This window comes from Agrobacterium sp. CCNWLW155, assembly GCF_036888815.1.
Taxonomy (GTDB): Bacteria; Pseudomonadota; Alphaproteobacteria; order Rhizobiales; family Rhizobiaceae; genus Agrobacterium; species Agrobacterium radiobacter.
On the sequence record NZ_JBAKFW010000002.1, the window covers coordinates 114,740 to 338,711 of the forward strand.

Here is a 223,972-nt window from a genome sequence, read left to right on the forward strand (position 1 = left end):
TTCATGAAATCGAAAAAATACGGCAGGCGCTCGAAGAACTTGCCTGAATTGGCCGCATTGGCGAAATTCAGCGAGGCGGCGAGGATGACGAGAAAGATCACGAGCGAAATGGCAGTATAAATCCGCCGCGTCGCAAGCTGCTGTTGATAGTGGCGCATGACCGTCTGGGACGATGCGCTCAATCCCTCGGGCGTGAGGATACCATGGTGCAGTGTGGTCGCCATGCCGCTTTCCTTTATTGGCAAAAACGGCGATGCCGCAAGGCACCGCCGCTTTCGGAACGGTGGGTCAGGATCAGCCGCCGATAACGGACTTACGGGCGTCGACGATCGTCTGGTAGAAGGACGGATCAACCTTGATGTAAGCGGTGTTCTTGCCCTGCGTGTAACCCTGGAAGCAGGCGAGGTCCTTCTTGGGCAGTTCCATGAAGAAGTCTTCGACCTTCTTCTTCATGCTGTCGCCGAGCTTGTTGGCGACCATCAGCGGGCCGTTCGGGATCAGCGGCGACTTCCAGACTTCGACGATATCGTCCATGTCGAGGTTGCCCTTCTTCACCATCTGGTGAAGGTTGCCGCCCGAGTAGCCTTCTTCCCACTTGCCAACGCCCGAACCGAAGGTGGTGCCAACGTCGAACTTCTTGTCGAGAACGGCGAGAACGAGGTTCTCATGGCCGCCGCCGAAGCCGGTTTCAGCGAAAAATTCCTTGATCGGCGTGCCGGTTTCCTTCGGGATGGCGACGTTCGGAACGAGGAAGCCAGAAGTGGAATCTGGGTCGGCGAAACCGATCTTCTTGCCCTTGGCGTCTGCAAGCTTCTTGATGCCGCTGTCCTTGCGGGCAACCATGATGGTGTAATAACCGCTGGAACCGTCAGAACCCGTATAGGTCAGGATCGGATCGACGGCCTTGGGGTCTGCGAGCGCGATCTTGGCGTAGGAGGAAGCGCCCATGGAGGCGATGTCGATGGTGCCGCCGAGCAGGCCCTGAATGACGCCGTTATAGTCCGGCGACGGGAAAACCTGAACTTCGGAAACGCCGGTTGCAGCCTTGAGGCCATCGGCAACGCACTTGGTGTTGCGGATCTGGTCGGCTTCGTTTTCGGAACCGTCGAGACCGATGCGCAGAACCTTGACGTCCTGAGCCATGGCGGAACCGGCCAGAACGCCAAGGGCGACTGCCGAAAGAAGGACTTTCTTCAACATGGACTTTCTCCTGTTTCCCGGCGAGCCGGAGTTTGTTGTGAAGTATCGGCCCTTGACGCGGGCGCAAACGATGCTGAGCGGTTCCTCAGAGCCCGGCGAGAGCGAGCGGTTCGGGGCCGGCAGATTGCTGCACCGGACGCGCGGCAAGCTGCGCGCCGGGAATGTTGATGCTGGTCGAGGTCATGGTCTCGTCGATGCCGGAGCCTTGAGAATCGGTTCCGTAAATCTCTGTAACGGCCGCAGCCGTCAGTTCGGCGGGCGTTCCGTCGAAGACGACGCGGCCCTGAGACATGCCGATGATGCGTTCGCAATAATTGCGCGCCGTATCCAGCGTATGCAGGTTGGTGACGACGGTGATGCCTTCGCGCTCATTGATGTCACGCAGCGCGTCCATGACGATCTTGGCGTTCAGCGGGTCAAGCGAAGCAATCGGTTCGTCCGCCAGCACCATCTTCGGAGACTGCATCAGCGCGCGGGCGATGGCGACACGCTGCTGCTGACCGCCGGAAAGCGTGCCCGCCGCCTGCATGGCCACATGTTCGATGCCCAGCCGCTCCAGCGCGGCGATCGCCATCAGGCGCTCTTCATGGGTGAAGATGTTGAACAGGCTAAGCGCCGTCGAACGGTGGTTGAGGCGGCCGAGCATGACATTGGTCAGCACGTCGAGGCGCGGCACCAGATTGAACTGCTGGAAGATCATGGCGCAGTCGCGCTGCCAGTTGCGGAGCGCCGCACCTTTCAACGCCGAAACTTCCGTGTCGTTGAAATGAATGGAACCCGAGGAGGGATCGACGAGGCGGTTGATCATGCGCAGCAGCGTCGATTTTCCCGCACCCGAGCGTCCGATCACGCCGACCATCTGACCCTGCGGTATCTCGACATCAACGGAATCGACCGCAGTGTGGTTGCCGAAACGGCGCGTGACTTGCTTCAGGTGAAAGCTCATTTCCCCGTCCAATCTTCTTTTGACGGGGTTCGACGTAACAGCGGCGCGTGAAGTGGGGATGTCAGTTTGATGAATAAAATATTACAGATTTCCCCGAACTTGGCGTCCGCCTGTTCGCCGACGAAGCTCTCGGGAGGCATGTCAGGGCGTTGAAATTCGCCGGCATTTTAGAGTGTATCGACAAAAATCCCGGGGTTTCGCCCCGGGATTTACACTTGCCTTGCCAGAGGTGAAATTTCACCCGCCATATTTTGCAACAAAATCCTCGGCGTCCAGGTTGCGGAAATCGTCGAGAGCGACGCGCAATGTTGCGTGATCCCAATCCCACCACTTCAGATCATCCATTTGCCGGCCCAGCTCGGTCGGGAAGCGTTCCCGGATCAGCCGTGCGGGCACGCCGCCGACAATGGCATAGGGCGCAACGTCTTTCGAGACGACTGCACCCGCCCCGATCACCGCGCCGTTCCCAACTGTGACGCCGGGCAGGATCGTTGCGCCATGGCCGATCCAGACATCGTGGCCGATCACCACGCGTTTGGCGCGGCGGGCGGCAAAGAAGTCCGTTTCATCCTCGGCGTCGTCCCAATAGCTGTGAGCACGATAGGTGAAATGATGCAGCGTCGCCCGCTGCATCGGGTGATTGGTAGCGTTGATCCGGACGGAAGCGGCGATATTGACGAATTTGCCGATGGTGGCGCACCAGATCGCACCATCCTGCATGACATAGGAGTAATCGCCCATCTCGACTTCCTCGATGCGGCAGCGTTCCGAGATTTCGGTGTAGCGGCCGATCGAGGAATTGGTGACGCGTGCGCTTTCGTGGATGACGGGTTCGAGACCGACTTTCACGCTCATGCTGCGGCCTTCCGGGGGGAGAATTGCGAAACGTCGAGAATTCGGTCGGCCACGGCTTCGCGCACTTCTTCGTCGTGGAAGATGCCGAGCAGCGCCGTGCCCTTTTCTTTTTTCTCCCGGATCATGTCCACCACAACGCGCCGGTTGGTGGCGTCGAGCGAAGCCGTCGGCTCATCGAGAAGCAGGATTGCATGATCGGTGATGAAACCGCGCGCGATGTTGACGCGCTGCTGCTCACCGCCCGAAAAGGTTGCCGGCGGCAGTGACCATAGTTCCCGTGGCAGGTTGAGCTTCGAAAGCAGCGCGGCCGCCTGCTCGCGCGCCTCCTCAGTGGCAACCTTGCGCGCCAGAAGCGGCTCGGCAACCACGTCGATGGCCGCGACACGCGGCACGGTGCGCAGGAACTGGCTGACATAACCGATGGTGCGGTGGCGGATATCGAGAATCTTGCGCGGGGAGGCATTGCCGATATCGACGACCTCACCCTCATGGCGGATGAGAATCTGCCCGCTGTCGATGGCGTAATTGCCATAGAGCATTTTCAGGATCGAGCTTTTGCCGATGCCCGAAGGACCGCCGAGCACGACACATTCGCCGCTACAGACTGAGAAATTGACGTCGCGGACGACAGGCAGCTCGATGCCGTCGCGAAGATGCATGGTGAAGCTTTTGAAGACTTCCGAAACGATGAGAGGCGTCGTCATGGTGGGTTCTTTCTTCCTGCGCGTGATTTTATCCGAAAACCGGGGACCACTTTTCGGAATCACGCGGCTAGACCTGCAAAATGGAGGAAACAAGCAATTGCGTGTAGGGCTCGCGTGGATCGTCCAGCACCCGGTCGGTGAGGCCGTGTTCGATGACATCGCCGCCCTTCATCACCATCATGCGGTGAGACAGCAGCCGCGCGACTGCCAGATCATGGGTGACGACGACAACGGCGAGACCGAGATCATTGACGAGGCCGCGGACCAGATCGAGCAGACGCGCCTGCACGGAGACATCGAGGCCACCGGTCGGCTCATCCATGAAGACGAGGCGCGGCGAGGTGACGAGGTTGCGAGCGATCTGCAGGCGCTGGCGCATCCCACCCGAGAAGGCGCGGGGCTGGTCGTCAATACGGTCGGTGCCGATTTCCACCCGCTCCAGCCATTCGCTGGCCGATTGCCTGATATTGCCGTAATGCCTGTTGCCGACAGCCATCAGCCGCTCGCCGACATTGGCGCCGGCCGAAACCGCCATGCGCAGTCCATCCGCCGGGTTCTGGTGCACGAAACCCCAGTCGGTCCGCATCAGGAAACGCCGTTCGGCCTCGCCCATATGGTAGAGATCACGCACCGAGCCGTCGCGCATGCGATATTCCACGCTGCCGGCCGTTGGCATGAGCCGGGTGGAAATGCAGTTGAGCAGTGTCGTCTTGCCGGAACCGGATTCGCCGACGATGGCCAGAACCTCACCCGGGTAAAGCTCGAAGGAGACGTTGCGGCAACCGGCGCGGTCGCCATAATATTTGGAAACGTCCCTGACTTTCAAAAGCGGTGCGTCGGTCATTCTGCAGCCTCCTTCACATCCGCCAGCAGATGGCCCTTGTGGCCATGGGCGCGGCGGTCCTCGCAATGGTCGGTATCGGAGCAGACGAACATCCGCCCGCCCTTGTCGTCCAGCACTACCTCGTCCAGATAGACATTCTCGCCACCGCACAGCGCGCAGGGCTTGTCAAAGCGCTGGATCTCGAACGGATGGTCCTCGAAATCGAGGCTGACGACGTCCGTATAGGGCGGCACGGCATAGATACGTTTTTCGCGCCCGGCGCCGAACAGCTGCAATGCGTCCGAGAGATGCATTTTCGGATTATCGAATTTCGGGGTCGGGGATGGATCCATAACATAACGCCCGGCAACCTTCACCGGATAGGCGTAGGTGGTGGAGATGCGACCGTTGCGGGCGATGTCCTCGTAAAGCTTGACATGCATCAGGCCATATTCTTCCAGCGCGTGCATGACGCGGGTTTCGGTCTCGCGCGGCTCGAGGAAACGCAAGGGCTCGGGGATAGGAACCTGATAGACCAGAACCTGGCCCGAATGCAGCTCCTCTTCCGGAATACGGTGCCGCGTCTGGATGATGGTCGCATCCTTCGTGCGGGTGGTGACGGCAACATTTGCCACCTTCTGGAAGAAGGCGCGAATGGAGACGGCGTTGGTGGTGTCGTCGGCGCCCTGGTCGATGACCTTGAGTACATCGTCGGGACCGAGGATGGAGGCGGTCAGCTGCACGCCGCCGGTGCCCCAGCCATAGGGCATGGGCATTTCGCGGGAAGCGAAGGGAACCTGATAACCGGGAATGGCGATGGCTTTCAGGATCGCCCGGCGGATCATCCGCTTGGTCTGTTCGTCCAGATAGGCGAAGTTGTAGGCGGCCAGCCCGTCGTCAAATGAAACTTCTTTAAGCATTGCGCGTTAGCCTTGTGAAAAAAGGAGTACAAGCTCATGGAGATTGGAATTCTTGCAGCCGTGTTCTTTGCTGTCTTTGCAGCATCGACCGTCTTTTGCGCCCTTTGGTTTGGTGAGCAGGGCAGCCGCTGAGCTATTCGGCCGCATCGCCCATCCACTCCGCGCCATCGGCGTTGATCGCCTCGAAATCGGCACGCATTTTCCTGACCAGACCAAGTTCGGCCTGAAAATCCACGTAGTGCGGCAATTTCAGATGTTCGACGAAGCCTGTCGCCTGCACGTTGTCGGCATGTGAGATGACAAATTCCTCGTCCTGCGCGGGGGCGACGACATCCTCGCCGAATTCGCCCGCCCGCAGCGCCCGGTCGACCAGCGACATGGCCATCGCCTTGCGCTCGCTCTGGCCGAACACCAGACCGTAACCGCGGGTGAATTGCGGCGGTGCCTTGGCCGAGCCCTTGAACTGGTTCACCATCTGGCATTCGGTGACCTGGATGTCGCCGAGCGAAACGGAGAAGCCGAGTTCCGGCACGTCGAGTTCGATCTCCACCTCGCCGATGCGGATTTCGCCGACGAAGGGATGCGTGCGGCCGTAACCGCGTTGCGTCGAATAGGCGAGTGCGAGAAGGAAGCCCTCATCACCGCGCGCCAGCGATTGCAGACGCTGGTCACGCGCCATCGGAAATTCCATCGGCTCCCGCGTCAGGTCGCCGGCAATATGATCATCAGGCATATCGCCGTCGCTTTCGATCAGCCCCTCCTCGGCCAGAATGTCGGAAACGCGCATGACATAATCAGGCTCGCCTTCCCGCTGGGTGGCGGTCTCGACGGCTTCGTCTTCCAAAAGAGTGGGGTCAAGCAGGCGATGGGTATAATCGAAGGTCGGCCCCAGCAATTGTCCGCCGGGCAAATCCTTGTAGGTTGCGGAAACGCGGCGCTGGACCGTCATGCCGGCGGTGTCCACCGGAACCGAATAACCGAAACGCGGTAGCGTGGTGCGGTAGGCGCGCAGCAGGAAGATGGCTTCGATCATGTCGCCGCGGGCCTGCTTGACGGCAAGCGCCGCAAGCGACTGATCATAAAGGGACGCTTCCGCCATTACACGGTCGACGGCGAGCGAAAGCTGCGAAACGATCTGCGCAACGGTCATCGCGGGCAGGTCGCGGTCTCCGCGCCGCTTGTCGGCCAGAAGCCGGTGGGCGTTGGCGATGGCGGTCTCTCCGCCTTTGACAGCAACATACATCTTATGCCTCCACGGGTTTGATGCGCGTCGTGCGCGGCAGGCAGACAAATCGGTCGGCGGATGTCAGGATGACGTCGACGCCGCGCGGGAAAGCGGCATTGTTTTCCGCCCACAGCCTCGGGAATATGTCCGGCAGGCCGGTGGGGCTGATGATGTTGACGTGGCGAATGCCGGGGCCAGAGAGCAGCAGTTCCCGTCCACCGTCCAGATCAGGCAACTCGACGATAAGCGTTGTGGAGCGGTCGGGATATTCCTGGCTGCCCTGGGCGAAGAGGCCGAAGGAGGCAATGGCGCTTCCCGCCTCGATGACGGCGAAATGTGCCGCGCTTTTTTCTTCCGTTGCCACTGCCCCGGTGTGAAATCCGATCCAGCCCGGCACCGCGGTTTTGCGCAGCGGGCCGCTCAGCCAGACCGGCGTATCATGGTCGCAAAGCGCCAGCAGAACCGCGCCGGTTGCAACGCCAAGCGGTAGCGGCGGGGCGGCCGCCGTCTCGATGGTCTGCGGTGTGCCCGGACGGGCCATGCCGTCCATCAGCTTTTTGAAAATCCGTTGGGAATCGAAGACGGCGTCAGAAAAACCGCCGGTCAGTGCTTCGGCCTTGACGCTCATCAATCCTCTCCTCGAACCATGGTGAAGAAATCGACCCGGGTGGCGGCAGTTTCCTTGGTCGTGCGCTGTTTTTCCGCGGTCAGCCTTTTTTCGACCGGGGAAAGAAGCTCGGTCTCGATAAAGTCCCGTGTCGGGCTTTCCTGCCAGAGGGCGTCGAAGACGGCGGCATACCAGGCCTTCTTGCGGCCGGTGCCGAGAACATGGGCATGGCCGACGGTGCCGGATGCGAGCTTGATCGTTGCCCGGGTAACGGTGGTTTCGCCGAGATTAAAAGGTGCCCCGCCGCCTCCGATACGGCCCTTGACCATGACGAGGCCGGTTTCCGGTCCGCGCACATTTTCCGTCTGCGGGCTGGCGTCCTGCCGGCTCCACACCGTTTCGAGTTCCTGAACGGTGGCGCGGGCAAGAACGGCCGCCACTCGCTTTCTCTCCGCATGTATATTCGCAGCTTCGTTATTCATCGCTTGACCTCTAATGTCTATTGATATAGACAACTATACAATATAAGCTACAATTAACGTCGATGAATGACAAGCGTGTGACATGAGCCCTGCGGCAGCGATGAAAAGAAAGAACGGCGTGGCGCTCTGGCGGCAGATCGCCGACCGGATCAGAGGCGAGATCGCGGCAGGCGATCACGACGAAACCGGCATGTTGCCGCCGGAAATGGCGCTGGCTGAAAAATTCGGCGTCAACCGCCATACTGTGAGAAGCGCCATTGCCGCATTGGCCAGTGAAGGCATTCTCGAGCCAATGCAGGGGCGTGGCACGATGATCGCCCGCAAGGAGCGCCTGAGTTTTCCGATTTCACGGCGCACGCGATTTACGGAGGGCATTGGCGATCAGGTGAAGGAAATGGAGGCGCTGCTTCTGTCCCATACCACCGAGCCGGCCAATGCCGATCTGGCGGCGCGACTGCAAGTGCCATCAGGCGCGCCGCTCGTGCGCCTCGAAACGCTGCGCAAGGCGGATAACCGCCCTGTATCCCGCTCGACCACATGGTTCCCGGCCGACCGTTTTGCCGGAATAGGCGAGGCCTATCAGAAAAGCGGCTCGATCACGGTCGCTTTCCAGATGCTCGGCGTGGCGGATTACGTGCGCATTTCCACCGTCATCTCCGCCAGCCATGCGGATACGCAGGATCTGGCCGATCTCGAATTGTCGCCGGGCGCGATCCTGCTCGTCACCCAGGCGCTGAACGCCGATATGGATGGCGTGCCGGTGCAATACGCCATCAGCCGTTTTTCGGCCGATACGGTCGAATTCACGGTGGAAAATTGAGGTGAAAGCCGCGGCGGAAGCTTATTCCGTCTGCGATAGGCCCAGCACATCGAGCATCGAATAGAAGCCCGGCTTCTTGTCGAAGGCCCAGAGCGCTGCCACAATTGCCCCGCGTGCGAAGATGGAGCGGTCGCCGGCATAATGGGAAAGCTCCACGCGCTCTCCCTCTCCGGCGAAGATCACCGAATGTTCGCCAATTACGGAACCGCCGCGCAGCGTGGCGAAACCGATGGTGCCGGTCTCACGCGCGCCTGTATGCCCGTCGCGCACGCGAACGGAAGAGGCCGCGAGATCAACCTTGCGACCGGCCGCTGCTGCTTCGCCGAGCAGCAATGCAGTACCCGAAGGCGCATCCACCTTGTGCTTGTGGTGCATTTCAAGGATTTCGATATCCCAGTTCTGCGCATCCAGCGCCTGCGCCGCCTGCTGCGTCAAAACGCTGAGCAGGTTGACGCCGAGGCTCATATTGCCCGACTTGACGATGCGGGCATGGCGCGACGCCGCCTTGAATTTTTCCTCATCTTCCGATGAACAGCCCGTGGTTCCGATGACGTGCACGATGCGAGCCTGCGCGGCGAGGCCCGCAAAGGTGACGCTGGTTGCCGGAGAGGTGAAATCAATCACCCCTTCCGCATGCAGGAAGGCTTGCAAAGGATCGCTGGTGATCTCGACGCCGATCGGGCCAAGACCGGCGATCTCACCGGCGTCGCGGCCGACAAAAGCGGAGCCTTCGCGTGCGACGGCGGCATGCAGCTGAACGCCAGGGGTCTGGTGAATGAGGCGGATGAGCGCCTGTCCCATGCGGCCCGCCGCGCCGACCACCACAAGTTTCATGCCGCTGCTGCCCATGCTGTCACTCACTTTTCATGTCGGGCGGATCGGAACCCGCCGGTATCGGATGTTGGATGTTTGCGCAGCGACGTTAAAGACCGTCCGCCCGCTTCGCAAGCATCACATAAGAACAGCCCGAGCGATCAGGCTCTCCAGCGTCGCCCGTCCAGCGACAGGCCGAAATCGGATGGCGTTCTTGAATAGGTGGCGAGACCGGAAAGGGCGGCCTGCGGATGGGTGACGACGAAGGTCGGGATGGTCCGCATCAGCGCGCTGTGCGGCGCCTTGTCCTCGAAGGCGGCCCGGAACTCCGAGCTTTTCAGCGCCGGAACGATCTTCTGCGAAATGCCGCCGGCCAGATAGACGCCGCCCTTGGCCATGAAGATCAGCGCGAGATCGCCTGCCACCCGGCCGAGATAGGTGCTGAACAGCGAAAGTGTTTCTTTAGCCTGCGGGTTCTTGCCCGAAAGCCCGTGCGAGGTGATGTCGGCCGGATCGGAAAAGACGGGTTCGATGCCATCGGCTTTGCAGACGGCACGGTAAAGATTGACCAGCCCACGCCCGCAGAGGATCTGTTCGCCGGCGACGCGGCCTTCGATGGTTTCGATATGCGGGAAAACCGCATAGTCGCGCGCGCTTCTCGGGCCGATATCGATATGCCCGCCTTCGCCAGGCACCGGAAACCACATATGGCGGGCATAAACCAGTCCGGCAACACCAAGCCCTGTGCCTGGCCCAAGAACGACGCGCGAAGCCAGCACATCTTTTTTGCCGGAGCCGATGGCGTCGCGGTTATCGTCGTCCAGTGCTGCAATCGCGAGAGCCTGCGCTTCAAAGTCATTGATGACGATGACGTCCTTCAGGCCGAGATTGGCCAGCATGTCCTTCGGTTTGACAACCCAATGGCAGTTGGTGAGCGGAATCTCGTCACCTTCGATCGGGCCGGCAATCGCAAGAATGGTCGAGACCGGCTGAAGCGAGGTCTTGTCCAGAACCGCCTGCTGGATGGCGTCGTCGATCGTCGGATATTCCGCCGTCTTCACGGTGGTGAGGTGCACCGGTTCCGCAAAGGAATCGATCAGAATGGAAAAGCGGGCGTTGGTACCGCCGATGTCGCCAAGAAGGATCGGAAAGGACAGATATTCGGTATCGGACGTCTTCGGCATTGCCTGTTCCATTGTCGGAGTGTCAATTGGCGACGTGGAAGTCGATGAGGTTTTCTGCGGTGGCGCGGTTAAGCGCCATGGGAATGTCATAGACCGTGGCAAGCCGGGTCAGCGCCTTCACGTCAACATCGTGCGGCATGGCTGTCAGCGGATCGGTGAAGAAGATCAGCATGTCGACTTCGCCTGTCGCGATCATCGCGCCGATCTGCTGGTCACCGCCGAGGGGGCCGCTTTTGAGGCGAGTGACTTCAAGTCCGGGACAGGCTTCCTGTACCCGCCCGCCGGTTGTGCCGGTGGCGACGATCCTGAAACCGGCAAGCGCCTTCTGGTGATGACGGGCGAAATCCGCCATATCGTCCTTTTTCTCGTCGTGAGCGATGAGCGCGATACAGCGTTGTCCTTCCATGGTCCCAGCCTGTCCTCAAAGAATTAAATCGATTTGAAGCCTTCTATAACAGCTTGCCGCCATTTGAAAAGGGAAGCTGTTGAATGCCTCATTTCTGTTTCAGTTCAATGTCGGACGCTGGGTCGGAAGCGGAATATCCGAAGGCGGCTGCAGGGCGGGGGCGGCCTGAATGACCTGTTCCACGCTTTGCTGGCGCGCGGCCGGGGCCTGAACCGGCGCTGGAGAATAGGCCTGGGCGGCAATGCCCTCGCGGTTGGCGGAAGGGGCCGCAGCCACGGCAGCGCAGGCGGAAGGCAGGTCGGAGACCATGACCGGACGCGGTTTCACCGGCTTGGCATTGGGGTCCTTTTTCGGCGGCGCCCATGGTTCCTTGCTGAACCACCAGGCAAGCGACTTGTCGCAGCCGTCACCTTTGCCCACGGCCGCCTGCGGTTTGCAATTGGGCGCGCCGGGCGGGCATTCGAGGCGGATGTGGAAATGCTCGTCATGACCATAGATCGGCCTGATCTTGCCCATGAAGGTGCGGTCGCCGGTCCAGGTCTGGCAGAGTTTCTGCTTGATGGCCGGGTTGACGAAGACGCGCTCCACCTGCGGATAGCTTGCCGCCATCATCACCAGCCGGGCATTGAGCGGCGACCATTTGCGGTCATCGACCGTCAGGAACTTGCTCTTGTCCAGCATGGAAACGAAAGGCACCGTTTCGCGCTGCTCCACGGTCAGCCGGGGGGTGGGCATGGGTCGCCACCACACATCGACATCGAGGCCGATCTGGTGCGACGCATGGCCTGTCAGCATCGGGCCGCCACGCGGCTGGGAAATATCGCCGAGCAGCAATCCCGGCCAGCCGATCTTCTGGGCGTCCTGCGAAAATTGCTCGAGAAAAGAAATAAGCTGCGGCTGGCCCCAGCGCCGGTTGCGGGAAAGGCGCATGGCCTGCCAGCCGGGACCATCAGTCGGCATGGCGATGGCGCCGGACTGGCAGCCCTTGGCATAGGAGCCGATCGGCTGCGAGCCCGTGGCGGACGGCAGCGCCATATGGCCGAACACTTCTTTCGCGGGCCTGTCCTCGGCCGATGCGGTTTCCATCTGCAACTGCAGTGCGGAGACGACCGAAATCGCCAGCATGGCCGTCTTGAAAACTCTCGATGATCCCGCCGTCATATAGTCGTGCCCGTTCGATCAGATGATTCTCTTCCCCTCAGGATAAACTGGAACGGGATTTTGTTGAAACCATGTTTCGGCCACTGTCGCCAAAGCATGAGGATAAAGACGCCGATAAAGAGCTTGTGAGGCGGTGCATCTGTTTTTTGCCAATCTTTGTTTTATGCTCTCTCCAACAAACACGAAAACAGGGACATTCCCCCAATGATATTGGCACCACTGAAAGCCCGCTTTCTCATCGCTCTTGCGGCATCCGCCCTGCTGATACCGGCGGCGGCCTCCGCACAATCGGCCGATGTATGGCGAAAGGGGATTTCGACGGTCGGGGAACTGAAACATCCAGATGGCTTCGATCATTTTGACTATGTGAACACCAAGGCACCAAAAGGCGGCACGCTTCGCCTGTCGACGACGGGCACCTTCGACACGCTCAATCCGCTGCTCGCCAAGGGTGAGGCGGCGACGGGCCTTTCGCTGGTTTTCGATACATTGATGAAGTCGACGGAAGAGGAGCTGTCTGCCTCCTACGGCCTGCTGGCCGAGGGGGTGAGCTATCCCGACGATATTTCGAAGGCCACCTTCCGGCTGCGTGCGGACGCCAAATGGGCTGATGGCAAGCCGGTGACGCCAGAGGATGTCGTCTTCAGCTTCGAAAAAGCGAAGGACCTCAGCCCGCAGCTCGCGACCTATTACATCCATGTCACCAAGGCAGAGGTGAGCGGCGAAAGGGACATCACCTTCACTTTCGATGAAAAGAACAATCGCGAATTGCCGCAGATCGTCGGCCAATTGCTGATCGTTCCCAAACACTGGTGGGAGGCCGCCGGTCCGGACGGCAAGCCGCGCGACATCTCGCGCGGCACGCTCGAGCCGGTCATGGGCTCGGGGCCCTACAAGATTGCGTCAGTCTCTCCCGGCTCCACAATCACCTATGAACGCCGCGACGACTACTGGGGCAAGGACGTCAATGTGAATGTGGGGATGAATAATTTCAAAACCATCGCCTACACCTTCTTTGCCGATCAGGATGTGGACTTTCAGGCCTTCAAGTCCGGCACCGTCGATTTCCGGCAGGAAGCCTCCTCCAGCCGCTGGGTCACCGGTTATGATTTTCCGGCCGTCAAGGAGGGCCGCGTCAAGAAGGAAGAGCTGCCGAACATCTATCGTTCCGTCGGCATCATGCAGGCCTTCGTGCCGAACATGCGCAGGGAGAAGTTCCAGAACCCGAAACTGCGCAAGGCGCTCAATTACGCCTTCGATTTCGAGGAGCTGAACCGGACGCTGGCCTATGGTCAATTCCAGCGCATCAACAGCTTCTTCATGGGCAGTGAACTGGCCTCTTCCGGACTGCCGACCGGTCGCGAGCTGGAAATTCTGCAGGAGCTGAAGGATCAGGTTCCGCCGGAAGTCTTCACGACAGAATATCGCAACCCGGTCGCCGGTGATCCGGCCAAGCAGCGCGACAATCTGCGCGAGGCGGTCAAGCTGATGAAGGAGGCCGGTTACGAACTGCGCGGCAACCGCATGGTCAATGCGGCGAGCGGACAGCCGCTTGATATGGAGTTTCTGATCGATTCCGCCGGCATGGAAAGAACCATCCTGCCCTATGTCCAGAACCTGAAGAAGATCGGCATCAACGCGACGATCCGCACGGTCGACGCCTCGCAATATACCAACCGCACCCGCAGTTTCGATTATGACGTGATCGTCAAGCTCTGGGCGACCTCGGCGAACCCTGGTAACGAACAGGCGGATTTCTGGGGCTCGGCCGCCGCCGATCGGCAGGGATCCAATAATATTGCCGGAATCAAGAACCCGGCCGTTGATGCGTTGGTCAGGAAGGTCATATTCGCGCCCAACCGCGATGAGCAGGTGGCTGCAGCGCGCGCGCTCGACCGGGTGCTGCTGGCCAACAGCTATGTCATACCGCAATTTTACCGTGGCGAGATGTTCATCGCCTACTGGAATACGCTCATTCGCCCGGAAAACCTGCCCGAATATGGTGTCGGTTTTCCCGATGCATGGTGGTCAAGCCAGGCCGGAAACTGACGCCGGCCTTGCTTTCGCAGCCAAGGCTTGATTCACATAGAGCGAGACGAATCGCTCAAAGCGCGCGGGCAGCGCTTTCAGGAAAGGACCGGGTTTGACAGACACGAAAACCGCTGACGTATCGGCCGGGAGCAAGGGCTGATGGGCGCCTATATCCTCAGACGTCTGGCGCTGATGATCCCGACCATTATCGGCATTATGGGCATTTCGTTTCTCGTCATCCAGTTCGCGCCCGGCGGGCCGGTGGAACAGGTCGTCGCGCAGCTGACGGGGCAGGGCGACAGCGCTTCCGACCGTCTCTCCGGCGGCGGCGATCTTCTCGGCCAATCCGGCGGTTTCGATGAAAGCGGCTCGAAATATCGCGGTGCGCAGGGGCTTGATCCCGAGCTGATCGCCAAGCTTGAGAAACAGTTCGGTTTCGACAAGCCGCCGCTTACCCGCTTTCTTGAGATGATGTGGAATTATATCCGCTTCGATTTCGGCGACAGCTTCTTCCGCAACTCGTCTGTCATCGATCTCATCATCGACAAGCTGCCGGTGTCGATGTCGCTCGGCTTCTGGATCCTGATCATTTCCTACATCATCTCCATTCCGCTCGGCATCAAGAAGGCCGTTTCCGACGGCTCGACTTTCGATGTCTGGACATCAGGCATCATCATCATCGGTTATGCGGTGCCGAGCTTCCTCTTCGGCATTCTTCTCATCGTCCTCTTCGCCGGCGGCTCGTTCTTCGACTGGTTCCCGCTGCGTGGTCTGGTGTCGGATAATTTTGCGCAGCTGAACTGGTGGCAGAAGATCATCGACTATTTCTGGCACCTCACCCTGCCGCTGATCGCGCTGTCGCTCTCGGCTTTTGCGACGACGACGCTTCTGACCAAGAATTCCTTCATCGACGAGATCAAGAAGCAATATGTCATCACCGCCCGCGCCAAGGGTCTTAGCGAACGCAGGGTTCTTTATGGCCACGTCTTCCGCAACGCGATGCTGATCGTGATCGCCGGTTTCCCGGGCGCCTTCATCTCGGCCTTCTTCACCGGTTCGCTGCTGATCGAAAACATCTTCTCGCTCGATGGCCTCGGTCGCCTCGGTTATCTCTCGGTGGTCAACCGTGATTACCCGATCGTGTTCGGCACACTCTTCATCTTCTCGCTGATGGGCCTCGTGGTCGGCCTGATTTCCGACCTGATCTATACATGGATCGATCCACGTATCGACTTCGAGCGGAGGGACGTGTGATGACACTTGCCCATACCGCAGAAACGGAAACGCTGGTGAAACCGAAGCGCCCGTGGTTTTCGCCAACCACCAAGCGCCGTTGGCAGAATTTCAAGGCAAACCGGCGCGGTTACTGGTCCTTCTGGCTGTTCCTGATCCTGTTTTTCCTGAGCCTGATCGCGGAATTCATCGCCAATGACAAACCCGTCCTCGCCTCCTACAAGGGTGAGATTCTGGTGCCGGTCATGGTTGATTATCCGGAGGAAAAATTCGGTGGGTTCCTGGCCCAGACCGACTACAAATCCTCCTTCATTCAGGATGAGATCAACGCCAATGGCTGGATGATCTGGCCGCCGATCCGTTATTCCTATCAGACGGTCAATTCCAATATTCCGCATTCCGCTCCCACCGCGCCCTTCTGGCTGATGGATGAAAAGGAACGGTGCTCGGCCTATCCGCAGGGCAATGCCGATCCCGGCTGCACGCTCGGCAATCTCAACTGGCTTGGAACGGACAATCAGGCGCGCGACGTCACGGCGCGGATGATCTATGGCTTCCGTATTTCCGTTCTTTTCGGCCTGACGCTCACCATCGCGTCCGCCCTCGTGGGGGTCACGGCCGGCGCCATTCAGGGTTACTTCGGCGGCTGGACGGATCTGCTTCTGCAGCGTTTCATCGAAATCTGGTCGTCAATGCCGGTGCTTTACATCCTGCTCATCATCGCGGCCATCCTGCCGCCGGGCTTCTTCGTGCTGCTCGGCATCATGCTGCTCTTTTCATGGGTTGGCTTCGTCGGCATCGTCCGGGCCGAATTCCTGCGTGCCAGAAACTTCGAATATGTCCGCGCCGCCCGCGCCCTTGGCGTCGGCAACTGGACGATCATGTTCCGGCATCTTCTGCCCAACGCCATGGTGGCAACGCTTACCTTCCTGCCCTTCATCCTGTCCGGTTCGATCACCACATTGACCTCACTCGATTTCCTCGGCTTCGGCATGCCGCCGGGATCGCCGTCGCTGGGCGAGATGATCGCGCAGGGCAAGAACAATCTTCAGGCGCCCTGGCTTGGTCTCACCGCCTTCTTCACCATGTCCATCATGCTCTCCCTCCTTATCTTCGTCGGCGAGGCGGTTAGAGACGCCTTCGACCCACGCAAGACGTTTCGGTGATCGCCATGACGGAAACAAATATTCAGCCGCTTCTCTCTGTCCGGGATCTCTCCGTCGCCTTCCATCAGGGCGGCGCGACGAGCGTCGCTGTCGATCACGTCTCCTTCGACCTGATGCCGGGCGAAGTTGTCGCCCTCGTCGGCGAATCCGGTTCCGGTAAGTCGGTCACTACGAATTCCATCCTCAAATTGCTGCCCTATCCGGCAGCGAGCCATCCTTCGGGGAAAATCCTGTTCGACGGCAAGGATATGCTGACCCTGCCGGAACGTGCGCTTCGCGCCGTGCGCGGCAACGACATCACGATGATCTTTCAGGAACCGATGACCTCGCTCAACCCGCTCCACACCATCGAGCGGCAGATCGGTGAGATTCTGGAGCTGCATCAGGCGATTACGGGCGCGGAGGCGCGGGCGCGTACGCTGGAACTGTTGCTTCAAGTGGGCATTCGCGAACCGGAAAAGCGCCTGAAGGCCTATCCGCATGAATTGTCCGGCGGCCAGCGGCAGCGTGTGATGATCGCCATGGCGCTTGCCAACCGGCCGAAACTGCTCATCGCCGATGAACCCACGACGGCGCTTGACGTGACGGTTCAGGCCCAGATTCTCGAGCTGCTCGGTGATCTGAAAACGCAGCACGGCATGTCCATGCTGTTCATCACCCATGACCTCGGTATCGTCCGCAAATTTGCCGACCGCGTCTGCGTCATGACCAAGGGAAAGATCGTCGAGACCGGCACGGTGGAGCAGGTGTTTACCGATCCGCAACACGCCTATACCCGCCATCTTCTGGCTGCCGAACCGAAGGGTGAGCCGCCGCTTTCCGACGCCAGCAAACCCGTGGTCATGCAGGGCGACGATATCAAGGTCTGGTTCCCGATCAAGGCGGGGCTGATGCGTCGGGTGGTCGACCATGTGAAAGCGGTCGACGGTATCGATATCACCCTGCGTGCAGGCCAGACGGTGGGCGTGGTGGGCGAATCCGGCTCGGGCAAGACGACGCTCGGTTTGGCTCTCTCGCGGCTGATCGCGTCTGAGGGACGTATCAGCTTCATCGGCCAGTCGATCGACCACTATTCCTATGAAATGATGAAGCCGCTCAGAAACCGGCTGCAGGTGGTGTTTCAGGACCCTTACGGTTCGCTCAGCCCGCGCATGTCCGTAGGCGAGATCGTCGCCGAGGGCCTGAAAGTGCATGAGCGATCTCTTTCGGCCGACGAGCGCGATACCCGTGTGGCCACTGCGCTGGAAGAGGTCGGCCTCGATCCGGCCACCCGCTGGCGGTATCCGCATGAGTTTTCCGGAGGCCAGCGCCAGCGCATCGCCATTGCCCGCGCCATGGTGCTTAAACCCCGTTTCGTCATGCTGGATGAGCCGACATCCGCGCTCGACATGAGTGTGCAGGCGCAGGTGGTCGATCTCTTGCGCGATCTCCAGGCAAAGCACGAGCTGGCTTATCTCTTCATCAGCCACGATCTGAAGGTGGTGAAGGCGCTTGCCAACGACCTGATTGTCATGCGCCACGGCAAGGTGGTGGAGAGCGGTCCGGCGGCGGATATTTTCGCCAACCCGCAGCAGGACTATACCAAGGCGCTGCTGGCGGCGGCCTTCAATATCGAGGCGGTGAAAACGAAAGCGGTCAGCCAGTAAGGCGCGTCGAATTTTCCATTAAGGCAATGATTTTTCTGTTGCTTCGCGGAAAATGCCGACCCATGTTGCGATGGACGTGACATGGAAACGGATTGATTGCGATGGCAGCGGATGTGGTCGTTTTGGGAGCGGGGATCATTGGGGTCTCTGTCGCTTTGCAACTGGCCCGGAGGGGCAAATCGGTAGTGCTGGTGGACCGGCGCGGACCGGGCGAAGAGACCTCTTTCGGTAATGCGGGGCTGATCCAGAGAGAGGGCGTGGTACCTTATGGCTTCACGCACGACCTTGCGCTGCTGCTGCGCTATTCGCTGAACAACAGGATCGATGTCCGTTATAGGCCCTCTGCCCTGCCGAGAATGGCGCCTTTCCTCGGCCGTTACTGGTATAATTCCGCAGCCATGCGGCATGCCACGATCGCTCGCGCCTATACGCCGCTGATCGAACATTCAGTTTCCGAGCACAGCATCCTGATCGACGAGGCTAAGGCCGGCGATCTGATCGTGAAAAATGGCTGGATGCAGGCCTATAGGACCGCCGCAAGGCGGGACGCTGATTATGCCTTTGCCGAGCGTCTTTCGCGCGAGCACGGCATATCCCACACCAAACTCGATGCCGAAAAGCTGGCCGCGGCCGAACCGCATCTCAGCCGGGATTTCGTCGGCGGGCTGAAATGGGATGACCCGTGGTCGGTGCTTGATCCGCACGCGCTGACGCTTGCCTATGTCAAACTGTTTGAAAGCCTCGGCGGAACTTTTGTCCGGGGCGATGCCTTCACCCTCAGCCAAACGACAAGCGGCTGGACGGTGCGCACCGAGACCGGCGCAATCGAGGCCGAACATGCCGTCGTGGCGCTCGGTCCCTGGGCGGATACCGTCACGGAACGGCTGGGTTACCGTTTCCCGCTTGGCGTGAAGCGCGGCTATCACATGCATTATGCGCCCCAGGAGGGCACGAAGCTCAATAACTGGCTGATCGATGCCGAGCGTGGGTATTTCCTTGCGCCGATGCGCAAGGGTATCCGCCTGACGACGGGTGCGGAATTTGCCGAGCGCGATGCACCGAAATCTCCCGTGCAGATCGAGCGGGCGGAACGGGTGGCGCGCACCGTCTTTCCTCTTGGCGGCAGGCTGGATGCGGAACCGTGGATGGGCGCGCGGCCCTGCACGCCGGATATGATGCCGATCATCGGCAAGGCACCGCGTCATAAAACATTGTGGTTTGCTTTCGGACATGCCCATCACGGCCTCACGCTTGGGCCGATCACCGGCCGTGTGCTGGCGGAAACCATGCTGGGCGAAACGCCTGTTATCGCCATCGACGCCTATCGCCCGGAAAGGTTCAATCCCTGATAGCTAAATCCGCTGGCCTTCCGGGGACAGGCCACGTAACATGGTCAAGTGCAAAGGGGAAAAGGGGCAAACGTCATCATGGTGGCGAGGTTTCTCATCTATCAGCAGCAGGACGATTTTCGTTAGCGACCTTCGCTGCGCATGAAACGAGATGGAAACGGCTTGCTGGTGCATGATGGATGATATTGAAAACGCAAAGAAATTTTTCGCCGATAACCCCGATATCGAAATACTTGAAGCTTTCGTCATAGACGCGAATGGTGTGCCGCGCGGCAAGTGGATTCCGCGCGAACGGGCAATCGACGTTCTTGAAAAGGGAATGGCTATCCCCCGTTCCGTTTATGCGTTGGATATATGGGGGCGGGATGTGCATGCCGCAGGTCTTGCGGAAGGCACGGGCGATCCCGATGGTTTTTGCTTCCCCGTTCCCGGCACGCTGTCGCGGGTTACATGGCTTGGCAGGCCGACAGCACAGGTTCTGCTGGCGATGAAAAATCCGGATGGAACCGGTTTTTATGGTGATCCGCGCCATGTTCTGGCGCAGGTTCTGAGCGCCTATAAAAAGGCCGGTCTCACGCCGGTCGTGGCGACCGAACTCGAATTTTACCTGATCGATCCCGTCCGCTCTGCACTTGACCCGGTCCGTCCGCCGCATAGCCGCGAGGGCCGGTGGCATACGGGCCAGACACAGGTTCTGTCGATTTCCGAATTGCAGGATTTCGAGGATGTCTTCCATGACATTGCCACAGCCTGTCGGGCGCAGGGCGTTCTTGCCGATACGACGCTGCGCGAAAACGGCCCCGGACAATATGAAATCAATCTCAACCATGTGCCGGATGCCCTGCAGGCCGCCGATTTTGCCGTTTTCCTGAAGCGCATCGTCAAGGGCGTGGCGCGCCGGCACGATCTCGACGCGACCTTCATGGCCAAGCCTTACGGTTTGCAGGCCGGCAACGGCATGCATGTGCATTTTTCCGTTCTCGATAGGGACGGCAGGAACATCTACGCCGGGGAAAATGGCCCGTCGGATGCGCTGATGCATTCGGTTGGCGGCCTCTTGGAAAACATGGGGGAAAGCATGGCGATCTTCGCGCCCCATGCCAATTCCTATCGCCGGTTGACCCCCAGCGAACATGCGCCAACCTATGCCTCCTGGGGCATCGACAACCGCTCGGCGGCGGTGCGTGTCATCGTTGCCAGCAAGGCGGCGACGCGTATCGAACATCGCGTCGCCGGTGCCGATACCAATCCCTATCTCGTTGTCGCGATGATCCTGAGCGCCGCGCTTGCCGGCATGAAGGAGAAACGCCAACCCGGCGGCGCGATTGCCGGCGACAGCCACGCGATCAACCACGAGCCGCTGCCCACCAACTGGGACTATGCATTGCAGCGCTTCACACGATCGAGCTTTGCCTATGCGACGCTCGGCCAGAAGTACCGGACGCTGTTTTCCGCCTGCAAACAGCAGGAGCTTTCCGAATTTTCCCTGCGTGTAACCGACGTCGAATATGACGCCTATATCAGGACGGTGTGAGATGGCTGAGGTAACGAACATTCCCAATCCCGGCCACACATCCTCCTGGTACGCGGCCTCCGCCAATGTCAAATCCGTGCGGCCGACACTTGAAGGCGCGCTGGAAGCGGATGTCTGCGTCATCGGCGGCGGTTTCACCGGCATTTCCGCAGCGCTTGAACTCAGTGAGCGCGGCTATTCCGTCATCGTTCTTGAAGGTGTGCGGGTCGGTTTCGGCGCTTCGGGTCGCAATGGCGGCCAGATCGTCAACGGTTATAGCCGTGATCTCGAGACCATCGCCGGCCGTTACGGGCACGAAAAGGCGGTGAAGCTCGGAGAAATGTCGCTTGAAGGCGGCGATATCATCCGCAGCCGCATCGCGAAATACGCCATCGACTGCGATCTCGTCGATGGCGGTTTCTTTGCCGCCTTTACGCCGAAACAGATCCGCGAAATGGAAGCTCACAAGGCCCATTGGGAAAAACACGGCCATGGCGGGCTCGAAATGGTCTCCAAGGCGGATGTCGGCCAGTATGTGAAGACGGACCGTTATGCCGGCGGTATGATCGACCGCCTCGGTGGCCACATCCACCCGCTCAATCTGGTGCAGGGGGAAGCGGCGGCGGCTGAAAGCCTCGGTGCTCGGATATTCGAAAATTCGCGGGTCATTGCGGTAGAGCAGGGGGAGAACCCCGTCGTGCGGACCGCGACGGGCAGTGTGAGGACGAAATATGTTCTCGTCTGCGGCAATGCCTATCTCGGCACATTGCTACCGGAAATCGGCGAGCGGATGATGCCCGTCTCAAGCCAGGTCATGGCGACGGAGCCGCTCGATGCCGACCTGATTGAGGAGCTTCTGCCCGCCGATTATTGCGTCGAGGATGCCAATTACATTCTCGATTATTACCGCCGCACCTCGGATAATCGCCTGCTCTATGGCGGCGGCATCGGTTATGGCGGCAGCGACCCTGCCGATCTGACGGGCGTGATCCGGCCGAACATGCTGAAGACCTTCCCGCAACTGGAAAAGACGAAGATCGACTTCGCCTGGAGCGGCAATTTCGCGCTGACCCTGACGCGCATCCCGCATATGGGCAGGCTCTCGGACAATATCTATTTTTCGCATGGCGACAGCGGCCATGGCGTCACGACCACGCATCTGCTTGGCAAGATATTGGGCGAGGCCGTTGCCGGTCACGCTGAACGTTTCGATATCTGGAGTTCGCTGCCGAACTATCCGTTCCCGGGCGGCAAGACGTTCCGCGTGCCGCTGACCGTGCTTGGTGCATGGTGGTACGGCATGCGCGACAGGCTCGGATTTTAGAACGTTACCGCCTTCAAACCGGAAAGTGCGTTTTTCGCAATATCCTCGGGTGTGGTGTCGATGCTGACGGTTACGACGCCCGGTTCGCCGGTCGGCACTTCCAGCGTGGCAAGCTGGGTCTGCAGCAGCGAAAGTGGCATGAAATGGCCTTTGCGTTCACCCATGCGCCGGCTGAGAAGTTCCAGGCTGCCATCCAGATAAACGAAGGCAAGCGGGCCGCCGGTAGCCTTGCGAATCCGGTCGCGATAGATTTTCTTGAGCGCCGAGCAGGAAACGACGACACCGTTATTTTCGCTGCCCTTGCGCAGTTCCGCGCCGATCAGATCGAGCCAGGGCCAGCGATCTTCGTCAGTCAGGGGAATACCCTCGGACATTTTATCGACATTGGATTTAGGGTGAAGCTTGTCGCCCTCGATGAAGGCAATACCCAGTTTTTCCGCCAGTTCCTCTGCGACCGTGGACTTGCCAGAGCCGCTCACTCCCATCACGACAATTGCCTGTGTCACCCGAACCTCTGATATTTCTGTTTCGACGGTCAGCCCCTAACATGTGCGGCAGATATCGGGAATACAAAAATGCGGGGCTTGCCCATGTCAGTGCCCGGTTTTGCGGGCTGCGGCTTTTTCCAGCGCGGAAAAGCCGGTGTGAATCAGGATCGCCAGCGCCGCAACGATAAGCCCGCCCTGCAGAATGAAGGCGAGGTTGTTGGATTGCAGACCGGCAATGATCACTTCACCGAGCGTATGCGCCGCGACTGTCGAGCCGATGGTAGCGGTGGAAAGGCTGATGACCGCCGAAAGCCTGATGCCCGCCAGAATGGCCGGAAGGGCGAGCGGCAATTCCACTTTGAGAAGCCGTTGCCAGCCGGTCATGCCGCTGCCTCTCGCGGCATCCATCACGGTGGCGGGCAGGGTGGTCAGCCCTGTCAGCGTATTTTCGAAAACCGGCAGCAGCGCGTAGAGAAACAGCGCTATAAGCGTTGGTTTTTCGCCAAAACCGATTATCGGTACGGCAAGCGCCAGCACTGCCACGGGCGGAAAAGTCTGGCCGATATTGACGATGCTGCGCGAGAGCGGCAGGAAATCCGTCCCGAATGGCCGGGTGACGAGAACCGCAAGCGCGCCCGCCGTGAGTGTGGCGAGCCCGGTCGCAATTGCGACTGTGGTGAGATGCGACAGCGTCAGGGAAAAGAGATTTGCCTGCGTGTAGATTACCGGCGCATTGGCCTGCACGAGAGGGCGGAACAGGGGTGCGAAGATCTGCGGCACGGCAAGGAAGATGATCAGCGCCAGCGTCAGAAAACCGAGAGCAAGGAAGGATAATGCGTTTTTCATGGAATTCCGGCGGCACGCTGGAGGAGAACGTCACGCCGTACCCGGCCGGCGGGTTGCCCATTGTCTTTGACTATCGGCAAGGCGTCGCAGCCCGCCCATAACATTGCTGATAGGGCGTCGCGCTGGCTTGTATGTTCGTTGAGCGGTTCGCCCTCTGCGTTTCCCGGCTCCACGACATCGGCAACGGAGAGAACAGAAAGCAGTTTCAGGGCCCGTTCGTTTTCGCCGATCATGGTGGCGACGAAATCCGTCGCCGGTTTCAGCACGAGCTCAGCTGGTGGGCAGTCCTGCACGATCCGGCCCTTGTCCATCACGGCGATACGATCCGCCAGATGAAAAGCCTCGTCCATATCATGGGTGACAAGAACGACTGTGACGCCGAGCTTCTTCTGGATATCGAGAAGATCGTTCTGGGCCTTGGCGCGGATCACCGGGTCCAAGGCGCCGAAGGGCTCGTCCATCAGAAGAATGTTGGGTTCTGCGGCCAGCGCACGCGCCACGCCGACACGCTGCTGCTGACCGCCTGAGAGTTCATGTGGGAAACGGTCGGCATAGAGCGCGGGGTCAAGCTGGAAGAGGTGCATCAGCGCATCGATCTTGGCCGCGATGCGCTTGCGGTCCCAGCCGATCAGCTGCGGCACGGTCGCGATATTTTCGGCGACCGTCCGGTGCGGAAACAGGCCGTGGCCCTGAATGGCATAGCCTATCTGGCGGCGCAGTTTGAAGCCAGGTATCGTACTGACATCCTCTCCGTCGATCCGGATCATGCCGGAGGTTGGCTCCACCAGCCGGTTTATCATGCGCAGCAGGGTGGTTTTTCCCGACCCCGAGGTGCCGACGATGACGGTGACGGTGCGCGGCGCTACCGTTAGCGATACCTGATCCACGACGGTCGTATCGCCATATCGTTTCGTGATGGTGTCGATCTCGATCATGCCTTTTGCCTTCCGCCTGCGCTGAAGAGATTGCTGTCGATGAGGGCATCGAGGGTGATCGCGGTGGCAAAGCCGAGAAGAACGGTGGGCACGGTGCCAAGCAGCACGAGATCCATGGCCGTCTGCCCGATGCCCTGAAACACGAAAACGCCAAAACCACCGCCGCCGATCAGGGCCGCGATCGTCGCCAGCCCGATATTCTGCACCAGCACGATGCGAATACCGGTGAGGATGACCGGCATGGCCAGCGGAAATTCCACCCGCAGCAGCCGTTGCACCGGTGTCATGCCAAGGCCGCGCGCCGCTTCCCGCACCGCCTGCGAAACCCCGGCAAGGCCGACCACCGTGTTGGAAACCACCGGCAGCAGCGAATAGAGAAACAGCGCCACGAAGGCGGGCGCCATGCCGATGCCGGCAATGCCGATCTTCGCTGCACCCGGGACCGTGGCCGCGATCCATCCGAGCGGCGCGATCAGCAAACCGAAAAGGGCGATGGAGGGGATGGTCTGGACGATATTGAGGGTGTTCAGCACCCCCGCCCGCAGCCGTTCGACCTTGTAACAGAGGATGCCGAGCGGAATACCCGCGATGGTCGCCGCGATCAGCGAGCCGATGGCAAGCTCCACGTGCCGCAGGGCCTCGGTCCAGAATATATCGGCCCGGCCGGTATATTCCTTGATGATGGAGAGATCGTTCCAGAGGCCGCTTGCCAGCACCGCCGCAAGCGCGGCCATGGCCACCAGCAACAGTAAAATCCGAACGGCGGGCTTCGGCTGGAGACGCGCAATACAATCCGTGGTGAGCAGAGCCAATCCGGCAAATATCAGCCAGAAACCGCTGGCGGGCGAAACGCGGGCAAAGCCATTACCCTGCGGCGTGAGGAAAGACGCCGCCTGGCCGACAAAAGCCGCCAGTGCAGCAAGGCCGGCCAGCGCGACTGTGAGCTTCAGTCGCGCGGGAAAGCGGAAAAATGCGATGAAAGCCGCAAGGAGAATGATGGTGGTGAGAACGGCGGCAGCCGCAGCCGGAAGGGCTTCGAAGACCGTTCTTGTTTCGCCCTGAACGATCCGGTTTGCGCGGAATGTCATGAAGGGCGATATAAAAAGCGCATAAAGAAGCAGGCACGAAATCAGTACGCCCACCTTGTCAGGCCATTTCGTCAAATCCAGCTTCCCTCCCCTGGGTTAGGGCGGGACCAGGAGAACGCTTCCGTTCCCGAAGTCCGCTCCAGCGCCGCGAGTGTTACTTGACGAAACCGTTCTTGGTCAGAAAGTCGAGCGCTACGGTCTTGGCCTGTTCGCCACCCACCTGCACGCGGGCGTTCAAATCCTGCAGCGTTGCCAGATCGAGCTTTTCGAACACCGGTTTCAGCAGTTCCTCAATATTCGGGTGCTTTTTGAGAACCTCTTCGCGAATGATCGGTGCTGGCTGATAGACCGGCTGCACATGCTTGTCGTCCTCCAGCACCACAAGGCCGGAGGGGGCGATGCCGCCATCCGTGCCATAGACCATGGCTGCATTGGCGTTGTTCGTCTGGTTGGCGGCGGCGGCGATCGTGGCAGCGGTGTCGCCGCCGGAAAGCGTGATCAGCTGGTCAGGCTTCATGGTGAAGCCATAGGTGGTCTGAAATGCAGGCAGCGCTGCGGCGGAATTGACGAATTCGGAAGAAGCGGCAAGGACCACCTCGCCGCCATCGGCAACATATTTGCCGAAGTCGGAAAGCGTCTTCAGATTGTTCTTGTCGGCGACATCCTTGCGCAGGGCAATTGCCCAAGTGTTGTTGGCCGGCGATGGTGTCAACCAGACGATCTTGTTGGCATCGTAATCGAGCGTTTTGGCCTCTTCATAACCCTTGACGGCATCTTTCCAGAGCGGATCGTCCGCCTTGGAGAAAAAGAAGGCGGCGTTGCCGGTATATTCCGGATAGATGTCGATTTCGCCCGCGGTGATCGCTTTTCGCACAACCGGTGTGGCGCCAAGCTGGATGCGATCTGTCGTTTCGATCTTGTTCTGGTTCAGGACAGCGAGAATGATATTGCCGAGAACGCCGCCCTCCGTGTCGATCTTAGACGACACCACCACCTGCGCCTGAGCAATGGAAACAGAAAGGGCAAGCGCAAGTCCGGCTCCCGTCAACGTCATCAAGCGGTTCATGAATGTTCCTCCGGTGGGTCAGACTGCCTAACAGGCGAAAGATCGCCGCCGCAATTGCGGCGGAGTATCAACGACCGGAAAGAAAAAAGGTTGCACGCCATTCGCATTTTCGCGTCTATGGCTTCTGTCGGTGCCGATGACCGTTTTCGTCAGGCTTCGTCGTCCCGCTTGCGCGCATCCTTGCCCATGACGAGCGGCATGAGAACGGAGAGGAAGAGAAGCCTGATGACGTGGTGGGAGCCGACATAGGCGGTATCCGCATGCATCATCACTGCCATCGCCGCCATGGTTTCCAGGCCACCCGGTGAATAGGCGATCATGACGGCATTGAGCGGGACGCCGGTCACGCCAGAAATCATCCAGGCAATGCTGCCGGCGATCAGCATCACGGCGATGGTGACGACGAAACCCGCCAGAAAGCCTTTCCGCACGTCCATCAGCGAGACATTCGAAAAGCGTGTGCCGATAAGGCAGCCGATAAGCACATAAACCGGCAGGCTGAGCCAGGTGGGAACGCCACCCTCGGTAAGGCCGGTAATGTGGGTGCTGATGGAAATGGCGACGCCGCCCAGCAGCAGTGCGGCCGGAAACTTCCAGCGCAGGAAAAGCCAGCCGGTCAGAAGCGAGGCGCCGATGGTCAGCGCCAGCGTGAACAGGCCCATTGGCGGGTTGGTGACAAGCGGTTCCGTGCTGACGAGATCGAAATATTCCACGATCAGCGGCACGGAAAGTGTTAGCGCCAGCACCCGCACACTTTGCACGATGCTGACGGTTGCAAGGTCGCTTTTCGTCTCGGCACCAAGGCTGATGATATAGCTGAGATGACCGGGAGAGGCGCCCAGCATCGCCGTTGTCCGGTCGTAACCGAAGCCGTAATGCAGGATCCAGTAAGCGACATAGAGCATGATGACGACAGCGACGAGCACGACGACGAAGCTCACGGGCCAGGTCTTCGCGGCATCTATCACGGAGGGCGTCACGCTCGTTCCCATCGAAATGCCGACGACGACGAAACAGGCATTGCGGATGAAAGCGGGAACGCCAAGCCTTATGCCGGCGAGCCCCGTGATCGTCACCGCAAGCGCCGGGCCGGACAGAAAGGGTGCCGGGATATCGATGAGGCTGGCGAGCAGCGCACCTATGCTGCCGATGAGCGCGGTAAGCGCAAATGTATGGAATTCAGGCTTGATGATCATTGCGACGCTGATTGGTTGCTTGAAAAAGCTCGTGACCAAATGCGCCGCTTCCGTTCGCGACGTCAACACGCGGGATCAAAAATATTATATTTCGCGCGTCTTCCATAAAAGAAAAGCCCGTGACCTCAAGGACACGGGCTATGACAATTGCCGAGGAGGAAATGGGATGATCAGGCAGCCGGAAGGGCAGCGACCTTCGGCATTTCCGTGTCCAGGCCAAGCAGGAAGTTGATCTGCGGCCGAGCCTTGACGAGATCATCGATCGAGTATTCCGCCAGAACGTCAAAAAACGCATTGAGCGCCTTGCGAAGCGCCGAGTTGAGGCCGCAGCTGTCCACAAGCGGACATTCCACAGCGCCATCTTCGAAGCATTCGGCCATGGCGAAGCTGTCTTCAGTCACTCTCACCACGTCGAACAGACTGATTTTTTCAGCGGGTTTGCCAAGGCGCACGCCGCCGTTACGGCCGCGCACGGTTTCCACCAGGCCCGCCTTGTTGAGCGGCTGCAGGATTTTGAACAGGAACAGCTCCGAAACGCCATAGGCTCTGGCGATCTCAGGAATGCGGCTCAGATGGCCTTCATTGGCGGCGCAATACATCAACATGCGAACGGCATAGTTGGTCTGTTTGGTCAAGCGCATGCTGGTCTCCTAACTCTCAATGTGGAGTTATATAGTCTCTTTTTCAGTTTAGAACAATTCCAGAAACTGAAAAAACTGGCACCCATCAGATATTTCTTAAACAGCCTTGTTGACCGTCCTGATGATTCATGAACAAACAAGTCAAGAATCGGAATGTAATGGAGGCATTCATAATGGCAAGCTTGAAATCATACTTTTCCGCTGCCGTTTTTTCAGGGCTGACGATCCTTTCCTTCGCGCCCGCCGCTCTGGCAGAGGGGGAGGTTAACGTCTATTCCTATCGCCAGCCTGAATTGATCCAGCCGCTGCTCGATGCCTTCACCAAAGAAACCGGCATAGAGGCGAATGTACTTTTCCTCGACAAGGGGCTGGTCGAACGCATCCAGGCCGAGGGTGTCAATTCACCCGCAGATGTGCTGCTGACGGTTGATATCGCCCGCCTCGTCGAGGCGAAGGAAGGCAAGGTTACCCAGCCGGTTCTGGGCGATCCCGTCATCGAAAAGGATATCCCCGCCAACCTGCGTGATCCCGAGGGCGAATGGTTTGGTCTCACGACGCGCGGTAGGGTTGTCTACGCTTCGAAGGAGCGGGTGACACAGAAGGACATTACCTATGAGGAGCTTGCTGATTCCAAGTGGAAGGGCAAGATCTGCATTCGCGATGGCCAGCATTCCTACAATATCGCGTTGATCGCCTCGATGATCGCCCATCACGGCGTCGATTATACCCGCACGTGGCTGACGGGTCTGAAGAACAATCTCGCCCGCAAGCCTGACGGAACAGACCGCAGCCAGGCGAAATCGATCTTTTCCGGCGAGTGCGATATCGCGCTTGGCAATACCTATTATGTCGGCCTGATGTTGACCAATGATCGCGAGCCGGAAGAAAAGGAATGGGCTGGATCGGTGCGGGTGATCTTCCCCAATGCGGGCGATCGCGGCACACATGTGAATATTTCCGGCATGGCGCTGACGAAATACGCACCCAACAAGGACAACGCGCTGAAGCTCATGGAATTCCTGGCCTCTCGCGAGGCGCAGGAGATTTACGCTAAACAAGTCTTCGAATATCCGGTGCTGCCCGGTGCCGAGCCTTCCGACGTGGTGAAGGGTTTCGGTCCCATCCATCCCGACAAGCTGCCGCTGACGGACATCGCCGCCCGTCGCAAGCAGGCATCCGAACTGGTGGATGAAGTGGGTTTCAACGACGGCCCGACCAACTGAAGCCGTTTTCCGTATACCGGCGGGTCAGTTACCCGCCGGCTTGTTGTCCAGCGAAGCGTTGTAGTCGAGGATAGCCTTGCGCCTTTCCGGCGTTCCGGGATGGGTGGAGACAATGCTGGTGCCGCCCTTGTCGCCCAGTTTTTCTTCCAGCAGCGCGAAGAAGCGTTCGATGGCAGTGGGGTCAAGCCCGGCCTTGCGCATCAGTTCCACGGAGCGCTGATCCGCCTGCCGCTCGGCATCGCGCGAGTGCGATAGCGCCAGAAGTCCGCCGCCCTGGGTAAGAATGTCCTCCATGGCCGAACCGACATCGCCGGCAATCAGCATGACAAGACCGGCAACCCCGGCGGCGCGGTATAGCTGCCGCAGGCTGTGCTCATATTCGACATGGCCGATTTCATGGGCGAGAACCCCGGCGATCATCTGCCTGTCGTTGCCGGCCAGCTCCACCAGCTCGTCCGTCAATACCAGCGTGCCATCCGGCAGTGCAAAGGCATTGGGGCCGATGTAACCGCCCTTGCGGAAATTCAGCTTGTAGTCGTCAGGCGAACCTTCCGCATGGGCGGCGATCCGGGAAAATTCAGAGCGGATGGCGTCCTGCTCTTCCTGCGGAAGTTCGCTTGGAGAGAAGACTGCCTGGTCGAGGGCCTGCATGGTACTGGCCGACATGACCTGCGGAACGATCGGCGGGGTTACCGCGACCGCCAGTTCCACGAGCGCCGGAAGCGCCAGCTTGTAGGTGCCGTAAGCCAGAAGAACGGCTGCGGCGGTGATGCCGATCAGCCGCGGGCGAAACTGTTCCAGCCAGTGCACGAAACCGGATCGCTTGGCAATGTGCTGGCCAAGCAGCCGGTCCACGCCGTCATTGTCGCGGGTTTCGAACAGCGACCCGTCGGGAAAATGCAACTCCCGGGGGATGGTGCCGACCCGGTGGCTGATCTCGACCGTTTTTATCTCGGCCTGGGTTCTGACGTGGTTGTCCTTCGCATCGAGCACGAGAAGGACCGTGCCGCCAAGCTTCAGGCTGGCGGCACTGGAAAGGTTGGAGCCAGCGGTATGCCACTCGCCCGAAACGGTTTCTCCGGTGTCAGAAACCAAATTCGAAACCTTCCATATCCATATATTCGGCACTGACGGCGGCCCCCGTTGCTTCCATCGAGGAGAGGACCTCGCCCACATCGCCGTTGAAACGGATTGCCGTGCGCTCCACGGTATAACGCGCTTCGCGGACCGCCGCCCACGGCCGCATCAGACCAAGGGTGAAAACGGTGACGATCAGGTTGGAGATGACGATCCAGAGATAGCGGCCGCGATGCAGGTCGCTGTGCAGGTCATGCTTTCCATCCAGCAGCATGGAGGAAATGACGACATTGCGAACGCCGGTGCGATAAACGACGCCGGCAAGGCCATAGACCAGAAATGCGCCGAAAACGCCCACATAGAGCGATGCGAGCGCCGTGGCCATGGCGGTAGTCTCGTCCTCGAGCATCGCACTGTTTGCCGCAAAGGCTGCAAGGCCGAAGAAGCCGACCACGATGCCGCCGATCACCACCATGATCGCGGGAATGATCCAGGCGCGATAGAGCTTGCCAATCTTGGGGTCGGCGCTGAAGGGGCGGTCGCCATAACGCAGGTTGCCGAAAATATAGCGGTTTGCCCAGCGGCTGGACAGCGGCGCCAGAATGCCGAAGGAGAAGAACGCAACGAGGCTGCCAAGCAGGATGGAGACAAAAGCGCCCCACGCCGTGCCGACAAAATCAAAACGCACATTGCGATAGCTCGTCACCCGCGCATTGAAACGAATGCTGCGCGTGATCAGCCATGGAAAGAAGATCATCAGCAGGATTGCCGGCACGAAGACCAGAAACGGATGGATAAGACCGATGAGCTGCGAGATGACGATGAAGGCAAAGGCGATCAGGCGGCCCTTGAAGATTTGCCCGCCAGTGGCGTGGTAGCCGAAAGCGCGGCCGGCCAGCACGGTGTTGCCGTTGAAATAACGCTTGCGGCGCACCTTCGCCCAGGCGGAATAAATGCCGATGGTGATGATCGTCAGGAGAATATTGACGATCCAGATTCCAAAATATTCCTTGGCATTTCCGCTGAACGAGCCGCGTTCGATTGCGCGCTGATCCACGCTGACAGAGATGTCACTCATAATGGTCCCTCATGGCATGCCCCTCTCCGGGCAGATTGAGTTGCAGGCTTCCCCGCTATCGTCGGTTTGGCGGCGTCCCCACGCCGCAACGGCTGTCTTACGCCATAACATCTTTAAGTGGAAATATTTTGAAGGAAAAACTTGATGATTTTTGTTTTCTTTTAATCAAAAAAGCCCCGCTGCGCAAACAGCGGGGCTTTTTCTGATTGCCGGCTTTTCGGCTTATTTCATCGTCGGCATGACGAATTCGGCACCCGACTTGATGCCCGACGGCCAGCGTGAGGTGATCGTCTTGGTCTTCGTCCAGAACTTGATCGAATCCGTGCCGTGCTGGTTGAGATCGCCGAAGCTCGAAGCCTTCCAGCCACCGAAGGAGTGATAGGCGAGCGGAACCGGGATCGGAACGTTGATGCCGATCATGCCGATGTTGACGCGGCTTGCGAAGTCGCGGGCAGCGTCGCCGTCACGGGTGTAGATCGCAACGCCGTTGCCGTACTCATGCTTCATCGGCAGTTCGAGCGCGTCTTCGTAATTCTTGGCGCGAACGACGGACAGAACCGGTCCGAAGATTTCGGTCTTGTAGATGTCCATGTCAGGGGTGACGTGGTCAAACAGGCAACCGCCGACGAAATAACCGTCTTCATAACCCTGCAGCTTGAAGTCGCGGCCATCGACCAGCAGCTTCGCGCCCTGTTCAACGCCGCTGTCAATCAGGCCTCTGACGCGCGTCTGCGCTTCCTTGGTAACGAGCGGGCCCATATCGGCCTTGTCGTCGGTATAGGGGCCGATCCTCAGGCTTTCGATCTGCGGGATGAGCTTTTCAACGAGGCGGTTTGCCGTCTCCTCGCCAACCGGAACCGCAACGGAAACAGCCATGCAGCGCTCGCCGGCCGAACCGTAACCGGCGCCCATCAATGCGTTCACGGCCTGATCGAGATCGGCATCCGGCATGATGATCATGTGGTTCTTCGCGCCGCCGAAGCACTGCGCGCGCTTGCCGTTCATGGCGGCGGTGCCGTAGACGTAACGGGCGATCGGCGTCGAGCCAACGAAGGAGACCGCGCCGATGTCAGGATCGGTCAGGATGGCGTCGACGGCACCCTTGTCACCGTTGACGACGTTGAGGATACCTGCCGGAAGACCGGCTTCGATCATCAGTTCGGCAAGGCGGATCGGCAGCGACGGATCGCGTTCAGATGGCTTCAGGATGAAGGCGTTGCCGCAGGCAATCGCCGGGGCGAACATCCACATCGGGATCATGCCGGGGAAGTTGAAGGGCGTGATGCCCGCGCCGATGCCGACCGGCTGGCGGATCGAATACATGTCGATGGCCGGGCCTGCGCCCTCGGTGAACTCACCCTTCTGCAGATGCGGAATGCCGCAGACAAATTCGCAGACTTCGAGGCCGCGGACGATATCGCCCTTGGAATCCTCGACGGTCTTGCCGTGCTCACTGGAGAGGAGCACCGCCAGCTCGTTCATGTTGCGGTTCAGAAGTTCGACGAACTTGAAGAAAACGCGGGCGCGGCGCTGCGGGTTGGTGGCGGCCCACTTGGGTTGCGCAGCCTTGGCGCTTTCCACGGCGGCGCGCAGCTCGGCTTCGCTCGCAAGTGCGACAGTCGCCTGCACTTCCCCCGTGGCCGGGTTGTAGACATTGGATGTGCGGCCGCTGGTGCCGGGCACATGCTTGCCGTTAATGAAATGACCGATTTCCTTCATGGGTTTTCCTCCAGAATGTGATGGCGCAGCATTACCTTTCGATTTGCACAAATCAATCGCCTGAAATAAGCATCCATTGTGCAAAAATGCACATAAGGAGAGTGCCGTGAACTGGGATGATGTGCGTTTGTTTCTAAGCGTGGCGCGAAGCGGGCAGTTTCTTTCCGCCGCCAGAAAGCTCGGCGTCAACCACGCCACCCTCAGCCGGCGGATTTCAGCACTTGAAGCGGCGATCGGCACGCAACTCTTCCTGCGAAGCACCAATGGCTGCGAGCTGACGGAGGAAGGCCAGCGTCTGCTTGCCGGGGCGGAGCGCATGGAAACTGAAATGCTGAACGCCCAGGCCAATCTCGGCCGCGTTGACACGGCAGTGGCGGGAACGGTGCGCATCGGCGCGCCAGATGGCCTCGGTGTTTCCTTCCTCGCGCCGCGACTTGGCCGGCTGACGGCGCGTTATCCCGATCTGAAAATCCAGCTCGTTCCGGTGCCGCGCTCTTTCTCCCTGTCACAGCGTGAGGCCGATATCGCCATCACCATCGAAAGGCCGGAGCAGGGCAGGCTGATGTTTTCAAAGCTCACCGATTATTCGCTGGGTCTCTACGCCTCGGCGGATTATCTGGCTGAATATGGAACGCCGGCGGATATTGAAGCGCTGAAGCGCCACCGGCGGATCGGTTATGTGGAAGACCTGATCTTCTCGCCCTCGCTGAATTTTACCGGCGAGATCATGCGTGACTGGGATGCCGCCTTTGAAATCTCGAGCGCTACCGGTCAGACCGAGGCAGTACGTTCAGGTGCGGGTATCGGCATCCTGCATAATTACATTGCCGGGCAATATCCCGAGCTTCTGCGGATCATGCCCCATCTCACCATCAGCCGATCCTACTGGACGGCCTATCACGAATCCGCCCGTCAATTGGTCCGGGTCCGAACGGTGGTCGATTTTCTCCAGGAACTCGTGGCCGAAGAGCGGCGCATCTTCACCTGATATCTGCATGCCGATATATTAGTACTATTAATTGTACCGACCCGGCCGTTCGGGGCTTGACAAAGGACGGCTGGTTGGACGACCAATGCAACCATTGGGAGATCGGAACTGACATGTCGACTATGATACGAAAGCTTTCGCCGACGGGCCTCGGCGTGGCCGTCATGCTGCTTGGAATGCTGCTTTTCGCGTTGAACGACGCCATGGGAAAATGGCTCGTCTCTACCTATAGTCAGGGTCAGGTGATCCTCATCCGCAGCGCCGCAGCGCTTATCATCCTTGTTCCGATCGTCTGGAGAGCCGGCCTTTCCGGCCTCGTGAAAATCGAGCGGCCCGGCCTTCAGGTGGCGCGTGTCTTCTTCTCCACCGCAGAGCTTTTCTGTTTCTATTTCGCGGTCGCGTCTCTTCCGCTGGCCGACGTCATGACCTATTGGCTCGCGGCTCCGATTTACGTGGCGGCGCTCTCGCCGTTTCTGCTCGGAGAAAAGGTCGGCTGGCGTCGCTGGACGGCCATCGCCATCGGTTTTGTCGGTGTTCTCATCGCGCTCAAACCCAGCTCGGCAAGCCTCACCTCCGCCGCGCTCTTTTCCATCTTCGGCAGCGCCGCCTTCGCCTTCATGATGTTGTCCGGCCGCCAGCTGCGCAATACGCCCGATACGGTGCTCGCCTTCTGGCAGATCATTGGTGCGGCACTTGCGGGCATTGTCGCGGTGTTCCTCACGCCTTCGGGCTGGCTGCCGGTTCAGTCCAGTTTCGATCTGGCCTTCCTCGGCCTGCTCGGTGTCGTCGCCATGGCGGCGCATGTGCTGGTCAACCGGGCGCTTAAACTCGCCGATGCCGCCACCGTCGCGCCGCTGCAATATACGCTGCTGCTCTGGGCGGTGATTTTCGGCTGGCTGTTCTTCGGTGATGTGCCGCAGACGAGTATCGTCGTCGGCGCGGGCCTGATTGTTCTTTCGGGTCTTTACATCTTCTTTCGCGAAAATACGCTCAAGCGTCGTCTTGAAACCGCCGAAAGACTGGCTGCGGAGCAGGTTTGATCTTTGGTCACAATCACGGGACTTGACGAGGGCGTGATCTTCAGGGAGTAAGAAGGGGCCCTGCGATGATTTGTCTCGCAAGGGCAGAGGAAACAAAGGTGCCGGGCCCCTCTGGCGAGAGTTTTACGGCGCTCTCGCGATGTCGGTACCGCCTGCAAAAATTGGCCGGCGGATTAAAAACTATGAAAAACCTGAATGTGCTTCGCGCGCGTGCTTTCTGCGTGCGGCCTGACGCCCCGCGTCGGTCCGCAAACGCCCTCGTTTTGGGAGGCGACCGGACATGAGCGCCACCCAGAAAAAAACGCTTTCCTACTTCAAATGGGCTTTTATCGTCACCGTGGTCGGTCTGATCCTCGGCGGTTATCTCGGTTGGGAAATGACCGGAACGGTAGGCGGCACGGCGACGATCTTCTTCATCTGCGTCGTTCTGGCGGTGCTGGAAATTTCGCTCTCCTTCGACAACGCCATCGTCAACGCCAACAAGCTCAAGGATATGACGCCGGTCTGGCAGCACCGCTTCCTGACCTGGGGTATCCTGATTGCCGTTTTCGGCATGCGTATCGTCTTCCCGCTGCTCATCGTCGTCGTTGCCGCGAATGTCGGCCCGTGGACGGCAATCGTGATGGCGGCCACGCAGCCGGAACGTTACGCGGAAATCATGCAGGACGCCCATTTGCCGATTGCGGCATTCGGCGGCACCTTCCTGATGATGGTCGGCCTCAACTTCTTCTTCGACCATGAAAAGGACGTGCACTGGGTGCGCTGGATCGAAGAAAAGGCGGCGATCTATTCCTCTGTCAAGGGCATCGAGATCGCCTTCGTGCTTGTCGTCATGCTGGTCTTTTCCCGCATCATCGGCGCAAGCGATGATCCGGCGCTTGGTCCGGTCGCGGCCAACACCTTCTTCCATTCGGCGATCTGGGGTCTTTTGACCTTCCTGCTGGTGGAAGTCGTTGGCGGCATTCTCGACCGCAGCCAGGAAATGCTGGAAGGTGCAGCAAAGGGCGGCTTCGGCGCGTTTCTTTATCTCGAAGTGCTGGATGCCAGCTTCTCCTTCGATGGCGTGATCGGCGCTTTCGCGCTGACGCAAAACCTCTTCATCATCGCCATCGGTCTCGGCATCGGCGCCATGTACGTCCGTTCGATGACCATCATGCTGGTCGAGAAGGGAACACTGGCCGAATATCGCTACCTGGAACACGGCGCTTTCTACGCGATCCTTATCCTGTCCGTCATCATGTACGTGCAGACCATGGTGCATATACCCGAGGTCATCACGGGCCTTGGCGGTGCGGGCCTGATCGGTATCTCGCTCTGGTCGTCGATCCGCTATAACCGGCAGCAGAATGCCGATGCGGTCGATGCCGCACGCGGCGCGGAAATCTGATCCGCGATTGTCCTTGCCTTCCGCCGTCGTGGCGGAAGGCAGTTTTTAAGCATTAAATTCTTTTTTGCCTGTTTTTCTTGCGATTCATTCTTTGCGGAAAATTTCGCCATAAGCAGAATATACTCCTTAAGTCTCTGTTTTTGCGAATACTTGTGCGCCGCAGCAAAACTGGCACGCTTCCTGCATCTCATTCTGCAAGTCCAGAGGGGACATTATGGCTCGAAAACGGGTCAACAAACGCCGCCGCGCCGCGCGATCTTTAGGATCTGCGCCGTGCGGCGGTTTTGTTTGTGCGGGATGGTTCTTGAGTTTTTCGCTCTGTTGAATGAAAACGGTAGGACAACGACTGGAAGGGTCACGGCTTGCCTGCACAATTGTCGCCCACGGAGGCCTTGGGGCTCTGGCATCGTGTATCCACGGCGCAGGTCGTTGACGACCAGCCGGATTTGACCTTGCGTCAAACCGCCATCCTGCTGCAGATTTATCTCGTGCCGCCGCCGCACACTGTCCGGGGTCTTGCCGCCATGCTGGGGGTCACCAAGCCGGTCATTACCCGCGCGCTCGACAGTCTCGGCGCGCTCGGGCTGGTCGATCGGGTTCGGGATGAGCGGGACAGGCGCAATGTTGTGATAAAACGCACGGTGGCCGGTGCGCTTTATCTGGAAAAAATCGGCGATCTGATTATTGATCAGGCGCGCAAGATCTAACCTCTGGATGTGAAACCCATGATGCTCGACCGCCGCCTGAATGTCTTCCGCTCCGACCTCGCCGATGAAAAACTGCAGGGCGTGGTGCAGGCCGAACGTTTCGTCAGCGGCACGGCCGCCCAGATCGTGTTGCCGGTTACTGGCCTGCGGCCGACGCCCGATCTTGCCGCCGGCATCGATACCGAGTTGCTGTTTGGCGAAACTATCCGTGTTTTCGACAGGGCCAACGGCTGGGCATGGGTGCAGGCGGATGCGGACGGGTATGCCGGTTACCTGCCGGAAACGGCGATCGGCGATGTCGTTGTCGCCACCCATAGGGTGATTGCACCGCGCACTTTTCTCTACCCAGCCGCTGAATTGCGCAAACCGCCGGTCGCAGCGCTGTCCATTGGTAGCCTGATCCGCATCGTCGGCGAAGCGGAGACGCGCGGCACCCGTTACCTGCTGACCGAAAAGGGCGAAGGCATCATCGCTGCCCATTGCCAGGCCGTCGACGCGGCGCTTGAGGAAGATTATGTGGCGGTGGCGCTGCGCTTTATCGAAACGCCCTATCTCTGGGGCGGCCGCTCCGGTTTTGGTATCGATTGTTCCGGCCTCGTGCAGCTTTCCATGGCCATGACGGGCCGGCGGGTCCTTCGCGATACCGACATGCAGGTGAAGTCGCTCGGCGTGGAAATAGAGCGGGATGAATTGCGGCGCGGCGATCTCGTCTTCTGGAAGGGTCATGTCGGCCTTATGGAAAACGAGAAAACGCTGCTCCATGCCAATGGCCATACGATGAATGTCGCACGCGAGAATCTCGATGCGGCCATCGAGCGCATTGGCTGGCTTTATGAAAAGCCAACTGCTTACCGCCGGCTCGAGGCCTGAGAAGGGCTTTCACGAAATTGTGCCTGCCACGCCCTTTGTGTGGAGGTCGCCGACAGCCTACATCGGTTGAATGATGGTACGGGACCGGCATCGATGAAGACAAGAACGGCGACACGATTGGCAGCGATCCTCACGGCGGCTTTGCTGAGCGCGTCGGCGCAGGCACAGACTGTTTTCCAGAACGGTTTTGCCCCCGCTCCGGATGCCTATGCAAACCTGCCCGGCGTCAAGGATCCGCGCACGCTGCAGCCAAAGGTCCGCTACAACTGCCATAGCGCACTCGGCGTGACCGGATATTCCCGAGGTCCCTACAGGGATGTTTTCGGCAGCCGTGGGCTTCCTGTTCAGGGGTATCGCTGCACCGACGAAAACGGCATTTCCAGTTTCGGCGGCAGAAATCCCGTCTCCAAGGACTGGTATCCCGGCATAAACCCCGTAGATCCGACCTTTTGAAGCAGCATGTTTGAACACCGGACCGAAAACTCCATTGTGGTCTTCGGAAAATCGATGCGCGGGCGGTCGCGGCGGGCATTTGCCAGGCCAGTGCTCTGGACTTGTTGTCGCTTTTTCAGATAAATCTTTCCGCATGACAGGTTGATACCTGCCGGGGTGCGGAGTGACATCGGCTGTTCTGACCTTTGGCCGATATTGGGGAATGCGAGTATGACGAAGACCGATATAGCCACCCGTGTCCATAATCATACCTGGAAACTCGACCCGATCGTCCGCAGCCTGATTGATACGGATTTTTACAAGCTCTTGATGTTGCAGATGATCTGGAAGCTCTATCCGGAAGTCGACGCGACGTTTTCGCTGATCAACCGCACGAAGACAGTGCGGCTGGCGGAAGAGATCGACGAGATGGAGTTGCGCGAACAGCTGGATCATGCGCGCACCCTGCGTCTTTCCAAGAAAGAAAATATCTGGCTTGCGGGTAACACGTTTTACGGCCGCTCGCAGATTTTCGAGCCGGAATTCCTCTCCTGGCTTTCGAGCTATCAATTGCCGGAATACGAACTTTTCAAGCGCGACGGGCAATATGAGCTGAATTTTCATGGCCGCTGGATGGATACGACGCTCTGGGAAATCCCGGCGCTCGCGATCATCAACGAACTGCGCTCGCGCAGCGCCATGCGCTCGCTCGGTTATTTCACGCTTGATGTGCTTTACGCCCGCGCAAAGGCCAAGATGTGGGAGAAGGTCGAGCGGCTGCGGGAGCTGCCTGGCTTGCGCATTTCCGATTTCGGCACCCGCCGCCGCCACAGCTTCCTTTGGCAGCGCTGGTGCGTCGAGGCGCTGAAGGAAGGCATCGGGCCTGCCTTTACCGGTACGAGCAATGTTCTGCTCGCCATGGATTCCGATCTCGAAGCCGTGGGCACGAACGCGCATGAACTGCCGATGGTGGTCGCGGCGCTGGCGCAAACAAATGAGGAGCTGGCCGCAGCACCCTATCAGGTCCTGAAGGACTGGAACCGGCTGTACGGCGGCAACCTGCTGATCGTGCTGCCGGACGCCTTCGGAACCGCCGCATTCTTGCGCAATGCGCCGGAATGGGTGGCGGATTGGACGGGTTTCCGCCCCGACAGCGCGCCGCCGATCGAAGGCGGGGAAAAGATCATCGAGTGGTGGCAGAAGATGGGCCGCGACCCGCGCAAGAAGATGCTGATCTTCTCCGACGGTCTCGATGTCGACGCCATTATCGACACCTACAGGCACTTCGAAGGTCGGGTTCGCATGAGCTTCGGCTGGGGCACCAATCTGACGAATGATTTTGCCGGCTGTGCGCCGAAGACCATCGCCAGCCTCAAACCGATCTCCATCGTCTGCAAGGTGAGCGACGCCAATGGCCGCCCGGCCGTGAAGCTCTCGGACAATCCGCAAAAGGCAACCGGCGACCCGGCCGAAGTGGAGCGTTACCTGAAGTTCTTTGGTGAAGAGGACCACAAGGAACAGAAGGTTCTGGTTTAAAGCTTTTCCAGGAAAAGTGGAGCCCGGTTTTCCGTCCGGAAATGCTCTGAATTGAGAACGGGCGCTTCTGTTGAGGAAGCGCCCGTGGAAGCCTGGCCTATCAGCAGATTACTTCGCGAACTGGTGTGCGATGTAATGGAAGAGTGCGCGGATACCCTGCGCCTCCCCGCCGATCGATGAATGATGCCTCTCGCTCAGAGACCAGCCGTAAATATCGAAATGCGCCCAGCGTCTGGTATTGGTGACAAAACGCTTCAGGAACAGGGCGGCGGTGATTGATCCGCCCATGCCGCCCGAAGGCGCGTTGGTGATATCGGCCGCGCGTGAGCGGATATCCTTGTCGTAGCCCATATAAAGCGGCATGCGCCACAGCGGATCGTCCGTATCGATGCTGGCTTCGGCGATGTCATGCGCCAGATCCTCGTCATCGGTGTAGAAGGGCGGCAGATCCGGGCCGAGCGCGACGCGGGCAGCACCGGTCAGCGTCGCCATATCGATCATCAGGTCCGGCGCATCTTCGTCCGCATAGGCTAGTGTATCCGCCAGAACAAGACGGCCTTCGGCGTCGGTATTGTCGATCTGCACGGTGAGCCCTTTACGGCTGCGGTAGATGTCGCCGGGACGGAAGGCATTGGCGGAGATGGAGTTTTCGACAGCGGGCACGAGAACGCGAAGATCGACCGGCAGCTTCGCATCCATTATCATCAGCGCAAGACCGAGGACATTGGCCGCACCTCCCATATCCTTCTTCATCAGCGCCATGGAAGCGGCGGGTTTGATATCGAGGCCGCCTGTATCGAAGCAGACGCCCTTGCCGACGAGGGTGAGGCGAGGATTGCCCTTCTTGCCCCAGTTCATCTCCAGAAGCCGCGGCGCGCTTTCGCTGGCCCGGCCGACGGCATGGATCAGTGGGAAGTTTTCCTTGAGCAGATCGTCGCCGGTGGTGACCTTCACCTTCGCCTTGTAATGAGCGGCAAGTGCACGGAAGGCGATCTCAAGCTCGTCCGGCCCCATGTCGTTTGCCGGGACATTGATGAGGTCACGCGCGAGGAAAACGCCGGCCAGAACGCGTTTTATCTCGCCGTCTTCCGCATCCTGCGGAATGAGAAGCTTTGCCCCGCTGGTCTTCGTGGTCTTGTATTTGTCGAAGCGATAGCTGCCGAGACCGAAGCCGAGAGCGAGGCGATTTGCCGTCAGCGGTGCGGTCTCGATGTGCCACTCGCCTTCCGGCAGCTCACGGGCGAGTTTCCCGGTGATGAAGGGAATTTCGGACGGATTGCTGCCGAGACCGAGAAGCACGCCGCCCAGCGAACCATCGGCGGAAGGAACGAGCAGGATGGCGCCTGCCTCTGCCTTGAAACCCGCCTTCTTTGCCCAGTCCAGCGCGACTGGGTCGATAGCGCCCTGTTCGATATGGGCCGGCGTGACGGCGAAAACCGGCAATGTGCTGCCGGCCTTGGAGCTGAAAGGGGTCGGGCGTTCGATGAACTGATAGGGCGCCATTGTATGCTTCCGTAAATGTCGAGAATCGGTGCGATTAACGCTCTGTTAGGGTTAACAGATTATTGCTTAAGCGAAAGTTGCGTCGTGTGAGTCTGTCGTATGTCGGGCGCAAGATTGATCATTCTTGGGCGGGGGCGCTGCCATGACTGCATTTTCTTTGGGCGAGACAGGCCGGACAGGGTTGCTGCGGGGAGCATGTCTTGCCGCATTGGTTCTTGCGGTTTCAGGGTGCGCGAGCACCAACAAGCCGGATCGCATGTCCACCGGCTCCATTTCCGCCGCCACCCGCTCCTATGACAACATGAACATGGAGCAGCTTCGCCAGGCGGAAGAGAGCGCCGGCAAAGCCTATGAACGCAGCCCCAAGGATAAATCGGTCGGCATGAATTATGCCAGCGTGCTGATGATGACCGGCAAGAACACACAGGCTCTCGCCGTCATGCAGCAGATCGCCATTGCCAATCCGGCGGACCGTGATGTCCTTGCCGCCTATGGCAAGTCACAGGCCGCCGCTGGCCAGCTGGAGCAGGCGCTTTCGACCATTCAGCGGGCACAGACGCCGGACCGGCCGGATTGGCGGCTATATTCCGCCGAGGGTGCCGTGCTCGATCAGCTTGGACGCTCGAACGAGGCACGTTCCCGATACAGGCAGGCGCTTGACCTGAAGCCGAACGATCCGAGCGTATTGTCCAACCTCGGCATGTCCTATGTCCTGTCGAGCGATCCGCGCACTGCCGAAACATATCTGCAATCGGCCATCGCCCAGCCGGGCGCCGATAGCCGCGTCCGCCAGAACCTCGCGCTCGTGGTCGGTCTTCAGGGCCGCTTTGCCGAGGCCGAACGCATCGCGGTTCAGGAACTCTCTGCGCAGCAGGCACAGGCGAACCTCACCTATCTGCGTGCGATGCTTTCGCAGCAGAACTCCTGGCAGCAGCTGGCGAAAAAAGACGGCAAACCGGCTGGTTGATGCGTTCGAGCATCCGCGTGCAGCGGCTGGCTGACAAGCAGTCGCCTCCGGGGCGCAAATATCGCCCCAAATCGCCTTGCGGTATTTTTCTATCAGAATGTGTCCAGAACGCGGATAATAGCCGGTCCAAGAATGACTGCGATCAGTACCGGCAGAAAAAAGACGATCATCGGCACAGTCAGTTTCGGTGGTAGCGCGGCAGCTTTTTTTTCGGCTTCATTCATGCGCTCATCGCGGCCTTCCTGTGCGAGAACGCGGAGCGCCTGGGCGAGCGGCGTGCCGTATCGCTCCGCCTGAATAAGCGCCTGTACCACGCTTTTGACGGTTTCGAGTTGGGTACGCGTGCCGAAATTCTCAAGAGCGACACGTCTGTCCTGAAGGAAAGATAATTCCGCCGTCGTCAACATCATTTCTTCCGCCAGTTCGGGTGACTGCTCGCCCATCTCTTCCGCCACGCGGCGCATGGCAGCTTCCATGGATACCCCGGATTCGATGCAGATCAGCATAAGGTCGAGCGCGTCCGGCCAAGCCCGCTTGATTGATGCCTGACGCTTGGTCATGCGATTTGATACGTAAATATTGGGAGCGTAAAAACCGATATAACCGAAAAGAAGCACAGCCATTAGCCGGATGATAAACGCTTTGTCGGCGAGGTTTCCGAGAATGAAGATCCAAGTGAAGGCGATGGCCAGAAAAATAAACGGCAAGACAAACCGTGCGGCAAGGAACGTGTTGAATGCGTTTTGTGAACGAAGTCCGGCTGCCCGCAGCCTGTTCATTGTGTTCTTATCGGCCAGCGCTTCTTGCAGGTTGAATTTCTCGACGATGCGGCGGGCGGATTTGTTATTGTTGCCTCGCAGGGAGGTTTTGCCGTCTCTGGTGACGGTCGCCATGCGGTCGCGCTCGCGACTACGGATGAGGTCGCGTTCCGATGATACCGCTTTCATGCGCTTGGCGAAATCTTTCCGCTCAAAAACCGGCATAATGAGGGTATAAAAGGTCGCAAAAACAGCGAGCGTCACAAGAATAGCGATGATCGTTTGTGGGTCAGTCAGGCGAGAAAGAAGATTTCCTGTCATACCACGCCCCTAGATATCGAAATTGATCATTTGGCGCATGATGAATATTCCGATCAGCATCCAGATCGCGGATGCTCCGAGAATAATGTGGCCGCGCAAGTCGGTGAAAAGTACCGACAGATAGTCGGGCGATGTGAAATGCACCAGCAGCATGACGACGAAGGGCAGCGAGCCGATGATAACTGCGGAAGCCTTCGCCTCCATCGAAAGGGCATTTACCTTCGCGCGCATCTTCTTGCGGTCACGCAAGACCTTTGAAAGATTGGACAGCGCTTCCGAGAGGTTGCCGCCGGCTTGTGCTTGAATATTGATGACCGTGCCGAAAAAGCTTACCTCAAAAAGCGGCATGGTCAGCATCATACGCTCGATCCCCTGCGGGATCCCGATGCCGACCTGTTGCGCATCGACGACGCGCTGAAACTCCGTTTTCACCGGTTCCTGGCCGTCCGATGCGATCAGTCGTACCGCGTCGTTCAGCGGTAAGCCGGATTTGATCGACCTGCACATGACGTCAAGCGCATTTGGAAACTCTTCAAGAAATTTTTTCTGCCTGCGCTTGAGAATAAACGCCAACGCCCACCGTGGTACCCCCAGCGCCACGACAATTCCTATGAGCAGAGCGAGAAGCAACGACAGGCCGTAAAGAAGGGCCATGAGAGCGAAGAAAACAGCCGCGCCGGCGCTCAACAGATGGAATTGCCGAGCGGAAAGCACCAGCCCCGCCTGAACTAGTTTGTCGCGCAGGCCGATATTCTTCGCTTTTTTCGCCTTTTCATTCTGTTTCTTTTCCATTTCCCGCAGGTTGTCCTGCATGGATTTGCGGCGTTTGCTAAGTTCCTGGACCCGGTCTCGTGCAGCTTTGATGTTTGTATGATCCGTCTCGGCGGCCTGCACTCGCTTGAAGCGGTTGTTGGTCTTTTTTTCGACCTCTATCTGCTGGAAAAGAAAGGCATAGGCGAGCGCTCCTGCCGAGATGGCGACGAGTACGGCCAGTAATATTATTGTCGGGTCCATGGCAGTCACTTTCCCTTAGGATGTCTTTTCCATCTCATCGAGCGCGGTCGCCAGGCGTTTCTCTTCGCCGTAATAGCGTGCACGATCCCAGAAATGCGGCTTGCTGATACCGGTTGATACGTGTCTGCCGATCAGCTTACCCTGGGCATCCTCGCCTTCGATCTCGTACCGCATCAGATCCTGGGTAACGATGACGTCGCCTTCCATGCCGATCACTTCCGTGATCTGCGTTATCCGGCGCGAGCCGTCGCGAAGACGCGCGGCCTGAATGACGACATCGATTGAGCCTGAGATGATTTCGCGCACGGTCTTGGCCGGCAGGGTGAAGCCGCCCATGGCGATCATCGATTCGATACGGCTGAGGCATTCGCGCGGCGTATTGGCATGCAGCGTTCCCATCGAACCGTCATGGCCGGTGTTCATGGCCTGGAGCAGGTCAAAAACTTCCGGCCCGCGCACTTCACCGACGATGATGCGCTCAGGTCGCATGCGAAGGCAGTTCTTGACGAGATCGCGCATGGTGATCTCACCTTCCCCTTCGATATTCGGCGGACGCGTTTCGAGCCTCACCACATGCGGTTGCTGCAGCTGCAGTTCAGCGGTGTCTTCGCAGGTGATGACACGTTCATCCTTGTCGATGAAGCTCGTCAGGCAGTTAAGAAGTGTTGTCTTGCCTGAGCCGGTGCCGCCCGAGATGACGACGTTGCAGCGGACGCGACCGATGATCTTGAGCAATGTCGCGCCTTCGGGCGTGATCGCTCCGAAGCGCACGAGCTGGTCGAGCGTCAGCTTGTCCCTCTTGAATTTTCGGATCGTCAGCGCCGGGCCATCGATGGCAAGCGGTGGTGCGATGACGTTGACGCGCGATCCGTCCGGCAGGCGCGCGTCGCATATCGGGCTCGACTCATCCACGCGGCGGCCGACCTGGCTGACGATGCGCTGGCAGATGGAGAGCAACTGTGCATTGTCCCGAAAGCGGATATCGGACTCGATCGTCTTGCCGCCGACTTCAATGAAGGTCTGGCCAGAGCCGTTGACCATGATATCGGCGATGTCGTCGCGTGCGAGAAGCGGCTCCAGCGGCCCGTAGCCCAGAACGTCATTGCAGATGTCTTCGAGCAATTCTTCCTGCTCGGCAATCGACATGGCGAAGTTCTTGATCGTGATGATATCGTTGACGATATCACGAATTTCCTCGCGCGCGCTTTCCGCGTCGAGCTTGGCGAGCTGCGAGAGATCGATCGTATCGATAAGGGCGGAAAATACCTGGCTCTTGGTATTATAGTAGTCTTCCGTGCGGGTGCGTTTTCTCTGCGCTGGCGGTGGGCTCGCCGCAGCCTGACGAGTGATGGGTGATTGGCCGGGCTCAAGAGTGTCAATTGCAAGAGAGCGAGGCTCAGACACCGTCGCCACCTGCATGGGCACAGGTGCAACAGGTTCCGGCTTCGTGCTTCTGGCTGGGCCTTCAGGCCCGCGTTTTCCGAACATCGGCGTTTCCGTCTAAGGGCGCAGGCGGAAGACCTACTTGCGCTTGAGAATATTCTTCAGTTTTTCCAGGCCGCCGCGTCTGCTTTTGCGCAGCACGGAGCGGCCTGTGATGGTGTGGGCGATCTGCGAGAAGGTTTCCGCCGTCTGGGATTTTTCATCCATCTCGCTGATCATGCGTCCGCTATTGGCGGCATTTCCGAACAATTGCGCGTCGAATGGAATGATCGCGATCGGCTCGATTTCCAGCGGCTCGAGGAAGTCCGCCGGCGCGATTTCCGGACGTTTGGGCATGCCGACCTGATTGAGAACGAGATGCGGCAATTTGTCGTTGGGTCTCAGTTTGATCAGCGCGTCGAAGAGATTCTTCGTATTGCGCAGATTTGCGAGATCGGGAACCGCCGTAATGATCACCTCGTCGGCTTCCGCAAGGACTGCCCGGGTCCAGTCGCACCATTGGTGTGGAAGATCGAGAACCGCAACGGGCGCACTGCGCTGCAAAACCTCGAGGATCGGCAGAAATGCCTGACGATCGAGATCATAGGTCCTGTCGAGAAGCGACGGTGCCGCGAGCAGCGACAGATGATCGGAACATTTGGTTAGCAGGCGGTCGAGAAACACCTCGTCCAGCCGCTCCGGCGAGAAGACCGCTTCAGCCATGCCCTGGGCCGGATCCTGATCGAAATCGATATTGGCAGTGCCATAGGCAAGATCCATATCCGCCAGAATGGTTTCGGTGGAGAAGAGGCTCGAAATACCGAAAGCGCAATTATGCGCAATGGTCGACGAACCCACGCCGCCCTTGGCGCCAATGAAAGCGATGTTGCGGCCCAGCGGCTCCGCTTCGGGATCGACGAAGATCGCGGCGATCGAAGCCAGGAGATCGGCCATATTGATCGGCGCGACGAGATATTCGGAAATGCCGTTGCGGATGAGATCGCGATAAAGTGTTATGTCGTTGTGTCGGCCGACGATGATGACACGCGTGGAGGGATCGCAAACCTCCGCCAGGGGCGCGAGATCGTTCAGCAACGAGGCGGTTGAGCTTGCCGTTTCAAGAATGATGAGATTGGGCGTGGGCGACGCGGAAAACATCGTGGCGGCCGCATTGATATCGCCCTTCGTCACCCGCAGGGTAACCTTGCTCATGCGCCGGTCGCTGGACAGTGCATCCATGACGGCCTGCATATTGTCGCTGACGCAGAAAGCGTGAACGGAAATGCGGGGCAGGGGCCGGAGGTGATCCATATCGGCAGCGCGCAATGGCGGCTCGGCTTCGCCGCCGCCACTTGGCTTGATATCGTATTCTACAGCGCTCATGGTCTTTCCTGCCGTAACAATTGTTGGAGCCGCATCAATTCGGCGTCGCCGTTGTCTTGCCTTGTCGATAGTTGTCGATGACTACCGCGCGACGTTCCGCATCGATTGCGCTCATACCGCGCGGACCGACCAGATCCATTGGATTGGCGATCTGCGCCGCGAGATTACTTTGGGAAGCGCACCCGAAATTGTACCAGTTCTTGTTTGCGAAGGTATTGTCTGACAGGTCCTCTGGCCATTGACCGCACTGGCCGGTCATGGCCGTAACGGCGACATAGCTCAGGCGGATAGGGGCGGCGTCGCCATTCGGGGAAGCGGCATAGCGCGTTTCCATGATCTTGCCCGGTGCCACACCCGCACCGGAAAGCGTCGAGCGAATCTGTTTCGCCATACGTGATGCGGCCGCTGAATTGGCCGATCCCGACGGGGTCTGAATATTAACGATACCAGTCGACATCGACGCATAATTCTGAGCAAAGCCGCGGACGTTATCCGCCATCGCCGTGGTCAGCCGGCTGTCGCTGGCCGAGACCGGAATGTCCAGCGAATGCTCCGCCTCCGACAGGGTGATCGGGTGGCGTGTGCGATAATCGTCGGGAATGGCGTTGGTGGTCATCGGATCGCGTGCGCAGCCCTGTAACAGGCCGGCGGCAAGCGCGGCAATGATGACGAGGCCGGTCCTTCTTCCGGACTGGCAGGGGAAAAAGGAGGAATAGGTTTCCTTCATGACGTTTCCTGCCCTGACCGGGCTTACTGTGAAGAGGGGATTTTGTGTGCGTGTCGTCATTTGTAGATGAACCCCACTGACCCCTGATAGGGCGCCGCCTGAACCTGGTCCTTGCGGCCATAGACCTTGTTGACGCGGTTCATGAAATACATGGCGGCATCGTTTTCCGGGTTGAAGTTGTCATCCGGCCGGGCGATCTGGTTGCGGGCCACGGGCCGAACCAGATAAGGCGTTGCGATGATGACCAGCTCCGTTTCGTTGCGCAGGAAGTCCTTGCTGCGGAAAAGCGTGCCGAAAATCGGGATCTTTGACATGCCCGGAAGCCCGGACATGGCCTGACGGATATTGTCCTGAACGAGCCCTGCGATCACGATCGAGCCACCAGAAGGAAGCTCGACCGTTGTGGATGTTTCCCGCTTGCGGACAGACATGTAGGTTGAGCCCGGAATGCCCCGACCGTAATTTCCGGTTACGACATTGCCTTCATAGGTCGGCTCGGACACATTCGTCTCGATCTTGAGACTTATCCTGCCGGGTGAAAGCACCACTGGCCTGAAGTTCAACGTGATACCGTAGTCGACTGTTTCCGTTTCGCGTTTGACGGTCGCGACGCCTGTTTCCTTGTCGAGCGAAACATCCTGTTCGGCAGCAATTCGAAAATCTCCGCCGACATAAAATTTAGCCTGCTCGCCGGAGATCGCCGTCAGGCTCGGTTCCGCCAATGTCCGCATCACCCCTGCCTGTTCCATGGCGTTGAGGTAAGAGGCAAATCTCAGTGAGCCGGAGCCTATAGCTCCGCTGGCTATGCGCGTCGCGCCGTCGATTGCGTTTCCGAGATTGGAAGGATTTGAGAACTCGAAACCGTTGTTGCTTGTCGAACTGCTGATGGAACCGTTGAAGCCCAGCTGCTTCAGCACCTGCCTGCTGACTTCGGCGACGGTCACCTTCAGTGTCACCTGATCCTCGCCCTCGATCGTCAGCATGTTGACGATCTGCGATACTTGGCGGTTTTCGGCAAAAATCGCGGCGTCACCCCCGTTGTCGCCGCCCGTCAGAGAGATATTGCGGGTGGTGGCTTCACCACCTTTCAAAAAGGCTTCGGCAAGCTGCACTGCGCGCGCGGAATCCTGCGGCGTGCGCACAGATCCGGTGAGAACGATGTTGTCGGAGACGATCTCGACTTTGATGTCGGATTCAGGAATGAAGCGACGAATATTGGCTTCAAGACCAACGATATCCCGCTCTACTTCCAGATCGAGGCTGACGATTTCACGCCCACCATCGCCGAAAATAAAGATATTTGTCTGTCCTACCGTTTTTCCGAAGAGATAGATACGTCTGGACGTGCGCGTTACCGCATCGGCAAGGCTGGGATCGGCGACAAGAATGTCGTGCGCGTCCTCGGGCAGGTCGATGACCAGCGCCTTGTTGAGACCAAGCTTCAGGCGCTTGCGAATGCCTGATCCGCTCTCAGTAATGCGCACAATGCTCGCGCTTTGCGCCTCGGCTTCGCCGATACCCAAAAATTCGGATGAACGCTGGCCGGGAATGCCGGAAAAAGCCACGCAGAACGCAAGCCCGCCGAGCATCGACGAACGCAGGTGTTGTGTGAAACGCCTTGCCATGAACCCCTTGATCATTGTGATGCTCCTTGACCGCCCTTGACGATCGAGCCGGATTTGATCACCTGAATTTCGGGCTGCCCGGCGCCGCCATTGAGAAGATAATCAGCCGAAAGCGTGTCGTTTTCCTGCGCGTCGGCAACCGAGCGCAGAGCCAGCGTGAGACGATCCGCCATCTGTTGCGCCACGGTCATAATCTTGGCTTGGTCCGGCGTCAGTTCCAGTGTCGCGGTTGCGCCAACCACTGCCGACGTACCGTCTTCGCCTTCCTTGATCTGCTGGTCGATGGCCAGAACACGAACGTTATTCAAAACATTCTCGGTCAAAAAGTTACCGTTGTCGCCTTTGCGGACCATGATCACGTCAACACGGTCATTCGGCAGCACGAAACCGCCTGCCCCGGTTGAAACCGAAATCTCTGTCGAAACAGCGCGTTTGCCGGCGGGTAAAAGCGAGGACATGATGCGAGCGCTGGAATCGACGACTTTTTCCGGTCGGATCGGCTCGCCCTCGAATAACGGGAGCCGTACGACGGCACCGGAAAGTTCGATGATTGCGTTCGGGCTTTTCGTTTCCGTTATGAAACTATCGACGACGTTGCCCTGTGGCCAGGGAGTCCAGCGCACTGAACTATCATTCAGGCGACTGCCGACCGGCAGGTTGACCGAGGAAACGAGAACGTTGACCGTCGGTTCTTTCTGGATGATCGTTTCTGCTTTTTCGATAACCTGCTTTGTGCCGGAAATTTTCATGGCGACAAGACCGGCAAGACCGGCGGCTACCAAAGCAACGGATAGAATGACGATACGCGACGGTTTCATGCTCGATCCTTGAAGGAATCAGATTCTTCTCCCCTCAGGATGACGCGCTATTGGTATAATTATGGTTAATATTATGCGTGGATTTGTGGTTAACAGGCCTTTAATTTCGGCAATTACAGTATTCGCTCAGGAAAGACTGGCGATGGCAGCTTCTACGATCGGTGCGTTGCCATAGGTCAAAAAACCGGCGATGGCGATGCCGATCCCGTAGGGAATTTTTTTTGCTGCGAGCAAGGAATCGGGGAGGGGAATGCCGCTGGCCATGATTTCCTGCGAGCGCGACCGCAAGAGCAGAATGCCGAGAGTCAACAGGCCGCCAACGAAGGTCACCGAGAGTAAAAATTCTATGAGGGACAGGTTGAAGCCATACCATACTGCTGCGGCAGTCAATAGCTTGGCATCTCCTCCACCCATAACATTGGCTGCAAAGAGTGCGAAGCAGGCAAAAAACACGGCGGCGGCAGCTGCAAGGCTCATTGCAAAAGTCTGCCAGTCCATACCGGAAAAAGGCGCGATCAAAATGAATGACAGCAGCAAAATGAGCGATATCCGGTTGGGTATCGTCATGCTCAAAAGGTCTGTGAATGCCGCGAAGGCAAGGCAGAGCGGAAGCGTCAGAAAAATGGCGGCTATAACCACGAGGGAGACTCCCTTTTACTCGGCCAATTCCAGGCGGATTGAAGACGAATCCGGGTATTCAGTATAATACGAAAATGCCGCTCACGGTTGAGCGGCATTCCCAATTCAGCGGTCGAAAACTATTAGAACGTCGTGTTTCGGGCCGTCTGCATCGTCGTACCGATGCCGTCAAAGAGTGCGTCGAGCTGCGTACCGACCATGCTTGCGCCGCCTACGATTGCCACTGAAAGCAGAGCAGCGATCAGGCCGTATTCGATTGCAGTAGCACCGGATTCATCCTTGAGGAAACGAGCGAAAATCTTGGTCATAGGGTCTCTCCTAACTTGTGTTGGTTCAGCACGCCGACAACTGTTCTCCGTTGTTCGGTTGCGTTCAAACTACAGCCGAGCGATTTCCAAGCGCTTAAAAAAAACGATTAACTCAAAGTAAACGGCAGGATGAGTTTCTTTTGGTAAATAAAACCAAAAAGTATTGCCTGCATTTTTATATTTGCCGATAAACAAATATATTCAACTGCTGGCAGTTTGTCTTTTCCGACCAAGTTTCCTTGGGAAGAGGTGCAGATGTTCAGTTTTGAGGCGGGGCGGAGAGACGCGGCAATATCAATACATTACGCATGGTTACCATCCGCCTCGCGGATTTCTGCCATTTAACGCTTCATTCACTAAAACCGCGCATTCTGCGGAGCAATAAGTGCGGGTAGTGAGCAAGGACCAAACGCGTGTCATCCGGAAAACTGGCGAAAATTGTGGTCGGCTTGTCCGTCTTTCTATCAGGTTCGCTGCAGCCCGCTTTTGCTGAAGATGACATATTGCGTGTTTCGATGAATCACGCCCGTGTCCTTCGTCTCGACCGCGCCGTCAGCAAGGTTATTGTCGGCAACTCCAAGGTCGCCGATGCCACAGTTGCCGATGCCACCACGATTGTTCTGACGGGTCGCAGTTTCGGCACGACCAATCTCGTGCTTCTGGATGCCGACGGCAATCCAATCGTGGATGAACGCATTCTCGTCTCTATCGACGAGGGTAATACGGTTCGCGTTTTCCGCCAGACGGAGCGGACCGTTCTGTCCTGCACGCCGAACTGCGAGCAGCATTCGCAAAATAGTGGCGACAAAGACGCTCAGCCGTAACGAAGCAGGTCACATCAGAGTTCTGCGCTGTAGATAGAGGTCTTCCGAAGAAGACGAAGGCCGCTTGTCCCTGAGTGCCTGCAGCTTTTCTGGGAGTAGCTAAAGGCGAAAAAAAGCAACACGCTTCCCGGCGTTTGCCGGTCGGCTATATGTTGCTGTTTTTCGGCTAAGTTCTTGATCTGGCTAAGATCAAAAATGGAATGGTGCCCAGAAGAGGACTCGAACCTCCACACCCTTGCGAGTACCAGCACCTGAAGCTGGCGCGTCTACCAATTCCGCCATCTGGGCGACGGAGAGCGATGTACGAGGGCAGCCGCCCGGTGTCAACAGACTTTTTGAACTTTTATGACGATCATTGATTTTAAAGGGAAAAAACTTGGTTATGGCTGTTGAAACATGTTGCCAGGTCAGGTGTCGAGCCCTTCATGCTTCGTTCTGTCCACATGACCGAGGTCACGCTCCGGGTCGATGATGTCACGGATTCTCTGTTTGAGTTCTTTTGGGCCGGGAAAACCGCCATCGCGTTTGCGTTCCCATATGATCGTGCCGTCCACGGAGATCTCGAACAGACCGCCGGTCGAGGGGATGAGGCTGACTTCGCCGATATCGGAAGCGAAGGTCTGCAGGATTTCCTGCGCCATCCAGCCGGCCCGAAGCAGCCAGTTGCACTGCGTGCAATAGCGGATGGTTATGCGGGGTTTGGTCTTGGTCATCCTCAGGTCTCCTTCATCGCCCGGCGACAATAATGTTCACGATAATGTCAACTATAATACTCATGTTTTTACCGGGCGCATGCTTGTTCTTATCATGCGGCTTTGCGAACAGAGAAGCTGTCGAAGGCTGAAACGTGGAGATCCTATGGCCCAGTTCGAGAATAATCGTCAGCGTCTTTTCGTTCCGGCGGTCGCACCGCTTTATAGTGCGACGCATGATCTGGTAGAGACCATTCTGCGCGTCACGGCCGGGCTTCTTCTCGTCACCCATGGGTTCGGAAAGATCGTCAATCCTTTTGGTGCTGTCGGCATGGTGGAAAGCCTCGGCTTTTACCCCGGCGTCTTCTGGTCACCGCTGCTTGCCGCCACGGAATTTTTCGGCGGAATTCTGGTCGCCATCGGCCTGTTCACGCGGCCGGCATCCTTCGCGGCCATGATCGTCCTTCTGGTAACGGTTTATTTTCACGGCATCGTAAAGGCGGAAGGTCTGGGCGGGGCGGAAAAGTCGATCCTTTGGGCGGCGATTTTCCTGTTCTTCGCCGTTCGCGGCGGCAACCGGCATTCGGCAGACGCCAAGCTTGCGCGTGAATTCTAGGGCGTATCGCGTCAGCTTATCCGCTATTGTCGCAATGATGATGTAGCGGCTCTTGAAAATCGATTTTTCTCGTGGTGAAGCTGGATTCGATCGGCATTTCTCGCTGATTGGATCCTTTGTTGTCGCCACGAGGTTTTATGCGCGTTGCAATCATAGAAAACATGGCGGGTACGCCGCATGGGCAGCTCGGCGTCGCGCTGAAAGAAGCGGCGGCGGAAGTCCATATCATCCGCGCCTATGCGGGTGAGCCTCTCCCCAAAGATGCGGCCGACCATGATGCGCTTGTGGTTCTGGGCGGCGAACAGAACGCGCTCGATGATGCGCTTTATCCCTATCTTCCCGATCTTGCCCTTCTCATGAAAGCCTTTGGCGATGCGGGCAAGGCAGTCATGGGCGTCTGCCTTGGCAGCCAGTTGCTGGCGCGCGCCTATGGCGGAGAGAACATTCTCTCCGGCCCGCCGGAGTTCGGCTGGGAAGAGGTGTCCCTGACGGAAGAGGGCGTGTCCGATCCGCTATTGGCTGGGCTGGAAAAGACATTCCCCATTTTTCAGTGGCATTGCGATACATTTACGCTTCCGCCGGACGCCACGCGACTTGCGACCAATGGCGCGACGCGAAACCAGGCCTTTCGCATCGGCCGGGCGGTTTATGGCACACAATTCCATTTCGAAGCCTCCGCTGCCGTGGTTGACGGCTGGTGTCAGACGTTCCCCACTTCCGTCGAAAGAATGTCGCCGGGATGGCTGGAGAATTATCGCGACCATCGCAGCTTGCGCGCAGAAATGGCCGATGCAGCCGGGCTGGAAATTGCCCGAGCCTGGGTACGCCTCATCCAGAGCGGCGATTTTCCGTTGCGAAAGTGATCGAGGCCGAACAAAGTTGCAGCGGACGGACTATCGTGCGCAAGGAGGCGCAGAGATCATGTACAAATTCGAAATCTATCAGGACAAGGCCGGCGAATATCGTTTCCGCTTCAAGGCTTCCAACGGCGAAACGATGTTCTCCTCGGAAGGATACCAGGCGAAGGCATCGGCTATTCACGCGATCGAATCGATAGAGAGAAATTCTCCCGGTGCGGACACTGTCGATCTGACCGCCATGACGGCCTGAGCCGCGGCGCCGCGCGAGAACTCGAAACGTTTCGCCTGCCAGAAATGATGGGCGCATCGACAGGTGCCGACGTAAAGATAAGATTCAGTCTTTTTTGATAATCTTCCGTTAGCATTTGTATTTCGAGGTCTCCGGGCGGCATCAGAGTGCCCCCGATTTGTTTTGCGTACGGGTTCTCATGCGTTCATCGGCTGTGCCAGCACTTCTCTTCGGTTGCCTCCTGCTTGGAGGCTGCACGTCCAGTTCCGGGCCGGAAAGCCTGATGGCCGGCTTGCCTTCGAAGGAAACGACGAGTTCGGTCACGCCATCCGCGCCGGTGCCGCAGGCAGGCGTCGGCACCCAGGCCATCGCCGCCCAGCCGCGGCAGCAAGTTCTGGCATGGGGCGGGCCGGTGCCTGACGAACCCAAGGCCTTTTCCGCCGTCACCCCCAAAGCGTCCTTAACGCAGGATGCGCCTGAAATCCGTTTGCCGGTTCCGCCACAGGCGGCCGGAATGGTGCGGCCGGCGGAGCGCCCCACGATGAACCAGATGGAGCGTCCGGTGCAATTGGCCATGGCGGCGGCCCCGGCGGCAAGCGCCGGTGCTCAGATCCGTTCGCGCATTTTCCGCTCCAGCTTCAGTGATGCCAAGCCCATCAATTTCGGCAGGGTTCAGCCCCGTCATTTCCAGGTCCACGGGGTGGATGTATCCCGCTGGCAGGCCAATATAAACTGGCCGCAGCTGCGCACGCGCGGCGCGAATTTCGCCTTCATCAAGGCGACGGATGGTGGTGATCATCTTGATCCGATGTTCCGCACCAATTGGCAGCGCGCAAAGGAAGCGGGCATTCGCCGCGGTGCCTACCATTTCTTCTACTGGTGCCGCAACGCCAGCGAACAGGCGGACTGGTTCATTCGTAATGTACCGCGTGATCCGGACGCGCTGCCGCCCGTCATCGACGTGGAATATAACGGCGAATCGAGCTGCAAGATGCGCCATTCCCGCGAACGCGTGCTGGAAAAGATGCGGGTCTTCATGGACAAGCTTGAGCGCCATTACGGCCAGCGGCCGATCATTTATACGGCGCCCGATTTTTACAAGGATAACCTCCAGGGCGAATTCCAGGATTATCCCTTCTGGCTGCGCGCCGTCGCCCAGCATCCGTCGGTGGTTTATCCCGGTCGCAAGTGGCTGTTCTGGCAATATTCCGGTTCCGGCCTGTCGCATGGCGTCGATGGCCGTATCGATCTCAATGTCTTCAATGGCAGCGAAGACGCATGGCATCGCTGGGTGGATCGCCGCTCGAGCTGATGGTCAGCGCGCGAATTTTCGCGCGCCCGCAACACACAGCACCACAACCAGCGTCACGCCGATCATGGCCGGGCTCACCTCTTCGTGCAGCAGGGTGGCGGCAAGCGCGAGCCCGAAGAAGGGCTGAAGCAATTGCAGCTGCCCCACGGCGGCGATGCCGCCAAGGGCCAGCCCGCGATACCAGAAGATGAAGCCAATCAGCATGCTGAACAGGGAAACATAGGCAAGGCCAGCCCAGGCCTGCGGGTCTATGCCGGCAAGCGTTTCCGGCCCGCTGAAAAAGGCAAGCGGCAGCATCACCGGCAGGGAAAGAACCAGCGCCCAGGAAATGACCTGCCAGCCGCCCAGCTTGCGGGAAAGGGCAGCGCCCTCCGCATAGCCGAGCCCGCAGACGATGATTGCGCCAAGCATCAGAAGATCGCCGGCAAGCGAGGCTTCGATCCCGGCGGCAAACGAATTCGAGAGCGAAAAACCCGCAACAAGCGCACTGCCGAGACAGGAAAAGAGCCAGAAGACCGGGCGTGGGCGTTCTCCGCCGCGCAGCACCGCAAAGATCGCGGTTGCGAGTGGCAGCAGCCCCACGAAAACGATGGAATGCGCCGAGGTGATGTGCCGCAGGGCAAGCGCGGTCAATAGCGGGAAACCCACCACGACACCAAGCGAGACGATGAAAAGCGATGTCAGGTCATTGCGCGCCGGGCGTCTTTGCCTGAACAGAAACAGCAGCGCCAGCGCCAGCAGGCCGGCAATGCTGGCGCGGGCGACGGTGAGGAACACGGGATCGAAACCCGTTACCGCGATGCGCGTCGCTGGCAGCGAACCGCTGAATATTACCACGCCTGTCAGGCCGCTCAGCCAGCCGCTCGTCGTCTTGTCCATCGTCAACTCCTGCTTTCTGCCTTTCATGATCCCGAATGGCTGGCGGGAACAGCGACAATCATATACAATTTCAACAAACTGTTATGGTTTCATGAGCGGTACGGTTGGAGAGAATCATGGATGGACAGGTCGCTGTTGGCACGCGCATAGAAAAGGTGATGGCAAGCGTTCGGCAACGCATCGCCTCGCGCAGCCTCGTGCCGGGCGCGCGTCTTCCATCGGTGCGGGCTCTGGCGAAGACCATGCAGGTGTCCACCTCCACCATCGTCGAGGCCTACGACCGGCTTGTGGCGGAGGGTACGATAAGCTCGCGCCCCGGCTCCGGTTTTTTCGTTTCAGGTCCGCTTGCACCCCTCTCGCTCGCCGATATCGAGCCGCAGCTCGACAGGGCGGTGGATCCCTTGTGGGTTTCGCGGCAGGCGCTGGATGAAAGTTCCGTTCTCGCCAAACCCGGTTGTGGCTGGCTTCCCGTATCGTGGATGCCGCAGGAGGCATTGAGGCGGGCCATGCGCGGGCTCGCCCGCGCCGACGCCGCCCTGCTGACGGATTATGGCAGCCCGATGGGACTGTTGCCGCTGCGCCAGCTTCTGTCGCGCCGGCTGGCCGAACACGGGGTGCAGGCGGGCGCCAGCCAGATCATGCTCACCGACTCCGGCACGCAGGCGATCGATCTTCTGTGCCGTTTCCTGCTGCAGCCGGGGGATACGGTTGTTGTTGATGACCCCTGTTATTTCAATTTCCACGCCCTCCTGCGGGCGCATCGGGTGAAGATCATCGGCGTACCCTATACGCCAACCGGACCGGATTTAGCGCTGTTCGAACAGGCGCTGAAAGACCATCAGCCCCGTCTTTATATCACCAATTCCGCGATCCATAATCCGACAGGTGCAAGGCTTTCCGCCGTTTCCGCCCATCGGCTGCTGATGCTTGCCGAACAGGTGGGGCTAACCATCATCGAGGATGATATTTTTGCTGATTTCGAAACCCAGGCTGCGCCCCGGCTGGCGGCCTTCGATGGTCTGAACCGTGTCGTCCAGATAGGCAGTTTTTCAAAAACACTGTCGGCCTCCATACGGTGCGGTTTCATTGCAGCACCTGTCGCGTGGGTGGAAGCCCTGACCGATCTCAAGATCGCCACCGCTTTTGGCGGAACGCATTTTTCGGCGGCGCTGGTCCTCTCGCTTTTGACCGACGGCAGTTACCGCAAGCATGTCGAGGCACTCAGGCAGCGTCTTGCGGCGGTAATGCCGGAGGCGGCGTCACGTCTGAAGTCGATTGGATGTGTGCCGTGGATCGAGCCGCAGGCGGGCATGTTTTTGTGGTGCCGCCTGCCGGATGGGAGCGATGCCGCCGATGTTGCGCGCCGGGCGCTTTCGCGGCAGGTGGTGCTAGCCCCCGGCAATGTGTTCAGCTCGTCGCAAAGTGCCTCCGGTTTCATGCGTTTCAATGTGTCGCAAATGGCAGATCCGCAGGTCATGACGGTGCTGGCGGAGGCACTTCAGCAAGGGCCCGAACCTCGTCGGTTGTAGGCGTTCTGGAAGGAATCGGAACAAAATCCCGTGAACGTCGTTTTCTTCGCAGAATGAAGAGGAGGAAATACCATGACATTCGATCCCAACAACCCGCGTCCGGACCGCGATCTTCGTCCGGAAGTGAATATCAGCAATGAACCGCGTGCCCGCACGTCGTCGTCCTGGGTGCCGTGGTTGGCTATCATCGTTGTCGTTCTGGTAGGCGTTTTCGCCTGGTCGCAGATGAGCGGCCCGACCACCGATCCGGCAACGACATCCTCCACCACGCCGCCTGCAGCAACGGATCAGGCACCGGCGCCGATGGCTCCGACCACTCCGGCAACACCGCCTGCGAACAATACCGCACCGGCAAGCCCGACTACCGGCGGCACGCAGACCCAGCCGTAATAGGCTTACTGATAGGATAAAACCGCCTGCCTCCGCGCGGGCGGTTTTTCTTTGCAAGGGCGACCGTCACCCGCCGTTAGAGCCTTTCCATCGCGGAAGGGTCGTTGGAAAGACGGGACCAGCGGCTAATGGACTCCTGTGCCAGTTGCGAGAGGGCAATGCTTCCGAAACGGGACAGCAGAATGTTTTCCGCCTCTTTCATGGCGTCAAAAAGCGCCGTGTTGACGGCCTGTTCGATGACGCAGTTCGGATTGTCGCCTGCCAGCCCGATCGAGAACAGTTCCGGTGCGCCAAGCGCCCGGTAAATATCGAGCAGCGTGATTTCGCTGAGCGGCCGCGCCAGCACCCACCCGCCGCCATGGCCTTTTTCCGACGATACATAACCATGCTCGCGCAAGCCGGCCATGGTTCTGCGCACCACCACCGGATTGGTCTGAAGCATCGCCGCAATGCTCTCGGAGGTCGCGGCGCCCTCATGTTTTTCCATATGGATCAGAATATGCAGCACCCGTGAAAGGCGCGTGTCGTGTCTCATTGCCCAAACCCGTCTGTTTGCATCGACGCTATCACCTTCAAGATGACGTAACAATATAAGTTGCGTGACCATTGACTCCCAAAATCATGTAACAATATAAGTATCGTGAAATGAACGGGCACTTCCGCCTCCTCCTGAAACGATGGGTGCATCATGAAATTCGACGTCATCATTATCGGCGGCAGCTATGCCGGTCTCTCAGCCGCCCTGCAGCTTGGACGCGCCAGAAAAAACATTCTGATGGTGGATGCCGGTGAACGGAGAAACCGTTTCGCCAACCATTCCCACGGTTTTCTCGGCCAGGACGGCAAGGCGCCAGGCGAGATTATCGCCGAGGCGCGCCGCCAGATCGAACGTTACCCGACCATAAAATGGGCCGAAGGCAGGGTGACCGATGCCGAAGGCTCCTTTGGTGGTTTCGCAATCGAGATCGATGGCAACCGCCGTGAGACTGCGGATCGGCTGATCCTCGCCATTGGTGTCACCGATGAATTGCCTGGTATCGCCGGGCTGAAGGAGCGCTGGGGCTCTTCTGTCTTCCATTGCCCCTATTGCCATGGTTACGAGCTCAATCAGGAAAAGATTGGCGTTATCGCCGCTTCACCTTTGGCCATTCACCACGCATTGATGCTTCCGGACTGGGGTGAGACGACCTTTTTCACCAACGGCGTATTCGAGCCGGACGAGGACCAGTATTCGATGCTGACAGCGCGCGGCGTCCGGATGGAAACAACCGGCATCAGGGAAATTGCGGGGCATGCGGATGTCGTCCTGACAGATGGACGCAGCATTGCCTTGGCCGGCCTTTTCACCCAGCCGATATTGCGGATCACCGCCGATTGGATCGAAAAACTCGGCTGTGCGGTGGAGGAGGGGCCGATGGGATCAACCATCGTCACAGACCCGATGAAACAGACTACCACACGCGGCATCTTCGCCTGCGGCGATGTGGCGAGACCCGCCGGCTCGGTCGCCCTTGCGGTGGGCGACGGCGCGATGGCGGGCGCTGCGGCTCACCGGTCGATCCTCTTTCCGGAAATGCTCTAGGGTGAGACGAGGTTCAGCCAGCGGCCCGGAGGCATGCCGAAGGCATTTTTGAAATGCCGGGTGAAATGCGCCTGATCCGCAAAACCGCAGGCAAAGGCCGTTTCGGCAAGACCCGTACCTGCGCGCATCATGTCCTTGCATTTCTGCAGCCGCCGCATGATGAGATAACGGTGCGGGCTCGTGCCGAACAGGCAACGAAAGTGCCGGAAAAGCGTGAAGCGGTCGAGCCCGCTTATCCGTTCCAGTTCTTCAGAACCGACGGTGTCGGCGCTATTCTCCAGCAGATAGTCCCGGCATCGCAAAACGGCGATGCGGTCAATCCGCTTGATGGTTCTGGTGCTTCCGTCTGAATGTTTCCAGAGCAGATCCGCCAGTCTCGATTGCCAGTCGGTGAGAAGTAGATTGTCCGGTTCGCCTTCGAGATTGCCGAGTGCCTCGATGAGGCATTGCCGGAATTCTTCGTCCTCGATGATGGCATTTCGGGCAAAGGGCAGCGCGTTATATCCCGCCTCCGTCGTTTTTTCCGGCGGGAGGTAGAGCATTCGATAGTGCAGGCCCTCGTCAGTGCCCGCGCCGCCATCGTGAACCTCGTCGGGATGCAGGACGATGACATTTCCCGGCATGCTGAAATGCGATGTGCCACGATAGGAAAAGGTCTGGACGCCGGAAAGCGTGACGCCAATCGCATAAGTATCATGGCGATGCGGGGCATAGGCATTGCCGTGAAAACGCGCGTCTATGCGTTCGATGCCCTCGCTGGAGGGCGCCTGCACGATCCCTTCGAATTTGCACGAACGTTCAAGATCGCCGCCGCCCCGAGGCGCTAGGGTCGCTTCTCTTTCGTAACCACAGCCAGATTGAGTTCGCATGTTTGATACCAAGATCGCCGTCATCCTTCGCGATGACCTTGCCGTGTGGCAAAAACTGAACGTTACCGCATTCCTCATGTCCGGGATCGTCGCCCAGACCAAGGAGATCATTGGAGAACCATACCGCGACGGGGCAGGCAACGTCTATAATCCCCTGTCCATCCAGCCTGTCGTCGTCATGGCCACGGATCAGGAGGCGCTGCGCAAAATCCACCAGCGATCCCTCGAGCGCGACGTCACGACATCGCTTTATATCGAGGAAATGTTCGCTACCGGGCACGACGTCGCCAATCGCCAGGTATTTTCGGAGTTTTCTCCTGACAACGCCAAGGTGGTCGGCATGGCGCTGAGGGCCGACAAGAAGATCGTCGACAAGATCACCAAGGGCGCGAAGCTGCACGGGTGATCGGACCCTAAAACGCAAAAGGGAGGCTGTGGGCCTCCCTTCAAGAACGATGGCAAGTGATTGCCGCTTATTCGTCGTTCATCTTCAGAGCGGCGATGAAGGCTTCCTGCGGAATTTCCACCTTGCCGAACTGGCGCATGCGCTTCTTGCCTTCCTTCTGCTTGTCCAGAAGCTTGCGTTTGCGCGTTGCGTCGCCGCCGTAGCACTTCGCCGTCACGTCCTTGCGCAGCGCGCGCACGGTTTCGCGGGCGATGACCTTGCCGCCGATGGCCGCCTGGATCGGGATCTGGAACATGTGCGGCGGAATGAGTTCCTTCAGCTTTTCGCACATGCCGCGTCCGCGCCGGTCTGCCGCCGAGCGGTGAACCAGCATGGACAGCGCATCCACGGGATCGCCATTGACGAGGATCGACATCTTCACGAGGTCGCCTTCGCGGTAGTCGATGATGTTGTAATCGAACGAGGCGTAACCCTTGGAGATGGACTTCAGCCGGTCGTAGAAATCGAACACCACTTCGTTGAGCGGGAGTTCATAGGTGATCATCGCGCGGTTGCCGACATAGGTCAGCTCCGTCTGCAGGCCGCGCCGGTCCTGACAGAGTTTCAGGATGCCGCCGAGATATTCGTCGGGCGTCAGGATCGTCGCCTTGATCCACGGCTCGCGGATTTCCTTGATCTTCACAACGTCGGGCATGTCGGCCGGGTTGTGCAGCTCTTTTTCCGTGCCATCGGTCAGCGTCATTTCATAGACGACCGACGGGGCAGTGGCGACGAGATCGAGATTGAACTCGCGCTCGAGGCGTTCCTGAATGATTTCGAGATGCAGCAGGCCGAGGAAGCCGCAGCGGAAACCGAAGCCGAGGGCGGCGGACGATTCCATTTCGAAGGAGAAGGAAGCATCGTTGAGGCGAAGTTTACCGACCGCTGCGCGCAGGTCTTCGAAGTCGGCCGCATCGACCGGGAAGAGACCGCAGAACACCACGGGCTGTGCTGGCTTGAAGCCGGGCAGGGCCTGCGCCGTCGGGCGCTTGTCGTCGGTGATGGTATCGCCAACGCGCGTATCGGCGACTTCCTTGATCGAGGCGGTGATGAAGCCGATCTCGCCGGGGCCGAGGCTGTCGACATTGACCATCTTCGGGGTGAGCACACCGACGCGCTCGATGCCGTATTTCGCGCCCGAACCCATCATGCGGATCTGCTGACCCTTGCTCAGCACGCCGTCGATGACGCGCACGAGAACCATGACGCCGAGATAGGTGTCGTACCAGCTATCAACCAGCAGCGCCTTCAGCGGCCCGTTTTCACCGACTTCACTTTTCGGCGGCGGCAGGCGATTGACGATGGCTTCCAGAACATCGGGAATGCCAAGCCCGGTCTTCGCCGAAATCATCACGGCGTCGGACGCATCGATGCCGATCACCTCCTCGATCTGCTCCTTGATGCGGTCGGGTTCGGCCGCCGGCAGGTCGATCTTGTTGAGCACGGTGACCAGCTCGTGATTATTGTCGATCGCCTGATAGACGTTCGCCAGCGTCTGGGCTTCGACGCCCTGCGATGCGTCGACCACCAGCAGCGAACCTTCACAGGCCGAAAGCGAGCGGGACACTTCGTAGGCGAAGTCGACGTGGCCGGGCGTGTCGATGAGGTTCAGCACATAGGTCTCACCGTTATTCGCCTTGTAGTGCAGGCGCACGGTCTGAGCCTTGATGGTGATGCCGCGCTCGCGCTCGATATCCATCGAGTCGAGAACCTGTTCCGACATGTCGCGTTCGGCAAGACCGCCTGTCGACTGGATCAACCGGTCGGCCAGCGTCGATTTGCCGTGATCGATGTGGGCAACGATCGAGAAGTTGCGGATATGGTCCAGGGGCGTGCGGGTCGAATTTGTGCTCATGTCCCGCGCTATAGCAGGGGCTTCTCATGCCGCAAAGCGGGAATTTGGTTAAAAGCCTTTTAAAATGGGCTTTTTAGATCGCAAATTGCTCTGGCCAGTCGCGGCGGGTGGCAACCTGCCCTTCGGTGCGGAGCCTTGCAACGGCGGCAAGATCGATATCGGCGATGAGAAGGCTGCTTTGCGTCACCGCATCACTCTCGCTTTCCGCGATGATGCCGGATGCCGGCATGCCGTAATCCGAAGGCACATAAAGTGCGGCGCGGCCGCGATTTTCATCAACCGCAGGAGACCAAGGGGCCTCGCCCGCGGTGGGAGAGGAGAGGATGGCATATTGGTTTTCCAATGCCCGAGCCTGCGCACCAATCCGCACTCGATAGGCACCTGCCAGCGTGTCGGTGCAGCTGGGGGCGAGAACGAGTTCGACGCCAAGCTCCGCCAGCCTGCGGCCCAGCATCGGGAACTCGTTGTCGTAACAGATGAGAATGCCGAGCTTGCCGATCGGCGTCTCGAAGGCTTTCAGTCCCTCGACGCCCGCATGAATGTTCCACTGCTCCCGCTCGAAACGGGTCATGATCTGCTTGTCCTGATAACCGATCAGCCCATCCGGGCCGAACAGCCATGCGCGGTTGCGGAACTTGTCGTCCGGGTCCTTCACTGGCGCGCTGCCCGGCTGGAAGAGGATTTGATGTTGCCGCGCCAGTTCCTCGCAAAGCTCCACCCAGGAAGGGATCAACGGCTGTATCTCTTCGATGGAACGATGCAGATCGGAACGCGCGTCGGGTGGCAATTGCCCGGTCAGCGCCATAGCCGAATATTCCGGCAACAGCAGCAGTTCGGCGCCTTTTTCCTTAGCCTCGCGGACGATGGCGGAAAGATGCGCGGCATAAGCCTCCCATGTCTCGATCAGTTCGATGGCATATTGGCTGGCGGCGAGGCGTGTCATTTATCTCCGTCTCCGGCAAGAATGGTCTTCATCCAGAAGGACAGGGGTTTCGGGCTCTCGGTGTTTTCGTCGAGGTCCTGCCATGTGAAGTTGGTGCGCAGTTCAGGGTGATGGTGATAACCGCGCTTTTCCCAGAAGGCATTGAGCGGCACGTAATCCGCCGGCCGGCGGGGATGGTCGGCAGGCCGCTCGACCGCGCAGAAGGTGCAACGGTTAAAGCCGAGCCTCTTTGCATGCGCCTCCCGCTCCTCGAAGAAGCGCACGCCTATCCCGTGACCGCGATAGCCGGGCAGCAGCACGCTTTCACCGAAATAAAATATCCGGTCCGGATCGTAGCCCGCTTCGGCAAACGGTGCTTTCACCTCATCGGTCTCTGCCGCCATCGGCATGCCGGTGGACATGCCGACCACTCTGGCGTCATCGAGCGCCAGCACGAAGACCGCGCCGTCCGTATCGGCATAGGTCGCGAGATATTTGCGTTCATAATCCAGCGAACCGTCGTAGAGATAGGGAAAAGCGCGAAACACCTCGATCCGCAGGCGCGCGAGATCATCGAAATAGGGTGTGGCGTCAATGCCGGAAAGAGACTTGATTTCGACGGTCATGGGCATTTCACTTTCGGTTGCACTGGTTATACCGTCATGGAAAACCCGCGCAAGCATTGAACGGAGAAGACGATGACCGCTGCCGAGACCATCCGCGCCTATTACGAAGCCTTCAACCGTCAGGACATGGATGCCTTTCTGGCGCTCCTTCATGACGAGGTGGTGCATGACATCAATCAGGGCGAGCGCCAGACCGGCAAGGCCGCCTTCGCCTCCTTCATGGACCACATGAACCGCTGCTATAAGGAAAACCTCACCGATATGGTCATCATGGCGAGCGATGACGGCAAGCGTGTTTCCGCCGAATTCATCGTTAATGGTGAATATCTCAAGACCGATGAGGGATTGCCCGAGGCGAGTAGCCAGAAATATGTACTGCCGGCCGGCGCCTTCTTCGACCTGAAGGATGGAAAAGTTAGCCGAGTAACGAACTACTATAATCTGAACGACTGGATTGCCCAGGTCGGCGCTTAAGGCGTGATTTCTCGCCCGCAATCGGCGGGCAAGAGATAATCCTTGTTTCCATTATCATGGATATTGACTCCATCATATGAGAATGCAATTCTCGTATGATGGAAAACGAAGATCATATTCTTGAGCGCTCGATCGGTGAGCGGATCAAAACATTGCGGGCTGAAAACGGCCTGACGCTGGACAGGCTTGCGTCTGAATCCGGCGTCAGCCGCGCCATGATTTCCCGTATCGAGCGCGGGGAGGCGAGCCCAACCGCGTCGCTGCTTGCCCGCATCTGCGCAGCCCTTGGTCTGTCGCTCTCAGGCTTTTTCGCCGAAAACGAAGAGGCTGTTTCCCCGCTGGTGAGAAAGCGTGACCAACAGCTCTGGAAAGATCCCGAGACAGGCTATGTCCGCCGCGCCATTTCCCCGCCGCGTGTGGGTTCCGATGTCGATATCGTCGAAGTCGAATTTCCGGCTGGCGCGCGGGTCGGTTTTCCGCCGCATGCGGCAAGCCGGGGGATGACGCAATATGTCTGGCTTTTCGAAGGTGTGCTGGAAATGACAAGCGGCGGAGACGTTCACCGGCTGGAGCCCGGCGATTGCCTTTTCATGCCGGTGGGAGAAGGGCACGTCTTCCACAATCCTTCCGAAAAACCTGCCCGTTACGCCGTCGTGCTGGATCAAAGACAGCGCTGATTTCCCTACAGGAGTTCTTATGGCCACTATCCGCGTGTTGAACCGGGAAGAGACGATCGATGCCCTGCCTGAACTCTGCGAAGTCCTCGCCGCCTGCGTGAACGGCGGCGCGTCCGTCGGCTTCATGTTGCCCTTTTCCCCACAGGATGCTGAACCCTTCTGGCGATCCGTGGCGGAAACGACAGGCGAGGGTGCGACCATTCATGTGGCGGCGGAGGTGGATGGCAAGGTGGTGGGCACCGTGCAGGTCGGTCTTGCCTCGAAGCCCAATCAGCCGCATCGCGGTGATCTGATGAAGCTTCTCGTGCACCCATCCGCACGCGGCCTCGGACTTGCCCGTATGCTCATGCAAAAGGTGGAGGAGGAGGCGGTAAAACGTGGCCGTACCCTTCTGGTTCTGGATACGGCCACGGGTAGCGATGCCGAGGCGATTTATCCTCGTCTTGGCTGGGAGCGGGTCGGCGTCATTCCCGATTACGCCCTGTTCCCGGATGGACGCTTTTGCGGCACCACCCTGTTCTACAAGCGGATCGGCTAGTCTTTTCAGACTTCCGTTTCACTGGCCCGGCTTCAGCGTACGGTTGAAGGCGGTAACAATCATCGCCTCCAATTGTGCGTGAATATCGGCGCGGTTCCGTGGTCCGGCCGGCTCGCAGATCGGGTCGCGCTCGCCGATGGATTTGAGGAACGCATCGGCATCCGGCTTGCACAGCGGCAGGAAGCTGAAATGATTGGCGTCATCCACCTGCTGGTAGGTCGCGCCGGGTACTTCGTCCGCGAGTTTATCCGCAAGCACAGCCGCGGGAATTTTGCCCTTGCTGCCGAGATTGATGAAGGTCAGCGGAATATCGATCTCTTTCAGACTGTTCGGTTTGAAGGCCAGCGCCAGGCCCGGATCGATCAGTACGGCGGAACGGATGCGGGGATCACGGTTCTGCTGCTCGAAACGGGCCTTGTCGAGGGTTCTGAGGTCAAGCTTCGGCACGTTGACCGGCTCATTATCGAGATAACCCCGGCCGCCGGCAAACCATTGGCAATCCATCATCGTGGCATGGTCTTCGCAATAGCGCGCATAGGCATCGAGATCGGCGCGCGCACCCGCAATCTCCATCGCCGCGCTGCCGCCCAGCGAAAAGCCGAGAATGCCGATCCTCTTCGTGTCGATCGCATTCGACCATTTGCCCTCTGCCGCCAGGGCCGTAACGATCGTGGAGAGATCGTCCGTTCGCTCCCAGATTTTCGGCGTATCGGCGGGCGTGGAATCGCCGCTGGTGGTGCCGGGATGGTTGGTTCCGGCGACAATGAAACCTTCGCTCGCAAGCTTTGCGGCGATCCATGCCATACCGGACACTCTTGAACCCGAGCCGTGGGACAGAAGTACAAGCGGCAGGCGACCCGGTTTCACCGCGCCATCCTTGAACACGGGCGTGCCTTGAAAAATCCGGTCCTCGCCGGAAAGCGTCTGTGTGCCCTTTCCGTCGGATGGATACCAGACAGTGACGGCAAGGTCCTTGCCGCGTGCCGGCGAATGGATGGTGGTTTCGCTGGCGCCAACCACCTCGCCCGCAAAAACAGGCTGGGTGACGAGAGCGGAAAACAGTATGGTCGTGATGGTGCTGATAGGGCGCATGAAAACCTCGTGCGGTTGGGAAGAACGGGGTTCAATCTGCGCCGCCACATATTTTTCGCGTCCTTGATCACGTTAAAGGTCGTCCCGAAACGCGATCTGGTCCATGAACTGGCAATATAAGTCGTTGTGTTCCGGGGATATCATTCGTGCTGTTCATTCCGCTGCCTTTCGTCGTGGCGCTTCTGCTGGTCGTCATGTTCATCGTTTTCCTTCGAGGTGGAGACGATGTGCGGACCAACCGGGCCTTTCTGGCGCTGATCGTGCTTTGTGCCGTGCAATCCGTCCTTGTCGGCCTGCGCTGGGGGTATGGCGTCATCGAAACGCGTTATGTTCTGCCGATCCTCGCAGCCTGCCTGCCGCCGCTCGTCTACATTGCCTTTCGCGGACTGATGGGAGTGGCGGCGGAAAGCAGGAGAGTGATGCTCGCCAATCTCGTCCTGTCGCCTTTGCTCATTGTCATCATGGAATTCACCTTGCCGATGGCGATTGATCTTGCACTGATCGTCATCTTCGTCGGCCACGCCGTCGCCCTGCTTCTTCTTGGCAGAAAAGGGCCGGATGGGCTGGATGAGGCGCAATTCGCCAGCGTCGCCTCCGCGCACCGGGCGCTGATTATCGCTGCCTTAGCCCTGTGCGTTTCCGCCCTGTTCGATCTTCTGGTGTTTTTCGATTTCGAATGGGCGCACGGGCAAAATGTTGCAGCGCTCGTCAGCAATGCCAATCTTTTCGGACTGTTGTTGATTGGCCTCATGGCTGCGTTGGCCGGTGAAAGCAAAGCACCACAAACGGCCATGGATCCGGTCGCGGAATTGCCGCCGCCGCCGGAGCCATCCGAGCAGGACCGGGACATCATTGCAAGGGTCGATCGGCTGATGGCGGCGCAGGCGCTTTACCGTGATGAGAACCTCAACCTGTCGCGGCTTGCAAGACGCCTCGGGCTGCCGAGCCGGCAGATATCAGGCGCGATCAATCGCTCGCTCGGCGTCAATGTCTCGCAATATGTCAACCAGTTGCGCATCCGCGAAGCCTGCCGGCTGCTTGAGGAAACGGAGCAATCGGTAACCGCGATCATGTTGTCCTCGGGCTTTCAGACCAAATCCAACTTCAACCGCGAATTTCGCCGCGTCACCGGCATGAGCCCGGTTGACTGGCGGGAGCGTGAAGTGTGGAAACTGGTCTCACCAAACAAAACGGCCACCCGGCAGATGCCGGATGACCGTTTGAAGATCGTCGGGAAATGATGGGGATCAGAGCGTGCCGTTGCGCTGCTGGATCATCATGTAGGTGTCATAGGTATATTCGGCGATCTGCGCCCAGAGATAAGCGTCCTTCTTGAAGGCCTGCTGGCTTTCGTAGATCTTCTTGAAGCTCTCGTTCTTGGCCGAAATCTCCGCATAGGTGTCCTGCGCCGCCTTGTGGCAGACATCGAGGATTTCCTGGCTGAAGGGGCGAAGGATAGCGCCCTGCGCCACGAGTTCCTTCAGCGCCTTCGGATTGCGCGCATCGTAGCGTTCCAGCATGCTGGCGCTGCCGGCAGCGCAGGCGTCTTTCAGGATGCGCTTGTAATTTTCGGGCAGCTCATTGAACTTCTGCAGATTCACGAAGGCATGAACGGCCGGGCCGCCTTCCCACCATGCGGGGTAGTAGTAATATTTTGCGACCTTGTAGAAACCGAGCTTCTGGTCGTCATAGGGGCCGACAAATTCGGTAGCATCGATCGTGCCCTTTTCCAGCGCGGCATAGACGTCGCCGCCGGCGATCTGCTGCGGTGTCACGCCAACCTTCTGCATGACCTGGCCGGTCAGTCCGGCGATACGCATCTTCAGGCCTTTGAGGTCGTCGATGGTGTTGATTTCCTTACGGAACCAGCCGCCCATCTGGGCGCCGGTATTGCCGAGCAGGATCGAGTAGATATTGTGCTGGGCAAGGAATTCATTGAGCAGCTCGTTGCCACCGGCCTGGTTGAACCAGGCATTCGTCTGGCGTGCGTTAAGGCCGAAGGGAACCGACGTTCCGAGTGCAAAGGTCGGGTCCTTGCCGACGTAATAATAGGAGCAGGTATGCGCCATTTCGACGGTTCCGGCCGTCACCGCATCCGCTGCCTGCAGCGCCGGCACGATTTCACCGCCGGCGAAATGCTGAATGACGAAGTTGCCGCCGGAGGCTTCCTTGACATGATCTGCGACGATCTGGCCCGCGCCGAAAAGAATGTCGAGGCCCTTGGTGAAGGACGACGTCATGCGCCAGGTGATCTTGGGGTTTTCCTGTGCAATGGCCGGAGCGGCCAGCGCCGTTGCGGTAACACCGGCGCCAACGGCGCCCGCCTTGCGGATAAATGATCTGCGATCCATGTCGATAAGCCCTGATATGTCTGCATATTACAGGCGAACCGCACGGTACGCCTCCCGTCGGCTACTAAACATTTATCCCTGCGGCCATCAAGAGGGAATGTTTGAAACTTGCGTGATCTTACGCACGGCTTGGCAATTGTTGCTTGTACCGGTCTTTCGCTGTTCGGCGCGGCTGCGGCTAAGGCATGCTGCGCTTTAAGGCCGGGTCATCCATTGCGGGATTGTAAAACAGCGAAAGCGTCAGGCTTCTGGCGATGCGTTGCGCCGTTTCCATGAACCAGTCATGTGCCTCTTTGCTCGGCGCAATATCATCAAGCGTGGCGGAAAACAGCGTGAGCCACTGCGGAAAAAGCTCCGCCGACATGCCTTTTACCCCGAGATGGGCCTGCACGGGCTTGCCGCCATAACCGCCATTCTTGAAGGCGACGGCCGTCCAGAACTGTTTCATCCTGGCCATATGCTCCGGCCAGCGCCCGGCGAGTCGCGCATCAAAAACCGGGCCAAGCGTGGAGTGTTCAAGAACGCGGCCGTAGAATGTTTCCACCAGCAGGTCGATGAAACCGGCATCCACGCCGATTTCCGCCATGGCCTTTTCCGCCCTGTCCTGAATTTCCGCGCTGTGGGCGGCTCTCGCCGCAACGTCTTCCTGCATGGTGCTTCCTTTTCCGCGAATTTACCCCGCTGCGAGGCGGCCTGCAATGCGACCCTTTGCCTTATTAGAATTATTCTAAGATGACTTGATCTCGGCGCAGGGCGGATGTATTTAGAATTATTCTAAAAAGGTTTCAGCCATGTTTCGCAGTCTTTTTTCCCTGTCCAAACGCCCCTTTTCCTCTCTCGGCGAACAGGAAATCCTCGCACTCGCCATTTCGTCCGAAGAAGACGATTCCCGCATCTATCGTTCCTATGCCGATCACCTGCGCGCGCAATATCCGCAATCGGCCAAAGTCTTCGACGATATGGCGGAGGTCGAGCAGCAGCATCGAAATGTCCTGATCGACATGCATCGTCGCCGTTTCGGAGAGACGATCCCGCTGATCCGTCGCGAACACGTGCGTGGTTTTTACGAGCGCACTCCGGACTGGCTCGTGAAGAACCTGTCGCTCGAGAAAATCCGTGCCCAGGCCGAATTGATGGAAGCACAGGCGATCCGTTTTTACGATGAGGCCGTCAAGCGCACCAGCGATGCCTCTACGCGCAAGTTGCTCGGCGATCTGGCCGAGGCGGAGCGGGGTCACGAAGAGATCGCGCAAATGCTGGAAGAAAAACATCTCGATGAAGATGGCAAGACCGAAGAGGCGGAAACCGCAAAGCGGCAGTTTCTTCTGACCTATGTGCAGCCGGGTCTTGCGGGATTGATGGATGGCTCCGTCTCGACGCTCGCGCCGATCTTTGCGGCCGCCTTCGCCACGCAGGATACCTGGCAGACTTTCCTGATCGGCCTTTCAGCCTCCGTCGGCGCTGGTATCTCCATGGGCTTCACCGAGGCGGCCCATGATGACGGCAAGCTTTCGGGTCGCGGTTCTCCGGTGAAGCGGGGTCTGGCATCGGGCATCATGACGGCCATCGGCGGTCTCGGACATGCCTTGCCCTATCTCATCCCGCATTTCTGGACAGCAACGGCGATTGCGGCCGTCGTCGTTTTCGTGGAACTCTGGGCCATCGCCTTCATTCAAAACCGCTTCATGGAAACGCCGTTCCTGCGCGCGGTGTTTCAGGTGGTCCTCGGCGGCTCATTGGTGCTGGCGGCCGGCATTATCATCGGCAACGGATGAAAAAGAAAGAGCCCGCGATGGCGGGCTCTCAATCTGTCAAACGTGGGCCAAGCGTCAGCGCAATGCGCCAACCAGAACGTCGCGACCATCTTCGATGGAGACCCAACGGCCCGTATTGAAGGACGCCTGCCGCTTCAGATAGGTATAGTTAGTATCGGTCCAGAGCTTCACATCGTCGGTGAGGTTGTCGAGAATATAGTCGCCATCAGTGGTGCGAAGCGTCAGCACCGCATGGCCTTCACCATCCGGTTTACGCACGACGGTGATCAGCAGATCGGCAACGGAAAAACCGCGCTCGACCAGTTTCTTGCGCTTCAGCAGCACAAAATCTTCGCAGTCACCGGCGGTCGTCGGATATTCCCAGACTTCGTCCTTGCCGTAGATTTCCTGGTCGGTCATCGCCACGATCGTGGTGTTGACGGACGTATTGACCTCGCGAATGACATCCCAGCCATAATCTGTGACGCGCGGGGGCGGTGTCGCCTTGCTGCGAATATTGCATTCGTCGGCGTATTTCTGACAGAACTCGTAATGTCCGATCGGCTGGGACGTGATCCCGCCCGTCACCATGGAAGGGCTTCCTTTGATTTCCGCCATGGCGGAGGCAGCAGTCATTAGCCCGGCAGCAACTGCAAACAGCAGAGCACGCGCCAGCGGTGCGTTCATCATGAAACCCGTCCCTTAATTCTTAACGAAAAGTTAAGAGGGATAGGGGGTTTGAGTCAATCTCTAGCAATCGGCGATGCGCAAGACTCGTTGAATATGGTTAAGAGCGTTGCGCAAATGCCTATATTGCAAGGGCTTTGACCGCCGCGAGCATCCGCTCGATATCCTGTGGCCGGGAAAGCCGGTGGTCTCCGTCACGGATCAGCGTCAGCACCACATCGTCGGCGGGAAGATGTTCGATGAGCTTCAGCGCATGCTGATAGGGAACATCGGGGTCGCGCATGCCCTGCAGAACATGAACCGGACAGCCGGTCGTGATGATGCCGGTGAGCACCCGGTTCTGCTTTCCGTCTTCCATCAGCGCGCGGGTGAAGATGTTGGGCTCGGGGCTATACTCCGAATGTTCCTCGAAGTAACCCCGTTCTGCGAGAGAGGTCCTTTCCGCATCCGACAGGCTGGGCTCTATCAGTTCCTGCGTGAAATCCGGCGCAGGCGCAATGAGAACCAGACCGGCGACGGAGGGCGCTCCACCCGCCTTGCGCAGCTCCTCGACCATACGCAACGCAATCCACCCGCCCATCGACGAGCCGACGAGAACGACACGCGACGGCGCCTTTGCACGCACCACCGCAAGTGCCTCTTCGAGCCATCTCGAGATCGTGCCTTTGTTGAAATCACCGCCGGAAGCCCCGTGCCCGGAATAATCGAGCCGCAGGCAGGCAAGGCCGTTTTCCGCTGCAAAACGATCGAGCTCAACCGCCTTGGTTCCCGTCATGTCGGAGCGATAGCCGCCGAGCCAGACGAGCGTTGGTGCGTTCGGCTGGGATGTTGGGGAGCGATGGAGGAAAGCGATGTTGCGGGCGTCGTCACCCGCTCCTATATGCAGGAATTCAGCAGCTTGTTCGGTCATGTATATGCAATTCTCCTGATTTTCGTGCAATATCGGCGGCGTATTTGCAAAAACCGTGGCAACAGGTGATCTTTTCGGGCAGATATGCTATTGACTTCGCCACGGCAATAACGACATTTCCGCCGCTTGTACCAAACAAGCTGTTTTTTGCTGACGTGATCCAGAAACAGATCAGGAGAATACGACCATTCGCAGACCTTTCAAAGCCGATGCCCCCGTCAAGGAGGGCCCGCGCTCCAACCGGGAAATTCGGGTTCCCAGAGTTCAGCTTATTGATGAAGAGGGCCAGAACCTCGGTAGCATGCCGACGGATCAGGCTTTGAAAATGGCGGAAGAGGCCGGTCTCGATCTCGTCGAGATTTCGCCGAACGCTGAACCGCCGGTATGCAAGATCCTCGATCTCGGCAAGCTTAAGTACTCGACCCAGAAAAAGGCCGCTGAAGCGCGCAAGAAACAGAAGATCGTCGAAGTTAAAGAAATCAAGATGCGCCCGAACATCGACACGCATGACTATGACGTGAAGATGAAGGCGATGGGCCGTTTCTTTGATGATGGCGACAAGGTGAAGGTAACGCTGAAGTTCCGCGGCCGCGAAATGGCCCACCAGGAACTCGGCATGAAGCTTCTCCTCCAGGTGAAGGAAGACACCCAGGCGATTGCCAAGGTTGAAGCCGAGCCGAAGCTGGAAGGCCGTCAGATGATGATGGTTCTCGCACCGAAATAATCTTTTTACGCGTTCACATCACTGGCGCGTATCCCACCGCAAGGGGAAATTCTCATTCCCCGTTGCGCTTTTAGCCGACTGCGGTTATAAGCGCGCGTCCGAACGGTCCGGCAGGGCATGCCGTGGCCGTTCCTGAATAGCTTGAAATAGGCCTCGTCTGCCTGTTTCGATACAAAAACGGAGTAGCAAAATGCCCAAGATGAAGACGAAGTCCGCTGCAAAGAAGCGGTTCAAGATCACCGCCACCGGCAAGGTTGTTGCAGCCGCCGCCGGTAAGCGCCACGGCATGATCAAGCGTACCAACAAGTTCATTCGCGACGCGCGTGGAACCATGGTTCTCGCCGAAGCTGACGGCAAGAAAGTCGTCAAGAACTACCTGCCGAACGGTCTCTGAGACTTTTCCGCACTTTTGGACACTTTAAGGAGATCATGACATGGCACGCGTAAAACGTGGCGTAACTTCCCGCGCCAAGCACACCAAGACACTCAAGGCAGCCAAGGGCTTCTACGGCCGCCGCAAGAACACCATCCGCGCAGCAAAGGCTGCCGTGGATCGTTCCAAGCAGTACGCTTACCGCGACCGCAAGGTCAACAAGCGCAACTTCCGCGCTCTGTGGATCCAGCGTATCAACGCTGCTGTTCGCGAATTCGGCCTGACCTATGGCCGCTTCATCGACGGCCTGAACAAGGCTGGCATCGAAGTCGACCGCAAGGTTCTGTCCGACATGGCTATCCATGAGCCGGCAGCATTCGGCGCGCTCGTCGAAGCAGCGAAGAAGGCGCTTGAGTACCTCAAGGATGCTGGTACGACCAACGAGTTTGAAACCGCTGTAAAGTAATTACGGCGCGGACAATCTGTTGTTCATTTGAAACCCGCGCCGGTCCTCCGGCGCGGGTTTTCGTTTTTTGGAATTCACGGCAGTTTCGGCAGAAGTGCGTAACGCTTTTACGCCGAGGTTGCCAAAAGGGTGGGGCATCCGGCTTTTGGCCGGCAGGCTCCATTGGGGGCAGAAAATGCTGGTTGCCGCAAGCGACGCGGAAAAGGCGAAGGGTTTCCACGTCCATCTGGAAGATAGCGATATCGCAGCCTTGATGCGGGCTTTGCTTAAAAGCGAGCGCCGTGTGCAGAAACTCGAACTTTCTTCGACGACCGTCTGGATCAAGCGCCAGGGCACGGAAACGCCGTCTTGGTGGATAAAGCTGCAGACCTTTCTCGCAAAGCTGCTCCCCTACACTTTTATGCGCCCGTCGCCTCCGCTCGATGGCGCCGGCCTGATGCGCCGTGAACTCGAAACGCTGCAGGCTTTCAAGGCCCGTGGTTTTCCTGTTCCGCCCATCATCTATTCTTCGCTGACGGCCGTTGTCCTGGGGGATGTCGGTCCCACCATCATGGAACGCATGGACGCGATAAAGACCGCGATGCCGGTGGAGCATGACGCCCTGCTGGTAAAATCCGCCGAGGCGCTCGGCGAACTGCATGCAGCAGGTCTTTGCCATGGACGTCCGCATGTGCGTGACTTCTTTCTCACAGAAGGCCGTGTCGGTTTCATGGATTTCGAGGAACGCCCGCAGGACGTCATGCCGCTTGAGACGGCGCAGGCCCGCGATATCTGGCTGCTGTTTCTGCAGGTCGCGACCCGCGCCTGCGATGCGCCGAAAACCTGTGATGCCGCCTTTGCCCGCTGGCGCGAAAACGCCCCGCCCAGGGCGCTGGAAGAATTGTGCCGTCTGACCGGCATTCTGGGGCGTTTTTTACCGGTTGCCCGGTTGATCGGGCGCGTGCGGATGGGTAGTGATCTGCGACGCTTTATCATGGCGACCGACTATTTGATGAATGCTGTGAACCCCGAAGCCGCTGTTAAAAATACCGGCAAGGCAGGAAAAGATGACTGAACTTGATACCTTGAAATCGCAATTGATGTCGGAGATCGCCACTGCTGCCGATGAGCCGGCCATCGAGGCCGTGCGTGTTTCCGCACTTGGCAAGAAAGGCTCGGTTTCGGAGCTTCTGAAGACGCTTGGCAGCATGACGCCGGAAGAGCGCCAGACCCGGGGCGCTGCCATCAACCAGCTCAAGACCGAAATCACCGACCTCATCGGCGAGCGTAAGAACGCGCTGAAGGACGCCGCCATTACCGCCCGGCTGAAAGCGGAAACGGTGGATGTCAGCCTGCCGGTTCGTCAGTCTCCGGCCGAGCGCGGTCGCATTCATCCCATAAGCCAGATCGTCGATGAAATTACTGCCATCTTCGCGGATATGGGGTTCTCGATCGCCGAAGGTCCTGACATCGAGACCGACTATTACAACTTCACGGCGCTGAATTTCCCCGAAGGCCATCCGGCCCGCGAAATGCACGACACCTTCTTCTTCCAGCCGGATGAAAACGGCGAGCGCAAGGTGCTGCGCACCCACACCTCGCCGGTGCAGATCCGCACCATGGAAAGTCAGAAGCCGCCGATCCGCATCGTCATTCCGGGCAAGACCTATCGTCAGGATTCCGATGCCACCCATTCGCCGATGTTCCATCAGGTCGAGGGCCTTGTCATCGACAAGAAGGCGCATGTCGGCAATCTGCGCTGGATTCTGGAAGAATTCTGCAAGACCTTCTTCGAGGTCGACAGTGTCGTCATGCGCTTTCGCCCGTCGTTCTTCCCCTTCACGGAGCCGAGCTTCGAGGTGGATATCCAGTGCGACCGTTCCGGCCCCATCGTCAAGTTCGGCGAAGGCAAGGACTGGATGGAAATCCTCGGCTGCGGCATGGTGCACCCGAACGTGCTGCGCGCCGGTGGGCTGGACCCGGATGAATATCAGGGCTTTGCCTGGGGCATGGGCCTCGACCGCATCGCCATGCTGAAATACGGCATGCCTGATCTGCGCGATTTCTTCAACGCCGATGTCCGCTGGATGAACCACTACGGCTTCCGCCCGCTCGACATGCCGACGCTGTTCGGCGGTTTGAGCGTTTAATCCGGTTAGCCAAGGAGCAAAGACATGAAATTCACTCTTTCCTGGCTGAAAGAGCATCTCGAAACGGATGCGACGCTGGACGAGATTTGCGAGCGGCTGACGGCGATTGGCCTCGAGGTCGAGGACGTCGATGACAAGGCGGCCTACAAGCCTTTCGTCATCGCCAAGGTCGTTTCCGCTGAAAAACATCCCGAGGCCGACCGCCTCAAGGTGCTGATGGTGGATGCTGGTGACGGCAAGCCGGTGCAGATCGTCTGCGGCGCGCCGAATGCACGCGCCGGCCTCGTTGGTGCGCTCGCTCGTCCCGGCATGTATGTTCCGGGCATCGATGTGACGTTGGCCGTCGGCAAGATTCGCGGCGTCGAAAGCCACGGCATGATGTGCTCCGAAAAGGAGCTCAACATTTCCGACGATCACGACGGCATCATCGATCTGCCTGAAGATGCGCCTGTCGGCACTTCCTTCGCATCCTATGCTGGCCTCGATGATCCGATCATCGAGATCAACCTCACGCCCAACCGTCCGGACTGCACTTCGATCTACGGCATCGCCCGCGATCTCGCCGCCTCCGGTCTGGGTAAGCTGAAGACGAAGCCTGCGCCGTCCTTCAAGGTTGAAGGCGCAACCCCCGTCGATGTGAAGCTGGAACTGGATGATGCGGCGCTTTGCCCCGGCTTTTCGCTGCGCACCGTGCGCGGCGTGAAGAATGGCCCCAGCCCGAAATGGATGCAGCAGCGCCTGATGGCGATCGGCCTGCGTCCTATCAATGCTCTCGTTGATATCACCAACTACATGACCTTCGATCAGGGCCGGCCGATGCACGTCTTCGACGCCGCCAAGGTCAAGGGCGATCTCACGGTTCGCCGTGCGAAAGAGGGTGAGACGATCCTCGCGCTCGACCAGCGCGAATACAAGCTCGGCACGAACAATGTCGTCATTGCCGACGAAAAGGGCCTCGAGTCGATCGGCGGCATTATGGGCGGTGAGCATTCCGGCTGCGACGAAAACACCGTCGATGTGCTGATCGAATCCGCTCTCTGGGATCCGATCAATATTGCCAAGACCGGCCGTTCGCTCGGCATCATCACCGATGCGCGTTATCGTTTCGAGCGAGGCGTCGATCCGGAATATATGGTCCCGGGTCTGGAACGCACCACCGAACTGGTTCTGGAACTGTGCGGCGGCGTTGCCGGCGAAGTCAAGGTTGTCGGTTACAAGGGCCATCAGGCCAAGGTCGTGGATTTTCCGCTGGCGGAAGTGAAGCGCCTGACGGGTCTTGAAGTCTCGGTGGAAGAGAGCCTCACCATTCTCAAAGGCCTCGGTTTTGGTGTCGAGGGAACGGGCGAACGCGTATCCGTCACCGTGCCGTCCTGGCGCCCGGATGTTGATGGCAAGGCCGATCTGGTCGAAGAAGTCATGCGCATCCATGGCGTCGACAATATCAAGCCGGAACCGCTGGAAAGCTTCGGCGCGGTCAACGGCCGCATCCTGACGACGCTGCAGACCCGCACCCGCACTGCGCGCCGTGCCTTGGCAAGCCGTGGCATGCTGGAAGCCGTCACCTGGTCCTTCATTCCGGAAGCGCAGGCGAAGCTTTTCGGCGGCGGTTCCCCCGCCCTGAAACTGGCCAACCCCATCGCGGCCGATATGTCGGACATGCGTCCTTCGCTACTGCCGGGCCTTCTGACCGCAGCACAGCGCAATGCCGACAAGGGCTATGGTGACGTCGCGATCTTCGAGGTCTCCGGCACCTATGAGGGTGATACGCCGGAAACCCAGCGTCGCGTGGCTGGCGGTGTTCGCCGTGGCACGGCCTCGCTCGCAGGCAGCGGCCGCATGTGGTCCAATGCTGTGAAGGGCGGCGGCAAGCCCGTGGATGTCTACGACGCCAAGGCCGATGCGCTGGCGGTGCTCGAAGCCTGCGGCCTGCCCATGGCCAATGTGCAGATCGAGGCCGGCGGCCCCGGCTGGTATCATCCCGGCCGCTCCGGCACCATCAAGATGGGTCCGAAGGTCGTGCTCGGTTATTTCGGCGAATTCCACCCGAAGACACTGTCCGAGTTGGATGTTTCTGGCGCCTATTGCGGTTTTGAGGTCTATCTCGACGCCATGCAGGAGCCGAAGAAGAAGGCGACCCGCACCAAGCCTGCGCTCGAGCTTTCGCCGTTCCAGGCGGTCAAGCGTGACTTCGCCTTCGTGGTCGATAAGTCTGTCGAGGCGGGAGCTATCATCAAGGCCGCAACGAGTGCTGACCGCAAGCTGATCACCGGCGTTAACGTCTTCGATATTTTCGAAGGCGCTTCGCTCGGTGAAGACCGCAAGTCGGTGGCCATCGAAGTCCAGATCCAGCCGGTCGACAAGACGCTGACCGATGAGGATTTCGAAGCGCTGACGGCCAAGATCGTCGGCAATGTCGAAAAATCGACGGGCGGCGTTCTGCGCGCCTGAAAGCAGCTGATGGAATGACAAAAGCCGCGGCGGTTGCCGCGGCTTTTTGTTTTTAGCGATTGGCCAATCGCGTCATTCGTTCCGGATAACGTTCCCCCGCAACCTTTGTCGGAGAGAGCAATGCGCCGAGGCTGGCAACTTCGTCGGCCGTCAGCGCGACATCCGCTGCAGCCACGTTTTTCTCCAGATTGGCAATTTTCGTGGTGCCGGGGATCGGCACGATGAAATCGCCCTGCGCCATGACCCAGGCGAGCGCTAGTTGCCCGGCGGTAACGCCTTTTTCTGCCGCCATGTCTTCCAGCAGCTGGATGAGGGCCAGATTGGCATCGAAGTTTTCGCTTTGGAAGCGCGGCAGGCTGCGGCGGAAATCGTCGGAGGCAAGCCCATCGAGCGACTTCAGCGCACCTGTCAAAGCGCCGCGTCCGAGCGGGCTGAAGGGTACGAAACCGATGCCCAGTTCACGGCAGGTTTCCAGCACGCCATTTTCTTCGGGATCGCGGGTCCACAGCGAATATTCGCTCTGAATGGCTGCAATCGGGTGAACGGCGTGCGCCTTGCGAAGGGTCGCCGCACTCGCCTCCGAAAGGCCGAGCGCCTTCACCTTGCCTTCCCGCACCAGATCGGCCATTGCGCCGACCGTCTCTTCAATTGCCACGTCCGGATCGACGCGGTGTTGGTAATAGAGGTCGATGACATCGACACCCAGCCTTTTCAGTGAGGCTTCGGCGACGGCACGAACATTTGCCGGCGAACCGTCAACACCCTGGATCATTTCCGCCGAAGGTTTGCTGCCGTCGATGCGGAAGCCGAATTTGGTGGCGATGACCACCTGATCGCGATAGGGCTTCAAAGCCTTGCCAAGGAGGGTTTCGTTTTTGAACGGCCCATAAACTTCCGCTGTATCGAACAATGTGACGCCAAGCTCGACGGCGCGATGCAACGTCGCGATAGAACCGCTTTCATCCGAAGGTCCATAAGCATGGCTCATGCCCATGCAGCCAAGCCCGAGTGCGGAAACGGCGAGGTCTTTTCCGAGGATTCTGTGTTTCATCTGCCTGTCCTTTGTCAGAGCACGCCTTGAAAGCTATCCCGCGGTTTGCGGCGGAGCATGTGTGTCCAAGACGGTTTAATATACCCTTGGGAGTGGGTACGGGCAAAACATACTGCCCATCGGTGGTAAAAATAACCGCTGCAAATCCGCTTGGGTTGTTCTATCATTTAGAACAATGAACCGTGTGCAACTCTCCCAGCTGGCCGTTCTCGCCGCCGTTGCCGAAGGCCGCAGCTTCCGCAAGGCCGCGGCCGAATTGGCCATCGCGCCTTCTGCCGTCAGCCATGCGGTCTCTTCGCTGGAGGAAAGCCTTGGCCTGCGGCTGCTTCACCGCACCACCCGCAGCGTTTCTCCGACGGAGGAGGGTAAACTGCTGCTCGAAACGTTGGGACCGGCTCTTGCCGATATCGATACGGTCATCCAGACGCTTGCCGAGCACGGTGGAAGGCCGGCGGGTCCTCTGCGCATCACCCTGCCTCGGCTTGCGGCCGAGGATCTTATCGTGCCGCGGCTGGGTGAGTTCTTGCGGCTCTATCCCGACATATCACTTGAAATCTCAACGGATGATCGCTTCGAAGATATCGTCGCGAAAGGCTTCGATGCCGGTCTGCGGCTCGGAGAGCACCTCGATGCGGATATGATTGCGGTGAAAGCGAGTGGTGCATGGCGCGGCGCGATTGTTGGCGCGCCCTCCTATTTCGCAGAAAACCCGCCGCCATACGATCCGAGGGATCTCATCCGTCACCGCTGCATCCGCCGGCGTTTCGCGAGCGGCCTTATCTATCGCTGGGAACTGGAGAAGAATGGCAAGCCGCTGGTGGTGGATGTACAGGGACCGCTGATCCTGTCGGACCAGAGCCTCATTCGCCGGGCGGCAATAGATGGGGCAGGCCTTGCCTTCGTTTTCGAACAGCGCGTCGAGGACGATATCAGGGAGGGCAGGCTCATCCGCGTGCTGGAGGATTGGTGCGCGCCCTTTGACGGTTTTTATATCTATTATCCCTCGCGCCGGCAGATGCGCCCGGCGCTGAGGGCTTTCGTAGATTTCTTCCGCTTCAGGGGTGATCAGAACTTGATGCGATAGCGGATATGGCCATCGCTTTTCACGTAGCTGTTATAGAGATTCTGGGCCCGGTGATTATGCTCGTCCGTGTTCCAGTAAAGCCGTGACCAGCCTTTTTCGGCGCAGATGGCGATGAGATCATCCATCAGCGCCCGACCTGTTCCCTTGCCGCGGATCGCGCCGTCGACGAACAGGTCTTCCAGATAGCAATCGGGTGTTTTGACCCAGGTGGAATCATGGAAGTGATGGATGGCGAAACCGGCCATCTTGTCGCCGAGCAAAGCCACACGCATGGAAACACGCGACGCTGGGTCGAGAATACGCGCCCAAGTATGGTCGGTCACGTCGTCGGCAAGGTGGACATCGTAGAAGGCGAGATAATCGTTCCACAGGCGCAGCCATTCCGCCCGGTCACTCGGCTGTGCGTCACGAATTGTAAGGTCCATGTCACGCACCCGCTTTATCGAGAAGAACCATCATCTCGTCTGTCAGCTTCAGATCGACGGCGCGTTTGAAGCTCTCGAGCTGCGACAGGCTGGTGGCGCTGGCAATTGGAGCCGTCACGGCACTCTTCCGCAGCAGCCAGGCCAGTGCGATATCGGCGAGCTTGGCACCGGTTTCCACGGCAACCGCATCCATGGCCCCCAGAATGGCAAGGCCGCGTGTGTTGACGTAGTCGCCTACCCGGTAGCTGCGGGCAACGCCTTCGGTGTCGGCCTTGGCGCGATATTTGCCGGTGAGGAAACCGGCCGCAAGGCTGTAATAGTTGATCACCCCGATCTCTTGCCTGACGCAGAGATCGGCAAGCGGACCTTCAAAATCCGCACGGTTGTAGAGATTATATTCCGGCTGCAGCACGTCGTAGCGCGGCAGATTGTTCTTTGCAGCCGTGTCCAGCGCGTCCTGAAGCTGGCTTGCGGAATAATTTGAGCAGCCGATGGCGCGGATTTTCCCCTGTTCCTTCAGCTTTGCGAAGGCGGCGAGCGTTTCCTCCAGCGGCACATCCGCATCCGGCTTGTGGGCGAGGTAGAGGTCGATATAGTCGGTCTGCAGCCGCTTCAGGGAAGCCTCGACGGCTTCCGCGATCCACCTGGCGCTGAGACCGGTCTTCTGGCCGCGATTGTCAAAACCGACCTTGGTGACGATCACCGCATCCTCACGCCTGACACTGGACTGCTGCAGCCATTTGCCGATGATGGCCTCGGACTCTCCGCCCACATGGCCATCCACCCAGGCGGAATAGACATCCGCCGTGTCGATGGCATTGAACCCGGCATCGAAAAAGGCGTCGAGCAGGGCAAAGGAAGTCTTCTCATCCGCTGTCCAGCCGAACACGTTGCCGCCGAAGACGATCGGGGCGATGGAGAGGCCGGTGCGGCCGAGACTTCGTTTTTCCACGGAAAATGCTCCTGTTGCTGTCTTTATGGCAAGGTAGCAACTGCCTGCCGGCATAACCATTCAATTCCTTTGATGGCATTCATCAGGCAGCGGCAGGGTCTGCGAAAAATCAGGCCTGAAAACCGCGATAATGGCTGGGCGGATGGCGATTGTGCTGTTGCCAGACACGCCGCAAATGCCGGGCGGAGGCAAAACCCGCCCTTTCCGCGATGGCTTCCATATCCAGGCGGCTGTTTGCGAGAATGTCGCGGGCGAGATTGACCCGCATCAGGTTGACGTAGTCGATGACGCTGATGCCGGTATGCTCGCGAAACAGGCGCGACAGATGCCTTTCGCTGAGCGCGGCAATATCGGCCAGCCGCTCCAGCGACCAGTCCTGCGCCGGCTCGGCCATCACCCGGTCCTGAACCCGGTGAATGGCGGGGTGGATGTGGTTGCGGCCGGTGAGCCAAGGGGAGATTTGCGGATCGCTGCCGCTGCGTCTTAGATAAACGACCATTGTTTTGGCAATGCGGGCCGCAACGGCCGGGGATGTCAGCCGGGAAACCACATGCAGCATCAGGTCGATGCCGGTGGAAATACCGGCACTTGAGAAGCGGTTGCCATCCTCAACGAAAAGGCGGTTTTCGGCCACCTGCGACAGCGGCGCGATGCGGCGCAGCCCTTCAACGCAATCGGCATGAGTCGTGCAGTTTCGCCCGTCGAAAAGTCCCGCTTCTCCCGCCAGCAGCGCGCCGGAGCAGATGGAAATGACTGTCGTATCGGCACGCACCGCGCGGCGCAGCCATGCCGCCAGCGCCTGCCGCTCTCGCTGTGTCTGCGGATCATTGTCGAAGCGTGACGTGCTGCCCGAGATCAGCAGGAAAGCATTTTCCGGCAAGGTCGCGGGCAAGCTCTCCAGCCCGGAAAGTCCAAGGCCGATGGAAGATTGTTGTTCGCCACTCGCAGCAATGTATCGGCAGTCGAAATGGATGTCCCGCTGTTCCGCGTTGGCATAACGGATCACTTCGAGCGGACCGGCAATGTCCAGCAAAAGCGCATGTGGCGGCACAAGCGTATAAAAGGAAATGATGCGCGTGCCGCCTCTATCCATCAGGCGGCCTCTTTGACGGTGGCCAATGCGTCATTGACGCTTACGATGCGCGCGAAGCGGCCAGCCAGCACCAGTTCGGTCCGTTTGCGGATGTCGTCCGGGCTGAAGGCGGTGCCGGAAGCATGTGTCATCGGGAAAGTCAGGGTCGCTTCGGTGACGTAATCGACGCTGTAACCAAGATCAGAAGCGTGCCGCGTGGTGGTTTCGCAACATTGCTCGGTGCGGATACCAGAGACGATCAGCCGGTTGATGCCCTTCTGTGTCAGCCAGATTTCGAGGCCGGTGCCGGCAAAAGCCGAATGGCGGTTCTTGTGAAAGGTGACATCAGGCGTGATCCGCACGCCATCCAGCGCCCGGATATAGCCACTGTCCTTTGAGAAGGCCTTGTCGCCATCGACATGGAAGATTTGAACGACTGGAATGCCCGCGGCTTTGGCGCCATCGATCAGCGCCTGCTGTTTCTCCAGATAGGCAGCCAAACCGCTTTCCTCGAAATAGGGGGCATGCCGAAAGGATTCCTGAACGTCGATGACCAGCAGTGCTGTATGGGAAGAGGACATTTCATGTATCTCCATTGGGTTCATGCATAGCATAATTACCTCTATAAAGCACGGAGAAAAGCAGATATCCCGACAAAGACAGGACAAATTCAGCCATCTTTGATCTATCGCGCACCTGCGGCTTGCCATGACGTGTGACGATGGTAAGTTTCCGTTGAATGGCAGAGCAGGAGAACGGAATGCTGCGCTTCGGAATAATCTCAACGGCGAAAATCGCGCAGGATCACGTCATTCCGGCGATACAGGATGCGCAGAACTGCGTGGTCAGCGCCATAGCCAGCCGGGATCTCGCCAGGGCGCGCGCGGTGGCGGATCGTTTTTCCGTGCCCCACGCCTTCGGTTCCTATGAGGAAATGCTGGCTTCCGATGCCATCGACGCGGTTTACATTCCGCTTCCGACATCGCAGCACGTGGAGTGGACCATCAAGGCCGCCGATGCCGGCAAACACGTTCTGTGCGAAAAGCCGATTGCACTGAAGGCAGAGGAGATCGACACCCTCATCGCCGCGCGCGACCGCAACCGCGTTGTCATCTCGGAGGCCTTCATGGTCACCTATGCGCCGGTCTGGGCCAAGGTGAAGGAGTTGCTGGCCTCGGGCGCGATCGGAACACTGAAGCAAGTGCAGGGCGCTTTCAGCTATTTCAACCGCGATCCCGGCAATATGCGCAATATTCCCGAACTGGGTGGCGGGGCCTTGCCCGATATCGGCGTCTACCCCACCATCGTGACCCGCTTCGTCACCGGTGTGGAGCCGAGGCGCGTGCAGGCCACCGTCGAGCGCGACACGGAATTTGGCACCGATATCTATTCCAGCGTCAGGGCCGATTTCGGCGGTTTCGAACTGAGTTTTTATCTGGCCACACAGCTTGCCGCCCGCCAGCTGATGGTTTTCCATGGCACTGACGGTTACATCGAGGTCAAATCTCCCTTCAACGCCAATCGCTGGGGTGCGGAAGAGATCGAGCTGACCAATCAGGCCCATAACCAGTCGCAAATCTTCCGGTTTCAGGATAGCCGCCAATATAAGCTGGAGGCGGAGGCCTTTGCCCGTGCTGCGAAGGGTGAGGGCGAAGTCGTTACGCTGGAAAACTCGAGGAAGAACCAGCTTTTCATCGACGCCATTTACCGGGCGGCGGAAAAGGACGGGTGGGAAACGGTTTAATCCGGCTCTTGCCGTTGCCTTTGAAGCCGCCAATAGCCGTAAAGCGCCAGCAACAGTGCTGCGAGTGCTGAAAAGGCAAGCGGGACGAGCGGCTGCACCAGCGGGTTGCGCCATTGCAGCAGGGCAAACAGCCCGACGCTGACGATACGCGAGGTAAGCGTGACGGCATTTGTCAGAAAGCTGTTCAGTGCGGCTGATGCCTCACCATTCGAACGGTTCATCCGCCAGCTTGTTGCAAGCCCCGCTGCCGCGCCCGGCAAACGGGCGGCAAGCGGATCGACGCCGAGATAGAAAATAAGCACACAGGTAACGGTGAGGTCAGTGGCCAGTCCGCAAATCTCGGTCAGCGCAAAGTGCGGAAGCCTCAAGGCCGTGGACTTTTAGAGGGTTGGCTGGGTGGAACGTGGGCGCTGCAGCACCAGAAGGCTGATAACGACACCCACGACACCGAAATTGTAACCGGCAAGCGCCAGAAGCAGCGACATCAGGGGCACGGCCGTGGAAGAAAGTGCAATCGCCACGCCATAGGCACCGATAATCATCATGCAGATGAAAACGATGCTGAAAACCGAACGCAACGCAACTGCGGTTACGCCGAGCACTGTGGCGGTAAGAAAAATCATGATGCCGCCTCCTCTTTGGTTGCCGGGCCTGGGACAGACGTAACGCTGTCTTCCCTAACGAACCCTTGTTTTCTCCTCCAATCCCCATTTTCCTAACTCGTTAGTTGAGGATATGGTTTCATCGCCGTTAAAATGGGCCGGGCCGGTGCCGGCATTTCCGAATCGACGGGTTTTGGTTACAAACGGGCATGAGCGATATCTTCTCCCACGCAGCATTGAGCAATCTTGCCGAGTTCTCGGTGTCCGAACTGTCGGGTTCCATCAAGCGCACGGTGGAGACGGCTTTCGAGCAGGTGCGGGTGCGCGGCGAGATTTCCGGCTATCGTGGGCCGCATTCTTCAGGGCACGCCTATTTCTCGCTGAAGGACGACCGCGCCCGTATCGATGCGGTGATCTGGAAAGGCACGTTCTCGCGGCTGAAGTTCCGCCCGGAAGAAGGCATGGAGGTCATCGCCACCGGCAAGGTCACCACCTTTCCCGGCTCCTCGAAATACCAGATCGTCATAGAAAGCCTCGAACCGGCAGGTGCCGGCGCGCTGATGGCGTTGCTCGAAGATCGCCGTCGACGTCTGGCGGCGGAAGGGTTGTTTGATGCGGAACGCAAGCGTCGCCTGCCGTTCATGCCGCGCGTCATTGGGGTCGTGACCTCGCCGACGGGCGCAGTCATCCGCGATATTCTTCACCGCATCTCGGATCGCTTTCCCGTGCATGTCGTCGTCTGGCCGGTCAAGGTGCAGGGCGAAGGTTCGGGCGAGGAAGTGGCGAACGCCATTCGCGGCTTCAATGCGCTTCAACCCGGTAGTGAAATTGCACGGCCGGATGTACTGATCGTCGCCCGTGGCGGCGGCAGTCTGGAAGACCTCTGGAGTTTCAACGACGAAATCGTCGTGCGTGCCGCTGCCGAGAGCAAAATCCCGCTGATTTCCGCCGTGGGGCATGAGACCGATACGACCTTGATCGATTATGCCGCCGATGTTCGCGCGCCGACGCCGACGGGGGCCGCCGAAATGGCTGTGCCGGTGCGGGCCGAGCTGGAAGCGCAGCTTTCCGGCCTTGCCGCGCGCCTTTCCGGCTCGGTATCGCGGCAGATGGACAATCGCCGTCAGGGCGTGCGGGCGCTGGTGCGGGCGCTGCCCTCGCTCGATCAGCTTCTCGCTTTGCCGCGCCGCCGGTTTGATGAGGCCGCGAGCGGTCTCGGGCGGGGACTGGAATTGACCACGCTGAACAAACGCCGCGCCTTCGAACGTTCAGCCTCGGGTCTCAGGCCGGAAACCCTGCTGAACGGTCTCAAACAGCACAGGCAGCGGATTACCGAGCGCATGCATCGGGCCGAGACCCTGGTTGAGCGCCGCCTGCTGCAGGGAAAAGGCCGTGTCGATGCCTTTGATTCTTCGCTGCGTTCGCTTCCCGCCCGGCTACTCGGCCAGCTGGAGCGGCAGAAGGAACGCATTGTCACTGCTGCACGCCGCGCCGATACAGCCGTGCTGCACCGCATGACGCAGAACCGCGCGGGCCTTGCCTCCCATGACCGCATTCTGCAATCGCTGTCGTATAAGAACGTGCTGAAGCGCGGTTATGCCGTCATCCGCGATGAGGAGAACCGGCCGCTGACCCGTGCTGCCGCCATCGCGTCTGGTGCTGCGGTATCGATGGAATTTGCCGATGGCCGCGTTTCTGCCATCACAACCGGAGAGGGGACGCCGCCCTCGGATACGTCAGCCGCGCCAAAAAAGAAGCCGGCAAAACCGGCTTCTTCTGGCCCGACGGATCAAGGCAATCTGTTCTGATCAGATCGACGCCGCATCCGAAAAGCGGCGGCTGACGGTGAAGGTCTTTTCGATATCGGGATGCAGCTCCATGCCAAGGCCGGGACCTGGCGGCACGGTGATCATGCCGTTTTTCACTTCCGGCAATGCGGTGACGAGATCGCGATACCAGGTCTTGTAGAAGGCGCGCACGCTTTCCTGCACCAGCGCATTCGGCGCATTAAGCGACAGATGCGTTGAGGCGCAGAGCACCACCGGGCCGGTGCAATCATGCGGCGCGACCGGCAGATGCCAGGCTTCTGCCATCGAAGCGATCTTGCGCGCTTCGGAAAGCCCACCGCACCAGCTGATGTCAAGCATCACCACGCCGGCAGCACCGGTTTCCAGGAGATCGCGGAAGGCCCAGCGGGAACCGAGCGTCTCGGATGCGGAAATAGGTGCTGGCGAAACGGCGGCATAACGGGTCAGGCTGGAAAGGCTGTCCATCTTGATCGGGTCTTCATGCCAGAAGGTCTGGTAGGGGGTGAGCGCCTTGGCGATCTGCATCGCGGGCAGAAGCTGCCACATGGAGTGAAACTCCACCATGATATCCATTTTGTCGCCCACCGCCTTGCGGATTTTTTCGAAAGGCTCGAGCGCGCTTTTCAGGTCCGGCATCGAAATATATTGGCCACGCGTCTTTTCCGCCGCCGCATCGAAGGGCCAGATCTTCATGGCCGTGATGCCGTCTTCGAGCAACGAGTGGGCCAGCTCGTCGGCCCGGTGCAGGAAGCCGTTCAGATCGTCATAATCCTTGCCGCCGGACAGGCCATAATTGGCTGTCTGCTGGCCGGTGGCCTTCTTGATATATTCGGTGCCCGCACAAGTGTTGTAGGTGCGGATTTCCTTGCGGCTGAAACCACCGAGAAGCTGGGCGATCGGCTGGTTGGTGGCCTTGCCGAAAATATCCCACAGCGCGATATCGAAAGCGGAATTGCCCCGTACCTCCGCTCCCGAAGAGCGGAAACCGAGATAACCGACGAGGTCCTGCGCCAGAAGATCAATCTGCAGCGGATCGCGGCCGATCACGCGGGGTGCGATATATTCGTGCACATAGGTTTCCACCGTCTCGGCGCCATAGAAGGTTTCGCCAAGCCCGGTAATGCCCTCATCCGTATGGACCAGAACCCAGAGCAAGTTTGCCCGTTCCGCCACGCGGACGGTCTCAAGTTTCGTAATTTTCATGAAGTGTCTCCTCCAGAGGCAAGTCGTGTTCCGTCTGGAACTGTGTTGAAAAAAATCAGGCGATGCCGGCCGCCAGAAGCGCGTGCACGCTTTCATCGAAATGCCGCGCCATCAGCGTTGAGGCCGTTTGCGGGTCTCCTGCGGCAATGGCCTGTCCGATGGCGATGTGAAGTTCACCTGCGGCATGGCGCTGCGCGTCGGATGTGCGGCTTTTCCAGCCGATCGGCCATGTCTGGCGCGTCACATTCTGGAAGGCGCCGAGAATAAGTTCGAAAACCGGGTTTTTCGACGCTCTGGCAACGGCGAGGTGGAAGGCAAGATCGTGTTCCATGACCTTGTCGTTGTCGCCGAAATCCCGCTCCATATTGTTGGCATGGTCGAGAATGGTGAGCGCTTCCGCATCCGTTCGCCGCAGCGCTGCCAAAGTTACGGTTCTAACTTCGATCGTACGGCGCACATCGTAGATCTGCTGGATGTTGATCTGTTCGGTGTGAATGCCATGTTCAAACATCAATGACATCGCACCATGATCCAGTGTCGCCACCGTGGCGCGCTTGCCGGCGCTGACATCGATCAGCCGCATGGCGGACAGAGACCTGAAGGCCTCGCGAACGACGGTACGGGAGACGCCGAGCTGCTGTGAGAGCGAAAGCTCGCTGGGGAGTTTCGCGCCGGGGGCAAGTTCGTTTTCCCTGATGTGGCGGGTGATCGCGCCGATCGTGCTGCTGACGAGACCGGTTTCGTGGGAAATGGCGTTATACATTTTTCCTCCAACCTGTAGTACAGGTTTATGGAAAATTGCTTACAGGATTTTCTGGGGCGAAACAAGCGCCATCACGCGGCCATTGCGTGTTTGCCAGGCCCGGAAAACCTATTCTTCGAAATCTCGCAAAAACCGTTTCAGCAGTTGGTTCAGCGTCGCACGCTCTTCTTCGCTGAGGCCGGCAACCAGGCGGTGCTGGTTTTCGACGTGAGCGCCGGCCGCTTCCTCGACAATGGCAAACCCCCGCTCCGTCAACGATATCAGGACGCTGCGCCGGTCATTCGGGTTGTGTATGCGCTCCACCAGCCCCGCTTTTTCAAGCTGGTCGATGCGGTTGGTCATGGTGCCGGAGCTTACCATCGCCATGGCAAGCAGATCGCCGGGGGAGAGCTGGTAGGGCGAACCGGAGCGCCGCAATGTCGCCAGAACATCGAAAGCGGAGGAGGAAAGCCCATGCTTCAGCAGCACCGCCTCCACCTCTCGACCGAGATGGGTGGTGAGACGGTTCAAGCGCCCGAGGAGCCCCATGGGGCCGACGTCGAGATCGGGCCGCTCCCTGTGCCATTGCGCCAGAATGTGATCGACGCGGTCAAACGGTTCTTTGCTCATCCCCAAGGCATAACAACTGGTATCTTGACGTCAAGATAAAATCAGCTAGATTGCATTTATCTTGATATAGAGATTCTTGAAATGAAGAAAAATACGACCTATGCCGCCGATGTGCTGGTGACCGCCCTTGCCCCGGCCATCTGGGGAACCACCTATTTCGTCACGACGGAACTTTTACCGCAGGGATATCCCCTGCATGTCGCCATGCTGCGCGCATTGCCGGCCGGCCTGCTCCTGCTGCTTTTCGTGAGAAAGCTGCCGCAGGGCATCTGGTGGCCGCGCAGCTTCATTCTGGGGGCGCTGAATTTCTCGTTCTTCTGGGCGATGCTTTTCGTTTCAGCCTATCGGCTGCCGGGTGGCGTGGCGGCAACGGTGGGCGCGGTCCAGCCCCTGATCGTGATTGGCCTCTCCCGGCTGTTTCTCGCAGCACCGGTTCGGCCGCTGGCCATCGCGGCCGGTTTTCTGGGTATTGTCGGTGTCGCTCTTCTGGTTCTGGCGCCGGGTGCTGCGCTGGATGGTATCGGGGTGGCAGCAGGTCTTGCCGGTGCCGTATCCATGGCTTTCGGAACGGTGCTGACCCGCAAATGGCGGCCGCCGGTGTCGAACCTCACATTTACCGCCTGGCAACTGACGGCGGGCGGTATCCTGCTGCTGCCGGTTGCCTATTTCCTGGAACCGGCCCTGCCGACACCGACAGCGGCCAATATTCTCGGCATGGCCTATCTGGGTCTTATCGGCGCCGCCTTGACCTATTTTCTGTGGTTCCGCGGGCTGACCCGTATCGAACCTCCCGCCGCCGCATCGCTCGGTTTTCTAAGCCCGGTCGTTGCAACCCTGCTCGGCTGGCTGGCGCTTGGCCAAAGCCTCACGCCAGCACAGATCGCAGGTTTCGTCGCGGTGCTTTTCAGCATCTGGCTCAGTCAGCGCAGTCAGTTGCCGAGATAGGTCCCGTCAGGCCCATTCGCCCTTTCGCATCACCGGAACCGTGGAGCCATCCGGCTTCACGCCATCAATGTCCACCTTGTCGGAGCCGATCATCCAGTCGATGTGGATCAGGCTGGAATTGCCGCCCTGCGCCGTGATCTGCTCCTGCGACAGCGAGGCGCCGTCAAGGAAGCATTTTGAATAGCACTGGCCGAGCGCGATGTGGCACGAGGCATTTTCATCGAACAGCGTGTTGTAGAACAGGATGCCGCTTGCCGAAATCGGTGAGGAATGCGGCACCAGCGCCACTTCGCCCAGACGCCGCGCGCCCTCATCGGTGTCGAGCACCTTGTTCAATACAGCTTCGCCCTTGGAAGCCTTGGCTTCGACGATACGGCCCGCCTCGAACTTCACCTGGATATCGTCGATCAGCGTTCCCTGATGCGAGAGCGGCTTGGTGCTGGAGACGTAACCATCCACGCGCAGCGCATGTGGTGTGGTGAACACTTCTTCAGTCGGGATATTCGGGTTGCAGGCCACACCATTCTTGGCGGTGGAGGCGCCGCCATGCCATTCGTGACCGTCCGCGAGGCCTATCTTCACATCCGTGCCGGGGCCGGTGAAATGCAGCGAAGCGAAACGTTCGCCGTTCAGCCATGCCGAGCGCTTGGCGAGATTGGCATTATGCTGCGCCCACGCCGCGACCGGATCGGCCAGATCCACCCGCGAGGCGGCGAAGATGGCGTCGGCAAGCCTGCGGACCGCTTCGTCTTCCGTCACATCAGGAAAGACCTGCTTTGCCCAAGACGGGTTGGGATAGGAGATGATGTTCCAGTTGATGTCGAAATTGGAAATCTTCTCCAGCGCCGGCTTGTATGCCGTGGAGTTGGCCTTGTTGGCGCGGGCAACCTTGGCCGGGTCCTGTTCGGCCAGCAGCATGGGGTTGTCGCCGGCAATCGCCAGCCGCGCTGCGCCATTGGCATAAGCCTTTGCCATGCCCTCATAAAGCCAGCCGGAAGCCCGGTCGAAATTGGCGTCACTGGCATGGCGATAGCGCGCAAGCGTGGTTTCTTCATCGGAATAAAAGGTGGTGACCAGTCCGCCACCCGCCAGATAGGCGTGTTTGGTCAAAAATCGCACCAGCGGCAGGGCTGCCAGCGGCGCTGTAATCACCAGATCCTGGTCCTTCTGCAATTGCAGGCCGACCTTGATGGCGACTTCGGCCAGTTTTTCGAGTTTGACGGGATCGATGGGAGAAACGGTCATGATCTGCCTTCGTCTATTTCAATCGGAGGCGCCGACCATAGCCCATTCCTCCCGAAAGCCAAATGCTTTCAGGCATGCCCTCCGGCGCTTCAATCGGCGACCAGCGGTGCGGCAATGGCCTCCAGCGCCATTTGGGCATCGCGGGGCGAAAGCCTCACTTGCAAGCCACGCTGCCCGCCATTCATGTAGACATAATCATGCGTCATCGCCCCGGCCTCGATGGCCGTCGGCACCTGTTTTTTCTGCCCGAAAGGGCTGATGCCGCCGACATGGTAACCGGTGGCGCGCTCCGCATCGGCAGGCTTCATCATGCTGGCGGATTTACCTCCGAAGGCGGCGGCCAGCTTTTTCATGCTGACCTCACGATCCGAAGGGACGACGACGCAGACCGGCTTGCCATCCAGTTCCGCCATCAGCGTTTTCAGCACCAGATGCGGTGGCTCACCGATCGCCTCGGCCGCCTGCAGACCGATGCGGTCTGCATTCGGATCGTAATCATAGGTGACAGTGGTGAAGGCAACGCCTGCCTTGGTCAGCATCTGGGTGGCGCGTGTTGTTTTGGACATGACAGGTTGCAGTCACGCAAAAAGGGTCTGGTAGGTTTCAGGCTTGAAACCGACAGTTATCTTGCCCTTCGCCTCCAGCACCGGACGCTTGATCATGGAGGGCTGCTCCAGCATCAGCGCGATAGCCTTCTCACGGTTCAGATCGGTCTTCTGGCCGTCGTCGAGTTTTTTGAAGGTCGTACCGGCGCGGTTGAGAACCGTTTCCCAGCCCGCGGCATCGCACCATGTTTCCAGATGGGCGCGGTCGATGCCCGACGCCTTGTAGTCATGGAAAGAATAGTCGACGCCATGGGTCTCCAGCCAGCTTCTGGCCTTCTTCATCGTGTCGCAGTTCTTGATGCCGTAAATGGTGATCGTCATGCTGCCAGCCTCTTTGTCTTCAAGCTCTCCGGCATAACAAAATATCCGCCTTATTCAACCCGCCCGCTGAATTGCCCCTGCGCATTTGCCCCGTCTTGATGCTAAGTCATGCAAAATCGCAATGGCTGATATCCGAACGAGCGCGAGCAAAGCTGCATGGCTTCCCTGCTACATCATGAGTTGTAGAACGGGGCCGAAATGCCCATTATCTGGGCATCAAAGATGGAGAGAAAAATGCGTCAGGTTGCAAAGACATCGCGTAACTTCTTCGGTGAAACTTTCGCCGTTCTCGGTGCAGCGCTCTCGGTTTCGGCCGCTGTTCGCGCACATCGCAAGCCCGCCCGTGCCGATCTCGAAGCTCTCGGTATCGACGGTAAGGCTTTCGACAAGGTACAGCTCTAAGCTGGCCATTATCCGTTGCGAGGCGATACCGCCTCGCTTGCGCTCAGGATCGACAACCGGATCGGTTTTCGACGGGCGCGGTGGATACGCGGATGGCGCGAAAAGCGCCCCGGCTTCGCAAAACAAGGTTCCGTATAGCTTTCAACAGCGGATGCGGAAACGACTATCGGCGTGGGAAGTGCTATGCCACTTCGGGTGCATCTTACCGCATCGCCACCCTTTGCATCGGCCGTTTCGAAGGTCCGATCACTTTCCCCGGCAAATGTAACTGGCTTTCAGGCCGCTCATAACGGTCTGCTTTCGGCGAAAGTGCGAAGCGCTCGAGCAATTCATGCCGCGTTTCGCCATTGTGACTGAACACAAGTTCGAAGTTCCCCGCCAGCCAGCTATATGGTGTCTCAACCTGCATCAGCTCGATTTTCCCGCAGCCGTAGATCATGGTGAGATGCGGTGTAAAAGACGATGCGGCGACATAGGGCAGGTTTGCTCGCCTAAGGGAGCGCTGCACCATCTTCGCCAGAGCCTTAAGCTCCTGCATCTCGCTGCCACTGCGTAGCACCAGACTGTTGCGATTGCCGAAGAGCGACGATCCATAGAATGTGATCGGAACGGGCCGCGCCTTGATTTCCCCGAGCGTCGCCTTCAGCCGATGTACCAGCCCGTGAGGCACGGTCTCAAAACATCCGACACAGAGCAGGGTTATATGCAGAAGCTCCGGCGGATAGGCCTCACGCTTCGTCCGCCCCGCAGCATGGCACGACGCATCGGCAAAAATTCGTTCCGCCAAGGCTGCCGGCGGTTTCACCATGATCAGGAGCTTGCTGCTTAATCGCGGATTGAAACGCCGTATTTTCTCCGACTCCCACCCTTCGAAGCAAAGCTGCTTTGAGCCTCCTTCCTCTGCCAACTCGAAACTCATGACGATGCTCCATGGCCTTTGCCAGGGCCGCGATATTACCATCACCGGTTAAAATTGAAAGAACAAAAAGAGAACATTAGCTTTGCGACGTTCACCAGATACCGGGAAACAGCCGATAGCGCCTTTGACGGGCATATTCAGAATAACCGGGCAATTCGGCCTGCAGCAGGCGGTCTTCCAAGCCGGTACGGATGATTAGCAGCACGATGGCCAAAGCCGCGGGGAGCAGGGCTATCCAGGAACTCAATGCGAGCGGTATGCCAGTGAACATGCCGATTGCGGCCGTGTAACCGGGGTGGCGCACGATACGGTATGGGCCCGACGTGACCACCCGCTGCCCGCGCTCGCTTTGGATGCGGACCCCGGGCTCGAAGAACGGATTGACGGCCTGGGCCCAGGCCGTAACCGCAATACCGCCGACAAGCAGGATGTAGCCGAGCAGCACGACCCACAACGGCACGGCAGACCACTCCATCCGGCCGGCATCGAATGCCGCAACCGGGATTTCAGCAAAAAAAGCCAAAAGGATCACGGAGACCAGAATCAGGTCCCATTTCTTGGTGCCCGGCTGGAACCGGCTGCGCGCGCGGAAAATGACCGGGTTCACACGCGCCAATACCAGCGCGGAAAGGGCAAAAGAAACGACGACGACCACGACGAAAATCCAGCCCGGGCACCAGTTGATCCTGCCCGCAGGCAGAAAAACCAAGGCCATCAGGCCCAGCGGCAAACTGATGGCGTACAGGATCGCGGCGGCGCGTGACATAGGCTTCGGATCGGCATCGGATGTCATCGATGGGCTTCCTTCTATTGTCCTCGATAGGACGAACGGCAGCCTGTCCTGGTGGACTGATTACACCCCTTAAAGCGGTGCGGGGCCGGCGGTACTCTGCGAAAGACGGTCGAATACTGGCAAAAAAGCGCAGAAAGTCAAACGCATAAGCGGTCTCGGGTCTAGCCGACCGCGCGACAGCTGCTTGCGGACCGGAATAGGCGATCACTGTTTGGTGGTTCATTTTTTAGTCGCTTTCGGCAGTCGGTACGTCCAGTAATATCGGCCCCGCGCACATCTGGTTTCCGGCGGGATTCCGTCAGCAGCCATAAGGCAAACGGCTTCGGGTTGACATTCTACCTACTAGTTGGTAGGTAATTACTATGAAAAATCCACAAACCAAAGCGGATGAAATTCTTCGTTGCGCACGCTCCCTGATCATAAAGGGCGGCTACAACAGTTTCAGCTATGCCGATATTTCCGCTGTGGTCGGTATTCGCAATGCGAGCATTCACCACCATTTTCCCAGCAAGACCGATCTGGTCCAAAAACTGGTTGCGCAATACAGGCAGGAGGCGGAAGCCGGTATCGCCGAACTGGAGCGAAACGTTTCCGACCCGCTCGAACAGCTTCGCGCCTATATCGGCTATTGGGAGGGCTGTATCGCTGAGGCCACTCATCCCTTCTGCGTCTGCGCTTTGCTCGCCAGTGAAATTCCGGTTCTGCCTGAAGCAGTCGCTCTTGAAGTGCGCGCGCATTTTCGAAGTCTCTCGGACTGGCTCACCACCGTTCTGGAACGCGGCGTTGCCCAGGGGCGCATCGCGCTGAGCGGAACTGCCAGAGCCAATGCTGAAATCTTCATGGCCACCGTGCACGGCGCGATGCTTTCCGCCCGTGCCCACGGTAATGCGACGACTTTTGGTGCAATAACCCGCCCCCTGCTGGAGCGCATGACCGCTTAAAATCGGAGCCTCGCGGGGAACGTGAAGGCGTGGCCCGGGCGGCATGCCACCGAAACAACAGACAGCATTAAGCTGGCAGATTTGTCGATGACAGTCTGCTTCCTGGACCACCCCGTCCTTTTGGACAAGAAAGGCAATCTCTCATGTTCGGAATTTCTCCGCTTGGCTGGATCCATACACTTGGAAGCCTGCCGGCCATTCCCGCCGCCATTTACATGTTTGCCCGCTACGGTCGAATCGTTCCGCGATCAGCGCTGGGCACCCTCTATCTTGTCTCCATGCTGATTGGAGCTGCGACGGTCTTCCTCGTCGCGCATCAGCCGATCAGCTATGGCGTTGGCGTCCTGACCATCCTTTTCCTGCTTGCAGGTTACGGCATCGAACGCGTTCTTGGTTCAACGCGCCTGGCCAGATATATTGAAACCATCTGTCTCAGCATCACTGCGTTTCTTTTGATGGTCCCGACGGCCAGCGAAATCCTGCGTCGTGTTCCGGACGGTCACCCTCTGGTTACGGACCTGAAATCACCGCTGCTTCTCGGTGTTCAGGCAGGGTTGCTGGCGATCCTCGTGGTCGGCCTGGCCGCCCAGATGATCTATCTCACACGACAAAACAGAAACGCCGCGAACTAGTCGCGGCGTCATCGTTTAAACTGCCTTCGACATGGCGGCGTTGCGGTAGCAACGCCACTGTGTCGATTATAGTCCTATTCCCACTCGATCGTGCCGGGCGGTTTGCTCGTCACGTCATAGACAACGCGATTGATGCCCCGCACTTCGTTGATGATGCGGGTTGCCGCGCGGCCGAGGAAATTCATGTCGTAGGGATAGAAATCCGCCGTCATGCCGTCTACCGAGGTCACGGCGCGCAGCGCGCAGACGAAGTCATAGGTGCGGTAATCGCCCATGACGCCGACGGTCTGCACCGGCAGCAGCACGGCAAAAGCCTGCCAGATGGTGTCGTAGAGACCAGCCTTGCGGATTTCATCGAGATAGATCGCATCGGCCTTGCGCAGAATATCGAGCTTCTCGCGGGTAATCGCGCCGGGGCAACGGATCGCCAGACCAGGACCTGGGAAGGGGTGGCGGCCGATGAAGCTGTCCGGCAGGCCGAGTTCACGGCCAAGCGCACGTACTTCGTCCTTGAAAAGTTCACGCAGCGGCTCCACGAGCTGCATGTTCATGCGCTCGGGAAGACCGCCGACATTGTGGTGGCTCTTGATGGTGACAGAGGGGCCGCCGGAGAAGGAGACGCTCTCGATGACGTCAGGGTAAAGCGTGCCCTGTGCGAGGAAATTCGGAGCACCCTTGCCGTCGGCGGCGATCTTGGCCGCTTCGGCCTCGAAGACTTCGATAAACAGGCGGCCGATGGTCTTGCGCTTCGCTTCCGGATCGGAAACGCCCGAGAGTTCGCCGAGGAACAGATCGGCGGCGTCAACATGAACAAGCGGAATATTGTAATGGTCGCGGAACATGCCGACCACCTGCTCGCTTTCACCAAGCCGCATCAGGCCATGGTCGACGTAAACGCAGGTGAGCTGGTCGCCGATCGCCTCATGGATGAGAATAGCCGCAACCGAGGAATCGACGCCGCCAGAGAGTGCGCAGAGCACGCGGCCGGTGCCGACCTGCTCGCGGATCTTGCGGATCATCTCGGCGCGATAAGCCGCCATCGTCCAGTCGGATTTAAGCCCGACGATCTTGTGCACGAAGTTGGAGAGCAGCTTGCCGCCGTCAGGGGTATGCACCACTTCAGGGTGGAACATGGTGGAGTAGTAGTGACGGGTCTCGTCCGCGGCGATGGCGAAAGGCGCGTTCTCGGAGGTTGCGATGACCTCGAAACCTTCCGGCAGCTTCGTTACACGGTCGCCATGGCTCATCCAGACGGGATAGCTCTTGCCCTGTTCCCAGAAGCCTTCAAAAAGCGGGCTTGCCTTCTTGATGTCGATATCGGCCCGGCCGAATTCCGCCGCATGGCCGCCCTCGACAACGCCGCCGAGCTGCGTGCAGAGCGTCTGCTGGCCGTAGCAGATGCCGAGGATCGGAACCTTGCTGTCAAACACCGCCTGCGGCGCGCGCGGGCTTCCTTCCGCCGTCACGGATGCGGGGCCGCCGGAGAAGATCACGCCCTTGGGCTGAAGCTTCTCAAACGCCTCTGCGGCATTCTGAAACGGATGGATTTCGCAATAGACCCCGGCTTCGCGGATGCGGCGCGCAATCAGCTGCGTCACCTGGCTGCCGAAATCGATGATGAGAATGCTGTCGGGATGGGCTATCTGGGTCATGGCGAGCCTTTAAAGAAAATGGCGGCTTTAGGCAACCCGGAAGCGGGTGTCAAACAGCGGAAATTTGCGAAAATCGCAAGGTTTCAAAGGGCGATCGTACCGTCTTCAATGGCGCGGCAAAGCCCGTCGACGGCCTCCGCCAGCTTTTCGTCGATGATGTGCAGATATTCCGTCCAGTCATCCACATGGTTCACATCCGCCTTGCCATCGGAAATACCACGCAGACCGGCGAGCGGTACGCCGAAGCGCTGGCAGGCACGGAGCACGGCGTAGGTTTCCATTTCCACCATGTCGGCGTTGATCGCCCCATAGGCCGCACCGGAAACCACGTTGGCGCCGGTGGAAAGACGTGCCTCGGCAATGCCGGGTATGAGGAAAGGCAATGGCACATCGGCCGGCAGGTCAAGAAAGGGCGTGCGACCCTTTTCGAAACCGAAGGCGGAGGCGTCCATATCGCGATACGAAACCGAAATCGCCTGATAGACGCCCGTTTGGTCCAGAGTGCGTGAACCGGCAGAGCCGAGAGAAACGACGAGGTCGGGCAAATGGTCTGCCGCATCGAGACCGGCAAGAACGGCCGTTACCGAAATCGCAGCCTCGACCGGGCCGACGCCGGTCATCAGCGGCGCAATGCGGGCCTGTAGATGGGGGCCGTATTCGGCGGAAGCCGCCATGACGAAGAGGACGGATTTATCCGCAACATGCAAAAGCCGGTAGCTCATCCGGTAATATCCTCGCGACCCTTCACCACCATCATCGTGCCGGTCATGGAGGCGATCAGCTTTGCCGGCCCGTCCGAAAGCGCATAAGCGCGGCCATCGGCGACGATCAGGTTGTTTCCGGGCTTGATGATTTCGCCACGAAACAGGAAACGCTCACCGCGCCCGGGCGACATGAGGTTGACCTTGAACTCGATGGTCAGCAGTGAGGCCTCAGGCTCGATGATCGTATAGGCCGCATAGGTACAGGCCGTATCCAGACCGGCGGCGATGACGCCCGCATGTAATATGCCGTGCTGCTGCGTCAGCTTTTCATGAAAAGGCAGTTCGATTTCCACCAGCCGGTGTTCGATACGGGTGATCTCGGCGTTGATCGCCTGCACCACGCCCTGACGCGCAAAGCTGCTTTCTATCCGCTGACGAAAATCGCCGGGATCCGTGATCTCCATGGCTTACCTGCCTGCCTTCTGCCCTGTCGCAGACTGACATGGCGCGTGGCGGCGGGCAAGGCAAGGGCTTGCAGCCGAATTAGTTCAGCATGCTGATGCTTGCGTTGAGCGCCGTGGCAAAGGCGACCCACAGCGCATAGGGCATAAAAAGCCACATCGATATGCGGTCACGGCGGTAGGTCAGCGCCATGAAGGCGATGATGCAGATCAGCATGGGGATGATGATGACGAGTGCGCCTGCCGGGCTCTGCATGCCGAAAAAGATCGGCGACCACAGGAAATTCAGTATCATCTGCGTGAACCAGAGGCGCATACGCGTCCCCATCGGCTTCCTGATCCATGTGCGGGCGCCGGCAATGCCGATCAGCACGTAAAGCGCCGTCCAGACCGGCCCGAAAATCCAGTTGGGTGGATTGAAGAATGGTTTCTGCAGCGATTGATACCATTCGCCCGGCACATTGTTGACGCCGATCAGCGCTCCAACGGCAACAACTGCAACTACGAAAACAATATACACGGTAAGGTTTTTCATGACGCATCCAATGCGCCGACCATGCTTTTGTTCCCGTGCCTTTTCAGTATTTTAGCTGGAGAGACGCACGATATGCTGGTCCCATGCCACGTCGCTGCGCACGGTCTCGAAAAATCCGTCATAGGAAGAAACAGCAATGCCGTTCGCGGCAGGGGCGACGCCCGCGGCTTCCCGCACCGTCGTCTCGGATAAAACGCGCCCGGTTTTCGCATCCAGGGTCACGGCGGCGTTGCCGTTGGGCGATGTCAGGCCCACCAGCCCATCGCGCCGGTTGACGGCGATGGCCCCGACATAATTGGCAAGGCGCATCGTCGTTTCCTGGGGCAAATCCAGGAGGGACACATCCTCACCCTTCGAGAAATGACCGACAAGCGGCGGAAGGTCGTTGCGCGGTCCCTCATATTGGCAGGCAAACCAGATGCGCCCGTCATCGCCGAGATCCACATGGCGGGTGGAAAGCTGCCGCAGACGATCCGGCATTGCGTGTTTCTGAATCAACTGACCGGTCGCCGTATCGAGAAGCACAAGAGAGGGCTGCATATTGTCGATATTCAGCTTGGTTCGTCCGAAATCCGGATGGGTCTCGATGCCGCCATTGGCGATCACCATCAGCCGTCCGCCATCGCTCACCGTCATGTCATGCGTGCCGATGCCATGCGCGTCATATTCGCCGATGCGGGCAAAGCCGTTGCGGGCGTCATAGAGCCCGATGACGCCACGATTGCCGTCGAAGTCGTTTTCGCTGGCATAAAGGATTGCGCCATCGGGTGAGAATCGCCCGTGGCCATAGAAGTGGCGGTTCTCCGGCGTGTGCATCACGATCGGCTCGTGGCGCCGCGCGGGGTCGAAGGCCATGAAGAAGGTGCCGGGTCGGCGCGCAAAGGCCACCGTCATGCCGGTCGCGTGGCTCGTCGCCATTCCGTGGGCGCGGGCGGGAAGCGTGACGCGGTCGATGATCTCGCCGCGCTCGCTGATGGTCGCGATGCCGTAGGAGCCGTCACGGGCGCGAAAGGCTGAAGCGAAGACGGCGTCGGCGCGTTCCAGCGCATGCAGCGAGCCGGGGGCAAGCGTGGCGAGGAAGGGAATGCCCGCCGCCTTGATGAAGCTTCGCCGGTCCATCAGCATCGGCTTTTTGCCTGAGATCATCGGCTCAGTCTCCGTCGGCGAAGGAAAAGCCGGAGCTGAGGCCGATTGCGCCGCCATATTGATCGTTCAGGCGGTAGATCAGGTCTTTGCCGTTGAGCAGCAGATAATCCACCTTGGCGCGCTGATCGTCCTGATCCAGCGCCTTTTGCACATCCGTATCGATGGTTCCGGCAACGCGGATCATCGATTTGGCGATGAAATCGATGGAGTTGACGATGGAGCGCTGGTCGGGCGGCACGAGTTCGACCATATCGGCCGTGTGCAGCAGGGTCTGAACCGCCTTGATGTTGGCTGAAATACTCTTCCAAGTCAGGCCGGAGCGCCAGTAAATGGCGGTACGGGGAAATCTTGCCTTGTCCGGCCCCTTGTAGAAGGTTTCGATCCGCTGGTCGCGGATAGCCTCGGAGCCGTGGACGAGAATGCCGAGCAGGGCAACAAGCGCCTCGCGCTCGTCACGAAAGACGGGGTTGTCCGTACCGGGCTCAGTCCAGTTCTTCTGCGCGCCATCAGGCGTATTCCAGCTGTCGGAAAGTTCCGCCGCCACATTGGCGATATTGCCGGCGATGGCGGCGCCATAACGGCAGCGGAAATCACCCTTCCTGTCGAGCAGCTCTTCCGCTCCGGTTCCGTGAAGTACGAATTCGAGAGCGCCGAGCCCCTGCGCCGCAACGCTCTTGCCGCTCAGGCCTTCGGCACTGGTGACGCTTTCATCTTTTTCGGCGAGATAACGCTGTACCTGTTTCAGGCCCAGACTCTTCTTGTCGGGGTAATAAAGCACGCGTTCGAAACGGTTCTTCTCGATGACAGGGCCGACACGCACGATCTCGATGGTCGACCAGCTCGAGACAGTATCGGCAAAAGCCGCCCGCGCTGCCGTCTCCGTCGTTTGGGACGGAGCGGCGCAAAACGCTTTCATACGGTCTTCCAGCGTCTCCGCCGATTGCCGGAAGTGGTCATAGCCGGGACGGATGAAACCGTTCACAGCCTTTTCCATGACACCCCGCACCTGCATGGGGTCAAGCGGCGGTGGCGGCATCAGTTCCACGTCCTGTGCCTTTGCCGGCTGATTGGCCAGAAGCAGCAGCACGGAAAAGAGGCCTGAGATTTTTCGCATGGCATTGTTCATCAAAGGGACTCCAGAAAGGCCAGCAAAGCCTGCCGGTCGGATTTTTGCAAGGCGGCAAAGGCGTCGCGCGCTTTCTGCGCTTCGCCGCCGTGCCACAATATCGCTTCCGACAGGCTGCGCGCCCGGCCGTCGTGCAGGTAAAAACCGTTGCCATTGACCTTTTGTGTCAGGCCGATGCCCCAGAGCGGTTGGGTACGCCACTGCCGCCCGCTTGCTTCACCCACCTGCTGGCCGTCGGCAAGCTCTTCGCCCATGTCATGCAGCAGAAAATCGGAATAGGGCCAGATCAGCTGGAAAGAATGCATGGGGTCGGCGGCATCGCGTCGGGTGACGAATTTCGGGGTATGGCAGGCGGTACAGCCTGAGGCATAGAAAAGCTGCTTCCCCTGCAGAACCACCCGATCATCGACATTGCGGCGGCGCGGTACGGCGAGGTTTTCGGTGTAGAAGGTCACGAGATCGAGAACCGGGTCGGGCGCTTCTACCGGCCCGAGCCTGGGCTGCACGCCGGTCGGCATGGCCAGACAGTCATTCTGGGCTTCAGTGCAATCGCCATAGGCGTTCGGCGCATCCGGCGTGGAAATGCCGATATCATGGGAGAAGGCGCTGGCGCTCTGGTCGCGCACGCTCGCATTCTGCGCTTTCCAGCCAAACCGTCCGAGTTTTATCTCGCCAGTGCGATGATCCTTGACCCATGCCGGACGCCCGGCAATGCCGTCGCCATTGTTGTCGTCTGGGTCGGCGTTGGCCAGAATATCGGCCTCGGCAATGGCCTCGATCAGGCCAAGCCCAAGGGTAGGCATGGCAATGCGCGCTGAAAGCGTCGTGTCGGCGCCAAGCGGGCCATATTGCAGATTAGCCACGGCATAGTCGGGCTTGCGCAACATCACCACCTCGTCGCCCGGTAGCTGCACTGGCTTTTCCGTATAGGTGATGAGCGGTTTGCCTTCGGCGGCGAGGCCGGGAATGGCCAGGTTCTGAAGCTGCCGGCCATAGGTCTCGTCGGGAAAATTCAAGACCTGGTGGCTGGCAATGGCTTGTCGTTCGGCTTCATTGCGGGCCGGTCGCGCCAGCCGCAGGAAGAGGGAGACGGCGTCTTCTCCGGCAAGGGGCGGTCGACCCCTGCCATCCTTCACATGGCAGGTCTGGCAGGAACGGGCATTAAAAAGCGGCCCCAGACCGTCCGAGGCCTGTGTGGAGGAGGGAGAAGAGACCCAGAGCTTCTGGAACAGCGCGTTGCCAAGCTTGAAATCCTGTTTCCGCTCCAGCGGCATTGTGGCGGAAGGATGTGAAAACGCGCCGCTGTCGGGTTTGCCGGTACTGGTCGTTGCTCCGCCGGACATAGCCTCGAAAGGTTCCGGCCTGGTAAAATCCGTCGTTGGGGTGGTCACGGCCAGCACGCGGCCTCGATCTGTCTCCGTCAGATCGCTACGCAGCGGTTCGGCAAGCGCCATCGACGCCACAAGGCAGGCTGCCCCGGTTAAGAAGAACGGCTTAGGGGTCGGCGGCAGCAAAAATTGCATGACAACAGGGGCGATGGGGAGCAACGGGCCGCAGCAATCTGCGGCCCGCTTTGCCGCTTATTTGAAGACGGCGTTCGGATTGTCGAGGCTCTCGGAGCCTTCAAGCTCGATCTTGCCGAGATCGAGCGCCGCTATGACGCGTTCGACAGTCTTCGTCTGGTCGAGAAGGCCATCGATGGCCGTCTGAACCACGGCGTTGCCTTCCTTGTTGCCTTCGCCGATCATCTGGTCATAGGCCTCAACGGTCTGGGCGCGCTTTTCCATCGCGTGCATGGCGTCGAGTGTCTTGTTCAGCTTCGCCAGCATCTCGTCGTTCAGTGCCTTGTCCTTGGCGCCGACCAGTTCAGACAGCGAGGCGCCCGTCATCTTCGTCCCGTCCACGCGGGTATAGTCGCCGGTATAGGCCGACGCGATGCCGATGGCGTCGTAAAGATGCGAATTATAGGTGTTGTCGGAGAAGCAATCATGCTCCTCTTCTGGATCATGCAGCAAAAGGCCGAGCTTCATGCGTTCGCCGGCCAGCTCACCATAGGAGAGTGAGCCCATGCCGGTGAGAATGGCGGTCAGGCCCGCTTTCGGATCGGCTTCCACTGTCTTCGTGGCTTCGCCTTCCGGCGCCCAGGCATCCACCATCTCCTGAAGATCCTTGATCAGCAGGGTCGAGGCGGATTTCAGGTAATCGGCCCTGCGGTCGCAATTACCGTTCGTGCATTTCGCCTTGTCATAATCGGTATAGGGGCGGTTGCCCGCGCCCGGTCCGGTGCCGTTCAGGTCCTGACCCCAAAGCAGGAACTCGATGGCATGGTAACCGGTCGTCACATTGGCTTCGACGTCGCCCGCCTCGTGCAGGCTTTCGATCAGCTCGGGGGTGATCTTGGAGGCGTCGACCTCTTCACCGCTGATCTTGATCTTCGGATTCGCGATAATGTTGGCAACGTAGAGTTCGTTCTCGTCGCTTTCGGTGCCATAGGAACCGTCGACGTAATCGATCAGACCTTCATCCAGCGGCCAGGCATTCACCTTGCCTTCCCAATCATCGACGATCGGGTTGCCGAAACGATAGACTTCCGACTGCTGATAGGGAACACGGGCCCTGATCCATGCCTCCCGCGCGGCTTTCAGGGTTTCTTCGCTCGGCGTTGCGATCAGCGCATCGATGGCCTTGTCCAGCGCCTTCGCCGTGGTCAGCGAATCCTCATATTTGGCATGCGCGACATCGGCATAATGCTTGACGACAGCGGCGGCGTCGGTCGCGGCGCGGGCGGGAAGCGCAGTGAAGGCCGCCGAGGCGGCCAGAAGCGCGAAGGACGCGCTGAGAATGGTTTTGCGGATCATGATCCCTCTCCTTCGGCAGGCGTGAAATGACTTCAGGCTGCGGCAAGCGAGTTCTGACCCAATCACAAACTTGTGTCAAACATTCTAGTTTAGAATGCTTTGAAACAAGATCGAGGGCTGTTTTTCAAGTAAAATCAGTGCTTGCAAAGATGGCGTTATGCTTTGCGTTTCATCAAGCAGAAGAAGAAGCCATCCGTATCTGTGGTTGCAGGCGTCAGCGTCACTGTCTTGCCGTCGGAAGAATGCGGCTTATTCGCATTGTCGCCAAAAATCGTCTGCCAGCGCTGCAACGCGGAGCCAATGGAGAATTCCGTATTTTCCTCGCAGAAACGTCTGACCTGCTGTTCGTTTTCTTCGGGCAGAACCGAGCAGGTAACATAAAGCAGCTCACCGCCCGGGCGCACGAAAACCTTGGCCTGCGAAAGCGCTTCGCCCTGCTGCTGCACGCGCTCTTCCAGATTGCGCGCCGTCAGCCGCCATTTGGTGTCGGGGCGACGCCGCCAGGTGCCGGTGCCGGTGCAGGGTGCATCCACCAGAACGCGGTCGAATTTTTCATGGAAGGGGACAAGTCCCGCAGCGCGGTCATGCACCTGCACATTGCGCGTGCCGGCCCGCTTCAGCCGCTCGATGATCGGCGCGAGCCGCTTGCGGTCGGCATCGAAGGCGTGGACCTGGCCCTTATTGTTCATGCTGGCGGCCATGGCCAGCGTCTTGCCGCCGCCGCCGGCGCAATAATCGAGGATCTGTTCGCCCTCATGGGCGCCGGCAAGATCGGCGACGATCTGCGATCCCTCGTCCTGCACTTCGAACCAGCCCTTCTGGAAGGACAGTTCGGCCGTCACATTCGGCAGGCGGGAAGGGCCTTCGCCAGCGGGGATGCGCACGCCCTGGCGGGCGATATGTGTGGCTTCCGCACCGCTTTCTTCCAGCGCCTTCAGCACCTTGTCGCGTGTCGCTTTCAAGGTGTTGGCGCGCAGATCAAGCGTGGGCCGCTCGTTCAGCGCCTGCGCCTCGGCGAGCCAGCGCTCTCCGAAGGCCGTTTCGAGGGAAGATTGCACCCATTCTGGAATATCGCCCTGAATATGGGCCGGTGCGTCACCGAGAGAACGGGAGAGAAAGGCCTGCTGCCTTTGTTCATCCGGTGCGGCGGGGGCGAATTTGTCGCCGTCGAATTCCGCCGAAAGGTCCGAAAAGCTCTTGCCCCATTGGCGCAGCAGCACGGCATAACCAAGCGAGGCGGCGCTGTCGTCATCCATCAGCCAGGCGTGCGACAGTTTCATGCGCAGCGCGTCATAGACGATGTTGCCGATTGCGGCCCTGTCGCCGGAACCGGCAAAACGATGGGCAAGGCCCCAATCTTTCAGAGCATCGGCGACGGGACGCCTGCGTCCCTCAATATCCGCCAATACTTCGATTGCTCCGGCCAAACGCCCGCCTAAACGCATTGTCTACCTCGTTCTTCTGATAAGCCCGGTTGGTAGACGCGAATGGCGGCGAGGGCAAGGCTCAATCGGCCTTGACGATCTCGTAGCAAACCTTGGCGGTGCCGGAGTTGATCATGCCGATGTTCTTGGCGGCCGCCTTGGAAAGATCGAGAACGCGACCCTTGATGAACGGCCCGCGGTCGTTGATGCGCACCACAACGGCCTTGCCATTGCGGGCATTGGTCACCTTGACCTTGGTGCCGAACCGCAGCGAGCGGTGGGCGGCGGTCAGGTTGGCGGCGTTCATGCGCTCGCCAGAAGCAGTCTTGGAGGTCAACGCATACCACGATGCGCCTCCACAACCATTTGCCGCATTCGCCTGAAGAGGCGCAATGATGGAACAGGCGGCGATAGTTGCAGCGGTGAAAGCTATACGACGGATATTCAACAAACTGTGCTTCCCTGAAAATCGGCCCCGCGCCGATTGATTGTGCCCTTGCTAAACGGCCATGAACTGGCCTGAACGCCTTTTGATGCGAGATTGTAGGGCGAGGGAAAAATGGCGAAAAAAAGCTGATCTCAAATCACGAACTGTTACAGTCTGTAATATTCGTGATCGTTAGCCGGAAAGGCGTCGCCTGGCCATCCCTGTCACAATTCGGAAAAAATAATGCAGAATCAACGCTCAATGGAAATGTTGTTGCAAGTCACGGCTTCGTGAATCCACTTCACGAAATGTGAGTGAAATATTTTTCTAATGACTACGATTTTAGTGATTTTTGGATGGTTAATAAAGTCCTAATTAGCTGAAATAAGACGAAAACCATCCGCAAAAGCCGGATTGGAAGGATTTTTCATCGCTTTCGATGGGACCATTCTCAGCCTCGCCAGAGGCCGTTTTCCCACAATTGTTTCAGGGAGAGTCTGTACTCCGGAAAGCGGAAATCGAAGCCAAGATCGCGTATTCTGGCGTTCGAAACGCGCTTGTTCTCGCCATAGAAAGAGCGCGCCATCGGCGTCAGATCGGCGGTTTCAAAAGCCTGCTCGGGCGGCGGTTCCACGCCCATCAGCGTCGCTGCGAAGCTCACCACATCCTGCGGCGGGCAGGGTTCATCATCTGTCACGTTGAAGATACCGCGTTCGTTTTTTCGTGCCAGAAAGGCAAGTGCGGCACCGATATCCTCGACGCGGATGCGATTGAACACCTGGTCCTTCTTCACAAGCCGCCGCGCAGTTCCCTTCTCGAAATTCATGAAGGCATTACGTCCCGGGCCATAAATTCCGGACAGGCGCAGGATGGAAAGCGGCACATTCGCCTTTTGGGCTGCTTCAGTCCAGGCAGCCTCAGCGGCTACCCGTTCCACGGAGCGCGCGGAAACAGGGCGGCAGGGTGTCGTCTCGTCCACCCAGGCGCCGTGATGGTCGCCATAAACGCCGACGGTGGAAAGGTAAGCGACCCATTTCAGATTGGGCAGGAACTTTTTCAGATCGCCACGCAGAAGCGCAAGCAACGGATCGCCATCCTTGCCCGGCGCGACGGATTGTACGAGATGCGTCACATTGCCCATGGCGGCGATGAGCTCGTCATTGAGGTCCCCGTCAAAGAGGAACGGCGTCATGCCCGCTGCGGCGAGGCTTGCGAACTTGTCTTTGCTGCGTGTGGTGCCGGAAAGGTGTGCGGCCTTGGGTTTCAGCGCGTTTGCTATGGCCTTGCCCGAATATCCCGCGCCAAAAATCATCACATGCATGGTTCACGCCTCTGCCAGTTGCCATTCCATTTCCGCCTCCGGATCAGGCTCCGGGGCGCGACCGGCAGAGTATGTACGGAATTCGTCCCTGTCCATAAGCCGTGACAAAGCCCATGCGGCCATGCCGCGCACCTCGGGCGAAGGGTCAGTTTCCGCAAGCGCCTTGCATTGTTCCACGAATTGCCGGTCTGCGGAGTTTCCCGCCGCGATCAGCACATTGCGGATGAAGCGATTGCGGCCGATGCGCTTGACCGGTGAGCCGCTGAAGAAACTGCGAAACGCAGCGTCATCGAGCGTGAGCAGGAAGGCGATGGAAGGTTCCTTCAGATCCTCGCGCGCCTGCAGTTTCATCTCGGAGGCGCTGGCCGCAAATTTGTTCCAGGGACAGGCGGCAAGGCAATCGTCGCAGCCATAGATGCGGTTGCCGATCATCGGCCGGAACTCGTGCGGGATCGGCCCCTTGTGCTCGATGGTGAGATAGGAGATGCAGCGGCGAGCGTCCAATTGATAGGGCGCGGGGAAGGCAGCCGTCGGACAGGCATCGAGACAGGCGCGGCAGGAACCGCAATGATCCTTTTCGGCCTCATCGAGACAGAGTTCGGCCGTGGTGAACATGCTGCCGAGAAACAGCCATGAGCCATGGGTGCGGCTTACTAGGTTTGTGTGCTTGCCCTGCCAGCCGAGACCGGCTGCGGCGGCGAGCGGCTTTTCCATCACAGGCGCGGTATCGACAAAGACCTTCACATCCTCGCCGGCGCGCGCGGCAAAACGGGTTGCGATCTCCTTCAACCGCCCCTTGATGATGTCGTGATAATCGCGGTTGCGGGCATAGACCGAAATGGCGGCCTTGTCCGGTTTGGAAAGCAGGTCGCGCGGATCTTCTTCCGGGCCGTAGTTCAGTCCGAACATGACGATGGAGCGCACGTCGCCCCACAGCGTTTTCGGTTCGGCACGCCGGGCTTCCGTTTCCTCCATCCACGCCATCGTGCCGTGATAGCCGTTGTCGAGAAACTGTCTCAGCCGTTCCGGCGCGAGCGGAATGCTGTCTGGGGCGGTGATGCGACAGAGATCGAAGCCGAGCGAAAGCGCTTCCTGACGAACGAAGTCCGTCAGTTTGTGCGCGCGTATCCGCTGCTTTTCGCTCGCGACGTCGATGGTCGTTTCTCCTGCGGGCTATTCTGCGGCATATATAGGCTGAGCCGCAGGCCACAGCAAATAACCGGCAGGCCAGATATTAGAAGTCCAGATCGGCGTAGTGGGAGGAGGGGGCAAGGCGCGGAATGCGCTCGCTCAGGAACGGCCGGAAGGACGGGCGCGATTTCAGCCGCTGATACCATTCCTTGGCAATCGGCGCTTCGAGCCAGTTGATCTCGCCGAGATAGTCCAGCACCGAAACGCCGGCGGCTGCGGCAAGGTCGGCATAGCTCAACCGATCGCCGGCGAGCCATGTGCGCGAACCGGCCAGCCATTCCAGATATTTGATATGCTGGCGGATATTGTTGCGGGCGGTGCGCAGCAGCTTGGAATCCGGCGGTCCGCCGCCCTGGGCCGCCGTCATCTGCAATTTATAGACCCGTTCCCGTACCAGCGGCCGGGTCACGTCATTTTCCATCTTCTGCAGAAACCACTCCGTCAGGCGACGGATTTCCGCGCGCTGAAACGGGTCTTCCGCCAGAAGCCGGCGGTCGCGCTTCAGAACGCCATGCGTTTCGTCGAGAAATTCGGCAAGCACATAAGGCCCGCTCAGCGAGCGCATATTGTCATCGAGATAGACCGGCAGGGTGCCGGCCGGATTGAGCGCCAGAAACTCCCGCCGTCTTTCCCACGGCTGCTCCTCCACGAGATCGGTCTGGAACCCGTATTCCGCAAGGATCAGACGAACGAACCGGGATGCGGTCGACATCGGAGAGTGATAGAGAGTTGGCATCGGTACTCAATTTTTACGATTGGTTGTCATGATCGGCATTTGCCGGAAAACTTTTTCAGTTTCGCTTCATCAAGACGCTATAAGAGCTTGGCTACTTTAAAACAAGTTTAACGCAATTGCCTTCCATTGCCACTTCCCCCTGAAAAGAAGGATACCTCATGGGTGACCAATCGATCATCAGCGCGCTTCTGCTGGGCATTATCGAGGGTCTGACGGAGTTCATTCCCGTTTCCTCAACGGCACATGTGCTGCTGGCCGGGCATTTCCTCGGCTTCAAATCACCCGGCAACACCTTTGCCGTCCTCATTCAGCTCGGCGCGATCCTTGCGATTCTTCTCGTTTATTTTCAAAAGCTTATGTCTATAGCCTTGGCCCTGCCAGCCAGCGCCAAGGCGCGTCGTTTCGTGCTGGCCGTCGCTCTCGCCTTTTTGCCGGCGGCGATAATCGGCGCGTTGGCGCATGATTTCATCAAGACCGTGCTGTTTGAAACGCCGATGCTCATCTGCGTGGTGCTGATCATCGGCGGCGTCATTTTGCTTGCAGTCGACCGCATGCCGCTGAAACCGAAATATACCGACATCATGGATTATCCGCCGTCGCTTGCCTTCAAGATCGGCCTCTTCCAGTGCCTTGCGATGATTCCCGGCACGTCGCGATCCGGCGCCACAATCGTCGGCTCGCTGCTGATGGGCACGGATAAGCGCTCCGCCGCCGAATTTTCGTTCTTTCTGGCGATGCCGACCATGCTCGGCGCTTTCACGCTCGACCTTTACAAGAACCGCGATGCGCTGAGTTTTGATGACGGCGCGCTGATTGCCGTCGGTTTCATCGCCGCTTTTGTCTCGGGCCTCTTTGTTGTTCGCTCTCTGCTGGATTTTGTGTCGCGTCGGGGCTTTGCGCCCTTTGCCTGGTGGCGCATCGCCATCGGTTCGCTGGGGCTGATCGCGCTTCTGGTTTTCGGCTGAGCCGAGGACGGGAATAACCCTCGTCCGTAATGAACGAACAAAAACAGAAAAAGCGCCCCGGAGAACCGGCGGCGCTTTTTCTTTGAAACTTTTAAAGGCCGATCAGTTGGTGCTGATCGAAGCCGTTGCGCAGGGGTCGACGCCGTAGGCGGGAGCGCAACCGCTCTTGCCCGCTGCAACCGTTCCCGGCGCCATGAAAGAACCCGCCAGAACCACCAAAGCCGCACACGCAAAAAAGAGTGCGATAGATCTGCCCATTTTATTATTGCCTTTCAGACGTTCGTTCGCGCGGATCGTGCCGCCGTGTGTGAAGTGAGGGTTCGGGATATGTTTGGAATGTGGCGAATATCAATAAAGCAGCTTGTTGAATACCGGGTTAATGCGAAGTCTTTTCCACAGTTGCGCTTGTGCCACGCTTGCCTGTGGCGGCCGGACGGCCGTTAACTTTTACCCGGCTTTAGAAATCTGCCTTAGTTCATTCTACACCTCCCCTGCAGTTGAGGAGAAAATGCACGAATAGCGGTTTGGTTGCAATTGAATTGGGCAAAAACAAAAAGCGGGAATGGCTCCCGCTTTCGTTGAAATCGCTGGCGCTGGCCTGAGCTTCAGGCCGCTTTACCTGCGTTTGAGAACTGGCCGTGGGTGCGATATTGCACCATGTAGGACGGCAGGATGGAGGCGACGCGAACGGGGGTGATGCCGATACCCTCCAGCGTCAGGCCGTTCTTTTCCGCCTCGGCGGAAACGACATTGTCCTTTTTCAGCATGGTCACCTGATCGACCGTCAGCGGCGGCTTAATCAGCGGCACCAGCGAAGTGAGCTTGGCGATCGTTGAGGCGACACCGAAAGGCAGGTCGACAAAAGGACGCTGGCGGTACGTTGCGGCAAGAACCGCCTCAAGACAGTCGCGGAACGTCATCACGTCCTGGCCGCCGAGTTCGTAAATGGCGCCGGGCTTCAGCTTGCCATCGACGCCACGGGCGACGGCTTCGGCGACGTCCTCGACATAGACCGGCTGGAATCTGGTTTTTCCGCCGCCGATCAGCGGCAGGAAGGGCATGCTGCGGGCCATCTTGGCGAATTTGTTGAAGAAATCATCTTCCGGTCCGAAAATGATCGACGGGCGCAGGATCACGGCGCCGGGCAGGATGGAATGGATGGCAGCTTCGGCGCGGCCCTTGGTGCGGCCGTAACCGGTCGGCGAACCCGCTTCCGCACCGATGGCGGAAATATGCGTCAGCGTGGCGCCAGCATCGCGGGCCGCCTCGGCAATGGCTTTCGCACCGAATTCCTGAACGGCGTCAAAGGTGTTGCGACCGCTTTCGGTCAGGATGCCGACGCAATTGACCACGTGATCAGCATCTTCCACGGCTTTGACGATGGAATCGCGATAACGCAGGTTCGCCTGAGCAAAGGAAATCTGACCAACATTGCCGAGCGGCTGCAGGAAGCCGGCAAGATCGGGGCGACGTACGGCGACACGGATGCGATAACCGCGCTTCGCAAGTATCCGCACGACATGCCGCCCGACAAAACCCGAACCGCCAAAAACGGTGACGAGGGGTGGAAGGTTGGCCAAGGTCATGGGAGGCTCCTCAGAAGCTGTCGATAAAGCGTTTTTCAGTCTCTTAGCCCAAAGCCGCGCGCGCGTGAAGAGATGTTGTCGCAGGGCAGGGGCCGGTTTTGGAAATGCGGTTGACGCCCGTCAAATTCCTTCGACGATCACCATCTCCGCCTCCGCGATTTCCTGGCGGATTTTGGCGGCTGCCTGATATTCGGGGGAGTTGTAGCAATCGATGGCGTGCTGAACTGACGGGAACTCGATGACGACATTGCGGGCACGCGCCTTGCCTTCCAGCTCGGTCAAGGCACCGCCACGGGCCAGGAAATTGGCACCGAACCGCTCGAAGGCGGGCTTTGCTGTCGTGACATAGTCCTTGTAGCGCTCACTGTCGCGTACATCGACGCGGGCGATCCAATATCCCTTTGCCATTTCATCTGCTCCTGTCGTTACTGATTGGCCGGAAAGCTGGCGCGCAGCATGTCATCAAGAATGGCGCGGGCCGCCGCCTTCGGATCTTCCGCCCGAACGATCGGGCGGGCGACGACCAGATGGCTCGAGCCGGCCTTGATGGCGTCGTAGGGTGTCATCACCCGCTTCTGATCACCAAGATCTGCGCCGGCAGGGCGAATGCCGGGGGTAACGACGGCAAGATCCGGACCGAGAATTTCGCGCACGGCGGTCGATTCCTCTGCCGAACAGACGATGCCGCCCATGCCCGCTTCGCGCGCCTGTTCCGCCCGGCGCAGCACCAGCGAACGGGCGTCCGACGCGTAACCGGCTTCGGCCAGATCAACGTCATCCATCGAGGTCAGCACGGTGACGCCCAGCAGGCAGAGGCCGGAACCTTCAGCAGCCTTCACTGCAGCGCGCATGGCTTTGGGGTAGGCGTGCAGGGTCAGCATCGACATGCCCATGCGGGCGATGTTTTCGACACCGGAAGCAACCGTGTTGTCGATGTCGAGCAACTTCATGTCGAGAAAGACCTTCTTGCCGCTCTGCACAAGGTCACGCGCGAATTCGAGACCGCCGGCGAATACCAGCTGGTAACCGATCTTGTAGAACAGAACCTCATCGCCGATTTTCGAGACGATGTCTTCGGCCTGCTGCACAGTCGGAACATCCAGCCCGACGATGAGTTTTTCGCGCGCGGTCATTGTCTTATCCCTGCCATGTTTCCATTGCCGTCCAGTCGCATGTGGGGGACGCGGCTGCAAGTGAAAATTCGGCGATGGAAAAGTGGAAAAGATTGCCGCCGCCGGGCGGCTGGTCCTTGCTGCGGCTGATGTCACGGCCTTCGATATGGCATTTCAGGAGCGTACCTACGCCACCATGACCAACAAAGGCGATCGGTTGCCGCGGATCGTGTCGCTCGAAAACGGCTTTGACGGCCCGGACAATCCGCGCCTGCGCATCGATTGCGCGCTCCCAGCCGTGAAAACTTTCTTCGGGGTTGGCGAAGAACCAGTCCGCCGCCTTCTCGAATTCCGGCGGTGGCAGGAAGCCGGTGGCAGACCGGTCATTTTCATGCATCGCCTCGACGATCTCTATCTCCGCTCCGGAGGTTTCGGCGAGGATGCGGGCGGTTTCGATCGCCTTGGTTTCGGCGCTGGAAACAATGCGGCGCAATGACCGCGCCCAGGGCAGGCGGCTCGCTTCCCGTGCCCGCTCGGCCCCTCTCTCCGAAAGCCCCCATTCGGGAACGGGAACATCCGCATCGATCTTGACCTGGGGATGGGTGATGTAGAGCGCATGCATGGCAATCGGTCCTCAAAGGCGATGGAAAGGGCAAATCAACACCCTAACCATTCGTCGCGACCGGGAAATGACGGCCTTGCCTATCCTGTCGAGCAATCAGGCCCGCGTATAGGTCCACAATTGCGCCGGCGGAATATTGCGCACGATAAAATCGAAATGGCGGATATGATAGAGGTGCGGCTGCGCGACGATCGGGGAGATCGGACCGTAGGATATCTGCACGACGGGACGGCCGTGGGGCACGCGCTTCAGCAATTCGTCAAGAAGCTTGATACGGGCGGCCATGGGGAAATTCAGCATCGGCACGGCGGAGACGACGCTGTCGAACATCTGGCCCTTGTGCTCGCCAAGCGTCGCATCGAGATCGAAGGCGTCGCCATTGATGAAATTGACGCCCGGATAGCTCCTGAGCAGCTGATTGTAGAAATCGGTCGAATATTCGATGGCGGTCAGGTTCTCCGGCTTGATGCCGCGCGCCAGAATGGCCTTGGTGATGACACCCGTGCCCGGGCCGAGTTCTAGAACCGGCAGGCCGGAATGGGGATTGATGACACTCGCCATTTTTTTCGCCGTGATGGACGATGTCGGCACAATGGCCCCGACTTTTTTCGGCTGGCTGACCATGCCCTTGAAAAAGCGGATTTCTTCCTCAAATTTCTGCTCAAGCCGTTGCTTCAGGTTAAGTGCCATAGTTCCCTCAGATGCTTTTGGTCATTATCAAAAAACTGTTACGTACTGTTGATCCCATTTGGCGCAAAAACAAGGCAAAATGTCGTAACTGGAAAAATTCGCTTCCGACGTGAAACTTCTTCGGCCGAATCAAAAAAACGCCGGTGAAGCAGTTCCCCGGCGTTCTTGATGAAACTGATGAGAAATGCGCGTTTTCAAACGCGCATCGGCATCAGAACATAAAGCGCATCATCGCCAGCGGTGTCGCGAACCAGCGTCGGCGAGCCGGCGTCGGCCAGCAGGAAAATCGCGTCTTCACCGGAAAGCTGCGAGGTGATGTCGAGGAGATATTTGGCATTGAAGCCGATTTCCATCGAATCGTTGTCATAACCGACGGCCACTTCTTCCGTCGCACTGCCCGAATCCGGGTTGTTGACGGTCAGCGTCAGCTGGCCATTGGTGAGCGCGAGCTTGACGGCGCGGCCGCGCTCGGAAGAAATGGTCGAGACGCGGTCGACAGCCTGCGCGAAAGTCTGGCAATCGACGCGCATTTCCTTGTCATTGCCGGTCGGGATCACGCGCTGGTAATCGGGGAAGGTGCCGTCGATCAGCTTCGAGGTCAGAACGACCGAACCGATGGTCAGGCGGATTTTCGCATCCGAGACTTCGACGGTGACTTCCAGTTCCGGATTGTCCATCAGCTTCTGCAGCTCGCCGACGGTCTTGCGCGGAATGATGATGCCAGGCATGCCTTCGGAACCGGAGGGCGCATCCACATCGGCGCGCGCCAGACGGTGACCGTCGGTGGCGACGGCGCGCAGCTTCAGGTCGCCATTGCTTTCAATGGTGTGGAAGAAAATGCCGTTCAGGTAATAACGCGTCTCTTCGGTCGAAATCGCAAACTGCGTCCGGTCGATCAGCATCTTCAGGTCGGTCGCCTTCAGTTTGAAGGTGTGGCTGAAGGTGCCGGCCGTCAGGTCGGGGAAATCCGTCTCCGGAAGGCATTGCAGCGAGAACTTCGAGCGGCCGGAGGCAACGGTCATCGAGGAGCCGTCCGGGTTGGTCGCCAGAAGCACCTCGGAACCGTCAGGCAGCTTGCGCACGATTTCATAAAGCAGGTGCGCCGGCACGGTGGTGGCGCCCGCCTGCTCCACCATGGCCGGGGTCGCTTCGGTGATTTCGAGATCGAGGTCGGTCGCCTTCATGTCCAGATTGGCGCCGGATGCGCGCAGGAGGACGTTGGACAGGATCGGGATCGTGTTGCGACGCTCGACAACCCGGTGGACGTGGTTCAGCGATTTCAGAAGGTTCGACCGCTCAAGAGTAATACGCATGGACGCTACCGCTTTCAACCGTTGCGAACCGGCCACCGCCGGATCGGCAAGAAGAGTCTTCACCGGCCGCAAAGCCGGACAATGTGGACGGGCAAAATGGCAGAGTTATTGCAGAAAATGCAAGAGCCGAGTGCGTCTGCCGCCGCTCATTTTGCTGCTATACAGCATGATCCACAGGCTTGAACCATCCATGGAGCTTGTTCGCCGGTTTTCTATTGCCCATAAAGAGGGAAAACCGGAGCGACCGGCCGGGAATGATCGGCCAGAATGATTGGAAGCCGTGTGACGGAAGAAATATCGAACAGCGACAACAGAGACAAGAAGAGCTTCAGGATCGGCACGGCCACCATTGCGGCACGACCGCTGGAGCCCGCCCTTTATCTCGTGGCCACGCCCATCGGCAATCTCGGTGATATCACCATTCGTGCGCTGGAAACGCTGGCCTCGGCCGATGTTCTCGCCTGCGAGGATACCCGCGTCACCCGCATCCTGCTCGAACGTTACGGTATCCGCACCCGCCCGCTCTCCTATCACGAGCACAATGCCAACGAAGCGGGACCGAAGCTCATCGCAGCTCTCGAGGCCGGAAAATCCGTGGCGCTGGTATCGGATGCCGGAACGCCGCTGGTTTCCGATCCCGGTTATCGCCTCGGTCAACTGGCGCTTGAAGCCGGGCATCGCGTCGTGCCGGTGCCGGGCGCTTCTGCGCCGCTTGCCGCCCTCGTCGGCTCGGGCATGCCGAGTGACGCCTTCCTGTTTGCAGGCTTTCTGCCTGTGAAAGATCGCGGCAAGCGCGACCGTTTTGCCGCGCTGGCGAAAATCCCCGCAACCCTGATCTTCTTTGAATCGCCGCATCGTATCGGTGCTTCCGTCAAAGTCGCGTCGGAGGTGCTCGGCCGCGACCGCCGCGCCGTGGTCTGCCGTGAACTGACCAAGACTTTCGAGGAATTCCGGCGTGGCACGCTCGGCGAGCTTGCGGATTATTATGATGGCGACCGGGTGGTGAAGGGCGAGATCGTGCTTCTGGTGGAGCCGCCCTCCTATGATGAGATACCCGATATCGAGGATGTCGAGAAGCTTCTGAAGGATCTCGTCGCCACCATGTCGGCCGCCAAGGCCGCGGGTGAAGCGGCGAAGCTGACGGGCCTGCCGCGCAAGGAGCTTTATCAAAGGCTGCTGGATATGAAGGAAACGGATGGCCGCTGACGGGCGAAGCAATGAAAGGCGCAAAGCCGAACGACGCGGCCATGCTGCGGAATATTGGGCGGCACTTTATCTGCTGCTGAAGGGATATCGCATCCTCGCCATTCGTTATCGCACCCGGCTGGGGGAAATAGACCTCATCGCCCGCAAGAAGGACCTCGTTGCCATCATCGAGGTCAAGGCGCGGTCCTCAGGAGCCGGTGCGGTTGATGCTGTCGGCTTCCATTCGCAGCAGCGCATCCGGGCGGCCGCCGATCTCTGGCTCGCCCGCCGCAAGGATGCCGCGCGGTTTTCACTGCGTTTCGATATTGTCGCGGTCCTGCCGCATCGCCTGCCGCAGCATTTCATCGACGCCTTTTGAGGGGAGGGAAACAATGTCCACCGAACGGGAAAAAATGGCCGCGGGCGAATGGTACAGCTGCATGGATACGGAGCTGGATATATTGCGCTGGCGGGCACGAAAGGCCGTCCACCAGCACAATACGATGCCGCCGGATGAGCGCGGGGCGATTGCACCGCTGCTGCGCACCCTCTTTAATTCTGTCGGGGAAGGCGCATTTCTTGAAGCGCCGTTTCATTGCGCTTACGGTTTCAACATTACGCTGGGCAAAAATGTTTATCTCAATGCCGGCTGCACCATTCTCGATTCCGCGAAGGTCGCGATAGCCGATGGCGCGATGCTCGGGCCTGCTGTGCAGATTTATTGTGCGGAACACCATCTGGACCCGGTGCCGCGGGCGCAAGGCATTGAAATCGCGAAGCCTGTGACGATCGGGCGAGATGTCTGGATCGGCGGCGGAGCGATCTTTCTGGCGGGCATCACCATTTGTGACGGCGCGATTGTCGGCGCCGGTTCGGTGGTGACGCGCAATGTGCCGCCGGGCGTGACGGTGGTGGGAAATCCGGCTCGGCCCATAAAGCGTATAGCCGACTGAGAATTTCGCCAGCTGCTGTAATAAATCTGACATGGAACTGTCAAAGAGGCGTCATCGAACGCCTCTATTCGCATCCTCACCCCAATAAATGGTGGAGAGGATTTAGTAATGTTGAAGAAGATTTCCATGGCCGCAGTGGCCGTCAGCATTTCGGCGACGTCTTCCATGGCTGCTACCAACATCACCTGGTGGCATGGCATGGGCGGCCGTAACGGCGAAGTCATCAACGAAGTTTCGCAGAAGTTCAACGAAGCCCAGAAGGAATGCGCTCTGACGCCGGTTTCCAAGGGCTCCTATGAAGAAGCGCTGGCCAGCGGCATCGCTGCTTTCCGTTCGGGCGAACAGCCGAACATCCTCCAGGTTTTTGACGCTGGCGCTGCCACCATCATCAACGCCAAGGGCGCTGTCATTCCTGCCGAAGACCTCATCAATAAGGCCGGCTACAAGTTCGACCGCGACGCCTTCATCAATGGCGTGCGTTATTTCTACGCTGCCGCTGACGGCAAGTTTGTCGGCATGCCGTTCAACTCCTCCGCTCCCATCATGTATGTCAACGACGAAGCCCTGAAGAAGGCCGGCGTCGAAGCCCCGAAGACCTGGGAAGAGTTCGAGAAGGTTGCGCCGAAGCTGAAGGAAGCCGGTTACATTCCGCTCGTTCAGTCGCAGCTGACCTGGCAGTTCACGGAGAACTTCTTCTCCCGTAACAACATCCAGTTCGCCACCAACAACAATGGTTACGACAGCGTCACTGACACCAAGCTCAAGGTCACCGACCCGAACCTCGTCATGATGTTCGACAAGCTGAAGGACTGGAAGGACAAGGGCCTGTTCGCCTATTATGGTGCCGGCTGGAACGACAACCAGAAGCCGTTCGAAGAAGGCAAAGTCGCTTTCTGGATCGGTTCTTCGGGCTCCTTCGGCGGCCTGCAGAAGACGGCGACCATGCCGTTCTCGGCAACCTTCCTTCCCTACTGGGGCTCCATCAAGGGCGCAGGCACCAACTCCTTCATCGGCGGTGCAGCTCTCTTTGCAATGTCGGGCAAGTCTGAAGCCGAAAATAAGTGCGTGGCTGACTTCTTCCAGTTCCTGACCTCGCCGGAAATCCAGGTCTTCTACCACAAGGCAACCGGTTACGTCGCCATCACCAAGGCCGCTTACGAAAAGGCCAAGGCTGAAGGCTACTACAAGGAAAAGCCGGTTGCGGAAGTCGGTATCCAGCAGCTGTCGCTGCCGGGCGGCGAATGGTCGAAGGGTTACCGCTTCGGTTTCTATCCGCAGATCCGCGCCGTCATGGAACGCGAATATAACCGCATCTTCTCCGGCGAAGTCACGCCGAAGGCTGCTTTCGAGATCATCGAGAAGGAAGGCAACGACATTCTCGCCCGTTTCGCCAAGACGGCCGGCTAATCGGCCCGTTTAAACCAACGATAGTTGTCGAGCCTCCTTTCCGCCGGAAGGGAGGCTCGCTCTTGGATAAGGAAGCGAAAACGTGGCCTATACATCCTCACAACCGAGCCGATTTTCCGGCCGGTCCGCAAAGCCCGGAAAACCGCCGAAGGCTGCTGAAGCCGGCATGAAGCGCGTGCAGTTCTCCTCGTCCTTCGTGCCATATCTGTTTCTGGCGCCGCAGCTTGCGGTGATCTTCATCTTCTTCTATTGGCCGTCCGTTCAGGCCGTGCAATCTTCCTTTTTTATCGAAGACCCTTTCGGATTCGGCGCGTCCTTCGTGGGCTTCGCCAATTATTCGGATGCGATATTCAGCCCGGAATATCTCGGCATCGCTAAATTCACGGTTGTTTTCACCGTGTTGGTAACCTTCTTTTCGTTGGCGCTCGGCCTTCTGCTTGCGGTCAAGGCTGATGCGGTCATTCGCGGCAGTTCGACATACAAGACGGTGCTGATTTCCGTCTACGCCATCGCGCCGCCTGTCGCGGGTCTCATCGGCATGATGTTCTTCGATCAGCATATCGGCCCCTTCGTGAAGATGGCGGCGTTTCTCGGCTGGGACATGAAGGTCGGCCTCAATTATTTCGATACGGCGTTCGCCATGATCGTCGTCGCGGTCTGGAAGCAGATCCCCTACAACTTCATCTTCTTCCTGTCCGGTCTCCAGGGTGTGCCAGTCTCCGTGCGGGAAGCCGCCTCCATCGACTGCCGCTCCGGCTTTCGCCGGTTCTGGACGGTGATCATGCCGCTTCTGGCGCCCACGGCCTTCTTCCTGCTGATCATCAACATCACCTACGCGCTCTTCGACACATTCGGCGTCATCGACGTGATGGTGAAGGACAAGGCCGCCAACAACCCGATTACGCTGGTCTACAAGGTGTTTCTGGACGGTTTCCGCGGCAATGATATCGGCGGCTCGTCGGCCCAGTCCGTCATCCTGATGCTGGTCGTCTTTGTTCTCACCATCATCCAGTTCCGCTTCATCGAAAAGCGCATCCACTACAATTGAGGGAAAACCAATGTACAAGACAAAACCCCTCGATCATCTGGTGCTGATCATTGGCGCGCTGTTTCTGATCCTGCCTGTTATCGTTGCCTTCATGACGTCCACTCACACGGCGGCGGAAATCCACCGCAGCGGTCTGGCGATCGTTCCCGGCGACAATTTCATCGAGACCTACGAAAAGGTCCTGACCCAGAAGGGTGGTTTCACCGGACAGGTGACGGGCCTCAACATGGTGCTGAATTCGCTGATCCTCGGCATCGGTTTTGCTGTCGGCAAGATCGTCCTGTCGATGACGGCCGCCTATGCGATTGTCTATTTCCGCTTCCGTTTTGCAACGCTCGCCTTCTGGATCATTTTCACCACGCTGCTCCTTCCGCTGGAAGTGCGCATCATGCCCTCCTATGAGGTCATGAGCAAACTCGGTCTACTGAATTCCTACACCGGCCTCATCGTGCCGCTTCTGGCGTCTGCGACCGGAACCTTCTATTTCCGGCAGTTCTTCAAATCCATTCCGGAGGAATTGCTGGAAGCCGCCCGCATAGACGGTGCGGGTCCGGTCAAGTTCTTTATCGATGTGATCATCCCGCTTTCCCGTACCATGATGGCGGCGATCTTCATCATCATGTTCGTCTACGGTTGGAACCAGTATCTCTGGCCGATGCTGATGACGAATGACGAAAAATTCTTCACCCTGATGCGTGGCATCAAGTCGATCCTGCAGGTCTGGGTCGGTTCGCAAATTCCCGATTACAACGAAGCTTTCGCGCTTGCCGTTCTGGCCATGCTGCCGCCTGTGATGATCGTCGTGATCTTCCAGCGCTGGTTCATCAAGGGCCTCACCGAAAGCGACAAATAAGGAAACCGAAATGGCCGCGATAGAAATCAGTCAGGTCTGCAAAGACTATCATGGCGTCGTGCGCGCCGTGCATCACGTCGATATCGACATCAGGGACGGCGAGTTCATCGTGCTCGTCGGCCCCTCCGGCTGCGGCAAGTCCACGCTGCTGCGCATGGTCGCCGGGCTCGAGGACATCTCCGAAGGCACGGTGAAGATCGGCGACCGGGTGGTCAACCAGACCGATCCCGCCGATCGGGATATTGCCATGGTGTTCCAGAACTACGCGCTTTACCCGCATATGTCGGTGCGCGAGAACCTGGAATACGGGTTGAAGAACCGCAAGACACCGAAGGCGGAAATCGATGCGCGCGTGGCCGAAGCCGCGCGTATGCTGCAGCTTGAACCCTATCTGGAGCGCAAGCCGCGCGCCCTTTCCGGTGGCCAGCGGCAGCGTGTCGCCATGGGTCGCGCCATCGTGCGCAAACCGGCGGCTTTCCTGTTCGACGAGCCCCTGTCCAACCTCGATGCCAAGCTGCGCGTTTCCATGCGCGGCGAGATCAAGCGCCTGCAAAAGCGTCTCGGCACCACCTCTATTTACGTCACCCACGATCAGCTGGAGGCCATGACGCTGGCCGATCGTCTTGTTGTGCTGAATGGCGGTCGTATCGAACAGATCGGCGCGCCACTTGATGTCTACCACACCCCTGCCTCGACCTTTGTTGCGAGTTTCATCGGCTCTCCCGCCATGAACCTGCTGAACGCCGAGTTGCATGGCGATAGCCTTGCCGTCGGTCCGGCACTCGTTGCGCTCAACGGTTTTGCACCCACCTCCGGCCCGATAACGGTGGGCATGCGGGCGGAAGATTTCCGCCTCGCTGCGGCAGGTGAACAGGGCTTCCCGCTTCGGGTCGATTATATCGAGGAACTGGGTTCGCAGCGTCTCATCCACGGCATGATCGGCGACCAGAGCCTGACAGTTGCTTTCCCGCCGGATGTCGAGGTTCCGTCCGCGCTCTCCGTGACGATCGCGCCGGAAAAACTGCATTTCTTCTCCAGCGAAACCGGCAAGCGCATTGCCGGCAAAGCGGAGCAGCTGGCGGCGCAGCCCGCGCAGATGGCGACGGCCTGAGCGCATCACAGAAATCGGCGCGATGAATAAAATTGCGCCGATTGTCAAAACCGCTTTGTTACGATCCCGATGATAGAAGACCTCCAATATTTCACGGGGGTTTTCTAATATGTCCTTCAAAATGATGTTCGCTGCCGCGGCAACCATGGCGGTCCGCACAATGCCGATATTGCCGGCCTATTTGCGTCGGTCAAAAGATGAGGCTGTCGTCAGCGCATCCTGCACCGATCTGCGGCTTCAGCCGGCCCCCATCAATCCGGACTGGATCATTTCCGGTAACCCCCAGGCGCGCGCGGCGGATCACTCCAGAAGCGGCGACCGTGCTTCCAGCACCGCCATGTGGGATTGCACGGCGGGGGAATTCCGCTGGTTCTTCGGCTGGGATGAAACCGTCTATATTCTGGAAGGCGAAGTGCATGTAACCGCGGAAGACGGTTCCATCAGCATCCTGCGGGTCGGCGATGTCGCCTATTTCCCTGCGGGAACATGGGCCACCTGGCGGGTGGATGATTATGTCCGCAAGGTCGCTTTCATGCGCCGCCCGTTCCCCAAGGCGCTGGCTCTCGCCTATCGCGTCAAGAACAAGCTGTTTGCCGGCCGTTCCTATAAGCTGGCGGCCTGAACCCATAAAACCTTCCGATGGGCGGGGCCGGTGCGGCGCCGCCAACGGAATTGTGAAGGTTCAATAAAACTCACACTAACCACCGCTTGCAGCAGTTGCCTTTGAATGGTCGCTGCCCTACATCTTCAGGGTTTTCTGAAGTATTTCTGGGTTTCTCCCGGTACTGCAGGGAAGCTTGAAAAGACGAGGCAATGGGCACGGCGGGCCGGGGAAAGCGTCCGCATGCTGCAAGAGGAACATGCGCATGGCGAAGATCAAGAACGTCGCGATCCAGATGGATCATGTCTCCGGCATCAATATCGCCGGTGACTCCACCTTCGCCATGAGCCTCGAGGCGCAGGCACGCGGATACCGGCTGTTCCATTATACGCCTGAGCGCCTTTCCATGCGCGATGGCAAGATTTACGCCACGGTGGAGCAGATGGAACTGCGCGACATCAAGGGCGACCATTTCTCCCTGTCGGAGCCGGAGCGTGTCGATCTCTCGACCATGGATGTCATCCATCTGCGTCAGGATCCGCCCTTCGACATGGCTTACATCACCTCGACCCATCTGCTGGAACGCATTCATCCGAAAACGCTGGTTGTCAACGATCCCGCCTGGGTCCGTAACTCGCCGGAAAAGATTTTCGTCACCGAATTCGCCGATCTGATGCCGAAGACGTTGATCACCAAGGACGTGGAGGAAATCGCCCGCTTCCGCAATGAAATGGGCGATATCATTCTGAAGCCGCTTTATGGCAATGGCGGCGCAGGCGTCTTCCATTCCGCGCGCGACGACCGCAATTTCTCCTCGCTGCTGGAGATGTTCGGCCAGATGTTCCGCGAGCCTTACATCGCCCAGCAATATCTGCCTGACGTCCGAAAGGGCGACAAGCGCATCCTCCTGGTGGATGGCGAACCCGTGGGCGCAATCAACCGCGTACCGGCGGAAAACGATGCCCGCTCCAACATGCATGCCGGCGGACGGCCGGAACCGACGGAACTGACGGCGCGCGAGAAGGAAATCTGCCGCCGCATCGGTCCGGCCTTGCGCGAGCGCGGTTTCCTCTTCGTCGGCATCGACGTGATTGGCGACTATATGACAGAAATCAATGTCACCTCGCCGACCGGCATTCGTGAAGTGCGCAAATTCGGCGGTGCCGATGTCGCAAGCCTTTTGTGGGACGCGATCGAGAAAAAGCGCGAAGCTCAGGATTTCTGACGCGACCTGCTGCCGATCCAGCTTTGTTCCATGAGCGCAACTAGATGCAACTAAAATACATCGTCAGCGGGAAATTGTTCGCTGGATGTTCTTGTTTTATTCTTTGCCCTGTGGCACGTTGCTTGCGGGTGGCCGTAACAGGGCATGAAGCTCTGGTGATGCGGCCGGTTTGCGGGGCAGGCCATGGTGGCAAGGGTCAATACGGTTGCATTTCAGGGCATAGAGGGTGTGCCCGTCGAGGTGCAGGTCATGGTCGCACCCGGAAAGGTCGGCATCCAGATTGTCGGCCTGCCAGACAAGGCGGTGGCCGAAAGCCGCGAGAGGGTGCAGGCCGCCCTGCATGCTTCGGGTCTGGCGCTGCCGGCGAAAAAAGTCACCGTCAATCTCGCGCCTGCGGATTTGCCCAAGGAAGGAATCCCACTGCCATATTGGATTTTATATTCACGGGTTAAGTAGCTGATTTCGCTTCGCGGAAACCAACTTTGCCCTTGGATACAAATATCCTGGGGGGCCTTCCCACAAATGATCGCGATGCGATCACTCACCTTCTCCACGTCGTTTACGGCTCAGCACATGGCTGATTGCTATCGAGCTTCTGCGTCACACCGCCTGACGCTCATTCACCATAGGTACCTTTGGACTGCATCGCGCGCTGGTTCGGTCTCTGCCCCGCCAGGGAGGGGAAGGCTGTTGAATGATAGCGCCAACAACGCACTTGCAAAAATCGCTGAAAATGATAGTAACGATTCTGACAAAATATGAATTAACGTGAAGTCTTCCATTTGTTTATGGTCTTAAATAGAAGACGTCAAGTTAAAAATTTCAGAAAGGCGAAATTAAAGACTCCAATAATAAATTAGAATTTTTCTAAGTCTTTAATTTCCTGATTATGGTTCAGAGAGGACTTAAATTGGAAGGAAAATACTGGTTAATTGAAGACGCGGCGGGCTGGACTGTCGACGTCTCTAACATCGAACAAAGGTTGGCTGCCATGAAGTTTGGAGCCAGTGTCGATCACGGGAAGCGAACACAACGATCGCATACGCGGGGTATCATCCACTTTTTGGATTGGGCCGGCAAACACGCCGACAGCTTTCCAAGCGATCAAGTTTCGAAAATCGTTTCAAGATTGAAGGACCGAAAGGAGCCGGTGGAGGCTGCAGAGCGGCTCGAAGTGATCCATGTTTGCGTGAACGACTTCGAAACGGCGACTACGCCGTCGCGGCAGTTGAAGGCGGTGCAAATTTGGAATTCCCTGAATAGGCTTGGACTCGTGGTCAGGCCGCTACAGAAGACTCCCGTCGCGATCTCGCATTGGATGCGACACCGATGACGGTACAATTTCCTTCTGACAGCTTCGATGTTTCGCTGCGGGGTCCTGTTGCGTTCGAAGTTAGGGTCCCAGGGCACGAACACACATATCATATCGGTCACTTTCTGCCGTATTACGGTGCAGACTTCTGTGATCGATTTTCTGATGCTTGGATCAAGGCGGCGCTCTTCCAAACCGATCAGACCTCACTGAACTACTTCAAAAGCGTTCGGAGTGGATTGATTTGGATCGCGATGCAGGGCATCGCAAGCAAAAGCTCCCCCGAGGCCAGGGTTCTCGCTGCATTTCGGAGCGGCGCGATTCCGAACGAGCGCGATTGGGGCAAGAGCCTAAACGATCTGGCCGGAGCGATCAGTGACTTAGACGATCGGTCATTTATCGACTCTGATAATCCAGTGAGCCGAAACAAAAAAAACGAGTCACTGCGTGCGGGGTTGGCATGGTTGATCAAGCAGCGACTTTTCCCCGACGTCGAATATGAGTATCGCCGTCTCGAGGTTCGGACAGCCGCGCCCTCCAAATGCATAGCCACGATTGCTTTCCAGGCCGGTCGGCTTCCGCTGACCGGGCTCAACGCCAGCGACGCAAGGCAAGCATTCATAGATTTCAATAGAAAGGTACTCGAGGAGATCAGACGGTGTCTGTGGCTAGAGTTAAAAGCGAACAGTGACCACTTCGATCACGGTCAGGAATTGATGTTCGACCCATCCCTCCCTACCTTTGAGGAAGCAGAACAAGTCCTTTCGAGTTTGTCACGTGAGCAAATTAGAAAAGGCGACACCTTCAAAGTGCTCCAACTCTCCGAGCAACAGGGGCTGGGCCTTGCTCTGAAAGTATTGCGCGCGCGCGCCCATGGAACGGCTCTCTCTGAGAAGCTGCTGGGCTATGCTCGATCACTCATTGATCATGGTTCGGCCCAGCCATACTTCGAAGCTACTAGCACGGCGCTAAACGCGGCATACCACATTCTCTTAATCGACGCCGGCGCGAATTGTCAGCCCGTGGACGACATACCGTTCGATTGTTTCTTGGGTAAGGCAAAGCGAGGAAAGTTCGCGGTTCGGAGCCTGCGGCTTAACAAAAATCGAAAAGATGGCGAGGCGGTACCCGGAAAAATCAAGGAGGACGTTGAGGAAACGCTGCTCTACGTCGAAAGCAAGACTACTGCGGAGCGCCCGTCAAGTGTTGTGGTTGTCGACATCTGGAAGAAATTGACGAAGGAGATGCGCGAGGCACACGGGCCTACATCCGAGCGCTTGTGGGTTTGGAGAATTGTCGGTGACACGGTCGTTAAAACCCGGCTCGTATCAATGTCCTGCGAGCGGTGGCCGGCTTTCCTCGAGCGACACTCGCAAAATCCGATCTTCGGAGGATTGCCGATCACAAGGCAGATGATCCGTACGACCGTGAATAATTCACGAGCGAACAGTGGAGACCTCGATTTCGTTGTTCAAAAGGCCTTGATGGGACATTCCAATCCTAAGGTGACTTTCGAATATTTGACTGAAGGTGCAATCCGCGCGCTGTTGTCCGAGAAAATTCGAACGTTTGTTAACGCGTGGGAAGCTACTGAAATCACTGATTTCGACTCCGCCGCGAGGTACATGGGAGTACCAGCAGCCGATCTTCACCGTTGTGCACAACTCGGATTTAAGAACGGTCTTTCATTCACCGACCCCGACCGTCCGGTGGCCGGCGGTCCAGCGGTCGACGCCGCGAAAGATGCGCTGTCACCCAAAGCGAAAGTCCTACGAGTTTCTTCGAAATCGCTGATGCAACTGGAGCTCGCGAGGCGTGCTCTCCGAGAGCAGTTCGAATCAATGCTCAACCTCAATCCGCTCCGATTGCTCCGAACGTGGGTACCGTGGCTCGCGATAGTGGAAGGCTATTGCGCAAAGCTCGAACAGACTCGCTTTAAGGTACAGCTCCGGCGCGCACGGGATGCGGTCGAAGCGAAGCTTTCTAAAGGTGAGCTAAGGATGCCTTTGTTATGGTAGCGAGGCTTCCGAAGGCAGCTGAAACCCAAAAGTCCCTTCATGACGAGAGGATAGGTGCTCTGCTTCGCCCTAGCTGGCTGATGAACGCATCTCTGCTTGATAATGTCTGGAGAATAAAGTCGAAGAAGAACGACCGCGAGCAGACCATTAATTTCAACGCACCGATAACGTCTTGGCCAAATGCAGAATGTTTGACAGATGATCGATTTCAGCAAGATTTGATAACAGTAAAACTTATTTTGTACTTCTCCATGAAGCCGAAACCTGTCGGTTGGGCGAGAAAGGGGAGCACGATCGTTGATATCTTCCAAGCCCACGTTGATTTCGTTCGTTGGCGAACTGATCGAGGTGTGGCCTCGAACAGCGAACTAAGTGCCCCCTGGTACAATGATTTTGACCGCTGCTTTAAACTGCGAGCTAGAGAGGGACTGCTCAGGCTGGCCGAACGTGCGCTTCCTGTGTTGGAGGCCGTCAAGAACCGTACCCTTGTACCCGAACGTGATGACCGAGGAGGGATTGCGGGCGATCCGTTCGCTAGGCTCATTGGCATACCGAAGTCGAGCGGCTTGACTGTGCATGCCCGTATTATGATTGAAAGGTTCTTCTCGAAAAACGGCATCCAGTACACAAGGACTGCTGAAGCACGAAAGGAACCGTTGCAAGTCAACGAAGGTGTGACGAACGGTAACGCATATAAGTACTACAGAGTGTGGCTCGATTTATGGCGCTTCCGAGACCAACTTCATCACGATATCATTGGCTACAAGCCATTTAGTTCGGGTCGAAAGCTTGCGAAACATGTTAATCGGTTTTTCGAGACCGCGACCCCAACAGATGACGCACCCGCCTATCAAACAAGCTACCTAATTAACTCGGCTCTCAAGCTGTTGCTCGACCCCGTGTGCGACAAAATACTCGATCTCGTCGAAAACGGTGGAATAAACGACAATCGAGAAATCATTGATAGGAAATCGCTATTCGAATGCAACGAACGGCTGAAGCACCTTGGACTGCCGACGATGGGAACACTGTACCACATCGATCGGTGGCGGCAGAGCGCGAAGCTGACGCTCCACAATATGATCTTCAAGGTTCTACCTGTAGCTGCTCGGATTGTCACAGCGGCATTCTCAGCCCGAAGGGACGCGGAAATTGAGTCGAGTCCCATTGATTGTATTCACATCGATCAGCGGGGAGAAACCTGGCTCAACTGCATGATCGTGAAAAACGTTGATCAAAAAGACCTTATACCCATACCCAAATCCGTCGTGCGTGCCGTGGAAGTTGTGCGCAGGATCAGAGCTCTAGGGAACAAGACTTCTGAAAAGCTCTACGACTTTGCTTGTCCGTTCCTCAAGCGTGCCGTGAAATTCGACCTGCGAGAATTTCTCGACATGGTGCGGGACTACTTCGGCGTGCCGCGGCTAGATGACGGGACGGCCTGGGCGTTCAGACCACATCAATTCCGGAAATTCTTCGCGGTCACATATTTTTGGCGTTGGGCGTTCCCCGATCTTACGGCGTTAACCTTCCACCTCCGTCATTTCAATCCTGATACGACACGCGGTTACATTGAAATGAAGGCCGCCGAGGCTTTGAGGATGCGGGACGAAAAACTCGCCGCCGAGCATCGGAATTGGGACGTTGAGCGCAAGAAGACCTTTGACGACACGAAGAGCACATTCGTACTCTTTGTAGTGAGGGGTGTCGCTAGCGGAGAACCACTCGGAGGCTCTATGGGACGTCAAATCGAAGCTAGGATCAATGCGCTGAAGGACGAATTCCTTTCCGAAATCCAGGTTACGGAAATGGAAGACGACCGGCCATCTTTCGACCAAATGCTCGCTGACCTTGCCTCTACGGTCTCGTTAGAGCCCCATCCCGAGGGGTTTAGCTTATGCGGCTTCGGCACCGGCCCAGAGACCATCAAGCAACATTGCTCGATGTCCGTGTGTCTTCAGCTAAGAGAAAACTTGACCGGGCAGCCCAGCGCCAGTGCGTCGAAGCAAGATTATGGATTCGCTGAGCCGTTGGGATGCCTCAAATGCGGGTGCCGAGCCTCCCTCGAGACCATGTCCGCAAAATGGGACGCCGAGGTTCAGCACGCGGAGCAGGCATTGCTCGACGCCAATGACGAATTCGCACCGTTCATAAAAGAGCGGATTAGAATGATCGAAGAGTTTGCATAGGGTCAGTAGTGACGAGAGCGAAGCATTTTCAAGGTACCGATAGGACGGACGTCACAAAGGCGTCCTTCACCAACAAAATTGCCGAAATGAAAAGAGTCTTGAAGTCTTGGAAGGCTAGAGGCAAGAAGGATGATAGTTTTTGGCCGGACACGCTCGCCGATCTGGCGGATTGGGATGATCCTAACAACGGGATTTACCGATGGAGCAGTCCCAACGTCACCCAGAGAAGTAGTGAAACGTATGGCGACCTTGTCAAGGCCTACTGGGACCTTCAGGACAAGGCTCTTCCGTTCTTGAATGGAGATGGACTCGACACGCTCCATGGCGCGAAAAATCTCAATCAGGCTTTATCGCAGCAAAACTCCAGTCTTTTGTGGCAGATCATGGAGCTGAGGGATGCATTGAGCCGTGTCGATGCGAACAATGAGGTTCTTAAAAGGCTCCCGTTCCCGTGAGAGCCGTAGTCTCATACGCACGGACCCGACTTGATCACTCTGACTTGGATTTTCACGTTGATGGAGCTCCTGCTTCCAAAATGCCACTTGCCGTCAACGATGCCATAGGTGTCGTCGTCGTCTTGCAGGCCTACATCTTGGAGTGCTGTGTTCGGGCAGGTGATAATTGGCGCACCGCTGAAAAGCATGGATATACGCTGTGCCAGTGGTATGACTTCCTGCAGCAACTCGGTCTAACCGTCTTCGACGCCCACGAACGTCACCTTAGGAACTTCCTTCTGGGAGGGGGAAAGCGGTCCGGCAATGTGGTCGCAGTTGGAAAGATCGCCCAGATTCCACGTACGAAGACCAATCTTGCGAAGTTCAAGGCGATCATAGCCTTTTACGATTTCTGGCAAAACAAGCGCGGCAAAATTCTGAAAAGCTTCCGCGGAACGACTATCGCCGACATCCCAGAAAACCTCTTCCAGCGCGAGAGCAGGTCCGCGTCGAAGGCGGAGTTAAATTTTAGCAAAACCTCACAGTCGAAAAAATCCAAGCGCAGGGTTGGTACGCCGGATGACGACGACTGGAATGCCGTGATTGACGAAGTTCTAAGTCGTCAAGACGTCAATCGCGCCCAGACATATTATTTGATCGGGAGCCTTGCCAGACGTAGCGGCTCACGTGGACTGGGAATTCACGGATTAACCGTTCCCGAATTCCTGAAGGGGATTTCCCGCGAGAAACTCTTCAAGCAGACGCCTAATCATCGTGCAGTGATAAAGAGTTATCTGCTTCCCGAGAATCGCGTGACAATCGTGGGGATTTTGCAGCAGATGGGCCGGAATCGGCGCAAATTCATTTACTGCGACGTTCCGAACAAGGGTGGCGGCGACCCTGTTTCCATCGCGATCCCTATTGAGCTCGCTATCGAGATTTTCGACTATATTTGCACTCGTCGCCAAGATGTTGTCCGGACGCGTTTCCTGAAAAAGAACAAGAAACCGCCGGAAAATATCTTCTTGTCCTACAAAACAAGCCAAGCCGGTGGCGCGTTGACACAGGAGGCCATGGGCAACTTCTACAATAAGATTTTAAGAGAACTGGAGATCGACGGCACCTTCCATCGACTTCGGGCAGCCTTCTGCCAAGAAGTAGTACGCGATATCTACATCCGTGAAAGAGCGATCAACGGAAAAGCTTGGCGGGTGGAGAACGTGCTCGACCTCGCCCGAAAGCTTCTGGGGCACAAGAATCCGCACTCTCTCGAGCACTACCTAAATGCCGTGCTTGCGGAAGAGGCCCTATTTGGCGACCCTGTCATGGTAGAGACACCTGAGGATGTGCCGTACGTTCGGGCCATAGCCGCGCGGCTTAACGAGCCTGGCAACGACAACTTTCGCGAGGCCCTCCGTTGGTTTGTCGAAGAGCAAGGTCTGCAACCAATTTCGGAAGAGGGCCGTCGATATGCGCTGTTTTAGTGTGGCGGTCTATGTTTTCGGCGACGAGGTCGGGTCACTCGTCAGCGCGACGCCGGCGAATCCTGGCGCTAAAGACGCGTGATGATAAAGGTTGTCGAACTTACGCACGAAGGCGTCTTGCAGGACGGGGTCGGCCTTTAAAGATCGGCGGTAGTTAGCAAGGTAGTCGTCGATTGCGTCGCCCATCGCATCACGGTTGACGACCTTCCTATCGAAATCTACCAGCGGGTATCTGGACGTGCCGCCTTTGACGACCCAGCCGTCCTTTGTCTGTGCCTCGTGGACAAGACCGCAACGGATGTCGCGATAGAAGATTTTCGCCTTGGCTTTTGTCGGGATAAAATCAGAGAAAGGAGAGTTCCGGCGAAGGAAGTCCACGAACACTCTCTGGCTGTCGCCGTATTCGTGCTTATCTCCCCAGTCTGCTCCGTGACTATAGTTCCACCCTAAGCGCAGGGATGCAAGGAACTCCAGAAGAGAGCACTGGATCGTGAGTATTAGAAACCCTTCGCCTTTTAGTTGTCGACTACGGGCAATAGCTTTGAGAGGGTCAAGGTAACGAAGTCTCAGTCTGGAATCGAGGCATCTGTTGATCGCTATTTCCCACTGCTGAGGAGAGCCACCCACAACCAAGCCGGCCCTAATTGTTGACCAAGCGCTGGGAAATTGGTCCTGGTTGTACGGAATTTTCCCCCGTGTGGGCTGAGGGATAGTTTTAGGCATCCGGTGGGACCAGGGTGTCGATCACTGCAAAAGATGTACTTTCCGCCAGCATCTCACGATAGTCGACCTCTATCGGTGCCAACGACGGACGGATGTACACGGATGACTCCGGTAGCTTCTCCGCCAATGCTCTAATCGTCTTTGCCAAGCCATGCATAATTTTATGTGTGAGCTCCATGGTTGCTATGCGCTTGAATAGCTCGGCGAATTCGAGCCCATGGTCGAACTGGAGGTGGGGAAAGGCGAATGTGCCGCCTGAAATGTCAATGTTCGTCACATCCATCCGCACATGCGCAAAGCTCTCGTCGGAGTGGGCGTAGGCCTTTTGTCGAAGATTGATGATCATTTCATGCAGCCCTCGCTCGTTCTGGGTGAGCTTAATCCCTATACCCCGCAACGACACCTGATCGTGTCGACTTCCCTTGCTCTTGGTGAAGGCCCGGCCGTAAGAAACGATGAATGTGGTTTCAAAGCATTTGAAGCGCCGAAGCTCGATCTTCGAGTATTTTGCCTCTGCGTCCAACTCTTCCCCGAGGAATGTAAGCGCACTGAGGGCCATTTGCAAATCGGCATGGGCGATAAGCAGCCGGTTCAGAAGGTCCCGCTCGTCGCTCGTAATTGTTGGCTCTCCAGTGTCCATCGCTCTCCCCCGACACACATCATGTGCCTCTGTATAGTTCAATCGTGGTCCGGAGACCAACGGGATCGCACAGGTTTATCCGTGAGTGAGCCTTCCAACTTCAAGTTATGACAGTAACGGGTCAGATGACACAATTTCGATCGCATTGTGGGCGTGAGCATGGCTTTGACAAGAATATGCGCACGCCTCGCGGCACTCCGAAACCGCACCTCCCACTCACTACTACCAGAATCGGAATCGCCTGTTCCGACTATCGGCGCAGGCGGAGGTCCAAACCGTCTCCCAGCACATAATCAGCCGGCTCTCCTTCGTGCATGTATGGAAGGCGACGGCGCGAATCAGTCGGAATAGCCTAGTCCACCCATCCAGGCCGGGATTGTGCCCAATTCGCGGAGCCGATCGATTTCCTTTGCGGTAGGGTGGCGAGCCACATAGGGAAAGAGTTGAATCAGCAACTCCTTCAAGTTCTCGAACGCCTCGTCCGAGTAAGTCACACCGGAACGCAGTTCGTTCAGGACCGACATGACCCATCGGACATAGACGGTTGGGATGGAAATATCTCGGATGTCTTCCCATCCATCGATGAGCTTATCGGCTCGAAGGCGCTTTCCAATGGCATCGTCGCAATGCCCGAAGCAGGTAAAGTGGATTTGCTCAAAGGCGTTCTGCTGCTGAGGGTTCTCGCGCATTTTCTGCCAAAGAGAGACAATCCCCTTTCCTGGCTTATCAAGGAGGTTGGTTCCGCAATTGGCGCAAGGAAGGTTGGGGTGCTCTGTAAACAACCGGGCTGGGGTCGGATTTTCAACGCTCCAGGCTTGGATCGATTTGGGAAAGTAGCGTTTGGCTAGTTCCAAGCCGCGGGACGAATGCAGCAATTGGCCCTCGATCTTCTCGCGATCGAACATTTGGAACGGAATGCCCAATCCTGATAGCATGTTGCTCAAGCCAGAACTGGGTAGTGTTGAATAAAACCCCACGAAACCATCGCAACCATTGGTCCTAACCCGATCACTAATATTGCTATCATCCGTCGGAGAGACCGATCTTCCACTGGATGCTTTGTGTTTGCAGCTAACGAGCCACCTGACTTGTGTCTCCCCACCGACGCCGAGCCGCCTTTCGAGCAGCGTGATGTCACTGCCGCCGTCGGCCCCGCGATCAGGCTCCTCAGCAATCTCGTAGCCGGCAAATTTAAAGAAATCGCGAGCGAACAGCTCAAACGTGTCCTGGCGTCCTTTTGCCAAGTGAGCTTCAGGTATTTCGGTAAAATCTAATACTGGCACTAGGCATTCCCTCGATGGCGGTCCTCCGCACTACGATATTCAGGCGAGTTTAGATATCCGGCGGCGAGCAATTTCATTGAAAACCGTTCTCCTCGATACCGAGAAGTAGGTTACTCCAGTCACTCTATCCCAAAAATGGAGAACGCGAACTTTCTGCCGATGTCAGTATCTATGGTTGCTTTCTGGGAATCAGCTAATATGCGGTGGGATTTCCGCCCCACCAAAAAAAGGTCAGTCGTTCGATTTTTTTGTTCAGGGGGTTCCCATTTTTTTGCGCTCGGAACGCTGCCTTTCGGGGAGACAAAAACCTTAACGACGTCGGAGACACAAAAATGAACGTCAAGGATGATCCGCCTCCGTCATTCACTGATCTCATCGCTTGGAGGAAAGCGATCGAGACTGGCAACTTTCGTATGTTCAAGCCGGAGGTCCTGGTCTGTGCTCTTCAGGAGATAACCGACAGGTTCATCAGGGAAGCGTTGGCATCGCGGCTATCGCAAAAGATGATGGCTCTGCTCCGCGCAAGGGTTGGTCGAAACCACCCTAATGAGGGTTGGGACATGATCGAGCGTGTTCACACGGAACTGTTGGCGTCGCTGTTTGCTCCCTCGTCAGCCGATGGCAAAGCCATGCGATCAGCCTTTTTCATGATCGTTAACTATCGCATCAAATCGGCCATTGCCACAGAGCTGAAACACTCACGCATCCCCACAACACCACCAGCAAAGCAGTCGTCTGAAAGTGCCACGGAACCTAGCAATCAAGTTGTCGGCGAGAGTTCCGATCGCAACGAAGACAGCGCGGCGACCGAGCTGGAGCGAAAGTGCGAGCGAGAGGAGGCCGTCGAAGTCGATGATGAAGCGTACTATTCGGGATCGTTGCATGATCCCAGCCTGCTGGATGGAGTGCGCGACGTTGATCAGATGATTGACGTGAAGCGTATCCTCGCGACGATAACCAACGAGAAGAAGCGTTTGGCATTCTATCTCCATATGGACAACATCCCAATACATTCGACCAAGGGCAATTCCATCGCCGAGGCGCTCGGCGTCGACAGGAAGACCGTCAAGAAATGGATAACCGAGGTCCAGAACCAACTCTCCCAACTCAAGGAGGTCAAATTACTCGAGAGCGCCTCGAGCGGAGGAAGGCAATGAGCAAAACAACCCGAGAAAACGACCGAGATTATGCACTTTTCGAGTTCCACAGATTATGCCCCCGACCAACCGCGGAGCAGATTATCGAGTGGACGAAGCGGTACCCTGAGTTTGCTGATGACATTCGAACCCATGCAGCAATCACCCGCGATTGGGATGCGGCCGATTCCTTAAACGACGTCGATGAAGAGATCAGCGAAACGATGAAAGCGCGTGCGCACAGCCGCGTTCTCAACGCGCTGTTTCTCAGCGAGTCACCTGTGCTGATAGCCGAAACTGAAACCAGTGGCGGCTTTCACGAGATTTTGGAGGCTCGAGGACAGAGGGTGCACGAGGTTGCCAAGGAACTGGATATTGGTCGCGATGTCTTAGCCGATCTCTTCAACGGATGGATGACCGCGCCCGTGGGCAGGATGCTCGCTGATGCAGTTCGCGGTTTTTTTGGGATGAGCGTGGCCGCGTTCGAGCATTCGTACCAGTATGCTTGCGATCACCCAAAGCTGGGACATGCGAAGTCCTCCGGCCAACCGACAATTCCGCGGCGCAGCTACGAAGAGATCATCGCAGGGAGCAACATGTCCTCTGAACGAAAGAAATACTGGCTGGGAGAAACCTGATCATGGACAGTTGGAGCGATGTCAGACGGAAGGCAAGGGAATGTCATCGGCGCGCGCTCCAACAATCAGACGGAGACCGCCGTGCAGCTTCATTGGTCGCCGCGGCCATTACAATCGAAAACCTCGAAGTTCGGTATGTCGACCTTGGGAAGGGTACGCTGGGCTCCCTTGATCGGTCATCGCTAATGATCAATCTTTCGCCGGGTCAGAATCCCATCGACGAACGTGTGGTGGTGGCGCATGAGATAGGGCACCTCTACCTGCACAATGACCCACACAGTGAGGTGACCGGATTCGCCAAGGGGCTCGGAGGCGATCCTGTGGATAGCGGTGCAGGGCGTGTCGAGGGGTACTCGCCGCGCGAGCGCAAGGAACAGCAGGCCGATGTCTTTGCTGGCGAGTTTCTTTGTCCTGCTGACTGGTTGCGAGAGGAATACCTTCAGGGCAAACGACCATCCGAGATCGCCGCGGAACTCGATCTGCCGTTCAATCTGGTTATGAACCAGATGGTTCGTGCACTGATGCTGCCACCGTTGACAGCGCCAGTAGCACAAGTCGCGTCTTCGCCAAAAGTCGAGTTGGACGATAGTCAGCGGATCGCCGCGACCTGGAGAGGCGGACCACTGTTGGTCGACGCGGGTCCAGGTACTGGGAAGACCCGCACTCTCATCCATCGTATCGAGCACCTTCTTGGGAATGGGACGACACCGGGCGAATTCCTGGCCCTGACTTTTTCCAACAAGGCCGCCGAGGAGATGCGGGAACGGCTGTCCTTGATGAATGCGGACGCGTCGATCGAGATGTGGGTGGGCACGTTCCACGCATTTGGCCTCGAACTGATCATGAAATGGCCCGGCCAAATTGGGCGAACAACCAAAGTGCGTGTTGTCGATCAAGCCGCCTCGCTGGCGATCCTCGAGGACAATTTGGAGCGGTTGCCACTGAAGCATTATCAGAACCTCTACGAGCCAGCCTATGAACTTGCGCAGGTTCTGAAGGTGATTTCGCGCTGCAAGGACGAACTTGTGACGCATGAGCAATTGGCTGCCGCTGCTAAGGCGGACTTGCGCATAGCAGTTAAGGACGAGGAGATTGAACGAGCGGAGCGGTCCCTCGAAATCGCTGATATTTATCGAATCTACGAAGAGTGCCTGATGGAACGTGATGCCGTGGATTTCGGCGACTGCGTCAGACACGCAAATTATCTTATTCGCAACAATGCGGCCGTAAAGTCTTACATTACGGGGTTCTCGCAGGTTCTGGTCGACGAATATCAAGACGTCAACTTTGCCAGTGCTGAAATGCTTCGCGCGATTCGTGATGCCGGCGCAAACCTATGGGTGGTCGCCGACGGCCGGCAATCGATCTACAGATTTCGTGGTGCCGAGCCAACCAACGTGGCGAGGTTTGTGGACGATTTCGGTGGCACGCGGACCGCCCTGACAAACAACTACCGATCACTTGGACCCGTGGTGCGTGCCTTCGAGACGTTTTCGGCCTCGATGGGTGCCGGTGGGAGCATGTCAGGTAAGTGGAATGTGCAACGTAGCCCGACGGATGGACGGTTTGCTGGCGAAGTGGCGATGGCCGTCGCACCCTCGGTCGCGGCTGAGGCCGAGGCGATCAAAGAGAAGATTTTCGAGCTGAGGAGCCGCGGGGTTGCATTCGCAAACCAGACCATATTAGCACGATCTCATCTAACCCTGTCGAGGATTACAGGAGTTCTCGAAACCCTCGGGGTCCCATTGCTCTACCTCGGTGACCTTTTCGAACGCCAGGAAGTCCGAGACCTCCTTTCCCTGTTGGCGCTAGATGCGGAACATGGTGCGGTCGGGCTACCGCGCGTGGCCGCTTTGCGAGACTACGGCGTTGCCGAGGACGATTCACTTCAGCTGGTACGATGGGCTAAATCCAGCAACCTCACGATCTACGAGGCCCTCCAAAGGGCCGACCAAGTTGTCGACATCTCCCCCGACGCTGCGCGGGGCCTGACGAAGCTCGGGTTCGAGCTGGCTGGACTTGAGAACGCTTCTCCGTGGACGTTGTTGACGAACTGGCTAATCGACAGAAGCAGCTATCTCCAGCCGCTCATACGGAGCAACAGCCCATCGGCACAACAAAAGCTGGTCGCCATCTACCAGCTTTTGAAGGTGTGCGGCGAGTTCGCCGCCTTAGGGGAAAAGAGCAGGAAGAAATTTCTAGCTCGGATACGCCGTATCGAGGCGCTGAACGAAGATACAGCCTATCGATCGATCTCGTCGGAAGCGACGGACATGGATGCCGTTCGGGTCATGACGATCCACGGGAGCAAAGGCTTAGAGTTTGAAGCAGTGCATCTGCCGGGATTGGCAACAGGATACATGCCTGGGTCTTGGCGAGGCGTGCGCTACGTGCCGCCGACAAGCCTAGCGCGCTTGACTATGGATCGCGACGGTCATCAAGCGGAAGAGGAATGCCTGTTTTTCGTTGCGCTTTCACGTGCGCGGGACCATCTGTCGCTGACCCGAGCAGAACGATACACGGCCCGGGGGGCAAGCGAATCCGTGTTCCTGCCGCCGCTACGTCTTAGAGCCGATCGTCGGTCGGAGACTGGCGCGACGGTAACAGGGGTGAGCGTGAGAACGCCGGTTCCTCGGCAAGATATCTACCCAGTTAACGACCTCGAAGTCTACCTGCAGTGCGGTCGACGCTACCGTTATCAGATCGTAGACGCTCTACGCGGCGGCAGAGACGAAAGTCCCTATGTTGCGTTTCATCGCTGTGTCTACGAGGCCGTCAACTGGATCGAGGAGCAGGTACGGTCAGGGCGGCACGTCGATGCCGCTTCAGCCATAGAGCGTTTGGAAGCAATCTGGGAAACCAGCGGGCCGGCAAGTCATGGCTTTGCGAGATTCTACCTCACCATCGCACGTGAGATGGTAGGTCGAATGACAGCTATTGTTTCCTCCGAGCCCGGAAGCGACGAACGCCCCGAATGGGCAGTACCCGTCGGACCGAACATTATTTCGGTGAAACCGGATAGGGTTGTAAAGATTGGAAACACTCTACGAGTTCAGCGCGTGAGAACCGGGCGGAAAACAAAGTCGGAGCCAGAAAAACCGATTTATTCAATCCTTAGACGCGGTGCGGAGATAAACCATCCGGGAATGAACATAGCGGTAGAGACGCTCTATTTATCGACCGGCGAACGCGTTCCGGCATCGTCGAAGGCCGATGGCAAGAACCTGAAGGAATACCAGGATGCCATCTCAAGCATTCAAGCCGGCGAGTTTGGCGTTAAGAACGCCGACCGCCGATATTGCCCGAATTGCCCATACTATTTTCGCTGTACTGGCTAGAACCGCGCCCCATTTTTCGGTGCTGAAGCCGCTTTCTTTATGTGGGTCATAGGGACCCAGCGAAAGGAAGCAAGATGACCACCATTACTGTTTTTCTCCTGGGCCACGGCCGCGGTGACCTCGTTGAGGGTGTCCTCGGTGCCGCGGCAACTGTCCGCGATCTTCACAAGGTGTTGGAAGATGCTGGTATCGAAATCGACAAGGACACCCACGTGTTCCTTGGCGATGCCGAAGAGCCGGTGTCGAAGAACCTCCATGATTCGCTTCGCGATCTGAAAGACGGACTTCGTATCCATGTGACCCGCTGCCGCCGTGTTGCGACGACGGTAAGCTATTTGGAACATTCCGCCGAGCATCGTTTTTCACCCGGCACCCGCGTCCGTGCCGTCAAGGAGTGGGCAGTACACAAGTTCAAGATCAATCCGAAAGACGCGGCCGAACATGTCCTTCAGCTCTGCAACTCGACGAAGCGTCCTGCCAGCGACACTACTCTGCAGGAACTGACGGACAATCGTACCTGCGCCGTCTGCTTCGACCTTGTTCCCGAAAAGCGCGTCGAGGGTTGAAATGAACGTCGCCATTCCTCCCGATCGCTTGCTCCTTGAACGCGATCTTGCCGCCCCGGGTTTCCGGTGCGGCCAGTTCGGCGGCAGGTGGTGCTTAGTCCAGCTTTCCTGGCCGCATGTCGTGATCGCCGTTTCTGCCCCTCCGAAAGTCGGTGCGCCCTCGGAATATGCGTTTCGGTTCGAATGTTCCGGTTATCCGCAAATTCCGGTCTCGGCGCAGCCTTGGGACGTTGCCACGAATGCCCCGCTCGAAGCAGCAAAATGGCCGACGGGCACTTCTCACTTCCCTGCGGTGTTCCGCCCCGAATGGCGGAATGGCCAGTGTCTTTATCTTCCGTGCGACCGCTATTCCATCGAAGGGCACGACAACTGGCGAACGGAGCATCCAAGCCGTTTGTGGAATCCCGAGATCGGGATCGTTGGTTATCTGGAGCAAATTTATGACCTTTTCCATCAGAGCGATTATTCGGGCGTTCGTAGCGCCTAATCACGCAATTCGTTGCGCGCCCGGCATTTGGAACCAAGTACTGGGCGAACTGGAACGACGCGGCGGTGATCGACATGAGGCGGGCGCTTTCCTCCTTGGCATGATCTCCGGCGACAAGCGGTGCATCCTGAGCGCGGTCTACTACGATGACCTCGATCCCGCCGCTTACGATAGCGGCGTTTGCATCCTACACGGTGATGCATTTTCTAGGCTTTGGGCGATTTGCAGAAGCCGCGGTCTGACCGTCGTCGCGGACGTTCACACACATCCCGGTGAGGCGGGACAAAGCGGGTCCGACAGGACAAATCCTATGGTGGCTCGCGCTGGTCATGTAGCATTGATCGTTCCCAACTTTGCGAGGTCGCCCGTCAGGATGTCCGAGGTTGGCGTATACCAGTATCTCGGCGATCATCAGTGGATAAACAAATCCGGATCGCACCAAACGAATTTTTTCTACGTCGGAAAGTGGAGCTGAACATGCCTGTCATCACTGCTGATGAACTGCATCGCACTGCCAAATATTTCATGGACAGCGGAAAGGCTGCCAGTCACGAAGAGGCGATGACAATCCTCGCGTCGTTCAGTCTGTCTATCCGGGTTTCGGACTCCATGGCTTCCTCTGCTTTGGAACAAACTGCCTTGTTCACGTTGTTAAATCTTGCGTCCAGGACCCTTCTAGGAGGTGTTGAAGTCGTGGGAGCGCCTAATAGTGTTGCGACCTCGCCACTCTATGATGGACGTAATATTCGCGACGTAATCATCGAGCTCGGGGGCAAACACGCCTCCGCCACCGACGAGCCATTGACGCGACCGGTCGCGCTAATAGGCGATGCGACAGCTGCTCCGAACGGTTCGCCGCAATGGCGTCTAACGTGGAGCGGGTGGCGGGGCGGCGTTGTCATGGAGGGACACGCGCGGCTTGACGAGCAACGGGCGATCGGACTTGCCCCAGTTTTGGCATCGGCGGTATGCGCTGCGGAAGTATTCGCGTTCTTGTCGAAGGCGCACCCGCTCGCCGGGCGACGGTCCGCTGGTCTGTCGCTGTGGAACCCCGAAATGGATTGGCGCATCAATAGCGACGAACCCGAACTGAAGTACCTTCCTGCATCGCTTTGGCTCATTGGTCTCGGGAACCTTGGACAAGCATACGCATGGGCCATAGCGGCGCTCGATTTCCCCAAGGCAGCGAAGGCCAAACTGATGCTCCAAGACACCGACAGGATAGGTGTTTCCAATCACAGCACTTCGCTGTTGTCATACCCCGTAGACGTGGGGAAAAAGAAGACACGCGTCGTTGCAACGTGGCTCGAGGAACGCGGTTTCGACACCACGCTCGAAGAGCGTTTGTTCGGCGATTGGAGCCGCCGCACAATGTCGGAGCCGGGCGTCGCCTTGTGCGGCGTTGACAACGCAGAGGCCCGTGCTGCACTCGATGCGGCCGGTTTCGGCCTCGTGGTAGAAGCCGGGCTCGGTGCCGGCCTCGATTCCTTTCAAAGCGTCGGAATACATACGTTCCCAGCATCAAGAAGCTCGGGGCTGATTTGGGGACGGCAGATCGGTCAGTCAAACCCGTCTTTTCGGAACGCGCCGGCTTATGCGTGGCTCGCCGAGGATGGAATGGACGAGTGTGGGCTTGTGCACTTGGCGAGCAGAACCATCGCAGTACCGTTCGTCGGTTTGCTCGCGGGCTGTCTCGCCGTGTGCGAGGTGCTCCGTCGATTGCATTCGGGTCCGACGATCGAAGTGTTGTCTGTTTCCGCACTTGCCATCGCCGACGCTGAAGTGGTCTGGTCGATGGATGCCGGTCCCTATGCTTTCGGCTTTGTCCACGCCAAAGAACCGGTGGAACCTGGAGCGGTTCTCTCGTCGGCGAGAGCGGCAGCACGAGGCCCTTCAGCCCCTCTGGTTCAGCTAGCCTAACAGTAAACGCTTTCTCGTCGATGTTCCAAATCACATTGCCAGGGGGAAGCTCGCCAGCGAATTCAGTATCACACGGCCGATTGGCGGGGCAGCCAGAGAAGATACTTTGTGATGATTTCCGCCTTGTTCATAAGCAGCGCGAGATCGGAACGATGGTTCGTCAACAGTTCAAGGACGATTTCGATACCGTGGCTTGTCATTTCCACGAGCCTGTCCCGGTTTACGAAAGTCGTTGTCGCAGCGGAAATGTTAGACACTTGGCCATCCCACGGCGTCGACGGTAGCTTTACTACTGTGGATATGGATTCGTCGTATCTGAAGATGTACCACTTTGTTTTGTCCCGAGAGTGAGACGTGAAAGCGGCGTCGTGAACGACACCGTTTCTCAGCATGTATAGGTGATCTATTTCCGCAGCTGTCGGCCGTCCACCGCCAGCGCTCGGACGTTCCAAACCAAAGTGAAACAATCCCTTCTTGAAGGACTGACTTTCGCCGTAGGATGGCCTTCTGGTATCGGCGTAGCAGCTGCCCAGCTGATCCCAGATGGAGAACGACGAAAGCAATGGAGCGAAAATTTTTGAGTGATTAAACTGATTTGTATGTCTCATTGTCCCCTCAGCTTCCTGAAGGGTCGACAAGATTTGGTGGTCTTTCGTGAAGTGGCTGCCACGGGAGAGGTGAAGCCAGGAAATTTCGTCATGCGAAAGGGCAGCAAATTCCTTAGAGCTAATCTGGTTGAACACAATTGAAGCTTTCGGTTTACGGAATACTGAAAAAGGTAGCTAGCTGGCTGCGGGCCGCGATGATGGATTGGAAACGCGACGCGAGGTCGGTTTCGAAACGTTCGAGGCCCTCACCGTTGTTGAGATGCTGCAGATAGCGATGATGGGCGACGTCCACCGGGACGTCGCAGGAAGGGAGAGAAGAGCCTTGACCGGCGGCTCGTCGAGCTTTTCGAACTGGGAAAGAAGGACGGGATCGGTGTATTCGCCGAACCGAGCTTTCTCGAGTTCCCAAGGCGAAACTTCGAATGCAGTCGTAAGGCCACTCATCAGTAGGTTGAACATCTCTCGTCCGCGTGCGCTATCGTAGCAGACGTTAGAGCATCTCCGGTAAAGACAAATTTAAAGTTGTGGGGCTGAGGATGCGGCGAGACCGTTGCCGGCGTTTAGCTCGAAAGGCTTGGCGAACTCCTAGAGGCGTATGCGAGATCGTTTGCAATCATCCGATCCGCCGAATTTAAGACTTCACCATCATTGATGCGCACACACGCCGCTAATTGAAGACGTCGACGTAAATGAAATTTCAGGTTTTTGATGCGCGGATACTTCGTTAATTGAAGACTTCGTTTTTGAATAAATTAATGATTTCATATATTTAGTTGACGACTGGAGGGTCGGCCTTCATATTGGCCCTTAGCTACCGTCCGAAGTCCACCCGCGTTGGACGGAGCGAGACGACGTTGGCGAAATCCGATTCTTGGGGACCTGAAACTTTGGAAATTTACTCGAAGGTCATATTCGACGACATCTTGCACTTCGCCGATACCGAACCCGAACCCATCGAGGGGTGGGGCGCGAGCGGGATCGCTAAAATCGTTGCTGCAATCGACCATGATTATGCCGGGGTCATCCAGGCCTTCTATGCCGATGTTGAGCGGCGGCTCGGCGGCGCATATGAGATGTGGGCCGAAATAGGAAGCCTAGATGTCCACAGCATCCGCTTTGTGATCGAGGGCGCTGACTATTTCTTTCACAATCGGTTTGTTTTCTACGAGGGCGAGGCCTTGCCTGGATGGAAGCCCTTCGGTTGACTTAGGAGAGTGGGCTTCCAACGCACGGGATTGCCCTCGCCCTTGTAGAAAACAAACCGATTGTGAAGGGCGGGTCGATACCTTGCAGCGCACCACAGATATAGGAGCGAATTCTGAGTGCCGATAATGATTGTTATCGGCACTCAGGCCGTCCAAGTATCCATCCGAGCGATTGGAACTAAAGGGCCGTTAGCATCACCAAATTATCCCTTGGGGTAGAGGCAGCATTCGTCAGCCGAAGATCAACGGCATGCCACGGTCCCGCGAGGCCTTCCGCATAGCCTTCATATCAAGCCGGTCTGAATAGAACGCCGGGACGACGGCTTCCCCCCTCGGCCGACTAGGCAAAGCCATGCTCTCTGCTACTGATACAACTCATACTAATCATCACGAGGGCAAACATGGACGTTAGGTCATCACAGGTCACTGGCAACGCTGCTTCCCACTACGCCGCTTGGCAGCTGTCTCGACGGGGTTGGAACGTCATGCTGACCTTCCGAAATGCCAAAGGCAGTGACCTGTTCTGCTCGAACGATGCTGAGACCATATTTTTCGGCGTCCAAAGCAAAGGGCTGACGAAACGTGATCCCGTCGGACTTGGGAGCAACCTCACCAATCTGAGGTCGGACTGGTGGATCGTCACGATCAAAGCCAAAACCGACGCGCCCGTCTGCTTCATCATGACGCTCCAGGAGGTTAAGGACCTTGCCCACCATAGCGATCCCTTGAATAGCAGGACCGGCGCGGCGTCAATCTGGCTCCAACCGTCAGCATACGATCAGCCTCAGTTTCGGGAAGCCTGGCATAGGTTCGAAACGCTGACCTGAAATCCGACCTCTCTACGAAGGAAAAGTACCGTGACCCTGCATGATTTTCTTCACCTCGAAGGTGAATTTAGCTTCTCCGCCGATGATGCCGCAGGAATTAACCGTGAGCTGGCGACGAAGAAAGTATCAGATATTGCCCCTGGCGACCGACAAAAGGTGCTCGATTATCTCCTGACAGCCATGCAGCTCAATTCAGTTGAGCATGATATTCGCGCAAAGATTGACGATCTGATTGCCGATCTACAGTCTCATTGGTAGGCTCGACGAAATCCTCAATCGTCCGCGAAGAGCAGCCGCTGGCAGACCGCCGCTCCACCAAAGGGTCTTGAATGCGATTCAGGGAAGATGTACATATCCATGCACGGAAGTAACCGTGGAGGGAGAATCACAAATGGATTGCCCATTTGATTTCGAGAAGCATCTCGACTTTAATCTTAGCGCCTTCACATACGACCCCCAACATTTCCGGGAGCTGGCGGAAAGCGAACTTGGGCAGTCTGCGCTTGAGTTCCTTACCCACCCCTACAACGTAATACGCATGATTACGGCCAGTGATCTCGATCGCGTGGCTGTGGAGCCTTTAGCCCCTTTTCTCGTCAAGGAATTCGGCGACGAGGCTACCGACGACCGATTTAAACAGTTTATTGGCCATGTCGCTCGCCAAGTATTGGAGTTTGTCCGGTTTACTCACGACCGCAAAAACTTGCAGATAACGCGGCCAAGTCTGTTTAGCAGCGGCAGTGGGTATCGGCGCGAGGGCCAAGAGCGCAGCACTATGCGGGTTTCGAAAGAGCAGCGCGAGGCTTGGCTAGCTCGGACCGCAAACGATGATTTCAATGTTTGGCTTAATGGCCAGGTCAAAGTCGACGGCAAGCTCGATCTGGATCGACTGTACGCGGTGGCGCAAAGCTACGGCGTCACAAAACGCTACGATCATCTAAATCCGGGCCAGCAGCGGATGAACATTGGTGTGGTCTTGCGCAGAATAGTGCCCGCGGGCACATACAAGCAAGCCTGACGCCTAGCGATCTTTGCTGGCGGGGCGGACATGTTCTTATGGCGAGAGACCCCGAAGCTTGCTCCGCCAGCCAGTACAAGCTATTTACCGTGCCGACGAGCTCTAGCGCCGAGACCCCATCATGAACCTCATCAAGTCCAAGAAGCGCGTTGCCGATCACGGAGAGGTATTCACACCGCCATGGCTGGTCGAACACATGCTCGATCTCGTTAAAGGCGAGACCGAACGCATCGACTCTCGTTTCTTGGAACCCGCCTGCGGTAGTGGAAACTTTCTCGTTCCCATCCTGCAACGCAAGCTCGCGGCCGTGGAGCAAAAATTCGGCAAATCCGATTTCGACAAGCGGAACTATGCCCTGCTGGCCTTAATGTGCGCGTATGGTATCGAATTGTTGCCGGACAACATCGCGGAATGTCGCGCGAACATGTTGGAGGTATTCGCCGACTACCTCAACTTAGATAAGGCGGACGAACTCTATCACGCCGCGTCCTTCGTGCTGTCGCTCAATCTCATTCAAGGCGATGCGATGACCATGCGTGATACGAAAGGCGCGCCGATCCGGGTGGTTGAATGGGGCTATATCGGCAAGGGAAAATTTCAGCGGCGCGACTTCCGCCTCGATGTGCTGACCGGCATGGCGAGTTTCAGTGCGGAAGGTTCGCTATTCGCTCATCTCGGTAAGCACGAAATCTTTACGCCAGCCAAGATATACCCTCCCGTCACTGTGCGTGGTTTGGCTGGTGGAGATATTTCGGGGGGAGCGGAATGAATATACAGGCCGGGTTTACTTTGCGGGGCCGTAACCCCGACGTTCTGACCTGCATTGCCAACCTTTCAAGTGATGAAGTATTCACGCCGCCCGAGTTCGCAAACCGGATGCTCGACACGCTTGCCGAGGCATGGGCCGCCCGTTATGGGGGAGCGGACATCTGGTCAAATAGCTCGGTACGCTTCCTCGATCCTTGCACAAAATCGGGTGTATTCCTGCGTGAGATTGCCGGACGGCTGATACGAGGGTTGGAAGGGGAAATCCCCGACCTGCAGGTGAGAGTAGATCATATCCTCACGAAGCAGGTTTTCGGTATAGGCATTACAGAACTAACCAGCCTGCTTGCCCGCCGTAGTCTATATTGCTCGAAGCACGCAATGGGCGCGCATTCCGTTGCCAGCGGTTTTGCTAGCGACGATGGCAACATCTGGTTCCATCGGACCGAACATTCCTGGGATGACGGAAGATGCACGTTTTGCAACGCCAGCAGGAACGCGCTCGACCGCGGTGAAGGCTTCGAAACCCACGCCTACGCTTTCATACATACGGACAACGTAAAGGCTCGCGTCGCCGAGCTCTTTGGAGACGACATGCGGTTCGACGTTATCATAGGCAACCCTCCATACCAGCTCGGTTCTGACGGTGGGACGCGCGATGTCCCGATTTACCAGCACTTCGTTGAGCAAGCAAAGATGTTGGAACCGAAGTTTCTTGCAATGGTGATCCCATCTAGGTGGATGGCTTCGGGCCTGGGGCTTAACGAATTTCGGAAGGCAATGTTGTCAGACCCTCGCATTCGCGATTTGTTTGACTACCCGGCCGCAAGCGAAGTTTTTCCGGGCGTCGAGATCAAAGCTGGTGTTTGCTATTTCTTGTGGGATTCGGCCCACAACGGCTCTTGCAACGTGACCACTACTCGGGGCGGCGAGAGCGTCGGCCCTATGCCGCGGGACCTCGGCGAATACGATGTGTTTGTCAGAGACGGCCGGGCCGTTTCTATTTTACACAAAGTGTTGGCTCACGGCGAGCCATCGATAAATGCCATCCTCGCCCGGGATAAGGAATTCGGTTGGACATCGAATTTTGATGGGTTTCACTTAAAAGAGCAGAATGGCGACGTCCCCATCTACTTTATCAGGACGATGAAACGTGGCGTGGGATTCATTAGCAAAGAAAAGGTGAACAAAAGCGCTAACTTGGTGGACACTTGGAAGGTGTTGGTGCCTCAAGCATATAATGGTGGGGATGTAATGCCTCACCCAATCTTAGGAAAGTCGCTGGTTGCGCCATCGCCATCCGTATGCACCCAATCTTTTCTTTTCTTTTACGTAGATTCCGAGAAGAAGGCGAAAAGCATACAGTCATACTACTGCACGAGGCTGTTCCGTTTCCTGGTTTCAGTCCGGAAGATCACCCAGCACGCCACCCACTCAACTTATACCTGGGTCCCAATGCAAAAATGGGATCGCGCTTGGACCGACGAGATGCTGTATCAAAAGTATGGAATTACGGCGGAAGAGCAGGCGTACATAGAATCTCAGGTTCGAATGATGGGCGCGGACGATGGCGAGTAAGCCCACTATTGAAGAAATCCTCGCTATCAAACCGGAAGCGCGGCTACGAATCTACGGGTGGACTCCCAATGATCCACCTGCCTCGTATGTTGGGCTGATCAAGGTTGGGCAGACGACGCGGGAAAATGTTAACGACCGCGTTCGGCAGTCCCAGGGGCAGATGCAACAGGCGTATACCCTGCACGTCGATGCAATTGCCGAGCGCGAAGATGGCTCGGCCTTCCGTGACAGCGACGTTCGCCAACGCCTCATCCAGAAAGGCTTCGAGAACGTGGTTATCGGCGCATCTCGCGAGTGGATGCGCTGTTCTCCCGATGACGTTAAAACCGCAATCACCGAGCTAAAGAAGGGATTGAGGCTTAGCGGCACCCACAATGAAACCTTTCCTCCGCGTGAGGAGCAGACTGCGGCCGTGGAACAGACTTACGCCTACTATCATTCCCGCTGGCAGCAGGAGGCAAACGCCGTCCCGCGCTTCCTCTGGAACGCCAAAATGCGTTTCGGCAAGACCTTCACCACCTACCAGCTAGCCAAAAAGCTCGGCGCGAAGCGTGTGCTGGTGCTGACGTTTAAGCCAGCTGTCGAGGATGCATGGCAGACCGACCTTGAATCGCATGTCGATTTCGACGGTTGGCAATACCTGAACACGGGACGCGATCCCAGCCAAATCGATGATGACAAGCCGGTGGTCTACTTTGGATCATTCCAAGACATGTTGGGCCGCGACAGAGCCGGGAACATCAAGGCTAAAAACGAATGGCTCCACAAGGTCAAATGGGACCTTGTGGTATTTGATGAATACCATTTCGGCGCATGGCGCGAAACCGCTAAAGAACTATTCGAGGGTGAGGAGACGGCGGTCGCTAAAAAGGAAACGAGCCTGGAATATGCCTCTGATCTGGAAGATGTGAATGAAGACCTTGGCGTGCTTTCGGAGAGCGAGGTGGAATTCTTGCCCATCACCACGCGCGCCTACCTTTATCTTTCCGGGACTCCATTCAAGGCGCTAGCTACGGGGGAGTTCATTGAAGAGCAGATTTTCAACTGGACCTACACAGACGAACAGCGCGCTAAAGCGGAGTTTGCTGCCCGCTATCCGGGCGAGCGCAATCCCTACGGCGCACTTCCGCAAATGCGGCTGCTGACCTACCAGATGCCCGACGAGTTGTTGGCGATCGCCAGCGCCGGCGAGTTCGATGAATTTGACCTCAACGCTTTCTTCGCCGCCATAGGCACAGGTAACACGGCGGCCTTCAAACACAAAACCGATGTCCAGAAATGGCTCGATATCATTCGCGGTGGCTACGCGCCTCAAATGCTTGACAGCCTCAAATTGGGGACACGGCCGCCGTTCCCCTACTCCGACGTGCGGTTGCTTCCCTATTTGCAGCATTCATTCTGGTTCTTGCCCAACGTAGCTGCCTGTCATGCGATGGCGAACCTACTTGCCGAGCGGCAAAATACATTCTGGCATGCCTACAATGTTGTCGTGGCGGCGGGAACGTCGGCCGGGATCGGGCTCGAGGCATTACCGCCTGTCCGGCAGGCTGTCGGAAGCGGTTTCGACACAAAGACGATCACGCTGTCCTGTGGCAAATTGACGACTGGAGTGACGGTGGCGCAATGGTCCTCAATCCTGATGCTCCGCAATCTAAAATCACCGGAGACCTATTTTCAGGCCGCGTTCCGAGTGCAATCGCCGTGGTCAATCAAAAATCCTAACGGTGACAATCCGAATGAGGAAGAAGTCCTCAAGCCGGTTTGCTTCGTTTTCGATTTTGCGCCGACGCGCGCGCTACGGCAATTGTCGGAATACGGTATCGGTCTTTCTCCCGGCGAGCCAAATCCCGAGCACGCTGTGCGGGACCTTGTCTCGTTTCTACCTGTACTGGCTTACGACGGCGCGAACATGACGCAGATCGACGCGGGCGGCATCCTCGACATTGCGATGGCCGGAACCTCGGCGACGTTGCTCGCCCGAAAGTGGGAATCGGCGCTGCTAGTAAACGTGGACAACGCTACGCTCGCCCGCGTTCTCAACGATCCCGATGCGATGTCGGCCGTCGAGCGGATTGAGGGCTGGCGGTCACTGGGCGACAACATCATCGAAACCATCATCAACAAGAGCGATAAGGTCAAAGAACTGAAGCAGAAAGCCCGGGAAGGCGAGCTGACCGCGAAAGAGAAGAAAGAGCTGAGCGACGAGGAGAAAGAATACAAGTCCAAGCGTAAGCTCGTGCAGGAAAAGCTCATCAAGTTCGCTACCCGTATCCCCGCCTTCATGTACCTCACGGATTTCCGCGAAAATACACTTCAGGATGTCATCACCAAGATCGAGTCGGACCTATTCCTGACTGTGACGGGCTTGACCGTGGCCGACTTTCACCTCCTGGTGCGGCTGAAAGTGTTCAATACTGAGCGGATGAACGAGGCCGTGTTTGCCTTCCGCCGCTACGAGGATGCCTCCCTGCGCTACACGGGCATCGAAAGCCACGAAGGGTTGACCCATTACGGCCTCTACGACACCGTTGTGGCCAAGGAGTTGTCATGATCAATTTGAGGGACATTGCGACGGCACAATGTCCGCATCGGCGGGGACCGCGTTTGCGACTCTGGTTACACCACGCCTGAGTATGTCGGTTTGGCATCTGGCGCGCGTGGCAACCTCATTGGCGAGGCATTCGGCCGGTGCGTAAATCAAAGCCGAAAACTCGCTCCCCAGCTCTCCAGCGGCCAATGATTATCTGTTCCAGGACCAATGCGGAAATGAAAGTCCTTGAGCAATTTTTCTCTGAAAAGCCAGCAAGTCTCGGTGAACTGCGGCCGCGTGACTTCGAAGCTGACATTTACAGACGGAATCTGATTAGATTTAAACATGAAGCCAGCTTCCTCCCTTTCGGGGGTTAACGCCGTTCGGACCCAGAAGGAGACGACGGCTGGCCATCGGAGTTTGCTGATCGGCGAAATGACCACCGCTCCGAGGATCAAATAGGTAAACTCTACGACCGTGATGGGCGGCCCCGGCTGAATGTGCTGACCGATGTTGCCCGAGGGGGCACCAGCGAACTCCCCATGCCAGTCACCAACCTCGATCTCCGGAAAGCCGAACACGGCGCGCGGCTTTTGTTTCCCTCTTGGCATGATACCTCCTCGCGCCGCTTCAATCGACCCGACCACACCCCCAACGCAACGTCCAAAATGAGCATGCCCGAAGGCCTCTATCGCCTCCTCGACCTGATCCTCTCTGACCAAACGTCAACCCTTCGCCCGTCGCATCATCTCATTAGGGGCCTAGCCTTTAGACATTCCAGTTTCGTTGCAGAACCTCTTGCATGAAAGCTTGCGCCTTCTGAGATCAATCTCGGCCGCGAACCTCGACGACAAGTCCGGGCTCGAAGCCGATGTTTTCTCCCGGGTATCCGCGAGGATTTGAAACGATTGTTGTCTCACCGATGCGGTAGTTGTTTTTATGGTGGACGTGGCCGTGAATCCAGACCGCGGGCTGCGTCTCGACGATCAGGTCTTCAAGATTGGACGCGTAGCATCCCGAGAGTGGATCATCTTTGAATTCTGGGGAGATCGACTGTCCCGACGGTGCATGATGGGTAACCACAACCGTATTCCGTCCCCGCAGCTTGCGCAGCTCGGCGGCAAGAAAGGCCTTGGTTTCCTGATGTTTGCGATAAGCATGGATCGGCTGGAATTTGCGATACGGTTCCTTCGAGAATTTGATCCGCCTGTAATCATTCATTCCGGCTTTGGCATACGCCATCGCGACCTCAGGATTTCGATCGAATAGTCGAAAGTCGCTCCACAAGGTGCCCCCAACAAACGTCACGTCACCGATTTCCACGACATCGTTTTCCAGAAAATGGAAATCGGGGTAGTTGGCCGCGATCTCGGCATTGCGGATACTTTCTTGAAAGGACGCGCCGTAGAACTCGTGGTTTCCCGCAACAAACACTATCGGAATCGTCCGAGCGATGTTTTGCGTAAGCCATTCGATACTCGGCAGGATGCCTTTTGTCGCGATATCGCCCGCGCAGACAACGACATCGGCGTCTTCCGGCGGAAGATGCTTGAACGGCACCCCGAATTCGACGTGCAAATCCGAAAATACCCAGATTTTCATGGATACATCGCAATCTCGCCGAGATAGCCCCGCAGGGATCGCGCTCCGCGCGTTTCAGCATGTCCCGTCGTCATCTGAGTTTTCATCTAGTTCCTGCTTTCCGCTCCGCCTACTCGGCAAGGAATGGCGATTCAGGCATATAATGCGACATGAATTCGCCTCGCATGTGTATGGCGAGAGGATCGTGCTGAATGATTAGCGCTCGCTTCGACTCGTCGACGGAGAGCCACCCGTCGCTCAAACGCCATCGCCTATGGAAGAGTCGATCCAAGCCAAAGCGAGCCCAAAAATACAGCGACTTGAGTGCATCCTCCCTGGTCTTTGGTGTGGGTGCATGCCTTTCGGCAAGCTCTAGCCATTCGTTGATATCTTCGTCAGATATCGTCGCCAGCCGCTTAATGTCCGCTGCGATGTCATCGGGAACGCTGGTCAATGCCTTATTGCATGCCGCAATAAAGCGATGATCCTCCGTAAAATCAATTCCCCATACATCGGGAAAGTCGCGCCAGAGGATAGTCTCCGCTATATCCGTCCAGCGCCCGTCGAGAATCATCCCGAGGCTCAGGAATGCTGGAAACGCCTCGGATGCAAGGTACGCCGGACCGCTTCCGTTAGCGGCCCGTATGTTTGGACGCAAAACGCCCGTCGCTTTGGGTTGGTCACGCGCGCTCGCAAAGGCCCGATGCTCCAATAGACCGGCCTGTCCTGCTAAAGAAACCACAACGGTGGCAATGTCGTCCCAGCGAGGAAAAACTACTGGGAGCTTAGGCTCGGCGACGGGAGTTGCTCCCACACTGACGACTACGGCAGAACCCAAGGCGACCAACCCATCGCAAGCCGCTTCGTATGCGCTGATGTGCAGATGCTTCCATCCGCCCGCCCCCGCGCTCGGCAGAGCGAGCTTTAGAAACTCGATCACCGGGCCGACCCAATGAGAAGGGTGAGGAATTCGCGGAACCTCGTGCCGATGAACCACTATTCGCCTGCCAAGAGGTTGAAACCCGATTTGATCAAGCATTTCGCCCAATGATCCTGGCATGGCCTTTCCGGTCTTCCTTGGTATCCCGGATGATCGCGTGCGCTTGGCCATCATGTGCCTGTTCTAAGTTGGGTCTTGGCAAGACTGACCACATATCGCCGGTTGCTTTGCAGGACTTGAATGACCTCTTCGCCTGTCATGACGCACGTATCCATCAACCGCTCTGCGAGCGCATCTAACGCTGGTCGTTGCCTCTGAATGATAGACCTCGTCCTCGCGAGCTCGTTTTGCAGCAACAGATGAACCTGTCTTCGAAGTTCAGTATTGTATAGGCGCATCTTCGCAAGCTTCTCCAATTCAAGGGTCTCCACCATGAGCGTGTGGCCCATACCTGTGACACCTTCGATAACCGTCGCGATTTCGGTGGCCCTGTTCAAATCAGCATCACTCGAGCCGGACGCACCATCTGCGAACGCGCCGAAGACTTCAATTTCAGCAGCAATCCCTCCGAGGCAGACGGCTATCGAGTTCAGGTATGTTGTCCTGGTCCTCGCTCGTGTACCTAGCGGCTCATACGCTACCCTGCCGAGTTGACGTAGTTGTCCGACTGCCCGGAACCTTGAAATTTCAATGCCTGCAATTTCATGTCCAATTTCAAATCCGACAACAGCGTGCCCCGCTTCGTGAACGGCAAGCGCCCTCAAGTAGTCTTCCGGAAGCTCGGCTAGCGTGGGGAGCTGGTCAATAACGTGAACGGCACCCAGATCGACCGCGTTGCGTCGAGCCGCCCGTTTAGCACCTCGTACGAGTTGCTCGATATCTGCTCCTGAGAAACAGTCAGTCGCGAATGTGAATTTTTCCGCGTCCGCCCCCTCGAGCATAAAGCCGGCGTGATACTTCAAAATAGAAAGGCGCGATGGCCCGTCGGGATATGTGAGTTCCAGATGCCGATCAAGCCGACCGGCACGCAGGATGGCCGAATCAATGAGGTTCGGGTGGTTACACGCCGCAACGACGACCACGCCTTCTCGCCGCACAAAGCCATCGAGAAGCTCGAGCAGTCCCGTGACCATCCCCCTGAGGTAACCTGAATTGCGGTCGGAGTGCGAACGGTGAGAAAAGGTATCCACCTCATCGATGAAGAGTATCGATGGCGCTTCCTTCTCTGCTTCCGTGAACGAAGTGCGCATGGCCTTCAGATGGTCATCGAGCGACCCCGCCTCCTGCCAGCGAGACACCGAACCATAGATAACCGGTACCCGGCAGGTATTGGCCAATGCGCTTGCGAACATCGTTTTCCCGATCCCCGGCGGTCCGCTGAGCAAGACTCCAGAGTCGACATCATTCCAGCGGATCATACCGGACCTATAGTCTGCCAGGTCCTTCGCGAGGTCATATCCCCAGTCCAGAGCGGGGCCGAAACCGTGCATGTCCGCAAGCGTGAGTCCGCTCGACTCCGTAATCTGCGGTTTGGGTTCGTCCTGGCTCGGCTTAGGAAATTGATGACGTCGGAGACGCTCCAGAGCCTGCAGGGGACCCCGCCGGTCCTGAAAGGCAGAATAAAGACGCGGCCAGGGCTCCGATATCAATAAATCAACGAGTTTCTCCTCGACTGGAAGTCCTGCTCGCCGTAGCGCCGCCTCTGCGTGCCTTCTGGAGCGGGGGCCGATTTCGATGACTGCGTCTGAAAAAAGTACCTCGTCGTCAGTCAACTGGTACCGGGGTGGCGACAGGAAGATACCCCGTTGGTTCCTATCGGCGAGGGACTGATCGCGAAACGATTTGTTCGACCACTCGAAGATAAACGTTTCCCAGTCAGAGGACTTCCAGATTTCCCGCGCGAAGACTTGGGCTGCTTGGGAATAAATCGGCCTGTAATAGTCATCGTTGAAAACCAGTGTAAGGATGGCCTTCCGCTCGACTTCGTTCCACGGCCGGAGCGCAGCCGCGATCGAGCAGTATGCCATATACACTGGCACTGTCACGCTTGTGCGGCTCACTGTGGTCGGCCTCCACGGCACGCGGGTTCGTTTGCCTGAATGATCTTTGGGCATTGAGATATCCTGAGAATGGCGATCGCTGTCAGTCCAGCTTGGGTGTGCCGATGCCGGAGGTTTGGTGCTACTGTCGCAAACCGCGACCGGTATGACTTGGTGGCGCGAGCCTGTACCAACGCGACAATGTCCGGGCTATGCCACGCTGCTCGTCTATGAAGAACAGTTGACTGGTACATGCCGCACGGCCGTCTACGATCGCTGGATGACCAATTGGACGCCCAACCAGACATGGGACTGTTCGTTCCATCAAGGCCCAATCAGTTAGAAGCACCACCGACGACCTCGCCGCCGTGCATGTTTCCAGGTTCTCAAGGTCGTCTGCCAGCCGCTTGAGACTTTGGATAAGACCGAAATGGGAAAATCCTAGAAATGAACCGCCGAACGAATCACTCATACGTTGCCACCGCTCTCTTTCCTTTGGTGCATAATATGCACAATAAATACGTTTATAACGTGATTCGCGTGCAAATAAAGACCCCAGTGCAAAAACATTGACAATAGCGGTCCGCAACCGGCTTTTCATCCGAGATGAAAACGCCCACCTCTCCCGCAGCACTCAGGGTCGCACGCACACTTACGGAACTTTCCCTTTCCGAGGTGGCTGAAATCGTCCGTATTCCACGTCGAGCGATAGCTGCGACGGAGGCCGGGATATCCGTGTTTAACGACCACAACGTTCGGCTGATCGAGTTCTATGAATCCAAGGGCATTGAGTTTTTGGGGGAACTGACCATGGGCAAGGAAGTTGCGCGCGCGGGCGCTCGGTGGAGGGTGCCTGCCGACCGAGATACCGTGGACATCGGGGAATATCACGCTGTGCACGGCGGCGTGTCCTTCCAAGCTGCGAGAGCCTTGCTTGGCCTCAAGCAAACACAAACAGCCGAGCGGACCGGCCTGAAAAGCAGTGCTATCGGAAGAGTGGAAGCCGGCGAACCATGGCCTAGCATCATCGACAAGCTTCGCAAATTCTACATCAAGAGTGGCGTCGAGTTCCTTGGATGGTGTGATGCGCACACCCAACTATATTACGGCGTCGGAGCCCGATGGGGAGTTTAGTGCTAGCGTGGACGCTACGGAGCGACACGTCTTGTGTGGTCGGTGTGTGGGCCGCGTGAAACATTTCCAGAAACGCAGAAAATTTTTGGTAAGAATTTGGAAAAATTGAATCCGCCCCTGGCGGATGCTCTGTTTGTTCGGCCACTCGTGCCTGTCCCTGTAAAGGCACGCTCGCCGCAAGGGCTCGCTCTACGGCCTTGACAGGGCCATTCTCTCGTAGCGTTCGCTTGGGAACAGCAAGGCCAGGTGTGGCCTCGCTGCCCATCAACCACTGGAGCCCTGTCAGCTGGCCGCGAGAGCTGAAGATGTGCGCTGTTAAGAGTTGCAACTTACGAGACCCATTGGATATAATTAAATAGAATGTGGCAGAGGATCGCATTTTGATCTTCCCATTGCGCTTGGCCTCATGGCTGCCTTGGGGGCGATACCGGCAGACATGCTGGGACGTTATGTGGTTCTCGGCGAACTCAATCTTGATGGCACCATCGGTACGGTTTCGGGCGCCCTGCCGGCGGCTATCGGCGCCAATGCACTCGGCAAGGGGCTGATCTGCCCGGCTGAAAGCGGGCCGGAAGCGGCCTGGGCCGGAGCCAGTATCGATATTCTCGCCCCGCGCAGTCTCATTGCACTCGCCAATCATTTTCGCGGCACACAGCTTCTCGCGCGCCCGACGCCCGCCATCCGCGCCAATCCGGTTAATCTGCCTGATTTAGCTGACATCAAGGGACAGGAGAGTGCCCGGCGCGCGCTGGAGGTGGCCGCCGCTGGCGGCCATAATCTGCTGACGTTATGCTACATTAATGAGCTGTTCCGGAGAATCTGGAGAACCTGTGTCGGAACGCACGTTCTAAGCGCTATGATAGGTCGTGGGTAACGATTCGGGGACGCCATGCAGGATATGTTCAAGCTCCGGGATATCTTCGCGCCTCATGAAGGTCGGAAGCGAGACGATCTGATCCGTCACAACCGACGCCTAATTCATTACACCTCTGCAGCAGCAGCGGTTTCGATCATCCGCAATGGTCGCGTCTGGATGAGAAACGTTCGGTGCATGAACGATTTCATGGAAGTGGAACATGGATTCCAACTCCTCCAGCATTCCTTTTCGCCTCCAGTGGATTCGGAGCCGGAGAAAGGTCTTCGCGCGGTCGGTACAGCGCTGGACGCGGTCTTCCCGGGGTTGACCGAAGATAGTATTAAATGGTTCGACGGATGGCTGTTCCAATTGAGAAACAAGACATATGTGACTTGTCTTTCCGAACATGATTCGTCTGAGAACGATTACGGTCGGCTTTCCATGTGGCGGTCTTATACTGCCAATCAGGTGGGAGTCGGCTTGGTAATCAATCCCCTGCCGCTGTACAGCCTAAGCGACACTTTCGGGGCATTTAGTAGCCCCGTCTACTATTTCGATGACAACGATCTCCGCGATCTCTTCCTAGAGATCGCCAACAACATCGCCACCAACAAGGAGTTTCTACAATCGAAGGGTCGAGAGGAGATCAAAGGCTATTTTTGCATGCTGCTTCGCGCAGTGGCGATGTGCACGAAGCATCCGGGCTTTCTTGAAGAGAGAGAGTGGCGAATTATGCACACCGAAAAGCTCGATGAGCAAGGCAGCCTGGAACTCGACGTGGAATGCATCGCCGGAATCCCTCAGCCCGTGTACAAGATACCGCTACAGGATCATGCTCCTAGCGGCATGACGGGAATTTCCATTCCGGATCTTCTCGAACACGTTCTTATCGGCCCGACACAGTTTCCTATCCCTGTTTGGGACGCGATCGTCATTGAGTTGGAAAAAGCTGGAGTAAAGAACGCAAAGAGCAAGGTTTCCTACTCAAACATCCCGTTGCGGACCTAGGACAGGCATCAAGATCGGGATGACGGCGATCGCCCGGGAGGCAAGAAACTGAGTTCGAATCGGATGGTCAGTGATCAACAGTTGGTCCAACTCGCTGAAGTGTTTGTCGAGGCGTTTCAAGCCGCGCTTGTTGAAAGCGATGAAGTTTTTCGCACGCTCCTGAAGGAGCCTGGTAAGGGGTTTAGCACCGGAGCTCATGGTACCGTAGAATTCACCGAGGAATTGCTGGACGCATCACGAAATCTGTCAGCCAGAGCTGTGAAAGTTTTCGGCGCCAGTCGTATTCATCAGAAGTCAGTTGAAGAGGTTGCACGTAGTATCGCCTTTAGCAGCGCTGACTCTGACCGCTTGAAGGACATTGCGAAGGCGATAGCAGTTGGCATTGAAGAGGCGGCGAAGATCAAGTACCGCATCATTCGCCCGAATACGCTTTTTCGCACGATGGATGATGTGGATGAGGTCAAGGTTGGGCCTGTCCGTATCGCAAAACGTGAATCCATCCGCCAGGATGTTGAAGGCCTATCATCAACAATTCGAATTTCGCCGATTGAGAGTGAAAGGAGCGCCTTCACCCTCATAGAGGATGGAACCTCCTTAAACGTCCATATTCATCTACCAGAGCTTTGCTGGGATGTATCGGTACAGGGGATGGCAAAAGGGCTGGAACTACAAGCCCTATGGTTCATCGATGTGGCGATTAGTTTCATCAGATTGCACTACGAGAAGCCGAGGGGGTTGTTCCCCAAGCTAGCAGATGTTGAGCCGCACCCCATGTATCCGCATCCAATCCAGTCCCACGGCTTGAGCATCGGCCCAGAGGGTCCAGCCTTTGGCGGGGGCACGGCTGCACCCTGGTATGAACTTGACGCAGATATAATAGCTATCCTGAATAGCTCGAAGGTCATTGGAGTTGCGGAGCATGTGTTCGATCCCAAGAGCAATACGCTGGCAGAACGCATGCAACAGGCTTTGGGATGGCTGACACGGGCACGCCGTGCCCAGGAACCTGCCGAGAGAGTGCTCTTGTTCTTCACGACGATCGAAGCGCTGCTTTCGGGAGGGAGCAAGGACGGTCCCGTCACTGAAACGATTTCGCGCTATGCAGGTGTTATATGGAGCGAGAAGCCCGAGACTAGGCTGGCATTGTATAAGAGCCTCAAGAAGCATTATGATCTCCGCTCACGCATTGTTCACAATGGCGAGCGAAGCGTGGCACAGATTGAGGTCAACAACGTCCACTATATTGCTTGGACGATAACTCAGATTCTCTTGCGTCGTGCTGACATTACCGTCAAACACGCAGACTTCATTGAAACGCTTAAGGCCGCAAGTTTCGGGACGAAGCTTGAAATTTGACCCGTTTAAAGCGATCCCGTCTTGACCAGCGTACGAGATCGTCTCCGCGCCGACAATCACTGCGGGGATGGCAGCGACTTCGCTCCCGAGTCCGAGACAAACTGCCGAAGCTCAATGTCGATCGAAAAGTCGTAGTCGCCTCGCTTGATCTTCTCCCGGGCTTTTTCGAAGAATCGCTCCGGAGGGGTGATTGAGCTGGATCGTACTACGTCCAACCGATCCATGAGTTCATTCAGTTCGCTGTCCGCTCGCTCAATGTCACCAAGGATGCCTATCCGTGAAAGCTTCCGGAAACGATCTTGGAGGGCTTTGAATTCGGCCGCTTTCGTCTTCAGTTCATCGACATGAGTCTCGATGTCCAAAGCGTCTGCCAAGGCCGGAACGAGCGTCGAGAGAAAGCCCATCAAGGCTATAGTCCAGGCGGGCACGAGATCCTTGAAGTATCCAAAGCCGACGAGGCCAGTCAGAAAGATGGGGGCGAGTACGACGGCCTTCTGCTGCCAGCGGACCGTCCGGAGCCAGATGAAGATTGCGGTGGATGTGTAGAGGCATGACTCAGATTGGCGAAGGGCCTCGACCGCAATCTCACCCATTCGACGATCGGTCATCTGACGTGCGTCTGGATCCTGTTCCCGAATATCTTCTGCCATTCTTCCCCCGCTGTGACGTCGTCGTCGTGATATTCCCAATGACACGCAGAGAGCGCGTTATCGCGGGCACGTGTTGCCTTATGCAGCCAGTCGTCGCCGAGGAACAGATACTCTCCCATTCCCGGGATCGCCACATAGCCATTAGCCTTCGATACCAAGAAGTGAAGGAAGTCCCGAACGTAGAAATCGTACCAATAGAAGTCATAGTAGCCGTTTCCGCGGGCCGGAAGAAACTCGGCCACCAGTAGTTCCAGCAGGAACGACTTTATCGGCACGTTTTGCTCTCGCGACCATAGCTTCATCATCTTTGACAGGATCCGAACATTGCCGTTCATCGCAGTGTCCGCAGTGTGGATCACGTTCATCTGCGCGATAGGATCCACGATCTTCCAAGCACCTCCACCGTTGGTGTCCGGCATCCAGAACTGCCCGTTTGGGATGGAGAATACAGGCAGAACCTCGACAGTGAGGCTGTTGAAGGCCACCTCGACAACTTGACCGTCGCCACGCATCCGCGAATTCGGATAGGTCACTGCCAAGGAATCTTTGACTTCCTGAAGCAACGCGGACTGCACGTTCCCGGAACGCGCATCGAAACGCGCTTTCTCCCCTGGGGGTATGATAAAAAAGCAGTCCAAGTCACGCGGGGGCCGGACCTGGGTGCCCTTCCCCCATGATCCCACCATGAAAGCGGGTGGATGATCTCCGAAGTTCCCACCGTAATAGGCTCGCTCCAGCGAGCGACCTATGTTGGTGAACTTCGTCACACCGTCAGTGATCTGATCGTCAGTCAGAGCCACATCGGTGGCAAACCGCCTAAATCGCTCGCGAACTGCAATCCACATCCCCGTATCCTTCCCGTATGGAAGGTATCAACTGATTCTCGCCAAAGTTGAAGGTCATCCCATAAGGTTCTCTCGTGATCCCCAGGAAGTTTAGCAGATGCATTGACCTCCGCTCCGCCGACAGCGAGCATAGAAAAACCGCCGGTCAACGGGCAGCAACCCTCGCGGCGGTTTTTCTTGGAGATGTTCTCAAATGTTGAACGACATTGCTGACGTTGTAAAGCCGCCGTTGACGACTCGGTGAGCCCGGGGCTCGGATATTTCCCCTCCGAAGCCGAGCCGAAGACTACTTTTCAAAACCAAATTGTTGACAACGCCTCGTCTCGCTTGGCGAAACGCCGTGCTGACGCTGCCGCTGCGCGTGCCGCCGTGATGGAGGCAGCGAATGATCCTGCCCGGAAGACGCATGGCAAGGTCTTGCGGTCGAATACGGGCTGGATGCTCGATCCGGTCGTGTGGGCGAAGAGGGCCAGTGCCACGCGCCGACTGACAGAGCAGACGGAGCGCATCGCGTCGGCGCTGACGCGGGCGGGCATCAACGTGGCCCGCGACGGCGACGTGACGCTGATATCGGCTGTCACGGGGATCGTGGAGACAATGGCATCATACCGGGCCTGCCGCTTCCTGCCCACGATCGCCGCTCGCGACCGCAGGCCGATGGTAAATGGGTTGAAGTTGTTCATGATCGGACACAAGAATTCCAGGTTCTTCAGGTACGCCGTCATGACATGCGCCGAGCCGGTCCCGGCGTTTGGCGATCTCCGGAAGGAGATCCAGAAGCTTTCCCGACGCATCACCAGATGGGCGAGCTACATCAACGCGCCAGTCGAGAAGAACGGTGGCGGGTACGATGTGAGGGTGCTTTTCAGAGGCATCGAATTCACGCGGGCGACGGCGGAAGAGCGCGGCATGACCGACCGATATCCGCCGGAGACGGTCCTGTACCATGTCCACGCCAATGTCATCTACTGGCCGACCCGCGCCATGCGCTCCGCAGAATGGGAACGTTTCCTGCGCGACACGCACCGCTTCATGAAGGCGGAATGGCGCGACAACGGGAAGGTCGAGAAGGTGGAGGAGATCGTCAAATACTGCTCGAAGCCGAACGACACGCTGGCGGCAAGCGACGATGAACTGGTCTGGTTGTACCATCAGACGCAGCGCCTCAAGATTTGCCAGCCCCTCGGCGACTTCAAGGCGTGGATGAAGACGCTGGAAGAGCGGAAGGAAAAGGTTGTCAGGGTCCATCTTGGACGTGGCGACGGGCGCCTGGAACGGGTCAAGAAAGGCAAGCGCGAGCGGCCTGTTGACGAGGACGATGATGCGGGCGCCGAAGACGCGGCAGCCGAAGGCAGCGACATTTCAGAGAAGCCGGAGCGGCGGGAGCGATGCGAGCCGGGAGAAGCATCGCCCCCGGCGAACATCGTCATCGGCTTGAGCCTTCCGCAATGGCGGCATTCTCCATGGGCCGAACCGATGATCATGGTCCAATTATACGACCCGCTGCGCCTGTCGGAGGAAGCCACCTGTGACATCGCGGCGTGGAAGTCCGCGGTGCGCGAGTGGTGGGACGATGCCTTCGCCCCGCCTCCGGAAGAGGCGCTGCGCGTGGCTCGTATGGCGATTGACGAGTCCGTGTCGGATGAGGATATACGGGAGGCGGCGGAAGCCGCGACCTATATCCTTGACACATGTAGGCCAACTGTCCCGTCAGGGACCCTAGGTCACTTCGAAGAATGCGAAATCGAAGATGAAGACGAGCTAGACGACGACGTGAAGACCATCGTCAGGCTCTTTGAGGGAGCGGTCGTCGTCAGATTGATGCCCCGACCGCCGACTGAGGCCGATGCCATCCCGTTTGAGACTGACGAACAGGCCCAACGGAAGGCTGAAATGCGGGCGAGGCATGAGGCTGACGAACCGGGCTGGGCCAAGCGTCGGCTCTCGGCTCCATATCACCCTTCGGAGCGGTGGGGTGATAGCTGCCGCGCAGCGGCGTGATGACAGGCAGGCCGTCGTCACCATGGCAACCATCCGGTTGCCTCGTCGTCCGGGAGGGCGGCGACAAGGCCCCGGCCAGGTCCGCCGGAAGGCTCTCCATGAAATGGTCCCCTGGAAAGGTCCGGCGGAAGGCCCCGGTGCTGACGCAGTCAGTGGTAGCCGGTCACTACTATTGGGTTGTTTCAGGCTCCGCCGGCGATCACGATTCTTCCACCAGCATTCACCGGGAGGATCATCATGCAGGAATACGAACGGCAGATACTTGTCACCAACCACGGCCCAGCTTCCTCGGCAATGCTCAAGGTCATTCGGCTGCCGAAAAGTTGCTACGCCGTCATCTGGGAGAACTCAGAGCGATATGTCAGCTTCTCGCAAGACCGGACGGAACTGAATGGCGGCTTCGCCGATCTGAGCGACCGTGATTTCCTCGATCGGGTACAGGTTGTTGCGAGCTTCACCCAAGGCATCGATTTCGAATTCGAGGAGGTGATTGTCTGATGGTTCTGAATATCACTGACACGCTGCGTGATCGCGTCCGCCGCATGGTCTATGCCAAGGCCCGCGCCGAAGGACTCGGGATCGCTCTGATGACGCAGATCAAGGATGATCCGACCTTCGGACCGCTCTATGCCGAGCACAAGGCGGCATACGAGGACTCCCTGAGGCTGGAGGCGAAAACGCTCGGAATGGTCGGCGGCGACGTCGATCTTCTCGAACGGCTCATTCGAGATGTCCATGCTGAAGGCGCGGCGACCTCCCGGAAGCACTGATGAGCTTTCAATTCATTCACATGGAGGGATACAGCCGCAAGGGCGACGGTAAGGGGCGCACGGTGTCCTTCGTCATGTCCGAGGCTCGCCGCGATCCGGTGGCATCCGTGCATGTCGCGAACCCATCGGCTCCGGTCGTCGTCTACGGCTCGACGATCGATGCAGTCGAGGCGATGCATGACGCTGCCGCAGCCGTCGCCATGACGGCGGTCAAGGGCGGCAAGCCCCGCAAGCTTCGGCAGGATCACAAGACGCTCCACACAGTCATCGCCTCGCATCCATACACCATGGAAGAGGTTCGAACCGATCCGGCGAAACTCCGGGAGGCTGAAGAATGGGAACGGCGAACAATCGCCTGGCTTCGGGCGCAATACGGAAGCGATCTGAAATCGGTCGTGCGTCATGAAGACGAATCTCATTTCCACGTCCATGCGTACATCGTGCCGACCGATGATCCAGAAATGAGGGCGCTACGCCATCACCCGGGAGTCGTGGCGAAGCGTGCGACGATGGCGGCCGGTCCCACCGATGGCGAGGACAAGAAGGCGCTGTCGAAGAAGGCGGACGCGGCCTACAAGACCGCCATGCGGTCGTGGCAGGATGCCTATCATGAAGCTGTCGGCATTCCCTGCGGTCTGGCTCGCCTTGGCCCCCAGCGTCGCCGTCTGACGCGTGAGCAGTGGAAGGCTGAGCAAGCTCAGGCGCGCGCTCTGAAGGCGACGATCGAGCGGGCGACGGCGGTGAAAGAGCGGGGCGAATCCTTCATCTCGAAGACGAAGGAAGATGCCGCCAGGATCGCGGCGGAGGCGGCTGTGGCGAAGGCGGACGCCGATCGCCAGATCGCCATCGCCAAGGCTGCCACTGAGGCTGCCAAGAAGGCTCAGGACAAGGCCGTAGCAGAACAGAGCAAAGCCCTGTCGATGATGGCCCGCGTTCGGCAGGAAGCCGCACGAGTCCGTGAAGCGACGGCACGGCTCCAGCGCCTCCCGGGTGCGATCCGCAGCGTGCTTGATGGATTCAGGAAATCGAAGGTCGCGGCCCGCATCCGGCAGTCTGTCGAGTCCGAAGTGGACGCTCTCCGACGAACCGCTGCCGATGCCGCCGACCGTGCCAGCACCGCCGACGCTGGGCGACGCGAGGCGGAGGCACGGGCAAAAAACCTCCGGGCATCGCTGACAGTGACCGGGCAGGAGCTCACCGCTGCCCGGCAGGAGCTTGCCGCTCTTCGTCCTGAATCGGCTCCTTCAGCCCCTGCGTCAACATTTGGAAGCGTTTAAACGGCCCGTACAGCGCTCCTGGCGCCTCGGGTGATGTCTGTACCCAGCCGCTTCCGGTGTCATGGCCTGCCGGGCGGTTTGCGCCGGTCCCCGCCGCCCTGCATCCTCTTCAGGAGCAAGGGCAACCGGAGGGCTCACATGATGGCAGAGACGATGAAGCCGGAAGCAAAAAAGAGACGTCGAAACTGCATCGATCGGATTCGCCGCGCTCTCATCGAACGCCAGCGCCAACGACGAGGCAGCGATCCGGCGGGCAAGGTGATGCTCCAGCTTCTCGCCATCCTGTCCGCCTTCCTCGCCGTCATGCCGCCGATCTCGATGCCGTCGTTCTCTTTCTTCCCGCCGCCGCGTCGGCCACGGCCTCCCGCTGGCGTTTCGTCACCTCCGGGTGGGGCGATCCGGCGGCTGTCCGATGGCGATGGTTTCCGTGCTCAAGCTCCCTCCCGGGAGTCGGAACCCCGGCCTGCCCGGAAGGTCAATCTTGCTCATCTGGATGATGAGGATCGCGGACCCACAGCGTGGGACATGGAGCGTGGTATCGATCCGCCGTACTATCGAACCAGTAGCCGCGCCGCGCCAACATGGTCGAAACTTGTCAAGAATCTCAAGCGCCGTCAGACGGCTGACAAGGCCCGCGAACTGATCGAATACCGGGTGCCGCCCTCAGCCGTCGAGTGGCTGCGCAGCCGCATCTTCTTTGAAGACTGGCTGTCGCTCCGACAACTCGGCCGGAATGGTGCCAGTGACGCCGAAATCGCAGCCGCCGCGCTTGCCGAGGCGCTGAAGTGGAAGGCTGCGCAGCCTAAACCGCCGGAGCCGAAACCCGATCCGGAACCGGACGGTTCCGGGGAACCAGACTCAGGAGCAGGACTGAAGCCATGAACGAAAACAACAGCCTCGGCGGGGCCAGCTTCGCGGCCGTCCTTGACCGGATTGGACTGCCTCCGGTCGCCCGTGACCGCGTTGTCGAGATTGATCGAATCCTTGCCAACGAGCTTGCGGGCGATGAACCAGATGCGGAGGGCTGCGCGTCCCTCGTCCTCGAAGCGGCGGACCTGATCGCCGATCTCGATCCAACGCGCTTCGACTGGAAGGATTGGGATGATGACGATGATCCTGGCGATGTCGATGGCTTCCACTTCGACAGTCTTGATTGGGGTGCAGAATGATCCGCGCTACTGTGCTTCTTCTCGGGCTCGCTGTGGCCGTGCCAGCCCATGCCGACACTATCTCGCCCGCTTTGACGTGGGGTGGTAAATCGGACTTACCGCACTGGTCGGAGTCCGTACCACCGCCCGCAGCCTTCTCTATGTCGATCGTCGGGGAGGCATCAGTTAAGGCAGGGGCGCCGCTCGATCTGCGTCCGGTCGTCCTTCCGATCGTCACCGGGCTGCCGCCGCACTCCCTGACGTATCTGCTGTTCGGACGGCTTCCGGAAGGCGCTACTTTCGATGCCGCCACGGGAAAGATAGGCGGGCGAGTGTTGGAAACCGGATCGCATCGGGTCTGGGTATCGGCGACGGATTCGACCGGGGCGACGGTGACGGCGGGCGTGACCATCGTCGTGACCTGATGACGTGAAAACGGGGCCGATGAGCCCCGTTGTCCACTTTGCAATCGATTTTTAAGGCCATAGGAGGCCTTCTGAGCCGTCGGGTGGTATCTTTACCCATCCTCCTCCAGTGTTGCGATTGCCGCGCCCAGGAATGGCGCGTCGCGATTCTGCGGGACTTTCACGCTTTTTCCGCGCGCGATGTCGATGGCGAGGATCAGCCCTTGTTGAATGCCGTGCAGTCTCGCTAGCTCTTGGTATTGCTCGCTTGCAAGGGCCTTTTCGACTTCGGCTGATAGTTTGCCGCTGATCATGTGGAGCTGATCGACAACTTGCGGATCATTGAATTTCGACAATCTCGTTTCCCTTCCGTGCAGCGATTTCGTCGAATCGGGCGTTCAGCTTGTCGTTATGCGCTTTTCGTCGCGCATCCCGCGCCTGTTTTTCCCGCGCCGCTTCTGCCTCTGCGAGCGCCGCCTTTGCTGCCTTGTATCCCTTTCGCCATTTATCAGCCCTTTCCCAGTACTCGCTCCGGAGGTTCTGAGTGATGGTGACGTTGCCAGAGTCCAGATAGTCCCAAGCATCGCTTTCCGATAGCGTTGTGATGCCTTCCAGACTGCGGAGGACGAGTCCGGTGGCGCACCGAACCGATGTCGCGCCGGGGATTTCTTCCGGCCTCTTGTTGCCGTTCAGTACATCTTCGATCCGCTCCCGGACCTGTCGTTCGAATCCCATTTCAGTTCCCTTTCAATCAACGGGCCGGATCGAAGCTCGGCGGGCTTCGATTTCGGCGAGATGGCAAGCGTCTTCAAATGATGATGCGCGACCTTCTGCAAATATCACTGACTTTCCGTTCCTGATTCCGGTGACATCAAAATGAGCGGGAAACTCGGTCTCTGGCTCTCCGATGACGCAAATATCATATTCATCTTCAGGACCGTCTCCGGCGATGAAAAAGTTGGTCCATGTGGATTCGGTGTCCTTTGCGACCTCGGTGTCGCGTTCCCATCCTTCGAATCGTGCGGTCTGCATGTCGCTGCCCTTCGTCCAACTGTTGTGGTGTGGTGGGCGGCGTTCAGCCGCCCAGGTTCCGCATCTCATGACTTGCGGAGAAACGGCGCGACCTGAGTGCTCGCAACGCCTTTCGCGTAAAGCATGAACATTGCGACGCCATCCAGCCCGGTGATCAGGAACCGCGCCTTCTTATTGAGGGGCACGTCGTGCTCCATCGAGCAGACTAGCTGATCCATTTCAGTGACGTATGTGTCGTACGCCTGGCTGAACTGCTCGAATGTCCGGATGATCTTCTTCGCAATGGCCCGCTGCTCTTCGGCCGTCATCGCGACGGGGGTTTCGTTCTCGCTCATCAGTTTCTCCTATTGGTTGATGACGCGAGTATTCCAATCACACGATATGCCAGATTGTCAATTGGTCGATGTTTGAGCCATCCAACTGATTATAATGCGAAATTTTCGCGAATCTTTGGCAAAAAAACACCGTCAAGGATTCGATTCCGGCTGCGCAAGGATTCAATCCTTGCTGAAAGAATGCATCCAAGGATTGAATCCTTGCTTGTTGTGGAAAGGGTGCCTTCCACGCATGGTGTGCCTGCCACCAAGAAGTCGAAATGGTGGTTAATAATGTGTTCTCAAAGATGGCTCAGGCTACTGGTCTGAAAGCTTCGAGCGCACGAATGCCCCTTCTCTGCACATCGCGGGCAAGGGCCTGCCCGGTGCCGGGGATGCGCGTCCGCTGGACAAGGTGCTGCGCACCAGTCCGGCGATGGCGGACATAGATCATGGCTACATAGAAGAGATGGCCGAGGCTGTCGGAATGCATCGTTTCGACAACGATGACATCAATTGCGAGGCCGCGAACGAGGGTCTTTTTCGTCTCCATCGAAATGCTCCGTAACTCTTTGAAAACATGGATTTTATGGCAGATTTCAGGAGTCGGGCCCAGGCTTCCGGGAAATCATTTCCGGGTTCAGCGATCGGATGGCGATCGGAAAGTTAACACTGATTCAGGATGGCACGGCGGCAGGCAGGGGTTGACTGTCGCATGGGTCGCCATGCTCGGAAGAGGCATGCCCCTCCAAGGGGGATGCCGCAGGCCGAAGGCCGTTTCTGAGCGGCCCATGGGACAGTCACCGAAGCGCGGGGCCACGGGACTAATCGGGAGGAGCGGTCGCCGTAGGCGATCGGATCGAGACAAGCGGCTCGATCCGAAGCGAGGGAGATTCGTCGTGGGGGAAGCTGAGGGGAACCCCTGCCGAATTACATAGATGAGCATATCGGAGCCGTCAGCATAGCGACCCGGTGCGGGAGACGGCGGGAATTCGCGCATGCCGAGGCGGTTCCCGGGGCAGCCGCAGGAGCGTCAACATAGTGCCGCCAATGGCGGGACGCGGGACCGACTGCCTCCGTCGAGGCAATCAGAACCCCCATTGCGCCACCCACTGGTCTTTGACTTCTTCGGGTATATTCTGATCAAGGAGGATACGGGGCATGCCATCAATCGTTACCTGAGTGAATCGGTATCGACTCCGTCTGTTGTTGATCCGGAAAGATGGACGATGCCGGAACACGGCGATTGCGCCGAAGCTGTGATGGCATTCAACGGCCTGTACAACTTCTCTAACGATTGTTCGAAGTCTGGTACGTAGCTCTCGGCGTTCTTCGATATCGGAGCTTTCCTCCAATTGCTTCGACATTGATGCTGCTGATGCCAGGCTGGCCGCGAGATCAGGCGTCGCGGCTGCGGTCGCGACCTCGTCGTCAATCGCTTTGAGATCCTTCTTGGCCCGCTTGATGAGCTTCGCTAGCTCGATGGAACGGCCCGTTGCGGTATCGTCTCCGATTTCAACAAGAGGGATGAGGCTCCGCTGCCGTTGCTCAAAGTCGGCGATCTGCGTTTTCATCGCCCCGGCCCTTGCGTGCAGGTGGTTGACTTCCTGGCTCTCGCTGTCGAACGCTGTCTGATCCAACATATCGACGGCTGCGATCAGGATCGGTTCTAAGACATCGACACGCCAGCGGCGGTCATTGTCGCAACCTACCTTGCGCATGTTGTTCGAACAGACGAGATAGATGCTACCCTTTGGAGGCTTGCCTTTGTTGACGATGTGCATGGCGCCGTCGCAATGAGCACATCGGGCAAGGCCTTGAAACAAGTGCGAGCCGGACATGCCCGTCCGTCCGGCGGCATTCTGCCTTCGCCCCTGTGTCGCACCTTGCGCTTGCCAGTAGGTGGCGCTCTCGATGATTGATGGATAGTAGTCCGGGATGGGATCGCCTTCAGCTTTCCGGTTGCCGTTGCGGTGGGTACCGCTGTGAGGCTGGTACTCGCCGAGAACTGCACGACTTTTTATGATCTTGGCGACACTGGATGTGTGCCATCCCTCGCCACCCCGAAAAGTCGGAATACCCTCGGAGTTCAGCCGACGAACGATTTCACGCCGCCCGAATCCGTCGATCGTCTCTTGGAACACGCGCCGGATGAGGGCTACCCTTTCAGGGCGTTCTACGAATGCGCCATCTCGGATTTCCAACCACTCCGGGCATCTCCGGGTGAGCGGTTTTCCTTCATCCCGCGCCTTCTCCTTCTTCTGCTTCCATGCTTCACCGACGCGCTCGGATTTGATGCGAGATTCCTCATGCGCTCGTGCCATGACAATCAAAGAAAAGACGAGAGGGAGCCAGTCGGCGCGAAGCCGTTCCTCGGAATACTCCTGACCATCACTGAGTGTGACTACGATGATGCCCGCTTGGATCAGAGCGAAGAGCCTAGTGGCTGCATCCATGACCGCCTCGCGAGAGATGCGGTCTAGGCTTTCAACTATCAGGTAAGAGCCGCGTGGTATCCTTCCGTCCTCAACCATCCCCAGAAACGACTTGAGGGCTCCGGTCGTCCGGTTCGCGCCATGGTAAGCACTGACGCCCAGGTCTCGTAGAGAGTCATCTAGGACAAGGCCTCGTTGTTGCGCCCACGCCTCTGCCTTGGCGGTCTGGCGACGGAGGGAGTCTCCTTGTGCTTGTTCCGGGGATGAGAAGCGGATGTAGGAGTAGGCTTTTGTCATGCTGGAATCCGATATCACAAAACGTCGGAGTAATGTAGCATAACTTGCTGATGGTCGGCCCACCCGGTTCGGGTAAATCCATGCTCGCAGCCCGCTTGCCTTCCATCCTGCCCCCGCTGGAAGTGGCGGAGTTGCTGGAAGTGTCCATGGTCCATTCCATCGCCGGCCAATTGTCGGGTGGCAAGCTGTCGGACCGCAGGCCTTTCCGCACGCCGCACCATTCCGCCACCATGGCGGCGCTGATCGGCGGAGGGCTGCGTGCCAAACCGGGCGAAGCTTCGCTTGCCCATCACGGCGTTCTTTTTCTGGATGAGTTCCCGGAATTTTCGCCGCAGGTGCTGGATGCGCTTCGCCAGCCGCTGGAAACGGGCGAATGCATCATTGCGCGAGCCAATCACCGCGTCAGCTATCCGGCAGAAATCCAACTCGTTGCGGCCATGAACCCCTGCAGGTGCGGCATGGCGGGAGAGCCGGGTTTCAACTGCGCCCGAGGCCAGCGCTGTGTAACCGATTATCAGGCCCGCATTTCCGGACCGTTGCTAGACCGTATCGATATCCGCATCGACGTTCCCGCTGTCTCCGCCGCCGATCTCATTCGCCCCGTGGTGGCCGAGCCGAGTGCGGTGGTGGCCGCCCGGGTCGCCCGGGCACGCCTTGCGCAGCAGGAACGCTACGCGGCGGCGGGATTTGCCGCCATTCGCACGAACGCTCGCTGCACGACGACCCTGATAGAAAAATATGCCGAGCCGGATGCATCCGGGCTGCAATTGCTGCGCGATGCCGCCGAGCGGCTGAAGTTTTCCGCGCGCGGTTATCATCGCATTCTCAAGGTTGCCCGCACCCTGGCCGATCTGGATGGCAAGCAGACGGTTGGCCGCATCCATGTGGCGGAAGCTGTGTCCTATCGTATCGCAGGGGAAAGGCTTACGGCGGCGGCGTAAAAGGTCGCCCTTTGTGCTTTGCCTAAAAACCATTGTGCCGCCAGCGGGGCCGGCGGCACATCGGGATATTCGCTAATCGGATGCGGGATCGCACTGCGCTTGAAAGCCTGGCTTAAAGCCCAAGGCCGTCGAAAAGCGCCGTCGAAAGGTAGCGTTCCGCAAAGGAAGGAATGATGACGACGATGTTCTTGCCGGCATTTTCCTCACGCGCACCAACCTTGATGGCCGCCGCCAGCGCCGCACCCGAGGAAATGCCGACAGGCACGCCTTCCAGCCTCGCCGCCAGACGTGCGATTTCGAAAGCCTCGTCATTGGTGACGGTGACGATCTCGTCATAAATGCCGGTGTCGAGGATGGCCGGGGCAAAACCGGCGCCTATGCCCTGAATCTTGTGCGGGCCGGGGTTGCCGCCGGAAAGAACCGGGCTGTCGGCGGGCTCGACGGCAATCACCTTCACTTCAGGCTTGCGTGATTTCAGCACCTGGCCCGTGCCGGTGATGGTGCCGCCGGTGCCAATGCCCGAGACGAGAATATCGACCGTGCCTTCGGTGTCGTTCCAGATTTCTTCCGCCGTCGTCTTGCGGTGAATATCCGGATTGGCAGGGTTTTCGAACTGCTGCGGAATGATCGCGTCAGGCAGCGTCTCGGCCAGTTCCTGCGCCTTGGCGATGGCGCCCTTCATGCCCTTCGGACCTTCGGTCAACACCAGTTCGGCGCCGAGCAGGGCCAGCATTTTCCGGCGTTCAACCGACATGGTTTCAGGCATGGTCAGGATCAGCTTGTAGCCCTTCGCGGCAGCGGCAAAGGCGAGGGCAATACCCGTGTTGCCCGAGGTCGGCTCCACCAGCGTGGTCTTGCCGGGGGTGATCTTGCCCTGCGCTTCCAGAGCTTCGATCATGGCGACGCCGATGCGGTCCTTCACGGAAGCGATGGGATTGAAAAATTCGAGCTTGGCGAGAAGGTTGGCCTTCACGCCCTTCTCCTTCGCCAGCTTGTCGAGCCGCACGATCGGCGTATCGCCGATTGTTTCCGTAATAGAGGAATAGACGCGTCCGCGTCCGGGCTTTCTGGCTTCGGGCATGATGTTCTCCTGTGTAAAGACCGCAAGATTTGAGCGGCAGAATAGGAGCAATAGCTTTCTCAAGCTAGCGAACGTTCGTCCTAATATCCCCGAATTACAGGAATAATTTCACGATAAATCGCATAAATGCACGAATTTGTTTTACGTGCTGCGGATCGCGATCATGGTCGCCGTTCCCGCCAGAATGCCCGCCGCCGTGCGGTTGAGGATCGTCAAGGCGCTCGGCCTTTTCAGGAGGTTACGCGCCTTGGCCGCAAGCAGGATATAAGGCAGGAGAACCGCCATCAGCACGACGAAGGTGATGGCGAGAAGTGTCGCATATTCCGAAGGGCCGATCATGCGGATATCGATCAGCGTCGGCACCAGCGCCACATAAAACAGCATGGTTTTCGGATTGCCAAGCGTGATCAGCAGGCCGGAGAGAAAGGACATCGGCATGCTGGTGCTTTTCTTGGCCTTGAGTTCCTGTGGCAGCAGGCCGGCGGTCCAAAGCTTCCAGGCGATATAGAGGAGATAGGCAGCACCCGCGAATTTCAGCACCATGAAGGCTTCCTGAAAGGTCTGCGCGACGAAGGCCAGCCCCAGGATCACACCGGTCAGGTAAATCATGTCGCCCAGCACCAGCCCGAGACCCATGAAGAAGGTTTCCCGAAAGCCTGAACCCAGAGCTCGCGCCACGATCGCCGTCATGCCGGGGCCGGGAATGGCGGCGGCGATGAAGAGGGCGGTAGCATAAGCGAAAAGGGTCGTCAGCGTCATGATAGTGTTTCCCGGAAAATCCGCCAAATCCATAGCGAAATTGCCCGGCAAAGACAATCAGTCCACTCCCTCTGTCCTGCCGCAACGGCAGAACACACGGTCTGATCGAGCGGGCTTCCCAGCGTGGCGGCCAAGCGGTGTGGCTAAACGCCGGTGGAGCCGAAACCGCCGGCGCCCCGCGCCGTCTCGGAGGTCTCCGTCACCTCGCTCACGACAACCTGGGTTACCGGCGCGATCACCATCTGCGCGATGCGCATGCCGCGTTCGATGATAAAAACGTCTTGCCCCAGATTGGCGAGAATGACCTTCACTTCGCCGCGATAATCGCTGTCCACTGTGCCGGGAGAGTTGAGGCAGGTGATGCCGTTCTTGATGGCGAGGCCGGAGCGGGGGCGGATTTGCGCCTCGTAACCCTGCGGAACCTCGAAGATGAAACCGGTCGGGACCAGCGCGCGTTCACCCGGTTGCAGGGTCAGCGTTTCACCGGCGGGCACGGCAGCGCGCAGGTCCATGCCGGCGGCGCCACGGGTTTCGTAGGACGGCAATTCGAGGTCTGCGCCATTGGCGAGACGGACGAGACGGAGAAGGGGGCTATTGTCATTTTGAACGGTCATGCGGCATTAGTTTGCCGAGATCGCGGCAAGGTCAATTGCAAATGCGGGCCTGAAACGCTAGATAGCCCGCAATTCCACAGGATTTGTCAGATGGCCGAAACACTTGCCGAGGCGGTCTCCCGCCGCCGCACCTTTGCTATTATCGCGCACCCGGACGCGGGTAAGACCACGCTTACCGAAAAACTTCTGCTGTTCGGCGGAGCGATCCAGCTTGCCGGTGAAGTGAAGGCGAAGAAGGATCGCATCCAGACCCGTTCGGACTGGATGAAGATCGAGCGCGAGCGCGGCATTTCGGTCGTCACCTCGGTCATGACCTTCGAATATAACGACCGGGTCTTCAATATTCTCGATACGCCCGGCCACGAGGACTTTGCCGATGATACCTACCGCACGCTGACGGCGGTGGATGCGGCGATCATGGTCATCGACGCCGCCAAGGGTATCGAGCCGCGCACGCTGAAGCTCTTCGAAGTCTGCCGTATGCGCGATATCCCGATCATCACCTTCATCAACAAGATGGACCGCGAAAGCCGCGATCCCTTCGAGGTTCTGGATGAGGTCGAGGAAAAGCTCGCGCTCGATACTGCGCCCATCACCTGGCCGGTCGGTCGCGCCAAAACCTTCTGCGGCGCCTATAATCTCGCCGAAAATACCTTCCGCGGCAACGATACCCAGGTTGACGGGCTGCCGGTCAACGGTCCGCAGGCGGTTGCCGATCGCCTGCCGGAAAATGAACGTCAGCTTTTTGTCGAAGAAACCGAGCTTGCGCTGGAAGCCTGCCGTCCTTTCGATCGTCAGGCCTTCCTCGAAGGCCACATGACGCCGGTGTTCTTCGGTTCGGCGCTGCGCAATTTCGGTGTGCGTGACCTCATCAATGCGCTTGGCGATTTCGCCCCGCCGCCGCGCGATCAGGTGGCGGATACGCGCACCGTACATGCGGCTGAAGAGAAAATGACGGCCTTTGTCTTCAAGATTCAGGCGAATATGGATCCGAACCATCGCGACCGTATCGCTTTCGCCCGCATCTGCTCCGGCAAGCTGGAGCGCGGCATGAAGGCGCGGCTTGCTCGCACCGGCAAGCAGATGGGGCTCACCGCGCCGCAATTCTTCTTCGCTTCGCAGCGCCAGCTGGCAGATACCGCCTTTGCGGGCGACGTGGTAGGCATCCCGAACCACGGCACGCTGCGCATCGGCGATACGCTGACCGAGGGGGAAAACCTCGTATTTCAGGGCGTGCCGAACTTCTCGCCGGAAATCCTGCGCCGCGTGCGTCTGGAAGACGCCATGAAGGCGAAGAAGCTGAAGGAAGCCCTGCAGCAGATGGCCGAAGAGGGCGTTGTGCAGCTCTTTTCGCCGGAAGACGGCTCTCCCGCCATCGTCGGCGTCGTCGGCGCGCTGCAGCTCGATGTGTTGAAGGAGCGCCTGATGGGCGAATACGGCCTGCCGGTCTCCTTCGAAATGTCGCGTTTTTCGGTCTGCCGCTGGATTTCTTCCGATCAGCCGGCGGAAATGGACAAGTTCCTCAACGTCAAACGCGGCGATATCGCTCGCGATCTGGACGGCGATCCGGTGTTTCTGGCGCAGGACGCCTTCTCGCTACGTTACGAATCCGAGCGTTTTCCGGCGATCAAGATGGTCGCGATCAAGGAATATCACGTCGCCAAGGCGGCGTGATATCAGCCGGATTGCACTTTGAATGCCAAGGGCTTAGTTTCCCCTGAAACGGGAAACTGGTCCGGCATCATGACGCTTTCAGGCAAACATATTCTCCTCATCATCTCCGGCGGCATCGCGGCCTATAAGAGCCTCGATCTCATCCGCCGCCTGAAAGAGCGTGGCGCTAAGGTGACGCCAGTGATGACGAAGGGCGCGCAGGAATTCGTCACCCCGCTTGCCGTCGGCGCGCTGTCCGCCACCCATGTCTTTACCGAGCTTTTTTCACGGCAGGATGAACAGGATGTAGGCCATATCAGGCTGGCGCGCGACTGCGATCTCGTGCTGGTGGCTCCCGCCACAGCCGATCTGATGGCGAAGATGGCGCACGGTCTGGCAGATGATCTTGCCTCCACGATTCTTCTTGCGACGGATCGCAAGGTGCTGGTGGCTCCGGCAATGAACCCGAAAATGTGGTCTGCCAAACCGACAGTACGAAATGTCGAAACGCTGAAAAAAGACGGGGTGTTTTTCATCGGACCCATGGTCGGTGAGATGGCAGAGAAGGGCGAGGCTGGTTTTGGCCGCATGGCCGAGCCATTGCAGATCGTTGAAGCCGTCGCCGCACTGCTGGATGAGGGGCGAAAGCCTCTGCAGGGTAAAACGGCCATCGTCACCTCCGGTCCCACGCACGAGCCGATTGATCCCGTGCGCTATATCGCCAACCGTTCCTCCGGCAAGCAGGGCCATGCCATTGCGGCGGCTCTGGCGGAACTGGGTGCAAAGGTCACGCTGGTTTCCGGTCCCGTCACGATTGCCGATCCGGCAGGTGTTGAAACAGTTCATGTCGAACGCGCCGAGGAGATGCGCGACGCGGTGATCTCGAGGCTGCCGGCGGATATCGCCGTCATGGTCGCCGCCGTCGCCGACTGGCGGGTGACGGGTTCATCGGAACAGAAGATCAAGAAGCAACCGGGCGATGCGCCGCCGGCGCTGCAGCTGACGGAAAATCCCGATATTCTCAAAACCGTCGGCCATCATGAAAAGCGCCCGACGCTGGTGGTGGGTTTTGCCGCTGAAACACAGGATATCGAAAAGAACGGCCGGGCGAAGCTGGAACGCAAGGGGGCGGATTATATCGTCGCCAATGATGTCTCGGCGCAAACCGGCATCATGGGCGGGGACCGCAACAGCGTGAAAATCATTTCAGCGGACGGTGTCGAGGCCTGGCCTGATCTGGACAAGACCGAAGTCGCAAAACGTCTGGCGGCACTGATCGCGGAGAAACTCGCATGAGCCTGTTCGATCGCAAGACATTTGACAGGGTGCTGGGTGAATGGCCGGGCGTACGCTTCGTCGATCAATGGGACTCGCATGTGGCAAAGGTAGGCGACAAGGTCTTTGCCGTGCTCGGCGAGCGGGAGGACTGGCGGCTGGTGGTGAAATGCTCGGAAGAGAGCTTCGAAATATTGACCTCACTCGAGGGCATCGCTCAGGCGCCCTATTTTGCGAAACGCAAATGGGTGTCGATTGCCGATCATTCACCGCTCGAACAGGAAGAACTGGAGCACTATGTGCGCCGTTCCTACGAGCTTGTCGCCGCCGGCCTGACAAAAAAGCTGCGGGGCGAACTCGGCATCGTGATCGATACCGCGCCCCGTTTATAATTTACCGTCAGTTGACCTTCTTGTCCTTGCCAATGATCTGGCGGACGCCTTCTTTGGTGAAGGGCTGCAGGAGCTGCGGCACAAACCCCTTTGCGATCTCACCCTTGATGCCGATATCGGTGGAAGAGGGCCGGTCGGGGTTGTGGTAGGACCCGAAAATGAGATCGAAGATGACGAGGTTTTCGCCGTAATTGGTGTTTCCTTCCGGAAGCTGCTTCGAATGGTGCCAGCGGTGCAGGCGCGGCGTGCTGAAGATATAATCGAGCAGCCCCGTTTTCATATCGACATTGCAATGGGTCAAAATACCGATGAAGGCGGTCACGGCGCCGAGCCACCAGAAAACCTGAAGCGGCGCACCCATGAAATAGAGCGGAATCTGGCTGAGCGCGATCTTGAACAGGGAGTCGGCCACATGAAACCGACCGGTATTGACGACCCAGAGCCGCACGACGCTGTGATGCAGGGCATGGAACCGCCAGAAGAATACCGTTTCATGCGCAATGCGGTGGGCCCAGTAGAGACCGAATTCGGCAATCGCCACCGCAAGCGCGACCTGGACAATCATTGGCAAATGGGAAGGCCACAGGTCGAACCGCATCGCCGCCAGCGGCTGCAGAACATTCGCGGCTACCATCGGGAAGATCGCCGCGGCGGCGGCAGCGAGTTGTACGAGCCCCTTCGTCAGAAGCGTGTGACCGATGCTGTTGATGGTCTCACCATCCCCCTCAAGCCATTCGACTTCATAGGGAATATAGCGCTCGAGGAGAAACAGGCTGAGAACCGCGCCCGCATAAACGGCGAGAAAGGCTGCGATCGGATGACTGCTCGTAAAAGCGAAATAGGACCCGACGAGGCCGCCGACGAACACCAGTGGCCAGGAGGTATAGGAAAGGGCTGCTTTTAGTACTTGCGCTTTTGCCATCAAAATCAAATCCTGTCCGGCGTATCCGTCTCTACCATCGGCGCACTTCCGCGCAGGCTTCCGAGCAACCCTTACCCGCACCAATCACCTGTCTTGGCTAGAGATCAGACCCTTATCGCTCCAATGCATTACACAAACATGGCACATAGCGGTGCCGAAATGCTCAGCTCACCCTGATCGCAATATAGAGAAGCGTCAGCGCAATGACCCAGAGAGCGACCCGTCCCCATTTGGTGTGGCGCGCTTCCGCCTTGCCAATGGCTTCCGCCGTCTGCGCATCAAAACGCAGGCCGTTCTCGCTCATATACATCAATTCGGAATGCAGTTTTTCCGTCTTGGCGGCAATCTCCGGTGCTGCCTCGGCAAGCTTGAGGGCGGCTTTCACGCCATCCTTCAGGTCGGTGACGACACGTTTCGGTCCGAGATTGTCCCTGATCCAGCCGCCAACGACCGGGTCGGCCGCCTTCCACATGTTGAAGCGCGGATTGAGCATGCGCGACACGCCTTCCACCACCACCATGGTCTTTTGCAGCATGACGAGTTCCGGCCGCGTCTCCATGTCGAAGAGTTCGGTCACTTCGAACAGCAGCGTCAGCAACTTGCCCATGGAGATCGTCTCGGCCGGCTGGCCGTGGATCGGTTCTCCAATGGCGCGGATCGCCTGCGCGAAACTGGCTTTGTCGTGGTGGCCCGGCACATAACCGGCCTCGAAATGCACCTCAGCCACCCGCATATAGTCGCGGGTAATGAAGCCGTAGAGGATTTCGGCAAGGAAGCGGCGTTCCTTTTTGCCAAGGCGTCCGGCAATGCCCATATCGACGGCAACGATCTCGCCCTCAGCATCCACGAAGAGATTGCCGGGATGCATGTCGGCGTGGAAGAAGCCATCGCGCAGCGTATGCCGCAGGAAGGACTGGATCAGCGTATCGGCGAGCTTGTTCAGGTCGTGGCCGGCGGCCTTCAGGCCCTCGATATCCGACATCTTGACACCGTCGATCCATTCCATGGTGACGACATCGCGACCGGTGCGCTCCCAATCCACCTCCGGAACACGGAAACCCGGATCGTCCTTGGTATTTTCGGCAAGTTCGGAAAGGGCGGCGGCCTCTAGCCGCAGATCCATCTCGATCTTGGTGGTCTGCTCCAGCGTGCGCGTCACCTCGACGGGGCGCAGGCGGCGGGCGGAGCGGACGAAACGCTGCTGCAGGTCGGCGATCAGATACATCGCCTCCAGATCGTTCTGGAAACGCTGACGCACGCCGGGACGGATGACCTTGACGGCCATCTTGCGCGGCCCTTTTGGTGTATCCACCATTGCCGGGTGCACCTGGGCAATGGAAGCCGCGGCGATCGGATCGCCGAATTCCCTGTAGAGTTCAGACACCGACCGTCCGAGCGAGCCTTCGATATTGGCCTTCGCCGCAGCCGCCGGGAAAAAGGCCATGCGGTCCTGAAGGCTTGCGAGATCGTCGGCGAAGTCGGCGCCCACCACATCCGGCCGGGTGGCGAGAAACTGACCCATCTTCACATAGGAGGGCCCGAGTCGCTCCACAGCCACCGCGAGCCGGTCGCTGCGCTGCGCCCGTTTCGCCTTGCTGCGGGCGAATGGCTTCAGCAGCGCTTTCATTAATTGGGCGGGAGCAGGCAGGTCGTCGGACGGCAGGGCCAGCACGACGCCTTCGCGCACGAGAACCCAGCCAACCCTCGCGAGGCGGAAATATGCGCCCAAAGTACTCATGCTTATGCTTGTCTCCTGCTTTTACCGGCCATGGTCTTAAAGCTTCCAGCCGGAATGCAGGGCGGCGATGCCGCCGGTGTAATTGGTGTAGGTCACGCGGGAGAAGCCGGCGGTGCGGATCATCGTCGCGAAATCTTCCTGATTGGGGAATTTGCGGATCGATTCGACCAGATATTGATAGGGCTCGGCATCACCCGTGATCATCTTGCCGAATTGCGGAATGGCGTTGAACGACCAGGCGTCATAAACACGGTCAAGCAGCGGCATATCGACTTCGGAAAATTCCAGCACCAGCAGCCGCCCGCCACGCTTCAAGACACGGTGTGCCTCTTTCAGCGCGACATCGATGCGTGGCACATTGCGAATGCCAAACGCGATCGTATAGGCGTCGAAACTGTTTGCCTCGAAGGGCAGCTCCTCGGCATTGGCCTCCACGAAGGTCAGATTGTCGGAAAGCTTCTTTTTTGCCGCGCGCTCCTCGCCGACGGCCAGCATCGAGCCGTTGATATCGAGAACGGTGGCATGCGCCAGACGGTTGGAGGCTTCGATGATACGGAAGGCGATATCGCCGGTGCCGCCCGCAACGTCCAGAATCTTGTAGGACGGGTCCTTGCGCGGCGAAAGCGAAGAGACCATCGCGTCCTTCCACAGCCGGTGCAGGCCAGCCGACATTACGTCATTCATGATGTCGTAGCGCTTGGCCACCTTATGGAAGACCTCGTTGACCAGCCCCTGCTTTTTGCCTTCGTCCACCTTGTGGAAGCCATAGGACGTTTCCATGCCGCCTTGGGCAGTGGTACGGGCGTCGGTCATCGTCTGTCTCCATATTTATTGCGTGGCGGACCATAGCGGAAACGCCATGGCAACGCTATCTGTTGCCGCATCGCCTGGGCGCGACATTTCGCGTGCACTGTATAGACCACATGGTCCTAACGATAAACTGTCGGATAAGCCAGATGCCAGAATTGCCAGAAGTCGAAACCGTCAGACGTGGCCTTGCACCTGCTATGGAAGGGGCAAGGATTCGCAGGCTGCATCTCGGCCGCCCGGATCTGCGCTTTCCTTTCCCGGAGGATTTCGCGGGGCTGATCGAGGGCAAGACGATCATATCGCTCGGACGAAGGGCGAAATATCTTCTCATCGAGCTGGAAGACGGACTGACGATCGTTTCCCATCTCGGCATGTCCGGTTCGTTTCGTATCGAGGCGGAAACGGATGAGGCTGACAAGACGCCCGGCGCGTTTCATCACGCCCGCTCGAAGGACGGCAAGCACGACCATGTCGTCTTTCATCTCGATCAAGGAGAAGAGCGCGTCTGCGTCATTTATAATGATCCGCGCCGCTTCGGCTTCATGCATCTGGTGGAGCGCAACAAGCTCGATCTTTACCCGGCCTTTGCCGAGCTTGGCCCGGAGCCGACAGGCAATGCGCTGAGCGCGGAATATCTGGCCAGCCGGTTTGAGGGCAAAAGCCAGCCCCTGAAAAGCACACTGCTGGACCAGAAGGTCATCGCCGGCCTCGGCAATATCTATGTCTGCGAGGCGCTGTGGCGCGCGCATCTTTCGCCCTTGCGGGCCGCGGGAACGCTGGTAACGAAAGGTGGCAAGCCCAAAGCACAACTCGTCGATCTGACGGAGAAAATCCGCGATGTCATCGCCGACGCCATCGCCGCCGGCGGGTCCTCATTACGAGACCATATACAGACGGACGGAACGCTCGGTTATTTCCAGCATTCCTTTTCGGTCTACGATCAGGAAGGCCAGCCTTGCCGGACACCCGGCTGCGGGGGTACGGTTGAAAGGGTGGTGCAGGCCGGTCGTTCGACCTTTTATTGCGCCGCCTGCCAGAAGTAATGCTGCCGGAGTAACGGAGAAGGGGAGACTGCCGTGGACTATGAAACGATACTGGTCGAGAAACGCGATGAGGTGGGTGTCATCACCCTCAACCGCCCCAAGGCGCTCAACGCTCTCAATTCGGTGCTTCTGAAAGAGCTGCGGCACATTCTGTCTTCGTTTTCCGCCGATGATTCCATCGGTGCGATCATTATTACCGGTTCGGAAAAGGCATTTGCTGCTGGCGCCGACATCAAGGAAATGCAGGGGCTGGATTTCGTCGATGCCTATGTCGGCGATTTTCTCGGCGGCTGGGACGAGGTTGCGGCCACCCGCAAGCCTGTTATCGCCGCCGTTTCCGGTTTTGCGCTCGGCGGCGGCTGCGAACTGGCGATGATGTGCGATTTTATCATCGCTTCTGATACGGCGAAGTTCGGCCAGCCGGAAATCACCCTCGGCGTCATCCCCGGCATGGGCGGCTCGCAGCGGCTGACACGGGCAGTCGGCAAGGCAAAGGCCATGGACCTGGTTCTGACCGGCCGCATGATGGATGCAGCGGAAGCCGAGCGCGCCGGTCTCGTGTCGCGTGTTGTGCCGGCTGCAAATCTGATGGACGAGGCGGTGGAGGCCGCAACCCGCATAGCTTCCCTGTCGCGTGCCTCCGTGCTCATGGCCAAGGAAAGCGTCAATCGTTCCTTCGAGGTGCCGCTTTCAGAAGGTCTGAGATTTGAAAGACGCTCGTTCCAGTCGCTCTTTGCCACGGCGGACCAGAAGGAGGGCATGGCCGCCTTCGTGGAAAAGCGCAAACCCGCTTTCCGGAATCGCTAAGGATTCGGAATATCGGCGCTTTTAAGCGTTTTGCGCGTTGACGGGCGTAAGCTTTAGCGGTATATGCCCGCCCACGGTTAAGGAAAGCCATCCGGCTTGTCCGAAATTACTCCCGCATTCTTGGGTTACGTGAGGTCTTCTAACGACCCGATCCTATGGTTGCGGAATTTGGTTTGAATTCGAAGAGAGGCATACATGGCCAATACAACTTCGGCGAAAAAGGCGACCCGCAAGATCGCTCGCCGTACCGCAGTCAACAAGGCTCGCCGTTCGCGCGTTCGCGGCTTCATCCGCAAGGTCGAGGAAGCCATCGCTTCCGGTGATCTGGCAGTCGCCACCGAAGCTCTGAAGGCAGCTCAGCCCGAGATCCAGCGCGCCGCCACCCGGGGCGTTCTGCACGGCAACACCGCATCCCGCAAGGTGTCGCGTCTCGCACAGCGCGTTAAGGCTCTTTCCGCCTAATCCGGCTAATCACAAATAATTATTCAAAAAGCCTGGTCTTTTGACCGGGCTTTTTGTGATTCTAACTGCCCGTTAACCATTGCTGCCGTAACGTGACAAACGCATGTCAGATGGACGACAGGAAATTTGCAGTAAAAACAATAACTTGCTGGAGGTCTCTGGAAAACTCAGGGGCTTTCTCTACGGAAGTCGCAGCTAGTTTTGAGTCAAGAAGATTTTTATTTTTTTGCCAAAATCCGCTCTTAAAAATTGCCAAAATTGAATCTCATTGATTCATAAGCGATTCTGCTTCGCACCCTGTCGGTGATGCAAAACGGCCTTTGCGAGTCAATGGCCGATCTGAGTTTTTGCAGAAAAAACGCCATTGATCTCTCCCCACGATCCTGCCTAAATGCATTTCAACAAGGGGTGCGGATCTCAGTCCACAGATTATCTCGATGATCGTATCGACGATATTCACCTTCTTGCTGACGGGTCTTTCGAGGTCCGTTTTTTCAGGTCATGGAGCTTTTTGTGCCGTTTCGGTCTCCGGAACGGGCGGGGGTTTTTTGTCCTCAAGAATGCGCCTTAAGGTTGTAGTGAAAGGAGCGTTTTTAGCGTGTCGCAGGCCTCTCCATGAGGGGGAGGGAAATGGGATAACCGGCTCGCAAACAAGTAGTCGCCTTTGGCGTTCTTTCGAGGGGAACGCTTGGGGGCAGAAATAAACGAGGGGGATCCCTGACGGTCGATCTTTGATCGTCAGGCTATGATTGGCAATTTGAAAGGCGGCAATATGCAATTGAATTTGGCGATGGGTGCGGTGGCTGATGGGGACCGCGCACCAAAGACGCGTGATGCAGCTTGCTCAGATGCGGCAGGGGACAAATCGGCTATGACGCACGATGCGCTGTTTGAACGTTTTAGCGCGCGGCTCAAGGCACAGGTTGGTCCGGAGGTCTATGCAAGCTGGTTCGCACGGCTCAAACTCCATACCGTTTCGAAAAGCGTCGTCCGTTTTACCGTTCCGACGACCTTTCTGAAGTCCTGGATCAACAACCGTTACATGGACCTGATCACCAACCTCGTCCAGAGCGAGGATCCGGATGTGCTGAAGGTGGAGATTCTGGTCCGCTCGGCCAGCCGCCCGATCCGTCCGGCTCAGACCGAGGAGAGGGTGCAGCCCGTTGCGGAGGTTGGTGCGGCTCCGCGGAACAAGTCCTTTATACCGTCGCAGCCCGCCACGCCTGCCGCGCAGCCCGCGGCTTCGCAGGCGACCCTGCGTCAGGGCGGTTCCGGGCCGTTGTTCGGCTCGCCGCTCGACACACGTTTCACTTTCGATACCTTTGTTGAAGGCTCATCTAACCGCGTCGCGCTTGCGGCGGCAAAGACGATCGCCGAAGCCGGTGCCGGCGCCGTGCGCTTCAACCCGCTGTTCATCCATGCGGGTGTTGGTCTCGGCAAGACGCATCTTCTGCAGGCAATCGCCAATGCCGCCATCGACAGCCCGCGCAATCCACGCGTGGTCTATCTGACAGCTGAATATTTCATGTGGCGTTTTGCGACCGCAATCCGCGACAACGATGCCCTGACGCTGAAGGACACGCTACGCAATATCGACCTGCTCGTCATCGACGACATGCAGTTCCTGCAGGGCAAGATGATCCAGCATGAATTCTGCCACCTGCTGAACATGCTGCTCGACAGCGCCAAGCAGGTCGTGGTCGCTGCTGACCGTGCGCCATGGGAGCTGGAATCGCTCGATCCGCGCGTCCGTTCCCGTCTTCAGGGCGGCATGGCGATCGAGATCGAAGGTCCCGATTACGACATGCGCTACGAAATGCTCAACCGCCGCCTCGGCTCGGCGCGCCAGGACGATCCGTCTTTCGAGATTTCGGACGAAATCCTGACCCACGTTGCCAAAAGCGTGACGGCGAGCGGACGCGAACTGGAAGGTGCCTTTAACCAGCTGATGTTCCGTCGCTCTTTTGAGCCGAACCTCTCGGTTGACCGTGTCGATGAACTGCTGTCACATCTCGTCGGGACGGGTGAGGCCAAGCGCGTGCGCATCGAGGATATTCAGCGCATCGTTGCCAAGCACTATAATGTGTCGCGGCAGGAACTGGTGTCCAACCGTCGCACCCGCGTCATCGTCAAGCCGCGCCAGATCGCCATGTATCTGGCCAAGATGCTGACGCCGCGCTCTTTCCCCGAGATTGGTCGCCGTTTCGGCGGTCGCGATCACACCACGGTTCTGCATGCCGTGCGCAAGATCGAGGAACTGATTTCCGGTGACACCAAGCTTGGCCATGAGGTTGAGCTGCTGAAGCGCCTGATCAACGAAAACAACGCATAAAAAGAAGCGGCCTTCGGGCCGCTTCAGTCCGTTGGCAAGCCCCTCTCATATTCGACGCCATCCTCGGGACTGTCCCGAGGATCCGATCACGTATGGTAAAATCAATAGGTTGCAGATGCTCGGGATTGGCCAGAGCATGATGAAGGCAAGTTTTCAGACTTCGTCATCACCCTCAAGCGGCTTTCGGGCCGCTTTTTTATTGGTGTTTCGAGGCGTGTCGATGCTGTGGATCAGCAGGCGAGGTCCGCCACCACGGCATCCAGAATAAGCATGCCTGAAGGGGTGCAGCGCAGGCGGGAATTGCCGAGCCTTTCCACGAAACCATGCTGCAGAAGGAACTCTTCCTTTTCCGGGTCGAGATCGCGGCCGGAAAGGTCGCTCCAGCGCGCAAGATCGATGCCCTCGCGCAGGCGAAGGCCCATCAGCAGCAATTCGTCGGCCTGTTCGTCGACGCCGAGCAGTTCCTGATCCACCATGCCGTGGCCTTCCCGCTCAACGGTTTCGAGCCAGTTTTCCGGGTGGCGTTCGGTGGCGGTGGCGAGCTTGGAAGCGCCTCTCGTCAGGCGTCCATGCGCGCCGGGGCCAATGCCGGCGTAGTCACCATAACGCCAATAGGTAAGGTTGTGGCGGCTTTCGGCGCCGGGCCGGGCGTGGTTGGAAACCTCATAGGCCGGCATGCCGTAACGCTCGGTGATTTCCTGGGTTGCCTCATAAAGCACGGCCGAATGCTCGCCATCCGGCACGATGAGCTTGCCGGCCTTGTGCAGGCCGTAGAAAGGCGTGCCTTCCTCGATGGTCAGCTGGTAGAGCGACAGATGGTCGACGGCATAGGAGACAGCCTCCTTTAGCTCCGCGTCCCATTCGGCGACGGTCTGGTTCGGGCGGGCATAAATGAGATCGAAGGACATACGCGGAAAAATCTCCCGCGCCAGCCGAATGGCTTTCAAGGCATCGGCAACATCATGCAGGCGGCCGAGGAACTTCAGGTCGCGGTCGTTGAGCGCCTGCACGCCGAGTGAGACACGATTGACGCCCGCCGCGCGATAACCGCGAAAACGTTCCGCCTCGACGCTGGAAGGATTGGCCTCCATGGTGATCTCGATACCGTCAGGCACATGCCAGAAGCGCGCGACGCCATCGAGAAGTGCGCCGACCGTCTGCGGGTCCATCAGTGATGGCGTGCCGCCGCCCATGAAGATGCTGGTCACAACGCGCGGGCCGCTCAGCGTCCGCATATGTTCCATTTCACGGAGAAAGGCAGCCGTAAACCGTTCCTGATCCACCGGCCGGTGGCGGACATGGCTGTTGAAATCGCAATAGGGACATTTGGCCGCGCAGAAGGGCCAATGCAGATAGATCCCGAAACCGGGATCGCCCGTATCCGGCAGAAGCGATGCGCCGGGGGCAGAAAGTTGATGCTCCCCGACCATCGGGTTCATGCCTCCAGGCAGGTTTCTACGAATTTCTTGAAGGCACGGGCACGGTGCGACAGCGCAAAGGCATCGCCGTGTTTCCAGCCGTGTTTTTCATCCGAGCTCATCTCGCCGAATGTAGTGTCATAACCTTCGGGCTTAAAGATGGGATCATAACCGAAGCCGCTCGTTCCACGCGGTGGCCAAACGACAGCGCCTTCCACCTCGCCACGGAAATATTCGACATGCCCGTCCGGCCAGGCAAGGCACAGCACACTGACAAAGCGGCCGGTGCGATCTTCCAGCTTCGATGCACCACGCTCGGCAAGCGCATCCTCGACCTTCTGCATCGCCATGGCGAAGTCGCGCGTGCCGTCGGCCGTCTCCGCCCAATTGGCGGTATAGACGCCAGGCGCACCGTCAAGCGCGTCGATGACCAGACCGGAATCGTCGGACAAAGCCGGAAGACCGGATGCCTTTGCGGAGGCAAGCGCCTTGATGGCGGCATTTTCCTCGAAGGTGGTGCCCGTCTCGTCCGGCTCCGAGAAATTCAGCTCCGCCGCCGATTTGGCGGAAAAGCCGAAAGGCCCGATCAGATCGGCGATTTCGGCGATCTTGCCCTTGTTATGGCTGGCGACGACGATCGTTCTGGTATCGAGCTTGCGCATCACGTTTTCCTGTCGGCTCAGGCGATGGCCTGTTTCTGAAGGGTGACCAGTTCGCTGCATCCGGCCTTGGCAAGACCGAGCAACGTCAGGAATTCTTCCTCGGAGAAGGGCGCGCCTTCCGCCGTTCCCTGAACCTCGACGATGCCGCCGGAACCGGTGATGACGAAATTTGCATCGGTCTCGGCGGAGGAATCCTCGAGATAATCGAGATCGATCACCGGCTGGTTGGCGAAGATACCGCAGGAGATCGCCGCGATATGGTCCTTCAGAACCTTCTCGACCTTGATCATGTTGCGGGTTTCCATCCACTTCAGGCAATCATGGAGCGCAATCCATGCGCCGGTGATGGAAGCGGTGCGGGTGCCGCCATCGGCCTGGATGACGTCGCAGTCAATGCTGATCTGTCGTTCGCCGAGTGCCTGCAGATCGACGACGGCGCGCAGCGAGCGGCCGATGAGGCGCTGAATTTCCTGCGTGCGGCCGCCCTGCTTGCCGGAGGCGGCCTCGCGCTTCATGCGCTCATGGGTGGAGCGCGGCAGCATGCCGTATTCGGCGGTGACCCAGCCCTTGCCGCTGTTGCGCAGCCATGGCGGCGTCTTTTCTTCCAGACTTGCGGTGACGAGCACATGCGTGTCGCCGAATTTTACCAGACAGGAACCTTCGGCATGTTTCGAGAAATTGCGCTCGAAGGAAACCTTGCGCATCTGGTCGGTTTTTCTGCCTGAAGGCCGCATATGATCCACTCTCCATGTTGGTCCCTGCCTTCTAAGGCGCGCTCCGGGCTTTTGCAAAGCCAATTTCCATTTTGCCGCGGCGTTGCAACGCATTATATTGATGCGAGCTGGTTTGAACGACAAAGAACGGACGAAATGGGTTTTTCCGCACCGCTATCAAAAGATCAGGCATCATTGCTGGATGAACGGTCTCGGGAAATTTTCCGGCGCATCGTTGAAGGCTATCTCGATACGGGTGAGCCGCTCGGATCCCGCAGCCTGTCGCGGCTGTTGCCGATGTCGCTTTCGCCCGCCTCCGTCCGCAATGTCATGAGCGATCTTGAGGAACTCGGCCTCATCTATTCGCCGCATATCAGCGCCGGGCGCCTGCCCACCCAGACGGGGCTGCGCTTTTTCGTCGACGCCTTCATGCAGGTGGGTGATCTGCCCGCGGAAGAAAGGGCGAATATCGACCGTCAGATCGGGCCGGTCGCCGGCCACGAGCAGTCGTTGGAAGGGTTGTTGACCGAGGCAAGCCGCATGCTGTCAGGCATGTCGCGCGGCGCCGGCCTGGTGCTGACCGCCAAGAATGATGTCATCCTCAAACATGTGGAATTCATAAGGCTGGAGCCCACCAAGGCGCTCGCCGTGCTGGTCGGCGATCACAATCAGGTCGAAAACCGCATCATTGAATTGCCCGCCGGCATTTCGTCATCGCAATTGATCGAGGCGGCGAATTTCATCAATGCCCATCTGTCCGGCCAGACGCTGCAGGAATTGCGGACACAGTTCCAGAAGCAGCAGGCGGAACTGCAATCGGAACTCGGCACGCTGGCGCAGGATCTCATCGAGCGCGGTCTGGCCGTCTGGGCGGGTGATAACGAGGAGGGCAAGCTTGGCCGCCTCATCGTTCGCGGACGCTCCAACCTGCTGGAGGGTCTCGCCGGTGAAGAAGATATCGATCGGGTGCGCCTGCTGTTCGATGATCTGGAGCGCAAGGAAAACCTCATCGAAATTCTCAACCTCGCGGAAAGCGGCTCCGGGGTCAGGATTTTCATCGGCTCTGAAAACAAGCTGTTTTCGCTCTCCGGTTCTTCTCTGATCGTCGCGCCCTATCGCGATGAGGACAACCGCGTGGTGGGTGCGGTCGGCGTTATCGGCCCCACCAGGCTGAATTATGCCCGTATCGTGCCAATGGTGGATTATACCGCGCAGATCATGGCGCGCCTTTCCCGCAAGCAAAGATAGGGCAAGCCCGCAAAGGTCAGAGAATGCGGCAAGCTTTTCGCCGCAAGCCTTGATTTTTGCCCGTCAAAGCTCGATATCGGGCGCAACCAACAATATTCAAATCTGGAGAACGTCATGACCGACGATACAAAAAAGCCCGGACCTGACGCGGACGTCGCGGAAGATTTTGTCGATCTTGCCCAGGCAGGTGAAGAACAGGCCGAAACGGCAGAACCCGATCCGGTCGAGCTGCTCAAGGCTGAGAACGCCGATCTGCGCGATAAATTCCTGCGACTTGCGGCCGAGATGGACAATCTTCGCCGTCGCACCGAACGCGATGTCAAGGATGCCAAGGCCTATTCCCTGGCCGGTTTTGCACGCGATATGCTCGCCGTTTCCGATAATCTTCGCCGTGCGCTCGAAGCCATTCCCGATGAGCTCAAGACCAATGGTGAAGCCGGTCTCAACGGCCTCATCGAAGGCGTCGAGATGACGGAACGTTCGATGCTGTCGACGCTGGAACGCCACGGCGTGAAGAAGATCGATGCCGAGGGCCAGAAGTTCGACCCGAATTTCCATCAGGCCATGTTCGAAATTCCGAATACGGCGGTTCCGAACAATACGGTGCTGCAGGTGGTCCAGGCTGGTTTCACCATCGGCGATCGCGTGCTGCGCCCCGCCATGGTCGGTGTCGCCAAGGGTGGCCCGAAGGTGGAGACAGCCGCCTCTGCCGAGCCGGGCACCTCGTCTCTCAATGAAAAAGACGCGTAAGGCATCTGTCTTTACGTCATAAAAAACGCGCCTTCAGGGCGCGTTTTTTATTGCCGTTAAACTGAGGGGGCGGGTTGCGATCAAGCCGCCGTCGCCTGTTCCTGATTGAGGAAGGCGTAGATTGCTGTGTCGGAATCGGTCGCACGCAGCTTGGCCACCAGCTCAGGGTCGCGCAGGGCGCGTGCAATTCTGGATAAAGCCTTCAGATGATCCGCGCCGGCGCCCTCCGGCGCAAGCAGCAGGAAAACCAGATCGACCGGCTGGTCGTCCAGCGCTTCGAAATCGACCGGCGTTTCAAGGCGTGCGAAAACGCCGGTGATCTGGTGAATACTGTTGAGCTTGCCATGCGGAATGGCAATGCCGTGGCCCACACCGGTGGAGCCGAGCTTCTCGCGCTGGAGGATGACGTCGAAAACTTCCCGTTCCGAGACTCCGGTAATTCTGGCTGCCTTTGCAGCCAGCTCCTGAAGCAATTGCTTTTTGGAATTCACCTTGAGGGCGGGAATAATCGCATCTTGTTGCAGCAAATCTGCCAACGCCATTCTCTTTTTCCTTCATGCCATCGAGACGATGCAGGAGGCAGATGCATTTTCGCGCTCTGCCTCCCACGTCTTGTCAGACTGTTCAGCTCTTGATCGTTTCCGCGTCGATCCAGCCAATATTGCCGTCATGACGCCGATAAACGATGTTGAGATATTCTTTGCCGGGGCTGCGGAAGAGCAGAACCGGTTCGTCGGTCATGTCGAGCGCCATCACGGCGCTGGCGACTGACATGGTCTTAATCTGTTTCGAACTCTCCGCCACAATGGTGGGTGCGTAATCTTCAGGAACCTCGTGGTCCTCATCGGGAACAGCATCCATCACCGTATAGGCGATTTCCTGCGACACGCCATTCAAACCACTGTGGTGGTCCTTCAGCTTGCGCTTGTAGCGACGCAGGCGCTTCTCGATCCGCTCGGCGGCGGCGTCGAAGCTGGCTTGCGGATCATTTGCCTGACCCGCCGCATGCAATACAACGCCCGTATCGAGATGCAGCTTGCAGTCGGCGGCAAAACGCGATCCGGACTTCTCCACGGTCACTTGGCCTGAATACCCCCCATCGAAGTATTTGGTAACTGCCAGACCTATATTGTCCTCGATCCGCTGACGGAAAGATTCACCGATCTCCATATGTTTACCAGATACACGCACACTCATGGAAATTTTCCTTTTTGTAGTGATTTGCGAGTACCAGCTTACGTCAAGCCGCGCGCGCATCCAAGCGTTTCGAAGACCTTAAAAAGCCTCCATTTGAATTTTACGCCCATGGACGGTGGAGATGAATCCGTTACAAATGACCTTGCTTACGTGTGCGGCGGGCTTCTAGCCCCTGGCGTGGCAAGAGTCAATGGTGCGGCAAAAAACCGCCCCAAACGTGAACGGGCTCGTTGCTCAGAAGGCGGAAAGCTTGGCCTGCGCCTTCTTTTCCCGGCGCCTCTGCACGGAGGAGGGGATGTTCATCGCCTCGCGATATTTGGCGACCGTGCGGCGGGCGATATCGATGCCGCTCTTTTTCAGATTGTCGACGATGTCGTCGTCGGAAAGGACTGCCTCGGCGGCCTCCTGCGCGATCATGGCCTTGATGCGGTGACGCACCGCTTCCGCCGAATGGCTGTCTCCGCCTTCCACGGCGCTGATTGAGACGCTGAAGAAATATTTGAGCTCAAACAGACCGCGTGGCGTCAGCATGTATTTTTTGGACGTCACCCGGCTGACGGTGGATTCGTGCATCTTGATGGCGTCGGCCACCGTCTTGAGGTTCAGCGGGCGCAGTTGGTCGACACCATTGACGAGGAAGGCATCCTGCTGGCGAACGATTTCCGTCGCCACTTTCATGATTGTCCGGGCGCGCTGGTCGAGGCTGCGGGTCAGCCAATGGGCCGTCTGCATACATTCGGCCAGAAAATCCTGATCCTCGCCCGCACGCGCCTTATGTTTCGATACCTCGGCAAAGTAACTCTGGTTGATGAGCACGCGCGGCAGGGTCTCGGGATTGATTTCCACCAGCCAGCCACCGGTGGAGGAGGGGCGAACGATAATATCTGGAACGATGGTCTCCGAAACCATCGAGTCGTAACCTGCGCCGGGGCGAGGGTTGAGCGTGCGGATTTCCGCCAGCATATCGAGCAGGTCTTCCTCATCGACGCCGCAGATTTTTTTCAAGGAGGCGAAGTCGCGTTTCGCCAGAAGTTCCAGATTATCGACGAAAGCCCGCATGGCCGGGTCTAGCCGATCCTTCTGGGCCAGCTGGATCGCCAGACATTCGCTCAGGGAACGGGAAAATATACCCGGTGGGTCGAAGCCCTGGAGAGTCTTCAGGACGTGCTCTACCGCCGACGGCGCCGCTCCCAGTCGTTCAGCGACATCATCGACGGCATCCGCCGCAATATAGCCGGTCTCATCGAGCTGACCGATCAGTGCATCGGCGATCATCCGGTCCTCGGCGGCTGATATGGCGAGCGGCAATTGCTGATTAAGGTGGTCGCCGAGGCTCTGTCTGGCCGCGACGAAATCATCGAGGTCATAACTTTCCCCGGACTCCTGGCCGGGCATGGATTTCCATTGGCCGGCCAGTTCGGGCGCATCGGCTTTTCTGGGCTCCGCATCGTCGGGAAAGACGTTTTCGAAGCTGGTATCCAGTTGCTCGCCGAGATTTGCGGCGCGATCGCCATACCAGTCGTCACTGTCTGATGTCACCGTGGCGGATCTCTCCGAGCCTTCGCTGTCCGCGTCGCCGAAACTCTCCGCCTCTACCGGGGCATCGCTGCTCAAATCGCCATCGTTTGCCGCAATTTCCAGCAATGGATTGCGCTCCACCTCCTGCGCGATGAACTGCGTCAGCTCGAAATGCGTCATCTGAAGCAGCTGGATGGACTGCATCAGTTGCGGTGTCATTACAAGAGACTGGTTTTGACGCAGCAAAAGGCTGGCAGACAATGCCATGGCGGACGCGAAACTCCCCTTACAGCTTCTCCATGGCCACAGTTTTCATAAATTTTGCGGAGGCGATGGAACTTGGCCCAAAAATTGCTTTTTTATTTTGTTTGGTCAAGCGTCAGGGCGGGGCGCGATGAAGAATCTTTCGCGCCCAGGCGTTCAAAGGCTAAAATTGTTGCCGAGATAGAGACGGCGTACATCCGGATTGTTGACGATATCGTCTGGACGCCCATGCGTCAGAACCTCGCCGGCATGGATGATGTAGGCGCGGTCGATGAGACCGAGCGTTTCACGGACGTTGTGGTCGGTCACGAGAACGCCGATGCCGCGCGCTGTCAGGTGTCTCACCAGATTCTGGATATCGCTGACAGAAATCGGATCAACGCCCGCGAAAGGTTCGTCGAGCAGCATGAAAGTCGGATCGGTCGCAAGAGCGCGCGCGATTTCCAGACGCCGCCGCTCGCCGCCCGAAAGCGCCACGGCAGGGGATTTGCGCAACTGCGCGATGTGAAATTCTTCCAGCAGCTCATCAAGCTTGTGGTTGCGCTTGGCTGCGTCCGGCTCATGCACTTCCAGCACGGCGCGGATGTTTTCCTCAACCGTGAGGCCGCGGAAAATCGATGCTTCCTGCGGCAGATAACCGACGCCGAGACGGGCGCGACGATACATCGGCATGGTGGTGACATCATTGCCGTTGATGGCGATCTTGCCGGTATCGACGGGTACCAGGCCCGTGATCATGTAAAAACAGGTGGTCTTTCCGGCGCCGTTCGGGCCGAGCAGTCCCACGGCCTCGCCACGGCGCACGACCAGCGAAACGCCGTTGACGACACGACGCGTATTATAGGTCTTCGTCAGGCCATGCGCGATCAGCGTGCCCTGATAGGGGGTCTTGTCCGCCGGTGGGACCGCGTCCGCGGATCGGCTGCGTCCGCCGCCGAATATCTTTGAGATCGAGGGTATCTTCACGAGGAAAGACTACTGTTTTTTCTGGGATTTCGGATCAAGCATGATCCGAACAGGGCCGCCGCAGCTTTCGAGCTTGGCCTGTCCCGTATTCATCAGGACGGTCAGCTTGCAGCCGGTGAAGACATTCGTGCCCTCGGACAGCACGACCTGCTTGCCCGTGAGGATGAAGGTCTGCGCCGCCATGTCGAATTCGCCGTGATCGGCCGTCGCCTTCTGGGTCTCGGACGTCAGATAGACATTATTGTCGACGAAGATTTTTTCGATATTGGCGTCGCCGCTGGTGAGCGATGAACCCTCGCCCTTGTAGTTCACCGTCATCTTGCCGGCCTGAAGGGTGGTCGTTCCCTGCACCACCTTCACATTGCCGGTGAAATAGGCCTTGCGCTCCTGATCGCGAATCTCGAGCTGATCGCTTTCAATTGCGATCGGCTGGTCGCCGGAGAGCTTGACGCCCTGCATGTTGCTGGTGGTGTTCTGGGCGAAAGCCACAGTTGCAAGACACGAAAAAACAAGACCTGCGGCTGCGAGGCCGGCGGATTTGCCAAGGGAAACGGGACGGGAAATTTGCATCATCTGGACCGGGCTCTCACTTGCCTTCATTCTTGATATTGGATGCAGCGATACGTGCCCGTACCTGCCCCGAAAATGTAATTGTCTTGCCATTATCGGCGATGTCAATCGATTGCGCAACAATCGAGCCGTCGTTTGTTTTGATCGAAACCGGCTCCTGGCTGCTCATTTTCCCGGCCTTCAGATCGACATCCGCAGACTGGAACTTCGCTTGTATGCCATTGCTGAGATTGATGTCAAAAGGGGCGGTCATCTTCAGCTTGTTGGTGGCCCGGTCAAAAATGCCTTCATGGGCGATCACCTGGGCGATACCGTCATTCACCGGCACTGCGGCCAGAACCTTCTCAAGCGTCATCAGGTTGGGGTTGGCGATGTCCTGCAACGCACGGTCGGCGTTCATGGAATAATCGATCCCCTTCTCGTTGCGGCCCGCAACGGCAGGTTTTTCCATCACGATCTTGCCGTCTTCAATTCGCGCGCTCTCAAGCGAGACCTCATCGGGCGCCCAGGTTCGGATAACCGAGACGGCGATGAAGGCGAGCGAAACGATGGCTGCGCCGAGCGGCAGAATGATTTTCAGCCGTTTCACGCGCGCAGAATGCCTCAGCGCGGTGTCATAGGCACCGTTCTGGTCATTGGGCAGCGAGAATGCTGGCGCGGGTTCGCGGAGTCTTTCGAGCATAAGAGTGGGTCCGGAATGCTTCCCCGGCGCCATTCTGGCGCACAATCGAAGCTTGTGTCTCTATCTAAATGTCTTTGGCATGAGTGCTTTGTCCTGCCAATATGGTTTTTGTCTGGAGAGGTGCAAGGGAAATGCGAATTTTATCGTAATTCTGGTTTCCTTATTGTTTCCTTGCGGCTTCGCGTTAGAAGAACCATATGGCCTGAAACGCAAAAGCGCATGACAGAGGTTTCTATGGACAATATGGCGATAGCGGATCGCAGGCGGTTGCGCCGCAAGCTGACTTTCTGGCGGATTGCCGCCGTTCTCCTGCTCGTCGCCGGCGCTTTCGGTCTTTACCGGTTTTTATGGGATGGACCGCAGCAAAGTGCGAAGCCCCATATTGCCCGCGTGGAGGTCTCCGGCCTGATCACCGACAATACCGAACTTCTCGAGCGGCTCGACAAGATCGCCAAGAGCGACAATGTCAAAGGGTTGATCGTGTCGATTTCCTCGCCAGGCGGCACCACCTATGGCGGTGAGCGCATCTTCAAGGCCATTCGAGGCGTGGCGGAAAAGAAGCCGGTTGTCTCGGATGTGCGCACGCTCGCCGCTTCCGCAGGTTACATGATCGCGTCCGCGGGTGATGTCATCGTTGCCGGCGAAACCTCGATCACCGGCTCGATCGGCGTGATCTTCCAGTATCCCCAGCTTGGCCAGCTGATGGAAAAGCTCGGCGTTTCGTTGCAGGAAATCAAGTCGTCGCCGATGAAGGCGGAGCCTTCGCCGTTCCACGAGGCGCCGGAAGAGGCAAAGTCGATGATCCGCGCCATGGTGATGGACAGCTATGGCTGGTTTGTCGACCTTGTGGCCGATCGCCGCAAGCTGCCGCGCGAAGACGTGCTGAAACTGGCGGATGGATCGATTTTCACTGGCAGGCAGGCGCTCGCCAACAAGCTGGTTGATACGCTGGGCGGCGAAAAGGAAGTTCGCAGCTATTTCGAAACACGCGGTGTTGCCAAGGATTTGCCGATCGTCGAATGGCGCGCGCCGTCGTCCCGTTCGCCTTTTTCGCTTTTCAGTGTTGCGCAAATAGCGAAGTTTCTGGGATATGACGATTTAATTCCCTTCGCAGGCCCCGGCCAGCTCGGTGCGGACAAGTTGTTTCTTGACGGTCTTGTTTCCGTTTGGCAGGTTGAGCCGCGTTAAAAATCCAATTCTTTCAGGGGGCAACCGTGATCAAGTCTGAACTGGTGCAGATCGTTGCTGCGCGTAACCCGCACCTTTATCACCGTGACGTGGAAAACATCGTCAATGCGGTGCTGGATGAAATCACCGATGCCCTGGCGGCAGGAAATCGTGTTGAGCTTCGTGGTTTCGGCGCATTTTCGGTCAAAAACCGTCCTTCGCGTTCCGGCCGGAACCCGCGCACGGGTGAGTCGGTTTTCGTCGAGGAAAAATGGGTGCCTTTCTTCAAGACGGGCAAGGAACTGCGTGAGCGCCTGAACCCCGGTATGGGCGACGAAGAGGACGATTGATCGTCCCTGCCGCCTGGCGACTGAAAAGGAGCCGGTGGAACGCCCGCTGTGATGGAGTATTGTCGGATGTCGAAAAAAATCATCAATCTCATCATCCTGCTTCCGCTGGCGGTCATCCTCGTCATTCTGTGCGTGGCCAACCGCCAGTCCGTGACGCTGGCGCTTAATCCGTTCCGGCCGGAAGACGGCGTTCTTTCCTTCACCGCGCCGTTTTTCGTCTTCCTGTTCCTGGCGGTGATTTTCGGCGTGCTGCTGGGATCGGCGGCCACCTGGTTTGCGCAGGGCAAACATCGCAAGCGTGCCCGTATCGAAGCCAAGGAGGCTGTGCGCTGGCATGATGAGGCGAACCGCCAGAAGGCGGCCGCCGCCGGACAGCTTCCACATGCGGGACAACTCCCGGCAAAGTGATGGCGCCGACATTCGTTCCGGCTCTAGGCGAGCGGCGCGTGGAATGCTATTTGCTGGCGCAATAAGACGCGGGCAAAAGCGGAAAGATTTCCATTGAAGAAAAAAGACAGCCGGCCGGGCAATCGTGTGCGAGCCGGGAACGAGAAAAAACAGGTTCATGCCGCAAAGCCGGCGCGTCGCGCGGATGCCGCGCCGAAAAAGCGCGAGCCGGATGCCGTGCGCAGCGTGCAGAAGGCCGCGCCGAAGGAAAAACCCGTCGTAGCGACCGCCGTCGAACAGGTCCCTGCGCGCGCACTTATGCAGCGCACCGGGGCGCTTCCCGCGGAACAGGTTCCGGTCATTCTGGAATCGAGCGGCGCGGGTGATTTTCATCTGATCGATAGCGGCAACGGCCTGAAGCTTGAACAATATGGCGATTACCGCATCGTCCGTCCCGAAGCGCAGGCTCTCTGGAAGCCTTCGATCCCCGACCGCGTATGGCAGAATGCCGATGCCGTCTTTACCGGCGATACCGATGAGGACGGCATGGGCCGCTGGCGCTTTCCGAAGGAAGCGCTCGGGGAGACATGGCCGCTGTCCTTGCTCGGGGTCGAATTTCTCGGCCGCTTCACGGCCTTCCGGCATGTTGGCGTCTTTCCCGAACAGATCGTGCATTGGGAATGGCTGAAACATGCCATCGAAACGGCCGACCGTCCGCTGAAAGTGCTGAACCTCTTCGGTTATACCGGTGTCGCCTCGCTGGTCGCGGCGGCTGCGGGTGCTGAAGTCACCCATATTGACGCCTCCAAGAAGGCGATCGGCTGGGCCAAGGAAAATCAGGCGCTTGCGCGGCTTGAACAGGCGCCCATCCGCTGGATTTGCGAAGACGCCATGAAGTTCATCCAGCGTGAGGAGCGCCGCGGCAACAACTACGATATCATCCTCACCGACCCGCCGAAATTCGGCCGCGGCACCCATGGTGAAGTCTGGCAATTGTTCGACCATCTGCCGCTGATGCTGGATATCTGCCGCGAAATCCTCTCGCCCAAGGCGCTCGGCCTTGTGCTGACGGCCTATTCGATCCGGGCGAGCTTCTATTCGATGCATGAACTGATGCGCGAAACCATGCGTGGCGCCGGTGGCGTCGTCGCGTCAGGCGAGCTTGTCATTCGTGAAGCCGGGCTCGACGGCAAGACGCCGGGCCGCGTGCTTTCCACATCGCTGTTCAGCCGCTGGGAGCCGAAATGATGAAGGATATGCGTGAAAACACCGCGCGCCGGGTTGGTCAGGTCAAGGAAGTGACCAGCCTTGCCAATCCCATCATCAAGGATATCAAGGCGCTCACCCAGAAAAAGGGCAGGGAAGAGACCGGCACCTTCATGGCTGAAGGCCTGAAGCTGGTCATCGACGCGCTCGAACTCGGCTGGACGATCAAGACGCTGGTTTATGCCAAGGCCGCCAAGGGCAAGCCGCTGGTGGAGCAGGCGGCGGTGAAGACGGTCGCCACGGGCGGGCTGGTGCTCGAAGTCAGCGAAAAGGTCATCGCCTCTATCACCCGCCGCGATAATCCGCAGATGGTTGTCGGCATTTTCGAACAGAAATGGAAGCCGCTGAAGGATATCCGCCCGGAAAAGGGCGAGACCTATATCGCGCTCGACCGGGTGCGTGATCCCGGCAATCTCGGCACCATTATCCGCACGGCGGATGCGGCGGGCGCTTCAGGCGTCATTCTCGTGGGTGATTGCACGGATCCGTTTTCGCTGGAAACGGTGCGCGCCACCATGGGTTCGGTCTTCGCCACGCCCGTTGTCCGCGCTTCGGTCGAAGAATTCCTGTCCTGGAAAAAATCGGCGCAGGTCAGCGTCGTCGCCACCCATCTGGCGGGTTCGGTTGATTATCGAAAGATCGATTATGCCGGCAAGCCGGTCGTGATCTTAATGGGCAACGAACAATCCGGCCTGCCGCCGGAACTCGCCGGGAAGGCCGACCAGCTGGCGCGCATCCCCCAACAGGGCCGCGCCGACAGCCTCAATCTCGCCATCGCAACCGCCGTCATGCTGTTTGAAGCACGGCGACATCTCCTCGAACTTGCACCGGTGACGTAATGGCCAAAGCGGCATTGTTCTCGAAATTCGGTCCGGCCTTTGCGCTGATCGTTGCCGCACTGGTGCTGGACCAGATCGTCAAGCAGCTGGTCGAAGCCTATCTGCCGCTGCAGGAAATGGTTCCGGTTGCTCCGTTCCTGGCGCTGTACCGCACCTACAATCTCGGCGTGGCCTTTTCGATGCTGGAGGATATGCACGGCTGGTTCATCGTCAGCATGCGACTCGTCATCGTGGTCTTCGTTCTGTGGCTGTGGCGCAAGACGGCGGCGGACCGCACCTTTGCCCATCTCGGTTTCGCCTTCATCATCGCAGGTGCTGCCGGCAATCTTCTCGACCGCTTTTTCTACGGTCACGTCATCGACTATATCCTGTTTTACACGCAGACATGGTCCTTCGCGGTTTTCAATCTGGCCGACAGTTTCATAACCATCGGCGCAGCCTGCGTCATTCTCGACGAGTTTTTGCACGCCCGGGCGGCTAAAAAGTAAAATTTTAAGGTTTCAGCCAAACATATCAAAACCGCTGCCGTGGTAGCGGTTGCCTATGAGCGAACTGGCAAGACTTCGACAGAAAGTTTCAGATGGCCTGGCCGCCACGGCGGCGCAGCCGGCGGATCGTGTCGATACGACAACGCGCCATGCGGATGAAGAACATGCGACCGATGCCAGATCGATTGCGCTTTATGTCGCCGTTTCACTATCAGTTGGGGCTTTTTCCGCAGCCCTGATCGCGCTTGCGGTGCCCTATGCGGTTACCGTCGCGCTGGCAACCTTCTTTGGCGCAGTGCTGGTCGGTGTCCTGCTCTACGCGCTCTCCGGCGAATCCTCCCGGTATCCCGGCGCACTGGTTGCAGATTCCGATCTCCGGCTGCGGCAAACGCAAAACCGCTCGCTGATTGCCGAAATGCAGGAATTCATGGGCGATATCGTCGTGATCCGCGACATGAACCGGCGCATCGTTGAGGCGAACCGCGTCTTTCGTGAAATGACCGGCTGTGCGGCCCCCGAAGGGCTGAGCTGCGAGGAAATCGGCATCGCTTTCCGCCCGGGTGACAAGGTCCATGCCTATGATGTCGAGATCGCGACCCCGTTCGGTCAGCGCATCTTTTCCTGGCATGATGTCGTGACCCGCGATCTGGCAAGCAGCCGGCTTCTCATCAGCAGTATCGCCAGAGATGTGACCGAAGAGCGGCTTGCGCTCGGTGAGCGGGAAGATGCCCGGTTGCGGGCCGAAAAGGCCGATGCCGAAAAAGCAAGGCTGCTTGCCACCGTAAGCCACGAAATCCGCCTGCCGCTTTCCGGCATGCTCGGCATGAACCATCTTCTGTCGCAGACGAAGCTCAATGAGGAGCAGCGCAATTATCTCGATGGCATGAAGCAGTCCGGCCAGTCGCTGGTGCAGCTTGTCGAGGATCTGCTGGATTATTCGACGATGGAAGCGGGTCGCTTCAGGCTCAATCCGCGCGCGGAAAACCTGCGGCGGATGATCGAGAGCATCGTTGAGATGCTGGCCCATCGGGCCCATGAAAAAGGCATAGAAATCACCTCCTTCGTTACGCCTGACGTGCCTGATCATCTCGATTTCGATCCGGCAAGGTTGCGTCAGGTCCTCTTCAATCTCCTAGGCAATGCCGTCAAATTCACGCGGGAAGGCGGTGTCGTCATCCGGGCGCGCATGGTCGACAGCGAATTGCACATCACTGTCGAAGATACCGGTCCGGGCATGAGCCAGGCCGAGCAGGCCCGTATTTTCGGTGAATTCGAACAGGCAGGCCCGCTGTCGCAGCGAAGCGCAGGCACAGGTCTTGGCCTTGCGATTTCCGCCCGTATCGTGCGGGAATTCGGCGGCAGCCTCACGGTTTCCAGCCGAAAGGGCAAGGGCAGCACTTTCAAACTGATGTTCCGGCCGGGCGGCGCACCCGCCGAAATGGCGGATCCCGGACGGCGTCATTGCCTGCGGCATACAAATGTCCTGCTCATCGCGCCAAAGGGCGTGGCGGCGGCGGTGACGATGGAGGCTATCGAAGCCTTCGGCGGTCAATGTACTCTCATCCACCAGCCTGAAGATCTTGAAAAGCTGCGGAAGGAGTCTGCCACCCGGGCGGATGATCTCACCGATATCATTGTCGACCGACGCATTTCGGCGCTGTTCAGGGACGCGCTCAAGGATTGGCCGCAACAGAATGTTCGCCGCACGCTGCTGGTCAGCCCGGAAGAACGGCCGTCGACGATGCATGTTTCCTTCGATGCCTGGTTGATCCGGCCGCTGCGCGAAAAATCGCTGATCGACGTCCTGTGCGGCCGTCTGCGCGGCATAGAGCGACGGGACGCGATCAACGACAACCATCCGGATGTGGGATTTTCGGCGCGGGTGGCGGAGGGTGCGAGCGGTATCGAGATACTCGTGGCCGAAGACGATGCCGTCAATCAGCGCATCGTCCGCGCCGTTCTGGAGAAAACCGGTTTTATCGTCCGTGTTGTCGAGAACTTTGAGGCGTTGCGGCAATCGTTGGAGCCAGGCGCATCCCGTTTGCCTGACCTCATCGTCTCCGATCTCAACATGCCGGGCGGCGAGGGGCTGGACGTGCTTCCCGACCTGCTCCATACGCTGAAGGGGGAAAGGAATATTCCCGTCATCGTGCTCAGCGGAGATACGAGTGACGCGACCGCCGAAATCCTGCTGAAGGCCGGTGCCGGCGCAGTTTTGACCAAGCCTGCCGACCCGCGACGGCTGGTAGAGGAAATCCGTCGGCTGCTCGAGGCGAAACGCCTGTTGCCATCATAACTTGACAGACTCGCGCTGGTGACATTTTGTCACTATTCTGTCGTCAATTAGTGATTTATGACAGGAAAATTCTTTGGTGGCGGAGCGATTCCCCATGGTTGCCGAAATCCTCAATCACGACATTTGTGAAAGCAATGTTGTCATTAGTCCTCGTCCCGAGACAGCTCAGGACAATGAGGGTCTTTTCGGTCGTATAGGCACGCTGGAAACACGGCTCGCCAGAAATGAACGCGAAATTGATGCCGCGCAATCCGTGCGTTACCGGGTTTTCGTCGAGGAAATGAAGGCGCGCCTTCCCGCAGATGCGATGCGCCGCAAGCGCGACATCGATGCCTGGGACAGCGTCTGCGATCATCTGCTGGTGCTCGACAAGGCGATCGAAGGCGACAGCGAAGACCAGATCGTCGGCACCTATCGTTTGCTGCGGCAGGAAACGGCGCTCGCCAATAACGGCTTCTATTCCGCAAGCGAGTTCGACATTGCCGGGCTCGTTGCGCGCCATCCGGGCAAGCGCTTCATGGAGCTTGGCCGCTCCTGCGTGCTGCCGGAATATCGCACCAAGCGTACCGTCGAGCTTCTTTGGCAGGGCAACTGGGCCTATGCCGTGAAACACCGCATGGATGCCATGATCGGCTGCGCTTCCTTCCCCGGCGTGCAGCCGGAGGCCCATGCGCTTGCCTTGTCCTTCCTGCATCATAATTGCGTGGCCAAGGGCGAGTGGGCAGCTTCCGCCCTTCCCGAGCTTTATCATGAGATGGACCTCGTGCCGGCCGAGGCGCTCAACGCCCGCAAGGCGCTGAACGCCATGCCGCCGCTGATCAAGGGCTATATGCGTCTTGGCGCCATGTTCGGCTCCGGCGCGGTTGTTGACCATGCCTTCAACACGACGGACGTTCTCGTGGTCCTGCCGGTATCGTCCATCGCCGGCCGCTACATCAGCTATTATGGCGGTGAGACCGAGCGCATCAACGGCTGACCGGTTTTTGATCGGAACCTTTCGGGATGTTCCTGTGGGCAGCTGTTCGGTGCGTGTTGTGCAGGGGCGGGCATTGCCGCTAGTGTCGGCGCTCCTTTTCCGCAACACGATATGACATCGGCAGGCCATTGACGGACGTTCTGACAACCGCTTCCCTGATCTCGGAAGAGAGCCGCGCGACGGCCACTCCGATGATGGAGCAATATATCGAGATCAAGGCGAACAATCCCGGTTCGCTGCTGTTCTACCGCATGGGCGATTTTTACGAATTGTTCTTTGACGATGCGGTCGAAGCCTCCCGTTCGCTCGGCATCACGCTGACGAAACGCGGCCAGCACATGGGGCACGATATTCCCATGTGCGGCGTTCCCGTCCATGCGGCGGATGACTACCTGCAGAAGCTCATCCTGCGCGGCTATCGCGTCGCCGTCTGCGAACAGGTGGAAGACCCGGCCGAGGCGAAGAAGCGCGGATCGAAATCCGTGGTCAAACGTGATGTCGTGCGGCTTGTCACCCCCGGCACGCTGACCGAAGAAAAACTGCTGTCGCCGACGGAATCCAACTATCTGATGGCGCTCGCCCGTATTCGCGGCAGCGCCGAGGCGCAGTTTGCACTCGCCTGGATCGATATTTCCACCGGCGTCTTCCGTCTGGCGGAAACCACGCTGACCCGGCTTCTCGCCGATATCTGGCGCATTGATCCGCGGGAGTTGATTGTCGCCGACAGCCTGTTCCATGACGAGGAATTGCGACCGGTGTTTGATGTGCTCGGTCGTGTGGCCGTGCCGCAGCCGGCGATTCTTTTCGACAGCGCTACTGCGGAAGGGCGCATCGCCCGTTATTTCAACGTCTCGACGCTCGATGGTTTCGGCACGTTTTCGCGGGTGGAAATGGCCGCTGCCGCTGCGGCCGTCGCTTATGTCGAAAAAACCCAGATCGCCGAACGTCCGCCGCTTGGCGCGCCGGAGCGTGAAAGTGCGGCCTCCACCCTTTTCATCGATCCCGCCACCCGCGCCAATCTGGAACTGGTGAAGACGCTGTCAGGAGAAAGGGACGGATCGCTGCTGCATGCGCTTAACCGTACTGTCACGGGCGGCGGCGCACGGCTTCTGGCCGAGCGGCTGATGTCACCCTTGACAGATCCGGAGAAGATCAATGCCCGCCTCGATGCGGTGGCCTATCTCATCGATGACGTGTCGCTCAGCGATGGCCTGCGCGATGCGCTGAAACAGGTTGCGGATATGCCGCGTGCGCTTTCGCGCCTTGCGCTGGAGCGCGGCGGCCCGCGCGATCTCGGTGCCATCAGGCAGGGGCTGGCTTCGGCCGAAAGGATAGCCGCGATTCTCGATCAGGGATTGTTGCCGGATGAGCTGGCGACGGCGCTCGCGGATTTGAATGCGCTGCCGAGTGGGCTGGAAGCCATGCTTGGCTCGATGCTGGCCGACGACCTGCCGCTTTTGAAGCGGGACGGCGGTTTCCTGCGCGATGGTGCCAATCCCGAACTGGATGAGGTGCGGGCGCTGCGCGACCAGTCGCGCCGTGTGATTGCCGGGCTGCAGCTGAAATATGCCGATGAGACCGGCATCAAGTCGCTCAAGATCAAGCACAACAATGTGCTTGGCTACTTCATCGAGGTCACGGCCGGCAACGCAGATGTGATGATGGCGACGGATGAGGCCAAGGCGCGCTTCATCCACCGTCAGACCATGGCAGGCGCCATGCGCTTCACCACCACCGAGCTTGCCGATCTTGAAAGCCGCATCGCCAACGCCGCAGCGCAGGCTCTGACCATGGAGCTGGAAGCCTTCGCGCGCATGGTCGAGGCTGTGGTGCAGCAGGCGGAAGCGATCAAGGCCGGTGCTTTCGCGCTCGCGACTATCGACGTCGCCTCAAGCCTTGCTTATCTCGCAACCGAACAGGCCTATTGCCGTCCGATCGTCGATGCCTCCATGACCTTCGCGATCAAGGGCGGGCGTCATCCGGTGGTGGAGCAGGCATTACGGCGGCAGTCGGCTGGACCGTTCATCGCCAACAATTGCGATCTGTCGGCCGTGAACGGCGGCAAGAATGGTGCGATCTGGCTGCTCACCGGCCCGAACATGGGCGGTAAATCGACCTTCCTGCGCCAGAATGCGCTGATCACCATCCTCGCGCAGATCGGCTCCTTCGTTCCGGCGGAGGCCGCCCATATCGGCGTCGTCGACCGGCTGTTTTCCCGCGTTGGTGCGTCAGACGATCTGGCGCGCGGCCGCTCGACCTTCATGGTGGAAATGGTGGAGACCGCCGCCATTCTCAATCAGGCGACGGATCGTTCGCTGGTCATTCTGGATGAAATCGGCCGTGGCACGGCGACCTTCGATGGACTCTCGATCGCCTGGGCGGCGGTGGAACATCTGCACGAGGTCAATCGTTGCCGTGGCCTCTTCGCCACCCATTTCCACGAGCTGACGGTGCTGTCGGAAAAGCTCGGCCGCCTTTCCAATGCCACGATGCGGGTGAAGGAGTGGGAAGGTGATGTCATCTTCCTGCACGAAGTCGGGCCGGGCGCTGCGGATCGTTCCTACGGTATTCAGGTGGCGCGGCTTGCGGGACTGCCGGCATCGGTGGTGGAGCGCGCCCGCGAGGTGCTGACGAAGCTCGAAGATGCCGACCGCAAGAACCCGGCCAGCCAGCTGATCGATGATCTGCCGCTGTTCCAGATCGCGGTTCGCCGCGAGGAAACCCGCAAGGCCGGATCATCGAAGGTGGAGGAGGCTCTGAAGGGCTTCAACCCCGACGAAATGACGCCGCGAGAGGCATTGGACGCGCTCTATGCGTTGAAGAAAGAACTTGGCAAGGCGTAAGGGATAGATTGCCTGTCCATCGCCTTTAAAACTCGCTATAGGACACTCCCATCGCAAGCGGTGGGATTATCCCACAGGACATGGATACCGGCATAGATGGCCATCAAGGACCTGGATTTTTCCGACATTCTCGATGTATCGGCGCTGAAGCGCGAATGCGACATCATCTTTAAGGAAGACGGCAAACGCACCGCCGATATCAGGTCCGACCTGTTGCCGATTTTCCGCAAGGCCAGCGCGGAAGGCCGGGAAAAGGCTAGAGAACTGCTGAAGGCCGATGGCAGCGGCATTGATTGCGCCCGGCGCATCTCCTGGCTTCAGGACCGATTGATCGAAATCCTCTATGATCTCGCCTGCCAATATGTCTATCCCAAGGATGCGCCGCAGATCGCGGTCGCGGCAGTCGGCGGTTACGGTCGCGGCACGCTGGCGCCTGGATCGGACATCGATCTCCTGTTCCTGCTGCCGGCCAAGAACACGCCTGACATGCACAAGGCCGTGGAGTTTGTGCTCTATCTCCTCTGGGACCTCGGCTTTAAGGTCGGCCACGCCACCCGCACGGTGGATGAATGCATCCGCCTGTCCAAATCCGACATGACCATTCGCACCGCCATTCTGGAAGTGCGGGCGATTTGCGGCAAGAAATCCCTGACCGATGATCTCGAAAAGCGTTTCGAGTCGGAAGTCGTCACCGGCACCGGCCCGGAATTCATCGCCGCCAAGCTCGCCGAGCGTGACCAGCGCCACCGCAAGGCGGGCGATACGCGTTATCTGGTGGAACCGAACGTCAAGGAAGGCAAGGGTGGGTTGCGCGACCTGCACACGCTGTTCTGGATCGCCAAATATTATTACCACGTCCGCGATACGGCCGATCTGGTCAAGCTTGGCGTCCTGTCACGGCCGGAACTCCGGCTGTTCGAAAAGGCCGATGATTTTCTCTGGGCTGTCCGTTGCCAGATGCACTTCATCACCGGCAAGGCGGAAGAGCGCCTTTCTTTCGACATTCAGCGCGAAATCGCCGATGCGCTGGGTTACCAGCCGCGCCCGGGCCTTTCCGCCGTCGAGCGTTTCATGAAGCACTATTTCCTCGTGGCGAAAGATGTGGGCGACCTGACCCGCATTGTCTGCGCAGCACTTGAGGATCGCCAGGCGAAAGACGTGCCGGGCCTTTCCGGCGTTCTCAGCCGCTTCGCCCATCGTGTGCGCAAGATTCCCGGCTCGGTGGAATTTGTCGAGGACCGGGGGCGCATTGCGCTCGCCAAGCCTGATGTTTTCAAGAACGACCCGGTCAATCTGATCCGGCTCTTCCACATCGCCGATATCAATAATCTCGAACTGCACCCGGATGCGTTGCGCGTCGTCACCCGCTCGCTGTCGCTCATCAACGATGAGCTTCGCGAAAGCGAGGAGGCGAACCGGCTTTTCCTGTCGATCCTTACCTCGCGACGCGATCCGGCGCTGACGCTGCGGCGCATGAACGAGGCCGGCGTGCTCGGCAAGTTCATCCCCGAATTCGGCAAGATCGTCGCGATGATGCAGTTCAACATGTATCATCACTATACGGTGGACGAGCATCTGATCCGCTCCGTCGGCGTGTTGTCGGAAGTGGACAAGGGAACGGCTGTCGACGCCCACCCGCTCGCCAACCAGCTGATGCCGAGCGTGGAGGAACGCGAGGCGCTTTATGTGGCCGTGCTGCTGCACGATGTCGCCAAGGGCCGGCAGGAGGATCACTCGATTGCTGGCGCGCGCGTGGCCCGCAAGCTTTGCCAGCGCTTCCGGCTGACCGGCAAGCAGACCGAAATGGTCGTCTGGCTGATCGAGCAGCATCTTCTGATGTCCATGGTCGCCCAGACGCGTGACCTGCATGACCGCAAGACCATCACCGATTTCGCCGACAAGGTGCAATCCATGGAGCGGCTGAAGATGCTGCTCATCCTGACGGTCTGCGATATTCGCGCTGTTGGTCCAGGGGTCTGGAACGGCTGGAAGGGGCAGCTGCTGCGCTCGCTCTATTATGAGACCGAGCTGCTTCTGTCAGGCGGCTTCTCGGAAGTCTCCCGCAAGGAACGGGCGCAGATTGCCCGGCAGGCGCTTTACGATGCTCTCGATGACTGGGGCCAGAAGGCGCGGCGCAAATACACCAAGCTGCATTACGAGCCCTATCTGCTGACGGTGGCGCTGGAAGACCAGGTGCGACACACCCGCTTCATTCGCGAGGCCGACAAGCAGGAAAAGGCGCTGTCGACCATGGTGCGCACCCATTCCTTCCATGCCATCACGGAAATCACCGTGTTGGCGCCGGACCATCCGCGCCTGCTTTCGATCATCACCGGCGCCTGTGCGGCGGCCGGCGCCAATATCGCGGATGCGCAGATTTTCACCACCTCCGACGGGCGGGCGCTGGATACGATCCTGATCAATCGCGAATTTCCGATCGACGAAGATGAGACGCGGCGCGGCAACAATGTCGGCAAGCTTATCGAGGAGGTTCTCTCCGGCAAGCAGCGCCTTCCGGAAATGATCGCCACGCGGACCAAGAGCCGCAGGAAGAAAAGCGCTTTCACCATTCCGCCCTCGGTCATCATTTCCAACGGGCTGTCGAACAAGTTCACCGTCATCGAGGTTGAGTGCCTCGACCGGCCGGGACTTCTGGCTGATATGACGGCTGTCATTGCCGATCTGTCGCTCGATATTCACTCCGCCCGCATCACCACCTTCGGCGAAAAGGTCATCGACACCTTTTATGTGACCGATCTCTTCGGCCAGAAGGTGACGAACGACAACCGCCAGGCCAGCATTGCGCAGCGCCTGAAGGCCGTGATGAGCGAACAGGAAGACGAATTGCGTGACCGCATGCCGAACGGCATCATCGCCCATCCAGACGTGGCGGCCCTGCCTGCCGCGCGCACGGCAAAGGCTTGAAGCGCCCATGAGTCTGATCGGCAAGTTCGCCACCGTCGGCACCGCCACGCTCGGCAGCCGCATCTTCGGTTTCCTCCGCGAAACCCTGATGGCCGCCGCCGTCGGCACAGGCCCCGTGGCCGATGCCTTCAACGCCGCCTTTCGTTTTCCGAACACCTTCCGGCGACTTTTTGCCGAAGGCGCGTTCAATTCGGCCTTCGTGCCGCTTTTCGCCAAGGAAATCGAGGCGAATGGCATGGAGGGCGCAAGGCGCTTTTCCGAGGAGGTCTTCGGTGTTCTCTTCACCGTGCTCCTGGCGCTGACGATCCTGATGGAACTGTCGATGCCGTTCATCGTGCGCACCGTGATTGCACCGGGCTTCCTGGAAGATCCGGTAAAATTCGACAACACCGTCCGGCTCGCGACCATCATGTTCCCCTATCTCGCCTGCATGTCTCTGGCGGCGATGATGGGCGGCATGCTGAACTCGCTGCACCGTTATTTTGCGGCCGCGATCGCGCCTGTGTTCCTCAACATCATCCTCATCGGCGTTCTCGCTCTGGCGTGGTGGAAGAATTACGATCCTCTGCAGGTGGGTTACGCCCTGTCCTGGGGTGTTATGGTGGCAGGGGTGGTGCAACTTGCCATCGTCTGGATCGCCGTGCGCAATGCCGGCATGCGCATAGGCTTCCGCAGGCCGCGGATGACCAAAAATGTGCAGCGGCTTCTGGTTCTTGCCCTGCCCGCCGCGATCACCGGCGGCATTACCCAGATCAATCTGCTGATCAACACCAATATCGCTTCTGCTGGTGAAGGGGTGATCTCCTCGCTTGCCTATGCGGACCGGATTTACCAGCTGCCGCTCGGCGTCGTCGGCATCGCGGTGGCCACCGTGCTCTTGCCGGAACTGGCACGGGCTTTGCGCGGCGGCCATATGGTCGAGGCGGGAAGCCTGCAGAACCGCTCGGTGGAATTCGTGCTGTTTCTGACCTTGCCCGCCGCCGCGGCCCTTCTCGTCATGGCGGAGCCCATCGTGCGTTTTCTTTACGAGCGCGGCAATTTCTCGCCCTCGGCCACCATCACCGTTGCGCAAATCCTCGGCATTTACGGTCTGGGCCTGCCGGCTTTCGTTCTGATCAAGGCCTTTATTCCCGGTTTCTTCGCTCGTGAGGATACCCGCACGCCGATGATCTTCGCGGCGATTTCCGTTGTCGTGAATGTCTCGCTGGCGCTGACGCTCTTCCCGCGCCTTGGCGGTCCCGGCATCGCCATTGCAGAAATCACTGCCGGCTGGGTCAATGCCGCTCTGCTGTTCGGCATGTTGTTGTGGCGCGGTCACTGGCATGTGGATATTCCACTGCTGACCCGCATTCCGCGTTTGCTGCTGGCCGCGGCCCTGATGGCCGGTTTCGTGCACTATGCGCTGACCTGGCTGACATTCGAGCTGTCTTCCGCCTCGTCCATTTTCATCCGGGCTGGCACCATCATGGCTCTCGTCTTCGCGGCCATGCTGGTTTATTTCGTGCTGGCTTTCGTTTCGGGTGGGGCCGATATCGGCATGGTGAAGAGAGCCATTCGCAAGCGCGGCAAAAAGAACGTCGAGACGGAGGCGGGCTGATGTCCTTTGCTGAAAACCGCCGCATCGCGCTCGTCACGCTTGTCGTGGATGACTACGGCCGGGCGAAGGCGTTTTATTGCGACGTTCTCGGGTTCGAATGCCTTTCCGATCAGCCGCTTGGCGACGGCAAACGGTGGCTGGTGGTGAAGCCGCAAGGGACCGAGGGCGGCGCCCTGCTGCTTGCCGAGGCGGATGGCGAGCAGCAAAGGCTTGCCATTGGCAACCAGACGGGCGGGCGTGTCGGGTTTTTCCTGCATACCGACAATTTCCAGCGCGATTACGAGACCATGCTTGCCCGTGGTGTGGGCTTTCTGGAGGAGCCGCGCCATGAGGTTTACGGCTCCGTTGCGGTCTTTGTTGACCCTTACGGAAATCGTTGGGATCTTCTGGAACCGCGCGGCTGACAAGCCCTGAAACCGCTTGATTGCGGGGGGCTGCGGGTGCATAAGCGCGCGTGCAATTCCAACCATGGGGCGAGGCCCTCCACAAGCCTTTTCGAGGACGACAATGAACGCATTCAAGCCGCTGGTTTTCTCGGGCGTCCAGCCGACCGGCAATCTGCATCTCGGCAATTATCTCGGCGCGATCCGCAAGTTCGTGGCGCTGCAGGAAGATAACGACTGCATCTATTGCGTCGTCGACATGCATGCCATCACCGCCCAGCTCGTTCACGCCGACCTGAAGGCGCAGACCCGCTCGATTGCGGCCGCCTTCATCGCAGCCGGTATCGACCCCGTGAAGCACATCGTCTTCAACCAGTCGGCCGTGCCGCAACATGCGGAACTGGCATGGGTGTTCAACTGCGTGGCGCGCATCGGCTGGATGGAGCGTATGACGCAGTTCAAGGACAAGTCCGGCAAGAATGCCGAGCAGGTCTCGCTCGGTCTGCTCGCCTATCCGAGCCTGATGGCCGCCGACATTCTCGTCTATCGCGCCACCCATGTTCCGGTCGGCGACGACCAGAAGCAGCATCTGGAACTCGCACGCGACATCGCCCAGAAATTCAACATCGATTTCAGCGATCATATCCGCAAGGCGGGGCTTGGGCTCGATATCACGGTCGGCGATGAGCCGGTGCACGCCTATTTCCCGATGGTGGAACCGCTGATCGGCGGTCCGGCACCGCGTGTGATGTCGTTGAAGGACGGCACCAAGAAGATGTCGAAGTCCGATCCCTCCGATCTGTCGCGCATTAACCTCATGGATGATGTCGATGCGATTTCGAAGAAGATCAGGAAGGCAAAGACCGATCCGGACGCGCTGCCGAGCGAAGTGGAAGGCCTGAAAGGCCGTGCCGAAGCCGAAAACCTCGTCGGCATCTATGCCGCCCTGTCCGACAGGACCAAGGCCGATGTGCTCTCGGAATTCGGCGGACAGCAGTTCTCGGCCTTCAAGCCGGCCCTCGTCGAGCTTGCCGTCAATGTCCTGGCACCGGTCAATAATGAGATGCGCCGTCTTCTCGATGACCCGACCCATATCGACGCCATCCTCAGCCAAGGTGGCGAGCGGGCGCGTGCCATCGCCGAAAAGACGATGAACGAGGTGCGCGATATCATCGGCTTCCTGCGCTGACAGGTCGCTGCTGCGCGGATGCGGTGGGCGGTTTGCGCCTGCCGTGATTTGATATAATCTCCGCCCGAACCGTCGGGCGGTTTCTCGGATCACGGCGGACCTAGGGAGTGCAGAATGGTTTCAAAACGGCTGTCGCGTCTGGAAGGGCATCGTCGCAAGTTTCTCGCTGTTATCGATGACACACCGGAATGCGAAAGGGCCGTGCACTATGCCGGTCGTCGCGCCAAGAATTCCAATGGCGGGCTTGTGCTGCTTTACATGATCCCGGAAGGCGACTTCCAGCAATGGCTTGGTGTCGAGCAGATCATGCGGGCGGAAGCGCGGGAGGAGGCGGAAGCCACACTCGCCAAGATCGCCCAGAAGGTTCGTGAGACCATCGGAATCGAGCCCGAAGCTGTCATTCGCGAAGGCAGCGCCACCGAGCAGATCCACGGGCTGATCGAGGAAGACCGCGATATCGCGATTCTCGTTCTGGCGGCGGGATCGACCAAAGAAGGGCCGGGACCGCTCGTTTCCTCCATTGCCGGGCGAGGGGCAGCCTTCCCGATCCCCGTCACCGTGCTGCCGGATACGTTATCGGACGAGGAAATCGACGCACTCTGCTGACCCCGGGGCTCAGGCAAGATTTAGGGGCTGACGATTTCTTGAATGTAATTATCATGTCAGGGCTTGAAGTGAAGCTTCGCCGGGCGTATTTTTTGGAAGAATTCTAAATTACGGGGCGTGAACGGCGACCTCGAAGGAGAAGACGATGTTCATTCAGACGGAAGCCACGCCGAACCCCACCACGCTGAAGTTCCTGCCGGGCAAGGTGGTGCTGGAAAGCGGGACGGTGGAGTTTCTCAATCCTTCGCAGGCGCAGGCTTCGCCCCTGGCGGAGCGCCTCTTCACCATTCCGGGGGTTACCGGCGTTTATTTCGGTTTCGATTTCATCACCGTCACCAAGGACGGCGCGGAATGGCAGCACCTGAAGCCGGCCATTCTGGGCGCGATCATGGAGCACTTCATGTCTGGCCGCCCGATCATGGGCACGGCTATTGCGGCCGAAGTGTCGGATGAAGAAGGCGAGTTCTTCGAAGAGGGTGACGAAACCATCGTCGCGACCATCAAGGAACTGCTGGATACCCGCGTTCGCCCCGCCGTGGCGCAGGATGGCGGCGACATCACCTTCCGTGGTTTCCGCGACGGGACGGTGTTCCTGAACATGAAGGGCGCCTGCTCGGGCTGCCCGTCCTCCACCGCCACGCTGAAGCATGGCGTTCAGAACCTGCTTCGCCATTTCGTGCCGGAAGTGCGCGAAGTCGAAGCGGTATAATGCTGTAAAGCCAGGTCATGATTGTTCTCGCACTCGACACCTCAGGTGTGGATTGTTCCGCCTGCATCTATGACAGCATCTCAGACAGGGTGCTCGGAGAGGTCTGCGAAACGATCGGCAAGGGCCATGCCGAAAGACTAATGGCCGTGATCGACGGGGCTCTGGAGCAGGCGCAACTGTCGCTCCGGAATGTCGAACGCATTGCCGTGACGATCGGGCCGGGGTCTTTCACCGGTATCCGTGTCGGTGTCGCCGCTGCGCGTGGTTTTGCCCTATCGCTCGGCATTGAAGCAATGGGCGTGACCACGCTCGAGACGCTTGCCCTGCATCACCTGCTGGAAAACCCCGACCGGCCCGTGGCTGTCGGGCTGGATGCCAAGCGCGGCGAAACCTATCTCCAGACATTTTCGGCTGACGGATCGCCGCTTCGCGATGCCGGCCTCCTGTCGCTTGAAGACGCCAGGATGGTCATCGACAGTTTCGATGGCGCCGTCATCGGTTCCGCTGCACCCCTTTTCGTGGGCGCGGAGACCGGTTCGGGGCCGGATCATTTCCCGATCGCCTCGGTGGCGCGTGCGGCCGCGCGCAAGCCGGCGGGCCAGCCGAAACCCGCGCCGCTTTATCTGCGCGGGCCGGACGCCCGGCCACAGACTGGTTTTGCGCTGGCACGTCAGGGCGTTGCCTGATAGGGCAAGCCTTGATGCATGCCGTTGATTCCCGTGACGCCCGATTTTTGTGATGCCTGATTTTTGTGATGTTTGACGACTATCTGACCTGGAAACCCTATTTCGAGATCGTGCCGATGCAGCATGAGGATTGCGCCGCGGTGTCGGATTTGCATGCCTTGCGCTTCCCGCGCCCGTGGAACGACGGGGAGTTCTCCGGACTATTGACGCAAGGGTCGGTTTTCGGCGCCGTCGCACGCCAGACCAACGCATTTTTCAGCAAACCGCTCGGCGGTTTCGTGCTGGCGCGGGAGGTGGCGGGCGAGGCGGAAATCCTTACAGTTGCCGTGGCCGACAAGTTCGCACGCGCGGGTCTCGGCTGGCGCCTGATGCAGTCGGCCATCCGCGAGGCGATGATGCGTGGCGCTGAAACCATGTTTCTCGAGGTGGACAATAACAATGTCTCCGCTCTCGGGCTCTACAGGAAGCTCGGTTTCAACACCGTCGCGGAACGCAAGGCCTATTACACCGCCAAGGATGGAACGAAGTCGACGGCGCTTGTCATGCGCCGCGATCTTCGCTAGTTCCCTGCGACAGGCATTTTTCGGCGAGAGCCCCGAAATTCAACCGGAATACTCAAAAGGCCAGAAGACGTGATAGACCTTTCGAAAACGCTGGAGGAACTTTGTGCCGAGCGCGGCATGCGGATGACCGACCAACGCCGCGTCATCGCCCGCGTCCTTCAGGAATCGGCAGACCACCCCGATGTCGAGGAACTTTACCGCCGTTCCTCCGCCGTGGATCCGCGCATCTCGATTTCCACCGTCTACAGAACGGTGAAGCTGTTTGAGGATGCCGGCATCATCGAACGTCACGATTTTCGCGATGGCCGCTCGCGTTACGAGACTGTGCCTGAAGAACATCACGACCATCTGATCGATCTGAAGAACGGTGTGGTCATCGAGTTTCATTCGCCCGAGATCGAGGCCCTCCAGGAAAAGATCGCCCGGGAACACGGTTTCAAGCTCGTGGATCACCGGCTGGAACTTTACGGCGTGCCGTTGAAGCCCGGCGAACACTGAGACGCCGGTGAACAAGCGCACGGTCCAATCATGATGTGGCTGCGGACAGCCTATATCGCGGTCGTTCTCCTGATCGTCACGCTCGTCTTGCTGCCGCTGCAATTGCTGGGCCTTGCCTTCGACTGGCGGATTCGCCGCCGCATTCCGCGCATCTGGCACCGCATTGCCTGCCATGTTCTGGGCATCCGCGTTCACGTCCACGGGGATGTGGAGCGCGCGAAACCGTTGATGCTGGCGGTCAATCACGCCTCGTGGAAAGACATCCTCGTTTTGGGCAGCATTGCCGACGTGGTATTCATCGCCAAGACGGAGGTGCGTGACTGGCCGGTTTTCGGCTGGCTTGCCCGGCTGCAGAAAAGCATCTTCGTTCAGCGCGAGCAGAAGCGCAGCACCGGCGCGCAGGTGAGCGAGATCGCCAGCCGCATGGCCGATGGCGAGATTGTCGTCCTGTTCCCCGAAGGGACCACCTCGGATGGCAACCGCATGCTCGCCGTCAAATCCTCGTTGTTCGGCGCGGCTTCCACTGCGGCTGAACAGGTTCCGGGCAAGCTGGTGTATGTGCAGCCGGTCGCTATCGCCTATACGCGGGTGCATGGCATGGCCATGGGTCGTTACCACCGCGTCATTGCCGCCTGGCCGGGCAGCATCACGCTCGTGCCGCATCTGCTCGGCATCATCAGGGCCGGTGCCATTGATGTCGACGTGACATTCGGTGACAGCGTTCCGTTTCACAGCGCTGACAACCGCAAGCGACTGGCGACCGATGTTGCCGCCACCATCCGCTCCATGCTGGCCTTCAGCCTGCGCGGCGGCTGGCGGAATTCGTGAGATCGTAGCTTTTCCGGCATTTTTCTGTTTAATCTGGCCGGGAAAAACACTAGATAGCCGCCATGACCCAGGAAACGCTTGGCCTTGACGCCCAATCCATGATCGCCCCCGAGGGCTCGAACAGCCGCAAGGTTTTCATCAAGACCTATGGCTGTCAGATGAATGTCTACGATTCCGTCCGCATGAGCGATGCGCTTGCGAAGGATGGTTACGTTCAGACCGAGGATATGGGCGAGGCCGATCTGGTTCTGCTGAACACCTGTCATATCCGCGAAAAGGCGGCTGAAAAGGTCTATTCGGCGCTTGGCCGCCTGCGTGACATGAAAAAATCCCGCGAAGAGCAGGGCCGCGAATTCATGATTGGCGTTGCCGGTTGCGTGGCACAGGCGGAAGGCGAGGAAATCCTGCGCCGTGCGCCTGCCGTCGATGTCGTCATCGGCCCGCAGACCTATCATCGCCTGCCGGATGCGCTGAAGCGCGTACGCGGCGGCGAGCGCGTCATCGAAACCGAATACGCCGTCGAAGACAAGTTCGAGCATCTTCCGGTCGCCGAAAAGGCGACGCTGCGCACGCGCGGTGTCACGGCGTTTCTGACGGTGCAGGAAGGCTGCGACAAGTTCTGCACCTTCTGTGTCGTGCCCTATACGCGCGGTTCGGAAGTCTCGCGCCCCGTGCGCCAGATCGTCGATGAAGCGATGAAGCTCGTTGATGCCGGCGTGCGCGAAATCACACTGCTTGGCCAGAATGTGAATGCCTGGCAGGGCGAAGGCCCGCAGGGCGAGAAATGGGGACTTGCCGAATTGCTGTATCGGCTGGCGGAAATTCCCGGCCTTGCGCGGCTTCGCTATACCACCAGCCATCCGCGCGACATGGATGATCGCCTGATTGGCGCGCATCGCGATCTGCGCATCCTGATGCCCTATCTGCACCTGCCGGTGCAGTCTGGCTCCGATCGCATTCTGAAAGCGATGAACCGTCGCCATACGGGCGAGGAATATATCCAGCTTATCGAAAAAATCCGCGCCGCCCGCCCTGATATCGCCATGTCGGGAGACTTTATTGTCGGTTTCCCCGGTGAGACGGATCGCGATTTCGAAGATACAATGGCGATGGTCGAGACGGTAAAATACGCGCAGGCCTTTTCGTTCAAATATTCCACCCGTCCCGGCACGCCGGGCGCTGATCTCACGGATCAGGTTGCGGAAGAGGTGAAGGCCGAGCGTCTGGAGAGATTGCAGGCGCTGTTGCTGCGGCAGCAGAAGGAATTTGCGGAATCGCTGGTCGGAAAAACCATGGATGTGCTGTTGGAAAAGCCCGGTCGCATGCATGAGCAGTTGATAGGTCGCTCTCCATGGCTGCAATCCGTGAATCTTGATGCAAAGACGTTGAAAATCGGTGACATTGTTAATGTACGAATCACCGCAACGGGTCCAAACAGCTTGTTTGCCGAGGTGGCAGAGAGTTAGAGTGAGGAGCCGACACTGATTGGGACAGGAGCCTGACCGCTTGAACGCACATGAATTGGTATCACCTTCATCGCGCCAGCCACGCCAAGCCGCGACCGACGCCAATCACTTTGTCCTCACGTTCGAGAATAACAGGATAGCGGGAGAGCTATTCGGTCAGTTCGATCAGAACCTGAAATTGCTGGAACAGCGCCTCAATATCGATGCGCGCCCGCGCGGCAATTCCGTTGCCATCACCGGCGATGTGGTCGCTACCAACCAGGCCCGCCGCGCGCTGGATTTCCTCTACGAGCGCCTGCTTAAGGGCGGCACCGCCGAAGTTTCCGACGTGGAAGGCGCGATCCGCATGGCCATGGCCGCAGACGACCAGCTGACCTTGCCGACGATGGAGCGCAAGGCGAAGATTTCCATGGCGCAGATTTCCACCCGCAAGAAGACCATCGCTGCCCGCACGCCGACGCAGGATGTCTATATGCGGGCGCTGGAACAGTCCGAGCTGGTTTTCGGCGTCGGTCCCGCCGGCACCGGCAAGACCTATCTGGCAGTGGCGCATGCGGCCCAGCTTCTGGAGCGTGGCGCGGTCGACCGCATCATCCTCTCACGCCCCGCCGTCGAGGCAGGCGAGCGTCTGGGCTTCCTGCCCGGCGACATGAAGGAAAAGGTCGATCCCTATCTGCGCCCGCTTTATGACGCGCTTTATGACATGATGCCGGGCGACAAGGTGGAGCGGGCCATTCAGGCGGGTGTCATCGAAATCGCGCCGCTGGCCTTCATGCGCGGACGCACGCTCGCCAACGCCGCCGTCATTCTGGACGAAGCCCAGAATACGACGACGATGCAGATGAAGATGTTCCTGACCCGTCTTGGCGAAAACGGCCGCATGATCGTGACCGGTGATCCGAGCCAGGTGGATTTGCCGCGCGGCGTGAAATCCGGTCTTGTCGAGGCCCTGCAAATCCTCACCGATGTCGAAGGCGTGTCCGTCGTCCGCTTCAAGGATGTCGACGTCGTGCGTCATCCGATGGTGGCGCGCATCGTCCGGGCTTACGAATCCCACACGGCCGTGCCGGACGAAAGCCTCGTGAAGGGCGACTGACGCAAAGACAATGACAGCTCTGGATATTCAAATCAGCGTCGAGGCCGAAGGCTGGTCCTCGGAAGAGGACCTGCTTGCCTTTGCAACCAAAGTGCTGGATGCGGCGGTTGAGTTTTTGAAGAGGGAAGAGGAGCAACCCTTCCCGAAAACGCCCGTGGAACTTTCGCTGGTCTTCACCGACGATGAAAATATCCGGGAAATCAACGCCGAGTGGCGCGACAAGGACAAGGCGACCAATGTCTTGTCTTTCCCCGCTTTTCCGCTGGAACCGGGCGGAATGCCGGGCCCGATGCTGGGCGATATCGTCATCGCGCGCGAGACGGTTGAACGCGAGGCTCTTGAACTTGAGAAGAGTTTCGAGGATCATCTGACCCATCTTCTCGTCCACGGGTTCCTCCATTTGTTCGGTTATGACCACATGGACGAGGAAGAAGCGGAAGAAATGGAGTCGCTTGAGACTCGCATTTTGGCGGTGCTTGGCCTATCTGATCCCTACGCGGGTCAGGAACCGCTTTAAATATTGTCTGGAGCCATGAACGAACATTCTGCACGACCTGCCAATGAGGGCAGAGAAAACGGCGAGCAGTCCTCTTCGGAGGAGGGCAGTAGTCACTTACGTCACGACTACAATGCCAAGCCGAAATCGACCATCTGGTCACGCATCGCACGGTTGCTGAAACCATCCCAGGGTGAACGCCTGCGCGAGGATCTGACCGATGCACTGATGGACGACACCGAAATCGGTGCGGCCTTTTCGCCTGAAGAACGGGCGATGCTGAACAATATCCTCCGTTTCCGTGAGATCAGGGTCGAAGATATTATGATCCCGCGGGTCGATATCGATGGTCTCGACCAGAACATGACGATCGGCGACGCGCTGATCCTCTTCGAGGAAACCGGACGTTCCCGGATGCCGGTCTACGATGAGACGCTGGATAACCCGAAGGGTATGATCCACATTCGCGATCTGCTGGCCTATGTCGCCAAGCAGGCCCGCAACAAGCGCCGCGCCGGATCGCGAAGCGTCGCTTATGGCGAGGTGAAGGCGCCGCGCTCACCGCGGCCGAATTTCGATCTGGCTCGGGTGGATCTTGAGCAGACGGTCGCCGATGCCGGGCTGGTGCGCAAAATTCTATTCGCACCGCCCTCGATGCTCGCTTCCGATCTCTTGAAGACGATGCAGGCGCAGAGAACACAGCTTGCACTTGTTATCGACGAATATGGCGGCACGGACGGCCTCGTCAGCCACGAGGATATCGTTGAGATGGTCGTAGGCGATATCGATGACGAGCACGACAAGGACGAGGCGATGTTCTCGCGCCTTTCCGCCGATGTGCTTGTTGCCGATGCTCGTGCGGAACTCACCGAACTTGCCGAGGTGATCGGGCCGGAATTCGACGTGCGCGAACATCTCGAAGAAATCGACACGCTCGGCGGTCTCATCTTTTTCGCACTCGGCCGCATTCCGGCCAAGGGCGAGGTGGTTCGCGCGGTACCCGGTTTCGAGTTCCAGATTCTCGATGCGGATAGCCGGCGCATCAAGGGCGTTCGTATCGCCCGGGATCATGGCTCCGAAGGTGAGGATGACCGCGCTCCGGGCGAAGCCAACGGGGTCATTGCGCTGCCCGCGCCGGATGTTCGCCTCATCACGCACCAGCACAACGCCGATTAGGAAAGGTGACGGGGATGCCCCGTCACCTCCGCCACGCAGCAATTTGACAGGCCGGAGCGGCCAAAAGGCCGCACGGCGTTCCGGTCGTCATCCCTCCTGTGGACTGCGAATCTTTTTTCCTTTACGTCGAGTCTGAGGGGAAATTCCGTGGCTGCGGGCTTTTCCACACGCGCATAAACGGAGATGGCATGGAGCGTCTTGCAGGCAAGGTAATGCTGGCCGGCGGCATGAGCCGCGCAGTGATGGCGATTGCTGCAGGTGCGGTCGGGGCGCTTGCCTTGCCTCCATTCGGCTTTTTCGCGGCGCTATTTCTGTCTTTTACCCTGCTCGTCTGGCTCGTGGACGGCTGCACGGGAAAGCCCGGCGGCGGCCTCTTCAGCCGTATTCTGCCGGCTTTCGGCATAGGCTGGTGTTTCGGGCTTGGTTATTTCGTGGCCGGCCTGTGGTGGCTGGGCAATGCGCTTCTGCTGGAGGCTGATGAATTCGCCTGGGCACTGCCACTTGCCATCCTCGGTCTGCCGGCGTTTCTGGCGCTGTTTTACGGTTTTGCGGTTGCCGCCGCCAATCTCCTCTGGTCGGATGGCCTTGGCCGCATCGCGGCGCTTGCCGCGGCCTTCGGCCTTTCGGAATGGCTGCGCAGTTTTCTGGCGACCGGCTTTCCCTGGAACGCCATCGGTTACGGCATCATGCCCATCCCGATCATGATGC

At 58.4% G+C, this 223,972-nt stretch carries 227 protein-coding genes, 1 tRNA gene and 3 pseudogenes (2 of these 231 cut by a window edge); 118 read left to right on the forward strand and 113 right to left on the reverse strand.

Annotation, left to right across the window (positions count from 1 at the left end):
• The 10 genes from phnE to phnG all read right to left on the reverse strand — a co-directional run.
• On the reverse strand, window positions 1-224 hold the start of the coding sequence (phnE, locus tag V6S97_RS09060; RefSeq protein ID WP_003507313.1) for a phosphonate ABC transporter, permease protein PhnE. Its footprint begins 763 nt before the window's first position; the window shows 224 of its 987 coding nt (coding positions 1-224); the start codon lies at window positions 222-224; its stop codon lies off the left edge, out of view.
• A 70-nt stretch (window positions 225-294) separates the two neighbouring features.
• A complete protein-coding gene (phnD, locus tag V6S97_RS09065) occupies window positions 295-1,200 on the reverse strand; it encodes a phosphonate ABC transporter substrate-binding protein (protein WP_334426632.1) in 906 nt (301 codons plus the stop codon).
• 85 nt (window positions 1,201-1,285) lie between these two features.
• A complete protein-coding gene (phnC, locus tag V6S97_RS09070) occupies window positions 1,286-2,146 on the reverse strand; it encodes a phosphonate ABC transporter ATP-binding protein (RefSeq protein WP_112952551.1) in 861 nt (286 codons plus the stop codon).
• Between the two features lie 237 nt (window positions 2,147-2,383).
• Window positions 2,384-3,001 (reverse strand): transferase hexapeptide repeat family protein, encoded by a 618-nt coding sequence (locus V6S97_RS09075; RefSeq protein WP_112978303.1) that lies wholly within the window; start codon window positions 2,999-3,001, stop codon window positions 2,384-2,386.
• Window positions 2,998-3,705 carry a phosphonate C-P lyase system protein PhnL gene (phnL, locus tag V6S97_RS09080; protein WP_112978304.1) on the reverse strand — a complete coding sequence of 236 codons (708 nt, stop codon included), beginning with the start codon at window positions 3,703-3,705 and terminating at the stop codon, window positions 2,998-3,000. Before phnL ends, V6S97_RS09075 begins: the two co-directional genes overlap by 4 nt.
• A gap of 67 nt (window positions 3,706-3,772) precedes the next feature.
• Window positions 3,773-4,549, reverse strand: coding sequence for a phosphonate C-P lyase system protein PhnK (phnK, locus tag V6S97_RS09085; protein WP_003507323.1), 777 nt, complete (start codon window positions 4,547-4,549; stop codon window positions 3,773-3,775).
• Entirely contained in the window at window positions 4,546-5,448 is a 903-nt protein-coding gene (locus V6S97_RS09090; protein WP_003507325.1) for an alpha-D-ribose 1-methylphosphonate 5-phosphate C-P-lyase PhnJ, read from the reverse strand. The genes phnK and V6S97_RS09090 overlap by 4 nt, the downstream gene beginning before the upstream one ends.
• 133 nt (window positions 5,449-5,581) lie before the next feature.
• The gene (locus tag V6S97_RS09095; RefSeq protein WP_080865717.1) at window positions 5,582-6,691 is read right to left on the reverse strand and encodes a carbon-phosphorus lyase complex subunit PhnI; all 1,110 of its coding nucleotides are present in this window, start codon (window positions 6,689-6,691) and stop codon (window positions 5,582-5,584) included.
• A 1-nt stretch (window position 6,692) separates the two neighbouring features.
• The gene (phnH, locus tag V6S97_RS09100) at window positions 6,693-7,301 is read right to left on the reverse strand and encodes a phosphonate C-P lyase system protein PhnH (RefSeq protein WP_162687132.1); all 609 of its coding nucleotides are present in this window, start codon (window positions 7,299-7,301) and stop codon (window positions 6,693-6,695) included.
• Complete coding sequence (gene phnG / locus V6S97_RS09105) at window positions 7,301-7,762, reverse strand: phosphonate C-P lyase system protein PhnG (protein ID WP_334426638.1); 462 nt, start codon at window positions 7,760-7,762, stop codon at window positions 7,301-7,303. Before phnG ends, phnH begins: the two co-directional genes overlap by 1 nt.
• Window positions 7,763-7,844: 82 nt before the next feature.
• Here phnG and phnF point away from each other — a divergent pair, with 82 nt between their 5' ends.
• Complete coding sequence (gene phnF / locus V6S97_RS09110; protein ID WP_334426639.1) at window positions 7,845-8,582, forward strand: phosphonate metabolism transcriptional regulator PhnF; 738 nt, start codon at window positions 7,845-7,847, stop codon at window positions 8,580-8,582.
• 21 nt (window positions 8,583-8,603) lie between these two features.
• Here phnF and dapB read toward each other — a convergent pair whose 3' ends face one another.
• The 4 genes from dapB to mepA all read right to left on the reverse strand — a co-directional run bounded on the left by dapB (window position 8,604) and on the right by mepA (window position 12,146).
• A complete protein-coding gene (gene dapB / locus V6S97_RS09115; protein ID WP_060722760.1) occupies window positions 8,604-9,431 on the reverse strand; it encodes a 4-hydroxy-tetrahydrodipicolinate reductase in 828 nt (275 codons plus the stop codon).
• Between the two features lie 125 nt (window positions 9,432-9,556).
• Window positions 9,557-10,579 carry a glucokinase gene (locus V6S97_RS09120; RefSeq protein ID WP_113076046.1) on the reverse strand — a complete coding sequence of 341 codons (1,023 nt, stop codon included), beginning with the start codon at window positions 10,577-10,579 and terminating at the stop codon, window positions 9,557-9,559.
• A 22-nt stretch (window positions 10,580-10,601) separates the two neighbouring features.
• Window positions 10,602-10,985: a methylglyoxal synthase gene (locus V6S97_RS09125; RefSeq protein ID WP_003507338.1), complete on the reverse strand. Its 384-nt coding sequence runs from the start codon at window positions 10,983-10,985 to the stop codon at window positions 10,602-10,604.
• Window positions 10,986-11,084: 99 nt separating this feature from the next.
• The gene (mepA, locus tag V6S97_RS09130) at window positions 11,085-12,146 is read right to left on the reverse strand and encodes a penicillin-insensitive murein endopeptidase (protein WP_153314096.1); all 1,062 of its coding nucleotides are present in this window, start codon (window positions 12,144-12,146) and stop codon (window positions 11,085-11,087) included.
• Window positions 12,147-12,350: 204 nt separating this feature from the next.
• On the opposite strand from mepA, the gene V6S97_RS09135 reads away from it, so the two are divergent.
• The 7 genes from V6S97_RS09135 to V6S97_RS09165 all read left to right on the forward strand — a co-directional run bounded on the left by V6S97_RS09135 (window position 12,351) and on the right by V6S97_RS09165 (window position 22,408).
• On the forward strand, window positions 12,351-14,195 hold the full coding sequence (locus V6S97_RS09135; RefSeq protein WP_334426640.1) for an extracellular solute-binding protein: 1,845 nt from the start codon (window positions 12,351-12,353) through the stop codon (window positions 14,193-14,195).
• A gap of 141 nt (window positions 14,196-14,336) precedes the next feature.
• Window positions 14,337-15,431, forward strand: coding sequence for a microcin C ABC transporter permease YejB (locus tag V6S97_RS09140; RefSeq protein ID WP_003507347.1), 1,095 nt, complete (start codon window positions 14,337-14,339; stop codon window positions 15,429-15,431).
• The gene (locus tag V6S97_RS09145; RefSeq protein WP_003507348.1) at window positions 15,431-16,576 is read left to right on the forward strand and encodes an ABC transporter permease; all 1,146 of its coding nucleotides are present in this window, start codon (window positions 15,431-15,433) and stop codon (window positions 16,574-16,576) included. Before V6S97_RS09140 ends, V6S97_RS09145 begins: the two co-directional genes overlap by 1 nt.
• 5 nt (window positions 16,577-16,581) lie before the next feature.
• Entirely contained in the window at window positions 16,582-18,222 is a 1,641-nt protein-coding gene (locus V6S97_RS09150) for an ABC transporter ATP-binding protein (RefSeq protein WP_334426642.1), read from the forward strand.
• Between the two features lie 101 nt (window positions 18,223-18,323).
• On the forward strand, window positions 18,324-19,571 hold the full coding sequence (locus V6S97_RS09155; protein ID WP_035213090.1) for an NAD(P)/FAD-dependent oxidoreductase: 1,248 nt from the start codon (window positions 18,324-18,326) through the stop codon (window positions 19,569-19,571).
• Window positions 19,572-19,743: 172 nt separating this feature from the next.
• A complete protein-coding gene (locus V6S97_RS09160) occupies window positions 19,744-21,105 on the forward strand; it encodes a glutamine synthetase family protein (protein ID WP_060727103.1) in 1,362 nt (453 codons plus the stop codon).
• 1 nt (window position 21,106) lies between these two features.
• Window positions 21,107-22,408, forward strand: coding sequence for an NAD(P)/FAD-dependent oxidoreductase (locus V6S97_RS09165; RefSeq protein WP_334426643.1), 1,302 nt, complete (start codon window positions 21,107-21,109; stop codon window positions 22,406-22,408).
• Here V6S97_RS09165 and V6S97_RS09170 read toward each other — a convergent pair.
• The 7 genes from V6S97_RS09170 to rirA form a co-directional block, all read right to left on the reverse strand.
• The gene (locus V6S97_RS09170; RefSeq protein ID WP_334426927.1) at window positions 22,405-22,893 is read right to left on the reverse strand and encodes a gluconokinase; all 489 of its coding nucleotides are present in this window, start codon (window positions 22,891-22,893) and stop codon (window positions 22,405-22,407) included. The genes V6S97_RS09165 and V6S97_RS09170 overlap by 4 nt on opposite strands.
• 108 nt (window positions 22,894-23,001) lie before the next feature.
• Window positions 23,002-23,742 carry an ABC transporter permease gene (locus V6S97_RS09175; protein WP_113076048.1) on the reverse strand — a complete coding sequence of 247 codons (741 nt, stop codon included), beginning with the start codon at window positions 23,740-23,742 and terminating at the stop codon, window positions 23,002-23,004.
• Window positions 23,739-24,677, reverse strand: a complete 939-nt coding sequence (locus V6S97_RS09180; protein WP_113076049.1) for an ABC transporter ATP-binding protein — start codon at window positions 24,675-24,677, stop codon at window positions 23,739-23,741. Before V6S97_RS09180 ends, V6S97_RS09175 begins: the two co-directional genes overlap by 4 nt.
• The gene (locus tag V6S97_RS09185) at window positions 24,674-25,840 is read right to left on the reverse strand and encodes an ABC transporter permease (protein ID WP_165001555.1); all 1,167 of its coding nucleotides are present in this window, start codon (window positions 25,838-25,840) and stop codon (window positions 24,674-24,676) included. The genes V6S97_RS09180 and V6S97_RS09185 overlap by 4 nt, the downstream gene beginning before the upstream one ends.
• Before the next feature lie 79 nt (window positions 25,841-25,919).
• A complete protein-coding gene (gene osmF, locus V6S97_RS09190) occupies window positions 25,920-26,831 on the reverse strand; it encodes a glycine betaine ABC transporter substrate-binding protein OsmF (protein ID WP_060727099.1) in 912 nt (303 codons plus the stop codon).
• Window positions 26,832-26,980: 149 nt separating this feature from the next.
• Complete coding sequence (locus V6S97_RS09195) at window positions 26,981-28,027, reverse strand: AbrB family transcriptional regulator (RefSeq protein WP_035213120.1); 1,047 nt, start codon at window positions 28,025-28,027, stop codon at window positions 26,981-26,983.
• Window positions 28,028-28,197: 170 nt separating this feature from the next.
• On the reverse strand, window positions 28,198-28,668 hold the full coding sequence (gene rirA, locus V6S97_RS09200) for an iron-responsive transcriptional regulator RirA (RefSeq protein WP_003507367.1): 471 nt from the start codon (window positions 28,666-28,668) through the stop codon (window positions 28,198-28,200).
• A gap of 173 nt (window positions 28,669-28,841) precedes the next feature.
• On the opposite strand from rirA, the gene V6S97_RS09205 reads away from it, so the two are divergent.
• Window positions 28,842-29,891: a Fe(3+) ABC transporter substrate-binding protein gene (locus V6S97_RS09205; protein ID WP_035213122.1), complete on the forward strand. Its 1,050-nt coding sequence runs from the start codon at window positions 28,842-28,844 to the stop codon at window positions 29,889-29,891.
• 24 nt (window positions 29,892-29,915) lie between these two features.
• Here V6S97_RS09205 and V6S97_RS09210 read toward each other — a convergent pair whose 3' ends face one another.
• The 3 genes from V6S97_RS09210 to V6S97_RS09220 all read right to left on the reverse strand — a co-directional run bounded on the left by V6S97_RS09210 (window position 29,916) and on the right by V6S97_RS09220 (window position 33,765).
• Window positions 29,916-30,986 (reverse strand): M48 family metallopeptidase, encoded by a 1,071-nt coding sequence (locus tag V6S97_RS09210; RefSeq protein ID WP_334426647.1) that lies wholly within the window; start codon window positions 30,984-30,986, stop codon window positions 29,916-29,918.
• Entirely contained in the window at window positions 30,976-32,046 is a 1,071-nt protein-coding gene (locus V6S97_RS09215; protein ID WP_003507373.1) for a YjgN family protein, read from the reverse strand. Before V6S97_RS09215 ends, V6S97_RS09210 begins: the two co-directional genes overlap by 11 nt.
• Window positions 32,047-32,268: 222 nt before the next feature.
• The gene (locus V6S97_RS09220; protein ID WP_003507376.1) at window positions 32,269-33,765 is read right to left on the reverse strand and encodes a CoA-acylating methylmalonate-semialdehyde dehydrogenase; all 1,497 of its coding nucleotides are present in this window, start codon (window positions 33,763-33,765) and stop codon (window positions 32,269-32,271) included.
• A 106-nt stretch (window positions 33,766-33,871) separates the two neighbouring features.
• On the opposite strand from V6S97_RS09220, the gene V6S97_RS09225 reads away from it, so the two are divergent.
• The 7 genes from V6S97_RS09225 to pncB all read left to right on the forward strand — a co-directional run bounded on the left by V6S97_RS09225 (window position 33,872) and on the right by pncB (window position 40,725).
• Window positions 33,872-34,753 carry a LysR family transcriptional regulator gene (locus tag V6S97_RS09225; protein ID WP_026363820.1) on the forward strand — a complete coding sequence of 294 codons (882 nt, stop codon included), beginning with the start codon at window positions 33,872-33,874 and terminating at the stop codon, window positions 34,751-34,753.
• A gap of 113 nt (window positions 34,754-34,866) precedes the next feature.
• A complete protein-coding gene (locus V6S97_RS09230; protein ID WP_334426649.1) occupies window positions 34,867-35,793 on the forward strand; it encodes a DMT family transporter in 927 nt (308 codons plus the stop codon).
• A 280-nt stretch (window positions 35,794-36,073) separates the two neighbouring features.
• A complete protein-coding gene (locus V6S97_RS09235) occupies window positions 36,074-37,180 on the forward strand; it encodes a DUF475 domain-containing protein (RefSeq protein ID WP_003507382.1) in 1,107 nt (368 codons plus the stop codon).
• A 362-nt stretch (window positions 37,181-37,542) separates the two neighbouring features.
• Window positions 37,543-37,887, forward strand: coding sequence for a MarR family transcriptional regulator (locus tag V6S97_RS09240; protein WP_003507384.1), 345 nt, complete (start codon window positions 37,543-37,545; stop codon window positions 37,885-37,887).
• Window positions 37,888-37,905: 18 nt separating this feature from the next.
• Window positions 37,906-38,757 carry a C40 family peptidase gene (locus V6S97_RS09245; protein WP_003507386.1) on the forward strand — a complete coding sequence of 284 codons (852 nt, stop codon included), beginning with the start codon at window positions 37,906-37,908 and terminating at the stop codon, window positions 38,755-38,757.
• 93 nt (window positions 38,758-38,850) lie between these two features.
• Entirely contained in the window at window positions 38,851-39,210 is a 360-nt protein-coding gene (locus tag V6S97_RS09250; RefSeq protein WP_031233701.1) for a hypothetical protein, read from the forward strand.
• Between the two features lie 210 nt (window positions 39,211-39,420).
• Window positions 39,421-40,725 carry a nicotinate phosphoribosyltransferase gene (gene pncB / locus V6S97_RS09255; protein ID WP_003507389.1) on the forward strand — a complete coding sequence of 435 codons (1,305 nt, stop codon included), beginning with the start codon at window positions 39,421-39,423 and terminating at the stop codon, window positions 40,723-40,725.
• 108 nt (window positions 40,726-40,833) lie between these two features.
• Here the strand turns inward: pncB and V6S97_RS09260 are convergent, their stop codons facing one another.
• Window positions 40,834-42,228: a leucyl aminopeptidase gene (locus V6S97_RS09260; protein ID WP_003507391.1), complete on the reverse strand. Its 1,395-nt coding sequence runs from the start codon at window positions 42,226-42,228 to the stop codon at window positions 40,834-40,836.
• 256 nt (window positions 42,229-42,484) lie between these two features.
• On the opposite strand from V6S97_RS09260, the gene V6S97_RS09265 reads away from it, so the two are divergent.
• Window positions 42,485-43,195, forward strand: a complete 711-nt coding sequence (locus tag V6S97_RS09265; RefSeq protein WP_161974158.1) for a tetratricopeptide repeat protein — start codon at window positions 42,485-42,487, stop codon at window positions 43,193-43,195.
• A 92-nt stretch (window positions 43,196-43,287) separates the two neighbouring features.
• Here V6S97_RS09265 and V6S97_RS09270 read toward each other — a convergent pair whose 3' ends face one another.
• From V6S97_RS09270 to V6S97_RS09310, 9 genes are all read right to left on the reverse strand, one after another.
• The gene (locus V6S97_RS09270) at window positions 43,288-44,274 is read right to left on the reverse strand and encodes a type II secretion system F family protein (protein ID WP_003507395.1); all 987 of its coding nucleotides are present in this window, start codon (window positions 44,272-44,274) and stop codon (window positions 43,288-43,290) included.
• Between the two features lie 9 nt (window positions 44,275-44,283).
• Entirely contained in the window at window positions 44,284-45,288 is a 1,005-nt protein-coding gene (locus V6S97_RS09275) for a type II secretion system F family protein (protein ID WP_003507398.1), read from the reverse strand.
• A 15-nt stretch (window positions 45,289-45,303) separates the two neighbouring features.
• Entirely contained in the window at window positions 45,304-46,776 is a 1,473-nt protein-coding gene (locus tag V6S97_RS09280) for a CpaF family protein (protein WP_003507399.1), read from the reverse strand.
• A 33-nt stretch (window positions 46,777-46,809) separates the two neighbouring features.
• Window positions 46,810-48,093 carry an AAA family ATPase gene (locus tag V6S97_RS09285; RefSeq protein ID WP_003507401.1) on the reverse strand — a complete coding sequence of 428 codons (1,284 nt, stop codon included), beginning with the start codon at window positions 48,091-48,093 and terminating at the stop codon, window positions 46,810-46,812.
• Window positions 48,094-48,127: 34 nt separating this feature from the next.
• Window positions 48,128-48,820: a CpaD family pilus assembly protein gene (locus tag V6S97_RS09290; protein ID WP_003507402.1), complete on the reverse strand. Its 693-nt coding sequence runs from the start codon at window positions 48,818-48,820 to the stop codon at window positions 48,128-48,130.
• 56 nt (window positions 48,821-48,876) lie between these two features.
• Window positions 48,877-50,460, reverse strand: coding sequence for a type II and III secretion system protein family protein (locus V6S97_RS09295; protein ID WP_003507403.1), 1,584 nt, complete (start codon window positions 50,458-50,460; stop codon window positions 48,877-48,879).
• Window positions 50,457-51,263: a Flp pilus assembly protein CpaB gene (gene cpaB / locus V6S97_RS09300; RefSeq protein ID WP_003507404.1), complete on the reverse strand. Its 807-nt coding sequence runs from the start codon at window positions 51,261-51,263 to the stop codon at window positions 50,457-50,459. The genes V6S97_RS09295 and cpaB overlap by 4 nt, the downstream gene beginning before the upstream one ends.
• A 126-nt stretch (window positions 51,264-51,389) precedes the next feature.
• Window positions 51,390-51,902, reverse strand: a complete 513-nt coding sequence (locus tag V6S97_RS09305; RefSeq protein WP_003507405.1) for an A24 family peptidase — start codon at window positions 51,900-51,902, stop codon at window positions 51,390-51,392.
• 122 nt (window positions 51,903-52,024) lie between these two features.
• Window positions 52,025-52,210, reverse strand: coding sequence for a Flp family type IVb pilin (locus tag V6S97_RS09310; RefSeq protein ID WP_003507406.1), 186 nt, complete (start codon window positions 52,208-52,210; stop codon window positions 52,025-52,027).
• A gap of 413 nt (window positions 52,211-52,623) precedes the next feature.
• Here V6S97_RS09310 and V6S97_RS09315 point away from each other — a divergent pair, with 413 nt between their 5' ends.
• Window positions 52,624-53,034, forward strand: a complete 411-nt coding sequence (locus tag V6S97_RS09315) for a pilus assembly protein N-terminal domain-containing protein (RefSeq protein ID WP_020812471.1) — start codon at window positions 52,624-52,626, stop codon at window positions 53,032-53,034.
• A gap of 201 nt (window positions 53,035-53,235) precedes the next feature.
• On the opposite strand, the gene V6S97_RS09320 is transcribed toward V6S97_RS09315, so the two are convergent.
• A tRNA-Leu gene (locus tag V6S97_RS09320) sits at window positions 53,236-53,322 on the reverse strand.
• Between the two features lie 119 nt (window positions 53,323-53,441).
• Entirely contained in the window at window positions 53,442-53,747 is a 306-nt protein-coding gene (locus V6S97_RS09325; RefSeq protein WP_003507408.1) for a SelT/SelW/SelH family protein, read from the reverse strand.
• A gap of 145 nt (window positions 53,748-53,892) precedes the next feature.
• On the opposite strand from V6S97_RS09325, the gene V6S97_RS09330 reads away from it, so the two are divergent.
• The 4 genes from V6S97_RS09330 to V6S97_RS09345 all read left to right on the forward strand — a co-directional run bounded on the left by V6S97_RS09330 (window position 53,893) and on the right by V6S97_RS09345 (window position 56,743).
• Window positions 53,893-54,342: a DoxX family protein gene (locus V6S97_RS09330; protein ID WP_112356070.1), complete on the forward strand. Its 450-nt coding sequence runs from the start codon at window positions 53,893-53,895 to the stop codon at window positions 54,340-54,342.
• A gap of 137 nt (window positions 54,343-54,479) precedes the next feature.
• Window positions 54,480-55,205, forward strand: coding sequence for a type 1 glutamine amidotransferase (locus V6S97_RS09335; RefSeq protein ID WP_162724019.1), 726 nt, complete (start codon window positions 54,480-54,482; stop codon window positions 55,203-55,205).
• Between the two features lie 58 nt (window positions 55,206-55,263).
• Window positions 55,264-55,452 carry a YegP family protein gene (locus V6S97_RS09340; protein WP_334426653.1) on the forward strand — a complete coding sequence of 63 codons (189 nt, stop codon included), beginning with the start codon at window positions 55,264-55,266 and terminating at the stop codon, window positions 55,450-55,452.
• Between the two features lie 178 nt (window positions 55,453-55,630).
• Window positions 55,631-56,743 carry a glycoside hydrolase family 25 protein gene (locus tag V6S97_RS09345; protein WP_020812473.1) on the forward strand — a complete coding sequence of 371 codons (1,113 nt, stop codon included), beginning with the start codon at window positions 55,631-55,633 and terminating at the stop codon, window positions 56,741-56,743.
• A 3-nt stretch (window positions 56,744-56,746) separates the two neighbouring features.
• Here the strand turns inward: V6S97_RS09345 and V6S97_RS09350 are convergent, their stop codons facing one another.
• On the reverse strand, window positions 56,747-57,622 hold the full coding sequence (locus V6S97_RS09350) for a DMT family transporter (protein ID WP_060722778.1): 876 nt from the start codon (window positions 57,620-57,622) through the stop codon (window positions 56,747-56,749).
• A gap of 116 nt (window positions 57,623-57,738) precedes the next feature.
• On the opposite strand from V6S97_RS09350, the gene V6S97_RS09355 reads away from it, so the two are divergent.
• Window positions 57,739-59,151 (forward strand): aminotransferase-like domain-containing protein, encoded by a 1,413-nt coding sequence (locus tag V6S97_RS09355; RefSeq protein WP_003507414.1) that lies wholly within the window; start codon window positions 57,739-57,741, stop codon window positions 59,149-59,151.
• A 72-nt stretch (window positions 59,152-59,223) separates the two neighbouring features.
• A complete protein-coding gene (locus V6S97_RS09360; protein WP_003507415.1) occupies window positions 59,224-59,541 on the forward strand; it encodes a hypothetical protein in 318 nt (105 codons plus the stop codon).
• Between the two features lie 76 nt (window positions 59,542-59,617).
• Here V6S97_RS09360 and V6S97_RS09365 read toward each other — a convergent pair whose 3' ends face one another.
• Window positions 59,618-60,076 carry an Rrf2 family transcriptional regulator gene (locus tag V6S97_RS09365; RefSeq protein ID WP_003507420.1) on the reverse strand — a complete coding sequence of 153 codons (459 nt, stop codon included), beginning with the start codon at window positions 60,074-60,076 and terminating at the stop codon, window positions 59,618-59,620.
• A gap of 153 nt (window positions 60,077-60,229) precedes the next feature.
• On the opposite strand from V6S97_RS09365, the gene V6S97_RS09370 reads away from it, so the two are divergent.
• Window positions 60,230-61,123, forward strand: coding sequence for an NAD(P)/FAD-dependent oxidoreductase (locus tag V6S97_RS09370; protein ID WP_003507424.1), 894 nt, complete (start codon window positions 60,230-60,232; stop codon window positions 61,121-61,123).
• On the opposite strand, the gene V6S97_RS09375 is transcribed toward V6S97_RS09370, so the two are convergent.
• Window positions 61,120-61,896, reverse strand: coding sequence for an AraC family transcriptional regulator (locus V6S97_RS09375; RefSeq protein ID WP_003507426.1), 777 nt, complete (start codon window positions 61,894-61,896; stop codon window positions 61,120-61,122). The genes V6S97_RS09370 and V6S97_RS09375 overlap by 4 nt on opposite strands.
• Before the next feature lie 94 nt (window positions 61,897-61,990).
• On the opposite strand from V6S97_RS09375, the gene V6S97_RS09380 reads away from it, so the two are divergent.
• On the forward strand, window positions 61,991-62,398 hold the full coding sequence (locus V6S97_RS09380) for a DUF2000 family protein (RefSeq protein WP_003507428.1): 408 nt from the start codon (window positions 61,991-61,993) through the stop codon (window positions 62,396-62,398).
• A gap of 67 nt (window positions 62,399-62,465) precedes the next feature.
• Here V6S97_RS09380 and lepA read toward each other — a convergent pair whose 3' ends face one another.
• The 3 genes from lepA to V6S97_RS09395 all read right to left on the reverse strand — a co-directional run bounded on the left by lepA (window position 62,466) and on the right by V6S97_RS09395 (window position 65,840).
• On the reverse strand, window positions 62,466-64,304 hold the full coding sequence (lepA, locus tag V6S97_RS09385) for a translation elongation factor 4 (RefSeq protein ID WP_035213098.1): 1,839 nt from the start codon (window positions 64,302-64,304) through the stop codon (window positions 62,466-62,468).
• 61 nt (window positions 64,305-64,365) lie between these two features.
• Window positions 64,366-65,235, reverse strand: coding sequence for a carbon-nitrogen hydrolase family protein (locus V6S97_RS09390; protein ID WP_020812478.1), 870 nt, complete (start codon window positions 65,233-65,235; stop codon window positions 64,366-64,368).
• A complete protein-coding gene (locus V6S97_RS09395; RefSeq protein WP_020812479.1) occupies window positions 65,232-65,840 on the reverse strand; it encodes a GNAT family N-acetyltransferase in 609 nt (202 codons plus the stop codon). Before V6S97_RS09395 ends, V6S97_RS09390 begins: the two co-directional genes overlap by 4 nt.
• A gap of 72 nt (window positions 65,841-65,912) precedes the next feature.
• On the opposite strand from V6S97_RS09395, the gene V6S97_RS09400 reads away from it, so the two are divergent.
• The 3 genes from V6S97_RS09400 to V6S97_RS09410 all read left to right on the forward strand — a co-directional run bounded on the left by V6S97_RS09400 (window position 65,913) and on the right by V6S97_RS09410 (window position 67,529).
• Window positions 65,913-66,314 carry a ketosteroid isomerase-related protein gene (locus V6S97_RS09400; protein WP_060722784.1) on the forward strand — a complete coding sequence of 134 codons (402 nt, stop codon included), beginning with the start codon at window positions 65,913-65,915 and terminating at the stop codon, window positions 66,312-66,314.
• A 95-nt stretch (window positions 66,315-66,409) separates the two neighbouring features.
• Window positions 66,410-66,991, forward strand: coding sequence for a helix-turn-helix domain-containing protein (locus tag V6S97_RS09405; protein ID WP_111781386.1), 582 nt, complete (start codon window positions 66,410-66,412; stop codon window positions 66,989-66,991).
• A gap of 19 nt (window positions 66,992-67,010) precedes the next feature.
• A complete protein-coding gene (locus tag V6S97_RS09410; protein WP_080865742.1) occupies window positions 67,011-67,529 on the forward strand; it encodes a GNAT family N-acetyltransferase in 519 nt (172 codons plus the stop codon).
• Window positions 67,530-67,547: 18 nt separating this feature from the next.
• Here the strand turns inward: V6S97_RS09410 and V6S97_RS09415 are convergent, their stop codons facing one another.
• A complete protein-coding gene (locus V6S97_RS09415; RefSeq protein WP_334426655.1) occupies window positions 67,548-68,621 on the reverse strand; it encodes an alpha/beta hydrolase family protein in 1,074 nt (357 codons plus the stop codon).
• 146 nt (window positions 68,622-68,767) lie between these two features.
• Here V6S97_RS09415 and V6S97_RS09420 point away from each other — a divergent pair, with 146 nt between their 5' ends.
• The gene (locus V6S97_RS09420; RefSeq protein ID WP_161973984.1) at window positions 68,768-69,862 is read left to right on the forward strand and encodes a helix-turn-helix domain-containing protein; all 1,095 of its coding nucleotides are present in this window, start codon (window positions 68,768-68,770) and stop codon (window positions 69,860-69,862) included.
• Between the two features lie 6 nt (window positions 69,863-69,868).
• On the opposite strand, the gene V6S97_RS09425 is transcribed toward V6S97_RS09420, so the two are convergent.
• Window positions 69,869-70,972, reverse strand: coding sequence for a TRAP transporter substrate-binding protein (locus tag V6S97_RS09425; RefSeq protein WP_003507447.1), 1,104 nt, complete (start codon window positions 70,970-70,972; stop codon window positions 69,869-69,871).
• Window positions 70,973-71,150: 178 nt separating this feature from the next.
• Complete coding sequence (locus V6S97_RS09430; protein WP_003507455.1) at window positions 71,151-71,624, reverse strand: group III truncated hemoglobin; 474 nt, start codon at window positions 71,622-71,624, stop codon at window positions 71,151-71,153.
• 139 nt (window positions 71,625-71,763) lie between these two features.
• Here V6S97_RS09430 and mbfA point away from each other — a divergent pair, with 139 nt between their 5' ends.
• Window positions 71,764-72,747, forward strand: a complete 984-nt coding sequence (mbfA, locus tag V6S97_RS09435; RefSeq protein ID WP_003507456.1) for an iron exporter MbfA — start codon at window positions 71,764-71,766, stop codon at window positions 72,745-72,747.
• Window positions 72,748-72,801: 54 nt separating this feature from the next.
• Here the strand turns inward: mbfA and V6S97_RS09440 are convergent, their stop codons facing one another.
• Both V6S97_RS09440 and V6S97_RS09445 read right to left on the reverse strand, forming a co-directional pair.
• Window positions 72,802-73,416 (reverse strand): transglutaminase-like cysteine peptidase, encoded by a 615-nt coding sequence (locus V6S97_RS09440; protein ID WP_003507458.1) that lies wholly within the window; start codon window positions 73,414-73,416, stop codon window positions 72,802-72,804.
• A gap of 118 nt (window positions 73,417-73,534) precedes the next feature.
• The gene (locus V6S97_RS09445; RefSeq protein WP_003507461.1) at window positions 73,535-74,323 is read right to left on the reverse strand and encodes an alpha/beta hydrolase; all 789 of its coding nucleotides are present in this window, start codon (window positions 74,321-74,323) and stop codon (window positions 73,535-73,537) included.
• 187 nt (window positions 74,324-74,510) lie between these two features.
• Here V6S97_RS09445 and infC point away from each other — a divergent pair, with 187 nt between their 5' ends.
• The 6 genes from infC (at window position 74,511) to pheT (ending at window position 80,463) form a co-directional block, all read left to right on the forward strand.
• A complete protein-coding gene (infC, locus tag V6S97_RS09450; RefSeq protein ID WP_077767695.1) occupies window positions 74,511-75,047 on the forward strand; it encodes a translation initiation factor IF-3 in 537 nt (178 codons plus the stop codon).
• 190 nt (window positions 75,048-75,237) lie between these two features.
• The gene (gene rpmI / locus V6S97_RS09455; protein WP_003493355.1) at window positions 75,238-75,441 is read left to right on the forward strand and encodes a 50S ribosomal protein L35; all 204 of its coding nucleotides are present in this window, start codon (window positions 75,238-75,240) and stop codon (window positions 75,439-75,441) included.
• A gap of 40 nt (window positions 75,442-75,481) precedes the next feature.
• Window positions 75,482-75,886: a 50S ribosomal protein L20 gene (rplT, locus tag V6S97_RS09460; protein WP_003507464.1), complete on the forward strand. Its 405-nt coding sequence runs from the start codon at window positions 75,482-75,484 to the stop codon at window positions 75,884-75,886.
• Window positions 75,887-76,061: 175 nt separating this feature from the next.
• On the forward strand, window positions 76,062-76,940 hold the full coding sequence (locus tag V6S97_RS09465) for a phosphotransferase (protein ID WP_080864329.1): 879 nt from the start codon (window positions 76,062-76,064) through the stop codon (window positions 76,938-76,940).
• Window positions 76,933-78,015: a phenylalanine--tRNA ligase subunit alpha gene (pheS, locus tag V6S97_RS09470; protein WP_003507467.1), complete on the forward strand. Its 1,083-nt coding sequence runs from the start codon at window positions 76,933-76,935 to the stop codon at window positions 78,013-78,015. The genes V6S97_RS09465 and pheS overlap by 8 nt, the downstream gene beginning before the upstream one ends.
• Before the next feature lie 24 nt (window positions 78,016-78,039).
• Complete coding sequence (gene pheT, locus V6S97_RS09475; protein WP_334426656.1) at window positions 78,040-80,463, forward strand: phenylalanine--tRNA ligase subunit beta; 2,424 nt, start codon at window positions 78,040-78,042, stop codon at window positions 80,461-80,463.
• Window positions 80,464-80,515: 52 nt separating this feature from the next.
• On the opposite strand, the gene V6S97_RS09480 is transcribed toward pheT, so the two are convergent.
• Complete coding sequence (locus V6S97_RS09480) at window positions 80,516-81,514, reverse strand: aldo/keto reductase (RefSeq protein WP_334426657.1); 999 nt, start codon at window positions 81,512-81,514, stop codon at window positions 80,516-80,518.
• A gap of 175 nt (window positions 81,515-81,689) precedes the next feature.
• Here V6S97_RS09480 and V6S97_RS09485 point away from each other — a divergent pair, with 175 nt between their 5' ends.
• A complete protein-coding gene (locus tag V6S97_RS09485) occupies window positions 81,690-82,598 on the forward strand; it encodes a LysR family transcriptional regulator (protein ID WP_060722793.1) in 909 nt (302 codons plus the stop codon).
• On the opposite strand, the gene V6S97_RS09490 is transcribed toward V6S97_RS09485, so the two are convergent.
• The 4 genes from V6S97_RS09490 to V6S97_RS09505 all read right to left on the reverse strand — a co-directional run bounded on the left by V6S97_RS09490 (window position 82,580) and on the right by V6S97_RS09505 (window position 85,628).
• Complete coding sequence (locus V6S97_RS09490; RefSeq protein WP_035213105.1) at window positions 82,580-83,023, reverse strand: GNAT family N-acetyltransferase; 444 nt, start codon at window positions 83,021-83,023, stop codon at window positions 82,580-82,582. The genes V6S97_RS09485 and V6S97_RS09490 overlap by 19 nt on opposite strands.
• A gap of 1 nt (window position 83,024) precedes the next feature.
• Complete coding sequence (locus V6S97_RS09495; RefSeq protein WP_080865745.1) at window positions 83,025-83,975, reverse strand: aldo/keto reductase; 951 nt, start codon at window positions 83,973-83,975, stop codon at window positions 83,025-83,027.
• A 109-nt stretch (window positions 83,976-84,084) separates the two neighbouring features.
• Window positions 84,085-85,068 (reverse strand): GlxA family transcriptional regulator, encoded by a 984-nt coding sequence (locus V6S97_RS09500; protein ID WP_112292967.1) that lies wholly within the window; start codon window positions 85,066-85,068, stop codon window positions 84,085-84,087.
• The gene (locus V6S97_RS09505) at window positions 85,068-85,628 is read right to left on the reverse strand and encodes a cysteine hydrolase family protein (RefSeq protein ID WP_112295677.1); all 561 of its coding nucleotides are present in this window, start codon (window positions 85,626-85,628) and stop codon (window positions 85,068-85,070) included. Before V6S97_RS09505 ends, V6S97_RS09500 begins: the two co-directional genes overlap by 1 nt.
• A gap of 179 nt (window positions 85,629-85,807) precedes the next feature.
• Here V6S97_RS09505 and V6S97_RS09510 point away from each other — a divergent pair, with 179 nt between their 5' ends.
• Window positions 85,808-86,791, forward strand: coding sequence for a Gfo/Idh/MocA family protein (locus V6S97_RS09510; RefSeq protein WP_112295676.1), 984 nt, complete (start codon window positions 85,808-85,810; stop codon window positions 86,789-86,791).
• Here V6S97_RS09510 and V6S97_RS09515 read toward each other — a convergent pair.
• Window positions 86,788-87,159 (reverse strand): hypothetical protein, encoded by a 372-nt coding sequence (locus V6S97_RS09515; RefSeq protein ID WP_003507479.1) that lies wholly within the window; start codon window positions 87,157-87,159, stop codon window positions 86,788-86,790. The genes V6S97_RS09510 and V6S97_RS09515 overlap by 4 nt on opposite strands.
• A gap of 12 nt (window positions 87,160-87,171) precedes the next feature.
• Complete coding sequence (locus V6S97_RS09520; protein ID WP_003507480.1) at window positions 87,172-87,414, reverse strand: hypothetical protein; 243 nt, start codon at window positions 87,412-87,414, stop codon at window positions 87,172-87,174.
• Window positions 87,415-87,602: 188 nt separating this feature from the next.
• Between V6S97_RS09520 and xseA the strand changes: the two genes are divergently transcribed.
• Window positions 87,603-89,201: an exodeoxyribonuclease VII large subunit gene (xseA, locus tag V6S97_RS09525; protein WP_003507481.1), complete on the forward strand. Its 1,599-nt coding sequence runs from the start codon at window positions 87,603-87,605 to the stop codon at window positions 89,199-89,201.
• Here xseA and V6S97_RS09530 read toward each other — a convergent pair whose 3' ends face one another.
• The 3 genes from V6S97_RS09530 to V6S97_RS09540 form a co-directional block, all read right to left on the reverse strand.
• On the reverse strand, window positions 89,202-90,404 hold the full coding sequence (locus V6S97_RS09530; protein WP_060722801.1) for a mandelate racemase/muconate lactonizing enzyme family protein: 1,203 nt from the start codon (window positions 90,402-90,404) through the stop codon (window positions 89,202-89,204). It lies immediately after the preceding gene.
• 55 nt (window positions 90,405-90,459) lie between these two features.
• Window positions 90,460-91,167 carry a FadR/GntR family transcriptional regulator gene (locus V6S97_RS09535; protein WP_003503906.1) on the reverse strand — a complete coding sequence of 236 codons (708 nt, stop codon included), beginning with the start codon at window positions 91,165-91,167 and terminating at the stop codon, window positions 90,460-90,462.
• A 108-nt stretch (window positions 91,168-91,275) separates the two neighbouring features.
• The gene (locus tag V6S97_RS09540) at window positions 91,276-91,776 is read right to left on the reverse strand and encodes a MarR family winged helix-turn-helix transcriptional regulator (RefSeq protein ID WP_003503904.1); all 501 of its coding nucleotides are present in this window, start codon (window positions 91,774-91,776) and stop codon (window positions 91,276-91,278) included.
• 81 nt (window positions 91,777-91,857) lie between these two features.
• On the opposite strand from V6S97_RS09540, the gene pecM reads away from it, so the two are divergent.
• On the forward strand, window positions 91,858-92,721 hold the full coding sequence (pecM, locus tag V6S97_RS09545; protein ID WP_003503896.1) for a 4-hydroxybenzaldehyde efflux transporter PecM: 864 nt from the start codon (window positions 91,858-91,860) through the stop codon (window positions 92,719-92,721).
• Between the two features lie 6 nt (window positions 92,722-92,727).
• On the opposite strand, the gene V6S97_RS09550 is transcribed toward pecM, so the two are convergent.
• The 3 genes from V6S97_RS09550 to V6S97_RS09560 all read right to left on the reverse strand — a co-directional run bounded on the left by V6S97_RS09550 (window position 92,728) and on the right by V6S97_RS09560 (window position 94,892).
• Complete coding sequence (locus V6S97_RS09550) at window positions 92,728-93,966, reverse strand: aminopeptidase (protein WP_003503894.1); 1,239 nt, start codon at window positions 93,964-93,966, stop codon at window positions 92,728-92,730.
• Window positions 93,967-94,055: 89 nt separating this feature from the next.
• Complete coding sequence (ybaK, locus tag V6S97_RS09555) at window positions 94,056-94,532, reverse strand: Cys-tRNA(Pro) deacylase (protein ID WP_003503892.1); 477 nt, start codon at window positions 94,530-94,532, stop codon at window positions 94,056-94,058.
• A 12-nt stretch (window positions 94,533-94,544) separates the two neighbouring features.
• The gene (locus V6S97_RS09560) at window positions 94,545-94,892 is read right to left on the reverse strand and encodes an ArsC family reductase (protein WP_003503890.1); all 348 of its coding nucleotides are present in this window, start codon (window positions 94,890-94,892) and stop codon (window positions 94,545-94,547) included.
• 234 nt (window positions 94,893-95,126) lie between these two features.
• Here V6S97_RS09560 and V6S97_RS09565 point away from each other — a divergent pair, with 234 nt between their 5' ends.
• Window positions 95,127-95,294, forward strand: a complete 168-nt coding sequence (locus V6S97_RS09565) for a hypothetical protein (protein WP_003503889.1) — start codon at window positions 95,127-95,129, stop codon at window positions 95,292-95,294.
• A gap of 202 nt (window positions 95,295-95,496) precedes the next feature.
• Here the strand turns inward: V6S97_RS09565 and V6S97_RS09570 are convergent, their stop codons facing one another.
• Both V6S97_RS09570 and V6S97_RS09575 read right to left on the reverse strand, forming a co-directional pair.
• Window positions 95,497-96,213 (reverse strand): 2'-5' RNA ligase family protein, encoded by a 717-nt coding sequence (locus V6S97_RS09570; protein ID WP_003503887.1) that lies wholly within the window; start codon window positions 96,211-96,213, stop codon window positions 95,497-95,499.
• 91 nt (window positions 96,214-96,304) lie between these two features.
• Complete coding sequence (locus V6S97_RS09575) at window positions 96,305-97,006, reverse strand: methyltransferase family protein (protein WP_112292965.1); 702 nt, start codon at window positions 97,004-97,006, stop codon at window positions 96,305-96,307.
• Window positions 97,007-97,368: 362 nt separating this feature from the next.
• On the opposite strand from V6S97_RS09575, the gene V6S97_RS09580 reads away from it, so the two are divergent.
• Complete coding sequence (locus V6S97_RS09580) at window positions 97,369-97,947, forward strand: TetR/AcrR family transcriptional regulator (RefSeq protein WP_003503884.1); 579 nt, start codon at window positions 97,369-97,371, stop codon at window positions 97,945-97,947.
• 143 nt (window positions 97,948-98,090) lie between these two features.
• Window positions 98,091-98,579 carry a hypothetical protein gene (locus V6S97_RS09585; RefSeq protein WP_112292964.1) on the forward strand — a complete coding sequence of 163 codons (489 nt, stop codon included), beginning with the start codon at window positions 98,091-98,093 and terminating at the stop codon, window positions 98,577-98,579.
• A gap of 74 nt (window positions 98,580-98,653) precedes the next feature.
• On the opposite strand, the gene guaA is transcribed toward V6S97_RS09585, so the two are convergent.
• From guaA to V6S97_RS09650, 13 genes are all read right to left on the reverse strand, one after another.
• On the reverse strand, window positions 98,654-100,231 hold the full coding sequence (gene guaA, locus V6S97_RS09590; protein ID WP_003503879.1) for a glutamine-hydrolyzing GMP synthase: 1,578 nt from the start codon (window positions 100,229-100,231) through the stop codon (window positions 98,654-98,656).
• Between the two features lie 83 nt (window positions 100,232-100,314).
• Entirely contained in the window at window positions 100,315-100,953 is a 639-nt protein-coding gene (locus V6S97_RS09595; protein ID WP_003503877.1) for a 5'-methylthioadenosine/S-adenosylhomocysteine nucleosidase, read from the reverse strand.
• Window positions 100,950-101,399: a PaaI family thioesterase gene (locus V6S97_RS09600; RefSeq protein ID WP_087743243.1), complete on the reverse strand. Its 450-nt coding sequence runs from the start codon at window positions 101,397-101,399 to the stop codon at window positions 100,950-100,952. The genes V6S97_RS09595 and V6S97_RS09600 overlap by 4 nt, the downstream gene beginning before the upstream one ends.
• A 79-nt stretch (window positions 101,400-101,478) precedes the next feature.
• Entirely contained in the window at window positions 101,479-101,931 is a 453-nt protein-coding gene (locus V6S97_RS09605; protein WP_087743245.1) for a TspO/MBR family protein, read from the reverse strand.
• Between the two features lie 51 nt (window positions 101,932-101,982).
• Window positions 101,983-103,077 (reverse strand): DUF1513 domain-containing protein, encoded by a 1,095-nt coding sequence (locus V6S97_RS09610; protein WP_060722808.1) that lies wholly within the window; start codon window positions 103,075-103,077, stop codon window positions 101,983-101,985.
• Window positions 103,078-103,081: 4 nt separating this feature from the next.
• Complete coding sequence (locus V6S97_RS09615; protein ID WP_003503870.1) at window positions 103,082-104,203, reverse strand: imelysin family protein; 1,122 nt, start codon at window positions 104,201-104,203, stop codon at window positions 103,082-103,084.
• Window positions 104,203-105,657, reverse strand: coding sequence for a di-heme oxidoreductase family protein (locus V6S97_RS09620; RefSeq protein WP_003503868.1), 1,455 nt, complete (start codon window positions 105,655-105,657; stop codon window positions 104,203-104,205). The genes V6S97_RS09615 and V6S97_RS09620 overlap by 1 nt, the downstream gene beginning before the upstream one ends.
• 126 nt (window positions 105,658-105,783) lie before the next feature.
• Window positions 105,784-107,061: an imelysin family protein gene (locus tag V6S97_RS09625; protein ID WP_003503866.1), complete on the reverse strand. Its 1,278-nt coding sequence runs from the start codon at window positions 107,059-107,061 to the stop codon at window positions 105,784-105,786.
• Between the two features lie 155 nt (window positions 107,062-107,216).
• The gene (locus tag V6S97_RS09630; RefSeq protein ID WP_003503865.1) at window positions 107,217-108,506 is read right to left on the reverse strand and encodes an RsmB/NOP family class I SAM-dependent RNA methyltransferase; all 1,290 of its coding nucleotides are present in this window, start codon (window positions 108,504-108,506) and stop codon (window positions 107,217-107,219) included.
• A gap of 61 nt (window positions 108,507-108,567) precedes the next feature.
• A complete protein-coding gene (locus V6S97_RS09635) occupies window positions 108,568-108,936 on the reverse strand; it encodes a septal ring lytic transglycosylase RlpA family protein (protein ID WP_334426670.1) in 369 nt (122 codons plus the stop codon).
• Between the two features lie 427 nt (window positions 108,937-109,363).
• Window positions 109,364-110,233: an SDR family oxidoreductase gene (locus V6S97_RS09640; protein ID WP_334426672.1), complete on the reverse strand. Its 870-nt coding sequence runs from the start codon at window positions 110,231-110,233 to the stop codon at window positions 109,364-109,366.
• Window positions 110,234-110,236: 3 nt separating this feature from the next.
• Window positions 110,237-111,388 carry a tRNA epoxyqueuosine(34) reductase QueG gene (gene queG / locus V6S97_RS09645; RefSeq protein ID WP_026363808.1) on the reverse strand — a complete coding sequence of 384 codons (1,152 nt, stop codon included), beginning with the start codon at window positions 111,386-111,388 and terminating at the stop codon, window positions 110,237-110,239.
• 79 nt (window positions 111,389-111,467) lie between these two features.
• A complete protein-coding gene (locus tag V6S97_RS09650) occupies window positions 111,468-112,160 on the reverse strand; it encodes a glutathione S-transferase family protein (RefSeq protein ID WP_003503856.1) in 693 nt (230 codons plus the stop codon).
• 158 nt (window positions 112,161-112,318) lie between these two features.
• Between V6S97_RS09650 and V6S97_RS09655 the strand changes: the two genes are divergently transcribed.
• Window positions 112,319-113,125 carry an undecaprenyl-diphosphate phosphatase gene (locus V6S97_RS09655; RefSeq protein WP_111781362.1) on the forward strand — a complete coding sequence of 269 codons (807 nt, stop codon included), beginning with the start codon at window positions 112,319-112,321 and terminating at the stop codon, window positions 113,123-113,125.
• A gap of 605 nt (window positions 113,126-113,730) precedes the next feature.
• Here V6S97_RS09655 and V6S97_RS09660 read toward each other — a convergent pair.
• The 6 genes from V6S97_RS09660 to dnaN form a co-directional block, all read right to left on the reverse strand.
• Window positions 113,731-114,711 (reverse strand): complex I NDUFA9 subunit family protein, encoded by a 981-nt coding sequence (locus V6S97_RS09660; RefSeq protein WP_087743260.1) that lies wholly within the window; start codon window positions 114,709-114,711, stop codon window positions 113,731-113,733.
• A 120-nt stretch (window positions 114,712-114,831) separates the two neighbouring features.
• Window positions 114,832-115,119 (reverse strand): DUF1330 domain-containing protein, encoded by a 288-nt coding sequence (locus V6S97_RS09665; RefSeq protein ID WP_334426675.1) that lies wholly within the window; start codon window positions 115,117-115,119, stop codon window positions 114,832-114,834.
• Window positions 115,120-115,136: 17 nt separating this feature from the next.
• Entirely contained in the window at window positions 115,137-115,844 is a 708-nt protein-coding gene (gene pyrF / locus V6S97_RS09670) for an orotidine-5'-phosphate decarboxylase (protein ID WP_003503850.1), read from the reverse strand.
• Between the two features lie 4 nt (window positions 115,845-115,848).
• Window positions 115,849-116,445: a histidine phosphatase family protein gene (locus tag V6S97_RS09675; protein ID WP_003503847.1), complete on the reverse strand. Its 597-nt coding sequence runs from the start codon at window positions 116,443-116,445 to the stop codon at window positions 115,849-115,851.
• Between the two features lie 96 nt (window positions 116,446-116,541).
• A complete protein-coding gene (gene pmtA / locus V6S97_RS09680) occupies window positions 116,542-117,135 on the reverse strand; it encodes a phospholipid N-methyltransferase PmtA (protein WP_003503844.1) in 594 nt (197 codons plus the stop codon).
• Window positions 117,136-117,329: 194 nt separating this feature from the next.
• The gene (dnaN, locus tag V6S97_RS09685; RefSeq protein ID WP_003503841.1) at window positions 117,330-118,448 is read right to left on the reverse strand and encodes a DNA polymerase III subunit beta; all 1,119 of its coding nucleotides are present in this window, start codon (window positions 118,446-118,448) and stop codon (window positions 117,330-117,332) included.
• Between the two features lie 267 nt (window positions 118,449-118,715).
• Between dnaN and rsmI the strand changes: the two genes are divergently transcribed.
• From rsmI to V6S97_RS09760, 15 genes and pseudogenes are all read left to right on the forward strand, one after another.
• Complete coding sequence (gene rsmI, locus V6S97_RS09690; protein ID WP_003503840.1) at window positions 118,716-119,654, forward strand: 16S rRNA (cytidine(1402)-2'-O)-methyltransferase; 939 nt, start codon at window positions 118,716-118,718, stop codon at window positions 119,652-119,654.
• The gene (locus V6S97_RS09695) at window positions 119,644-120,012 is read left to right on the forward strand and encodes a YraN family protein (RefSeq protein ID WP_003503837.1); all 369 of its coding nucleotides are present in this window, start codon (window positions 119,644-119,646) and stop codon (window positions 120,010-120,012) included. The genes rsmI and V6S97_RS09695 overlap by 11 nt, the downstream gene beginning before the upstream one ends.
• Before the next feature lie 13 nt (window positions 120,013-120,025).
• Entirely contained in the window at window positions 120,026-120,586 is a 561-nt protein-coding gene (locus V6S97_RS09700) for a sugar O-acetyltransferase (protein ID WP_334426679.1), read from the forward strand.
• A 108-nt stretch (window positions 120,587-120,694) separates the two neighbouring features.
• Window positions 120,695-121,993, forward strand: coding sequence for an extracellular solute-binding protein (locus V6S97_RS09705; RefSeq protein ID WP_003503832.1), 1,299 nt, complete (start codon window positions 120,695-120,697; stop codon window positions 121,991-121,993).
• Window positions 121,994-122,075: 82 nt separating this feature from the next.
• A complete protein-coding gene (locus tag V6S97_RS09710) occupies window positions 122,076-123,041 on the forward strand; it encodes a sugar ABC transporter permease (protein WP_003503830.1) in 966 nt (321 codons plus the stop codon).
• A 10-nt stretch (window positions 123,042-123,051) separates the two neighbouring features.
• Window positions 123,052-123,894 carry a sn-glycerol-3-phosphate ABC transporter permease UgpE gene (gene ugpE, locus V6S97_RS09715; RefSeq protein ID WP_003503828.1) on the forward strand — a complete coding sequence of 281 codons (843 nt, stop codon included), beginning with the start codon at window positions 123,052-123,054 and terminating at the stop codon, window positions 123,892-123,894.
• A 10-nt stretch (window positions 123,895-123,904) separates the two neighbouring features.
• Window positions 123,905-125,005 (forward strand): sn-glycerol-3-phosphate import ATP-binding protein UgpC, encoded by a 1,101-nt coding sequence (locus V6S97_RS09720; protein ID WP_334426681.1) that lies wholly within the window; start codon window positions 123,905-123,907, stop codon window positions 125,003-125,005.
• Between the two features lie 109 nt (window positions 125,006-125,114).
• On the forward strand, window positions 125,115-125,627 hold the full coding sequence (locus V6S97_RS09725; RefSeq protein WP_003503825.1) for a cupin domain-containing protein: 513 nt from the start codon (window positions 125,115-125,117) through the stop codon (window positions 125,625-125,627).
• A 244-nt stretch (window positions 125,628-125,871) separates the two neighbouring features.
• Window positions 125,872-126,831 carry a glutathione synthase gene (gene gshB, locus V6S97_RS09730; RefSeq protein ID WP_003503823.1) on the forward strand — a complete coding sequence of 320 codons (960 nt, stop codon included), beginning with the start codon at window positions 125,872-125,874 and terminating at the stop codon, window positions 126,829-126,831.
• Between the two features lie 183 nt (window positions 126,832-127,014).
• Window positions 127,015-127,245: pseudogene (locus tag V6S97_RS09735) on the forward strand (magnesium chelatase domain-containing protein); the annotation flags it as partial.
• A 496-nt stretch (window positions 127,246-127,741) separates the two neighbouring features.
• Window positions 127,742-128,164 carry a hypothetical protein gene (locus V6S97_RS09740; protein ID WP_334426682.1) on the forward strand — a complete coding sequence of 141 codons (423 nt, stop codon included), beginning with the start codon at window positions 127,742-127,744 and terminating at the stop codon, window positions 128,162-128,164.
• A complete protein-coding gene (locus tag V6S97_RS09745) occupies window positions 128,161-130,161 on the forward strand; it encodes a hypothetical protein (RefSeq protein ID WP_334426683.1) in 2,001 nt (666 codons plus the stop codon). The genes V6S97_RS09740 and V6S97_RS09745 overlap by 4 nt, the downstream gene beginning before the upstream one ends.
• The gene (locus V6S97_RS09750; RefSeq protein ID WP_334426684.1) at window positions 130,155-132,350 is read left to right on the forward strand and encodes a hypothetical protein; all 2,196 of its coding nucleotides are present in this window, start codon (window positions 130,155-130,157) and stop codon (window positions 132,348-132,350) included. The genes V6S97_RS09745 and V6S97_RS09750 overlap by 7 nt, the downstream gene beginning before the upstream one ends.
• Window positions 132,351-132,358: 8 nt before the next feature.
• Window positions 132,359-132,805, forward strand: a complete 447-nt coding sequence (locus V6S97_RS09755; protein WP_334426685.1) for a hypothetical protein — start codon at window positions 132,359-132,361, stop codon at window positions 132,803-132,805.
• A gap of 80 nt (window positions 132,806-132,885) precedes the next feature.
• Window positions 132,886-134,268, forward strand: a complete 1,383-nt coding sequence (locus V6S97_RS09760; protein WP_334426686.1) for a hypothetical protein — start codon at window positions 132,886-132,888, stop codon at window positions 134,266-134,268.
• Between the two features lie 9 nt (window positions 134,269-134,277).
• On the opposite strand, the gene V6S97_RS09765 is transcribed toward V6S97_RS09760, so the two are convergent.
• The 3 genes from V6S97_RS09765 to V6S97_RS09775 all read right to left on the reverse strand — a co-directional run bounded on the left by V6S97_RS09765 (window position 134,278) and on the right by V6S97_RS09775 (window position 136,914).
• Entirely contained in the window at window positions 134,278-134,646 is a 369-nt protein-coding gene (locus V6S97_RS09765) for a hypothetical protein (RefSeq protein WP_334426687.1), read from the reverse strand.
• A 337-nt stretch (window positions 134,647-134,983) separates the two neighbouring features.
• Window positions 134,984-135,631, reverse strand: coding sequence for a hypothetical protein (locus V6S97_RS09770; RefSeq protein WP_334426688.1), 648 nt, complete (start codon window positions 135,629-135,631; stop codon window positions 134,984-134,986).
• Window positions 135,632-135,969: 338 nt separating this feature from the next.
• Window positions 135,970-136,914 carry a restriction endonuclease gene (locus tag V6S97_RS09775; RefSeq protein ID WP_334426689.1) on the reverse strand — a complete coding sequence of 315 codons (945 nt, stop codon included), beginning with the start codon at window positions 136,912-136,914 and terminating at the stop codon, window positions 135,970-135,972.
• Window positions 136,915-137,246: 332 nt separating this feature from the next.
• Here V6S97_RS09775 and V6S97_RS09780 point away from each other — a divergent pair, with 332 nt between their 5' ends.
• The 7 genes from V6S97_RS09780 (at window position 137,247) to V6S97_RS09810 (ending at window position 144,999) form a co-directional block, all read left to right on the forward strand.
• Window positions 137,247-138,071, forward strand: a complete 825-nt coding sequence (locus V6S97_RS09780) for a hypothetical protein (protein ID WP_334426691.1) — start codon at window positions 137,247-137,249, stop codon at window positions 138,069-138,071.
• On the forward strand, window positions 138,068-138,688 hold the full coding sequence (locus tag V6S97_RS09785; RefSeq protein WP_334426693.1) for a hypothetical protein: 621 nt from the start codon (window positions 138,068-138,070) through the stop codon (window positions 138,686-138,688). Before V6S97_RS09780 ends, V6S97_RS09785 begins: the two co-directional genes overlap by 4 nt.
• A gap of 2 nt (window positions 138,689-138,690) precedes the next feature.
• Complete coding sequence (locus tag V6S97_RS09790; protein ID WP_334426694.1) at window positions 138,691-142,026, forward strand: UvrD-helicase domain-containing protein; 3,336 nt, start codon at window positions 138,691-138,693, stop codon at window positions 142,024-142,026.
• A gap of 74 nt (window positions 142,027-142,100) precedes the next feature.
• Window positions 142,101-142,592, forward strand: coding sequence for a hypothetical protein (locus V6S97_RS09795; RefSeq protein WP_334426695.1), 492 nt, complete (start codon window positions 142,101-142,103; stop codon window positions 142,590-142,592).
• A 1-nt stretch (window position 142,593) separates the two neighbouring features.
• On the forward strand, window positions 142,594-143,079 hold the full coding sequence (locus tag V6S97_RS09800; RefSeq protein ID WP_334426696.1) for a DUF7665 family protein: 486 nt from the start codon (window positions 142,594-142,596) through the stop codon (window positions 143,077-143,079).
• Entirely contained in the window at window positions 143,033-143,554 is a 522-nt protein-coding gene (locus V6S97_RS09805) for a hypothetical protein (RefSeq protein ID WP_334426697.1), read from the forward strand. Before V6S97_RS09800 ends, V6S97_RS09805 begins: the two co-directional genes overlap by 47 nt.
• Before the next feature lie 2 nt (window positions 143,555-143,556).
• The gene (locus tag V6S97_RS09810) at window positions 143,557-144,999 is read left to right on the forward strand and encodes a ThiF family adenylyltransferase (protein WP_334426698.1); all 1,443 of its coding nucleotides are present in this window, start codon (window positions 143,557-143,559) and stop codon (window positions 144,997-144,999) included.
• A gap of 68 nt (window positions 145,000-145,067) precedes the next feature.
• On the opposite strand, the gene V6S97_RS09815 is transcribed toward V6S97_RS09810, so the two are convergent.
• Window positions 145,068-145,256 carry a hypothetical protein gene (locus V6S97_RS09815; RefSeq protein WP_334426699.1) on the reverse strand — a complete coding sequence of 63 codons (189 nt, stop codon included), beginning with the start codon at window positions 145,254-145,256 and terminating at the stop codon, window positions 145,068-145,070.
• Between the two features lie 1,205 nt (window positions 145,257-146,461).
• Between V6S97_RS09815 and V6S97_RS09820 the strand changes: the two genes are divergently transcribed.
• Window positions 146,462-146,812, forward strand: coding sequence for a hypothetical protein (locus V6S97_RS09820; protein ID WP_334426700.1), 351 nt, complete (start codon window positions 146,462-146,464; stop codon window positions 146,810-146,812).
• Window positions 146,813-147,228: 416 nt separating this feature from the next.
• Here V6S97_RS09820 and V6S97_RS09825 read toward each other — a convergent pair whose 3' ends face one another.
• On the reverse strand, window positions 147,229-147,528 hold the full coding sequence (locus V6S97_RS09825) for a hypothetical protein (protein ID WP_334426702.1): 300 nt from the start codon (window positions 147,526-147,528) through the stop codon (window positions 147,229-147,231).
• Window positions 147,529-147,669: 141 nt separating this feature from the next.
• Between V6S97_RS09825 and V6S97_RS09830 the strand changes: the two genes are divergently transcribed.
• The 5 genes from V6S97_RS09830 to V6S97_RS09850 all read left to right on the forward strand — a co-directional run bounded on the left by V6S97_RS09830 (window position 147,670) and on the right by V6S97_RS09850 (window position 153,551).
• Window positions 147,670-147,897, forward strand: a complete 228-nt coding sequence (locus tag V6S97_RS09830; RefSeq protein WP_334426703.1) for a hypothetical protein — start codon at window positions 147,670-147,672, stop codon at window positions 147,895-147,897.
• Between the two features lie 133 nt (window positions 147,898-148,030).
• Window positions 148,031-148,657 (forward strand): hypothetical protein, encoded by a 627-nt coding sequence (locus tag V6S97_RS09835; RefSeq protein ID WP_334426704.1) that lies wholly within the window; start codon window positions 148,031-148,033, stop codon window positions 148,655-148,657.
• Window positions 148,658-148,778: 121 nt separating this feature from the next.
• Complete coding sequence (locus V6S97_RS09840; protein ID WP_136882409.1) at window positions 148,779-149,426, forward strand: N-6 DNA methylase; 648 nt, start codon at window positions 148,779-148,781, stop codon at window positions 149,424-149,426.
• A complete protein-coding gene (locus V6S97_RS09845; protein WP_334426706.1) occupies window positions 149,423-151,000 on the forward strand; it encodes an Eco57I restriction-modification methylase domain-containing protein in 1,578 nt (525 codons plus the stop codon). Before V6S97_RS09840 ends, V6S97_RS09845 begins: the two co-directional genes overlap by 4 nt.
• Window positions 150,990-153,551 (forward strand): DEAD/DEAH box helicase family protein, encoded by a 2,562-nt coding sequence (locus V6S97_RS09850; RefSeq protein ID WP_334426707.1) that lies wholly within the window; start codon window positions 150,990-150,992, stop codon window positions 153,549-153,551. The genes V6S97_RS09845 and V6S97_RS09850 overlap by 11 nt, the downstream gene beginning before the upstream one ends.
• A 146-nt stretch (window positions 153,552-153,697) precedes the next feature.
• Here V6S97_RS09850 and V6S97_RS09855 read toward each other — a convergent pair whose 3' ends face one another.
• The 4 genes from V6S97_RS09855 to V6S97_RS09870 form a co-directional block, all read right to left on the reverse strand.
• Window positions 153,698-154,141 carry a hypothetical protein gene (locus V6S97_RS09855; protein ID WP_334426709.1) on the reverse strand — a complete coding sequence of 148 codons (444 nt, stop codon included), beginning with the start codon at window positions 154,139-154,141 and terminating at the stop codon, window positions 153,698-153,700.
• A 214-nt stretch (window positions 154,142-154,355) separates the two neighbouring features.
• Entirely contained in the window at window positions 154,356-155,132 is a 777-nt protein-coding gene (locus tag V6S97_RS09860) for a metallophosphoesterase (protein WP_334426710.1), read from the reverse strand.
• 109 nt (window positions 155,133-155,241) lie between these two features.
• Entirely contained in the window at window positions 155,242-156,171 is a 930-nt protein-coding gene (locus tag V6S97_RS09865) for a hypothetical protein (protein WP_334426711.1), read from the reverse strand.
• A 50-nt stretch (window positions 156,172-156,221) separates the two neighbouring features.
• The gene (locus tag V6S97_RS09870; RefSeq protein ID WP_334426712.1) at window positions 156,222-158,165 is read right to left on the reverse strand and encodes an AAA family ATPase; all 1,944 of its coding nucleotides are present in this window, start codon (window positions 158,163-158,165) and stop codon (window positions 156,222-156,224) included.
• A 531-nt stretch (window positions 158,166-158,696) separates the two neighbouring features.
• Here V6S97_RS09870 and V6S97_RS09875 point away from each other — a divergent pair.
• The 4 genes and pseudogenes from V6S97_RS09875 to V6S97_RS09890 all read left to right on the forward strand — a co-directional run bounded on the left by V6S97_RS09875 (window position 158,697) and on the right by V6S97_RS09890 (window position 162,444).
• Window positions 158,697-159,224, forward strand: a complete 528-nt coding sequence (locus tag V6S97_RS09875; RefSeq protein WP_334426713.1) for a helix-turn-helix domain-containing protein — start codon at window positions 158,697-158,699, stop codon at window positions 159,222-159,224.
• 370 nt (window positions 159,225-159,594) lie between these two features.
• A pseudogene (locus tag V6S97_RS09880) lies at window positions 159,595-160,008 on the forward strand (magnesium chelatase domain-containing protein); the annotation flags it as partial.
• Window positions 160,009-160,113: 105 nt separating this feature from the next.
• On the forward strand, window positions 160,114-161,088 hold the full coding sequence (locus V6S97_RS09885; protein WP_334426714.1) for a DUF2971 domain-containing protein: 975 nt from the start codon (window positions 160,114-160,116) through the stop codon (window positions 161,086-161,088).
• 63 nt (window positions 161,089-161,151) lie between these two features.
• Window positions 161,152-162,444 (forward strand): hypothetical protein, encoded by a 1,293-nt coding sequence (locus V6S97_RS09890; protein ID WP_334426715.1) that lies wholly within the window; start codon window positions 161,152-161,154, stop codon window positions 162,442-162,444.
• Between the two features lie 56 nt (window positions 162,445-162,500).
• On the opposite strand, the gene V6S97_RS09895 is transcribed toward V6S97_RS09890, so the two are convergent.
• Window positions 162,501-163,094, reverse strand: coding sequence for a hypothetical protein (locus V6S97_RS09895; RefSeq protein WP_334426716.1), 594 nt, complete (start codon window positions 163,092-163,094; stop codon window positions 162,501-162,503).
• Window positions 163,049-163,939: an SMODS domain-containing nucleotidyltransferase gene (locus V6S97_RS09900; RefSeq protein WP_334426718.1), complete on the reverse strand. Its 891-nt coding sequence runs from the start codon at window positions 163,937-163,939 to the stop codon at window positions 163,049-163,051. Before V6S97_RS09900 ends, V6S97_RS09895 begins: the two co-directional genes overlap by 46 nt.
• A 240-nt stretch (window positions 163,940-164,179) precedes the next feature.
• Between V6S97_RS09900 and V6S97_RS09905 the strand changes: the two genes are divergently transcribed.
• The 7 genes from V6S97_RS09905 (at window position 164,180) to V6S97_RS09935 (ending at window position 169,560) form a co-directional block, all read left to right on the forward strand.
• Window positions 164,180-165,940: a hypothetical protein gene (locus V6S97_RS09905; protein ID WP_334426719.1), complete on the forward strand. Its 1,761-nt coding sequence runs from the start codon at window positions 164,180-164,182 to the stop codon at window positions 165,938-165,940.
• A gap of 237 nt (window positions 165,941-166,177) precedes the next feature.
• A complete protein-coding gene (locus V6S97_RS09910) occupies window positions 166,178-166,438 on the forward strand; it encodes a hypothetical protein (RefSeq protein ID WP_334426720.1) in 261 nt (86 codons plus the stop codon).
• Entirely contained in the window at window positions 166,438-166,710 is a 273-nt protein-coding gene (locus V6S97_RS09915) for a hypothetical protein (RefSeq protein ID WP_170268457.1), read from the forward strand. The genes V6S97_RS09910 and V6S97_RS09915 overlap by 1 nt, the downstream gene beginning before the upstream one ends.
• Window positions 166,710-167,987 carry a plasmid recombination protein gene (locus tag V6S97_RS09920; protein ID WP_334426722.1) on the forward strand — a complete coding sequence of 426 codons (1,278 nt, stop codon included), beginning with the start codon at window positions 166,710-166,712 and terminating at the stop codon, window positions 167,985-167,987. Before V6S97_RS09915 ends, V6S97_RS09920 begins: the two co-directional genes overlap by 1 nt.
• A gap of 138 nt (window positions 167,988-168,125) precedes the next feature.
• The gene (locus tag V6S97_RS09925; protein WP_334426723.1) at window positions 168,126-168,869 is read left to right on the forward strand and encodes a hypothetical protein; all 744 of its coding nucleotides are present in this window, start codon (window positions 168,126-168,128) and stop codon (window positions 168,867-168,869) included.
• Window positions 168,866-169,156, forward strand: coding sequence for a hypothetical protein (locus V6S97_RS09930; RefSeq protein ID WP_334426725.1), 291 nt, complete (start codon window positions 168,866-168,868; stop codon window positions 169,154-169,156). Before V6S97_RS09925 ends, V6S97_RS09930 begins: the two co-directional genes overlap by 4 nt.
• Before the next feature lie 140 nt (window positions 169,157-169,296).
• Window positions 169,297-169,560 carry an Ig domain-containing protein gene (locus V6S97_RS09935; RefSeq protein ID WP_334426726.1) on the forward strand — a complete coding sequence of 88 codons (264 nt, stop codon included), beginning with the start codon at window positions 169,297-169,299 and terminating at the stop codon, window positions 169,558-169,560.
• Window positions 169,561-169,652: 92 nt separating this feature from the next.
• Here V6S97_RS09935 and V6S97_RS09940 read toward each other — a convergent pair whose 3' ends face one another.
• The 6 genes from V6S97_RS09940 to V6S97_RS09965 all read right to left on the reverse strand — a co-directional run bounded on the left by V6S97_RS09940 (window position 169,653) and on the right by V6S97_RS09965 (window position 173,617).
• On the reverse strand, window positions 169,653-169,895 hold the full coding sequence (locus tag V6S97_RS09940; protein ID WP_334426727.1) for a hypothetical protein: 243 nt from the start codon (window positions 169,893-169,895) through the stop codon (window positions 169,653-169,655).
• A complete protein-coding gene (locus V6S97_RS09945; RefSeq protein ID WP_334426728.1) occupies window positions 169,879-170,274 on the reverse strand; it encodes a hypothetical protein in 396 nt (131 codons plus the stop codon). The genes V6S97_RS09940 and V6S97_RS09945 overlap by 17 nt, the downstream gene beginning before the upstream one ends.
• A gap of 12 nt (window positions 170,275-170,286) precedes the next feature.
• Window positions 170,287-170,571, reverse strand: a complete 285-nt coding sequence (locus V6S97_RS09950) for a hypothetical protein (protein WP_334426729.1) — start codon at window positions 170,569-170,571, stop codon at window positions 170,287-170,289.
• A 65-nt stretch (window positions 170,572-170,636) separates the two neighbouring features.
• On the reverse strand, window positions 170,637-170,906 hold the full coding sequence (locus V6S97_RS09955; RefSeq protein WP_334426731.1) for a hypothetical protein: 270 nt from the start codon (window positions 170,904-170,906) through the stop codon (window positions 170,637-170,639).
• Between the two features lie 292 nt (window positions 170,907-171,198).
• Window positions 171,199-171,438, reverse strand: a complete 240-nt coding sequence (locus V6S97_RS09960; protein ID WP_334426732.1) for a hypothetical protein — start codon at window positions 171,436-171,438, stop codon at window positions 171,199-171,201.
• A gap of 535 nt (window positions 171,439-171,973) precedes the next feature.
• Entirely contained in the window at window positions 171,974-173,617 is a 1,644-nt protein-coding gene (locus V6S97_RS09965) for a recombinase family protein (RefSeq protein ID WP_334426733.1), read from the reverse strand.
• A 38-nt stretch (window positions 173,618-173,655) separates the two neighbouring features.
• Between V6S97_RS09965 and V6S97_RS09970 the strand changes: the two are divergent.
• Window positions 173,656-174,558, forward strand: a pseudogene (locus tag V6S97_RS09970) (YifB family Mg chelatase-like AAA ATPase); the annotation flags it as partial.
• A gap of 112 nt (window positions 174,559-174,670) precedes the next feature.
• Here V6S97_RS09970 and cysK read toward each other — a convergent pair.
• The 3 genes from cysK to dut form a co-directional block, all read right to left on the reverse strand.
• A complete protein-coding gene (gene cysK / locus V6S97_RS09975) occupies window positions 174,671-175,639 on the reverse strand; it encodes a cysteine synthase A (protein ID WP_334426734.1) in 969 nt (322 codons plus the stop codon).
• Window positions 175,640-175,780: 141 nt separating this feature from the next.
• Entirely contained in the window at window positions 175,781-176,398 is a 618-nt protein-coding gene (locus V6S97_RS09980; RefSeq protein WP_035212607.1) for a LysE family translocator, read from the reverse strand.
• A 143-nt stretch (window positions 176,399-176,541) separates the two neighbouring features.
• Entirely contained in the window at window positions 176,542-177,012 is a 471-nt protein-coding gene (gene dut / locus V6S97_RS09985) for a dUTP diphosphatase (protein WP_060722818.1), read from the reverse strand.
• Window positions 177,013-177,102: 90 nt separating this feature from the next.
• On the opposite strand from dut, the gene V6S97_RS09990 reads away from it, so the two are divergent.
• From V6S97_RS09990 to V6S97_RS10000, 3 genes are all read left to right on the forward strand, one after another.
• Complete coding sequence (locus V6S97_RS09990) at window positions 177,103-178,686, forward strand: peptide chain release factor 3 (RefSeq protein WP_087743270.1); 1,584 nt, start codon at window positions 177,103-177,105, stop codon at window positions 178,684-178,686.
• Window positions 178,687-178,755: 69 nt separating this feature from the next.
• A complete protein-coding gene (coaBC, locus tag V6S97_RS09995) occupies window positions 178,756-179,961 on the forward strand; it encodes a bifunctional phosphopantothenoylcysteine decarboxylase/phosphopantothenate--cysteine ligase CoaBC (RefSeq protein ID WP_334426736.1) in 1,206 nt (401 codons plus the stop codon).
• On the forward strand, window positions 179,958-180,332 hold the full coding sequence (locus V6S97_RS10000) for an MmcQ/YjbR family DNA-binding protein (RefSeq protein WP_003503813.1): 375 nt from the start codon (window positions 179,958-179,960) through the stop codon (window positions 180,330-180,332). Before coaBC ends, V6S97_RS10000 begins: the two co-directional genes overlap by 4 nt.
• A gap of 7 nt (window positions 180,333-180,339) precedes the next feature.
• On the opposite strand, the gene V6S97_RS10005 is transcribed toward V6S97_RS10000, so the two are convergent.
• The 3 genes from V6S97_RS10005 to ubiE form a co-directional block, all read right to left on the reverse strand.
• Window positions 180,340-181,254, reverse strand: coding sequence for a sterol desaturase family protein (locus V6S97_RS10005; protein WP_080865759.1), 915 nt, complete (start codon window positions 181,252-181,254; stop codon window positions 180,340-180,342).
• A 163-nt stretch (window positions 181,255-181,417) separates the two neighbouring features.
• The gene (gene ubiB, locus V6S97_RS10010; RefSeq protein ID WP_113076087.1) at window positions 181,418-182,992 is read right to left on the reverse strand and encodes a 2-polyprenylphenol 6-hydroxylase; all 1,575 of its coding nucleotides are present in this window, start codon (window positions 182,990-182,992) and stop codon (window positions 181,418-181,420) included.
• Window positions 182,993-183,028: 36 nt separating this feature from the next.
• Complete coding sequence (gene ubiE / locus V6S97_RS10015; protein ID WP_003503808.1) at window positions 183,029-183,805, reverse strand: bifunctional demethylmenaquinone methyltransferase/2-methoxy-6-polyprenyl-1,4-benzoquinol methylase UbiE; 777 nt, start codon at window positions 183,803-183,805, stop codon at window positions 183,029-183,031.
• Between the two features lie 143 nt (window positions 183,806-183,948).
• Here ubiE and mutM point away from each other — a divergent pair, with 143 nt between their 5' ends.
• From mutM to dnaA, 4 genes are all read left to right on the forward strand, one after another.
• Window positions 183,949-184,845: a bifunctional DNA-formamidopyrimidine glycosylase/DNA-(apurinic or apyrimidinic site) lyase gene (gene mutM, locus V6S97_RS10020; protein WP_003503806.1), complete on the forward strand. Its 897-nt coding sequence runs from the start codon at window positions 183,949-183,951 to the stop codon at window positions 184,843-184,845.
• A 33-nt stretch (window positions 184,846-184,878) separates the two neighbouring features.
• Window positions 184,879-185,652 carry an enoyl-CoA hydratase gene (locus V6S97_RS10025; RefSeq protein WP_003503804.1) on the forward strand — a complete coding sequence of 258 codons (774 nt, stop codon included), beginning with the start codon at window positions 184,879-184,881 and terminating at the stop codon, window positions 185,650-185,652.
• Between the two features lie 195 nt (window positions 185,653-185,847).
• Window positions 185,848-186,114, forward strand: a complete 267-nt coding sequence (gene rpsT / locus V6S97_RS10030; RefSeq protein ID WP_003493474.1) for a 30S ribosomal protein S20 — start codon at window positions 185,848-185,850, stop codon at window positions 186,112-186,114.
• A gap of 871 nt (window positions 186,115-186,985) precedes the next feature.
• Window positions 186,986-188,446, forward strand: coding sequence for a chromosomal replication initiator protein DnaA (gene dnaA, locus V6S97_RS10035; protein ID WP_003503801.1), 1,461 nt, complete (start codon window positions 186,986-186,988; stop codon window positions 188,444-188,446).
• 230 nt (window positions 188,447-188,676) lie between these two features.
• Here the strand turns inward: dnaA and hemW are convergent, their stop codons facing one another.
• Genes hemW through rph form a run of 3 tightly spaced genes read right to left on the reverse strand, consistent with a single transcriptional unit; the run spans window position 188,677 to window position 191,260 of the window.
• Complete coding sequence (gene hemW / locus V6S97_RS10040; RefSeq protein WP_060727139.1) at window positions 188,677-189,876, reverse strand: radical SAM family heme chaperone HemW; 1,200 nt, start codon at window positions 189,874-189,876, stop codon at window positions 188,677-188,679.
• A 5-nt stretch (window positions 189,877-189,881) separates the two neighbouring features.
• Complete coding sequence (gene rdgB / locus V6S97_RS10045; protein ID WP_003503799.1) at window positions 189,882-190,526, reverse strand: RdgB/HAM1 family non-canonical purine NTP pyrophosphatase; 645 nt, start codon at window positions 190,524-190,526, stop codon at window positions 189,882-189,884.
• 17 nt (window positions 190,527-190,543) lie between these two features.
• Window positions 190,544-191,260: a ribonuclease PH gene (gene rph, locus V6S97_RS10050; protein WP_060722824.1), complete on the reverse strand. Its 717-nt coding sequence runs from the start codon at window positions 191,258-191,260 to the stop codon at window positions 190,544-190,546.
• 135 nt (window positions 191,261-191,395) lie between these two features.
• Between rph and hrcA the strand changes: the two genes are divergently transcribed.
• Together hrcA and grpE are read left to right on the forward strand one after the other, a co-directional pair.
• Window positions 191,396-192,487: a heat-inducible transcriptional repressor HrcA gene (gene hrcA, locus V6S97_RS10055; protein WP_003503796.1), complete on the forward strand. Its 1,092-nt coding sequence runs from the start codon at window positions 191,396-191,398 to the stop codon at window positions 192,485-192,487.
• Window positions 192,488-192,601: 114 nt separating this feature from the next.
• Window positions 192,602-193,237 (forward strand): nucleotide exchange factor GrpE, encoded by a 636-nt coding sequence (gene grpE, locus V6S97_RS10060; RefSeq protein WP_003503794.1) that lies wholly within the window; start codon window positions 192,602-192,604, stop codon window positions 193,235-193,237.
• A gap of 80 nt (window positions 193,238-193,317) precedes the next feature.
• Here grpE and ptsN read toward each other — a convergent pair whose 3' ends face one another.
• The 6 genes from ptsN to lptC all read right to left on the reverse strand — a co-directional run bounded on the left by ptsN (window position 193,318) and on the right by lptC (window position 198,434).
• Entirely contained in the window at window positions 193,318-193,779 is a 462-nt protein-coding gene (gene ptsN / locus V6S97_RS10065; protein WP_003503792.1) for a PTS IIA-like nitrogen regulatory protein PtsN, read from the reverse strand.
• Window positions 193,780-193,861: 82 nt separating this feature from the next.
• Window positions 193,862-194,434, reverse strand: a complete 573-nt coding sequence (gene hpf, locus V6S97_RS10070; RefSeq protein ID WP_003503790.1) for a ribosome hibernation-promoting factor, HPF/YfiA family — start codon at window positions 194,432-194,434, stop codon at window positions 193,862-193,864.
• 234 nt (window positions 194,435-194,668) lie between these two features.
• A complete protein-coding gene (gene rpoN, locus V6S97_RS10075) occupies window positions 194,669-196,219 on the reverse strand; it encodes an RNA polymerase factor sigma-54 (protein WP_112978329.1) in 1,551 nt (516 codons plus the stop codon).
• A 153-nt stretch (window positions 196,220-196,372) separates the two neighbouring features.
• A complete protein-coding gene (gene lptB, locus V6S97_RS10080) occupies window positions 196,373-197,182 on the reverse strand; it encodes an LPS export ABC transporter ATP-binding protein (protein ID WP_003503786.1) in 810 nt (269 codons plus the stop codon).
• A gap of 9 nt (window positions 197,183-197,191) precedes the next feature.
• Window positions 197,192-197,755 (reverse strand): LptA/OstA family protein, encoded by a 564-nt coding sequence (locus V6S97_RS10085; RefSeq protein ID WP_003503784.1) that lies wholly within the window; start codon window positions 197,753-197,755, stop codon window positions 197,192-197,194.
• Between the two features lie 13 nt (window positions 197,756-197,768).
• Window positions 197,769-198,434, reverse strand: coding sequence for an LPS export ABC transporter periplasmic protein LptC (lptC, locus tag V6S97_RS10090; RefSeq protein ID WP_003503782.1), 666 nt, complete (start codon window positions 198,432-198,434; stop codon window positions 197,769-197,771).
• Between the two features lie 234 nt (window positions 198,435-198,668).
• On the opposite strand from lptC, the gene sppA reads away from it, so the two are divergent.
• The 24 genes from sppA to lnt all read left to right on the forward strand — a co-directional run.
• Window positions 198,669-199,622, forward strand: a complete 954-nt coding sequence (gene sppA, locus V6S97_RS10095; RefSeq protein ID WP_087743280.1) for a signal peptide peptidase SppA — start codon at window positions 198,669-198,671, stop codon at window positions 199,620-199,622.
• A 2-nt stretch (window positions 199,623-199,624) separates the two neighbouring features.
• The gene (locus V6S97_RS10100) at window positions 199,625-199,951 is read left to right on the forward strand and encodes an integration host factor subunit beta (RefSeq protein WP_219256707.1); all 327 of its coding nucleotides are present in this window, start codon (window positions 199,625-199,627) and stop codon (window positions 199,949-199,951) included.
• 66 nt (window positions 199,952-200,017) lie between these two features.
• Window positions 200,018-200,359, forward strand: a complete 342-nt coding sequence (locus tag V6S97_RS10105; protein ID WP_162686221.1) for a LapA family protein — start codon at window positions 200,018-200,020, stop codon at window positions 200,357-200,359.
• Between the two features lie 93 nt (window positions 200,360-200,452).
• On the forward strand, window positions 200,453-201,586 hold the full coding sequence (locus V6S97_RS10110; protein WP_334426740.1) for a class I SAM-dependent methyltransferase: 1,134 nt from the start codon (window positions 200,453-200,455) through the stop codon (window positions 201,584-201,586).
• Window positions 201,583-202,443 carry a TrmH family RNA methyltransferase gene (locus tag V6S97_RS10115; RefSeq protein WP_111791902.1) on the forward strand — a complete coding sequence of 287 codons (861 nt, stop codon included), beginning with the start codon at window positions 201,583-201,585 and terminating at the stop codon, window positions 202,441-202,443. The genes V6S97_RS10110 and V6S97_RS10115 overlap by 4 nt, the downstream gene beginning before the upstream one ends.
• On the forward strand, window positions 202,443-202,931 hold the full coding sequence (lspA, locus tag V6S97_RS10120) for a signal peptidase II (protein WP_003503773.1): 489 nt from the start codon (window positions 202,443-202,445) through the stop codon (window positions 202,929-202,931). The genes V6S97_RS10115 and lspA overlap by 1 nt, the downstream gene beginning before the upstream one ends.
• 55 nt (window positions 202,932-202,986) lie before the next feature.
• On the forward strand, window positions 202,987-205,227 hold the full coding sequence (locus V6S97_RS10125) for a hybrid sensor histidine kinase/response regulator (protein WP_334426741.1): 2,241 nt from the start codon (window positions 202,987-202,989) through the stop codon (window positions 205,225-205,227).
• 94 nt (window positions 205,228-205,321) lie between these two features.
• The gene (locus tag V6S97_RS10130) at window positions 205,322-206,203 is read left to right on the forward strand and encodes a GNAT family N-acetyltransferase (RefSeq protein ID WP_003503769.1); all 882 of its coding nucleotides are present in this window, start codon (window positions 205,322-205,324) and stop codon (window positions 206,201-206,203) included.
• Between the two features lie 191 nt (window positions 206,204-206,394).
• Window positions 206,395-209,046: a DNA mismatch repair protein MutS gene (gene mutS, locus V6S97_RS10135; protein WP_233282787.1), complete on the forward strand. Its 2,652-nt coding sequence runs from the start codon at window positions 206,395-206,397 to the stop codon at window positions 209,044-209,046.
• 96 nt (window positions 209,047-209,142) lie between these two features.
• A complete protein-coding gene (locus V6S97_RS10140) occupies window positions 209,143-211,971 on the forward strand; it encodes a [protein-PII] uridylyltransferase (RefSeq protein WP_003503765.1) in 2,829 nt (942 codons plus the stop codon).
• A 7-nt stretch (window positions 211,972-211,978) separates the two neighbouring features.
• Window positions 211,979-213,568, forward strand: coding sequence for a murein biosynthesis integral membrane protein MurJ (murJ, locus tag V6S97_RS10145; RefSeq protein WP_031234217.1), 1,590 nt, complete (start codon window positions 211,979-211,981; stop codon window positions 213,566-213,568).
• The gene (locus V6S97_RS10150; RefSeq protein WP_087743285.1) at window positions 213,568-213,972 is read left to right on the forward strand and encodes a VOC family protein; all 405 of its coding nucleotides are present in this window, start codon (window positions 213,568-213,570) and stop codon (window positions 213,970-213,972) included. Before murJ ends, V6S97_RS10150 begins: the two co-directional genes overlap by 1 nt.
• A 103-nt stretch (window positions 213,973-214,075) precedes the next feature.
• Window positions 214,076-215,140, forward strand: a complete 1,065-nt coding sequence (gene trpS / locus V6S97_RS10155) for a tryptophan--tRNA ligase (RefSeq protein ID WP_087743287.1) — start codon at window positions 214,076-214,078, stop codon at window positions 215,138-215,140.
• Window positions 215,141-215,254: 114 nt separating this feature from the next.
• A complete protein-coding gene (locus tag V6S97_RS10160; RefSeq protein WP_003503758.1) occupies window positions 215,255-215,746 on the forward strand; it encodes a universal stress protein in 492 nt (163 codons plus the stop codon).
• A gap of 145 nt (window positions 215,747-215,891) precedes the next feature.
• Window positions 215,892-216,455, forward strand: coding sequence for a NifU family protein (locus tag V6S97_RS10165; protein WP_003503755.1), 564 nt, complete (start codon window positions 215,892-215,894; stop codon window positions 216,453-216,455).
• Window positions 216,456-216,472: 17 nt separating this feature from the next.
• The gene (tsaB, locus tag V6S97_RS10170; protein ID WP_099085710.1) at window positions 216,473-217,141 is read left to right on the forward strand and encodes a tRNA (adenosine(37)-N6)-threonylcarbamoyltransferase complex dimerization subunit type 1 TsaB; all 669 of its coding nucleotides are present in this window, start codon (window positions 216,473-216,475) and stop codon (window positions 217,139-217,141) included.
• Window positions 217,142-217,209: 68 nt separating this feature from the next.
• Window positions 217,210-217,704: an N-acetyltransferase gene (locus V6S97_RS10175; protein ID WP_334426746.1), complete on the forward strand. Its 495-nt coding sequence runs from the start codon at window positions 217,210-217,212 to the stop codon at window positions 217,702-217,704.
• Window positions 217,705-217,773: 69 nt separating this feature from the next.
• On the forward strand, window positions 217,774-218,202 hold the full coding sequence (locus tag V6S97_RS10180) for a Fur family transcriptional regulator (protein ID WP_020011052.1): 429 nt from the start codon (window positions 217,774-217,776) through the stop codon (window positions 218,200-218,202).
• 30 nt (window positions 218,203-218,232) lie between these two features.
• Window positions 218,233-219,030: a lysophospholipid acyltransferase family protein gene (locus tag V6S97_RS10185; RefSeq protein ID WP_099085709.1), complete on the forward strand. Its 798-nt coding sequence runs from the start codon at window positions 218,233-218,235 to the stop codon at window positions 219,028-219,030.
• Window positions 219,031-219,092: 62 nt separating this feature from the next.
• Window positions 219,093-220,496, forward strand: a complete 1,404-nt coding sequence (gene miaB / locus V6S97_RS10190; protein ID WP_334426748.1) for a tRNA (N6-isopentenyl adenosine(37)-C2)-methylthiotransferase MiaB — start codon at window positions 219,093-219,095, stop codon at window positions 220,494-220,496.
• Window positions 220,497-220,536: 40 nt separating this feature from the next.
• Window positions 220,537-221,592 carry a PhoH family protein gene (locus V6S97_RS10195; RefSeq protein WP_026363799.1) on the forward strand — a complete coding sequence of 352 codons (1,056 nt, stop codon included), beginning with the start codon at window positions 220,537-220,539 and terminating at the stop codon, window positions 221,590-221,592.
• Window positions 221,593-221,602: 10 nt separating this feature from the next.
• Complete coding sequence (gene ybeY, locus V6S97_RS10200; RefSeq protein ID WP_060722835.1) at window positions 221,603-222,109, forward strand: rRNA maturation RNase YbeY; 507 nt, start codon at window positions 221,603-221,605, stop codon at window positions 222,107-222,109.
• Window positions 222,110-222,124: 15 nt separating this feature from the next.
• Window positions 222,125-223,264, forward strand: coding sequence for a hemolysin family protein (locus V6S97_RS10205; protein WP_035212583.1), 1,140 nt, complete (start codon window positions 222,125-222,127; stop codon window positions 223,262-223,264).
• 188 nt (window positions 223,265-223,452) lie between these two features.
• Window positions 223,453-223,972, forward strand: the start of a protein-coding gene (gene lnt, locus V6S97_RS10210) for an apolipoprotein N-acyltransferase (protein WP_262513208.1). 1,070 nt of this gene lie beyond the right edge of the window; only the first 520 of its 1,590 coding nucleotides appear in the window; the start codon lies at window positions 223,453-223,455; its stop codon lies off the right edge, out of view.

What these genes read in the sequence shown, in the direction of transcription:
- V6S97_RS09400 (WP_060722784.1), top strand. Translation starts at nt 65,913, where the DNA reads ATGACCGCTGCCGAGACCATCCGCGCCTATTACGAAGCCTTCAACCGT.
- V6S97_RS09120 (WP_113076046.1), bottom strand. Translation starts at nt 10,579, where the DNA reads ATGCCGAAGACGTCCGATACCGAATATCTGTCCTTTCCGATCCTTCTT.
- V6S97_RS09145 (WP_003507348.1), top strand. Translation starts at nt 15,431, where the DNA reads ATGACACTTGCCCATACCGCAGAAACGGAAACGCTGGTGAAACCGAAG.
- V6S97_RS09675 (WP_003503847.1), bottom strand. Translation starts at nt 116,445, where the DNA reads ATGCATGCGCTCTACATCACCCATCCCCAGGTCAAGATCGATGCGGAT.
- V6S97_RS09990 (WP_087743270.1), top strand. Translation starts at nt 177,103, where the DNA reads ATGGCCGAAACACTTGCCGAGGCGGTCTCCCGCCGCCGCACCTTTGCT.
- rdgB (WP_003503799.1), bottom strand. Translation starts at nt 190,526, where the DNA reads ATGCGCAAGCTCGATACCAGAACGATCGTCGTCGCCAGCCATAACAAG.
- ubiE (WP_003503808.1), bottom strand. Translation starts at nt 183,805, where the DNA reads ATGACCGACGCCCGTACCACTGCCCAAGGCGGCATGGAAACGTCCTAT.
- ubiB (WP_113076087.1), bottom strand. Translation starts at nt 182,992, where the DNA reads ATGAGTACTTTGGGCGCATATTTCCGCCTCGCGAGGGTTGGCTGGGTT.
- mbfA (WP_003507456.1), top strand. Translation starts at nt 71,764, where the DNA reads ATGTTTCGCAGTCTTTTTTCCCTGTCCAAACGCCCCTTTTCCTCTCTC.
- V6S97_RS09135 (WP_334426640.1), top strand. Translation starts at nt 12,351, where the DNA reads ATGATATTGGCACCACTGAAAGCCCGCTTTCTCATCGCTCTTGCGGCA.
- rsmI (WP_003503840.1), top strand. Translation starts at nt 118,716, where the DNA reads ATGATTGGAAGCCGTGTGACGGAAGAAATATCGAACAGCGACAACAGA.
- V6S97_RS09445 (WP_003507461.1), bottom strand. Translation starts at nt 74,323, where the DNA reads ATGACCGAACAAGCTGCTGAATTCCTGCATATAGGAGCGGGTGACGAC.
- V6S97_RS09700 (WP_334426679.1), top strand. Translation starts at nt 120,026, where the DNA reads ATGTCCACCGAACGGGAAAAAATGGCCGCGGGCGAATGGTACAGCTGC.
- pmtA (WP_003503844.1), bottom strand. Translation starts at nt 117,135, where the DNA reads ATGGCACTTAACCTGAAGCAACGGCTTGAGCAGAAATTTGAGGAAGAA.
- V6S97_RS09780 (WP_334426691.1), top strand. Translation starts at nt 137,247, where the DNA reads ATGAACGTCAAGGATGATCCGCCTCCGTCATTCACTGATCTCATCGCT.
- V6S97_RS10160 (WP_003503758.1), top strand. Translation starts at nt 215,255, where the DNA reads ATGGTTTCAAAACGGCTGTCGCGTCTGGAAGGGCATCGTCGCAAGTTT.
- sppA (WP_087743280.1), top strand. Translation starts at nt 198,669, where the DNA reads ATGGACAATATGGCGATAGCGGATCGCAGGCGGTTGCGCCGCAAGCTG.
- V6S97_RS09725 (WP_003503825.1), top strand. Translation starts at nt 125,115, where the DNA reads ATGTCCTTCAAAATGATGTTCGCTGCCGCGGCAACCATGGCGGTCCGC.
- V6S97_RS09325 (WP_003507408.1), bottom strand. Translation starts at nt 53,747, where the DNA reads ATGACCAAGACCAAACCCCGCATAACCATCCGCTATTGCACGCAGTGC.
- V6S97_RS10140 (WP_003503765.1), top strand. Translation starts at nt 209,143, where the DNA reads ATGGCCATCAAGGACCTGGATTTTTCCGACATTCTCGATGTATCGGCG.
- V6S97_RS10165 (WP_003503755.1), top strand. Translation starts at nt 215,892, where the DNA reads ATGTTCATTCAGACGGAAGCCACGCCGAACCCCACCACGCTGAAGTTC.
- cysK (WP_334426734.1), bottom strand. Translation starts at nt 175,639, where the DNA reads ATGCCCGAAGCCAGAAAGCCCGGACGCGGACGCGTCTATTCCTCTATT.
- V6S97_RS09150 (WP_334426642.1), top strand. Translation starts at nt 16,582, where the DNA reads ATGACGGAAACAAATATTCAGCCGCTTCTCTCTGTCCGGGATCTCTCC.
- V6S97_RS09490 (WP_035213105.1), bottom strand. Translation starts at nt 83,023, where the DNA reads ATGGACCTTACAATTCGTGACGCACAGCCGAGTGACCGGGCGGAATGG.
- V6S97_RS09695 (WP_003503837.1), top strand. Translation starts at nt 119,644, where the DNA reads ATGGCCGCTGACGGGCGAAGCAATGAAAGGCGCAAAGCCGAACGACGC.
- V6S97_RS09425 (WP_003507447.1), bottom strand. Translation starts at nt 70,972, where the DNA reads ATGGATCGCAGATCATTTATCCGCAAGGCGGGCGCCGTTGGCGCCGGT.
- miaB (WP_334426748.1), top strand. Translation starts at nt 219,093, where the DNA reads ATGACCCAGGAAACGCTTGGCCTTGACGCCCAATCCATGATCGCCCCC.
- V6S97_RS09335 (WP_162724019.1), top strand. Translation starts at nt 54,480, where the DNA reads ATGCGCGTTGCAATCATAGAAAACATGGCGGGTACGCCGCATGGGCAG.
- V6S97_RS09280 (WP_003507399.1), bottom strand. Translation starts at nt 46,776, where the DNA reads ATGTTCGGAAAACGCGGGCCTGAAGGCCCAGCCAGAAGCACGAAGCCG.
- phnF (WP_334426639.1), top strand. Translation starts at nt 7,845, where the DNA reads ATGAGCCCTGCGGCAGCGATGAAAAGAAAGAACGGCGTGGCGCTCTGG.
- V6S97_RS09290 (WP_003507402.1), bottom strand. Translation starts at nt 48,820, where the DNA reads ATGAAGGAAACCTATTCCTCCTTTTTCCCCTGCCAGTCCGGAAGAAGG.
- V6S97_RS09925 (WP_334426723.1), top strand. Translation starts at nt 168,126, where the DNA reads ATGATGGCAGAGACGATGAAGCCGGAAGCAAAAAAGAGACGTCGAAAC.
- V6S97_RS09480 (WP_334426657.1), bottom strand. Translation starts at nt 81,514, where the DNA reads ATGAAACACAGAATCCTCGGAAAAGACCTCGCCGTTTCCGCACTCGGG.
- V6S97_RS09355 (WP_003507414.1), top strand. Translation starts at nt 57,739, where the DNA reads ATGGATGGACAGGTCGCTGTTGGCACGCGCATAGAAAAGGTGATGGCA.
- V6S97_RS09550 (WP_003503894.1), bottom strand. Translation starts at nt 93,966, where the DNA reads ATGACCGTTTCTCCCATCGATCCCGTCAAACTCGAAAAACTGGCCGAA.
- V6S97_RS09345 (WP_020812473.1), top strand. Translation starts at nt 55,631, where the DNA reads ATGCGTTCATCGGCTGTGCCAGCACTTCTCTTCGGTTGCCTCCTGCTT.
- pheT (WP_334426656.1), top strand. Translation starts at nt 78,040, where the DNA reads ATGAAATTCACTCTTTCCTGGCTGAAAGAGCATCTCGAAACGGATGCG.
- rpmI (WP_003493355.1), top strand. Translation starts at nt 75,238, where the DNA reads ATGCCCAAGATGAAGACGAAGTCCGCTGCAAAGAAGCGGTTCAAGATC.
- ptsN (WP_003503792.1), bottom strand. Translation starts at nt 193,779, where the DNA reads ATGGCGTTGGCAGATTTGCTGCAACAAGATGCGATTATTCCCGCCCTC.
- V6S97_RS09915 (WP_170268457.1), top strand. Translation starts at nt 166,438, where the DNA reads ATGGTTCTGAATATCACTGACACGCTGCGTGATCGCGTCCGCCGCATG.
- dnaA (WP_003503801.1), top strand. Translation starts at nt 186,986, where the DNA reads ATGACGCACGATGCGCTGTTTGAACGTTTTAGCGCGCGGCTCAAGGCA.
- murJ (WP_031234217.1), top strand. Translation starts at nt 211,979, where the DNA reads ATGAGTCTGATCGGCAAGTTCGCCACCGTCGGCACCGCCACGCTCGGC.
- V6S97_RS09485 (WP_060722793.1), top strand. Translation starts at nt 81,690, where the DNA reads ATGAACCGTGTGCAACTCTCCCAGCTGGCCGTTCTCGCCGCCGTTGCC.
- V6S97_RS10115 (WP_111791902.1), top strand. Translation starts at nt 201,583, where the DNA reads ATGATGAAGGATATGCGTGAAAACACCGCGCGCCGGGTTGGTCAGGTC.
- V6S97_RS09415 (WP_334426655.1), bottom strand. Translation starts at nt 68,621, where the DNA reads ATGCGCCCTATCAGCACCATCACGACCATACTGTTTTCCGCTCTCGTC.
- V6S97_RS09170 (WP_334426927.1), bottom strand. Translation starts at nt 22,893, where the DNA reads ATGGGAGTGAGCGGCTCTGGCAAGTCCACGGTCGCAGAGGAACTGGCG.
- V6S97_RS09230 (WP_334426649.1), top strand. Translation starts at nt 34,867, where the DNA reads ATGTCGACTATGATACGAAAGCTTTCGCCGACGGGCCTCGGCGTGGCC.
- V6S97_RS09705 (WP_003503832.1), top strand. Translation starts at nt 120,695, where the DNA reads ATGTTGAAGAAGATTTCCATGGCCGCAGTGGCCGTCAGCATTTCGGCG.
- V6S97_RS09610 (WP_060722808.1), bottom strand. Translation starts at nt 103,077, where the DNA reads ATGATCTCAGGCAAAAAGCCGATGCTGATGGACCGGCGAAGCTTCATC.
- V6S97_RS09270 (WP_003507395.1), bottom strand. Translation starts at nt 44,274, where the DNA reads ATGACAGGAAATCTTCTTTCTCGCCTGACTGACCCACAAACGATCATC.
- V6S97_RS09885 (WP_334426714.1), top strand. Translation starts at nt 160,114, where the DNA reads ATGCAGGATATGTTCAAGCTCCGGGATATCTTCGCGCCTCATGAAGGT.
- rph (WP_060722824.1), bottom strand. Translation starts at nt 191,260, where the DNA reads ATGCGGCCTTCAGGCAGAAAAACCGACCAGATGCGCAAGGTTTCCTTC.
- V6S97_RS09945 (WP_334426728.1), bottom strand. Translation starts at nt 170,274, where the DNA reads ATGGGATTCGAACGACAGGTCCGGGAGCGGATCGAAGATGTACTGAAC.
- cpaB (WP_003507404.1), bottom strand. Translation starts at nt 51,263, where the DNA reads ATGAAACCGTCGCGTATCGTCATTCTATCCGTTGCTTTGGTAGCCGCC.
- V6S97_RS09980 (WP_035212607.1), bottom strand. Translation starts at nt 176,398, where the DNA reads ATGACGCTGACGACCCTTTTCGCTTATGCTACCGCCCTCTTCATCGCC.
- V6S97_RS09960 (WP_334426732.1), bottom strand. Translation starts at nt 171,438, where the DNA reads ATGGAGACGAAAAAGACCCTCGTTCGCGGCCTCGCAATTGATGTCATC.
- V6S97_RS09630 (WP_003503865.1), bottom strand. Translation starts at nt 108,506, where the DNA reads ATGCGTTTAGGCGGGCGTTTGGCCGGAGCAATCGAAGTATTGGCGGAT.
- V6S97_RS09565 (WP_003503889.1), top strand. Translation starts at nt 95,127, where the DNA reads ATGCGTCAGGTTGCAAAGACATCGCGTAACTTCTTCGGTGAAACTTTC.
- V6S97_RS09640 (WP_334426672.1), bottom strand. Translation starts at nt 110,233, where the DNA reads ATGCATGTGATGATTTTTGGCGCGGGATATTCGGGCAAGGCCATAGCA.
- V6S97_RS09500 (WP_112292967.1), bottom strand. Translation starts at nt 85,068, where the DNA reads ATGGATAGAGGCGGCACGCGCATCATTTCCTTTTATACGCTTGTGCCG.
- V6S97_RS10000 (WP_003503813.1), top strand. Translation starts at nt 179,958, where the DNA reads ATGAGCCTGTTCGATCGCAAGACATTTGACAGGGTGCTGGGTGAATGG.
- V6S97_RS09195 (WP_035213120.1), bottom strand. Translation starts at nt 28,027, where the DNA reads ATGATCATCAAGCCTGAATTCCATACATTTGCGCTTACCGCGCTCATC.
- V6S97_RS09095 (WP_080865717.1), bottom strand. Translation starts at nt 6,691, where the DNA reads ATGTATGTTGCTGTCAAAGGCGGAGAGACCGCCATCGCCAACGCCCAC.
- V6S97_RS09535 (WP_003503906.1), bottom strand. Translation starts at nt 91,167, where the DNA reads ATGTATAACGCCATTTCCCACGAAACCGGTCTCGTCAGCAGCACGATC.
- hemW (WP_060727139.1), bottom strand. Translation starts at nt 189,876, where the DNA reads ATGGTCGGGGAGCATCAACTTTCTGCCCCCGGCGCATCGCTTCTGCCG.
- rpoN (WP_112978329.1), bottom strand. Translation starts at nt 196,219, where the DNA reads ATGGCATTGTCTGCCAGCCTTTTGCTGCGTCAAAACCAGTCTCTTGTA.
- V6S97_RS10150 (WP_087743285.1), top strand. Translation starts at nt 213,568, where the DNA reads ATGTCCTTTGCTGAAAACCGCCGCATCGCGCTCGTCACGCTTGTCGTG.
- V6S97_RS09275 (WP_003507398.1), bottom strand. Translation starts at nt 45,288, where the DNA reads ATGGACCCGACAATAATATTACTGGCCGTACTCGTCGCCATCTCGGCA.
- V6S97_RS09870 (WP_334426712.1), bottom strand. Translation starts at nt 158,165, where the DNA reads ATGCCCAAAGATCATTCAGGCAAACGAACCCGCGTGCCGTGGAGGCCG.
- tsaB (WP_099085710.1), top strand. Translation starts at nt 216,473, where the DNA reads ATGATTGTTCTCGCACTCGACACCTCAGGTGTGGATTGTTCCGCCTGC.
- V6S97_RS09295 (WP_003507403.1), bottom strand. Translation starts at nt 50,460, where the DNA reads ATGATCAAGGGGTTCATGGCAAGGCGTTTCACACAACACCTGCGTTCG.
- V6S97_RS09585 (WP_112292964.1), top strand. Translation starts at nt 98,091, where the DNA reads ATGTTCGGAATTTCTCCGCTTGGCTGGATCCATACACTTGGAAGCCTG.
- V6S97_RS09260 (WP_003507391.1), bottom strand. Translation starts at nt 42,228, where the DNA reads ATGGCGCCCTATCAGTTCATCGAACGCCCGACCCCTTTCAGCTCCAAG.
- V6S97_RS09390 (WP_020812478.1), bottom strand. Translation starts at nt 65,235, where the DNA reads ATGACACGCCTCGCCGCCAGCCAATATGCCATCGAACTGATCGAGACA.
- rirA (WP_003507367.1), bottom strand. Translation starts at nt 28,668, where the DNA reads ATGCGCTTGACCAAACAGACCAACTATGCCGTTCGCATGTTGATGTAT.
- V6S97_RS09220 (WP_003507376.1), bottom strand. Translation starts at nt 33,765, where the DNA reads ATGAAGGAAATCGGTCATTTCATTAACGGCAAGCATGTGCCCGGCACC.
- V6S97_RS09205 (WP_035213122.1), top strand. Translation starts at nt 28,842, where the DNA reads ATGGCAAGCTTGAAATCATACTTTTCCGCTGCCGTTTTTTCAGGGCTG.
- V6S97_RS09825 (WP_334426702.1), bottom strand. Translation starts at nt 147,528, where the DNA reads ATGGTGGGCAAGGTCCTTAACCTCCTGGAGCGTCATGATGAAGCAGAC.
- V6S97_RS09410 (WP_080865742.1), top strand. Translation starts at nt 67,011, where the DNA reads ATGGCCACTATCCGCGTGTTGAACCGGGAAGAGACGATCGATGCCCTG.
- V6S97_RS09365 (WP_003507420.1), bottom strand. Translation starts at nt 60,076, where the DNA reads ATGAGACACGACACGCGCCTTTCACGGGTGCTGCATATTCTGATCCAT.
- V6S97_RS09900 (WP_334426718.1), bottom strand. Translation starts at nt 163,939, where the DNA reads ATGTGGATTGCAGTTCGCGAGCGATTTAGGCGGTTTGCCACCGATGTG.
- V6S97_RS09935 (WP_334426726.1), top strand. Translation starts at nt 169,297, where the DNA reads ATGTCGATCGTCGGGGAGGCATCAGTTAAGGCAGGGGCGCCGCTCGAT.
- ybeY (WP_060722835.1), top strand. Translation starts at nt 221,603, where the DNA reads ATGACAGCTCTGGATATTCAAATCAGCGTCGAGGCCGAAGGCTGGTCC.
- V6S97_RS09875 (WP_334426713.1), top strand. Translation starts at nt 158,697, where the DNA reads ATGAAAACGCCCACCTCTCCCGCAGCACTCAGGGTCGCACGCACACTT.
- V6S97_RS09235 (WP_003507382.1), top strand. Translation starts at nt 36,074, where the DNA reads ATGAGCGCCACCCAGAAAAAAACGCTTTCCTACTTCAAATGGGCTTTT.
- V6S97_RS09660 (WP_087743260.1), bottom strand. Translation starts at nt 114,711, where the DNA reads ATGACCTTGGCCAACCTTCCACCCCTCGTCACCGTTTTTGGCGGTTCG.
- mepA (WP_153314096.1), bottom strand. Translation starts at nt 12,146, where the DNA reads ATGACGGCGGGATCATCGAGAGTTTTCAAGACGGCCATGCTGGCGATT.
- V6S97_RS09510 (WP_112295676.1), top strand. Translation starts at nt 85,808, where the DNA reads ATGCTGCGCTTCGGAATAATCTCAACGGCGAAAATCGCGCAGGATCAC.
- V6S97_RS09465 (WP_080864329.1), top strand. Translation starts at nt 76,062, where the DNA reads ATGCTGGTTGCCGCAAGCGACGCGGAAAAGGCGAAGGGTTTCCACGTC.
- V6S97_RS09530 (WP_060722801.1), bottom strand. Translation starts at nt 90,404, where the DNA reads ATGAAAATTACGAAACTTGAGACCGTCCGCGTGGCGGAACGGGCAAAC.
- V6S97_RS09650 (WP_003503856.1), bottom strand. Translation starts at nt 112,160, where the DNA reads ATGCCAACTCTCTATCACTCTCCGATGTCGACCGCATCCCGGTTCGTT.
- hpf (WP_003503790.1), bottom strand. Translation starts at nt 194,434, where the DNA reads ATGAGTGTGCGTGTATCTGGTAAACATATGGAGATCGGTGAATCTTTC.
- V6S97_RS09895 (WP_334426716.1), bottom strand. Translation starts at nt 163,094, where the DNA reads ATGGCAGAAGATATTCGGGAACAGGATCCAGACGCACGTCAGATGACC.
- V6S97_RS09265 (WP_161974158.1), top strand. Translation starts at nt 42,485, where the DNA reads ATGTCCACCGGCTCCATTTCCGCCGCCACCCGCTCCTATGACAACATG.
- coaBC (WP_334426736.1), top strand. Translation starts at nt 178,756, where the DNA reads ATGACGCTTTCAGGCAAACATATTCTCCTCATCATCTCCGGCGGCATC.
- V6S97_RS09360 (WP_003507415.1), top strand. Translation starts at nt 59,224, where the DNA reads ATGACATTCGATCCCAACAACCCGCGTCCGGACCGCGATCTTCGTCCG.
- V6S97_RS09580 (WP_003503884.1), top strand. Translation starts at nt 97,369, where the DNA reads ATGAAAAATCCACAAACCAAAGCGGATGAAATTCTTCGTTGCGCACGC.
- V6S97_RS09720 (WP_334426681.1), top strand. Translation starts at nt 123,905, where the DNA reads ATGGCCGCGATAGAAATCAGTCAGGTCTGCAAAGACTATCATGGCGTC.
- V6S97_RS10005 (WP_080865759.1), bottom strand. Translation starts at nt 181,254, where the DNA reads ATGGCAAAAGCGCAAGTACTAAAAGCAGCCCTTTCCTATACCTCCTGG.
- V6S97_RS09310 (WP_003507406.1), bottom strand. Translation starts at nt 52,210, where the DNA reads ATGACCAAGATTTTCGCTCGTTTCCTCAAGGATGAATCCGGTGCTACT.
- V6S97_RS09665 (WP_334426675.1), bottom strand. Translation starts at nt 115,119, where the DNA reads ATGGCAAAGGGATATTGGATCGCCCGCGTCGATGTACGCGACAGTGAG.
- phnD (WP_334426632.1), bottom strand. Translation starts at nt 1,200, where the DNA reads ATGTTGAAGAAAGTCCTTCTTTCGGCAGTCGCCCTTGGCGTTCTGGCC.
- V6S97_RS09845 (WP_334426706.1), top strand. Translation starts at nt 149,423, where the DNA reads ATGAATATACAGGCCGGGTTTACTTTGCGGGGCCGTAACCCCGACGTT.
- V6S97_RS10085 (WP_003503784.1), bottom strand. Translation starts at nt 197,755, where the DNA reads ATGATGCAAATTTCCCGTCCCGTTTCCCTTGGCAAATCCGCCGGCCTC.
- V6S97_RS09380 (WP_003507428.1), top strand. Translation starts at nt 61,991, where the DNA reads ATGTTTGATACCAAGATCGCCGTCATCCTTCGCGATGACCTTGCCGTG.
- phnK (WP_003507323.1), bottom strand. Translation starts at nt 4,549, where the DNA reads ATGACCGACGCACCGCTTTTGAAAGTCAGGGACGTTTCCAAATATTAT.
- mutM (WP_003503806.1), top strand. Translation starts at nt 183,949, where the DNA reads ATGCCAGAATTGCCAGAAGTCGAAACCGTCAGACGTGGCCTTGCACCT.
- V6S97_RS09760 (WP_334426686.1), top strand. Translation starts at nt 132,886, where the DNA reads ATGCCACTTGCCGTCAACGATGCCATAGGTGTCGTCGTCGTCTTGCAG.
- dapB (WP_060722760.1), bottom strand. Translation starts at nt 9,431, where the DNA reads ATGGGCAGCAGCGGCATGAAACTTGTGGTGGTCGGCGCGGCGGGCCGC.
- osmF (WP_060727099.1), bottom strand. Translation starts at nt 26,831, where the DNA reads ATGAACCGCTTGATGACGTTGACGGGAGCCGGACTTGCGCTTGCCCTT.
- phnH (WP_162687132.1), bottom strand. Translation starts at nt 7,301, where the DNA reads ATGAGCGTCAAGGCCGAAGCACTGACCGGCGGTTTTTCTGACGCCGTC.
- V6S97_RS09855 (WP_334426709.1), bottom strand. Translation starts at nt 154,141, where the DNA reads ATGCCAAGAGGGAAACAAAAGCCGCGCGCCGTGTTCGGCTTTCCGGAG.
- V6S97_RS09175 (WP_113076048.1), bottom strand. Translation starts at nt 23,742, where the DNA reads ATGAAAAACGCATTATCCTTCCTTGCTCTCGGTTTTCTGACGCTGGCG.
- phnG (WP_334426638.1), bottom strand. Translation starts at nt 7,762, where the DNA reads ATGAATAACGAAGCTGCGAATATACATGCGGAGAGAAAGCGAGTGGCG.
- ybaK (WP_003503892.1), bottom strand. Translation starts at nt 94,532, where the DNA reads ATGTCCAAAACAACACGCGCCACCCAGATGCTGACCAAGGCAGGCGTT.
- V6S97_RS09430 (WP_003507455.1), bottom strand. Translation starts at nt 71,624, where the DNA reads ATGCAGGAAGACGTTGCGGCGAGAGCCGCCCACAGCGCGGAAATTCAG.
- rplT (WP_003507464.1), top strand. Translation starts at nt 75,482, where the DNA reads ATGGCACGCGTAAAACGTGGCGTAACTTCCCGCGCCAAGCACACCAAG.
- grpE (WP_003503794.1), top strand. Translation starts at nt 192,602, where the DNA reads ATGACCGACGATACAAAAAAGCCCGGACCTGACGCGGACGTCGCGGAA.
- V6S97_RS09160 (WP_060727103.1), top strand. Translation starts at nt 19,744, where the DNA reads ATGATGGATGATATTGAAAACGCAAAGAAATTTTTCGCCGATAACCCC.
- V6S97_RS09340 (WP_334426653.1), top strand. Translation starts at nt 55,264, where the DNA reads ATGTACAAATTCGAAATCTATCAGGACAAGGCCGGCGAATATCGTTTC.
- V6S97_RS09620 (WP_003503868.1), bottom strand. Translation starts at nt 105,657, where the DNA reads ATGGCGCTTGCCGAACCGCTGCGTAGCGATCTGACGGAGACAGATCGA.
- dnaN (WP_003503841.1), bottom strand. Translation starts at nt 118,448, where the DNA reads ATGCGTATTACTCTTGAGCGGTCGAACCTTCTGAAATCGCTGAACCAC.
- V6S97_RS09805 (WP_334426697.1), top strand. Translation starts at nt 143,033, where the DNA reads ATGACCTTTTCCATCAGAGCGATTATTCGGGCGTTCGTAGCGCCTAAT.
- V6S97_RS09140 (WP_003507347.1), top strand. Translation starts at nt 14,337, where the DNA reads ATGGGCGCCTATATCCTCAGACGTCTGGCGCTGATGATCCCGACCATT.
- V6S97_RS09865 (WP_334426711.1), bottom strand. Translation starts at nt 156,171, where the DNA reads ATGCCAGGATCATTGGGCGAAATGCTTGATCAAATCGGGTTTCAACCT.
- dut (WP_060722818.1), bottom strand. Translation starts at nt 177,012, where the DNA reads ATGACCGTTCAAAATGACAATAGCCCCCTTCTCCGTCTCGTCCGTCTC.
- V6S97_RS09090 (WP_003507325.1), bottom strand. Translation starts at nt 5,448, where the DNA reads ATGCTTAAAGAAGTTTCATTTGACGACGGGCTGGCCGCCTACAACTTC.
- V6S97_RS10105 (WP_162686221.1), top strand. Translation starts at nt 200,018, where the DNA reads ATGTCGAAAAAAATCATCAATCTCATCATCCTGCTTCCGCTGGCGGTC.
- V6S97_RS09560 (WP_003503890.1), bottom strand. Translation starts at nt 94,892, where the DNA reads ATGACGATCACCATTTACGGCATCAAGAACTGCGACACGATGAAGAAG.
- V6S97_RS09370 (WP_003507424.1), top strand. Translation starts at nt 60,230, where the DNA reads ATGAAATTCGACGTCATCATTATCGGCGGCAGCTATGCCGGTCTCTCA.
- lspA (WP_003503773.1), top strand. Translation starts at nt 202,443, where the DNA reads ATGGCCAAAGCGGCATTGTTCTCGAAATTCGGTCCGGCCTTTGCGCTG.
- rpsT (WP_003493474.1), top strand. Translation starts at nt 185,848, where the DNA reads ATGGCCAATACAACTTCGGCGAAAAAGGCGACCCGCAAGATCGCTCGC.
- V6S97_RS10185 (WP_099085709.1), top strand. Translation starts at nt 218,233, where the DNA reads ATGATGTGGCTGCGGACAGCCTATATCGCGGTCGTTCTCCTGATCGTC.
- V6S97_RS09625 (WP_003503866.1), bottom strand. Translation starts at nt 107,061, where the DNA reads ATGATCCGCAAAACCATTCTCAGCGCGTCCTTCGCGCTTCTGGCCGCC.
- V6S97_RS09810 (WP_334426698.1), top strand. Translation starts at nt 143,557, where the DNA reads ATGCCTGTCATCACTGCTGATGAACTGCATCGCACTGCCAAATATTTC.
- phnL (WP_112978304.1), bottom strand. Translation starts at nt 3,705, where the DNA reads ATGACGACGCCTCTCATCGTTTCGGAAGTCTTCAAAAGCTTCACCATG.
- V6S97_RS09215 (WP_003507373.1), bottom strand. Translation starts at nt 32,046, where the DNA reads ATGAGTGACATCTCTGTCAGCGTGGATCAGCGCGCAATCGAACGCGGC.
- V6S97_RS09520 (WP_003507480.1), bottom strand. Translation starts at nt 87,414, where the DNA reads ATGATTTTTCTTACCGCCACAGTGCTCGGCGTAACCGCAGTTGCGTTG.
- V6S97_RS09330 (WP_112356070.1), top strand. Translation starts at nt 53,893, where the DNA reads ATGGCCCAGTTCGAGAATAATCGTCAGCGTCTTTTCGTTCCGGCGGTC.
- V6S97_RS09745 (WP_334426683.1), top strand. Translation starts at nt 128,161, where the DNA reads ATGACGGTACAATTTCCTTCTGACAGCTTCGATGTTTCGCTGCGGGGT.
- V6S97_RS09250 (WP_031233701.1), top strand. Translation starts at nt 38,851, where the DNA reads ATGAAGACAAGAACGGCGACACGATTGGCAGCGATCCTCACGGCGGCT.
- V6S97_RS09245 (WP_003507386.1), top strand. Translation starts at nt 37,906, where the DNA reads ATGATGCTCGACCGCCGCCTGAATGTCTTCCGCTCCGACCTCGCCGAT.
- V6S97_RS09615 (WP_003503870.1), bottom strand. Translation starts at nt 104,203, where the DNA reads ATGAACAATGCCATGCGAAAAATCTCAGGCCTCTTTTCCGTGCTGCTG.
- gshB (WP_003503823.1), top strand. Translation starts at nt 125,872, where the DNA reads ATGGCGAAGATCAAGAACGTCGCGATCCAGATGGATCATGTCTCCGGC.
- pyrF (WP_003503850.1), bottom strand. Translation starts at nt 115,844, where the DNA reads ATGACCGCGCGCGAAAAACTCATCGTCGGGCTGGATGTTCCGACTGTG.
- V6S97_RS09600 (WP_087743243.1), bottom strand. Translation starts at nt 101,399, where the DNA reads ATGGAGATCACGGATCCCGGCGATTTTCGTCAGCGGATAGAAAGCAGC.
- V6S97_RS09800 (WP_334426696.1), top strand. Translation starts at nt 142,594, where the DNA reads ATGAACGTCGCCATTCCTCCCGATCGCTTGCTCCTTGAACGCGATCTT.
- V6S97_RS09955 (WP_334426731.1), bottom strand. Translation starts at nt 170,906, where the DNA reads ATGAGCGAGAACGAAACCCCCGTCGCGATGACGGCCGAAGAGCAGCGG.
- V6S97_RS09930 (WP_334426725.1), top strand. Translation starts at nt 168,866, where the DNA reads ATGAACGAAAACAACAGCCTCGGCGGGGCCAGCTTCGCGGCCGTCCTT.
- V6S97_RS09285 (WP_003507401.1), bottom strand. Translation starts at nt 48,093, where the DNA reads ATGAGCGCTGTAGAATACGATATCAAGCCAAGTGGCGGCGGCGAAGCC.
- V6S97_RS09910 (WP_334426720.1), top strand. Translation starts at nt 166,178, where the DNA reads ATGCAGGAATACGAACGGCAGATACTTGTCACCAACCACGGCCCAGCT.
- V6S97_RS09655 (WP_111781362.1), top strand. Translation starts at nt 112,319, where the DNA reads ATGGGTGACCAATCGATCATCAGCGCGCTTCTGCTGGGCATTATCGAG.
- V6S97_RS09770 (WP_334426688.1), bottom strand. Translation starts at nt 135,631, where the DNA reads ATGGACACTGGAGAGCCAACAATTACGAGCGACGAGCGGGACCTTCTG.
- pncB (WP_003507389.1), top strand. Translation starts at nt 39,421, where the DNA reads ATGACGAAGACCGATATAGCCACCCGTGTCCATAATCATACCTGGAAA.
- V6S97_RS09850 (WP_334426707.1), top strand. Translation starts at nt 150,990, where the DNA reads ATGGCGAGTAAGCCCACTATTGAAGAAATCCTCGCTATCAAACCGGAA.
- V6S97_RS09595 (WP_003503877.1), bottom strand. Translation starts at nt 100,953, where the DNA reads ATGAGCTACCGGCTTTTGCATGTTGCGGATAAATCCGTCCTCTTCGTC.
- V6S97_RS09920 (WP_334426722.1), top strand. Translation starts at nt 166,710, where the DNA reads ATGAGCTTTCAATTCATTCACATGGAGGGATACAGCCGCAAGGGCGAC.
- V6S97_RS09575 (WP_112292965.1), bottom strand. Translation starts at nt 97,006, where the DNA reads ATGACATCCGATGCCGATCCGAAGCCTATGTCACGCGCCGCCGCGATC.
- V6S97_RS09840 (WP_136882409.1), top strand. Translation starts at nt 148,779, where the DNA reads ATGAACCTCATCAAGTCCAAGAAGCGCGTTGCCGATCACGGAGAGGTA.
- V6S97_RS10175 (WP_334426746.1), top strand. Translation starts at nt 217,210, where the DNA reads ATGTTTGACGACTATCTGACCTGGAAACCCTATTTCGAGATCGTGCCG.
- V6S97_RS09795 (WP_334426695.1), top strand. Translation starts at nt 142,101, where the DNA reads ATGACCACCATTACTGTTTTTCTCCTGGGCCACGGCCGCGGTGACCTC.
- hrcA (WP_003503796.1), top strand. Translation starts at nt 191,396, where the DNA reads ATGGGTTTTTCCGCACCGCTATCAAAAGATCAGGCATCATTGCTGGAT.
- V6S97_RS09750 (WP_334426684.1), top strand. Translation starts at nt 130,155, where the DNA reads ATGGTAGCGAGGCTTCCGAAGGCAGCTGAAACCCAAAAGTCCCTTCAT.
- V6S97_RS09125 (WP_003507338.1), bottom strand. Translation starts at nt 10,985, where the DNA reads ATGGAAGGACAACGCTGTATCGCGCTCATCGCTCACGACGAGAAAAAG.
- lptC (WP_003503782.1), bottom strand. Translation starts at nt 198,434, where the DNA reads ATGCTCGAAAGACTCCGCGAACCCGCGCCAGCATTCTCGCTGCCCAAT.
- V6S97_RS09835 (WP_334426704.1), top strand. Translation starts at nt 148,031, where the DNA reads ATGGATTGCCCATTTGATTTCGAGAAGCATCTCGACTTTAATCTTAGC.
- V6S97_RS09155 (WP_035213090.1), top strand. Translation starts at nt 18,324, where the DNA reads ATGGCAGCGGATGTGGTCGTTTTGGGAGCGGGGATCATTGGGGTCTCT.
- guaA (WP_003503879.1), bottom strand. Translation starts at nt 100,231, where the DNA reads ATGACCCAGATAGCCCATCCCGACAGCATTCTCATCATCGATTTCGGC.
- V6S97_RS09605 (WP_087743245.1), bottom strand. Translation starts at nt 101,931, where the DNA reads ATGAAAAACCTTACCGTGTATATTGTTTTCGTAGTTGCAGTTGTTGCC.
- trpS (WP_087743287.1), top strand. Translation starts at nt 214,076, where the DNA reads ATGAACGCATTCAAGCCGCTGGTTTTCTCGGGCGTCCAGCCGACCGGC.
- pecM (WP_003503896.1), top strand. Translation starts at nt 91,858, where the DNA reads ATGAAGAAAAATACGACCTATGCCGCCGATGTGCTGGTGACCGCCCTT.
- V6S97_RS09075 (WP_112978303.1), bottom strand. Translation starts at nt 3,001, where the DNA reads ATGAGCGTGAAAGTCGGTCTCGAACCCGTCATCCACGAAAGCGCACGC.
- xseA (WP_003507481.1), top strand. Translation starts at nt 87,603, where the DNA reads ATGAGCGATATCTTCTCCCACGCAGCATTGAGCAATCTTGCCGAGTTC.
- V6S97_RS09440 (WP_003507458.1), bottom strand. Translation starts at nt 73,416, where the DNA reads ATGATGAACGCACCGCTGGCGCGTGCTCTGCTGTTTGCAGTTGCTGCC.
- mutS (WP_233282787.1), top strand. Translation starts at nt 206,395, where the DNA reads ATGATGGAGCAATATATCGAGATCAAGGCGAACAATCCCGGTTCGCTG.
- V6S97_RS09570 (WP_003503887.1), bottom strand. Translation starts at nt 96,213, where the DNA reads ATGAGTTTCGAGTTGGCAGAGGAAGGAGGCTCAAAGCAGCTTTGCTTC.
- phnC (WP_112952551.1), bottom strand. Translation starts at nt 2,146, where the DNA reads ATGAGCTTTCACCTGAAGCAAGTCACGCGCCGTTTCGGCAACCACACT.
- V6S97_RS09395 (WP_020812479.1), bottom strand. Translation starts at nt 65,840, where the DNA reads ATGACCGTCGAAATCAAGTCTCTTTCCGGCATTGACGCCACACCCTAT.
- V6S97_RS09405 (WP_111781386.1), top strand. Translation starts at nt 66,410, where the DNA reads ATGATGGAAAACGAAGATCATATTCTTGAGCGCTCGATCGGTGAGCGG.
- V6S97_RS09890 (WP_334426715.1), top strand. Translation starts at nt 161,152, where the DNA reads ATGGTCAGTGATCAACAGTTGGTCCAACTCGCTGAAGTGTTTGTCGAG.
- V6S97_RS10125 (WP_334426741.1), top strand. Translation starts at nt 202,987, where the DNA reads ATGAGCGAACTGGCAAGACTTCGACAGAAAGTTTCAGATGGCCTGGCC.
- ugpE (WP_003503828.1), top strand. Translation starts at nt 123,052, where the DNA reads ATGTACAAGACAAAACCCCTCGATCATCTGGTGCTGATCATTGGCGCG.
- V6S97_RS09790 (WP_334426694.1), top strand. Translation starts at nt 138,691, where the DNA reads ATGGACAGTTGGAGCGATGTCAGACGGAAGGCAAGGGAATGTCATCGG.
- V6S97_RS09950 (WP_334426729.1), bottom strand. Translation starts at nt 170,571, where the DNA reads ATGCAGACCGCACGATTCGAAGGATGGGAACGCGACACCGAGGTCGCA.
- V6S97_RS09540 (WP_003503904.1), bottom strand. Translation starts at nt 91,776, where the DNA reads ATGAGCAAAGAACCGTTTGACCGCGTCGATCACATTCTGGCGCAATGG.
- V6S97_RS10205 (WP_035212583.1), top strand. Translation starts at nt 222,125, where the DNA reads ATGAACGAACATTCTGCACGACCTGCCAATGAGGGCAGAGAAAACGGC.
- V6S97_RS09785 (WP_334426693.1), top strand. Translation starts at nt 138,068, where the DNA reads ATGAGCAAAACAACCCGAGAAAACGACCGAGATTATGCACTTTTCGAG.
- V6S97_RS09350 (WP_060722778.1), bottom strand. Translation starts at nt 57,622, where the DNA reads ATGGACAAGACGACGAGCGGCTGGCTGAGCGGCCTGACAGGCGTGGTA.
- V6S97_RS10130 (WP_003503769.1), top strand. Translation starts at nt 205,322, where the DNA reads ATGGTTGCCGAAATCCTCAATCACGACATTTGTGAAAGCAATGTTGTC.
- V6S97_RS09165 (WP_334426643.1), top strand. Translation starts at nt 21,107, where the DNA reads ATGGCTGAGGTAACGAACATTCCCAATCCCGGCCACACATCCTCCTGG.
- V6S97_RS09505 (WP_112295677.1), bottom strand. Translation starts at nt 85,628, where the DNA reads ATGTCCTCTTCCCATACAGCACTGCTGGTCATCGACGTTCAGGAATCC.
- V6S97_RS09860 (WP_334426710.1), bottom strand. Translation starts at nt 155,132, where the DNA reads ATGAAAATCTGGGTATTTTCGGATTTGCACGTCGAATTCGGGGTGCCG.
- pheS (WP_003507467.1), top strand. Translation starts at nt 76,933, where the DNA reads ATGACTGAACTTGATACCTTGAAATCGCAATTGATGTCGGAGATCGCC.
- V6S97_RS09965 (WP_334426733.1), bottom strand. Translation starts at nt 173,617, where the DNA reads ATGACAAAAGCCTACTCCTACATCCGCTTCTCATCCCCGGAACAAGCA.
- V6S97_RS09180 (WP_113076049.1), bottom strand. Translation starts at nt 24,677, where the DNA reads ATGATCGAGATCGACACCATCACGAAACGATATGGCGATACGACCGTC.